The organism is Enterobacter sp. BIDMC 26 (assembly GCF_000534435.1).
GTDB classification, from domain to species: Bacteria; Pseudomonadota; Gammaproteobacteria; order Enterobacterales; family Enterobacteriaceae; genus Enterobacter; species Enterobacter ludwigii.
Genome location: NZ_KI973182.1, coordinates 1,886,740 through 2,117,425 on the forward strand (window position 1 = coordinate 1,886,740; position 230,686 = coordinate 2,117,425).

At 53.9% G+C, this 230,686-nt stretch carries 218 protein-coding genes, 3 tRNA genes, 2 pseudogenes and 1 riboswitch (2 of these 224 running past the window's edge); of the genes and pseudogenes, 72 read left to right on the forward strand and 151 right to left on the reverse strand.

The window, feature by feature from the left end:
* The 38 genes and pseudogenes from L462_RS14410 to L462_RS14240 form a co-directional block, all read right to left on the reverse strand.
* Window positions 1-1,133, reverse strand: the 5' portion of a protein-coding gene (locus tag L462_RS14410; protein WP_032678385.1) for a type VI secretion system Vgr family protein. Its footprint begins 790 nt before the window's first position; only the first 1,133 of its 1,923 coding nucleotides appear in the window; its start codon is at window positions 1,131-1,133; its stop codon lies beyond the left edge, outside the window.
* Window positions 1,134-1,639: 506 nt separating this feature from the next.
* On the reverse strand, window positions 1,640-2,086 hold the full coding sequence (locus tag L462_RS14405; RefSeq protein ID WP_032678386.1) for a hypothetical protein: 447 nt from the start codon (window positions 2,084-2,086) through the stop codon (window positions 1,640-1,642).
* A gap of 231 nt (window positions 2,087-2,317) precedes the next feature.
* Window positions 2,318-2,767, reverse strand: a complete 450-nt coding sequence (locus L462_RS14400) for a hypothetical protein (protein WP_050595745.1) — start codon at window positions 2,765-2,767, stop codon at window positions 2,318-2,320.
* A 120-nt stretch (window positions 2,768-2,887) separates the two neighbouring features.
* On the reverse strand, window positions 2,888-3,991 hold the full coding sequence (tri1, locus tag L462_RS0123530; RefSeq protein ID WP_082209509.1) for an ADP-ribosylarginine hydrolase Tri1: 1,104 nt from the start codon (window positions 3,989-3,991) through the stop codon (window positions 2,888-2,890).
* Between the two features lie 32 nt (window positions 3,992-4,023).
* Window positions 4,024-4,404, reverse strand: a complete 381-nt coding sequence (locus L462_RS0123535) for an immunity protein Tsi6 family protein (RefSeq protein WP_032678387.1) — start codon at window positions 4,402-4,404, stop codon at window positions 4,024-4,026.
* Window positions 4,405-4,704: 300 nt separating this feature from the next.
* A pseudogene (locus L462_RS24895) lies at window positions 4,705-4,890 on the reverse strand (ADP-ribosylglycohydrolase family protein); the annotation flags it as partial.
* Window positions 4,891-4,906: 16 nt separating this feature from the next.
* A complete protein-coding gene (locus L462_RS14395; protein WP_032678388.1) occupies window positions 4,907-5,254 on the reverse strand; it encodes an immunity protein Tsi6 family protein in 348 nt (115 codons plus the stop codon).
* Window positions 5,255-5,511: 257 nt separating this feature from the next.
* Window positions 5,512-6,582, reverse strand: coding sequence for an ADP-ribosylarginine hydrolase Tri1 (tri1, locus tag L462_RS14390; protein ID WP_032678389.1), 1,071 nt, complete (start codon window positions 6,580-6,582; stop codon window positions 5,512-5,514).
* Complete coding sequence (locus tag L462_RS14385) at window positions 6,579-7,913, reverse strand: PAAR domain-containing protein (protein WP_032678390.1); 1,335 nt, start codon at window positions 7,911-7,913, stop codon at window positions 6,579-6,581. The genes tri1 (L462_RS14390) and L462_RS14385 overlap by 4 nt, the downstream gene beginning before the upstream one ends.
* A gap of 2 nt (window positions 7,914-7,915) precedes the next feature.
* On the reverse strand, window positions 7,916-8,710 hold the full coding sequence (locus L462_RS14380; protein ID WP_032678391.1) for a DcrB-related protein: 795 nt from the start codon (window positions 8,708-8,710) through the stop codon (window positions 7,916-7,918).
* Between the two features lie 11 nt (window positions 8,711-8,721).
* A complete protein-coding gene (locus L462_RS14375; protein WP_032678392.1) occupies window positions 8,722-10,650 on the reverse strand; it encodes a type VI secretion system Vgr family protein in 1,929 nt (642 codons plus the stop codon).
* Between the two features lie 82 nt (window positions 10,651-10,732).
* Window positions 10,733-11,218 carry a hypothetical protein gene (locus L462_RS14370; protein WP_224212625.1) on the reverse strand — a complete coding sequence of 162 codons (486 nt, stop codon included), beginning with the start codon at window positions 11,216-11,218 and terminating at the stop codon, window positions 10,733-10,735.
* Window positions 11,194-11,916, reverse strand: coding sequence for an ankyrin repeat domain-containing protein (locus tag L462_RS14365; protein WP_198922454.1), 723 nt, complete (start codon window positions 11,914-11,916; stop codon window positions 11,194-11,196). Before L462_RS14365 ends, L462_RS14370 begins: the two co-directional genes overlap by 25 nt.
* Before the next feature lie 35 nt (window positions 11,917-11,951).
* Window positions 11,952-13,370 (reverse strand): Tle-like phospholipase domain-containing protein, encoded by a 1,419-nt coding sequence (locus L462_RS14360; RefSeq protein ID WP_020883471.1) that lies wholly within the window; start codon window positions 13,368-13,370, stop codon window positions 11,952-11,954.
* Window positions 13,371-13,406: 36 nt separating this feature from the next.
* Complete coding sequence (locus L462_RS14355; protein WP_032678393.1) at window positions 13,407-14,843, reverse strand: serine/threonine protein kinase; 1,437 nt, start codon at window positions 14,841-14,843, stop codon at window positions 13,407-13,409.
* Between the two features lie 24 nt (window positions 14,844-14,867).
* Window positions 14,868-17,483, reverse strand: coding sequence for a type VI secretion system ATPase TssH (gene tssH, locus L462_RS14350; RefSeq protein WP_032678394.1), 2,616 nt, complete (start codon window positions 17,481-17,483; stop codon window positions 14,868-14,870).
* A gap of 34 nt (window positions 17,484-17,517) precedes the next feature.
* On the reverse strand, window positions 17,518-18,561 hold the full coding sequence (gene tssG / locus L462_RS14345; RefSeq protein ID WP_020883468.1) for a type VI secretion system baseplate subunit TssG: 1,044 nt from the start codon (window positions 18,559-18,561) through the stop codon (window positions 17,518-17,520).
* Window positions 18,558-20,429 (reverse strand): type VI secretion system baseplate subunit TssF, encoded by a 1,872-nt coding sequence (gene tssF / locus L462_RS14340; protein ID WP_032678395.1) that lies wholly within the window; start codon window positions 20,427-20,429, stop codon window positions 18,558-18,560. Before tssF ends, tssG begins: the two co-directional genes overlap by 4 nt.
* A gap of 2 nt (window positions 20,430-20,431) precedes the next feature.
* On the reverse strand, window positions 20,432-20,995 hold the full coding sequence (tssE, locus tag L462_RS14335) for a type VI secretion system baseplate subunit TssE (RefSeq protein WP_010432861.1): 564 nt from the start codon (window positions 20,993-20,995) through the stop codon (window positions 20,432-20,434).
* Window positions 20,988-21,800: a type VI secretion system accessory protein TagJ gene (locus L462_RS14330; RefSeq protein WP_032678396.1), complete on the reverse strand. Its 813-nt coding sequence runs from the start codon at window positions 21,798-21,800 to the stop codon at window positions 20,988-20,990. The genes tssE and L462_RS14330 overlap by 8 nt, the downstream gene beginning before the upstream one ends.
* 9 nt (window positions 21,801-21,809) lie before the next feature.
* The gene (locus L462_RS14325) at window positions 21,810-22,796 is read right to left on the reverse strand and encodes a hypothetical protein (protein WP_020883465.1); all 987 of its coding nucleotides are present in this window, start codon (window positions 22,794-22,796) and stop codon (window positions 21,810-21,812) included.
* 16 nt (window positions 22,797-22,812) lie between these two features.
* Window positions 22,813-23,610, reverse strand: a complete 798-nt coding sequence (locus L462_RS14320; RefSeq protein ID WP_014170545.1) for a PP2C family protein-serine/threonine phosphatase — start codon at window positions 23,608-23,610, stop codon at window positions 22,813-22,815.
* Window positions 23,607-25,391, reverse strand: coding sequence for a type VI secretion system-associated FHA domain protein TagH (gene tagH, locus L462_RS14315; protein ID WP_032678397.1), 1,785 nt, complete (start codon window positions 25,389-25,391; stop codon window positions 23,607-23,609). Before tagH ends, L462_RS14320 begins: the two co-directional genes overlap by 4 nt.
* A 133-nt stretch (window positions 25,392-25,524) precedes the next feature.
* Window positions 25,525-25,917, reverse strand: coding sequence for a hypothetical protein (locus L462_RS14310; RefSeq protein WP_032678398.1), 393 nt, complete (start codon window positions 25,915-25,917; stop codon window positions 25,525-25,527).
* Between the two features lie 478 nt (window positions 25,918-26,395).
* Window positions 26,396-26,749, reverse strand: a complete 354-nt coding sequence (locus L462_RS14305) for a T6SS amidase immunity protein Tai4 family protein (RefSeq protein ID WP_032678399.1) — start codon at window positions 26,747-26,749, stop codon at window positions 26,396-26,398.
* Entirely contained in the window at window positions 26,746-27,237 is a 492-nt protein-coding gene (locus L462_RS14300) for a type VI secretion system amidase effector protein Tae4 (protein WP_032678400.1), read from the reverse strand. Before L462_RS14300 ends, L462_RS14305 begins: the two co-directional genes overlap by 4 nt.
* Before the next feature lie 59 nt (window positions 27,238-27,296).
* Window positions 27,297-27,779 carry an Hcp family type VI secretion system effector gene (locus L462_RS14295; protein ID WP_014884229.1) on the reverse strand — a complete coding sequence of 161 codons (483 nt, stop codon included), beginning with the start codon at window positions 27,777-27,779 and terminating at the stop codon, window positions 27,297-27,299.
* Window positions 27,780-27,959: 180 nt separating this feature from the next.
* A complete protein-coding gene (locus L462_RS14290; RefSeq protein WP_032678401.1) occupies window positions 27,960-28,385 on the reverse strand; it encodes a T6SS amidase immunity protein Tai4 family protein in 426 nt (141 codons plus the stop codon).
* Window positions 28,382-28,888 (reverse strand): type VI secretion system amidase effector protein Tae4, encoded by a 507-nt coding sequence (locus L462_RS14285; RefSeq protein WP_020883459.1) that lies wholly within the window; start codon window positions 28,886-28,888, stop codon window positions 28,382-28,384. Before L462_RS14285 ends, L462_RS14290 begins: the two co-directional genes overlap by 4 nt.
* Window positions 28,889-28,953: 65 nt before the next feature.
* Window positions 28,954-30,453 carry a type VI secretion system contractile sheath large subunit gene (gene tssC, locus L462_RS14280; RefSeq protein WP_014170549.1) on the reverse strand — a complete coding sequence of 500 codons (1,500 nt, stop codon included), beginning with the start codon at window positions 30,451-30,453 and terminating at the stop codon, window positions 28,954-28,956.
* A 3-nt stretch (window positions 30,454-30,456) separates the two neighbouring features.
* Window positions 30,457-30,981: a type VI secretion system contractile sheath small subunit gene (gene tssB, locus L462_RS14275; RefSeq protein WP_032678402.1), complete on the reverse strand. Its 525-nt coding sequence runs from the start codon at window positions 30,979-30,981 to the stop codon at window positions 30,457-30,459.
* A gap of 75 nt (window positions 30,982-31,056) precedes the next feature.
* Window positions 31,057-32,073 (reverse strand): type VI secretion system protein TssA, encoded by a 1,017-nt coding sequence (tssA, locus tag L462_RS14270; RefSeq protein WP_032678403.1) that lies wholly within the window; start codon window positions 32,071-32,073, stop codon window positions 31,057-31,059.
* Between the two features lie 11 nt (window positions 32,074-32,084).
* Window positions 32,085-32,801: a type VI secretion system-associated protein TagF gene (gene tagF / locus L462_RS14265; protein WP_020883457.1), complete on the reverse strand. Its 717-nt coding sequence runs from the start codon at window positions 32,799-32,801 to the stop codon at window positions 32,085-32,087.
* A gap of 16 nt (window positions 32,802-32,817) precedes the next feature.
* Window positions 32,818-36,438 (reverse strand): type VI secretion system membrane subunit TssM, encoded by a 3,621-nt coding sequence (tssM, locus tag L462_RS14260; RefSeq protein ID WP_032678404.1) that lies wholly within the window; start codon window positions 36,436-36,438, stop codon window positions 32,818-32,820.
* A 2-nt stretch (window positions 36,439-36,440) separates the two neighbouring features.
* A complete protein-coding gene (locus L462_RS14255) occupies window positions 36,441-37,679 on the reverse strand; it encodes a DotU family type VI secretion system protein (RefSeq protein ID WP_014170554.1) in 1,239 nt (412 codons plus the stop codon).
* 17 nt (window positions 37,680-37,696) lie between these two features.
* Window positions 37,697-39,040, reverse strand: coding sequence for a type VI secretion system baseplate subunit TssK (gene tssK, locus L462_RS14250; RefSeq protein WP_020883454.1), 1,344 nt, complete (start codon window positions 39,038-39,040; stop codon window positions 37,697-37,699).
* Window positions 39,041-39,068: 28 nt separating this feature from the next.
* On the reverse strand, window positions 39,069-39,572 hold the full coding sequence (tssJ, locus tag L462_RS14245; RefSeq protein ID WP_014170556.1) for a type VI secretion system lipoprotein TssJ: 504 nt from the start codon (window positions 39,570-39,572) through the stop codon (window positions 39,069-39,071).
* Window positions 39,573-39,595: 23 nt separating this feature from the next.
* On the reverse strand, window positions 39,596-40,090 hold the full coding sequence (locus L462_RS14240; RefSeq protein WP_014170557.1) for a hypothetical protein: 495 nt from the start codon (window positions 40,088-40,090) through the stop codon (window positions 39,596-39,598).
* A gap of 1,002 nt (window positions 40,091-41,092) precedes the next feature.
* Here L462_RS14240 and L462_RS14235 point away from each other — a divergent pair.
* Together L462_RS14235 and L462_RS14230 are read left to right on the forward strand one after the other, a co-directional pair.
* Window positions 41,093-43,381 (forward strand): FdhF/YdeP family oxidoreductase, encoded by a 2,289-nt coding sequence (locus L462_RS14235; RefSeq protein ID WP_032678405.1) that lies wholly within the window; start codon window positions 41,093-41,095, stop codon window positions 43,379-43,381.
* A gap of 23 nt (window positions 43,382-43,404) precedes the next feature.
* The gene (locus tag L462_RS14230) at window positions 43,405-44,307 is read left to right on the forward strand and encodes a LysR family transcriptional regulator (RefSeq protein ID WP_032678406.1); all 903 of its coding nucleotides are present in this window, start codon (window positions 43,405-43,407) and stop codon (window positions 44,305-44,307) included.
* 17 nt (window positions 44,308-44,324) lie between these two features.
* Here L462_RS14230 and L462_RS14225 read toward each other — a convergent pair whose 3' ends face one another.
* Together L462_RS14225 and L462_RS14220 are read right to left on the reverse strand one after the other, a co-directional pair.
* Window positions 44,325-45,077 carry a phosphate/phosphite/phosphonate ABC transporter substrate-binding protein gene (locus L462_RS14225; RefSeq protein WP_032678407.1) on the reverse strand — a complete coding sequence of 251 codons (753 nt, stop codon included), beginning with the start codon at window positions 45,075-45,077 and terminating at the stop codon, window positions 44,325-44,327.
* Window positions 45,070-46,041, reverse strand: coding sequence for a fatty acid desaturase (locus tag L462_RS14220; protein ID WP_032678408.1), 972 nt, complete (start codon window positions 46,039-46,041; stop codon window positions 45,070-45,072). Before L462_RS14220 ends, L462_RS14225 begins: the two co-directional genes overlap by 8 nt.
* A 165-nt stretch (window positions 46,042-46,206) precedes the next feature.
* Between L462_RS14220 and L462_RS14215 the strand changes: the two genes are divergently transcribed.
* Window positions 46,207-47,187, forward strand: a complete 981-nt coding sequence (locus L462_RS14215) for a GlxA family transcriptional regulator (RefSeq protein ID WP_014170563.1) — start codon at window positions 46,207-46,209, stop codon at window positions 47,185-47,187.
* A gap of 78 nt (window positions 47,188-47,265) precedes the next feature.
* A complete protein-coding gene (gene gap, locus L462_RS14210) occupies window positions 47,266-48,276 on the forward strand; it encodes a type I glyceraldehyde-3-phosphate dehydrogenase (protein ID WP_032678409.1) in 1,011 nt (336 codons plus the stop codon).
* A gap of 70 nt (window positions 48,277-48,346) precedes the next feature.
* On the opposite strand, the gene L462_RS14205 is transcribed toward gap, so the two are convergent.
* Window positions 48,347-49,534 carry an MFS transporter gene (locus tag L462_RS14205; RefSeq protein WP_032678410.1) on the reverse strand — a complete coding sequence of 396 codons (1,188 nt, stop codon included), beginning with the start codon at window positions 49,532-49,534 and terminating at the stop codon, window positions 48,347-48,349.
* 115 nt (window positions 49,535-49,649) lie between these two features.
* On the opposite strand from L462_RS14205, the gene L462_RS14200 reads away from it, so the two are divergent.
* A complete protein-coding gene (locus tag L462_RS14200) occupies window positions 49,650-50,606 on the forward strand; it encodes an AraC family transcriptional regulator (protein WP_032678411.1) in 957 nt (318 codons plus the stop codon).
* A 362-nt stretch (window positions 50,607-50,968) separates the two neighbouring features.
* Window positions 50,969-52,654 (forward strand): alpha,alpha-trehalase, encoded by a 1,686-nt coding sequence (locus L462_RS14195; protein ID WP_032678412.1) that lies wholly within the window; start codon window positions 50,969-50,971, stop codon window positions 52,652-52,654.
* Between the two features lie 72 nt (window positions 52,655-52,726).
* On the opposite strand, the gene L462_RS14190 is transcribed toward L462_RS14195, so the two are convergent.
* Both L462_RS14190 and L462_RS14185 read right to left on the reverse strand, forming a co-directional pair.
* Complete coding sequence (locus L462_RS14190; protein WP_032678413.1) at window positions 52,727-54,829, reverse strand: TonB-dependent siderophore receptor; 2,103 nt, start codon at window positions 54,827-54,829, stop codon at window positions 52,727-52,729.
* A 111-nt stretch (window positions 54,830-54,940) separates the two neighbouring features.
* The gene (locus tag L462_RS14185; protein WP_010432765.1) at window positions 54,941-55,195 is read right to left on the reverse strand and encodes a GlsB/YeaQ/YmgE family stress response membrane protein; all 255 of its coding nucleotides are present in this window, start codon (window positions 55,193-55,195) and stop codon (window positions 54,941-54,943) included.
* A 207-nt stretch (window positions 55,196-55,402) separates the two neighbouring features.
* Here L462_RS14185 and L462_RS14180 point away from each other — a divergent pair, with 207 nt between their 5' ends.
* Window positions 55,403-56,134 carry a flagellar brake protein YcgR gene (locus L462_RS14180; RefSeq protein ID WP_020883443.1) on the forward strand — a complete coding sequence of 244 codons (732 nt, stop codon included), beginning with the start codon at window positions 55,403-55,405 and terminating at the stop codon, window positions 56,132-56,134.
* 37 nt (window positions 56,135-56,171) lie between these two features.
* On the opposite strand, the gene emtA is transcribed toward L462_RS14180, so the two are convergent.
* Window positions 56,172-56,783 carry a membrane-bound lytic murein transglycosylase EmtA gene (gene emtA / locus L462_RS14175; protein WP_014170571.1) on the reverse strand — a complete coding sequence of 204 codons (612 nt, stop codon included), beginning with the start codon at window positions 56,781-56,783 and terminating at the stop codon, window positions 56,172-56,174.
* Between the two features lie 107 nt (window positions 56,784-56,890).
* On the opposite strand from emtA, the gene ldcA reads away from it, so the two are divergent.
* Window positions 56,891-57,805 (forward strand): muramoyltetrapeptide carboxypeptidase, encoded by a 915-nt coding sequence (ldcA, locus tag L462_RS14170; protein WP_014170572.1) that lies wholly within the window; start codon window positions 56,891-56,893, stop codon window positions 57,803-57,805.
* Window positions 57,806-57,901: 96 nt separating this feature from the next.
* Window positions 57,902-59,635: a potassium/proton antiporter gene (locus L462_RS14165; RefSeq protein ID WP_014170573.1), complete on the forward strand. Its 1,734-nt coding sequence runs from the start codon at window positions 57,902-57,904 to the stop codon at window positions 59,633-59,635.
* A gap of 61 nt (window positions 59,636-59,696) precedes the next feature.
* On the opposite strand, the gene dadX is transcribed toward L462_RS14165, so the two are convergent.
* Together dadX and L462_RS14155 are read right to left on the reverse strand one after the other, a co-directional pair.
* The gene (gene dadX / locus L462_RS14160) at window positions 59,697-60,767 is read right to left on the reverse strand and encodes a catabolic alanine racemase DadX (RefSeq protein WP_025203876.1); all 1,071 of its coding nucleotides are present in this window, start codon (window positions 60,765-60,767) and stop codon (window positions 59,697-59,699) included.
* 9 nt (window positions 60,768-60,776) lie between these two features.
* Entirely contained in the window at window positions 60,777-62,075 is a 1,299-nt protein-coding gene (locus tag L462_RS14155; protein WP_020883441.1) for a D-amino acid dehydrogenase, read from the reverse strand.
* 321 nt (window positions 62,076-62,396) lie between these two features.
* Between L462_RS14155 and L462_RS14150 the strand changes: the two genes are divergently transcribed.
* The gene (locus L462_RS14150; RefSeq protein WP_020883440.1) at window positions 62,397-63,929 is read left to right on the forward strand and encodes a SpoVR family protein; all 1,533 of its coding nucleotides are present in this window, start codon (window positions 62,397-62,399) and stop codon (window positions 63,927-63,929) included.
* A gap of 67 nt (window positions 63,930-63,996) precedes the next feature.
* Here the strand turns inward: L462_RS14150 and fadR are convergent, their stop codons facing one another.
* Entirely contained in the window at window positions 63,997-64,716 is a 720-nt protein-coding gene (fadR, locus tag L462_RS14145; RefSeq protein ID WP_020883439.1) for a fatty acid metabolism transcriptional regulator FadR, read from the reverse strand.
* A 201-nt stretch (window positions 64,717-64,917) separates the two neighbouring features.
* Here fadR and nhaB point away from each other — a divergent pair, with 201 nt between their 5' ends.
* Both nhaB and dsbB read left to right on the forward strand, forming a co-directional pair.
* Entirely contained in the window at window positions 64,918-66,456 is a 1,539-nt protein-coding gene (gene nhaB, locus L462_RS14140) for a Na(+)/H(+) antiporter NhaB (RefSeq protein ID WP_025203874.1), read from the forward strand.
* Between the two features lie 143 nt (window positions 66,457-66,599).
* Entirely contained in the window at window positions 66,600-67,130 is a 531-nt protein-coding gene (gene dsbB, locus L462_RS14135; RefSeq protein WP_020883437.1) for a disulfide bond formation protein DsbB, read from the forward strand.
* Window positions 67,131-67,157: 27 nt separating this feature from the next.
* On the opposite strand, the gene L462_RS14130 is transcribed toward dsbB, so the two are convergent.
* From L462_RS14130 to L462_RS14120, 3 genes are all read right to left on the reverse strand, one after another.
* A complete protein-coding gene (locus L462_RS14130) occupies window positions 67,158-67,601 on the reverse strand; it encodes a YcgN family cysteine cluster protein (RefSeq protein WP_020883436.1) in 444 nt (147 codons plus the stop codon).
* Between the two features lie 93 nt (window positions 67,602-67,694).
* Window positions 67,695-68,354 carry a fumarylacetoacetate hydrolase family protein gene (locus L462_RS14125; RefSeq protein ID WP_032678414.1) on the reverse strand — a complete coding sequence of 220 codons (660 nt, stop codon included), beginning with the start codon at window positions 68,352-68,354 and terminating at the stop codon, window positions 67,695-67,697.
* 47 nt (window positions 68,355-68,401) lie between these two features.
* Window positions 68,402-68,677, reverse strand: a complete 276-nt coding sequence (locus tag L462_RS14120) for a YcgL domain-containing protein (RefSeq protein WP_020883434.1) — start codon at window positions 68,675-68,677, stop codon at window positions 68,402-68,404.
* A gap of 124 nt (window positions 68,678-68,801) precedes the next feature.
* Here L462_RS14120 and minC point away from each other — a divergent pair, with 124 nt between their 5' ends.
* Genes minC through minE form a run of 3 tightly spaced genes read left to right on the forward strand, consistent with a single transcriptional unit; the run spans window position 68,802 to window position 70,618 of the window.
* On the forward strand, window positions 68,802-69,509 hold the full coding sequence (minC, locus tag L462_RS14115) for a septum site-determining protein MinC (protein WP_020883433.1): 708 nt from the start codon (window positions 68,802-68,804) through the stop codon (window positions 69,507-69,509).
* Between the two features lie 23 nt (window positions 69,510-69,532).
* A complete protein-coding gene (minD, locus tag L462_RS14110; protein WP_014170584.1) occupies window positions 69,533-70,345 on the forward strand; it encodes a septum site-determining protein MinD in 813 nt (270 codons plus the stop codon).
* A 3-nt stretch (window positions 70,346-70,348) separates the two neighbouring features.
* Window positions 70,349-70,618: a cell division topological specificity factor MinE gene (gene minE / locus L462_RS14105; RefSeq protein ID WP_008500504.1), complete on the forward strand. Its 270-nt coding sequence runs from the start codon at window positions 70,349-70,351 to the stop codon at window positions 70,616-70,618.
* Window positions 70,619-70,696: 78 nt separating this feature from the next.
* Here minE and rnd read toward each other — a convergent pair whose 3' ends face one another.
* The 5 genes from rnd to L462_RS14080 all read right to left on the reverse strand — a co-directional run bounded on the left by rnd (window position 70,697) and on the right by L462_RS14080 (window position 77,075).
* On the reverse strand, window positions 70,697-71,812 hold the full coding sequence (rnd, locus tag L462_RS14100; protein WP_123266851.1) for a ribonuclease D: 1,116 nt from the start codon (window positions 71,810-71,812) through the stop codon (window positions 70,697-70,699).
* An 83-nt stretch (window positions 71,813-71,895) separates the two neighbouring features.
* The gene (gene fadD, locus L462_RS14095) at window positions 71,896-73,581 is read right to left on the reverse strand and encodes a long-chain-fatty-acid--CoA ligase FadD (protein ID WP_032669980.1); all 1,686 of its coding nucleotides are present in this window, start codon (window positions 73,579-73,581) and stop codon (window positions 71,896-71,898) included.
* A 202-nt stretch (window positions 73,582-73,783) separates the two neighbouring features.
* A complete protein-coding gene (locus L462_RS14090) occupies window positions 73,784-74,365 on the reverse strand; it encodes a Slp family lipoprotein (RefSeq protein WP_020883430.1) in 582 nt (193 codons plus the stop codon).
* Window positions 74,366-74,402: 37 nt separating this feature from the next.
* Entirely contained in the window at window positions 74,403-75,098 is a 696-nt protein-coding gene (gene tsaB / locus L462_RS14085; protein WP_032678416.1) for a tRNA (adenosine(37)-N6)-threonylcarbamoyltransferase complex dimerization subunit type 1 TsaB, read from the reverse strand.
* A 66-nt stretch (window positions 75,099-75,164) separates the two neighbouring features.
* The gene (locus L462_RS14080; RefSeq protein ID WP_014170590.1) at window positions 75,165-77,075 is read right to left on the reverse strand and encodes an ATP-dependent DNA helicase; all 1,911 of its coding nucleotides are present in this window, start codon (window positions 77,073-77,075) and stop codon (window positions 75,165-75,167) included.
* A gap of 131 nt (window positions 77,076-77,206) precedes the next feature.
* On the opposite strand from L462_RS14080, the gene L462_RS14075 reads away from it, so the two are divergent.
* On the forward strand, window positions 77,207-77,551 hold the full coding sequence (locus tag L462_RS14075; protein WP_014170591.1) for a RidA family protein: 345 nt from the start codon (window positions 77,207-77,209) through the stop codon (window positions 77,549-77,551).
* 6 nt (window positions 77,552-77,557) lie between these two features.
* On the opposite strand, the gene L462_RS14070 is transcribed toward L462_RS14075, so the two are convergent.
* On the reverse strand, window positions 77,558-77,740 hold the full coding sequence (locus L462_RS14070; RefSeq protein ID WP_020883426.1) for a YoaH family protein: 183 nt from the start codon (window positions 77,738-77,740) through the stop codon (window positions 77,558-77,560).
* A 61-nt stretch (window positions 77,741-77,801) separates the two neighbouring features.
* Here L462_RS14070 and pabB point away from each other — a divergent pair, with 61 nt between their 5' ends.
* From pabB to L462_RS14050, 4 genes are all read left to right on the forward strand, one after another.
* On the forward strand, window positions 77,802-79,148 hold the full coding sequence (pabB, locus tag L462_RS14065; protein ID WP_032678417.1) for an aminodeoxychorismate synthase component 1: 1,347 nt from the start codon (window positions 77,802-77,804) through the stop codon (window positions 79,146-79,148).
* A 6-nt stretch (window positions 79,149-79,154) separates the two neighbouring features.
* Complete coding sequence (locus L462_RS14060) at window positions 79,155-79,733, forward strand: CoA pyrophosphatase (RefSeq protein ID WP_032678418.1); 579 nt, start codon at window positions 79,155-79,157, stop codon at window positions 79,731-79,733.
* 184 nt (window positions 79,734-79,917) lie between these two features.
* A complete protein-coding gene (gene sdaA / locus L462_RS14055) occupies window positions 79,918-81,282 on the forward strand; it encodes an L-serine ammonia-lyase (protein ID WP_020883424.1) in 1,365 nt (454 codons plus the stop codon).
* Between the two features lie 140 nt (window positions 81,283-81,422).
* The gene (locus tag L462_RS14050; RefSeq protein WP_020883423.1) at window positions 81,423-83,021 is read left to right on the forward strand and encodes an EAL domain-containing protein; all 1,599 of its coding nucleotides are present in this window, start codon (window positions 81,423-81,425) and stop codon (window positions 83,019-83,021) included.
* Window positions 83,022-83,027: 6 nt separating this feature from the next.
* On the opposite strand, the gene yoaE is transcribed toward L462_RS14050, so the two are convergent.
* Complete coding sequence (gene yoaE, locus L462_RS14045; RefSeq protein ID WP_014170597.1) at window positions 83,028-84,587, reverse strand: CNNM family cation transport protein YoaE; 1,560 nt, start codon at window positions 84,585-84,587, stop codon at window positions 83,028-83,030.
* A gap of 462 nt (window positions 84,588-85,049) precedes the next feature.
* On the opposite strand from yoaE, the gene manX reads away from it, so the two are divergent.
* The 5 genes from manX (at window position 85,050) to mntP (ending at window position 89,202) form a co-directional block, all read left to right on the forward strand.
* Window positions 85,050-86,012 carry a PTS mannose transporter subunit IIAB gene (gene manX / locus L462_RS14040; protein ID WP_014170598.1) on the forward strand — a complete coding sequence of 321 codons (963 nt, stop codon included), beginning with the start codon at window positions 85,050-85,052 and terminating at the stop codon, window positions 86,010-86,012.
* 47 nt (window positions 86,013-86,059) lie between these two features.
* A complete protein-coding gene (gene manY, locus L462_RS14035) occupies window positions 86,060-86,860 on the forward strand; it encodes a PTS mannose transporter subunit IIC (RefSeq protein WP_014170599.1) in 801 nt (266 codons plus the stop codon).
* Window positions 86,861-86,872: 12 nt separating this feature from the next.
* Window positions 86,873-87,724 (forward strand): PTS mannose transporter subunit IID, encoded by an 852-nt coding sequence (locus tag L462_RS14030; RefSeq protein WP_006810994.1) that lies wholly within the window; start codon window positions 86,873-86,875, stop codon window positions 87,722-87,724.
* Between the two features lie 54 nt (window positions 87,725-87,778).
* Complete coding sequence (locus tag L462_RS14025) at window positions 87,779-88,237, forward strand: DUF986 family protein (RefSeq protein ID WP_014170600.1); 459 nt, start codon at window positions 87,779-87,781, stop codon at window positions 88,235-88,237.
* A 198-nt stretch (window positions 88,238-88,435) separates the two neighbouring features.
* A riboswitch (yybP-ykoY riboswitch) is annotated at window positions 88,436-88,625 on the forward strand.
* 10 nt (window positions 88,626-88,635) lie between these two features.
* Window positions 88,636-89,202, forward strand: coding sequence for a manganese efflux pump MntP (mntP, locus tag L462_RS14020; RefSeq protein WP_014170601.1), 567 nt, complete (start codon window positions 88,636-88,638; stop codon window positions 89,200-89,202).
* On the opposite strand, the gene rlmA is transcribed toward mntP, so the two are convergent.
* The 7 genes from rlmA to mgrB form a co-directional block, all read right to left on the reverse strand.
* Window positions 89,199-90,014: a 23S rRNA (guanine(745)-N(1))-methyltransferase gene (rlmA, locus tag L462_RS14015; protein WP_032678419.1), complete on the reverse strand. Its 816-nt coding sequence runs from the start codon at window positions 90,012-90,014 to the stop codon at window positions 89,199-89,201. The two genes, mntP and rlmA, sit on opposite strands and share 4 nt — an antisense overlap.
* Window positions 90,015-90,081: 67 nt before the next feature.
* On the reverse strand, window positions 90,082-91,788 hold the full coding sequence (ftsI, locus tag L462_RS14010; protein WP_072126430.1) for a peptidoglycan glycosyltransferase FtsI: 1,707 nt from the start codon (window positions 91,786-91,788) through the stop codon (window positions 90,082-90,084).
* Window positions 91,789-92,019: 231 nt separating this feature from the next.
* Window positions 92,020-92,229 carry a transcription antiterminator/RNA stability regulator CspE gene (gene cspE, locus L462_RS14005; RefSeq protein ID WP_001062678.1) on the reverse strand — a complete coding sequence of 70 codons (210 nt, stop codon included), beginning with the start codon at window positions 92,227-92,229 and terminating at the stop codon, window positions 92,020-92,022.
* A gap of 39 nt (window positions 92,230-92,268) precedes the next feature.
* Complete coding sequence (locus L462_RS0123545) at window positions 92,269-92,385, reverse strand: DUF2627 domain-containing protein (protein ID WP_032611517.1); 117 nt, start codon at window positions 92,383-92,385, stop codon at window positions 92,269-92,271.
* Window positions 92,386-92,910: 525 nt separating this feature from the next.
* A complete protein-coding gene (locus L462_RS14000; protein ID WP_032678420.1) occupies window positions 92,911-93,900 on the reverse strand; it encodes an MBL fold metallo-hydrolase in 990 nt (329 codons plus the stop codon).
* Between the two features lie 23 nt (window positions 93,901-93,923).
* Complete coding sequence (locus L462_RS13995) at window positions 93,924-94,214, reverse strand: YebO family protein (RefSeq protein ID WP_020883419.1); 291 nt, start codon at window positions 94,212-94,214, stop codon at window positions 93,924-93,926.
* 74 nt (window positions 94,215-94,288) lie between these two features.
* Window positions 94,289-94,432, reverse strand: coding sequence for a PhoP/PhoQ regulatory lipoprotein MgrB (gene mgrB, locus L462_RS13990; protein WP_014170606.1), 144 nt, complete (start codon window positions 94,430-94,432; stop codon window positions 94,289-94,291).
* Between the two features lie 159 nt (window positions 94,433-94,591).
* Between mgrB and L462_RS13985 the strand changes: the two genes are divergently transcribed.
* Window positions 94,592-94,831: a YobH family protein gene (locus L462_RS13985; protein ID WP_020883418.1), complete on the forward strand. Its 240-nt coding sequence runs from the start codon at window positions 94,592-94,594 to the stop codon at window positions 94,829-94,831.
* 64 nt (window positions 94,832-94,895) lie between these two features.
* Here L462_RS13985 and kdgR read toward each other — a convergent pair whose 3' ends face one another.
* Window positions 94,896-95,687, reverse strand: a complete 792-nt coding sequence (gene kdgR / locus L462_RS13980; protein ID WP_014170608.1) for a DNA-binding transcriptional regulator KdgR — start codon at window positions 95,685-95,687, stop codon at window positions 94,896-94,898.
* A gap of 178 nt (window positions 95,688-95,865) precedes the next feature.
* On the opposite strand from kdgR, the gene L462_RS13975 reads away from it, so the two are divergent.
* Entirely contained in the window at window positions 95,866-97,239 is a 1,374-nt protein-coding gene (locus L462_RS13975) for an MFS transporter (RefSeq protein WP_032678421.1), read from the forward strand.
* 48 nt (window positions 97,240-97,287) lie between these two features.
* On the opposite strand, the gene htpX is transcribed toward L462_RS13975, so the two are convergent.
* The 4 genes from htpX to L462_RS13955 form a co-directional block, all read right to left on the reverse strand.
* A complete protein-coding gene (gene htpX, locus L462_RS13970) occupies window positions 97,288-98,169 on the reverse strand; it encodes a protease HtpX (protein ID WP_014170610.1) in 882 nt (293 codons plus the stop codon).
* 193 nt (window positions 98,170-98,362) lie between these two features.
* The gene (prc, locus tag L462_RS13965) at window positions 98,363-100,411 is read right to left on the reverse strand and encodes a carboxy terminal-processing peptidase (protein WP_020883416.1); all 2,049 of its coding nucleotides are present in this window, start codon (window positions 100,409-100,411) and stop codon (window positions 98,363-98,365) included.
* Window positions 100,412-100,430: 19 nt separating this feature from the next.
* Entirely contained in the window at window positions 100,431-101,117 is a 687-nt protein-coding gene (gene proQ / locus L462_RS13960) for an RNA chaperone ProQ (protein ID WP_014170612.1), read from the reverse strand.
* A gap of 96 nt (window positions 101,118-101,213) precedes the next feature.
* Window positions 101,214-101,711 carry a GAF domain-containing protein gene (locus L462_RS13955; RefSeq protein ID WP_014170613.1) on the reverse strand — a complete coding sequence of 166 codons (498 nt, stop codon included), beginning with the start codon at window positions 101,709-101,711 and terminating at the stop codon, window positions 101,214-101,216.
* A 132-nt stretch (window positions 101,712-101,843) separates the two neighbouring features.
* On the opposite strand from L462_RS13955, the gene yebS reads away from it, so the two are divergent.
* From yebS to L462_RS13935, 4 genes are all read left to right on the forward strand, one after another.
* Complete coding sequence (gene yebS, locus L462_RS13950) at window positions 101,844-103,127, forward strand: membrane integrity lipid transport subunit YebS (RefSeq protein WP_032678422.1); 1,284 nt, start codon at window positions 101,844-101,846, stop codon at window positions 103,125-103,127.
* On the forward strand, window positions 103,096-105,729 hold the full coding sequence (locus L462_RS13945; protein WP_020883414.1) for a PqiB family protein: 2,634 nt from the start codon (window positions 103,096-103,098) through the stop codon (window positions 105,727-105,729). Before yebS ends, L462_RS13945 begins: the two co-directional genes overlap by 32 nt.
* 76 nt (window positions 105,730-105,805) lie before the next feature.
* Window positions 105,806-107,248 (forward strand): 16S rRNA (cytosine(1407)-C(5))-methyltransferase RsmF, encoded by a 1,443-nt coding sequence (gene rsmF / locus L462_RS13940; RefSeq protein ID WP_032678423.1) that lies wholly within the window; start codon window positions 105,806-105,808, stop codon window positions 107,246-107,248.
* 105 nt (window positions 107,249-107,353) lie between these two features.
* Window positions 107,354-107,593, forward strand: coding sequence for a YebV family protein (locus L462_RS13935; protein WP_020883412.1), 240 nt, complete (start codon window positions 107,354-107,356; stop codon window positions 107,591-107,593).
* 34 nt (window positions 107,594-107,627) lie between these two features.
* On the opposite strand, the gene pphA is transcribed toward L462_RS13935, so the two are convergent.
* Window positions 107,628-108,272: a protein-serine/threonine phosphatase gene (gene pphA, locus L462_RS13930; protein ID WP_032678424.1), complete on the reverse strand. Its 645-nt coding sequence runs from the start codon at window positions 108,270-108,272 to the stop codon at window positions 107,628-107,630.
* Window positions 108,273-108,439: 167 nt separating this feature from the next.
* Here pphA and L462_RS13925 point away from each other — a divergent pair, with 167 nt between their 5' ends.
* Complete coding sequence (locus L462_RS13925; RefSeq protein ID WP_014170619.1) at window positions 108,440-109,381, forward strand: VirK/YbjX family protein; 942 nt, start codon at window positions 108,440-108,442, stop codon at window positions 109,379-109,381.
* Between the two features lie 406 nt (window positions 109,382-109,787).
* Here the strand turns inward: L462_RS13925 and L462_RS13920 are convergent, their stop codons facing one another.
* The 3 genes from L462_RS13920 to yobA are packed head-to-tail and all read right to left on the reverse strand — an operon-like array spanning window position 109,788 to window position 111,385.
* Complete coding sequence (locus L462_RS13920; RefSeq protein ID WP_014170622.1) at window positions 109,788-110,126, reverse strand: YebY family protein; 339 nt, start codon at window positions 110,124-110,126, stop codon at window positions 109,788-109,790.
* A 16-nt stretch (window positions 110,127-110,142) separates the two neighbouring features.
* A complete protein-coding gene (gene copD / locus L462_RS13915; RefSeq protein ID WP_032678425.1) occupies window positions 110,143-111,012 on the reverse strand; it encodes a copper homeostasis membrane protein CopD in 870 nt (289 codons plus the stop codon).
* A 1-nt stretch (window position 111,013) separates the two neighbouring features.
* Window positions 111,014-111,385, reverse strand: coding sequence for a CopC domain-containing protein YobA (gene yobA / locus L462_RS13910; protein WP_032678426.1), 372 nt, complete (start codon window positions 111,383-111,385; stop codon window positions 111,014-111,016).
* 137 nt (window positions 111,386-111,522) lie between these two features.
* Between yobA and L462_RS13905 the strand changes: the two genes are divergently transcribed.
* From L462_RS13905 to exoX, 3 genes are all read left to right on the forward strand, one after another.
* Entirely contained in the window at window positions 111,523-111,753 is a 231-nt protein-coding gene (locus tag L462_RS13905) for a DNA polymerase III subunit theta (RefSeq protein ID WP_013096102.1), read from the forward strand.
* 109 nt (window positions 111,754-111,862) lie between these two features.
* Window positions 111,863-112,513, forward strand: coding sequence for a carbon-nitrogen hydrolase family protein (locus L462_RS13900; RefSeq protein WP_020883406.1), 651 nt, complete (start codon window positions 111,863-111,865; stop codon window positions 112,511-112,513).
* A 24-nt stretch (window positions 112,514-112,537) separates the two neighbouring features.
* Window positions 112,538-113,200, forward strand: coding sequence for an exodeoxyribonuclease X (exoX, locus tag L462_RS13895; RefSeq protein ID WP_014170626.1), 663 nt, complete (start codon window positions 112,538-112,540; stop codon window positions 113,198-113,200).
* Here the strand turns inward: exoX and ptrB are convergent.
* The gene (gene ptrB, locus L462_RS13890) at window positions 113,197-115,257 is read right to left on the reverse strand and encodes an oligopeptidase B (RefSeq protein ID WP_032678427.1); all 2,061 of its coding nucleotides are present in this window, start codon (window positions 115,255-115,257) and stop codon (window positions 113,197-113,199) included. The genes exoX and ptrB overlap by 4 nt on opposite strands.
* Window positions 115,258-115,342: 85 nt before the next feature.
* Window positions 115,343-115,993 carry a tellurite resistance TerB family protein gene (locus L462_RS13885; protein ID WP_020883404.1) on the reverse strand — a complete coding sequence of 217 codons (651 nt, stop codon included), beginning with the start codon at window positions 115,991-115,993 and terminating at the stop codon, window positions 115,343-115,345.
* Window positions 115,994-116,163: 170 nt separating this feature from the next.
* Between L462_RS13885 and purT the strand changes: the two genes are divergently transcribed.
* Window positions 116,164-117,342 (forward strand): formate-dependent phosphoribosylglycinamide formyltransferase, encoded by a 1,179-nt coding sequence (purT, locus tag L462_RS13880; RefSeq protein WP_025203852.1) that lies wholly within the window; start codon window positions 116,164-116,166, stop codon window positions 117,340-117,342.
* Window positions 117,343-117,382: 40 nt separating this feature from the next.
* On the opposite strand, the gene kdgA is transcribed toward purT, so the two are convergent.
* The 3 genes from kdgA to zwf all read right to left on the reverse strand — a co-directional run bounded on the left by kdgA (window position 117,383) and on the right by zwf (window position 121,585).
* Complete coding sequence (gene kdgA / locus L462_RS13875; protein WP_020883402.1) at window positions 117,383-118,024, reverse strand: bifunctional 4-hydroxy-2-oxoglutarate aldolase/2-dehydro-3-deoxy-phosphogluconate aldolase; 642 nt, start codon at window positions 118,022-118,024, stop codon at window positions 117,383-117,385.
* A 39-nt stretch (window positions 118,025-118,063) separates the two neighbouring features.
* Window positions 118,064-119,875 carry a phosphogluconate dehydratase gene (gene edd, locus L462_RS13870; RefSeq protein ID WP_032678428.1) on the reverse strand — a complete coding sequence of 604 codons (1,812 nt, stop codon included), beginning with the start codon at window positions 119,873-119,875 and terminating at the stop codon, window positions 118,064-118,066.
* A gap of 234 nt (window positions 119,876-120,109) precedes the next feature.
* Window positions 120,110-121,585: a glucose-6-phosphate dehydrogenase gene (zwf, locus tag L462_RS13865; RefSeq protein WP_020883401.1), complete on the reverse strand. Its 1,476-nt coding sequence runs from the start codon at window positions 121,583-121,585 to the stop codon at window positions 120,110-120,112.
* Window positions 121,586-121,942: 357 nt separating this feature from the next.
* On the opposite strand from zwf, the gene L462_RS13860 reads away from it, so the two are divergent.
* Together L462_RS13860 and pyk are read left to right on the forward strand one after the other, a co-directional pair.
* On the forward strand, window positions 121,943-122,812 hold the full coding sequence (locus L462_RS13860; RefSeq protein WP_025203851.1) for a MurR/RpiR family transcriptional regulator: 870 nt from the start codon (window positions 121,943-121,945) through the stop codon (window positions 122,810-122,812).
* A 124-nt stretch (window positions 122,813-122,936) separates the two neighbouring features.
* A complete protein-coding gene (gene pyk / locus L462_RS13855) occupies window positions 122,937-124,379 on the forward strand; it encodes a pyruvate kinase (RefSeq protein WP_020883399.1) in 1,443 nt (480 codons plus the stop codon).
* Between the two features lie 55 nt (window positions 124,380-124,434).
* Here pyk and lpxM read toward each other — a convergent pair whose 3' ends face one another.
* The 3 genes from lpxM to znuA form a co-directional block, all read right to left on the reverse strand.
* Window positions 124,435-125,406: a lauroyl-Kdo(2)-lipid IV(A) myristoyltransferase gene (lpxM, locus tag L462_RS13850; RefSeq protein WP_032678429.1), complete on the reverse strand. Its 972-nt coding sequence runs from the start codon at window positions 125,404-125,406 to the stop codon at window positions 124,435-124,437.
* A gap of 119 nt (window positions 125,407-125,525) precedes the next feature.
* Window positions 125,526-126,845 carry a murein DD-endopeptidase MepM gene (gene mepM, locus L462_RS13845; protein WP_014170636.1) on the reverse strand — a complete coding sequence of 440 codons (1,320 nt, stop codon included), beginning with the start codon at window positions 126,843-126,845 and terminating at the stop codon, window positions 125,526-125,528.
* 15 nt (window positions 126,846-126,860) lie between these two features.
* Entirely contained in the window at window positions 126,861-127,805 is a 945-nt protein-coding gene (gene znuA, locus L462_RS0123550; RefSeq protein ID WP_032679708.1) for a zinc ABC transporter substrate-binding protein ZnuA, read from the reverse strand.
* A gap of 77 nt (window positions 127,806-127,882) precedes the next feature.
* Between znuA and znuC the strand changes: the two genes are divergently transcribed.
* Window positions 127,883-128,638, forward strand: a complete 756-nt coding sequence (znuC, locus tag L462_RS13840) for a zinc ABC transporter ATP-binding protein ZnuC (protein WP_020883396.1) — start codon at window positions 127,883-127,885, stop codon at window positions 128,636-128,638.
* Window positions 128,635-129,420 carry a zinc ABC transporter permease subunit ZnuB gene (gene znuB, locus L462_RS13835; RefSeq protein ID WP_014170639.1) on the forward strand — a complete coding sequence of 262 codons (786 nt, stop codon included), beginning with the start codon at window positions 128,635-128,637 and terminating at the stop codon, window positions 129,418-129,420. The genes znuC and znuB overlap by 4 nt, the downstream gene beginning before the upstream one ends.
* A 39-nt stretch (window positions 129,421-129,459) precedes the next feature.
* On the opposite strand, the gene ruvB is transcribed toward znuB, so the two are convergent.
* The 6 genes from ruvB to aspS form a co-directional block, all read right to left on the reverse strand.
* Window positions 129,460-130,470, reverse strand: coding sequence for a Holliday junction branch migration DNA helicase RuvB (gene ruvB, locus L462_RS13830; protein WP_014170640.1), 1,011 nt, complete (start codon window positions 130,468-130,470; stop codon window positions 129,460-129,462).
* A gap of 8 nt (window positions 130,471-130,478) precedes the next feature.
* On the reverse strand, window positions 130,479-131,090 hold the full coding sequence (ruvA, locus tag L462_RS13825) for a Holliday junction branch migration protein RuvA (protein ID WP_020883395.1): 612 nt from the start codon (window positions 131,088-131,090) through the stop codon (window positions 130,479-130,481).
* A gap of 80 nt (window positions 131,091-131,170) precedes the next feature.
* Complete coding sequence (gene ruvC / locus L462_RS13820; RefSeq protein WP_025203848.1) at window positions 131,171-131,692, reverse strand: crossover junction endodeoxyribonuclease RuvC; 522 nt, start codon at window positions 131,690-131,692, stop codon at window positions 131,171-131,173.
* Between the two features lie 34 nt (window positions 131,693-131,726).
* Complete coding sequence (locus L462_RS13815) at window positions 131,727-132,467, reverse strand: YebC/PmpR family DNA-binding transcriptional regulator (protein WP_014170643.1); 741 nt, start codon at window positions 132,465-132,467, stop codon at window positions 131,727-131,729.
* A 27-nt stretch (window positions 132,468-132,494) separates the two neighbouring features.
* Entirely contained in the window at window positions 132,495-132,938 is a 444-nt protein-coding gene (gene nudB / locus L462_RS13810; protein ID WP_014170644.1) for a dihydroneopterin triphosphate diphosphatase, read from the reverse strand.
* Between the two features lies 1 nt (window position 132,939).
* The gene (gene aspS / locus L462_RS13805) at window positions 132,940-134,727 is read right to left on the reverse strand and encodes an aspartate--tRNA ligase (protein ID WP_032678430.1); all 1,788 of its coding nucleotides are present in this window, start codon (window positions 134,725-134,727) and stop codon (window positions 132,940-132,942) included.
* Window positions 134,728-134,991: 264 nt separating this feature from the next.
* Between aspS and L462_RS13800 the strand changes: the two genes are divergently transcribed.
* From L462_RS13800 to cmoB, 5 genes are read left to right on the forward strand one after another with little or no spacing between them, the layout of a single operon-like run.
* On the forward strand, window positions 134,992-135,558 hold the full coding sequence (locus L462_RS13800; RefSeq protein ID WP_032678431.1) for a hydrolase: 567 nt from the start codon (window positions 134,992-134,994) through the stop codon (window positions 135,556-135,558).
* Window positions 135,555-136,373 (forward strand): DUF72 domain-containing protein, encoded by an 819-nt coding sequence (locus tag L462_RS13795; RefSeq protein WP_020883392.1) that lies wholly within the window; start codon window positions 135,555-135,557, stop codon window positions 136,371-136,373. Before L462_RS13800 ends, L462_RS13795 begins: the two co-directional genes overlap by 4 nt.
* 51 nt (window positions 136,374-136,424) lie before the next feature.
* Window positions 136,425-136,820, forward strand: coding sequence for an MAPEG family protein (locus L462_RS13790; protein WP_020883391.1), 396 nt, complete (start codon window positions 136,425-136,427; stop codon window positions 136,818-136,820).
* 40 nt (window positions 136,821-136,860) lie between these two features.
* Entirely contained in the window at window positions 136,861-137,604 is a 744-nt protein-coding gene (gene cmoA / locus L462_RS13785; protein WP_032678432.1) for a carboxy-S-adenosyl-L-methionine synthase CmoA, read from the forward strand.
* Window positions 137,601-138,572: a tRNA 5-methoxyuridine(34)/uridine 5-oxyacetic acid(34) synthase CmoB gene (gene cmoB, locus L462_RS13780; RefSeq protein WP_020883389.1), complete on the forward strand. Its 972-nt coding sequence runs from the start codon at window positions 137,601-137,603 to the stop codon at window positions 138,570-138,572. Before cmoA ends, cmoB begins: the two co-directional genes overlap by 4 nt.
* A gap of 184 nt (window positions 138,573-138,756) precedes the next feature.
* Here cmoB and cutC read toward each other — a convergent pair whose 3' ends face one another.
* Together cutC and L462_RS13770 are read right to left on the reverse strand one after the other, a co-directional pair.
* Window positions 138,757-139,500 carry a copper homeostasis protein CutC gene (gene cutC / locus L462_RS13775; protein WP_032678433.1) on the reverse strand — a complete coding sequence of 248 codons (744 nt, stop codon included), beginning with the start codon at window positions 139,498-139,500 and terminating at the stop codon, window positions 138,757-138,759.
* Window positions 139,501-139,576: 76 nt separating this feature from the next.
* A complete protein-coding gene (locus tag L462_RS13770) occupies window positions 139,577-140,137 on the reverse strand; it encodes a VOC family protein (RefSeq protein WP_014170652.1) in 561 nt (186 codons plus the stop codon).
* A 239-nt stretch (window positions 140,138-140,376) separates the two neighbouring features.
* On the opposite strand from L462_RS13770, the gene argS reads away from it, so the two are divergent.
* Entirely contained in the window at window positions 140,377-142,110 is a 1,734-nt protein-coding gene (gene argS / locus L462_RS13765) for an arginine--tRNA ligase (RefSeq protein ID WP_032678434.1), read from the forward strand.
* A gap of 34 nt (window positions 142,111-142,144) precedes the next feature.
* Here argS and L462_RS13760 read toward each other — a convergent pair whose 3' ends face one another.
* The 16 genes and pseudogenes from L462_RS13760 to L462_RS13690 form a co-directional block, all read right to left on the reverse strand.
* On the reverse strand, window positions 142,145-143,284 hold the full coding sequence (locus L462_RS13760; RefSeq protein WP_032678435.1) for a beta-galactosidase BglB: 1,140 nt from the start codon (window positions 143,282-143,284) through the stop codon (window positions 142,145-142,147).
* 4 nt (window positions 143,285-143,288) lie between these two features.
* Window positions 143,289-144,872 carry an MFS transporter gene (locus tag L462_RS13755; protein ID WP_025203842.1) on the reverse strand — a complete coding sequence of 528 codons (1,584 nt, stop codon included), beginning with the start codon at window positions 144,870-144,872 and terminating at the stop codon, window positions 143,289-143,291.
* Between the two features lie 264 nt (window positions 144,873-145,136).
* Complete coding sequence (locus tag L462_RS13750) at window positions 145,137-145,532, reverse strand: flagellar protein FlhE (RefSeq protein ID WP_123266835.1); 396 nt, start codon at window positions 145,530-145,532, stop codon at window positions 145,137-145,139.
* A complete protein-coding gene (flhA, locus tag L462_RS13745; protein WP_014170658.1) occupies window positions 145,529-147,607 on the reverse strand; it encodes a flagellar biosynthesis protein FlhA in 2,079 nt (692 codons plus the stop codon). The genes L462_RS13750 and flhA overlap by 4 nt, the downstream gene beginning before the upstream one ends.
* Entirely contained in the window at window positions 147,600-148,748 is a 1,149-nt protein-coding gene (flhB, locus tag L462_RS13740) for a flagellar biosynthesis protein FlhB (protein WP_014170659.1), read from the reverse strand. The genes flhA and flhB overlap by 8 nt, the downstream gene beginning before the upstream one ends.
* Window positions 148,749-149,022: 274 nt before the next feature.
* A complete protein-coding gene (gene cheZ, locus L462_RS13735; RefSeq protein ID WP_013096065.1) occupies window positions 149,023-149,667 on the reverse strand; it encodes a protein phosphatase CheZ in 645 nt (214 codons plus the stop codon).
* 13 nt (window positions 149,668-149,680) lie between these two features.
* Entirely contained in the window at window positions 149,681-150,070 is a 390-nt protein-coding gene (gene cheY, locus L462_RS13730; RefSeq protein ID WP_000763862.1) for a chemotaxis response regulator CheY, read from the reverse strand.
* A 17-nt stretch (window positions 150,071-150,087) separates the two neighbouring features.
* Entirely contained in the window at window positions 150,088-151,137 is a 1,050-nt protein-coding gene (locus L462_RS13725) for a protein-glutamate methylesterase/protein-glutamine glutaminase (protein ID WP_014170663.1), read from the reverse strand.
* Window positions 151,134-152,000 (reverse strand): protein-glutamate O-methyltransferase CheR, encoded by an 867-nt coding sequence (gene cheR / locus L462_RS13720; RefSeq protein WP_014170664.1) that lies wholly within the window; start codon window positions 151,998-152,000, stop codon window positions 151,134-151,136. Before cheR ends, L462_RS13725 begins: the two co-directional genes overlap by 4 nt.
* 19 nt (window positions 152,001-152,019) lie before the next feature.
* Complete coding sequence (gene tap / locus L462_RS13715; protein WP_032678436.1) at window positions 152,020-153,621, reverse strand: methyl-accepting chemotaxis protein IV; 1,602 nt, start codon at window positions 153,619-153,621, stop codon at window positions 152,020-152,022.
* A 44-nt stretch (window positions 153,622-153,665) separates the two neighbouring features.
* Window positions 153,666-155,330, reverse strand: a complete 1,665-nt coding sequence (gene tar / locus L462_RS13710; RefSeq protein WP_020883382.1) for a methyl-accepting chemotaxis protein II — start codon at window positions 155,328-155,330, stop codon at window positions 153,666-153,668.
* A gap of 84 nt (window positions 155,331-155,414) precedes the next feature.
* The gene (locus L462_RS13705; protein WP_020883381.1) at window positions 155,415-156,377 is read right to left on the reverse strand and encodes a Csu type fimbrial protein; all 963 of its coding nucleotides are present in this window, start codon (window positions 156,375-156,377) and stop codon (window positions 155,415-155,417) included.
* Window positions 156,374-158,757, reverse strand: a pseudogene (locus L462_RS0123555) (fimbria/pilus outer membrane usher protein). The gene L462_RS13705 and the pseudogene L462_RS0123555 overlap by 4 nt, the downstream one beginning before the upstream one ends.
* A complete protein-coding gene (locus L462_RS13700) occupies window positions 158,733-159,494 on the reverse strand; it encodes a fimbrial biogenesis chaperone (protein WP_032678437.1) in 762 nt (253 codons plus the stop codon). The pseudogene L462_RS0123555 and the gene L462_RS13700 overlap by 25 nt, the downstream one beginning before the upstream one ends.
* A 16-nt stretch (window positions 159,495-159,510) precedes the next feature.
* Window positions 159,511-160,059 carry a Csu type fimbrial protein gene (locus tag L462_RS13695; protein ID WP_032678438.1) on the reverse strand — a complete coding sequence of 183 codons (549 nt, stop codon included), beginning with the start codon at window positions 160,057-160,059 and terminating at the stop codon, window positions 159,511-159,513.
* A 12-nt stretch (window positions 160,060-160,071) separates the two neighbouring features.
* The gene (locus L462_RS13690; RefSeq protein ID WP_032678439.1) at window positions 160,072-160,644 is read right to left on the reverse strand and encodes a spore coat protein U domain-containing protein; all 573 of its coding nucleotides are present in this window, start codon (window positions 160,642-160,644) and stop codon (window positions 160,072-160,074) included.
* 430 nt (window positions 160,645-161,074) lie between these two features.
* Here L462_RS13690 and L462_RS13685 point away from each other — a divergent pair, with 430 nt between their 5' ends.
* On the forward strand, window positions 161,075-162,334 hold the full coding sequence (locus tag L462_RS13685) for a dicarboxylate/amino acid:cation symporter (protein WP_025203835.1): 1,260 nt from the start codon (window positions 161,075-161,077) through the stop codon (window positions 162,332-162,334).
* 189 nt (window positions 162,335-162,523) lie between these two features.
* Here the strand turns inward: L462_RS13685 and cheW are convergent, their stop codons facing one another.
* The 6 genes from cheW to flhD all read right to left on the reverse strand — a co-directional run bounded on the left by cheW (window position 162,524) and on the right by flhD (window position 167,953).
* Window positions 162,524-163,027 carry a chemotaxis protein CheW gene (gene cheW / locus L462_RS13680; RefSeq protein WP_014170674.1) on the reverse strand — a complete coding sequence of 168 codons (504 nt, stop codon included), beginning with the start codon at window positions 163,025-163,027 and terminating at the stop codon, window positions 162,524-162,526.
* Between the two features lie 19 nt (window positions 163,028-163,046).
* Complete coding sequence (gene cheA, locus L462_RS13675; protein WP_020883375.1) at window positions 163,047-165,080, reverse strand: chemotaxis protein CheA; 2,034 nt, start codon at window positions 165,078-165,080, stop codon at window positions 163,047-163,049.
* Between the two features lie 4 nt (window positions 165,081-165,084).
* Entirely contained in the window at window positions 165,085-166,014 is a 930-nt protein-coding gene (gene motB / locus L462_RS13670; RefSeq protein ID WP_014170676.1) for a flagellar motor protein MotB, read from the reverse strand.
* Window positions 166,011-166,898, reverse strand: a complete 888-nt coding sequence (motA, locus tag L462_RS13665; protein WP_008500417.1) for a flagellar motor stator protein MotA — start codon at window positions 166,896-166,898, stop codon at window positions 166,011-166,013. The genes motB and motA overlap by 4 nt, the downstream gene beginning before the upstream one ends.
* 123 nt (window positions 166,899-167,021) lie before the next feature.
* Entirely contained in the window at window positions 167,022-167,600 is a 579-nt protein-coding gene (gene flhC / locus L462_RS13660; protein ID WP_014170677.1) for a flagellar transcriptional regulator FlhC, read from the reverse strand.
* A gap of 2 nt (window positions 167,601-167,602) precedes the next feature.
* Window positions 167,603-167,953, reverse strand: a complete 351-nt coding sequence (gene flhD / locus L462_RS13655; protein WP_020883374.1) for a flagellar transcriptional regulator FlhD — start codon at window positions 167,951-167,953, stop codon at window positions 167,603-167,605.
* Between the two features lie 796 nt (window positions 167,954-168,749).
* On the opposite strand from flhD, the gene uspC reads away from it, so the two are divergent.
* Window positions 168,750-169,178, forward strand: a complete 429-nt coding sequence (uspC, locus tag L462_RS13650; protein ID WP_032678440.1) for a universal stress protein UspC — start codon at window positions 168,750-168,752, stop codon at window positions 169,176-169,178.
* Between the two features lie 15 nt (window positions 169,179-169,193).
* Here the strand turns inward: uspC and otsA are convergent, their stop codons facing one another.
* The 6 genes from otsA to L462_RS13620 all read right to left on the reverse strand — a co-directional run bounded on the left by otsA (window position 169,194) and on the right by L462_RS13620 (window position 176,017).
* Window positions 169,194-170,618, reverse strand: a complete 1,425-nt coding sequence (gene otsA, locus L462_RS13645) for an alpha,alpha-trehalose-phosphate synthase (protein ID WP_032678441.1) — start codon at window positions 170,616-170,618, stop codon at window positions 169,194-169,196.
* The gene (gene otsB / locus L462_RS13640; protein ID WP_014170681.1) at window positions 170,593-171,396 is read right to left on the reverse strand and encodes a trehalose-phosphatase; all 804 of its coding nucleotides are present in this window, start codon (window positions 171,394-171,396) and stop codon (window positions 170,593-170,595) included. Before otsB ends, otsA begins: the two co-directional genes overlap by 26 nt.
* A 176-nt stretch (window positions 171,397-171,572) precedes the next feature.
* Complete coding sequence (araH, locus tag L462_RS13635) at window positions 171,573-172,553, reverse strand: arabinose ABC transporter permease AraH (protein WP_014884358.1); 981 nt, start codon at window positions 172,551-172,553, stop codon at window positions 171,573-171,575.
* Window positions 172,554-172,567: 14 nt separating this feature from the next.
* On the reverse strand, window positions 172,568-174,082 hold the full coding sequence (gene araG / locus L462_RS13630; protein WP_032678442.1) for an L-arabinose ABC transporter ATP-binding protein AraG: 1,515 nt from the start codon (window positions 174,080-174,082) through the stop codon (window positions 172,568-172,570).
* A 71-nt stretch (window positions 174,083-174,153) separates the two neighbouring features.
* On the reverse strand, window positions 174,154-175,143 hold the full coding sequence (gene araF, locus L462_RS13625; protein ID WP_020883371.1) for an arabinose ABC transporter substrate-binding protein AraF: 990 nt from the start codon (window positions 175,141-175,143) through the stop codon (window positions 174,154-174,156).
* A gap of 316 nt (window positions 175,144-175,459) precedes the next feature.
* The gene (locus L462_RS13620; RefSeq protein WP_032679709.1) at window positions 175,460-176,017 is read right to left on the reverse strand and encodes a DJ-1 family glyoxalase III; all 558 of its coding nucleotides are present in this window, start codon (window positions 176,015-176,017) and stop codon (window positions 175,460-175,462) included.
* A 506-nt stretch (window positions 176,018-176,523) separates the two neighbouring features.
* On the opposite strand from L462_RS13620, the gene L462_RS13615 reads away from it, so the two are divergent.
* Both L462_RS13615 and L462_RS13610 read left to right on the forward strand, forming a co-directional pair.
* Window positions 176,524-177,027 carry a non-heme ferritin-like protein gene (locus L462_RS13615; protein WP_020883369.1) on the forward strand — a complete coding sequence of 168 codons (504 nt, stop codon included), beginning with the start codon at window positions 176,524-176,526 and terminating at the stop codon, window positions 177,025-177,027.
* 176 nt (window positions 177,028-177,203) lie between these two features.
* Window positions 177,204-178,547, forward strand: coding sequence for an anaerobic C4-dicarboxylate transporter (locus L462_RS13610; protein WP_020883368.1), 1,344 nt, complete (start codon window positions 177,204-177,206; stop codon window positions 178,545-178,547).
* Between the two features lie 49 nt (window positions 178,548-178,596).
* Here the strand turns inward: L462_RS13610 and L462_RS13605 are convergent, their stop codons facing one another.
* The 3 genes from L462_RS13605 to L462_RS13600 all read right to left on the reverse strand — a co-directional run bounded on the left by L462_RS13605 (window position 178,597) and on the right by L462_RS13600 (window position 179,830).
* Window positions 178,597-178,848, reverse strand: coding sequence for a DUF2766 family protein (locus L462_RS13605; protein WP_014170688.1), 252 nt, complete (start codon window positions 178,846-178,848; stop codon window positions 178,597-178,599).
* A gap of 109 nt (window positions 178,849-178,957) precedes the next feature.
* Entirely contained in the window at window positions 178,958-179,041 is an 84-nt protein-coding gene (azuC, locus tag L462_RS25115; RefSeq protein ID WP_014832437.1) for a stress response protein AzuC, read from the reverse strand.
* Window positions 179,042-179,191: 150 nt separating this feature from the next.
* Entirely contained in the window at window positions 179,192-179,830 is a 639-nt protein-coding gene (locus tag L462_RS13600; RefSeq protein ID WP_020883367.1) for an RpiB/LacA/LacB family sugar-phosphate isomerase, read from the reverse strand.
* A gap of 247 nt (window positions 179,831-180,077) precedes the next feature.
* Here L462_RS13600 and L462_RS13595 point away from each other — a divergent pair, with 247 nt between their 5' ends.
* From L462_RS13595 to ftnA, 3 genes are all read left to right on the forward strand, one after another.
* A complete protein-coding gene (locus L462_RS13595; RefSeq protein WP_255358186.1) occupies window positions 180,078-182,231 on the forward strand; it encodes an HD domain-containing phosphohydrolase in 2,154 nt (717 codons plus the stop codon).
* Window positions 182,232-182,334: 103 nt separating this feature from the next.
* Entirely contained in the window at window positions 182,335-182,673 is a 339-nt protein-coding gene (gene yecR / locus L462_RS13590) for a YecR family lipoprotein (protein WP_032678444.1), read from the forward strand.
* Between the two features lie 202 nt (window positions 182,674-182,875).
* Window positions 182,876-183,373, forward strand: a complete 498-nt coding sequence (ftnA, locus tag L462_RS13585; RefSeq protein WP_014170693.1) for a non-heme ferritin — start codon at window positions 182,876-182,878, stop codon at window positions 183,371-183,373.
* A gap of 53 nt (window positions 183,374-183,426) precedes the next feature.
* Here the strand turns inward: ftnA and L462_RS13580 are convergent, their stop codons facing one another.
* Window positions 183,427-183,768: a hypothetical protein gene (locus L462_RS13580; RefSeq protein ID WP_032678445.1), complete on the reverse strand. Its 342-nt coding sequence runs from the start codon at window positions 183,766-183,768 to the stop codon at window positions 183,427-183,429.
* 247 nt (window positions 183,769-184,015) lie between these two features.
* Between L462_RS13580 and tyrP the strand changes: the two genes are divergently transcribed.
* Window positions 184,016-185,227 (forward strand): tyrosine transporter TyrP, encoded by a 1,212-nt coding sequence (gene tyrP / locus L462_RS13575; protein WP_032678446.1) that lies wholly within the window; start codon window positions 184,016-184,018, stop codon window positions 185,225-185,227.
* Window positions 185,228-185,258: 31 nt separating this feature from the next.
* On the opposite strand, the gene L462_RS13570 is transcribed toward tyrP, so the two are convergent.
* Window positions 185,259-185,927 (reverse strand): YecA/YgfB family protein, encoded by a 669-nt coding sequence (locus tag L462_RS13570; protein ID WP_032678447.1) that lies wholly within the window; start codon window positions 185,925-185,927, stop codon window positions 185,259-185,261.
* A 425-nt stretch (window positions 185,928-186,352) separates the two neighbouring features.
* On the opposite strand from L462_RS13570, the gene L462_RS13565 reads away from it, so the two are divergent.
* From L462_RS13565 to L462_RS13545, 5 genes are all read left to right on the forward strand, one after another.
* Window positions 186,353-187,474 carry a branched-chain amino acid ABC transporter substrate-binding protein gene (locus L462_RS13565; protein WP_020883361.1) on the forward strand — a complete coding sequence of 374 codons (1,122 nt, stop codon included), beginning with the start codon at window positions 186,353-186,355 and terminating at the stop codon, window positions 187,472-187,474.
* Window positions 187,475-187,574: 100 nt separating this feature from the next.
* Window positions 187,575-188,489 carry an ABC transporter permease subunit gene (locus L462_RS13560; protein ID WP_025203827.1) on the forward strand — a complete coding sequence of 305 codons (915 nt, stop codon included), beginning with the start codon at window positions 187,575-187,577 and terminating at the stop codon, window positions 188,487-188,489.
* A gap of 11 nt (window positions 188,490-188,500) precedes the next feature.
* Complete coding sequence (livM, locus tag L462_RS13555) at window positions 188,501-189,775, forward strand: high-affinity branched-chain amino acid ABC transporter permease LivM (protein ID WP_032678448.1); 1,275 nt, start codon at window positions 188,501-188,503, stop codon at window positions 189,773-189,775.
* Window positions 189,772-190,647, forward strand: coding sequence for an ABC transporter ATP-binding protein (locus tag L462_RS13550; RefSeq protein WP_014170700.1), 876 nt, complete (start codon window positions 189,772-189,774; stop codon window positions 190,645-190,647). Before livM ends, L462_RS13550 begins: the two co-directional genes overlap by 4 nt.
* The gene (locus L462_RS13545; RefSeq protein ID WP_032678449.1) at window positions 190,644-191,360 is read left to right on the forward strand and encodes an ABC transporter ATP-binding protein; all 717 of its coding nucleotides are present in this window, start codon (window positions 190,644-190,646) and stop codon (window positions 191,358-191,360) included. Before L462_RS13550 ends, L462_RS13545 begins: the two co-directional genes overlap by 4 nt.
* A 103-nt stretch (window positions 191,361-191,463) precedes the next feature.
* Here L462_RS13545 and cspF read toward each other — a convergent pair whose 3' ends face one another.
* On the reverse strand, window positions 191,464-191,676 hold the full coding sequence (gene cspF, locus L462_RS0123560) for a cold shock-like protein CspF (protein ID WP_025203826.1): 213 nt from the start codon (window positions 191,674-191,676) through the stop codon (window positions 191,464-191,466).
* Window positions 191,677-191,961: 285 nt separating this feature from the next.
* Between cspF and L462_RS13540 the strand changes: the two genes are divergently transcribed.
* Window positions 191,962-192,180 (forward strand): cold shock domain-containing protein, encoded by a 219-nt coding sequence (locus L462_RS13540; RefSeq protein WP_014170702.1) that lies wholly within the window; start codon window positions 191,962-191,964, stop codon window positions 192,178-192,180.
* A 297-nt stretch (window positions 192,181-192,477) separates the two neighbouring features.
* Here L462_RS13540 and L462_RS25400 read toward each other — a convergent pair whose 3' ends face one another.
* Entirely contained in the window at window positions 192,478-192,648 is a 171-nt protein-coding gene (locus L462_RS25400) for a YnfU family zinc-binding protein (protein ID WP_305961753.1), read from the reverse strand.
* Window positions 192,649-192,773: 125 nt separating this feature from the next.
* Here L462_RS25400 and L462_RS25550 point away from each other — a divergent pair, with 125 nt between their 5' ends.
* Window positions 192,774-192,968: a cold shock small protein YmcF gene (locus L462_RS25550; protein ID WP_032669962.1), complete on the forward strand. Its 195-nt coding sequence runs from the start codon at window positions 192,774-192,776 to the stop codon at window positions 192,966-192,968.
* A 57-nt stretch (window positions 192,969-193,025) separates the two neighbouring features.
* Window positions 193,026-193,253: a hypothetical protein gene (locus tag L462_RS13535; RefSeq protein ID WP_014170703.1), complete on the forward strand. Its 228-nt coding sequence runs from the start codon at window positions 193,026-193,028 to the stop codon at window positions 193,251-193,253.
* Window positions 193,254-193,445: 192 nt separating this feature from the next.
* Here the strand turns inward: L462_RS13535 and fucR are convergent, their stop codons facing one another.
* From fucR to fucP, 5 genes are all read right to left on the reverse strand, one after another.
* The gene (gene fucR, locus L462_RS13530) at window positions 193,446-194,174 is read right to left on the reverse strand and encodes an L-fucose operon activator (protein ID WP_032678450.1); all 729 of its coding nucleotides are present in this window, start codon (window positions 194,172-194,174) and stop codon (window positions 193,446-193,448) included.
* A 56-nt stretch (window positions 194,175-194,230) separates the two neighbouring features.
* Window positions 194,231-194,653, reverse strand: a complete 423-nt coding sequence (gene fucU, locus L462_RS13525; RefSeq protein WP_032678451.1) for an L-fucose mutarotase — start codon at window positions 194,651-194,653, stop codon at window positions 194,231-194,233.
* 1 nt (window position 194,654) lies between these two features.
* On the reverse strand, window positions 194,655-196,073 hold the full coding sequence (fucK, locus tag L462_RS13520; RefSeq protein WP_032678452.1) for an L-fuculokinase: 1,419 nt from the start codon (window positions 196,071-196,073) through the stop codon (window positions 194,655-194,657).
* Window positions 196,074-196,175: 102 nt separating this feature from the next.
* Complete coding sequence (gene fucI / locus L462_RS13515) at window positions 196,176-197,951, reverse strand: L-fucose isomerase (RefSeq protein WP_032678453.1); 1,776 nt, start codon at window positions 197,949-197,951, stop codon at window positions 196,176-196,178.
* A 30-nt stretch (window positions 197,952-197,981) separates the two neighbouring features.
* Entirely contained in the window at window positions 197,982-199,292 is a 1,311-nt protein-coding gene (gene fucP, locus L462_RS13510) for an L-fucose:H+ symporter permease (RefSeq protein ID WP_032678454.1), read from the reverse strand.
* 543 nt (window positions 199,293-199,835) lie between these two features.
* Here fucP and fucA point away from each other — a divergent pair.
* Both fucA and fucO read left to right on the forward strand, forming a co-directional pair.
* Window positions 199,836-200,483: an L-fuculose-phosphate aldolase gene (gene fucA, locus L462_RS13505; RefSeq protein ID WP_020883353.1), complete on the forward strand. Its 648-nt coding sequence runs from the start codon at window positions 199,836-199,838 to the stop codon at window positions 200,481-200,483.
* Window positions 200,484-200,510: 27 nt separating this feature from the next.
* The gene (gene fucO / locus L462_RS13500) at window positions 200,511-201,659 is read left to right on the forward strand and encodes a lactaldehyde reductase (protein ID WP_032678455.1); all 1,149 of its coding nucleotides are present in this window, start codon (window positions 200,511-200,513) and stop codon (window positions 201,657-201,659) included.
* 269 nt (window positions 201,660-201,928) lie between these two features.
* Here fucO and L462_RS13495 read toward each other — a convergent pair.
* The 6 genes from L462_RS13495 to uvrY all read right to left on the reverse strand — a co-directional run bounded on the left by L462_RS13495 (window position 201,929) and on the right by uvrY (window position 205,465).
* Window positions 201,929-202,015, reverse strand: a tRNA-Leu gene (locus L462_RS13495).
* Window positions 202,016-202,026: 11 nt separating this feature from the next.
* Window positions 202,027-202,100: transfer RNA gene (locus L462_RS13490), tRNA-Cys, on the reverse strand.
* Between the two features lie 46 nt (window positions 202,101-202,146).
* Window positions 202,147-202,222, reverse strand: a tRNA-Gly gene (locus L462_RS13485).
* Between the two features lie 152 nt (window positions 202,223-202,374).
* On the reverse strand, window positions 202,375-202,923 hold the full coding sequence (gene pgsA / locus L462_RS13480; RefSeq protein ID WP_014170706.1) for a CDP-diacylglycerol--glycerol-3-phosphate 3-phosphatidyltransferase: 549 nt from the start codon (window positions 202,921-202,923) through the stop codon (window positions 202,375-202,377).
* Window positions 202,924-202,979: 56 nt separating this feature from the next.
* Window positions 202,980-204,812 (reverse strand): excinuclease ABC subunit UvrC, encoded by a 1,833-nt coding sequence (uvrC, locus tag L462_RS13475; protein WP_014170707.1) that lies wholly within the window; start codon window positions 204,810-204,812, stop codon window positions 202,980-202,982.
* On the reverse strand, window positions 204,809-205,465 hold the full coding sequence (uvrY, locus tag L462_RS13470) for a UvrY/SirA/GacA family response regulator transcription factor (protein WP_013096026.1): 657 nt from the start codon (window positions 205,463-205,465) through the stop codon (window positions 204,809-204,811). The genes uvrC and uvrY overlap by 4 nt, the downstream gene beginning before the upstream one ends.
* Before the next feature lie 466 nt (window positions 205,466-205,931).
* Here uvrY and L462_RS13465 point away from each other — a divergent pair, with 466 nt between their 5' ends.
* Complete coding sequence (locus L462_RS13465) at window positions 205,932-206,156, forward strand: DUF2594 family protein (RefSeq protein ID WP_003859644.1); 225 nt, start codon at window positions 205,932-205,934, stop codon at window positions 206,154-206,156.
* Window positions 206,157-206,222: 66 nt separating this feature from the next.
* On the opposite strand, the gene sdiA is transcribed toward L462_RS13465, so the two are convergent.
* The 14 genes from sdiA to L462_RS13395 all read right to left on the reverse strand — a co-directional run bounded on the left by sdiA (window position 206,223) and on the right by L462_RS13395 (window position 222,502).
* Window positions 206,223-206,945: a transcriptional regulator SdiA gene (sdiA, locus tag L462_RS13460; RefSeq protein WP_014170708.1), complete on the reverse strand. Its 723-nt coding sequence runs from the start codon at window positions 206,943-206,945 to the stop codon at window positions 206,223-206,225.
* A gap of 221 nt (window positions 206,946-207,166) precedes the next feature.
* Complete coding sequence (gene tcyN / locus L462_RS13455; RefSeq protein ID WP_032678456.1) at window positions 207,167-207,919, reverse strand: L-cystine ABC transporter ATP-binding protein TcyN; 753 nt, start codon at window positions 207,917-207,919, stop codon at window positions 207,167-207,169.
* On the reverse strand, window positions 207,916-208,584 hold the full coding sequence (gene tcyL / locus L462_RS13450; protein WP_014170710.1) for a cystine ABC transporter permease: 669 nt from the start codon (window positions 208,582-208,584) through the stop codon (window positions 207,916-207,918). The genes tcyN and tcyL overlap by 4 nt, the downstream gene beginning before the upstream one ends.
* A 20-nt stretch (window positions 208,585-208,604) precedes the next feature.
* Window positions 208,605-209,591, reverse strand: a complete 987-nt coding sequence (gene dcyD, locus L462_RS13445; RefSeq protein WP_032678457.1) for a D-cysteine desulfhydrase — start codon at window positions 209,589-209,591, stop codon at window positions 208,605-208,607.
* 107 nt (window positions 209,592-209,698) lie between these two features.
* Window positions 209,699-210,499, reverse strand: coding sequence for a cystine ABC transporter substrate-binding protein (tcyJ, locus tag L462_RS13440; RefSeq protein WP_020883350.1), 801 nt, complete (start codon window positions 210,497-210,499; stop codon window positions 209,699-209,701).
* A gap of 86 nt (window positions 210,500-210,585) precedes the next feature.
* On the reverse strand, window positions 210,586-211,137 hold the full coding sequence (gene fliZ, locus L462_RS13435) for a flagella biosynthesis regulatory protein FliZ (RefSeq protein WP_014170713.1): 552 nt from the start codon (window positions 211,135-211,137) through the stop codon (window positions 210,586-210,588).
* A 54-nt stretch (window positions 211,138-211,191) separates the two neighbouring features.
* Window positions 211,192-211,911 carry an RNA polymerase sigma factor FliA gene (locus L462_RS13430; RefSeq protein WP_014170714.1) on the reverse strand — a complete coding sequence of 240 codons (720 nt, stop codon included), beginning with the start codon at window positions 211,909-211,911 and terminating at the stop codon, window positions 211,192-211,194.
* Between the two features lie 98 nt (window positions 211,912-212,009).
* On the reverse strand, window positions 212,010-213,137 hold the full coding sequence (locus L462_RS13425; RefSeq protein WP_032678458.1) for an FkbM family methyltransferase: 1,128 nt from the start codon (window positions 213,135-213,137) through the stop codon (window positions 212,010-212,012).
* 22 nt (window positions 213,138-213,159) lie between these two features.
* Complete coding sequence (locus tag L462_RS13420) at window positions 213,160-214,275, reverse strand: Gfo/Idh/MocA family oxidoreductase (RefSeq protein WP_050595746.1); 1,116 nt, start codon at window positions 214,273-214,275, stop codon at window positions 213,160-213,162.
* A 10-nt stretch (window positions 214,276-214,285) separates the two neighbouring features.
* Window positions 214,286-215,452, reverse strand: a complete 1,167-nt coding sequence (locus L462_RS13415) for an ATP-grasp domain-containing protein (protein WP_032678460.1) — start codon at window positions 215,450-215,452, stop codon at window positions 214,286-214,288.
* On the reverse strand, window positions 215,449-216,609 hold the full coding sequence (locus tag L462_RS13410; protein WP_032678461.1) for a DegT/DnrJ/EryC1/StrS family aminotransferase: 1,161 nt from the start codon (window positions 216,607-216,609) through the stop codon (window positions 215,449-215,451). The genes L462_RS13415 and L462_RS13410 overlap by 4 nt, the downstream gene beginning before the upstream one ends.
* Window positions 216,610-216,674: 65 nt before the next feature.
* Window positions 216,675-219,923 carry a bifunctional class I SAM-dependent methyltransferase/glycosyltransferase gene (locus tag L462_RS13405; RefSeq protein ID WP_236900314.1) on the reverse strand — a complete coding sequence of 1,083 codons (3,249 nt, stop codon included), beginning with the start codon at window positions 219,921-219,923 and terminating at the stop codon, window positions 216,675-216,677.
* A gap of 144 nt (window positions 219,924-220,067) precedes the next feature.
* Window positions 220,068-221,462: a hypothetical protein gene (locus tag L462_RS13400; protein WP_014170720.1), complete on the reverse strand. Its 1,395-nt coding sequence runs from the start codon at window positions 221,460-221,462 to the stop codon at window positions 220,068-220,070.
* A 203-nt stretch (window positions 221,463-221,665) separates the two neighbouring features.
* Window positions 221,666-222,502: a flagellin N-terminal helical domain-containing protein gene (locus L462_RS13395; protein WP_020883343.1), complete on the reverse strand. Its 837-nt coding sequence runs from the start codon at window positions 222,500-222,502 to the stop codon at window positions 221,666-221,668.
* Window positions 222,503-222,867: 365 nt separating this feature from the next.
* Between L462_RS13395 and fliD the strand changes: the two genes are divergently transcribed.
* From fliD to amyA, 4 genes are all read left to right on the forward strand, one after another.
* The gene (fliD, locus tag L462_RS13390) at window positions 222,868-224,286 is read left to right on the forward strand and encodes a flagellar filament capping protein FliD (protein ID WP_032678463.1); all 1,419 of its coding nucleotides are present in this window, start codon (window positions 222,868-222,870) and stop codon (window positions 224,284-224,286) included.
* Between the two features lie 13 nt (window positions 224,287-224,299).
* Window positions 224,300-224,704: a flagellar export chaperone FliS gene (gene fliS, locus L462_RS13385; RefSeq protein WP_014170724.1), complete on the forward strand. Its 405-nt coding sequence runs from the start codon at window positions 224,300-224,302 to the stop codon at window positions 224,702-224,704.
* A gap of 5 nt (window positions 224,705-224,709) precedes the next feature.
* Window positions 224,710-225,072, forward strand: a complete 363-nt coding sequence (gene fliT, locus L462_RS13380; RefSeq protein ID WP_014170725.1) for a flagella biosynthesis regulatory protein FliT — start codon at window positions 224,710-224,712, stop codon at window positions 225,070-225,072.
* Between the two features lie 64 nt (window positions 225,073-225,136).
* Window positions 225,137-226,624, forward strand: coding sequence for an alpha-amylase (gene amyA, locus L462_RS13375; RefSeq protein WP_032678464.1), 1,488 nt, complete (start codon window positions 225,137-225,139; stop codon window positions 226,622-226,624).
* Window positions 226,625-226,688: 64 nt separating this feature from the next.
* On the opposite strand, the gene yedD is transcribed toward amyA, so the two are convergent.
* Both yedD and fliE read right to left on the reverse strand, forming a co-directional pair.
* Complete coding sequence (gene yedD, locus L462_RS13370) at window positions 226,689-227,102, reverse strand: lipoprotein YedD (RefSeq protein WP_032678465.1); 414 nt, start codon at window positions 227,100-227,102, stop codon at window positions 226,689-226,691.
* A gap of 74 nt (window positions 227,103-227,176) precedes the next feature.
* A complete protein-coding gene (gene fliE, locus L462_RS13365) occupies window positions 227,177-227,488 on the reverse strand; it encodes a flagellar hook-basal body complex protein FliE (protein ID WP_014170728.1) in 312 nt (103 codons plus the stop codon).
* Window positions 227,489-227,716: 228 nt separating this feature from the next.
* Between fliE and fliF the strand changes: the two genes are divergently transcribed.
* The 3 genes in view from fliF to fliH are tightly spaced (each overlapping or abutting the next) and all read left to right on the forward strand, a layout consistent with a single transcriptional unit that may run on beyond the window.
* Window positions 227,717-229,396: a flagellar basal-body MS-ring/collar protein FliF gene (fliF, locus tag L462_RS13360; protein WP_014170729.1), complete on the forward strand. Its 1,680-nt coding sequence runs from the start codon at window positions 227,717-227,719 to the stop codon at window positions 229,394-229,396.
* A complete protein-coding gene (gene fliG, locus L462_RS13355; RefSeq protein WP_014170730.1) occupies window positions 229,389-230,387 on the forward strand; it encodes a flagellar motor switch protein FliG in 999 nt (332 codons plus the stop codon). The genes fliF and fliG overlap by 8 nt, the downstream gene beginning before the upstream one ends.
* Window positions 230,380-230,686 carry the start of a flagellar assembly protein FliH gene (fliH, locus tag L462_RS13350; RefSeq protein WP_032678466.1) on the forward strand. The gene runs 401 nt beyond the window's last position, so only the first 307 of its 708 coding nucleotides appear in the window; the start codon lies at window positions 230,380-230,382; the stop codon falls past the right edge of the window. The genes fliG and fliH overlap by 8 nt, the downstream gene beginning before the upstream one ends.

Genomic DNA, 230,686 nt, shown 5'->3' on the forward strand with positions numbered 1-230,686 from the left:
ATACTTTCGCCGTTTGGACCCACGACTTTTGCGGTCTGTGGCCCGTAAGTACGCGGCCACGCCGTACTCTGCGCCGGACGGTATGACACCGACGCCGGGATGACGCTGAAATCAGTGCGGTGGATGGTTTCCCCCTCGCCGCTCGCGTAGCGGTTCTCCTCGAAATGGTAACCCGCCGCCGTGACCAGATAGTCACCGTTATCACTGAAGAACGGGGCGCTGGTCAGGGTGAAGGTGTGTCCCGGTGCAATACCCGCGGCCGTGGCCGTCGCCTGAATCTGCTGGTGCTCCACCTGCCAGCGCTCCTGACGGATACGGGCGTAGAACTCCGCATGCCCGGTCTCAACAAACCGTCCCGGCCAGTCGTACACGTCGATACTGCCCGGTTTCGGTGACGCCGGGTTCTGCTGCGCCTGGAACAGCCACGCGTTCGGCTTGCGGAAGTCGTAGTCATCGAGGCTGTAAATCCCCGGGGTGACGCTGTCCTCCAGCGCCCACTGGCTGATACCCTCTTCGTCCGTACTGCCGCCTGACGGCGTCTGGTGGTAAGGAATGACCTCATAGCCACTGAACGGCTGATGCTGCGTCGCGGCGTCGGTGAGCACCAGCGTGTGCTTGTCCGCCTCGTGGCTGAAGTGATACGCAATCCCCTCCAGCTCCATCAGGCGGCTGATAAAGTCCAGGCTTGACTCCTGATACTGCACGCAGTAGTCCCACACCCGGTAGCTCCCGGTGAGCTTAACCTCCACGTTAACCTGATGTTCACCCAGCAGGGTTTTCACAATCTGCGGTACCGTCTGGCCCTGGAAGATACGCAGGTTACGGTCGCGCTTCATCGGCCACAGGTCCGGCTCCACCGTCAGCTGGTACACCGCATAGCGGGTGCCCGTCAGCTCGACGGCACTCACCGCCACGCGGGTGATTTTTCCATTGATATAGCGGGGCGTCAGCAGGCTCTGCGTCGGGATGGTCACCGTGACCGGCTGACCCAGCAGTTTGCTGCGGTCAATGCGCGCATCCGTGCCAAGCAGGGTCAGCGTCAGGGCGAACGACTCGGACATCGCCTCGCGACCCGTCAGTTTCCAGAACAGAAGCCCCTCCACCGGGAGCTGAACGGTAATTCGGTTGAGCATAATCTTTATTCCGTAATGGTTTTATGCTGGAGAAGATAATAAAAAAACGGATAAATGAAAAAAGTCATTTACTATTACATGTAACCAGACAGATGAAAAATCACCTGGGGGAAATCGTCGAGGAACCTATCATTTAATATGGAACACTTAATTAACTAATTAAAAATACATCCTACGCATGGCACCATACTTTCCCCATGCTAAAAACAAAGCATTGGTATAAAGCACACATTTCTTCCGCAGCGATGAAATTTCCCCAGCACGTCCACAGTGTTACTCCGGAGATGGATAACCCCCTCTCATTCGTCAAGCCGACTTCAGTAATGTGTGGTGGAGTCAAACCTGCTGGCTTAACACGCATGGGAAATATCACCTGGTAATGAAGTATTTCCTTGTCAGTTGAGGTGTACAGCCATTTCCAGTCATTCGCCTCAAGGTCTTCGTTACTGGTAGCGGAGGCTATGGGAAACGGATAGTTGTTCTAAGTGTTTATAATGTCTCTTCACTTAGGCCGCGGAGGCTAGCCAGATACCATAGAATATAAGAATGCATCCAAATGATGCCAGGCATTTCGCCAGCAAAAGCAATCCGGGGCTATATCTGTTTGCCAGTGATGACAAAATCGAATAATTTTGCTCCGTGTTATATCGCTGATGAAAACGCATTATAGCTTCAAATATTGTGCAAAGCATAACGACGAAAAACTTAGCCAATAACAGTGTGACAAATGAAGGCGGAATAACGATTAGTACCAACTCACCATCTTCTTTTGTCATCGAGGGGAAAATTTCCCGCAATCCGATCAACACGAAAACCAGAATAAAAGTGCCGACTAATATAAAAGATAATTTTACGAAAAAAACTACCCATTCTTTTTTGTTAAAACTATCTTTGCCATTCCAGATATAGGCAAGAGCGACCAATGAAAAAATAATAAACCCGAGAAACTTCATTGAATCCGCTGCTCCTTATTCGCTCGCCCGACTATGACAGTCACACCCCCAGTATTAACAATTGGCGCATGGCGGGTTGCGTGAGGATGATCACCGCAACCAGTTGACCGAGCTGCCTGCTGCGGTCGATGCACGCATCCGGATCGGGTCAAGGGCATGACGCAAAGCGGAGACGTGGTTGCGATAACAGTAGAAACAACGGTATCCGTTATGCAACCTTAATCATTGTGCTTACTTTAGCCAAAGACCCGAAAACATAAGGACGCTTCCGAGGGAAATTAAGCTTTTAGCAACGATAAGTAAGCCAGGCGCGACGATGCGTGATATAGACGATATTTTTTCATAATTTTCCACATTGTAGCTTTTGTGCCCCCTCAGAATCCCCGAGAAAACAGTACAGAGCAGCACAACTGTGACCTTTAAACCCCATACGCACAGAAAAGACATAGAAAAAATGATCGAATATTGTTTGGCCGTTGCGATGGAAAACAATGACAACGACTGAGAAAGCCATTTAAACGTAAAGCCAATGACAACTGTGGCTACTAATACCAGAACCAACATCATCCCCGCCAGGAGCCACTTTTTCTTGTTAAAAAAATCTTTTCCATTCCAGATAAGCGCTAGTGTCCAAATCATAAAGAAAATAAAGAAAAACCAATGCATTACAATATTTCCCATTTATCCTCTTTAATCTTTTGTCAAAAGGGCAACACACTCAGCAATAACCATTAATCCCGCCATCTGCCTGAGCGGAAATTACGGCCAGCTCAAACCCTCACTATCCAAATATGAAAACAATTACAAGAAAGTATCTTCAGAAGCCCTGTCGAACAGTTCACCTGCCATTCTGGCGATACGTTCGTGTTGTACCAGTTTGTCTTTCCACTCCTGTGGGATACCGGAATAACCATACAGCGCACCCGCGATTTGCCCCGCCGTAGCCGCAACGCTGTCAGCATCATCGGCAAGATTGGCGGCCAACAGAATAGCATCTCTGAAATTATCCGTATTCCATACGGACCACATCGCGGCCTCAAGCGTATCGATGACATAACCACTTGAACGAATCTGATCGCGAGTTTTTTGCTTATATTCACCCGCGTTGATAATCATTACACGTGGCTGAAGCGGCATGACGTGTGGAGCAAAAACAAAATCTTTATTGCTGCCATTAATCATATGTACAAGTAAATAACTTAAATACTGTGTGCTATTTATTGCTTCCGCGGCACCGTGCGTGGCGATGCTCTGTTTTTTAGCCTCATAAAACGCTTTGCTTAATGACTTTCTAAAAAAAATTGAGACAGGCGCTTGTCTGATAATAGAAGCATTACCTGCAGTTTCTGGCGAAGTATTACCGCTCCACCCAGGACCAACAGTTAAATATTGTTCTAAAGCAAAGCGAGTTGTATTACCTATATCAAAATAGATGCCATTTGAACTGTTATAACCATGCTGATACCATTCCAGAAGCTTATTCCTGAAGCATATAGTATCAGCATCACCCTTCTCAAGAAGCGTTTCCGCAAGACATAATGCCATGGATGTGTCATCCGTCCATTCGCCTGCGCGAAGTCGAAATGGCCCACCTCCTGTCATATCTTTGACGTATGCTCTGTCACGCGGTAAAAATTCGAGCGTCGTCCCTACAGCATCTCCAACAGCGAGGCCAATAAGGGCACCAATCGCGCGATCCCTTGATTCCGCTAGTGAGAGACTACACGATGGTGTTAAATACCATTGTTTTTGTGCATCGCAATCAAAAGATGATTCTAATAGTTTATCATTATATTTATACTGCATTTTCTGCTGGACTGAAAGACTACTAACAGGTAAGTACTTACGATATCTATCTACATATTTTAACAATACATTCAAATTAGCATGTAAATTAATCACCATCCACCCATAATAAAATATATTTAACATCAACCTTAAAATTCATCAGGATATTTCATTTTAAGATTTTGTTGTTTTATTCTATAATTGGCATCAACCTCATGCGGGAGCCTAACCTTTAATCCTCGGCGAATTTGATCAACAATAAACCAGGCATCCGACAGCCTTTCAAAAAACAACTCATCCGAATTATCAAACTCCTTCGATGCATACATACCGAACGTCATCTTCCATAATTTCGCCTTATCCTTTTCCTTGCCTTCGATGAGGTCCCGCAGAAATAATAATTGTTGTACTGCAGAGTCGTACATTTGCAAAAGCGGGGATTGGGGATTACTTTTTCTAACTTCAGCATATCTCTTTTGAGATAAACTTAATGCTTTTTCAACATAATCCAAGACTGTTATTTCATTCATTGTATTGAGTTAAATTATTAGAGTGAGAGCGCGCCTATTATTCCCGACCACTTCTGCCTGATAAAATCAGTCACCACATTTTATTAAAGGAAGATAATAAAATTAAGAGGGGAAATTAAAAAATCACTTTCTTTATTAATGAGTGACTATCATCAAATATGGTCCATTTGATATTTCGACATATTTCAACACTGAAAAAGTAAGTTGTTTCGTCTCTCATCCAACTTCGCATCAACACAACATTTTCTATTCAACTTAATGGCACGCTATAATAGCCGCGCCATATGATTTATACAATTACTAGAAATTATCCTCAAGTGCTCTATCGAATAGTTCACCTGCCATTGTGGCGATACGTTCGTGTTGCTCGAGTTTATTTTTCCAATCCTGGGGAATACCGGAATCACCATATAATGCTCCAGCTATTTGCCCCACCGTCGCCGCAACGCTGTCAGCTTCATCGGCAAGGTTGGCGGCCAGCAGAATTCAAAAAAACTGCCTATCACTTACGATATCTTTTTTGTCTTTTCAAATATTCCACATCTTGTTCATGAGGAAGAATGATCTTCAATCCTTTCCCCATCTGCGAAGCTATATAATTAGCATTAGATAAATGCTCAGCAAGTTCGGCATCTGTTGTATCAAATTCTTTAGATGCAAGTACTCCAAGATTCAATGAATGTAATTTACTTTTATCTTTTTCAGCGCCAACCAAAACAGATTTAATATAATCCAACTGGCACTTCACCATAATATACAGTGAAAAATCAGGTTTTGTTTCCAATCGTTTATTGATTATATCAATGGCATCATTGATATAATTCAGCTCGTTATAATTTTCTTTATTCATGAGCACTCTTAGACATATTTTTATCTTAATAAATTCTGTACCCCCTACCTTTTGGCTGGTAGGGATATTTTTAACTAGCCAAATACCAGGCACGGGAAGCAATATTACCGAACTACTCTACTTTTTTTGCATAATTCAGTATATTTTCTATGCTGGCAAAGTGAGTTGTTTTCCTCACATGTAACTTCACATTAACCCAACATTTTCTCTCCAACTGAATGGCACGCTACAATAGCCGTGCCATATGAATTATTCAATTATAAAAAATTATCCTCAGGAGCTCTATCAAACAGTTCACCTGCCATTTTGGCGATACGCTCGTGTTGTACAAGTTTGTTTTTCCACTCCGACGGAATACCAGAATAACCATATAATGCTCCCGCTATTTGTCCTGCCGTCGCCGCAACGCTGTCAGCATCATCGGCAAGATTGGCGGCCAACAGAATAGCATCTCTGAAATTATCCGTATTCCATACGGACCACATCGCGGCCTCAAGCGTATCTATTACATAACCACTTGAACGAATCTGATCGCGAGTTTTTTGCTTATACTCACCCGCATTTATGATCATTACACGCGCGCATAGTGGGAAAACATGAGGGGAAAAAGCTTCTTCTTTTTTATAACCGTTAATTAAATAGTGCAATACCAATCCGAGAAATTGGCATGCATTAATTGACTCTACCGCACCATGAGTTGCGCGACTCTGAGCCTGGGATTCGAAGTAAATCGCGCGCAGCGATTTTCGACGAAAGATAGACACCGGAGCTTGACGAATAACCCCAGCATTACCAGCAGTGTGTTTCTCGGTATTACCATACCAGGAAGGCCCGATACGCAAATACTGTTCAAGCGCAAATCGCGTCGTATTGCCAATATCGAAACACCGACCATTACTGCTATTATCACCGTTAAGATACCATTTAACGAGATATTTTCTAAGTATATCGGTATGCATTCTGTTTTCTGAAAGATAAGTTTCCGCCAGACATAATGCCATGGACGTATCATCCGTCCATTCACCGGGTTTTAAATGAAAAGGTCCGCCACCAATCATATCCGCTACATGTTCACTGTCTCTTTTCTTAAACTCAAGAGTAGTGCCGACTGCGTCCCCAACAGCCAAACCGACCAGCGCCCCAAGTGCTTTATCACGTGAAATATCTTCAGTCGTAATTAAAGGTAATGTTTCATCCCAGGCTTGTGAAGAACTCAAACCATCAATACCGTCATTTTTTATTGCCTTACGGACATTAATTGGCATGTATGTACGATAGCGATCGGCATAATGATTGATTACAGAGTCTTCAGTATGAAGGTCGATCATGGTATTTCCCTTAATTCTATATTTGTTATCCCAAGTTCATCTGACCTGCTGATAACCTCAAACGATGTATTAGGCTTAAATAGCACTTCAGTCTCTGTTGCATTGAATTCTGAAAGGAAGTCAATTTTCCGGCCGGAAAAACCTTCAATACGCATTTGGATAGGACCGCTGAAGCCTTGATTAACATCAGTACTAACAAAGGCTGGATCGATAACTGTTTTGCCCGGAGTATATCCATCCAAGATGTGTGAAGGTAAGCTGTTCATCCCGCGGTATGTCTCTCCACTAAAAGCAGGAAGCTGGTCCAGGCCATCATTTATATGTTGAGTAAATGCTTCCATTTCTTTAGTCATTGGTTTCATACCTCGTAATGCTGGGTTTACCATTTGGTAGCCAGGATCGGTAGTATAACCATACAATGCGCCTACTTGCTCATCACTGAGTAAAGCAGACAAAGCAGGATCACGATTATCTGCCAATTCTCTGCCACGAGTAATCCATTTTTCAGCTCGTTGTTTCCCTACGGCTTCGCTTAAGCTCATCCTCGGCGAAGCTGGGGCTGTAATGGGTTCCGCACTAACGCGCGGCATTGATTTACCAGCTCGCCACGCATCAAACCGCGCCCCGCCTTTCATGCCAGCCCCGCCGCCGATAATCGAGCCGATCAGCATCCCCCATTTCTGACCGTCGCTACCTTCGCCAAACAACATCCCACCTGCGTAGCTACCAACCGTTCCACCACCCATCGCCCCGAGGGTACTCAGAAATGCGATAGCAGGACTGGCGAGCACCGCCATGGCTCCGGCACCAACGGCGAGCATCGTCCAGTTCACCCATTCCGGGATTTCAGGACTTATTTCATCGGTCTGGACCTTGCTTCCGCCGATAATAACATTACGCGCTCCCTGACTAATCTCAGCGCTGCATGTCAATTTATCGCCTGTGCGAGAGGCGGGGAAGTTGTTGATGTAAACTTTTATCGAACCTTCCGCGACCCGTTGCAGGCTGCCGCTGTGCTCATCACACTCTCCGGCTGATAGATGTGCGCGGATCGCCTTTCGGCTGTTGATAAAGACATTGGGTGAACCTTCTTTCAGCGTACCTGTCGTGTGACGCGGTGCCCATGACATACTGCCGAGGAGTTCACCCAACCCACCCGCAGCACATGCCCCAGCCGCAACGGCAGAAACAGCAACCAGCGCGGTCCCTCCGGTGACGACAACGGCAGCAGCGCCCAGAATTGCCCCACCCACCAATCCTGCGATCATCCAGCCTTTTGAGGCTGTATGAGCAATCTCATCATCTACGCGTGCGGCCAGACATTCTGACATAACTATTCGGCTCGCTGTGCCATCAGATACCCACGTATCCGATCGGGTGTATTAAGTTGGTCAGAACCAGAGACCTGGCGGCATACGGAAAGTTGTGAAAGCAAGTGATGTGATTTGTCTGAGGAAGTCGTCCAGAGCGCATAACGAAGGGGTTGGCTGTCCGGAACGGGTGCAATACTGAGTGGTTTACCTTTTTTTTCATAAAGCAAATATTGACCCTCTTTCGCCCGCTGAAGCGAAAGATGTCCATAAAGTTCCTGAATGTTTTCAAAGACACGGAGAACTTTACTCTCACTATCAAGCGCAAAAAAAGGCCCCTGGCTGTCGGCAGCGAGCATTTCTTTGGGATCCGTTTGAGCAGGTTTGTGAAACTTAATACTACGGATAATTTCCTGGTATTGATTATGATAATAATCGCTAAATTCGCCCGGGCATGTGCCGATGTAACACACCATCTTTTGCCCACCAGGATGGTCAGCGAGTAAAATCACCGTCTGCTTCTGAAAAATGACCGAGTTATCATTTTTAAACTGATAAAAAAGCTCTACCGCCGGATGACCATCAACAGAAGTCATCTGAGAGGATTCTAGACGAAAGTCGGGCACTGTAATTTCCAGTTCATGCGCCAGTCGGGTAGCCGCATCATGGACTTTATCTTCGTTTTTTGCCGTCGCACGAGAAACAACAAAAGTAAACTCGCTAGCTCCGTTATCACTCATGGTGAATAAATTCATGGTTCTGTCTTTAAATACATCGGGTAAGGCGAGTGTTGCTTCCTGAAGAATATAATCAGCCATTCGGGTTACTCTTACTTGTTGCCATTAATAACAAAAAAACTATCCACTTCCTGTTGGATTTCACCCTGAAGGGATGCACCAGGCGGATCGATGACATTTCGTCCGTCATCAGGGTTCAAATGCAATTCGCCGGAAAGCGTATTAATTTGTGCGTTCTGTTTTGCAGTAAAGTTAAAGTTATTACCAATGATATGGACGCTACCGTCTTTTGATAGCTCGATGGCGCTTTCACCACATTCCAGTCTCAGCGTATTACCTGCGGAAAGTATAAAATTATTAACGACCTTATCGTTTCGACTGTTCCCCGTCAGGCATACCACATCGCCTTTAATCCCTGATTTCTGGTTTTTCGCTACCCGTAAGGTTTCATCTTCACCAACAAACTGGGTTCGATTTTTTTCAGTAGAATGTGTTTCGTCGTTTTTGACGTTAATATCCAGATTGCGCTCGGCCTGGATCCACACCTGCTCTGCACCCGCCTTGTCCTCAAAGCGCAGGGCATTGGCATTATCCACGGAGCCATCCTTCGTGCGGCTCATAAAACCCATCTGCGTGGCCGCCGCCGGCAGCGCCCACGGCGGCATGCTCGCCTCGTTGTACACGCGACCAGTAATAATCGGACGGTCCGGATCGCCGTTGATAAAGTCCACCACCACCTCATCGCCGACCCGCGGAATTTGCACCCCGCCGTACCCCTGACCCGCCCAGGCGCTCGACACACGCACCCAGCAGGAGCTGGTGTCATCCCCCTTCGCCAGACGGTCCCAGTGGAATTTCACCTTCACGCGGCCATATTTGTCCGTCCAGATACTCTCCCCATTTGGCCCCACAACTTTTGCCGTCTGCGGGCCGTAGGTGCGCGGCCACGCCGTGCTCTGCGCCGGACGGTATGACACCGACGCCGGGATGACCGCGAAATCAGTGCGGTGAAGGGTTTCCCCCTCGCCGCTCGCGTAGCGGTTCTCCTCGAAATGGTAACCCGCCGCCGTGACCAGATAGTCACCGTTATCACTGAAGAACGGGGCGTTAGTCAGGGTGAAGGTGTGTCCCGGTGCAATACCCGCGGCCGTGGCCGTCGCCTGAATCTGCTGGTGCTCCACCTGCCAGCGCTCCTGACGAATACGGGCGTAGAACTCCGCATGCCCGGTCTCAACAAACCGTCCCGGCCAGTCGTACACGTCGATGCTGCCCGGCTTCGGTGACGCCGGGTTCTGCTGGGCCTGGAACAGCCACGCGTTCGGCTTGCGGAAGTCATAATCATCGAGGCTGTAAATCCCCGGCGTCACGCTGTCCTCCAGCGCCCACTGGCTGATGCCTTCTTCATCCGTACTGCCGCCTGACGGCGTCTGGTGGTAAGGAATGACCTCATAGCCGCTGAACGGCTGATGCTGCGTGGCGGCGTCGGTGAGCACCAGCGTGTGCTTGTCCGCCTCGTGGCTGAAGTGATACGCAATCCCCTCCAGCTCCATCAGGCGGCTGATAAAGTCCAGGCTTGACTCCTGATACTGCACGCAGTAGTCCCACACCCGGTAGCTCCCGGTGAGCTTAACCTCCACGTTAACCTGATGTTCACCCAGCAGGGTTTTCACAATCTGCGGTACCGTCTGGCCCTGGAAGATACGCAGGTTACGGTCGCGCTTCATCGGCCACAGGTCCGGCTCCACCGTCAGCTGGTACACCGCATAGCGGGTGCCCGTCAGCTCGACGGCACTCACCGCCACGCGGGTGATTTTTCCATTGATATAGCGGGGCGTCAGCAGGCTCTGCGTCGGGATGGTCACCGTGACCGGCTGACCCAGCAGTTTGCTGCGGTCAATGCGCGCATCCGTGCCAAGCAGGGTCAGCGTCAGGGCGAACGACTCGGACATCGCCTCGCGACCCGTCAGTTTCCAGAACAGAAGCCCCTCCACCGGGAGCTGAACGGTAATTCGGTTGAGCATAACTTTATTCCATATGGCTTATGCGATGCAAAGACTCACGGCACTAAATGTGTCATGGTAATACTATGCAGTGTCAGATTGGTTATTTAGCGCGAACTGTTTTGATTATATATATGAGAGAGCCAATCTTTAATATTTCCGATAATATAAATAAAGCAATATTAATGGAAATAACGCTCAATCCTAAACCAGCGATCGCCATAGGGAAAAGTGTCACTGAGCAACTGAAGATGATAACGCGCAGCACTTCTTGTATAAGAGCAAAACCGACCGCATATCGATGTTTCGTGAAAAAAAACCAGGCAGAAAAAAGCAAGGAAACTGGCATGAGGAGATAAACAAGATAAAAAGCACCTGTCACTATTCCGTTTACGCCACCTGCTATCAGCATAAAGATAATTACACCCGGATTTCCTCCGGTGGAAACCCACCATGACTCAAGTAAATGGTATGGACCAATCGAATAAAACACAATCCCGATGACATCCATAACACCCCAGAAATAGAAAATTTTATTTTTCGCGGTCATGTTCGCCCTAACCTTTACTTGACTGGTGCTGGCGGCCATTTACCACCATGTTGAATAAGCGTCTCTTTGATTTCAGTTAGTTTTTTATATTCTTCACTGCCTTCTTCTGTTCTGTTCAGATAACGTTGAAGTTGATTACCCATCGTCCAGCCATTGATAGTCTTAATTTCAGGGTCAGTACCGCGTTTCAGCAAAAGGAGCACGTGATCGTAAGCGTGGTAATCCAGCGCGGCTACTAACAATGTACTACCCAGTGAGTCGGTAATATTAATATCCGCTCCGCCGTCAAGCATCGCCTTGAGTGTCTCGGTATTTTTCGCTTCGATACTTTCGAATATTATAGGCTCACCAAACGTTTTGTCTTTTGCATCTGGAGATAATCCGCCGTCCAGCATCGCCTTTATCCACACGTCGCTGTCCGCTTTTAATACTAATTCTGCAGGCGAACTTTTTCCCTGCGGCCTCGGCTGCAGCGGATCTGCGCCAGCCTTAATCAGAGTAGTGATAATTTTTAAATGTTCAGGCGTTTTTTTATCGTTAAGTGAATTCATCACCGCCCAAAACAACAGGGTCATGTCCTCTTTACCAGGTTTGTTTAAATCAGTTTTCGAAGCTAACTTTTTCACCTCATCGCCGTCACCATTCTCAATTGCGCGCGCTAATGTGAGCTGGTCACCATTAAAGTAATTATCTGGTTGTAAATCCATATTTTGCTTGCACCCCTGAACCATAAACATTAAACAAAGCGCTACCCAGCCAAAAATTAGTGATTTCACGCGCGGCTCCTGATAATAGAGATATCCTCATCCTTCTGTTGTTCAATACAGTTTATCGCTTGATCTATTCCATGTCGGTCAAATGCACTCCCCATTCCACCAGGAAGGTCGTGAGCTATTCCGGCAGCATTGGGCATAATGGCAGAAATTTCTTCTTTCGCTATAAGTGCTGGCACGTGCCCTTTTACCATTTTAAAATCTTCCCAAACATTTACTTCCTGAGTCCTGGTCAGCAGTTCACCCTCGACGCGGTAAGCCTGAATGTTATCCGTGCTGCCCAATATGCTTCCGCCATATTTCTCGACGGTACCGGAATTTAGGCCAGAAGCATTAAACGTCCATCCCGCCATACCGCTTGCCATAGAGGTGGCTGATGCTAAACCTCCCCCAAGAGAGTGCCCCGCAATGTCTATTTTTTGACCTGATTTGGCGAGCTGCTCGCCCATACTTACGGCTCTTCGGTAATAATCCGACTCCAACCCAAGCCCCTGCGCACCGTTATTTTTCCAGTCAGTCATGTTCTTCATGGGGAAAAACTCTGGTTGCCTCGACCCTCTGAACACCAGCGTAGGGTTCATATCGCCACCAAAAACGTCAGGGTCAGGCTGATAGACGCGTGCCAGAAAATCAGGATCCTCACTCTTGTCATAAAGTGTTTTACTTTTAAGACCTAACTTCTTTAGCACCGATGCATCGTTGCTTATATCCTTCCAGCCCTCTGGCACCCCCGGCGTTGTCTCCAGCGGATTCACTGTCTTATAAACATTCTCAGCAAGCTTCGCTTTCTCCACCGCAATATTATTCGCCGCCAGTCGTTTAGCGGCGATCTGCGCATCCGGGTAAAGGCTGTTACTACCCTTCGCGATCAGATCCTTACGCGCCTGCCAGCGTTCCGCCTTGGTCATCTGCTGTAGCTGCGAAGCATAGGTTTTACCGTCTTTACCCGGCGTGGCCTCATCCGGCACCTGTGCCGCTTTGGATTTCACCACCTGCTTCGGCAGTACCGTCGGCGCAGGACGGGCACCGTAGGTTCGCACCATGGTTTCGTAGCGATCGACGATTGTGCTTACCGGATACCAGCCCAGACCGGTAAGCGAGGCCGCCTGCAGTCGGCCATCGGCATTGATATAAAATATCTCCGTTACCGATGACCAGTTACGGAAACTCTCGTCGATGGCAACGATCCTGCCGATATCGAGATCCTGCACGATCAGCTTACGGGTATCGCGTCCTGACTGATAGGGATTCGCCCCGGTGATGGAATGCAGCAAATCGTAACGCGTAAACAGCGAGCGCAGCGAATTGTCGGGAACTGACATTATCCACTGCCCGGCTACGGACGGGCGGATAATTTTCGCGAAAAGCGCTGGCGAGACATTCTCGCTGAAAAGATAGACAAACTTGAGGTTATACATTCGCTCCGTCCTGTTACCAGTCCCTGCTTACCTTACTTACGGATTCACCAGCCAGGTGCCAGGCTTCGCGATATCCAGCGTCTGGGTACGCGTTTTCCCGTTGCCCTGCAGTTCAATTCTGGCCTCGCCCGCAGGTAGCTTGAGCGATGCATAACCGTTATTCGCCGGACGCAGTGTTTTTGGCTCACTGTTCACTTTCAGGGTCTCACCGTCAAGAATACGGATATAGACCAGTGCCACCGGGCTGGCATCCACCGGCGGGGTGGCCGGTTGCGCTGTCGCAGTCGGTGCAGTCTGTTCACTGGCTTTCGCCGTTTCCGGTTTCACATCCGGCGCGTTCGATGCAGTTTCAACGGTGCGCGTCTCAGCGGGGGCCTGCGCCGCCTGCTCTGGCGCATCATGGTCGCCACCGCTAAACAGCATCGCTCCGGCGACGACGCCAACCAGCACGCCCGCAGCAACCATTGCCGGGATTTTGTACCGGTGCCAGTCCAGTGCAGAAGCCGGTGCCTCTTCCTCTACCGGTACCAGCATCGTGCCCGGTTTTTTCGCGCTCAGTACATCGTCGATACCCGCTACCGGCATCTCAATCAGCGCCGCGAATTCATCGATGGACTGCGGTCGGTCTTCCATGTGCAACGCCAGCGCCCGGTCAATGGCCTGCAACAGCGAGAGGGAATAGCCCTGTGGCTGCAGTTCCACCAGCGGTTTGCAGGTGTCCTGGATTGAGCGCACCACGCTGACCGGCGGCGGTGAGCCGACAATCAGGGTACGCAGCACGGCGCCGAGAGCATAAATATCCGTCCACGGGCCCTGCTCGCTTTCGTTGTCGTCAGTGTACTGCTCGATCGGCGCAAAGCCCGGGCGCAGCATGGTTTCCGTCTCGTCAGAGAGATTACCAATGGTGCGGCGCGCTGAGCCGAAATCGAGCAGAACCGGCAGGCCGTTGTCCTGAATCTGGATGTTATCCAGAGAGATGTCGCGGTGCAAATAGCCTTCGTCATGAATTGTCTTAATGGCACCGAACAGCATGGGCAGCATACGACGGATCCAGGCTTCGTTAATCAGCTCCGGTTTTTGTTCGCGCAGGCGGGAGAGCGTGGTACCGCTATAGAACAGCGTTCCCATATAGGCCGTATCGTTTTGCACCCAGAAACGCAGCACGTGAAGCAGGTTCGGGTGGTTGAAGCGCGCCAGCAGGCGGGCTTCCTGAATGAAGCTGTTCAGACCGGCGGAAAACGCTTTGCCAAAACGTTCGCTGCGCAGTACCAGCGTCATATCGTCGCCGCGCACGGCGAGCGAGGCAGGCATAAATTCTTTGATAGCGATAGTGCGTTCGAGCTGATGATCCCACGCGCGATAGACGATGCCGAACCCGCCGCCGCCGATCACCTCTTTAATTTCAAACTCGTTGAAGCGATACCCGACCGGGAGCGCGTTTGGGACAGTCCGATTGTTATCATTATCCGTCATCTTTTACAGTTCTCTTGATGATTATTACGCGGCAAACTGACAGTGAAACTCGCCCTGCTCACAGGTGACGTGCAGACGTCGGTACTGCTCATCGCTGCGGCTGGCGGTAAGTAATATCTGGCTCATCTGAGGCAGCAAGGTGTTTGTCAGAATAGCGTCCACCATGCGGCCGCCAGACTCCACCTCGGTACAGCGCTGAACAATTTGTTCCACCACGCTGTCATCAAACTCGGAAATAATATTGTGATTCTCTTGCAGACGACGCTGAATGCGTTTGAGCTGCAGGCGGACAATCTGCCCCAGCATCTCGTCGCTCAGTGGATAATACGGCACCACCAGCAGACGGCCCAGCAGCGCCGGCGGGAAGACCTCCAGCAGCGGCTGACGCAACGCGCCGCTTAACGCCTCAGGCTCAGGCATCAGTTCCGGATCGGCACACATGGCGCTGATCAGATCGGTGCCGACGTTGGACGTCAGAATAATGATGGTGTTACGGAAATCAATATGGCGGCCCTCGCCATCTTCCATCCAGCCTTTATCGAAGACCTGGAAGAAGATTTCATGTACATCCGGGTGCGCTTTTTCAATTTCGTCCAGCAAGACCACGCTGTACGGGCGACGGCGAACGGCCTCGGTTAACACCCCGCCTTCACCATAACCCACGTATCCCGGAGGCGCACCTTTTAAGGTGGAAACGGTGTGGGCTTCCTGGAATTCACTCATGTTGATGGTGATAACGTTCTGCTCACCACCATAAAGCGACTCCGCCAGCGCCAGTGCAGTTTCCGTTTTCCCCACGCCGGACGGGCCACAGAGCATAAATACGCCAACAGGTTTGTTCGGATCATCGAGTTTTGCCCGCGAGGTTTTCACGCGACGGGCAATCAGATCCAGGCCGTGACGCTGGCCGATGACGCGCTGGTTGAGGGTATCAGCCAGGTTGAGCACCGCATCAATCTCGTTTTTCACCATCCGGCCCAGCGGGATACCGGTCCAGTCAGAGACCACCGCCGCCACCACGTTTTCATCCACCGCCGCAAACAGCAGCGGCTCGTCGCCCTGTAAAGCGTTGAGCGCCTGCTGCTGCGCGTTAAGCGCGCTGCGCAGTTCGCCGGTCTCGTCATCACCCGCGGCAAAAAGCGCGGCACGCAGGCGGATGATTTCAGTCACAAGAGCACGTTCCTCTTCCCAGCGCTGGGTCAGGGCTTCGCGCTTTGTTTCGTATGTATCGCGCTCGGCGGTCAAGGCTGCGACGCGCTCCGGATCGCCGGCACCCACGCGCGCTTCGCGTCCGGCAATCTCGATCTCCACATCCAGGGCCGCGAGATGGCGCAGGCAATCTTCCAGCTGTGCCGGTGGCGCGCTCTGGCTGACCGCCACGCGGGCACAGGCAGTATCAAGCAGCGCAACGGCTTTATCCGGCAACTGGCGTGCCGGAATATAACGATGTGAAAGCTTGACCGCCGCGCTGACCGCTTCGTCGAGAAGCAGTACCTGGTGATGCGTCTCCAGCGGTGACACCGTGCTGCGCAGCATCAGAATGGCTTTGGCTTCGTCCGGCTCGTGAACCTGTACCGTCTGGAAACGACGGGTCAGCGCCGGGTCTTTCTCGATGTATTTTTTGTATTCCGCCCACGTGGTGGCCCCGATGGTGCGCAGTTGCCCGCGCGCCAGAGCCGGCTTTAACAGGTTAGCGGCATCACCGGTACCCTGCTGGCCGCCTGCGCCAATCAGGGTGTGGATCTCATCGATAAACAGAATGACTGGCGTAGAGCTGGACTGCACTTCATTAATCAGGGCCTGTAGACGCGCTTCGAACTCGCCTTTCATGCCTGCGCCAGCCTGCAGCATGCCGATATCCAGCAGCCAAAGCTGAATATTCTGCAACGGTGCCGGCACGTCGCCTTCGGCGATACGCAGCGCCAGCCCTTCCACCACCGCCGTTTTGCCAACGCCAGCTTCCCCGGTCAGCAGCGGGTTATTCTGGCGACGGCGCATCAGAATATCGACCATCTGGCGGATCTCTTCATCGCGCCCGACAACCGGGTCAATCTTCCCTTCACGGGCGCGCGCAGTCAGGTCCTGACCATACTGGGCTAACGTCCCCTGTGCGGCAGGCACCGTACCGGCTGGCGTATCCGCGGCAGCGGCCGCCTGCTGCGTCTCTTTGCTCTGAGCGCAAATCGCATCAAACTGCTCGATCAGCACGTCGACGTTAAGGCGGGTGAACTGCGCCGAGATGCTTTTCAGCACGTTAGCCAGATTCCAGGTTTTCAGGATGCCAATCAGTAAATGCCCGCCGCGAATACGGCTGACGCCATACTTCAGCGAGCCAAACACCCACGCGCGCTCCACGGCGCTGTCGATATGTTCTGACAGATCGGAAACAGAACTCGCGCCACGTGGCAGCGCATCCAGTGCGGCCACGATATCGCGCGTCAGCTGCTGTTCATCGAGGGCAAAATGACGAATCACCTGTTGCAGATCGCCATCCTGCTGCTGCATCAGTTGATGCAGCCAGTGCACCAGTTCAACATAGGGGTTGCCGCGCAGCTTGCAGAACGCGGTGGCGCTTTCCAGTGAGGTAAATAACAGCGTATCCAGTTTGCCGAAAAGCACGGCACGGCTGATTTCTGACATGTTCGGTTCCGTTGATAACAATGCGTTAGAAAAATTATCGCTCTGCGCGATACACCAGATCGCCACGTGGGACAGGCTGAGGCTGAAGGCCCAGCCAGGTGTTGTAACCTAACCGCCCGGCGCTACCGAGCGAGGCACCCTGCACCGCGTCGGCGCGCAGAATAACCCGAGTTTCCCATTCAAATTCTACCCCTGCGTACTGGCGTACCCAGTCGCGCAGTTCAGTGACCCACGCTTCGCCTGGCAGAAAGCGGTTGTACTCTTCCGCGCTCAGTGGGCCGATTTCGATACGAAACTTGTGCTGCACGTCGCGCACCGCAACGCCGAGAAAAGCGGATTCTCCCATCCGCGGCAGTCGACGCCCTTCACCCAACTGCGCCTGTTCCCGCGGCGAAAGCGGCATCCACTGCGCCACGTTCGTGACCAGTTTTACCGGGGCGTTAAAATAGTTGCGCAGGATCTTCTCCAGCCCTTCCGGATCCCGGGCGTGACGAGTCAGGTGTCCGGCATGAGTAAAACGGGCATGTGCGCTCAGGCTGCCTTTGGTCATCTGCCCCGGCTGGCCCATGCCGATCAAGGATGCCAGGTACCCCTCAAAGCGTTTGTTGTCCGCGCGGTCAAGAGAGACGGCGGGCTGCGCATCAGCCCAGGCGCGGTAAAACAACAGCGTCAGGCGATGATGGAACAGATCGGCAAACGCGCTCAGGCTGGTGTCCTGATGATGATGAATACGCTCGCGGGCGTACTCTGTCATATGGACGGGCAGCGGGCCATTTGGACCAAACAGACCGAAGCTGAGGATAGACACCTCGTGCAGCCCGTTCTCTTCACGCTGGCGCACCTGCGCGAGGGTTGACGGCGCAAAGCTCATCGATGGCTGCTGACCGATACGTAACGGCTCAAATTTCGGCAGCGGCGCGCGCCCCAGCGGATAACGTTCACCGCCCTGGGCATCAATGCGTCTTAATAGCTGGAACAGATCGTAGCGCCACGGCGTCTCACGTACGCCGCGCCAGAAAGCGTCCGGCAACGGCGTCAGGCGATGGACACGCAGCGGCGCGGAGGCGACTTCGCTCATAGTAGTGCCCTTTTCCCCATACGCGGTGCCCAGTAGCCAATCTCACCGCGCTGCTGACTCTTCAGCGTGAATTCAGTAAAGCTGTTGATGGACACCAGGCGGGCAAACAGGCGTTCCAGCACGCTGCCGAAAAGCCAGGGGCTGGCGCCGGAAAACGCACGCTCATCCACCGTCAGAGTAATGCCGATCCCGCGCGCAAAGACCACCGGACCCGGCTCCGGGACGCGACGGTGAACCGGCTCCAGCACGCAGTGGCGAACGCCCTCAACCTGACGCGCAACCGGCGTCTCCGCCAGGTTAGCATACAGCCCTAACAGCTGACGCAGGGCGGCGGCACCCTCTTCGTTTTCGCTGTCCATCAGGCTGAGATAGTTCATCTGCAGTTGGCTGATCAATCGCCAGGTGCTAAACCCTTCGGCCAGAGCCGGACGCGGCGGCGTTGGGCCTTTTCGCAGGGTCAGGGATTTCACCGGCATGGAATCGGCCATGATGAACTGTCCGAGCTCCTGCTGAAGCATCAGCGGCAGGTCGCGGCTGGTGCACAATACTTCCGCGGAGATATAGCGCAGATTTTCCTGCCAGGGTGCATGCTGTTCATCCACCAGCGAAACAAAGACTTCGGAGCCGATATAACCGGTGCGGGTACCGTAGCGCAGGGCATGTTCAGAGAGCACTCGCTGCTCGCGGCGCAGGGAAAAATAGGCGCCGTAGTTGCCCGCATCACCGCTCCAGGTGCTCCAGAAAGGACGGAATGTCTGGTCATCACGCTGGCCGTCGGCACTGCCGAAGATTTTGTTTACCGCATAAATTTCATAATCCAGGGGACGGATGTTATCCACCACCAGATGATATTCATGCTGGCTCTCGCTCAGCTTCTGCCGCGCCGCCACTTTCGGGAAAAGGTTGATCACCGGCGTGCAATGCATCGCCAGATGGCTGGCATCAACCACCCGCTCCAGCTGCTCATCGCTTTTATCCAGCAGGATGAAAATATCGAACGCTTTTTCATTTTCACAGTGCTGGATAAGCTTGCCCAGACCGCTGAGGCTGATAAAGCGGAACCGTGCCGGAAACGCAAAGTATTCCTGCAGCAGACGATAGCCGTCAAAGTTGCGCAGGTCGTCCGGAAGCAGCGCCTGGTCCGGCTCAAACCCTTCCTGTCGCAAGGCATCCGCAGAGAGCAGCTGTCGCTGCGGGAGCTTGCTGACGGTCTGGCAGACAATCCCGGCGTGGTGCTCCATGACCAGCTCAAGCAGCTTGAGCGCCTCAATATCCGGGCCGCTAAGGAAAAACTCCAGACGGTCAAAATCCAGATGCCCAAGATGCTGCGGGCCATCGCAGGCAATACGGATCCGTAACGCGCTGTTGATCCCCCGCTGGCTCAGGCCCAGCTGCGCCAGCGGCAGATCGGCAGGTACACCGCCCAGCTCGACCTTATCGATTTTCAGCGGCAGCAGATTAACTTCATGCGCCGTGGTGTAGCTGCAGGTGACCCCGGTCTTTTTCAGCGCCAGGCTGTCCATCATGGTGCCGCGCGGCACCTTAAAACCGTTGCTCAGATCGCCACGCGTGCTGTCGGGCTGGATTTCAGCAATCGCCATTGAGGGGGTTGGCGCGAGATAGTTTGGCGCAATCATTTCCAGCAAACGCTGGGAGAAGCGCGGGAACTCCGCATCCATTTTCATTTGCACGCGGGAGGTCAGGAACGCGAACCCCTCCATCAGGCGTTCTGTATACGGATCCGCCACTTCGATGCCGTGCATGCCCAGTCGACCCGCGACTTTGGGATAGCGCTCGGCAAATTCAGCGCCCATTTCACGCAGATAGGCCAGTTCACGGTTGTAATATTCGAGCAGTTTACTTTCCATGATCACCCCGCATCTTTCAGTTCAAAATGGCCGTTTTCCAGATCGACATCGGTGCGAAACAGAAACTCCAGCGGGTACGGCACACACCACAGACGCCCTTTTATCTCAATGGACAACACGTTGTGCAGATCCAGTGACGAGGTGTCTGACACACAGCGGACCTGCAGTCCCTGCGGCAAAATGCGCGGTTCGAAGTTAATGATGGCCTCGGTAAGCTTGCGCTGAATGTCGTGCCATTCAATGTCTGACATTCTTTTCCCGGCCAGCGGCGCGACGCCAAAATTAACCACCGAGCGGTTCACATGCGGCAACGCGCTCAGGTCACCAGATGCGTCATGGTTGATGGTGTTAAACAACCACTGCAGATCCCGCAGCACGTTGCGGCGCAGGGCGGCGTGGGTAATCAGATTACTGTTGGCGGACTCGCGTTTTTTTTCCGGATCGTTATCGGTGAGGCGATCCAGCAGCGAGGGCTGCATTTTATCGCGCGCCCCCACCTTCTCCTGCTTGCTGCGGGCTTGCCAGCCGCTGCGCAGCAGATCGCCTTCGCCAGCGGGATTACTCATGGGCTCCATCCGCAGCAAACGTCACCAGGTTCAACGACAGCAACGGGCTTTCGCTTTGCTCGCTAAGCCAGGCTTTCTGCCCCATGCCTTCATACAGCGTGCCGTCATTGTCGAGCGGCAGCCACTCGGTGGTGCGCGCGAGCTTAACCGCGTCAGACGCATCCGCTGCGAAAGGATAGCGCGCCGGGATCTGGCAAACCTGTTCGGTACCGTCCGTCAGGCGCACCAGCGCATGACGCCACACCAGGTCAGTCACGCTGGCATGGGCCTGGAAACGGATCTCGGCGATGGCGTTAAACGGCAGCCAGAAATAACGGCCGTTGACGATGGTTTCACACACGGGCCCCAGACGAGCATCGCCGTCCATCAGCCATGCGAATGCCTGCGTCTCGTCATTCTCAAGCGTGATTTGACCCGCCGTTGCCTGCGCCTGCTCAAGGGCTTCCAGACGCAGCGCCTGAGCACGCTCTCCCGCGTCATTAAGCGCGGCGGCAAGCGTGGTAAGCCACGGCCACTGCGTTTCAGGCATGGCAGGACGAGCCTGCCCCGCCATCACCTGCGCGCGCTGCAGCTCCCCCTGGATGGACTGCTCCAGCAGGGTAACGGTTGGTTTAGCCTGGGGCTTAAGTGCCAGCCAGCTTTTCAGCTGAGTCAGGGCACGCGTCCAGTTACCACTGAGGGTCAAAAACTGCACAAACGCGGCGCGGAGATCGGCATCGGCCGGACGGACTTTGATCTCAGCTTCAAGACGCACCAGCGCGTCACTCAGCGATTCACCCGCCAGGTGTTGATAGAGCGTATTCATAGCCATTCCTTAGTTTGCCGCGCGCCAGGCGCCGACTGCCGGATCGCGCAGCTGAGGGCGCAGGGTGTCAATCAGAACGATATTGAGCGTTGTGCCAGGGGTAACCCAGGCGCCCCAGATTTTTTTCACCGCGGCGATACGCGCCTGCAGTTTTGCATCGTCGCTGGCGGTCTCACGTGAAATCTCCACGGCCACCGTGCCGTTGCTTTTCCAGCCGTTGAGGCTGCTGTCGTAAGGCAGGATCATCCAGCTCTGGTCGCTGTTGGAGGTGCTGAAAACCATGCGCTCTTTGTTGACGGAGGTGATCAGCGCGTTTTCCGGGTCGGCACTTTGATTCAGTCCCATGACCGGGAAGCCGTGAATGTAGGTCACCGGTATCTCTTTTTGTCCACCATTACGGGACTGTGAGATAACCGTGTGACCACTCAGCCAGCTCCCGTTTCCGCAGCGGGTGGTGTCTGAATCCGGAATAAAGAGCGCCGGAGCAGACGAGCCCCCTTCCCAGAAGGTACGTAGATGGCAGCCGTCCTGAAGGGTAAATTCCTGCCACGGCGTGCGATCGGCAGCAACCGTGTGGGTTTCCGCGTTCTGGTCCGGCGGCAGCAACGCACCGCTGGCCGGAGTACTCACTGGCGCAGTCTGCTGCTGTTTTACCACCAGCGCCCAGTCCTGCGCTTTGCCTGCTGTCCCCTGCGCCAGCGTCGTCCCGGACGGATCGTTCAGCGTCCAGCTCAGTTTACTGACTTTGCTGCACTGGTGTTCCAGCAGCGAGCCCAGACGCGGGACAAAGTTCTCCAGAACCGAGACGTCTTTGTTGCCGTTCGCCACGATACGCAGCGCAATCTCTGACTTACACCAGCTCTGTGGGGTGTTGTCTTTGATGTTATCAATCCAGATATCCAGCTTCTGCGCAGGAGACTGCACGATGCGGAAATTCTCAGCCTGCGCGGTGGACGCCACCGCCAGAAGTGCTAAACCCGATAGCCAAAGTTTCATATCGTTCCTTGTGTGTCTAATCAGTTCCGCAGGGAAGAAATTGTGCTGCGTCAGAAAGCGTATGCAGCAAAGTGGTGTCCTGAGGGTTACCCATCCATACCGCCAGGGCGGTATAGTTATCCTGAGCATTCCCCTCCTGTTCGCCATTCTTTTGGATGATTTGGTTCATTAAGGTCAGCCACTCTTGCGGCGTGTTAACCATGTGCAGCGACTGTTTCATCTGTTCTTCGCTGACGCCGTGCCAGAATCCGTCCGTACAGAGTAGAAATGCATCACCATCTTCGACCTGCACCACATCGCTGTAGCTCGCTTCTGGCCCACCGTTTTCAATACCCAGCGCCAGATAGAGCAGATTGCTGTTGAGGTTATCGGTGTCGTGCCCTGCATCTTTCATCTGCTGAACCAGGCTGTGATCGGTGGTGACATGCCACAGCCATCCCCGGCGAAACAGATACAGGCGACTGTCCCCGGCATGTGCCCAGTAGGCCAGCCGGTAATCTCTGTCGATAAACAGACTGACCAGCGTGGTGCCCATCCGACGATAATCCTGAACCGCCTGCTGTTCGCTGAGAATGGTGCGATTCGCCGTTTGCACATAGTCGCGAATATGCTGCGCGTTCAGGTGCTTGTCGCCATCAAAACGGGAGATAATACTGTTGCGGGCCAGTTCAGCGGCCACCTCACCGCCCGGCAGACCAGCGATACCATCACAGACGACAAAACAGGCTGAACGTTCCCCTATGGTTTCTCCCGTCTGATCCTGGTTGCTGGCGCGCGTCCCCTGGCGGGAGAGAGAAGCCGTTGCGATATTCATTTTTCTTCCGATCCGCTCTGTGAGTCTTTGTACTGATTTACCTCCATGTCATAGGCATGGAGGAAGGCTTCGCCAAACAGGGTGTGGAAGTCATCCTCAATCTCGCCTGCCGTTTCACCGTAGCTGCGGACAAAGTAGTCCCACAACGCGGCTTTGCGGCTGCCCGGCAGCGCCAGCCGGGAGGTCATCCCGTTCTGCTTCGCCTGCTCTTCCAGCTGTTCCGGGTTGAAGGATTGCAGCATGGCGGCAATGATGGCGCGGATACCGGAGATCATACCCAACTGATGCGCCTGCAGATCGATCAGCGCGTCACGCACGGATTTTGTCGGCGGCATAAAGCCCGGCATTGGCGTACCGAACATCTGGATCAGAACGGTTTTCCCGGTCGGCAACAGTTTGAACGGGTTGTTGGCATCATCAAGTACCATGGTCATATCGGCTTTTACGCCGCGCTTGAGAATGGAGCGCGAAGAAAGCAGCGCCACGGTGCCCTGAGAGAACATGCCCAGAATTTGCCCCAGCTGACGCATATTTTCGCGGTCAAACTGCGGGACGGGCTGCATTTCGCTGAGCCCCATCCCTTCCAGCAGCGCCTCAAGTAATTCGCCCTGCAGTACTTCACCCTTTTCGCCATTATGGGCTGCTGGCGACGCCGCGTTTTTGACCGGGTCAATACGCAAACGCCCTTTAGGTGCCTGGGCATTACTGCGCGCCACGGCCTGCGGGGTTGGCATGGTGAAGCCGGCATAATCCGGTCGCGCCGGCTCTTCTTCTTCAACGCGCGGCGGCACCTGCGGCTCAGGAGCAAACAGCGGAGAAGCGGCAAGGACGTCCTCTTCCTGTTCTGCTTGCGGCTCTGGCGTCAGTTCTGGCTCAACGACGGTCTCTGGCTTATCGCCGACAATCTCATCCGGATGGGTTAACGGTGCCCCGCCCATCAACCCGAGGGGGTCATCATTTCGTGCGGCAGGTGCGCTGGCACTACCGCCAAACAGTGCCAGCGGATCGAGTTCATCCGTCTGCTCTTCTTGAGGCTGCGCAGGTTTAGCTTCATTGGGCGGCACCAGCGTAGACGGGGTGACGTCGTCAAAAATGCTCTCTTTTTTGAACAATGCTTCGTCACTGAACAGCGTATCCGGATCCACGTTCTTACGCTCAAGCTTCGGATCGCTGTCATTGAACATCGCCAGCGGATCTTCAGCGTTACGCTCAGGTGCGACAGGCTGGGAGAAGGGATCGTGCGACGCTGCCGGCTGCGGCTTCGCCCGAGAACTGGAAATGCTGTCGGAGATAGAGAACTCCTGCATCAGGCTATCCCAGATTTCCGACGGCACAGCAGTCGGTTCCGCCTTCCCGCGCGGGGCGGCGCTCGCAGGCTTTGGCTGCGGGGCTGCCGCAGGGGCCGCGGCTGGACGCGCCTGCTGCTGCATGGTCGCCGCCATGCGGCTGACTGGCTGCGTATCATGAATCAGTTCGGTCACTTCGATGCGGTAATCATCAATACCGAGAATGTCCCCATCCTGCAGCTCTACCTGGCGCCCGCGCTCAAGCGGAATGTCATTCAATACCACGCGGGTGACGCTGCCACGGTTAGTGACGCGGCATTCGCCCTGGGCGTCAACGTGAACAATGGCCTGCAAACGCGAGATGGTGCGGTCATTGTCCGGCAATACCAGATTGTTATCCGTACCGCGCCCAATGGTGCCGCCCGGGGCATAAAAATCACAGCTGCTCTGCGGCGGCTGATGACCGGGTTTTGTAGAAATAATCGTGAATCGCATGGCGTATTCCTGCTGGTATGATTAGCGCTCAAACGCTGCCGCTCTCGGGGCGAGAACGGCGGCGTTTGGGGGTTAAGGCAAAGAACATTTTAAGTAATTTATAAAAAAGTAAACATCCTTTGGAATGGCATGACTATTGCCCAGTAGCAACCAGCACAAATAACAATAACATTAAAATCGCCACAAAAATCGTTAATTTGTAAAAGATTTCAATCCAGGAGAATCGATATATTGATAATATACATCTTCCGGCTTCTGGGGTGATTTGCTTTTTATCATCTGGCTTAATCGGCTTGCACGCAATTATTCTTCTCATTAAAAAAACACGATGAGCAAAGCCAGGCAAACCAAGCTGGTTATAAAAAAGATAATCATTTATATCTAAGTACTGTTTACTACTTAGAAGGTGAAATGCTTTTGTAAGTTCTTGCGAGTACTTTCGATAAAAATAAATATACAACACCAAAGAAATAAACAACCCTAAAAATACTGATGAGAGCAAGATTAAGCGCATTAATTCAGACATTTACTTACCTCCCGAATAAGTCAATTTGCTAATCCCTTTGGCAAATCTAGCTACTCATTTTGAAGCTTTTATCCGTGCCGCGCCCAATGGAGCATAAAATCACAACCGCCCAGCAGCGACGTTTGGGTGTAAAGTTAATTAACACTCAGAATCAATTAATACCTTTCAAAATTAAAACATTAAAAAAGCCACCGTGAAAATAATCTTTTCGTTATGTGAAGAGAGCCAGACTATTTCAGAACCAGACGGAGTGCCATTATACTTATGGGAATCTTCTTTTCGTAGCAACCCAGTTTGCGTTAATGGCTGATAGACTCACGGAGTCTCACTTGAATGGTTTAGACAATCAATATATAAAAACTCATCACCAGAACAAAAAAATTATAACGTTGAGAACATATTCGAACTCACGTCATTCTTCACGTAATATTAAAATTATTCATTTGCCTGCAAGCTTCTACATGACCACCAAATGACTCTATTTTTGGGTGTTTAGCTTTCGAATTGCGTCGCTGTTGGTGATTAAGCTGCACTTCAACACCTGATAATGGCCCGGTTCGCTACCGCCTACCTTCTCTTTAAGTAAGGAAACAATAATGTTGTCCGCTTTTTCAAAATTCTCTGCAGGTAAATTGCTTGCTTCGAGCCATGCGGCAGCGCTGGCCTCTGCATCATCTTTTAAACTCTTACTGTCCGCAATCTTACTGATACAACGATTTTGCACCCAGTTTTCAAAAATTTGTTGTTGAGTAAAAGCACTGACATCAGGCAATGTTTGGGCATAAACAACGGTGGCATTTAATGCTAATGCGAGCAGTAATAAACGTTTCATTTCAGGCTCCAGAATGTTGCATTCGTAGGAATAAACGAACCATTGCCGGGTGATCCAAGGAAATGGCAATCATCAGAGCAAATATTTCCATTCCAGAGTGTTACATGTCCGGTTGCATCACTCCACCCATGGCCGGTAAAGATAATAATGCCTTGCTTGCCTGAAAATTGTGCTGGTGTAGGAGAGGCGACTGACATATCTGCATGACCCAGAACAGTAGGAAGAAATGCAATCATATCTTTAACGCGGAACATATAGCGTTTTTTGTCATTTCCGGTCACTGTCGCGTATTTGCTATTAGACGGAATAGGTATACCACAATAATTCAAAACATAGCTCATACGAATGGGACAGGCATTTTTAAAAATACCAGCATCGATATTATGCTGAACTTTTCCACCCAATAATTTGCCAACCTGTTCCACATTAACGTTAACTTCTCTGAATCTGTTCCAGGCAGCACCAAAAGCAGGACGCATAGCAGACATTCTTCTTTCTCCATCCTAAGAAGGTCACGTAAAAGTGAGCCCTTTCGGGCCCACTATCATTACGCTTCTTTGTTTTCTTTGATGTTCCAGCCAGCGCTGCTTTCAGCACCTTTACCACCAGCAGTGGTCTGCTCCCAATACTGCTGTTTCACTTTCGCAGCCTGGAATGCATAGGTCACACCAACGGTGTCGCCGTTGTCTGCACCGGTGTACTGAACAGAAGTTACCAGCACATCTTCGAGCGTGATGCGGGTATATTCAACTTGCTGACCACCCGCTTTGCACACGGACAGTTCAACTTTAGTCAGGTGCTTACCGCTTGCGCAGTGTTTGAGAATTGCTGTAGTGGATTTATCGATCAGAGCGTTAACGTGCAGATCGTTAAAGTTAACTTTACCGGCGCCGCCGCCGCCACCAACACTCATATTACCTGGCTGGGAAGCGCCCCAGGAGAAGGAGGTAATATCAGTCCAGCCGGTGTGGTTAGAATCTTTAGATTCGCCCGTAACACCCTCGACCTTCAGAAACATATCAATAGCCATAATATCTACTCTTCGTGGATGAACAATATTGCTTTCGAAAAAGCACTTATATGGCAAACAGGAAAGCATGGGGCTGAATAAAACCGTCCATATTTTACCTCTGCCTCATATCAAATGACCCGTGTCATTTGACAGTCTTGACATTCCCCCTGAATGAAAGGAAAGAATGTGAAGTCTTTACTACTGCGGATTATCCTGAAGCCAGGTGCGGTCAGGATTGCCTATAATTAATTGAGGTACAAGTTTATTAAGTTCGTCACTATGATAAAGACGTAGACAGTTTAACGTTACGCCTTTGACATCGGGTTTTATCTCAGAATGAAAGGCATTGGTTGCGCCTTTATATTTATCAATAAGGGCATTAATTTTGTCATTGCCATTTTCAATATCGAAAGGCACCCATTCCAGTAATGCACTACTGCTACGGGCTGCATCCAGAGAAAACTGGCTTTTATCATCTGAAACTTGTGCCAGACAGCGAGAAAAAACAACGTCTTTAACAACTTGCTTATAAGGCATTTTTTTGACAAACAACACCGGATCGTCAGTTGCATAAACAGAGGCGGAACTGGTAAGCAACAGTAGACTGGCAATTATTTTTTTCATGGCAACTCCCAAAAATTGGCTTTGGTCGTCGTGTAATTCGTCTCCGGTGCATTGAAATAACAATGATCCGAACAGGTTAAACCATTCCAGAATGTGGCATGACCTGCGGCGTCACTCCAGCCCTGTACCTCAAACAGAATTACGCCCTTTTTGTTGGCTAATTGTTGAACGGGTAAGGAAGGATAACTCACGACCATGTCAGGTTTACCCCACTGACGCGTCAACCAGGCAATAACATCCTTTACCCGATAGAAATACCATTTATTATCAGCACCGGATACCGTGAGATTTGCAATACGCGGGACGGGATGCCCGGTATAGTTCAGAACATAACTCATGCGTACGGCACAACTATTTGACCACCCACCCTGATCTTGCGGTATTTCGAAGTTGTGCTTAACCTTGCCGCCGATAATTTGCTTAACTTTGCCGATAGAATCATTTGCATCGTAAATACGTGTTGCCGCCGCCCAGGCAGCAACAAACGAAGGTCTCGCGGTCATATTTCCTCTCACATTTCCATGCTATAAAGCAGGCGCCGGGTAAGGCCTCCCGGCGGCAATCATCATCACGCGTCTTTCGTCTTCAGTGACGGCAGTTTAGAAACCAGACGCAGAGAAACGGTCAGACCTTCCAGCTGGTAGTGTGGACGCAGGAAGAATTTCGCGGCGTAATAGCCCGGGTTATCTTCAATTTCCTGCACCTGCACTTCGGCAGCTGCCAGCGGTTTACGGGACTTGGTCTCCTGTGAGGAGTTAGCCGGGTCACCGTCCACATAGTTCATCACCCAGTCGTTCAGCCAGCGTTCCATCTCTTCACGTTCACGGAAGGAGCCAATTTTGTCGCGCACGATGCACTTCAGGTAGTGGGCAAAGCGGCAGCAGGCGAACAGGTACGGCAGACGGGATGCCAGACGCGCGTTAGCGGTCGCATCCGGGTCGTGGTACTCAGCCGGTTTCTGCAGAGACTGCGCGCCGATGAAGGCGGCAAAGTCAGAGTTTTTGCGGTGAACCAGCGGCATAAAGCCGTTCTTCGCCAGCTCGGCTTCACGACGATCGCTGATGGCGATCTCGGTCGGGCATTTCATGTCCACGCCGCCGTCGTCGCTCGGGAAGGTGTGACATGGCAGATTTTCAACCGCCCCGCCAGACTCCACGCCGCGGATTGAGGTACACCAGCCGTACTCTTTAAAGGAGCGGTTGATGTTGGCAGCCATGGCATACGCGGCGTTCGCCCAGGAGTAGCTGTTGTGGTTCGCGCCATCGGTCTGCTCTTCGAAATCGAAGCTGTCGACCGGGTTAGTGCGAATACCGTACGGCAGGCGCGACAGGAAGCGCGGCATCACCAGGCCAAGGTAGCGTGCATCTTCGGATTCACGCAGTGAACGCCACGCGGCATACTCGGTGTTCTGGAAGATTTTGGTCAGGTCGCGCGGGTTCGCGAGTTCCTGCCAGGACTCCATCTGCATCACGCCCGGTGCGGTACCGGTGATAAACGGACAGTGGGCCGCCGAGCCGATACGCGCCATCTCGCCCAGCAGTTCAACGTCCTGCGGACTGTGGTCGAAGTAGTAGTCGCCGACGATGCAGCCAAACGGCTCGCCACCAAACTGACCATACTCCTGCTCGTAGATTTTCTTGAAGATTGGGCTCTGGTCCCAGCCCACGCCCTTAAAGCGTTTCAGGGTACGACCCAGCTCCTGCTTGGAGATGCTCATAAAGCGGATCTTCAGCATCTCGTCGGTTTCAGTGTTGTTCACCAGGTAGCTCAAACCGCGCCAGGCGCTCTCCAGCTTCTGGAACTCTTCATGGTGAATAATCTGGTTCACCTGCTGAGACAGCTGCTCGTCGATACCGGCAATCAGGTTCTGAATGGTGCGGTAGGTGTCACTGGAGAAGGTAACGGTATTTTCCAGCGCCTGCTGCGCCAGCGTTTTTACCGCACTTTCCACCGCGGAGCGCGCCTGATCGGTTTTCGGACGGAACTCTTTGTTCAGCAGCGCGCTGAATTCATCCTGGCTGAACGCCTGACCACTCTGCTGCTCGTGTTGTTGAGTCTGGTTGCTCATCGATTATTCCTCGCTACCTTTCGCGCTTTCGTCATTTTTCGGCGACTGGCTCAGAGATTTGAGCAGCGTCGGATCCTGCAGAATTTTAGCGATCAGCTCTTCCGCGCCGTTTTTGCCATCCATATAGGTCAGCAGGTTGGAAAGTTGAGTACGTGCTTCCAGCAGCTTGTTCAACGGCTCAACCTTGCGGGCTACCGCGTCCGGCAGGAAATCGTCCATGCTGTCGAAGGTCAGATCAACGTTGAGCTTACCTTCGCCGGTCAGCGTGTTATCCACCTGGAACGCCACGCGAGGTTTCAGCGCTTTCATGCGCTCGTCAAAGTTATCAATGTCGATTTCGAGGAATTTACGCTCGTCGACTGCCGGCAGGTTTTCCACCGGTTTGCCGACCAGATCGGCCATGACGCCCATCACAAACGGCAGCTGAATTTTACGTTCTGCACCGTAGATCTCTACGTCGTACTCGATCTGCACGCGGGGGGCACGGTTACGTGCGATGAATTTCTGCCCACTGTTACTCATTGCCATGATGTTCTCCATCAAAGATGCGCGGTGAAGGTGAAACGGCAGGCTCCATGCCTGTCGTCATAATGCCAGGACGCGTTATTCGCGGCGTCCAAAGATGTTTTCCAGTTGGTTAACGCCGTCTGGCGCCAGGTCGCGAATAATGTCCATAAAGTTAAGTTCTGACAGCCGCTGCACCCGTTCAATCATCAACGGTGCGGGGTGGCTCGGTTCGTACTGCGCAAAATACTGTTTGGCTTTCTCCAGCATCAGCTGTGCATCGGCGCGGCTGGTGACCTGCACGCTGCGCCAGTCTGTAACCTGCTGAACGGGTTGTGCGACCGCCGGTTGAGGTTCAGCGCTGAGCTCAGCCTGTGCCTCCCGGTTGGGTAGCAGCTTGCTGATGTCGGTCACCTGACAGGCGCTGGCGACCAGCCCGACGGTTTTCAGCAGCTGTTCCATCTCCGGAACGCCGCTTTCACCAAGATGGCCAGTGAGCAACTCGCGAATGGCCAGCAGCCGTTCGTTAATCACTATCACCGCCGACGTGCCCGGCTGATCGCCGCGGGCCAGCTCGTCAATCAGTCTTGGACGGCCACCGGGGTAATCCGGACATTCGGTTTTACTGCCATCCAGCAGTGCCTGAGCGTCGCGAAGTGAAATTTCATCGCCATTTGATCGCAGCAGCGAGGCGTTACGCACGGCGACGGTCAGTTCAGACTTATCACTCAGCCCGGCCAGGGCGTTAATGCGGTAAAACGGGTCGGTTTCGCCATACTCTTCCAGCAGCGGATAGAGCGGCTCCCAATAACGCGTGATCGCCTCCTGCACCAGTAACAGCCCGTTGGCGTAGCCCGCAAGGCCGCGGCGACGTGTCCATGCATGCGTTAACGCCAGCATGACGCGCAGATCTTTGGTGCGGCTCAGCAGGCTGGTGGCGAATTTTTCCACCGTATTCCAGTCAGCAGGTTCTGCCGGAATGATGGTGTCGCCAAACTGCTGCTCTGCTTTGCCCTGGCTGGCCTGATTCATGAGCTGGAAATCAGCGTCATACTCCAGGTTTTCGCCACAGGGCTTGTCGGGGCTTATTGGCGCGAGAAATTCTTCGATATTCATAAGATCCCTGCTTATTCAAACATGGGCGGATAGAGACCGTGACGGCCCGGGCGGGCGCCACCTGCCGGGTCAAACAGCAGCGTAAAGAGCTGCCCGGTGAAGTTGCCGCTGTGAACATGGGTGTAGAGCGGGTAGCCGTCGCAGCGGTTGGTCCACCAGTAGCTGGTCTGGCGAAGCGGGTCAAAGCACTCTGCTGCCTGAGGCCAGCCCAGCGTGCTCTGGCCGTCTTCGTCATAACCAATCACATCGAGAATATCTGAGCGCTTTTGCGGCTCGACGGGCTGCGGTGCCGGAATGGACATCAGCATGTCATCGAGCTGTGAGGCAGAAAAACTGTTACGTACCGCATGCAGGCCCAGACGGCCAATCTGCTGATACCAGCTTTCAGCCTGACTGAGCAGGCGTGATGACCAGTCCGCGGGGGCAAAGCTGAGCTGAATGCAGACCGGATATTGTCGACCAACGCTGTCACGTCCCGGCAGCAGGCAGCCCATCTGAATCATCTGGCTGCCCAGCATCGGCGGTACGACAAAATTCCAGACCGGCGCTTTGTTAAACGGGCGCTCACCGCTGCGCTGCTCTTCCTGCTGCCAGGCCAGCAGGCCGACCTGGAACCAGTGTGACCACTGGCGTTGCAGGGTGTCAGGAAAGCGACGCTGCAAAAAATCTCCGGCGCTGGGCAGTTTGCCATACCAGCTGTAGCGGTTCATCGCAGGGGTATTCGTCATACGGCTGTCCTTGCGGTTATGGGCAAGAGAAACGGGGAAGCTGGAACGGGTTACGAATACTGTTTGGCGCAAATTCCAGCGTAACCTGATGTCCGTCTACGTTGAAGGTCGCCTGGCGACTCAGACTTCCCGCCCCCGGGCTGGTACGCGCTTTATCGAAAAAGCGGTTCAGCGCCCAGGAACCGTTCGTCACCAGCGTAGCCGTGCTGCCATTAGCCAGACCCAGCTGCATACGCACCTGGTTGGTCCCGCCCGGCCCCGGCCAGTTCATGATCTGCACAGCCTGTGGACCGTGGCTGTAGCGCAGCAGTTGACCGTCAACATCCAGCGTCAGGTTAAGGATCGTGTTATCCATTCTGACGGTGCGCACCGTCACTTTGTAAGATGGCGTGGTGGCACCGTTAGCAAAGAAAGCATCGCGAATGGACTGGGCCTGCTGGAACGGTCTCAGGAGCCCTTCACTTCCCGGCAGCGTTTTTCCATCAATGCCCGGCATAAAGCGCCAGTTCGCCTGCGTGGTATCAACTTTATTGGTCAGGTTGTCACGAAAGAAGGTGTCCATCAGCCCGGTGCCTGGCGCAAACATGCGCGCGAGATCGTCCGGCGTGACCTCCGTACTGGCGCTGCGCACCAGCGGGTAACGGCCAGCGATTGCCTGACGGCAGAAACCGCCGACTTCGACGTTAATACGCTTACGCACGTTTTCGAGGTCGCGACGCTGGGTATCACTGCTGGCCCCCACCGCCATATTGCTGAACATGGTTTGCAGACCGCCCGGCAGACGACCGGCACTGGCCTGCAGACGACTAATCGCCTCGCCTCCCGGAGCAGGCATGCCGCTGTTGGCCGCGTCCTGAACGGCAGTCAGGTAGCGGTAAAGTTCATCGACCTGCTTGAGAAAATCATCAAAGACGATGGTCTTCCCGCCCTTCTCCAGCGGCTGCGCCAGCTCAATCATTGGAGCATAGTGATCGGTTACCAGCTGTTCAGGTGCCTGAGTGACCACCGCGGCCTGCGTCGGGGCATTGTCATTATTACTGAATAACGCTTCGAGCGTGCGGGTGGCACGGTTGCTTTGCGCTTGCGCTTTACCGGCATCATCCGGGGCTGGCGCATTACGTGAAAGCGTCAGGACCTGTCTCAGGTTCAGCACCAGACGGCGCAGCGGCGAGTTTGCCCCGGAGAGCAGACGCGCGGTATTGATGCGCTGGGAGAGATCGGCGCTGTTATTAAGCTGAATGTCGGCGAGGAAGCGATCCCAGTTGGCGATAAAGTCGCGCATGTAGAGCTGACGCACGGCGTTATCGATCTGCTGTTTATCTTCCTGGGCTGAGGTCGCCCCCAGCACCCACGCATCGTCTTCATGCAGGGCAGTGGTGACGCTGTCAATCTGGCCGTTGAAGCTTTTCCAGTAACCGTCCGGGGTATAAAGACCCGGTACGCCTTCACTCACCGGCTTGCCGCTTTTGCGTGAAAACACCAGCTCGCTCTGCGGACCGCCCAGGTCGGAGAGCGACACCGGTTTCAGCTTTTCATCATGCTCCAGAAGACGCTTCAGACGACCATACACCCGGGTGGAAAGCGGCTGCTGGTTGATTAGCGCCCTTTCACGCGCGACCAGGGATTCATCCTGCGCGTACGGCGAGGCCTGAATTTTCGGCTCAAGCAGCTGTGTCAGGTGCCATTCAAGCTGCTGAAGCTGCGCCTGAGTCACGTTCTGCGGCAGGTTGCGCTGCAGATTGAGCATTACCCAGGAGTGCAGGAATTTGCCGTCATAGTGCTTCGGCTGATAGAGCATCTGGTAGGCCTTCAGCGCTTCATAGCTGTATTCCACATCGCTGCCGTTATCGTTGCGCAGCCAGGTGGTGATGTGCATCGCCACGGCAGGGAGCAGCATCTGGTCCAGCGCTTTCTGGTACAGAGACTGCGATGCATCGCTGACGTCATCCCCACGATAAAGCCCCATACGGCGTGAGACAGGCGGATCGTTAACATCAAACGCGTCACTTTTCGGCAGATCGACCAGGCCATTCAGCAAGGGCAGAAGGTCAAACAGATCGCGCTGAGGCTGATTCTGCAGCGCCTTGCTCTGCTGATCCAGCAGCGGCACCTTTGCGTCCACCTCTTCCAGATAAGCCTTGTTCCTGGCATAGCTGGTCAGCCACAGTCCACCGAGGATCACCAGCAGGGCCAGCAGCGCCGCATAGCCGGACCAAATGACGGCGCGGTTACGCAGTTCCCACCAGCGGTTTTCCCCGGCGATGCCAGCTTCCTGGAAAATAACGTTTTGCAGCAGGTTCTTGATGAAGAAGCTCTGCCCTTTCGCCCCCGGGATCGGAGCCTCTTTGCTGACGGAGTCCCAGCGATTTCCCTCTTCACCTTCCGGCAAGGAGAGCGCACGGTTAAGTTCGCCCATCACCCGGTCAAACGGCATGCCTTCCTGGGTACCACTGGCGAAATAGATCCCGCGCGGGGAGAATTCGGTTTCAAAGTTAGAGCGGGCAAAGACCGTGCTCAGGTAGTCAGCCAGCAGCGGACGCAGTGCGGCAAACTCCTGCGGGAAGAGATACGCTTCCGCGCGCGCTTTTGCATCATGCTCCTGCAGCAGGGTTTCCGGCAGTCCGGCATCCAGGCGCTGCTGTAAGAGGGAAAATTCCTGCTGGAAGTTACCCATCAGGTCGTAATCAGCGTGTTTGGTTTGCTCCCACGGCAGCGTGAAGCCCCAGATCTGGTCGCGCTGCGCTTTGTCGTAATCGGCAAACCAGGCACGGAAGCCTTTAAGCAGGTCAGCTTTGGTCACCATGACATACACCGGGAAGCGAATACCCAGCTGCTCATGCAGCTCAGAGAGACGCTGGCGCAGGTTGACCGCCTGCTGGCGTGACGCTTCAGGCGAGAGCGTCAGCAGGTCAGAAATGCTGATGGTAATAATCACACCGTTGATCGGCTGGCGACGGCGATACTTACGCAGTAACCCCATAAACTCAAGCCATTCACCGGCGTCCTGAACCTGTTCGCTCTCCTGGGTGGTATAGCGACCCGCGGTGTCCAGCAGTACGGCCTCGTTGGTGAACCACCAGTCGCAGTTACGCGTGCCGCCGATCCCGCGCAGCGCGGTCTTACCGAAGCGGTCGGCCAGCGGGAATTGCAGCCCGGAGTTGACCAGCGCCGTGGTTTTACCGCTGCCCGGCGCGCCGATGATGACGTACCACGGCAGTTGATACAGATATTGCGTGCTAAAGCGCTGCGTCCACTGGGCACCCTGTCCCGCTTTGCTGAAGTGCGCTTTTTTCAGCATCTGTGCGGCTTCGTCAAAACGGCTGGCGAGGATCTGCTCCTCGCTGTTCAGTCGCTTCTGCGGATCCGCTGCTTCCGGGCTGGTGGTGTTCTCATTGAGTTTGTCCATCAGCTTGCGGTTCAGCCAGGCATTGTACAGCCGCGGCAGAATGTGGCCCTGCGCCCAGAGCAGATAAACCACCGCAATACTGATGATGCGGTTCTGTTCAGATTCGAGCGGTCGGGTGTCCACGATGGACAACAATGGGCCAATCATCCAGATAACCGCCGCAAGCGCAGTGACGCCCAGGAAGCTCCACAGAATGCGATTGGTCAAAATGGAAAGAAGAGTAGTCAGCATCCTTAGTTTCCTTGCGGCAATCCGTTCAGCTCAGCCTGGGTATTTTCAGGCGACACCAGCAGAGTAATTTCCACCCGGCGGTTACGGGCACGGTTTTCCGGCGTATTGTTGGGTGCCACTGGATTAATCTCGCCGCGGCCTTCCGCTTTCACACGTTCAGGTTGAGAGAGGCTTCCCTGCAGCATTTTCTGAACTGACCGGGCACGTTCCAGCGACAGTTCATAGTTAGAGGCAAAGCGCGCGCTGCGAATTGGCACGTTGTCGCTGTAGCCCACCACCAGAATTTTACCGCTGACGTTATTCATGGCCTGTGCAATACGGTTTATCACCGGCTCATAACGGTCACGTACCACGGTTGAGGCGGAAGCAAACAGGCCGTCCCCTTTCAGGATCACCACGCTACGGTCCGCTTCATCTTTTACCGCAACCAGACCGGCTTCAATTTCCGGCTTCAGGAAACCACGCAGGTTCAGCACAGCAGGCAGCTGGCGGGCAGGTTGCTGGATAGTCGTTTCGGGAAGCTGTGACTGATAAATTTTTGCTAATACCGGGTTGGTGCTATCGCCAAGCCGCCAGTTAAGCACGATATAGAACAGGCAGGCGATAAACCCGGCCAGCGCCACACAGGCCCACAGCGGTACCATAGGTCGCCATAGCTTGCGCAGTACCGGACGATCTTCCGGATGCGGAGAGAGCTGTGGCGGGTAACTGCCACGCACGCCGCGAATCATCTGCCACAGCCGTTGCTTGATGGTTTCAAGCTGGGTACGGCCATTATCCAGCACCCGATAGCGCCCCTCGAAGCCGAGCAGCAGGCAGTAGTTGATCATCTCCAGCAGCAGAATATGTTCGCGCGGGTTTTGCGACAGACGCGCCAGCAGCTGGAAGAACTTTTCGCCGCCCCAGGTTTCGTTATGAAACGTCACCAGCAGACCATTGCTGGACCAGACGCCGCTGCTGCCCCAGGGGGTGAGCGCGGCGGCCTCATCAAGTGCCGTACACAGGCAGTAACGTGCCCCGACGATCACCTCATAGGCCAGACCGGCCTGCTGACAGCGCACTTCGAACCGGCGGATCTCATCGATCAGGCGCTGGCGCAACGCCACCTGATCGTCATGTGATACCGAATGACGGATTTGCGGAATCGCATTGAGCAGCGGATTGGCGGCCGCCACCAGCTGATTGTTGCTACTAGCTCCGGTAAACGCGGCATCACTGCCGGTATCCTGTCGTTCCTGCATATTAAGCGCTCGCTTTATTATTCAGTCGGGCTACGGATGGCCCAAAACTCCATATCAAGTCCCGGGAACTCGCCTGCGAGATGCAGGGCGAAAGCGCCGGACTTATCCATCTCGTGCCACAGCTCGCTCCCCTTCTCCAGCTCGAAGTAGCTGTAGCCTGCATGCCAGGGGATCTGCGGCGGTGCGACCGGCATGGCGCGCAGCATAATGCCAGGCAGTTGCAGCTGAACCAGATCGCGAATTTTCGAGACCGGCGCCACTTTCATCTGGGCAGGGAAATGGGTTTGCAGGTGTTCGCCCGGCACGTTGGCTTTGACCGCCAGCACGAAACCGAACTCACGCACCATGCTGGTTTCCGGCACGGTCGCGATGTTCAGACCGTGGGAACGCTCGTTAAGCGGCAGCTGAATGGCATGGTCTTCCATCACCAGAGACAGCCCCTGACGCAGCAGCATCATCAGTTTGCTGAAGCAACCCGCGAGGTCGTCGTGATCGTAAATCGGCAGCACGCTTTCAGCGGTACGCTGAGACGCCCAGGTAGCGAGCTCGGTCGCAAACGGCAGCCAGCTGCGCCAGAGTGTTTCCGGATGCAGCAGCGGAAGCGTTTTTAAATGTGAAACCTCGCCCAGATGGCGGTTCACCAGTGAGAGCAGCGTGAATTCAATCAGTTCCGAGGTATTAAAGCGGCCAGGCTGGCGCAGACGACCGCCAATTTGCTGGCTGCGCTGCACCAGTAAGCCGTGCAGATCGTTAATCATGCTGTAGATCTGCGGGCTGTTATTGGCGTTCAGCATCGGCGGAATGTAGCTGCTATCGAGACGCACGTGGTTATCGTTGCGTTTCTCGGTCACAAACGCCACACCGATAGCGGTCCACTCTGCCGTTACATCTTTTTCCAGCATCAGGGTCAGACGCAGGCGGCCAAACTGCACGGTGGCATCGCCTACCGACATGGCGTTGTCGTCTTCCACCTCTTGCTCAAAGGCGATGAAGCGCGCCAGCGAGGCCGGCTCTTCACTGAAGATCACCTCTTCTCTCTCTCCACGGCGAACCGGCAGTGCGAGCACCACCTTTTCATTGGTGAGATTGTCAGGGATTTTCAGCGGCACCGGACCATTGCGGCCGTTGCGCACCTGGAAAAAGGTTCCGTCAGGCAGCAGTCCGCTGCAGTAGCTCAGGGCAATGCATCCCTGGCGCAGCATCGCTTCGTCCAGCTCAACGTCGAGAAAGCCCCAAAGGTATGAACGCTGCAGCGCACCCCATTCACGAACGTGGTTGAGCAGATAGCTTTCAGTCCGCTGAAAATGGTGTGGGCGCAGGAACATGCCTTCGGTCCAGACGACCTTTTCTGCTTTCGTCATGATGATGTAATTCCTGTTATGAAGCGCGTTACTGGCTGATGACCCGGATGCCATTCACGTCGAGAAAAACGTTGGCCTGGAGTTCATCCGCTGACCATTTCCAGAACTGGTAGATATGGTTTTCGCCTGGCACAGGCAGAGGGAGTGAAACGCGCCATTTTTTGCCATCCAGCATCTGATATTCCGCCATCACACCAATGTAGCGGGCGTCGGGAGAGCTCTGTCCACTCAGGGTTTTCGAGAGCTGACCCGGCATCAGGAAGAAAACATCGCTGTTCAGCAGATTCGCGCCAAGCGTGGCTGACGCGTTGTTCTGCAGGGAATAGAAGTCGCTGGACATGAAATCCGCATCGGATTTCAGCAACAGCACTCTGACTTTTAGCGGCGCAGATTCATTGATTTGTGGATGAGCCTGAAACTGCAGATTGTAGCGGGAAGGGTCGCTGTGTGAAGACGACGTACAACCACTGACAAGGGCGAAAATCGCCGCGTAAAAGACGGACCACAACCAATGAAAATTTTTATTATTCATAAAAATACGCTCAGGGACGCGGTTTAGTTCAGGATCCAGGTACCGTTAGCGCTGTCTTTGCAGGCTTTGCTGTTACCGTCCACATCAACACAGGTTGCCTTCTTACGCACTTTCGCACGCTGGGCCTGCTTACGGACGGTCGCTTCGTACTGATCGGCTTTGATCACTGCGCGCATCGGGACGTAGCCAATCAGCTGATCATTTCCCTCATCGGCAAGCGCCATCCAGTAGTGCTCAACCTGACCCAGGACCACATACGTTTTACCGGTTTCCAGGGTACGGATAACCTTTCCGCCGAAGTCAGGACGGCTCATCAGCGAGGCCGGATACATGGCACGATACGGCTCATTGAGCTGAGTAAACTCTGCTGGAGGTAAAACAGCGTGACGGTGGGTTAACGTGACGCCATTGACCTGGCTGGTCACGATCGTGTCGTCGTTGATCACAGGTTTCTGCGGCGCTTTACAGCCCGCCACCGCCATTACAAACAGAAGTGAAAACAGTACGCGCATTTTCATATGCTTTTCCGTAGCGATATTTCGATGATGGAGATAAAGGGGATGAAGTTTGACTTAGGTGCTATTGTTAAAATAGTCAGTATATTTTCGGGGCGTTACTATTTAAGGGCATAGCTACCGCACGAGCCCTTCAGAATAAGGCCCAGCGTCTTCCTGACATATTTTGACAAACGGTAAGCAAGTTTACATGAGCTTGCCACCAATTCAATATTTACCGCTTAATAACTGATGGTTAATGAAGCACTCGAGACATTATAGGATTAATCTGAGAAAAAAATACGATTTAGCTAAAATCGTCTATTCCCCTCAAGCCAAAATCACATATCCATCTGATTTAAAATGAAATTCCACAAAAGAGAATCACTTTCATTAACGCAATAACCCTATTACTGCTACTACCATAATTAGTAGAATCTGGCTTTATGCGGGGCGAAGAAAATATATCCAATATGAATTATTTGTTGCATTATCGAGATAACTTTCAATTTCAGCCAGACCTGTCTCAATATATGAAATTGTTTCAGGGAAACTGAGAAAAGTTAATTTTACACCTCAAAATAAGTTTGTCTTTTAATCTCCCTTTCGGATTTAATCTGGTAATTTTCCGCTATTAACAATTAAGCACAGCTACATATTCCTGGTTAAAGCGACGATTAATTTGCACCGATTCCTCCTGCCTGCAGGGGTCTTCGTCGCCCTGCCCTTCAGCCACCTTCATCTGAAATTTAACGCTGACTTCATCATCGCTTCGCTTTCGCCATAGCGCAGAGTGAACAAGTGATAGATAAGATTTATTATAAAAATGATAAAATTTCGTTATAATTTCTTTAAAACTTTACACCGATTAGCATGTAAGCCACTGTAAAATATCGCCATTAAATTCAATGCATTTAACTTTGCTCTGGCCTCTGGTAACAGACGCCATCATTGTTTTCGCTTATTGGCAAACCCGGTGGTTTATAGGCGCAGGTGATGTCATGACCGCACAAGTCAGGAGTTGGTATGAATAAGAAAAGACGCTCAGTTCCCGGTATCAGGCACTATGACGGCCCAGCCGGTGGCTGGGGGGCGTTAAAGGCGACGGCCATTGCGGTACGTACCCAAATGGATACGCTGGATGCCCCCGCAACCCTACTGCGCACAAACCAGCCTGACGGTTTTGACTGCCCTGGCTGTGCGTGGCCCGATAAAGAACACAAATCCACGTTCCAGTTCTGTGAGAACGGGGCGAAAGCCGTCACCTGGGAAGCCACCAATAAACGCGTCACCACGGATTTTCTCGCCAAAAACAGCGTGTCCTCGCTGCTGGCTAAATCTGATTTTGAGCTGGAAGGTTACGGTCGTCTCACCCATCCCCTGCGCTATGACCGGGCAAGTGATACCTTCCAGCCAGTGGAATGGGACGACGCTTTCCAGCGTATCGGTGAGGTGCTGCGCGGTCTTGAGCCTGACCAGGTCGAATTTTATACCTCCGGCAGAGCCTCGAACGAAGCAGCGTATCTGTTCCAGCTGTTCGCCCGCGAGTACGGTACCAATAACTTCCCCGACTGCTCGAATATGTGCCATGAAGCCACCAGCGTCGGTTTACCCCGTTCCATTGGTATCGGGAAAGGGACCGTCTCACTTGATGACTTCGATAAAACGGAGCTGGTTATCGCCATTGGTCATAACCCTGGGACCAACCATCCGCGGATGATGGGCACGCTGCATGAGCTGGCTCGCCGCAACGTACCGATTATCGTTTTTAATCCCCTGCGCGAGCGCGCGCTGGAACGTTTCGCGGATCCGCAAAGCGTTATTGAGATGGCAACCTACAGCTCTACCGATATCGCCTCCACCTATTTCCAGGTGAAAGCCGGGGGCGATGCCGCTGCGTTAAAAGGGATCGCAAAACACCTGCTGGAGATGGAGAACGAACGCGGAAACGTGCTCGATCGCGCCTTTATTGCTGAACACACCCAGGGCATTGAGGCGTTTGCTGCGGACATTGCGCAAACCGACTGGGAGGCCATTGAGCGTGAGTCCGGGTTGAGCCGGGCAGCGCTCAAATCCGTGGCCGAGGCCTACGCAAAATCGAATGCCACCATCATCACCTACGGGATGGGCATCACCCAGCATAATAAAGGCACCGCGAATGTCCGCCTGATCGCTGATCTGTTGCTGCTGCGCGGTAACATTGGCAAACCCGGCGCGGGGATATGCCCACTGCGCGGCCACTCGAACGTTCAGGGTAACCGCACCGTGGGTATAAGCGAGAAACCGACACCGGCATTTCTCAACCGCCTGAAGGAGGTATTCGGTTTTGAGCCTCCTGCCCACCACGGCCATGATGCGGTGCAGGCAACGCAGGCCATGATCGACGGACGTGCAAAAGCGCTGATCTGTCTGGGGGGAAATTTTGCGGTGGCGATGCCCGATCACGAGAACGGTTTTCCGGCAATGAATACGCTGGATTTGAGCGTGCACATCGGTACCAAGCTCAACCGCACCCATTTGCTGGTGGGGAAAGAGACCTTTATTTTGCCGTGCCTCGGTCGTACCGAGCTGGATGTCCAGGCCACCGGACGCCAGTCCATTACCGTGGAGGACTCTATGTCGATGGTGCATGCCTCTTCCGGTAAGCTGAAACCCGCCTCTCCGCGCCTGCGGGCTGAGCCGGCCATTGTCGCCGGAATGGCGCAAGCCACCCTGCGGGAGACCCGCGTGGACTGGATGACGCTGGTTGAGGATTATGACCGTATCCGCAACCTGATTGAGCAGACCATTCCGGGCTTCGAGAATTACAATGAACGGATCCGCATTCCTGGTGGTTTTCGCATGCCGCTGCCGCCCACAGAACGTATCTGGCCAACGGCGACGGGCAAAGCGATGTTTTCGGTTTTCGACGGCGTCAATGAGAACGCCAGTGGTGAAGGCGATAATGTGCTGCGCCTGATCACGCTGCGCAGCCACGACCAGTACAACACCACCATTTACGCCCTTAATGACCGCTACCGCGGCGTCTTTGGCCGTCGCGATGTGCTGTTTATGAATGAAGATGATATGGCGCAGTCAGGCCTGGAGCATGGCGATCGCGTGGATATCGAAACCGCCCTGCCGGGGAGCGTTCAGCGTCTGGAAGACATTACCGTTGTGGCCTACAGCATTGCGCCGGGTTCCGTCGGAGCCTACTACCCGGAGGCCAACGTACTGGTTCCGCTTGATTATCTGGATAAGGACAGCGGTACGCCGTCTTATAAATCGGTTCCGGTCCGCCTCATCCTGCGTTCGAAAGAGATCCGCATGCTGTAAGGCTTTCAACGCAGAGAAATACGATGGATATAAAACAGCTAAAGTACTTAATCGCACTCGATCAGACCCGGCATTTTGGTAAAGCAGCCTCGCAGTGCAACATCACCCAGCCGACCCTCTCCATGCGTATTCGCAGCCTGGAAGAGGAGCTGGGGCTGGTGCTGATTACTCGCGGGCAACGTTTTGAAGGCTTTACGCCCGAAGGCGAACGCATTCGGGCATGGGCGCGCGCGGTGCTGGCCGCTCACGACGGCCTGCAGGCCGAAGCCTCGCTGTGCAAAGGGCAAGTGGTGGGTGAATTGCGTCTGGGAATGGTGCCGCTGGCCAGCGTGGATCCGATGATCTTTATCCGCCAGCTGACGCAAAAATACCCGGAGCTGACCTACAGCCTCTACTCAATGTCCTCGCAACAAATTGCCGACGGCGTCAGCCGGAATCAGCTTGAACTGGGGATTTGCTACCTGAACAGTATCGACACCCGTCCGTTTGACATTATCCAGCTGCCAAAAACCGAAATGGGATTGCTGCACGATATCCGCCACTTCCAGCTGGATCAGGAGACGCTGACCTGGCAGGAACTGATGGCATTTCCGCTGGGGTTTCTGACCAAGGGGATGCATTATCGCGAGCATATGGAGGTGAGCTTTAAATCTGCCGGCATTAATCCCGAGTCTGTCTTTGAAAGCGATTCCACATTCCAGATCATTCAGGCGGTACAAAGCGGCGTGTGCTGTGCCGTGATGCCGCTGAACAACGGGCTGGAGAACCTGAACAGCCACTTCCGGATAACCCCCATAACCGACTCGAACATCGAAGCCCCTATCGGCCTGATCATGCGTCGACAGGCCCCCGTCTCCTCACTGGCACTGCGCTGTTTCACCGACGCGCAGGCGCTTTATCTTGCGGAGAACAACGGCATTGAGTGAGGTCATGTGATAACGCGTCAGTCGAGCAACACCGAATAAGACTGACGCGTCACCACACTGAACCCGCCGATCAGCACCGCCTTGCAAACGTCCCGGTATTGCGGGGCAGTCACCAGCGTATTCAGCGCATCACGGAGAGCGTTAAGCGTTTCAGGGGATGTGTTGTGCGCGGTAATCAGCGGTAACCCGGGTGTCAGGGGAGTACTGTCGATCGCCGCCAGCCCGTCGAGCAACGCCGGTTCATGACGCTGCAATAGCGCGTACGTCACGCAGTCGATAGCGGCGATATCGCCCTTACCCTCTTTTAGATCAATCAGCGACTGGCGATGGCTGCCGCTAAAGGTCGTCCGGGAAAAATAATGGCCATCGGGTGCAAGTGGCGCCACTTTTTTTCGCAGGGCGTGATAACCTGACTGCGAATCCGCAGAATTGCATACCGCCCATCGGCCGCGAAAATCAGCCAGTGTCCGGGAGCGCTTCTGGGCGCGCGTCACCAGAAGGCTACGGTAATAAAACGCTTCGCAGCCTGGCGCCTGATAGTGAAAACAGCCCACGACCTGTACGTCCGGCAATTGCGTCATCAGCGGGTAGCCGCAGGTCTGGCTGAGGACAAGCCCGGGCTGCTGCCAGTGGGCCAGCAGAGAATCATCGGGTACGCCTTCGCTCACCGGCACGCCGCGTTCGGCAAGCAGGTGCTGTACCGCTCGCCAGAGGGCATCGGTGTCGGTGCGATTGATGGCATACATCGGAAACGCCAGCGGGTTACTCATGACTTCCCTCGTGTTGACGCCCTGGGTGAGCGGTGACGTTGACCGCCCGCCTCCAGAACTGTCGCATCCATTCACTATAACCCCTGACCAGAAAACCATGGTTACGCTTCTGGTACGCCGCCCGGTTTTGCAGATAGACGCTTTTTAGCCCATACCACGGAACACCCGGTAAATCGTGATGGACTGAATGGTAGTTAAGATTTAAAAACAGCACCCGCCAGAACAGCCCTGCTTCGTTGATGACAGAACGCGCCAGCGGATTATCCGCCGCGCGATGTTCATAAAAGGAGCGCACTTTAGTCAGCGCCAGCGCCGGATAACTTACCGCCAGCACAAACCAGACGGGCGAGAAACCGTTGTGCATCATCCAGGCAAACAGCGCTGCCAGCAGCGACGCGTGGACGAGCCACATTGCCATTGCGCGCAGGTGAAGATGGCGAAACGCCGTCACGGCGCTGGCCAGCGTCTGCAGGATATCCAGCAGCGGTGCCAGCAACAGCCGGCCGCAGAAGGTATTTCGTGCATGGATCACGCGCTTGTGCCAGGGCGAAAAGCGTGCCCAGCTCTCCTCGGTAAAATAGTACGACTCCGGGTCATCCACCGGGATCGTCAGGCTATCGTGGCGATGATGGGCAAGATGAGAGTCCCGGTACAGACCATACGGATACCACACCGCCAGCGGAAGCGTGCCAAACAGCGCGTTAAGCCAGGCAAAGCGCGTGGGATGGCCGTGGATCAGTTCATGCTGGAGTGACATATACCAGGTGGTAAATCCGATGAGCAGCAGCGTAGCGGGCAGCAATCCCAGCGTTTTCCAGTACGCCAGCGTGGCAAACCAGCCACTGTAAAGGGTGATGATGACGATCCACGTGGGCAGTTCGCTTCGCCACAAAAACCCCGAGGCGAGGTGGTGAATTTGATCGCGTTGTTGCGGATGTAAATAGAGGGAGCTTCGTTTACCCATGCCTTCAGACGCCGTTTCGCCAGAGAGAATGCCCTGACGATCGGGGAAAACGCCTGAAATAACAAAGAACTTATATCGCTTTGCTTTGCCAGAAACGCGGGCAGCGCGAGATCTCCCTCTCGTTCGCAACTTGACTTATTTTGCAATAAAGGTACTTTTCAGGACATGAAGAAGATCCTGATTATCGTCCCTGACGGCGGCATGCTGTTTGAAGCCGCCGGTATCGCAGACATTCTGATGCAGGCGAACCGGCTGCATCCGGAAGGCCTAGCCCATCCCTGTTACCGCATAATCATCGCCACCACCCAGCCTCACCAGGTGATCCACGGCCAGTCCGGCCTGAATCTGCTGGCGGATTATCGCCTGCCGGAGCTGGATCCGCGTGAACCGCTTGATACGATTATTATCACCGGACGCGGAATGAACGAGCAGGAGAGCACGGCGGTGGTGGACTGGCTGCACCTGGCTGCGCCACACGCGCGGCGGATAGCCTCCATTTGCGGCGGCGCGATGCTGCTGGCCCAGACCGGCCTGCTTGATGGACGCCGGGCGACCACCCACTGGCGGCTGCTGGAGACCCTGCAAACCCAGTACCCGGCCATCCATGTGGAAGGTGGCCCGCTGTATATTCAGGACGGTCCCATCTGGACCTCCGGTGGGGTTAGCTCCGGGTTTGATTTGACCCTGGCGCTGGTGGAAGACGATTACGGTTTTACCCTCGCTCGCGAGGTGGCGCAGGATATGGTGATGTATCTGCGCCGCCCCGGCGGGCAGCTCCAGTTCAGTCGCTATAATCTTCAGCAGCCCGGCACATCCGGCCCGATAAGCGACCTGCAAACCTGGATCCTGGAGAACCTGACCGCTGACCTGTGCGTGGAAAATCTGGCGCAAAAAGCGGCGATGAGCCCGCGCAATTTCACCCGCGTGTTCACCCGTGAAACAGGCGCCTCTCCGGCGCGTTATGTCACCGAAGCACGCCTTGCCGCCGCCCGGCAACTGCTTGAACAGACCAGCGACCCTCTCGAACGCATTGCTGAGCAGAGCGGGTTTGGCAGCAGCATCAATTTGCGTCGCGTCTTTGAGAAACAACTCCACCTCACGCCTGGCGAGTATCGTCAGCGCTTCCACTGTCGCAAAATGGCATAATGTGATCCTTTTTTGTCGTTTACGCCATCCGGCCTGACGCCTACAGTGACTCCAGACAACAGAGATAAGGAGTGCACTATGGTTAAGGTCGGCATTAACGGTTTCGGTCGTATCGGACGTAATTTCCTGCGCGCGGCGCTGGGTAACCCGGATGTGCAGATTGTGGCAATTAACGATCTGACGGACAGCAAAACCCTCGCCCATCTGCTCAAACATGATTCCCTTCTCGGCACGCTGCCGGCTCCCGTTGAAGCCGCAGACGGTGCGCTGCAGGTCGATGGCCAGCGGATCGTCGTCTTTAGCGAACGCGATCCGGCGAATATCGTGTGGCGTGACGCCGGCGTTGACGTGGTTATTGAAGCCACTGGCTTCTTTACGGAGCGGGAAAAAGCAGCCGTGCATATCACGCACGGTGGGGCTAAGCGCGTCATCATCTCCGCCCCCGGCAAAAACGATGACCTGACGGTGGTCATGGGCGTCAACCATGAACAGTACGATCCGGCTCAGCATTACGTAGTGAGTAACGGCAGTTGTACGACCAATGGTCTGGCCCCCGCCGCTCAGGTTTTGCATCAGCAGTTCGGGATTGAGCATGGCCTGATGAACACCACGCACGCTTATACCAACAGTCAGGCACTGCACGATCAGCCAGAGAAGGATCTGCGCGGTGCACGTGCGGCAGCGCTGTCGATTGTGCCTTACTCCAGCGGTGCGGCGAAAGCGCTGGGGAAAGTGATCCCCTCACTTGACGGTAAACTGACCGGGTATTCCCTGCGCGTGCCGGTTCCGGTGGTGTCGATTGTGGATTTGACGGTAACCCTGAGCCGTGACGTTACCGCCGAGGAGGTGAATGACGCCTTCCGGAAAGCCGCTGCCAGTGGCCCCCTGAAAGGCATTCTGGGTTACAGCGATGAACCGCTGGTTTCCAGTGATTATCAGGGCGACCCGCGCTCGTCAATTATCGACGGGCTCTCCACCCTCGTGATTGGCGGCAAAATGGTGAAGATCCTGGCGTGGTATGACAACGAATGGGGATTCTCAAACCGTCTGGTGGATCTGGCGGTGCTGATGGATAAGAAAGGGTTGTAACCTTCCCCCCGTTCCCACTCTGAGTGGGTATCGCTGCCCGGTAGCCTTTCGCTGACCGGGCACGCGTTCGTCACTCTGCTTTGACTTTCACGCCCATAAACACAATTACCATGGCTGTCACCAGCAGGAAACCGCTGCCCGCGAAGACGCCGCTGGCACCGTTGAGGTCGAATACAGCACCACCCACTGCCGCACCGGCGCTTATCGCCAGCTGGATAGAGGCCACCAGCAAACCACCCGCACTTTCGGCTTCATCCGGCACGGTGGTGGCAAGCCACGTTGACCAGCCCACCGGTACCAGACCAAACGCAAAGCCCCACAGCGCGACCAGTAACCCGTCCAGCATCGCCAGATGACCAAACGCCACCATGGTGAGAGCAAGCACGCCCATCGCGAACGGTACCAGTGCCAGCGTCAGGCGCAGGTTACGCGCCAGCAGATGCCCGGCGACGGAGGTGCCGATGAAGTTGGCAATCCCAAAGCCCAGCAGGATCAGCGAGATGCTCTCCACGCTCGCCTGCCCCACCGTTTCAAGGAACGGACGCAGGTAGGTAAAGAAGGCAAAGTGGCCGCTGAAGATAAGAATGGTCGCCAGCATGCCGCCAATCATCCCCGGACGACGCAGCACGCGGAACAGCGTACTCAGGCTACCGCTGCTTTCCGGCTTCATGGACGGCAGTACCCAGAGCTGCCACAGCAGCGCCAGCATGCTCGGCAGAATGCAGAGAATAAAGACGTTACGCCAGCCAATCAGGCTACCCAGATAGCTTCCCAGCGGCGCCGCCACCACCGTCGCAATCGAGACGCTGGAGAAGATCACCGCCAGCGCTTTCGGCACTTTATCGGCAGGCACCAGGCGCATCGCCGTGGCGGTCGACATCGCCCAGAATCCCCCGATCGCCACACCCAACAACAGCCGGCCCATCAGCAGGACGTGCAGCGTGGGCGCAAAAGCCACCAGCAGGCTGGAGATGATCTGCAGCACCGAGAAGAACATCAATACCCAGCGACGGTCGATATTTTTGGTGGCCGGCGTGATGAGCAACCCGGTGACCAGCGCCACCAACGCCGTGGCCGTCACCGCTTGTCCGGCCATCCCCTCGGACACCCCCAGGCTCGCGGCCATCGGCGTCAGCAAACTGGCGGGCAGGAATTCTGCTGTGATCAGGCCGAATACGCCAAGCCCCAGTGAGTAGACGGCTCGCCAGGCGGGTTTTGCAGGCGTGACCGCCTCTCTCGCCACGACACATGAATTCATCTGTTGTTCTCCCGTTATAAAAATGTGACAACTGTCGCAAAAGCATAGTGGGTTCACCCTGGACGATCTATGACATATAATCTCCACTTATTGATTATTCGTCCGGAGTTGCGACATGACCGCTCAGTCACCCGATTTGATCAGCGAACTTTTGCGCGGCATGCGCCTGTCGGGCGTGAAATACCGTCGGATTGAGGCCAGCGCGCCGTTTGGCGTGGCGTTTCACCAGGCGCCCGGCAAAGCCCAGTTCCATTTTGTCAGCCACGGTAGCGCCCTGTTGCGTATGGAGAGTGGTGCCACCTTCACGCTGAATGGCGGCGACGCCCTTTTTATCCCGAACGGCAACGCCCATGCCCTGCTCTCTGACGAGCACGCCAGCATTACCCCGGTCAGTGCATTCCCCAGCGAGCCTATCTGCGGTTCGGTCTGCGCGATCACCTGTGAGCCGTGTCAGGAAAGCGAGAACACCATCATCTTCAGTGGATGCATGGATTTTGAACTGGGCGGGATGCAGCCGCTGATCAAGGCGATGCCGGAAGTGATGATGGTGAGCCGGCTGATGTCCACATGGCCGGAAATTCATCCGCTGCTGGCAGCGATGGAGCGGGAATCAATGACCCGCCAGGCCGGATTCGCCGGGATCCTCGCGCGACTTGCCGACGTGGTGGCCGCGTTGATCGTGCGTGGCTGGGTTGAAGGAGGCTGCGGCAAAGCTACCGGCTGGGTGCAGGTATTGCGCGACCCGCGTTTGAGCCGGGCCATTTACGCCATGCATCAGCAGCCAGGCCTGAACTGGAGCGTGGCGGATCTGGCGAAAGAAGCGGGCACTTCCCGCTCCGTGTTTGCTGAACGTTTTCTGGCGGCCACGGGAACCACACCGGCAAAATATCTCAGCGAACTGAGGATGCGGCTGGCCATTCAGTACATCCGCCACGAAAATCAGCCCATTGAAACCGTCGCGTTGCGTCTGGGGTACGGTTCACTGGCCGCGTTCAGTCGGGCATTTAAGCGCATTATTGGGCATGCACCGGGCACATTGCGCGAGACCAGCCAGACCCCGGAAGAGGTCTGAGCCAGGCGTTAGCGATACGTATTTTTTGCCAGTCGCCTCTCGCGATTTAATTATGGGGCGTGCTAAGGGAGCACCTTGCGCTATTACGGAATAAAAGAGCATTCCGCGCATATTATTATCGCGCCATGATTTGCGCCCGTTGATTAAATTAAAAGCAATATAATTATTTATCATAAAAAAGAATTATCTTTCATCAAGATAGCAAATTCTCCCAATCCCTTCCGGCGCATAACCAGACGGTAAATTGTCTGGTTATGCGCAAAATGGGATATTCGACACGCGAAGCGGCCAATATTCGTCTAAGGTTTTCAGGTGATTGATAACAGCGGCAACGCTGCTCAGCGAATACAGGAGATGAACCGATGATAAGACCTCGTACACTACGCCCTGCTCTTTTGCACCTGGCTTTGGGCGGCGCGTTACTCGGTGTGACAACATGGGGTTATGCGGAAGAACAACTCACCACCCAGACAAGCTCCCCCGATATTTTACTTGGTCCTCTCTTTAATGATGTGCAAAGTGCCAAACTGTTTCCCGATCAAAAGACCTTTGCTGACGCCGTGCCGAAAAGCGATCCGCTGATGATTCTGGCGGATTATCGGATGCAGCGCACTCAGTCTGGCTTCGATCTGAAGCACTTTGTGGAAATGAACTTTACGCTGCCAGCGGAGGGTGAAAAATACGTCCCGCCTGCCGGGCAAACTTTACGTGCACACATTGATGACCTCTGGCCCGTACTGACCCGCACCACCGATAAAGCGAGTAATAAGTGGGATTCCCTTCTGCCGCTGCCTAAACCCTATGTCGTGCCTGGTGGACGTTTTCGCGAGGTCTACTACTGGGACAGTTATTTCACCATGTTAGGGCTGGCTGAGAGTGGCCACTGGGACAAAATCAGCGATATGGTGGACAACTTCGCTTACGAGCTGGACAGCTGGGGACATATCCCGAACGGCAACCGTAGCTACTACCTGAGCCGCTCCCAGCCTCCGTTCTTCGCGCTGATGGTCGAGTTGCTGGCGACCCATGACAGCGATGCGCTGAAGAAATACCGTCCGCAAATGGAGAAAGAGTACGCCTACTGGATGGAGGGGGCCGACACGCTGCAGGCCGGACAAGCCAACAAACGTGTAGTGAAGCTGGACGATGGCTCAGTACTCAACCGCTACTGGGATGACCGCGATACGCCGCGTCCTGAATCCTGGCTCGATGATATGACCACCGCTAAAAGCAATCCTAACCGACCGGCCACGGAGATCTACCGCGATTTACGCTCAGCGGCCGCCTCGGGGTGGGACTTTAGCTCCCGCTGGATGGACGATCCGCAAAAACTGGGCACGATCCGCACCACCAGCATTGTGCCTGTCGATCTTAACGCCCTGATGTTTAAGATGGAAAAATTGCTGGCCAGGGCAAGCCAGGAATCCGGCGATACCTCCGCTGCCAGCAAGTATGACGCGCTGGCGACCGCGCGTCAGAAAGCGATCGAGAGCCATCTGTGGAATGATAAAGAGGGCTGGTACGCGGATTACGATCTTAAGAGTAAAAAGGTACGTAATCAGCTTACGGCAGCCGCACTTTATCCGCTCTATGTGAAGGCGGCTTCGCAGGATCGCGCTGATAAGGTCGCTGCAGCGGCATCGTCACGCCTGCTCAAACCGGGTGGCATTTCCACCACCACCATCAACAGCGGCCAGCAGTGGGATGCACCTAACGGCTGGGCACCGCTGCAATGGGTGGCGACAGAGGGGTTGCAGAATTACGGGCAGGATAAGGTGGCAATGGATGTGACCTGGCGCTTCCTGAAAAATGTTCAGCATACCTATGACCGCGAACAGAAGCTGGTAGAGAAGTATGACGTTTCGAGTACCGGTACAGGGGGCGGTGGCGGTGAATATCCGCTGCAGGATGGCTTCGGCTGGAGCAACGGCGTGACGCTGAAAATGCTGGATCTGGTCTGTCCGAAAGAGAAACCGTGCGACAGCGTGCCGGAGAATCAGCCGGCGGCAAACGATGCTGTCGCACCGGCGAAAAGTACGGCGCAATAAAGCGGCCTCATTCCCTCACCCTCTCCCGCCAGGAGAGGGTGAATGGGCCGTCTTACGGGGTTTAACAGGGCATCAGAAGCTGTAGCTCGCGCCTAACTGATAGGTTCGGTCACGTCCAATCCAGCAGTTGGTCGCATCGTAACAGGTCAACGTCTCTTTATTGGTGATGTTCTGCGCGCTCGCTTTCAGGGTCAGCCCTTCAAGCGAAGGCAGAATTTCGCCCATCCGATAGGATGCCGCCAGATCGTACTGCGTGGTGCCACCGAGTTTACCCGCGTCGTTCGCCGGTGAAATCTCCATCGGCCCGGTGTAGCGCGCCCCGGCCCCCAGCATCAATCCTTTCAGTGGCGTATTCTCAAAGGTGTAATCCCCCCACAGGTTGAATGCATTTTCCGGCACCTGCGTAGGGCGTTTGCCCTGATACTTATCGTCCTGCGTATTGATGGCGTGAGTGTATGCGTAGTTGGCAATCAGGTTCAGATTGTCTGTCGGACGGCCAATCACAGACAACTCCGCCCCTTTAGACTCCACTTCGCCGGTCTGACGATAGTTCAGGAAGCCGGGATCGGAGGTGACGACATTCTTCTGGCGAATAGTAAACACTGAGGCGGTAAAGGTGGTGGCGTACTCTGCCAGCAGATATTTCACCCCGCCCTCCACCTGCTTGCTGGTGGTCGGCTTGACTTCTTTCGCCGTCAGGGTTCCCTGCGGCGAGACCGGGGCAAACCCTTCTGAATAGCTGATAAACGGAGAGAGACCGTTGTCGAAGGCGTAGAGCGCGCCCAGTCGTTTGGTAACGCGATCCTGCGATACCCACGCCTTGTCGCCGTTATGCAGATAATCGGTGGTGACGGAGCGATAATCATCATAGCGCAGGCTGCCCAACAGATTTAAGCCGCCAAACTCCACCTGATCCTGCAGGTAATACCCATTCTGCTGATAGCTCAGACGGTTTTTCTGCGCGGTATACAGCCCCAGCGCATCCTCATGGACCTGTGAATAGTCCGGATTGCGCATATCAATCCCCGGTGTTGTCGAGGCATAGCGGTAGTGGAAGTGGGAATTCAACTTCTGGTAGTCAAACCCGGCCAGCAGATGGTGTTTCCACTCACCCAGCGCAACGGTTTTGGTCACCTGATTATCAATGTTGAAGCTCCGGAGATCTTCATCCGTGGTGTAGGCAAAGCGGTTAAGCTGATTGACTTCACTGCCCGGCCCGGTTGCATAAATACTGCGCTGGTGGGTATCGATGTCAAAATAGCGTGCCTTCTGGTTAAAGCCCCAGCCGCTGTCAAATTCATGTTCAAAGCTGTAACCCAGCATCCACTGGCGCTGTTTAAACCCGCTCCATTCGTCGCCGGCATAATCCCGCTTGCCCGCATATTTCGAACGCAGCCAGGCGAGCGGCAGCGGATTAGACGGCGTCAGGCTTGGGGAGTTTTGCGCCAGCGCATCAAGGGTGAGGCGCGTTTTGTTGTCCGGTTGCCAGGTGACAGACGGCGCAACCAGGTAGTTTTCATACCGGGAGGTGTGCGGCTGATCGTCACTCTCCGTCGCTTTCCCCAGCAGACGGTAGTTCCAGTCGCTATCGGCAATTTGCCCGGTCGAATCCAGATACCCCTCTTTCAGGTTGCGGTTGCCGGTGTTAAAACCCAGTTCGGTCCGTGCGGCTTGTTGCGGTTTTTTACTCTGAATATTCACCAGCCCACCCGGCGAGGCACCGCCGTACAGTACCGATGAAGGACCTTTGAGAATATCAACGCTTTCAACCAACAGCGGATCGATGCGGGCTTTGGTATTGCCGGTGACGTTATAGGGTAACTGCAGCCCGTTGTAGAACTCCTGATCGACGGTAAATCCGCGAATTTTATATTCACTCATGTAGGAGGTGTTTCCGCGCACCTCGGTCGACACACCCGGTGCATAGCGCAGGATCTCATTCACGGAGTTCGCGTGACGTTTATCGATTTCCTGTGCCGACAGGGTATTGATCACCTGCGGGGTTTTACTCTCGGCAACGGCTGATTTGGTTGCGCTGTTCGTCCAGCCGGGCAGCATGCTGCCCTGCTCTGAGCCCGTGACTACGATGGTTGATTCTTCGGCAAACGCCTGTACCTGCAATGCCAGCGTCACGGCTCCTGCCAACGCGCATAACGTGAAACGAGAGGGGTTCATAAAGTCGTCTTGTGATTAAATGTAATCAGGAACGACAATTATTATCATTTCGATTAGCAAATCAATATGCACGTAAAAAAACGGCCCTCCTTGAGAGCCGTTTTAGTGAAGTTATGCCCGTCGCAGTAACCTGAAAATGCCCAGCACCACAATGGCACCCACGACAGCCACCAGGAAACTGTGCAGGTCAAAACCGCTGATGCTGCCACCAAAGCCAAACATCGTCGCCAGCCAGCCGCCTACAACCGCCCCCACGACACCGAGCACACACGTCAGTATGAAGCCGCCGCCATCATTTCCCGGCATGATAAGTTTAGCGATAGCGCCAGCAATTAGACCAAAGATAATCCAGGCGATAATACCCATAGCGATGCCCTCTTGCAGGTTTAATGCATGCGCAGAAAACCTTCTGCGCAGGTAACTTAAGTATAGGTCATCCCTGGAAAACTAATTTCATCTCACCGACTTATCTTCTCTGCAATCTGAAAAAAAACTCATCGGTTTGTATTAAGTTTCATTGTGCAGTGCCGATAACGCAAAGACAGTCTGTCATCTATCAAGGAGCCATCCGGCGTGAGTAATTACAGTGAGCAGTTCCTCAAGCAAAATCCGCTGGCTGTATTAGGGGTATTGCGTGACCTGCAAAAAGGTGAAGTGCCGCTGCGCATCAGCTGGTCAAACAATCAGTTCATCAGCAAGATCCTCGACGTCTCGCAGGAGCGACTGGTTATCGATCTGGGCAGTCAGGAGTATGAAAACCGCGCCGCACTGAAAGCAGAGAAACTCGCGGTGATGGCAGAGACCCACGGTGCAAAAGTGGAATTTGTGCTCCCGCGCCTTGAGATGAGCGAATACCAGGGTCTTCCCGCGTTTGTCACACCGCTGCCTGCCAACCTGTGGTTTGTGCAGCGCCGGGAATATTTCCGCATCAGCGCCCCCCTTCACCCTGCCTATTTTTGTAAGGCTAAAATGCCGGACAAAAAAGAGCTCCGCTTCCGCCTCTTCGACCTGTCGCTGGGCGGTATGGGCGCGCTGATGGATACGCCGAAACCTGACGGACTGGTCGAAGGCATGCGATTCTCGCAAATTGAACTGGATATGGCCGGCTGGGGACGGTTTTATTTTGATGCCCAGTTGATTGCCATCAGCGAGCGGAAGGTGGTGGACAGCAAAAACGAAACGATTACCACGCCACGTTTGAGTTTCCGCTTCCTGAACGTTGGACCCGGTTCAGAGCGCGAACTGCAGCGCATTATCTTTGCACTGGAGCGCGAAGCACGGGAACGTGCGAATAAAGTTCTGTGAGGAAAACGGGCAGCGTGACCGCCGCCCGCCTGCGGCATTACATGGCATCCATCGCTTTCTGTACTTTCCAGATGTAACGCGGAGCCTGTGGTGCCGGATGATTTTTCGCCACATGTTCAACGAATTCATCTTTGTCCATGCCGTTAATCTCTTCTATCGCCTCTTTACGGTCAGAGGAGAAGGTTCGCAACAGCGCCCCGGCGCCGTTGACGTAAGAGACCACCAGCGCGTATTGCATCACTTCCGGGTCGTCGATGCCCTTCAGTACGCCATGCTCCAGAATGCTGAGATAGGCTGTCCCCATGGAGATATTACGCTCCGGGTTCTTCAGCTCGCTGGTCGACGGCTGACCGCTCCAGCCCATGTAGCGGTAGACCTCTTTACCTGCGGTAGACGCTTTAAGCTGCATCAGCCCCACTGCGTTTGATTTGCTGACAAGCGTGGGATTACCGCCGGATTCAACGGCAATGATTGCGGTGATAAGACGCGGACTGACGCCCCATGCCTTCCCGGCTTGCTCGCTGATCGGCATCCACTGCATGGCCCGTTTCACCGGCACTTCCGGGTTCCAGGGCGGATTTTGATAGTCATGTCTGGAACTACAGCCCGCAAGCAACACAATCAAAAAAGCAAACCATCTCAATTTCACGTCATCTATCCTTATAGCCGGTCATCGCAGTGCGCCGCCCCTTGAAGCGGGCAGCGTATAAGCGGCATGATATAGACAATTAGTTTCTCATTCAGCAAGGAATTGCCATGTCTCAGTTTCATCTTATCGCACCGTCGGGCTACTGCATCAATCAGGACGCGGCACAACGGGGCGTTCAGCGCTTACTGGGCTTCGGCCACCAGGTAGAAAATCAGACGATTATCCCTCGCCGCCAGCAGCGTTTTGCCGGAACCGAGGCCCAGAGACTGAATGATATCAACAGCCTGGTGAACCTGAAGGGTGAGGATCGGATCGTGCTTGCGGTGCGGGGGGGCTATGGCGCGAGCCGGTTACTGGAGAGCATTGACTGGCAAGGTCTGGCACAGCGTCAACAGCAGGACCCGCTGCTGATATGCGGCCACAGCGACTTCACGGTCATCCAGCTTGGGCTGCTGGCGCTGCATAACGTCATTACCTTCAGCGGCCCGATGCTGGCCGGAAATTTTGGTGCGCCGGCGCTCGATGCATTTACCCTTGAGCATTTCTGGCGCGCCCTGCGAAACCCAACCTACAGCATAACGTGGCAAGGCCAGGGGCCGCACTGGGCCTGTGAAGGCCAACTCTGGGGCGGTAACCTGGCAATGCTGGTCTCGCTCATCGGTACGCCGTGGCTGCCGGACATCGAAGACGGCATTCTGGTGCTGGAAGATATTAACGAACATCCGTTCCGCGTCGAGCGCATGTTATTGCAGCTTTATCATGCCGGGATCCTTGAACGTCAGTCAGCAATCGTGCTGGGCAGTTTTAGCGGTGCGGCACCCAATGATTACGACGCCGGTTACTCCCTTGAAACGATGGTTGATTTCATCCGTTCCCGTCTCGATATCCCGGTTATCACCGGTCTGGATTTTGGCCATGAGCAACAAACCGTAACCCTTGCGCTGGGGGCACATGCGTCCCTGATACATGATGATTCAGGCAGTCGGTTAACAATAAGCGGTCATCCGGTCATAAAGGCATAAAAAAGCCGTTAAACCCCTTAATAAAACGCTGTTGCCGTGGTTAATATGTTAGGGTTTTAGTAACAGCGTTAACATTGAGGTGGGAGTAAGACAACATTGGATGCCGCAGCGATAATCAGCCTTTTCATTCTGGGTTCTGTGCTTGTAACCTGTAGTATATTATTAAGTTCATTTTCATCGCGTCTCGGCATACCTATTCTCGTTATTTTCCTTGCTATCGGCATGCTGGCTGGCATCGATGGCATCGGCGGTATTCCTTTCGATAACTACCCTTTCGCCTACATGGTGAGTAACCTCGCGCTGGCAGTGATCCTGCTGGACGGCGGGATGCGCACTCAGGCGAGCTCGTTCCGCGTCGCCTTAGGGCCGGCGCTGTCGCTCGCGACCGTAGGCGTATTAATCACATCAGGCCTGACCGGGATGATGGCCGCCTGGCTGTTCCATCTCAATATCATGGAAGGCTTGCTGATTGGCGCTATTGTCGGTTCAACCGATGCGGCGGCGGTCTTTTCCCTGCTTGGCGGTAAAGGGCTTAACGAACGTGTTGGCTCCACGCTTGAGATTGAATCCGGCAGTAACGATCCCATGGCGGTGTTTCTCACCATCACGCTGATTGAGATGATCCAGCAGCACGAAAGCGGGCTGAGCTGGATGTTTGCCTGGCATATCCTGCAGCAGTTTGGTCTGGGGATTATTCTTGGCCTCGGCGGCGGCTATCTGCTGCAGCAGATGATCAACCGGATTTCACTTCCCGCCGGGCTTTACCCTCTGCTGGCGCTGAGCGGGGGCATTCTGATTTTTGCCGTCACCACCGCGCTGGATGGCAGCGGCATTCTTGCCGTCTACCTCTGCGGCTTCCTGATGGGTAACCGCCCTATTCGCAACCGTCACGCCATTTTGCAGAACTTCGACGGACTGGCCTGGCTGGCGCAGATTGGCATGTTCCTGGTGCTTGGCCTGCTGGTTACCCCTTCAGACCTGCTGCCTATCGCCGTACCGGCGCTGATGCTGTCGGCGTGGATGATCTTCTTCGCCCGTCCACTGTCGGTGTTTGCAGGCCTGCTGCCGTTTCGCGGCTTTAACCTGCGCGAGCGTATCTTTATCAGTTGGGTGGGTCTGCGCGGCGCGGTGCCGATTATCCTTGCCGTGTTCCCGATGATGGCGGGTCTCGATAACGCCCGACTGTTCTTCAACGTCGCATTCTTCGTTGTTTTGATTTCACTCCTGTTCCAGGGCACGTCACTCGGCTGGGCGGCGAAAAAGGCAAAAGTGGTGATCCCCCCCGTTGGCTGGCCCGTCTCCCGCGTCGGGTTGGATATTCATCCGGAAAATCCGTGGGAACAGTTTGTGTACCAGCTTAGCGAAGACAAATGGTGCGTGGGCGCGTCGCTGCGCGATCTGCATATGCCCGCCGAAACGCGGATTGCCGCGTTGTTCCGCGACAATGTTCTGCTTCACCCTACCGGCAGCACCCGTCTGCGTGAAGGGGATATTTTGTGCGTGATTGGCCGCGAGCGCGACCTGCCCGCGCTGGGTAAATTGTTCAGCCAGTCGCCACCGGTGGCGCTGGATCAGCGTTTCTTCGGCGATTTTATTCTGGAAGCGAGCGCCAAATTTGCAGATGTTGCCTTGATTTACGGTCTGGATGAAGGGCTGGAGTATCGCGATAAGCAGCAAACGCTGGGGGAAATTATCCAGCAACTGCTTGGCGCAGCACCCGTTGTTGGTGACCAGGTCGAGTTTGCCGGGATGATCTGGACGGTGGCCGAGAAAGAAGATAACGCGGTACGCAAAGTCGGCGTAAGGCCGATGGAAGAAGAGTCAGAGTAGTTTAGGTAACATGTCTTACTGGCCGGGGAAGGCGTTATCGCCCCCCCGGCACATCGCATAGTTACACCGTCACAACCGGTACGCGCGGCGCCAGAGCGCACATCAGCTCATAGCCAACGGTCCCTGCAGCAGCGGCCACATCGTCAATTTTAATTTCATTTCCCCACAGCTCAACCGGTGAACCAATCCCCGCCTGCGGGCACGGCGTGAGGTCTACCGCCAGCATATCCATTGAGACCGTCCCCACGGTACCCGTGCGAACGCCATCCACCCACACTGGCGTGCCGGTCGGAGCGATACGCGGGTAGCCGTCGGCATAGCCTCCCGCCACAATGCCAATTCGCTGTTCGCCTGTCGCCCGGTAACGGCTGCCGTAGCCCACCGTGGAACCGGCCTTCAGCGTTTGTACGCCGATGATTTCGCTGCGCAGGGTCATCACCGGTTTCAGGCCGCTGTTAGCAATATCCTGCCACTGCCCTGACGGTGACGCGCCGTACAGAATGATCCCCGGGCGTACCCAGCTGTAGTGCGCCTCCGGGTGCCACAGCGTGGCCGCCGAGTTAGAGAGCGAGCGCGAACACGCCAGACCTTCAGCCGCCTGCTCAATCCGCACCATCGCCTCGGCGATGCCATCGGGTTTTTCCGCGTCGGCAAAGTGCGCCATCAGCGTCATTTCGCCCACATTCTTGATGCCGCGCAGCTGTTGCCATACCGTATGTACCCGCTCGGGCTGGAAGCCCAGGCGGTTCATGCCGCTGTTCACCTTGAGATAAATGTCGAGCGGAGCATGCAGTCTGGCGTCCTGCAGGGCTTTAACCTGCCAGTTGCTGTGAATACTGGTGGTCAGCCGGTACTTATCCAGCAACGGCAGATCGTCGGCATGGAAGAACCCTTCCAGCAATAAGATAGGGCCTTTCCAGCCACGCTCGCGCAGCAGAATGGCCTCTTCCAGATTCAGTAACGCAAAACCGTCGGTCGCGCTGAGCGCGCTCCAGATGCGGTCAATACCGTGGCCGTAGGCGTTCGCTTTCACCACCGACCAGACGCGTGAACCTGGCGCAGCACGGCGAACAATCTGCAGGTTATCCTTCAGGGCCTGCAAGTCCAGCTGAGCCAGAACAGGACGGGACATGACAACTCCTTAGTTATGCGCGCCGTGCAGGTGCTGTGGACGCGAGGGGGTGAACCCAGATTGATAGCGCGCGGCACTTAAATCGTCAAACGGAATTGCCGGGGTGCGCCCGGAAATCAAGTCGCTCAACAGCTGACCTGAGCCACAGGCCATTGTCCAGCCGAGGGTGCCGTGTCCGGTATTCGTCCACAGGTTTTTGAACGGAGTGCGGCCCACAATCGGCGTGCCGTCTGGCGTCATTGGACGCAGACCGGTCCAGAACGTGGCCTGCTCGACAAAACCGCCGCGCGGGAAGAGATCGCCCACGACCATCTCCAGCGTTTCACGACGCGGCTGCAGCAGCTCGGTGTTGAAGCCGACAATCTCCGCCATGCCGCCTACGCGGATACGGTTGTCGAAACGGGTAATGGCGATTTTATAGGTTTCATCCAGAATGGTGGAGACGGGTGCACCGCTGTCCTCTTTCACCGGGATGGTCAGGGAGTACCCCTTCAGCGGATAGACCGGAATGTCCAGAATGCCCTTCAGCATGGCGGTAGAGTAAGAGCCAAAGGCCATGACGTAGGCATCCGCTTTGATCACCTCTTCGCCGCACTTCACGCCGTAAATATTACCGCCTTCCGACAGCAATTTATCGACGGGCGTGTTAAAGCGGAATGTTACCCCTGCCTGCTCGCACATCTGCGCCAGACGCTGGGTAAAGAGCTGACAGTCGCCGGTTTCATCGTTGGGTAAACGCAGGCCGCCCGTCAGTTTGTGGGACACCTCCGCCAGCGCCGGCTCAACCTGTCCCAGCTGGCTGGCCTCGAGGAGTTGATACGGAACACCGGCATCTTCCAGCACGGCGATATCGCGGGTGGCGTTTTCGTACTGTTGCGCCGTGCGGAACAGCTGCAGCGTACCGCCCTGACGGCCTTCGTACTCAATGCCGGTGGTGGCGCGCAAGGTTTTCAGGCAGTCACGGCTGTATTCCGCCAGACGCACCATACGCCCTTTGTTTTCCATGTAATGGCGGGTGTCGCAGTTGCGCAGCATCTGCCACATCCACTTAAGCTGGAACTGCGTGCCGTCGAGGCTAATGGCCAGCGGCGCATGGCGCTGGAACATCCATTTAATCGCCTTCAGTGGCACGCCGGGAGCCGCCCACGGTGCCGCATAGCCCGGAGAGATTTGCCCGGCATTCGCCGCGCTGGTTTCCAGCGCAGGGCCTGGCTCACGATCGATAACGGTTACGTCATGCCCCGCCTGACTTAAATACCAGGCGCTGGTTACGCCAACCACACCACTTCCCAGTATGACAACACGCATAGCCACTCCATAATGTGCAAAAGAACAATCTTCTAATTACAGATTGATAACCTAGTTGAAAATATTATTCAACATACGACTTTTTTATGGTGACTTATCTCACATCTTCCCCTACTGGCGGGGAAAGGACTTATTTGGGATCTCCTGCTGCGCGTTATTTTTAACCAGCATAAAACTCTGCATGAACCGCTTTTTTTACCGTATTGAAAACGGGAAATCGTAAAGAAAAAATTTCTGCTCCAGCACGCTTTTTAACACGTTGATCTATGCTTGAAAGGAGGCTCTCCAGACAGAGAGAGCACCCACAACGAGGGCGCGCTAATGGCTACTATTGATTCCCTGAACAAGGACAACACACGTCTCAGCGATGGACCCGACTGGACCTTTGAGTTGCTGGATGTCTACCTCGCTGAAATCGACCGGGTAGCAAAACTCTATCGCCTGGATACCTATCCTCACCAGATTGAAGTCATAACCTCCGAACAGATGATGGATGCCTATTCCAGCGTCGGGATGCCGATCAATTATCCGCACTGGTCGTTTGGTAAAAAATTTATTGAAACGGAACGGCTGTATAAACACGGCCAGCAGGGGCTGGCGTATGAAATCGTCATCAACTCCAACCCGTGTATCGCTTACCTGATGGAAGAGAACACCATTACCATGCAGGCGCTGGTGATGGCGCATGCCTGCTACGGGCACAACTCTTTCTTCAAGAATAACTATCTTTTCCGCAGCTGGACGGACGCCAGTTCGATCGTCGATTACCTGATCTTCGCCCGTAAATACATTACCGACTGCGAAGAGCGCTACGGCGTCGATGAAGTGGAGAAACTGCTCGACTCCTGCCATGCGCTGATGAACTACGGCGTAGACCGCTACAAACGGCCGCAGAAAATTTCCCTGCAGGAGGAGAAAGCCCGGCAGAAAAGCCGCGAGGAGTATCTGCAAAGCCAGGTGAATATGCTGTGGCGCACCCTGCCTAAGCGTGAAGAAGAGAAAGCTGTCGCTGAGGCGCGCCGCTACCCGTCTGAGCCACAGGAAAACCTGCTCTACTTTATGGAGAAGAACGCGCCGCTGCTGGAGTCATGGCAGCGTGAGATCCTGCGCATTGTGCGTAAGGTCAGCCAGTACTTCTATCCGCAAAAACAGACGCAGGTGATGAACGAAGGCTGGGCGACATTCTGGCATTACACCATCCTCAACCATCTGTATGACGAGGGGAAAGTCACCGAGCGGTTTATGATGGAATTCCTCCACAGCCATACCAACGTGGTGTTCCAGCCGCCTTACAACAGCCCGTGGTACAGCGGCATTAACCCGTATGCCCTCGGCTTTGCGATGTTCCAGGACATCAAACGTATCTGCCAGTCGCCAACGGAAGAGGACAAATACTGGTTCCCGGATATTGCCGGTTCGGACTGGCTGGAAACGCTGCATTTTGCGATGCGCGATTTCAAGGATGAGAGCTTTATTAGCCAGTTTATGTCGCCGAAGATCATGCGCGATTTCCGCTTCTTCACCGTGCTGGATGATGACCGTAACAACTTCCTGGAAATTTCAGCGATTCATAACGAAGAGGGATACCGGGAGATCCGCTCTCGCCTCTCTTCCCAGTACAACCTGAGCAATCTTGAACCCAATATTCAGGTATGGAACGTGGATCTCCGCGGTGACCGCTCTCTGACGCTGCGCTACATCCCGCACAACCGTGCCCCGCTGGATAAAGGGCGCAAAGAGGTGCTGAAGCATGTGCATCGCCTGTGGGGCTTTGACGTGTTGCTGGAGCAGCAGAATGAAGACGGTAGCGTGGAGCTGCTGGAGCGCTGCCCGACGCGGATGAATACGCTGTAGTGCCTGCCTGAACCGAAACGCCCGCGTCAGGGCGAAAAAAAACCTCTCAGCTGAGAGGTTTTTTCTTTTAGCGGGTCTGGATGGCCAGGTCACCCGGCAACGTTTTTTGCATCCGGTGCCAGATTTCACCGGAGTCGCGACCGTAGCGGCGCACGGTTTCATACACCTGATCGTGCTGACCGGTGGAACAGAGCTCGCTCAGCTTGTGGTAAAAGCCCAGCGCCAGACTGCGGGCTTCCGGATTGGCAAAGTAGTGACGACCGATACGGGTATAGAGCCCTTTCATGCCGTTAAGGATGAGGCCGTAAATCGGGTTACCGGAGGCAAACGCCAGGCCGCGGAAGATGTTGTAATCAAGGGTGGCAAACGCATCCGCATGATCTTCCACCTGGTTGGCACTGGCCAGAACCTGGAGCGCATCTTCCGGGTGCTGACGGAAAGACGTACGAATAAAGATGGTGGCGATATTGGTACGCACGGAGAGCAGATTATCAATCAGCTGCGGCACGCTTTCATGATCGAGGCGCGCCAGCGTTTCAAGAATATTCAGCCCGGAGGTTTCCCAGAAATTGTTTACTTTTGTTGGCTTGCCATGCTGAATCGTCAACCACCCATCACGCGCCAGTCGCTGGAGCACTTCCCGAAGCGTGGTGCGAGTGACGCCAATCAGTTCAGAGAGTTCGCGTTCAGCCGGAAGAATGGACCCTGCAGGGAAACGATTATTCCAGATGCTTTCAATGATGTACTCTTCCGCGAAACCCGCCGGGCTCTGCGCCTTAATGACCATAGTGAGATTTCCATTACACAGCTTTAGCAAATTGCACTCATCATACCAGAGGCTCGCAGAGGCAGATAGCGCAGCAGTGAGAGAAAAGAGGGATCGCCGTTTCATTTTTATGAAATTTACATTGCAGCCGAATCCCCCTCCAGGCCGTGATTTTTGCGTATACTGATGTTTTGTTTTACTTCACGGGGAAGAACGTCTGTCGTGGAAATTTCTTTTGGGCGCGCGTTGTGGCGCAATTTTTTAGGCCAGTCTCCCGACTGGTACAAGCTGATACTTCTGGTGTTCCTGGTTGTTAATCCTCTCATCTTTATTGTGCACCCGTTTATTGCCGGGTGGCTGCTGGTCGCGGAGTTTATCTTCACCCTGGCCATGGCGCTGAAGTGCTATCCCCTGCTGCCTGGCGGTTTGCTGGCCATTGAAGCGGTTGTCATTGGGATGACCAGCGCCGAGCATGTAAAAGCAGAACTGGCCTCAAACCTTGAAGTGCTTCTGCTGCTGATGTTTATGGTGGCCGGCATCTACTTTATGAAACAGCTGCTGCTGTTTATTTTTACCCGCCTGCTGCTGAGCATTCCTTCAAAAACGCTTTTGTCGCTGGCTTTCTGCGTGGCTGCGGCATTTCTTTCAGCCTTCCTGGATGCGCTGACGGTGGTCGCCGTGGTGATAAGCGTCGCGGTCGGGTTTTATGGTATTTATCACCGGGTGGCCTCTTCACGTCCCGGCGATGACCTGCTTGATGACAGCCAGGTGGATAATGACCACCGCGAGGTACTGGAACAGTTCCGCGCCTTCCTGCGCAGCCTGATGATGCATGCCGGCGTCGGGACCGCCCTGGGCGGCGTGATGACGATGGTGGGTGAACCGCAAAACCTGATCATTGCTAAAGCTGCGGGCTGGCATTTCGGTGATTTCTTCCTGCGAATGGCACCGGTGAGCATACCGGTTCTGGTGTGCGGTCTGGCGACCTGTGTAGTCGTGGAGAAATTCAGCCTCTTTGGCTATGGTGCGCATATTCCGGCGCCCGTGCGTCAGGAGCTGCAGAAATTCGACCAGCAAAGCCGTAGCCAGCGGACACGGCAGGAGACGCTACGTCTTATTGCACAGGGCGTCATTGGCGTCTGGCTTATCGCCGCGCTGGCGTTTCATCTTGCCGAAGTCGGTTTAATTGGCCTGTCGGTGATTATTCTCGCCACCAGTTTTACCGGCGTGACGGATGAGCATGCGATCGGCAAAGCCTTTACGGAAGCCCTGCCCTTTACCGCCCTGCTGGCCGTCTTTTTTGCGATCGTCGCGGTGATCATCGACCAGAAGCTTTTCGCGCCGATCATTACCTTTGTCTTGCAGGCGGCACCGGATGCTCAGCTTTCGCTGTTTTATCTGTTTAACGGGCTGCTGTCGTCTATCTCGGATAACGTGTTTGTTGGCACGGTCTACATCAACGAGGCCAAAACGGCCATGGAGCAAGGCGTCATCAGCGCCGGACAGTTCGAACTGCTGGCGGTGGCAATTAACACCGGGACCAACCTGCCGTCGGTGGCGACGCCCAACGGTCAGGCGGCGTTCCTGTTCCTGCTGACCTCTGCGCTGGCTCCACTCATACGTCTTTCTTATGGGCGAATGGTCTGGATGGCGCTTCCCTATACGCTGGTGCTCACGCTTGTAGGATTGCTTTGCGTCAAAATTACCCTTATTCCCTGTACGCAATGGTTGATACAAGCGGGTATACTTGCCGCGCAGTAAACCTGATATATCGGGCAGCTTGCTGCCCGTTTACCTTTTCGCACGATAAACATCCAATTACGTTTTATTTCGTCAGGTACAGGTGGCGCGAAAAACGAATTCGTTTACACTGCGCTTTCTAAGCATGTTCCAGGGAAATGATTATGTTGAGATTTTTAAACCAGTGCTCTCGCGGTCGCGGAGCGTGGTTGTTAATGGCCCTGACCGCCTTTGCGCTGGAAATGGTCGCGCTGTGGTTCCAGCATGTGATGGGACTTCAGCCTTGCGTACTCTGTATTTACGAACGCTGTGCATTGTTCGGCATTATGGGTGCGGGTCTGGTGGGTGCGATTGCCCCTAAATCGCCGTTACGCTATGCCGCAATTGCCATCTGGCTGTACAGCGCCTGGAAAGGTATTGAGCTCTCCTGGCAGCACACCATGATGCAACTGCATCCGTCACCTTTTATGACCTGTGATTTCGCCGCCCGCTTCCCGAGCTGGCTGCCGCTTGATAAATGGCTGCCGCAGGTGTTTGTTGCTTCCGGTGACTGCTCTGTGCGCCAGTGGGAATTCCTGAGCCTTGAGATGCCGCAGTGGCTGGTGGGGATTTTTGTGGCCTACTTCATTGTGGCGCTGCTGGTGCTCATCGCACAACCGTTCAAACCCAAGAAACGCGACCTGTTTGGCAGGTAAAAAAAAACCGCCTCGGCGGGTTTTTTCTTATCCACGGTTGGGATGATTCATGATGTGATCTTCCCAGTCCTGCACCTCTGACTCTTTCACCGCAATATGACGCACAGAGATGCGTTCACCGTGCATCGCCGCTTTGGAGCCCGTCAGCAGCGGGTGCCATTTTGGCAGGTCTTTGCCTTCCGCCAGCAGACGATAGGCGCAGGTATGCGGCAGCCATTCGAAGGTGGGCAGGTTCTCACGGGTTAGCTTGATGCAATCCGGCTCGTACTCGAAGCGACGCTCATAGTTGCGACACTGGCAGGTTTTGATGTTCAGCTGCTTGCAGGCAACGTTGGTGAAATAGATTTCGTCCGAATCTTCATCCATCAGTTTATGCAGGCAGCACTGCCCGCAACCGTCACACAACGATTCCCACTCCACGTCTGTCATTTGGTCGAGAGTTTTGCTTTGCCAGAAAGGAATGTTGTTCATCAGGATGTCCACACGTCAAAAGAGAGCGCACCTTATAACGAGTCTGGCACGTTGTTGCAAGTTTTGCCGCCCTCTTCAGGCGGCAAGATGCTTTTACAGCACGCGAGTTTTCAGTGACAGGCCGTTAAAACTGACGTCCAGTTCGTCACCGGCCTGCAGCGGGCCGACACCATCTGGCGTACCGGTAAGGATCACATCGCCCGGTTTCAGGGTAAAGAAGCGGCTCATGTAGGCAATCAGCGGCACAATTTTATGGATCATATCTGCCGTGGTGCCCTGCTGGCGGATCTCGCCGTTAACCTTCAGGCTAAGCGCGGTGTTCTGCGGATCGTCGGTAAATTCACTTACCGGAATAAAACCGGAGATCGGGCAAGCGTTATCAAACCCTTTGGCCTTTTCCCACGGCTGCCCCGCTTTCTTCATTTTGCCCTGAACATCACGCAGGGTCAGGTCGAGCGCGACACCGTATCCGGCAATCGCCTTTTGCACATGCTCTTCGGAGGCCTGACGCAGCGTCGCGCCAATCAGCACGGCCAGCTCCACTTCATGATGCACCGACCCCAACCCCTGCGGCAGCGCCAGCGGCTGGCGAATGTCGCACAGCGCGGTTTCTGGCTTGATGAACAGGACCGGCTCGTCTGGCGTCGCGCTGCCCATCTCCTGAATATGTTTGGCATAGTTACTGCCTACGCAGACCACTTTGCTGACGGGATAATCCAGTAATGCACCTTGCCAGTTATGATGTTGATACATGTACGACCCCTAAACGGTTGATGTGTTAACCCCGAAAACAGCCGGGACTATTTTTTCCCGTTCACCTCAAGATGCTGTTTTAATAAATTCTCGGGTGGTGGCGGGAGCTGTAAATAATAGCCTTGCTCCGCTAATGCGGTTTTCACTTTTTCCAGATCGGCGTTGACCAGTTTCTTACGGCCATCCAGCGGCAGCAGCATCGCCAGCTGAGGTCGGCCAAAGTTCTTCATTAATTCTTCAGGTACGCGCGAAAAATCGTCTTTCTTTTCGACATAAAGATAGGTCTGGTCACGACTTGTACTTCTGTAGATCACACAAAACATGTTTTTACTCTGAATTAATGGGTGGTTGCTTGCCTCAATATACTCCTGACTATAACATGCCTGATACTCTTCGGAATATCGCAACGGCGGTGTTGCGGTTAATAGCAAATTGAGTAAGGCCAGGATGTCAAACACGCCAATCGAGCTTAAAGGCAGTAGCTTCACCTTATCAGTGGTACATTTGCATGATGCAAAACCCGAGGTTATTCGTCAGGCGTTAGAAGACAAAATTGCGCAGGCTCCCGCTTTTCTGAAACATGCCCCCGTCGTCGTGAATGTCAGTGGTCTGGATGCACCGGTTAACTGGAAACTTCTCCAGCAAGCCGTGGCCGCGACCGGGCTGCGTATCGTCGGTATCAGCGGCTGCAAAGATGCTGAGCTAAAAGCAGAAATTGACCGGGCGGGTCTGCCCATTCTGACCGAAGGCAAAGAAAAAGCCGCGCGTCCTGCCCCAGCGGCAGTCCAAACGCCCCCTCCTCCGGTGCAAAACGTTACACCTGTCACAAAAACGCGATTGATTGATGTGCCGGTTCGTTCCGGTCAGCGCATTTATGCACCAAACTGTGATCTGATTGTTACAAGCCACGTCAGCGCTGGCGCAGAGCTGATTGCAGATGGCAATATTCACGTATACGGTATGATGCGTGGGCGTGCGCTCGCGGGTGCAAGTGGTGACAGGGATGCGCAAATATTTTGTACTCATCTGACGGCGGAACTGGTGTCCATCGCAGGTGAATATTGGCTGAGCGACAAGATCCCAGCCGAATTTTATGGCAAAGCGGCTCGTCTGCGACTGGCAGACGACGCGTTGACCGTTCAACCGTTGAATTGATCCCTTTTTAACAAGGAATTTCTATGGCACGCATTATTGTTGTTACTTCGGGTAAAGGAGGCGTTGGCAAGACCACCTCCAGCGCGGCCATCGCTACTGGTTTGGCCCAGAAGGGAAAGAAAACCGTCGTTATCGATTTCGATATCGGTCTGCGTAACCTCGACCTGATCATGGGATGTGAACGTCGCGTGGTCTATGACTTCGTGAACGTCATTCAGGGCGACGCCACACTGAACCAGGCGCTGATTAAAGACAAGCGCACCGAAAACCTCTACATCCTTCCGGCTTCTCAGACGCGTGATAAAGACGCCCTGACTCGTGAAGGCGTGGAAAAGGTGCTCGACGAGCTGAAAAAAATGGAGTTCGACTTCGTTGTCTGTGACTCCCCTGCCGGCATCGAAACGGGCGCCCTGATGGCACTCTACTTCGCTGATGAAGCCATCATCACCACCAACCCTGAAGTCTCATCCGTGCGTGACTCGGACCGTATTCTGGGGATCCTCGCCTCCAAATCGCGTCGTGCGGAAAATGGCGAAGAACCCATTAAAGAGCACCTGCTGCTGACCCGCTATAACCCGGGTCGCGTGAACAAAGGTGACATGCTTAGCATGGAAGACGTGCTGGAGATCCTGCGCATTAAACTGGTCGGCGTGATCCCGGAAGATCAATCCGTATTGCGCGCCTCTAACCAGGGCGAGCCAGTGATCCTGGATACAATGGCAGATGCAGGTAAAGCGTACGCGGATACCGTTGACCGTCTGCTGGGAGAAGAACGTCCTTTCCGCTTCATTGAAGAAGAGAAGAAAGGTTTCCTCAAACGCCTGTTCGGAGGATAAGTTATGGCATTACTGGACTTTTTTCTCTCGCGGAAAAAGAACACCGCCAACATCGCAAAAGAACGACTGCAAATCATCGTTGCGGAGCGTCGTCGTAGTGACGCCGAGCCACACTACCTGCCGCAGCTGCGTAAGGACATCCTGGAAGTGATCTGTAAGTATGTGCAGATTGACCCGGAGATGGTCACGGTGCAGCTGGAGCAAAAAGACGGGGATATTTCGATTCTGGAGCTGAACGTTACGCTCCCGGAAGCCGAAGAGTCACGTCCGTAGTTCGGGATTGTGTATCCCCGGTAAGCGTATGCCGCCGGGGAAATGTGCCGGGCATGTCAGCATGACCCGGCATTTTCATTATCGCGGATAACCTTCCAGCACAGTATTCAGGCGATCGGCCATCAATTCCCCGCGCCAGCCCGCCATCATTTCCGGCAAACCATTCTGAGGTTTCAGCTTCCAGTGCCAGTTCAGCAGCTGGTTAATCTGACGGCGTGACGCCAGCAGTTCCGCGCCCAGTTTGCTTTGCGTCGCGACGTCCTGCACCAGCGCTTTGATATCCTTGAACGCCTTGCGATAGCCCGGCATATCCATCAGATTCAGCAGTGGCTCCGGCAGTGCTTCGTCCGGCATTTCCTGCGCTTTTGCCACCAGCGCAAGCAGGGTTTTACCGTGGAAACGGATCTCGCTGCCGGAAAGCCCGATGCTGTCCAGTTCGCCCATGCTGCCCGGCATATACCGCGCGACCGCCCAGAGGTGTTCTTCGCGTACCACAAAGTTAACGGCCAGATCGCGCTCGCGTGCTTTACGCAAACGCCAGTCCGCTAACAGCTGCAGACACGCCAGCTGACGCGTACGCAGCTGCCAGGCGTTACTGATATCGCGCCAGGCCTCTTTCGGATCAACCACTTCCTGACGACGCTGCTGCGTCATTCGGCACTCATCCAGCGCGGCGGGCAACCAACCTGACGCTTCCGCCTCTTTCATCAGCTGGCCGGCAATCGGCAGGAGGTAAAACACGTCTGCCGCCGCGTATTCCAGTTGACGCTCGGTTAATGGGCGTGCCAGCCAGTCGGTGCGGGATTCGCTTTTATCCAGCGTCAGGCCCGTATACTCCTCAACCATGGCGGCAAAGCCCCATGAGAGCGGTCGATTACTGAAGGCCGCGAGGATCTGTGTATCAATCAACGGTTGTGGCATGACGCCAAAAGTATTCAAAAAGACTTCCAGATCTTCACTGCCTGCGTGCAGGTATTTCGTTACCGCAGTATCGAGCAGCAGGTCACGCATCGGCGTCCAGTCGGTAATGCCGAGCGGGTCGATCAGCGACACGTGTTTACCGTCGTACATCTGAATCAACCCCAGCTGCGGATAGTAGGTCCGGGTGCGGACAAACTCGGTATCCAGGGCAATGGCAGGAAAGTCGCGCGTCACTTCGCACAGCGAAGCCAGCTCGTCGTTGGTCGTGATCATCTGGTAATTCAAAACGGATTCTCTTTTGTTTGCGCCCATAAAAAACGCCGGCTTAACCGGCGTCTGGGCGATTAGCGTGAAGCTCAGGCCTTATTGTCTACTTTGCCACGGGCTTCGTCACGTAATTCTCGTCGTAATATCTTTCCGACATTCGATTTCGGCAGTTCCTCGCGAAACTCAACCAGCTTCGGCACCTTGTAGCCGGTCAGCTGACGACGACAGAAGGTGATCAGCGCCTCCTCCGTAAGAGAAGGATCTTTTTTGACCACAAAAATCTTCACCGCCTCGCCGCTGCTCCCGGAAGGGACGCCTACGGCAGCCACTTCGAGCACGCCGCTGTGCTGCATCACCACATCTTCGATTTCATTCGGGTAGACGTTGAAACCGGAAACCAGGATCATGTCTTTCTTACGATCGACAATACGCAGGAAGCCTTCTTCATCCATCACGGCAATATCACCGGTGTGCAGCCAGCCGTCTTTGATAATTTCATCGGTCGCATCGGGACGTTGCCAGTAGCCCAGCATCACCTGCGGCCCTTTGACACAGAGTTCGCCCGGTTCACCTGGCGCCACTTCGTTATCGTCATCATCAACCAGTTTGGCTTCGGTCGACGGAACCGGCAGGCCAATGCTTCCGCTGTGATAGTCGATATCGTGCGGGTTCACACTGACCAGCGGGGCGCACTCCGTCAGGCCATAGCCTTCCAGTAAATACTGACCCGTCAGTTTCATCCAGCGTTCGGCAACGGCCTGTTGAACCGGCATACCGCCACCCGCAGAGAGGTGCAGCGTGGAGAAATCGAGCTTCTGGAACTCTTTGTTGTTGAGCAGCGCGTTAAACAACGTATTCACCCCGGTCATGGCGGTGAACGGATATTTCGCCAGCTCTTTCACCAGCCCCGGAATATCGCGCGGGTTCGTGATCAATACGTTTTGACCGCCCAGCTCAATAAACAGCAGACAGTTCATGGTCAGCGCGAAGATGTGATAAAGCGGAAGCGCGGTGATCACCAGCTCTTTTCCGTGATGCAGCAACGGTCCGTAGGTGGCATTCACCTGCTCAAGGTTTGCCAGCATGTTACGGTGGGTCAGCATGGCGCCTTTAGCCACACCCGTTGTGCCGCCGGTGTACTGCAGAAACGCGAGGTCTTCTGATACCACTTCCGGTTTAACGTATTGCATGCGGTAGCCCGCCTGCAGCGCACTGCGGAAGGAGATCGCGTCCGGCAGGTGGTATTTCGGCACCAGACGTTTGATGTATTTGACGACAAAGTTAACCAGTGTCCCTTTGGCGGTTGAGAGTTGATCCCCCATACGCGTCAGGATGACGTGTTTGACCTGGGTTTTGTCGACCACTTTTTCCAGCGTGTGGGCAAAGTTAGAGACAATCACAATGGCGGCGGCACCGCTGTCGTTGAGCTGATGCTCCAGCTCCCGCGGCGTATACAGCGGGTTAACGTTGACAACAATCATCCCGGCACGCAGGACACCGAACAGCGCCACCGGGTATTGCAGCAGGTTCGGCATCATCAGCGCGACACGGTCCCCTTTTTGCAGCCCCAGCCCTTCCTGCAGATAGGCGGCGAACGCCCGACTACGCTCCTCAAGTTTACGGAACGTCATGACCTCGCCCATATTCACAAAAGCAGGCTGGTCTGCGTAACGCCTCACCGAGTGTTCAAACAATTCAACCAGGGATTGATAACGGTCAGGATTGATCTCGGCAGGAACATCTGCGGGATAACGGTTAAGCCAAACCTTCTTCAATGCATCACCTCTGAAATGAGTGTTCGTCGTCATCACAACCCCGATAATAAACAGTTTGTTAACATTATATTAACTCAGCGTACCAGTTTATTAATTGTTCAGATTTAAGGTTGCGAAGCGCGTCACTCTTTTTTTTCGTTTTATTCGTAAAAAACAGAGACAGCGGCTGAGCCGCTGTCTCTTTTCTAACAATTACAGGGAGTTACTCAGTAACGATTGTCTGAACCTGTGCAGGCCCCGGGTTATACCAGCCCCAGCCCGGGTAGCCATACCGATAAGGATGTGGCCCCCACATCCACGGATCCATCGGCTGAGGTGGCATGATGACCTGCTGCGTCAGCCGCCAGCGCTTATACCCGTTAACCTGCATGGTCATAAATTTATACGGCGTGTTGCCGACTTTGCCCTCTACCGAACCGGTAATCGGGCCGACGACGGTGACCAGCTGTCCGCGAAAATCGACCGGGTCGAGAAAACCGCCAACGTCGGCATAAATACGCCCGCGGGAAGGTTCGCCAAGGATGGGCCGCGCACCGCTATCCAGCGGAACGGTGGCAATCTCCAGACGGGTTTTCCCCTGCTGGTTTTGCACCTCGATAACCTTGCCGCCAAAGCGCGCTTCCTGGCCGACGTAAAGCTCAGGCGCATTCATCACGCGAACCAGATCCTGCTGTGGCGTGGGGCTGCTGCCCTTAATCGCATCAGGAACGGAAACGCATCCGCTCAGTGCTATGGCCACTGCGCCTGCCATAAAAAGGCGTACAACTTTAGTCTGAACCGCCATGATGCGACTCCTTTTTCTCAGTTCCTGTTACTGAGATTCATTCCCGGCCTGGAAGTTTCTTCCACGCGACGGTGTTTCGCAAATAAACCGGCTCCGCATGTTCAACGGCCACGGTTTTGCCCGCCTCAAGCAGTTGACAGGCGATGGGAAGCATATCCTCTGCGGCGGGCAGAAGCATGTTGCCGTCTGTCAGCGTGATCCCGGTGCCGTTAGCCATCTCTGGCCATGCCGGCCAGCCGGTGCCTACTGTCGCCCACTCGCCGGACAGCTGTTTCAGCCGCTCGGTCACCGCTTCCGGCTTGAGGACTGCCTCGGTCTCTTCACCGTGCCAGATGCCGTTTTCATCGCGGGTGTATTCTGCCCAGTAAACTTCTCCCATTCGGGCGTCAATGGCCGCCAGAACGCGCGTTGCCCCGGTCATACGCCATGCGCCCTGCGCCATGGTTGCCAGCGTGGAAACACCGATCATCGGCAGTTCTGCGCCCAGCGCCAGCCCCTGCGCAATGCCAATTCCAATGCGTACGCCCGTAAAGCTGCCGGGGCCACGGCCAAAGGCCAGTGCGTCGAGGTTGGTTAAGGTGGTGTTGCCCCGGGTTAAAATCTCTTTAACCAGAGGCAGAATGCGTTGGGTGTGTTCTCGTGGGCACTCTTCGAAATGAGCAGAGATAGCACCGTCGTTCAACAGAGCCACAGAACAGGCCTCTGTCGCGGTATCAATAGCCAGAATTCGCATCAGTCGTCGCGCTCTCGCAATGGTCAGTCACAAAATGGCGCGCATCTTAGCATACTCACGGGCAAATTACTCCGCCGTTGGGTTTGCCAGGAAGCGAACCGCGCGTTTAATGTCCCGCGTGCGCGGCGCGGGCGGCAAGCTGGCAAGGAAGGTCGCACCGTAAGGGCGCATCACCAGCCGGTTATCGCATATGACCAGCACGCCGCGGTCGTCTGTGTCGCGAATCAGGCGCCCTACCCCTTGTTTAAGGGTGATCACCGCGTCCGGTAGCTGGACCTCATCAAAAGGATCGCCGCCGCGCAAACGGCAGTCTTCCATACGTGCCTTCAGCAGCGGATCGTCCGGTGAGGTAAACGGCAGTTTATCGATGATCACCAGCGACAGGGTATCTCCCCGCACGTCCACCCCTTCCCAGAAGCTGCTGGTGGCTACCAGCAGGGCGTTACCGGCACTGACAAACTGCTGTAACAGTTGCCCTTTGCTGGTCTCGCCCTGAAGCAGAACCGGCAAAGTCATGGTGGCGCGGAACTGCTCCGCCAGATCGCGCATCATCGCGTGGGAGGTGCAGAGCATAAAACAGCGGCCGTTGTTGGCCTCGATCATCGGCCTGAGCATTGCCGCCAGCAGGCGCGCCGCGCCGGGCTGGTTAGGCAGAGGCAGATTACGCGGAACGCAGAGCAAGGCCTGTTTTTCATAATCAAACGGGCTGGGCAGCAGCAGCGACTCCGCCTCTTCAATCCCCAGACGCCCGGTAAAGTGGTGTAGATCGTCATTCACCGAAAGGGTTGCCGACGTGAAGATCCAGCTTCCCGGTTTTTGCGCCATCACCTCTTTGAATTTATCCGCTACCGTCAGCGGCGTCAGGGCCAGCGTGAAATGGCGGGAGGTGCATTCATACCAGTAGCTGAACCCCGGCTGGTTTATCTCTTTCAGCCGTTTGAGGCGTGCCCGATAGAGCGTGGCGCGCTCGAAGGCGGCATCCAGCAGTGCGGAACGGCCGAGCGATAGTTTCGCGACGTCGTAACAAAGCTCAAGGGCATCATCGAGCAGCAACAGCGCGCGCTGGATATTTTTGTCTGCCAGCAGCTCACGCAGATTACCGCGATAGCCCGGCTCACCCAGTTGCAGGCGAAAATCCTGCGCACTTTGCGCCAGGCGGTCAGCACACTTCTGCAGCTGTTGGGTATCTTTTAACTCGGTGCGGTAGGCAATGGTGAAATCTTTCGCTAAGTCCTGCAGCTGGCGGCTGGAGAGCGACTGGCCAAAATACTGGCTGGCGATGTCAGGAAGCTGGTGGGCTTCATCGAAGATCATCACGTCCGCTTCCGGGATCAGTTCGCCAAAGCCGCTATCTTTAACCACCATATCGGCAAGGAAGAGATGGTGGTTTACCACCACGACATCCGCGTCCATGGCGGTTTTACGCGCTTTCACCACAAAACAATCTTTATACAGCGGGCAGTCGCTCCCCAGGCAGTTGTCGTTGGTACTGGTGACCAGCGGCCAGGCGGGAGAGTCTTCCGGCACGCTCGCGCAGGTGCTGATATCCCCCTCCTCCGTCTGATTGGCCCAGGCGCGAAGAATAATGACATCGCTGAGCGTCTGCACCGGCAGATCACCGCCCGCCAGCGCCTGCTGCTCAAGCCGTTCAAGGCAGAGGTAGTTGGAGCGGCCTTTCAGCAACGCCAGGCGGCCTTTATACTTCAGGGCGTTGGCGACCGTGGGCAGATCGCGGCTGTAAAGCTGGTCCTGCAGCGCTTTAGACCCGGTGGAGATGATCACTTTCTTTTTAGCCCGCAGCGCTGGCGCCAGGTAGGCATAGGTTTTGCCCGTGCCGGTACCGGCTTCCACCACCAGCGGCTGCGCGGTGTCGATTGCGCGGGCCACGGCATGCGCCATCTGCCGCTGGGGTTCACGCGGTTTAAAACCGGGAATCGCCTGTGCTAACTGACCTTCTGGGGAAAAATCGTCTGCCACGTTGCTCTCTCACTGTATTTTTGCACAGGGATTATGTCAGCCCATCCTCTCCAGTGCCACCCCAAATAGTGACGAGGGGAACACAATATGGCAGTCTTGCCGACTGACATGAAAATAACGAGGAAACGTTTATGACAATTGTGCGCATTGATGCCGAAGCACGCTGGTCTGATGTGGTCATCCATAACCAGACGCTCTACTACACCGGTGTACCGGAAAATCTCGACGCAGATGCCTTCGAACAGACGGCGAATACGCTGGCGCAGATTGACGCCGTGCTGGAAAAGCAAGGCAGCGACAAATCACGCATTCTGGATGCGACCATTTTTCTTGCCAGTAAAGACGATTTTGCGGCGATGAATAAAGCCTGGGATGCCTGGGTTGTGGCGGGACATGCGCCCGTACGGTGTACCGTACAGGCGACGCTGATGAAGCCGGAATACAAAGTCGAAATTAAGATTATCGCGGCGGTTTAAGCCGGATTACTCCTCTTCATCATCCTCAAAACGCGCCACGATCCGCTCGCCGGTGTGGGTGGCGCGAAGTTCATTAGCAACTTGCGTGATCGCCTGTCCGCTGCTCATCCCCTGGGACATCAGTTCCTGAATACGCTCAACCGCTTTCTGCTGCTGGTCATGGCTCAGAGAAGGTAAACCTGCAAACATTGTCAACTCCTGCTAAATTATCCGCGCTAATTATTTCACGCTGCCCGGTAGTATGCCACACATGAACCCGTTACCCCCTACAGTCATTTCATTACCCTGGCGTTCAGACGCCGCGGAATTCTGGTTTGCCCGCCTCAGCCATCTTCCTTTTGCGATGTTGCTGCACTCCGGATATGCGGATCATCCCTACAGCCGCTTTGATATTCTGGTTGCCGACCCTCTGCAGACCCTAATTACACAAGGGAATGTGACTACGACGGGCGAAACGCAGTCAACGGACGATCCGCTGTCATTACTTCAGCAGGCGCTGGACGCGCTGGGCTTAACCGTTCCGCAAAATCCCGACCTTCCCTTCCAGGGAGGTGCGCTGGGCTTGTTCGGCTATGATTTAGGTCGCCGCTTCGAAACCTTGCCGGAGACTGCGCAGGACGACATTCCGCTGCCGGATATGGCGGTGGGGCTTTACGACTGGGCAATAATCGTCGATCACCACAAGCAGGCGGTCTCTCTGCTCAGCCATCAGGATGTGTCCGCCCGGCTTGCCTGGCTTGAGGCACAGGTCCCCGTCGCAACAGCGGATTTCCACCTGACCTCTGCGTGGCGCGCCAACATGACCGCGCAGGAGTACGCCGCGAAGTTTGAGCGGGTTCAGGGCTATCTGCAGAGCGGTGATTGCTATCAGGTCAACCTTGCTCAGCGTTTTCAGGCAACCTGTGAAGGCGATGAGTGGCAGGCATTTACCCGCCTCAACGCCAGTAACCGGGCACCGTTCAGTGCATTTCTGCGCCTGGAACAGGGCGCTATCCTGAGCCTCTCGCCCGAGCGTTTTATTCATCTTGCCGATGGTACTATTCAGACGCGACCGATTAAAGGCACGCTTCCCCGCCTGGCCGATCCTGTTGCCGACCGCCAGCAGGCGGAAAAACTGGCGGCCTCGTTAAAAGATCGCGCTGAAAACCTGATGATTGTCGACCTCATGCGTAACGACATTGGCCGGGTCGCTGTACCGGGAAGCGTGCGTGTCCCTGAACTGTTTGTCGTCGAGCCGTTCCCCGCGGTGCATCACCTGGTCAGCACCATTACCGCGCAACTGCCCGCCTCGCGCACGGCCTGCGATCTGCTTCGCGCCGCGTTCCCGGGAGGCTCGATAACCGGCGCGCCTAAAGTGCGGGCAATGCAAATAATCGATGAGCTGGAACCGCATCGTCGAAACGCCTGGTGCGGCAGCATTGGCTATATCAGTCTCTGCGGTACGCTGGATACCAGCATCACCATTCGAACGCTGACCGCCTGTAAGGGGAATCTGTACTGTTCCGCAGGGGGCGGAATTGTGGCTGATAGCCAGGTCGATGCGGAATATCAGGAAACCTTTGATAAAGTTAACCGTATTCTGAAACAACTGGAGTAATGACGGGTGGAAAAAGAGAACCTGACGCTGGATGATTTTCTGTCGCGCTTTCAGCTTTTGCGGCCCAACATGAGCCGCGAAGCCCTGAATCAACGTCAGGCAGCGGTGTTGATCCCGGTGGTCCGTCGTGAGCAGCCGGGTCTGCTGCTCACCCAGCGTTCGCCACATTTACGTAAGCACGCCGGTCAGGTCGCCTTTCCGGGTGGTGCCGTGGACAGTTCTGACGCCTCGCTGATTGCCGCCGCGCTGCGTGAAGCCCAGGAAGAGGTCGCCATTCCGCCTGAGGCGGTTGAGATCATCGGCGTGCTGCCGCCGGTCGACAGCGTGACCGGTTTTCAGGTCACACCGGTGGTCGGCATTATCCCGCCCGATCTGCAATATCACGCCAGCGTCGATGAAGTGTCTGCGGTGTTTGAGATGCCGCTGGAAGAGGCCCTTCGGCTCGGGCGTTATCATCCGCTGGATATCCAGCGTCGGGGTCATGCGCACCGGGTGTGGTTGTCCTGGTATCAGCATTATTTTGTCTGGGGCATGACGGCGGGCATCATTCGTGAACTGGCGCTGCAAATCGGCCTGAAGCCTTGACTATACTTTACATTCCACCCTCTTCTGCAAGGTTTGCGATCGGCGTCGCGCTATTAGCAAAACCATCGTTAACCATTAGTTTAATTCATGTGAATAGTTAAGCCGAGGTCGGTCTTCCCTCTTACACTATGCGCAGTTATAACATCGTTACTGGAACCCCGGTAACCCTGTCAGGAGTGTGAAAGTGATTAGTATATTCGACATGTTCAAAGTGGGAATTGGCCCTTCGTCTTCCCATACTGTTGGCCCGATGAAGGCCGGTAAACAGTTCGTCGATGATCTGGTCGAAAAAGGATTACTGGAAAGCGTTACCCGTGTCGCCGTGGATGTTTACGGCTCATTGTCATTAACGGGTAAAGGCCACCACACCGATATCGCCATTATTATGGGTCTGGCGGGCAATATGCCGGATACCGTAGATATTGATGCCATTCCGGCATTTATCCGCGACGTGGAAACGCGCGGCCGCCTGCTGTTGGCAAACGGTCAGCATGAAGTGGATTTCCCGCATGATGACGGCATGCGTTTTCGTAGCGATAACCTCTCCCTGCATGAAAACGGTATGCAGATCCACGCCTTTAACGGCGACAAAGTGATCTACAGCAAAACCTATTACTCCATTGGCGGTGGTTTTATCGTTGATGAGGAACACTTCGGCAAAGATACAACGGGTGATGTGAACGTACCTTACCCGTTCAAGTCCGCCAAAGAGATGCTGGACTACTGCCATGAAACCGGTCTGTCACTTTCCGGCATGGTGATGCAGAACGAACTGGCGCTGCACAGCAAAAAAGAGATTGAAGACTATTTTGCGAACGTGTGGCAAACCATGCAGGCCTGTATCGATCGCGGCATGAACACCGAAGGCGTATTGCCTGGGCCACTGCGCGTTCCGCGTCGCGCCTCTGCGCTGCGCCGTATGCTGGTCACCACAGACAAATTCTCTAACGACCCGATGAACGTGGTCGACTGGGTGAACATGTTTGCGCTGGCGGTGAACGAAGAAAACGCCGCAGGTGGCCGGGTGGTGACTGCACCAACGAACGGCGCGTGCGGTATCGTTCCGGCGGTACTGGCCTACTACGATCACTTTATTGAACCCGTAACGCCTGATATCTACATTCGCTACTTCCTGGCAGCAGGGGCGATTGGTGCGCTGTACAAGATGAATGCGTCTATCTCTGGCGCTGAAGTGGGCTGTCAGGGTGAAGTGGGCGTGGCCTGTTCTATGGCCGCGGCCGGTCTTGCAGAACTGCTGGGCGCCAGCCCGGAGCAGGTCTGTGTGGCGGCTGAAATCGGTATGGAACATAACCTCGGTCTCACCTGTGATCCGGTTGCGGGTCAGGTGCAGGTACCGTGCATTGAACGTAACGCTATCGCGTCGGTAAAAGCGATCAACGCCACGCGTATGGCCATGCGCCGTACCAGCGAGCCACGCGTTTCGCTGGACAAGGTTATCGAGACCATGTACGAAACCGGTAAAGACATGAACGCCAAATATCGTGAGACCTCCCGCGGCGGTCTGGCGATAAAGGTGCAGTGCGACTAACCGTTTCGCCTCAACGCCTCTCTCGCCCATCTTCCACGATGGGCGAATTTTTATCCCTTTCTCGTCGACTTAATATTTCCCCACTACACTTGCTGTGTTGCCTCGGCTTTTGGTGCTGAAGGCGTATTGGGCGGCCTCCCATGCAAACAGCACAGAGGATCATAAAAAAGTATCGCCGAAAACGCGTCATCGTCTGCGTGATGGTTGCGCTTCTTACGCTCATCATTACGCTGGGTATACGCTTTATTTCACAGCGTAACGTAAATCAGCAAAACACCCTGAACTTTGCGGCGCACTCCGTCAACGTGCTGGATAACGTCTTATTGCCGCTGGAAAAAGGGCGCAACCCGCTGCTGGCACTGGTCGGAGCGCCCTGCTCTCAGGCGCATTTAGTGTTACGAAAACAGGCGGCCTCACTGCAAACGGTGCGCTCAATTGCACTGGTCAAAGACGGTATCCTTTACTGTTCAAGTATTTTCGGCAATCGCGACGTCCCGTTGCGAGAGATTCAGCCTGCCCTGCCCTCCGCCGAAACAAAACTGGTGCTCTCCACCGACAAATCCTTGCTCAAGGGAAGCCCGATCCTGATCCAGTGGTATCCGGTTTCTGATAGCGGAGAAGATGGTGTGATGCAGATTGTGAATATCGATCTCATCACTCGCCTGATGCTGGAGCCACAGCGCCCGCTTATCACCGATGTGGCCCTGACCGTAGGGGATAAATACCTGCGCTACGGTGAAAATGTCTCCGACTCGCTGACAATAAACGATGATGAGAGGGTTCTGCGCCAGCAATCCAGCCATTTCCCGTTCACCATTACCGTCAGTGGCCCGGGAGCCAGCGAGCTGGCGTTGATATATTTGCCCTCTCAGCTGCCGCTGGCGCTGATGCTCAGTCTCCTGATGGGTTACGTCGCCTGGCTTGCGACCGCGAACCGCATGAGTTTTACCTGGGAAATTAACCTTGGCCTGGCCGCGCGTGAATTCGAGCTGTTTTGCCAGCCGCTGCTGAATGCCCGCACGCAGAAATGCGTGGGGGTGGAGATCCTGCTGCGCTGGAACAACCCCCGTCAGGGATGGATCTCCCCGGACGTTTTTATTCCGCTCGCCGAAGAGCACAACCTGATTATCCCCCTCACACGTTACGTCATTAACGAGACGGTGAGTCAGATTGGCTATTTTCCGGCAACGCCCGGCTTCCACATTGGCATCAACGCCGCCGCCAGCCATTTCCGGCATGGAACGCTCATTCAGGACCTGAACCGCTACTGGTTCAGTGCGCATCCCACCCAACAGCTAATTGTGGAGCTGACGGAGCGTGACGCGCTGCAGGACGTGGATTATCGCATTGTAAGAGAGTTACACCGTCAGGGCGTGAAGCTGGCCATTGATGATTTTGGCACCGGCAATAGCTCTCTCTCGTGGCTGGAAAAGCTGCATCCGGACGTGCTGAAAATTGATAAGTCCTTTACCAGCGCTATCGGCACTGATGCCGTGAACTCCACGGTGACGGACATCATCATTGCGCTCGGACAACGGCTTAGCATTGAGCTGGTGGCTGAAGGGGTAGAAACGCCCGAGCAGGCGCGGTATTTGCGTCATCACGGGGTAGAGGTACTGCAGGGATTTTTGTTTGCGCAGCCTATGCCGCTGAGGGAATTTCCGCAATGGCTGGCGGAGAGTTCGTCTCCGCCAGCACCGCGTAACGGGCATATCGTTCCGCTGATGCCGTTACGCTAGGCTCAGTTACTCTTCTTCGTCGTGGGCCGACTGCTCTTTAACAATGCGCACCATATCGACGCGATAGTCATTCGCTTCGATTATCGTGATCTGCAGCGGAGGCAGTTCGATGATATCGCCGGTTCGCGGAATTTGTCCGTTGACGGCAATAACCAGCCCAGCCACGGTCGCAATGTCCTCTTCATCGTTGATGATGTTTTCCAGACCCAGCGTGTGCTGTAGCGCGTGCAGATCGGTGGTGCCTTTCACCAGCCAGCCGTCACCGTCGGAGACAATTTCCGGGGTTTCATCCGCATCCGGGAATTCACCGGCAATGGCTTCAAGTACGTCGAGCGGCGTCACCAGACCCTGCACCACACCAAATTCATTGGTGACGATAACAAAGCTACCGCGTGCGCGGCGCAGGACGCCAAGCAGGTTGATAGGATCCAGCGTTTCCGGCACCACAATCGCCGGTGATGCGGCGGCGACGGCTTCGACGTTAATCCCCTCTTCCAGCGCCACCAGCATCTCTTTCGCACGCACCACGCCGATGATCTCGTCCAGTTCACCCCGGCATACCGGGAACAGGCTATGCGGTGAAGAGAGCAACTGCTGGCGAATCTCATCAACGCTCAGGCGGGAATCGACCCAGCTGATTTCACCGCGCGGGGTCATGATGCCGCGCAGCGAGCGGGAGGCCAGGGAGAGCACGCCGTTAATCATATAGCGCTCTTCTTCCACAAATGCCCCTTCCGGGACGGGAACCGGGTTACGGCTTTCATTGTCATTCTGCACGTTGACCTGACGGCGACCGCCCATCAGACGCAGAATCGCATCAGCCGTACGCGCACGCAGCGGCTGGGTAGACTGCTGCTTGATAAAGTTATGTCGTGCAATCTGGTTAAACAGCTCGATGAGGATCGAGAAGCCAATGGCTGCGTACAGGTAGCCTTTTGGTATATGGAAGCCAAAACCTTCCGCCACCAGGCTCAGACCAATCATCAGCAGGAAGCTAAGGCAGAGCACCACGACCGTCGGATGCTGATTCACAAAGCGCGTCAGTGGCTTAGACGCCAGCAGCATCACCGCCATCGCGATAACCACCGCAGCCATCATCACCGGGAGGTGGTTCACCATGCCGACAGCCGTGATCACCGCATCCAGCGAGAAGACCGCATCAAGCACCACGATCTGCAGTACCACGACCCAAAAGCTGGCATAGCCTTTACCGTGTCCATCATCGTGCTGGCGATTTTCCAGCCGCTCGTGAAGCTCTGTCGTCGCTTTGAAAAGCAGGAATATCCCCCCGAGCAGCATGATCAAATCACGGCCGGAGAAGGTGAAATCCATGACAGAAAAAAGCGGCTTCGTCAGCGTAACCATCCACGAGATCACGGACAGCAGTGCCAGACGCATGACCAGTGCCAGAGAGAGGCCGATCAGACGCGCTTTATCACGTTGTTTTGGCGGCAGTTTGTCCGCAAGGATGGCAATAAACACCAGGTTATCAATGCCGAGAACAATCTCAAGCACGACCAGCGTGAGCAATCCCACCCAGATTGACGGGTCCATTAAGAATTCCATGAAACGCTCCTGCTAACGGAATGACCAAACGGTGCCCCACTCAACGTGGGCAAAACAGAGGCAGACAGAGTCGATACGTGGCGAGGATCGCCGGTGAAACAGGCGCGGAATGGCCTGGAGGATGACTGACGTCGGTGACGGTCCATATAGTGGGCTGTAGCCCTATACTCCTGAACAATTAAACGGAGGCTAAACATATCAGAGACAATGCGTTTTTAGCAAAGATTTACGTTCCTTTGCAAAGATCTGTAACACAGCTGCTTTACCTTACAGATAATTCTGTAACCCATAGCTAAATTACGGATCTTCATCACATAAATTATTTTTTCACTATCTAAAATAATTCGCGGAAGTCTTAGTTTTTTAACTCTAACCCTTTTCTGAATCGATTCGGTTGGCCAGATACGATTCACAGTGCGACTGCCTGGCAGGCGTATTAATGATAATAAAAGGAGGTAGCAAGTGACCATTGCTATTGTCATAGGCACACATGGTTGGGCTGCAGAGCAGTTACTCAAAACAGCAGAGATGCTGTTGGGTGAGCAGGAAAACGTCGGCTGGATCGATTTCGTTCCCGGTGAAAACGCTGAAACGCTGATTGAGAAGTACACTGCTCAACTGCAGAAACTGGATACCAGCAAAGGCGTGCTGTTTCTCGTTGATACATGGGGAGGCAGTCCGTTCAATGCTGCCAGCCGCATTGTCGTCGATAAAGAGCATTATGAAGTTGTCGCCGGGGTGAATATCCCCATGTTGGTGGAAACCTTCATGGCACGCGACGACAATCCGAGTTTTGATGAACTGGTCGCTCTGGCAGTTGAAACCGGTCGCGAAGGCGTGAAAGCGCTGAAAGCACAACCGGTTGAGAAGCCTGCTCCAGTGGCCGCGGCGCCGAAAGCCGCAGCCCCGGCGAAGCCCATGGGCCCGAATGATTACATGGTGATCGGCCTTGCCCGTATCGATGACCGTTTAATCCACGGCCAGGTGGCAACGCGCTGGACCAAAGAGACCAACGTTCGACGCATTATTGTCGTCAGCGATGAAGTTGCTGCTGATACCGTACGTAAAACCCTTCTGACACAGGTTGCTCCTCCTGGCGTTACCGCGCACGTGGTGGATGTCGCCAAAATGATCCGCGTTTATAACAACCCGAAATATGCGGGTGAGCGCGTGATGCTGCTGTTCACAAACCCGACAGACGTTGAACGCCTGGTTGAAGGCGGCGTGAAAATTACCTCCGTAAACATTGGTGGTATGGCATTCCGTCAGGGCAAAACGCAGGTCAACAACGCCATTTCAGTCGATGCGAAAGATATCGAGGCATTCAACAAGCTGAATGCACGCGGTATCGAACTGGAAGCCCGTAAGGTTTCCACGGATCAGAAACTGAAAATGATGGATCTGATCGGTAAAGTTGGGAAATAAGCCCGCGCCGGTTTTTCACATAAAGCTTATGTAATAGGAGAAGTACAATGGAGATTACCACTCTTCAGATTGTGCTGGTGTTCATCGTCGCGTGTATTGCGGGTATGGAATCCGTACTTGATGAATTTCAGTTCCACCGCCCTCTGGTGGCCTGTACGTTGATTGGTGCCGTTCTGGGTGATATGAAAACCGGGATCATCATCGGTGGTACCCTGGAAATGATCGCCCTGGGCTGGATGAACATCGGTGCGGCAGTTGCGCCTGATGCCGCGCTGGCGTCCATCATTTCTACGGTTCTGGTTATTGCCGGTCACCAGAGTATCGGTGCAGGTATTGCCCTGGCCATCCCGCTGGCAGCAGCAGGTCAGGTACTGACCATCATCGTGCGTACTATCACCGTGGCTTTCCAGCACGCGGCGGATAAGGCGGCCGAAAATGGCAACCTGACGGCGCTCTCCTGGATCCACGTCTCGTCCCTGTTCCTGCAGGCGATGCGTATCGCGATCCCGGCCGTTATCGTTGCGATCTCCGTCGGTACCAGCGAGGTACAGAGCATGCTGAACGCCATTCCAGAAGTGGTCACCGGCGGTCTGAACATCGCAGGCGGTATGATTGTGGTGGTTGGTTATGCGATGGTTATCAATATGATGCGCGCAGGCTACCTGATGCCGTTCTTCTACCTCGGCTTCGTTACTGCTGCGTTCACCAACTTCAACCTGGTTGCGCTGGGTGTGATTGGTGCAGTGATGGCGATTCTCTACATCCAGCTCAGCCCGAAATATAACCGCGTTGCGGGTGCCCCAGCGCAGGCTGCTGGTAATAACGATCTCGATAACGAACTGGACTAGCAGGTGAGCGAAATGGTTGATATGACAAAAACTACCACCGAGAAAAAACTCACTCCGGGTGATATTCGTGGCGTGTTCATCCGTTCTAACCTGTTTCAGGGTTCATGGAACTTCGAACGTATGCAGGCGCTGGGCTTCTGTTTCTCCATGGTACCGGCTATCAAACGCCTGTATCCGGAAAACAACGAAGCGCGCCGTCAGGCGATTAAGCGTCACCTGGAATTCTTTAACACCCATCCTTATGTGGCGGCTCCGGTTCTGGGCGTGACGTTGGCGATGGAAGAGCAGCGTGCAAACGGCGCAGAGATTGACGATGGTGCCATCAACGGTATCAAAGTCGGTCTGATGGGTCCGCTGGCAGGCGTCGGTGACCCGATCTTCTGGGGTACCGTGCGTCCGGTCTTCGCGGCGCTGGGTGCCGGTATCGCCATGAGCGGAAGCCTGCTTGGGCCACTGCTGTTCTTCATCCTGTTCAATGCGGTACGTCTGCTGACCCGTTACTACGGTGTGGCTTACGGTTACCGTAAAGGGGTGGACATCGTTAAGGATATGGGCGGCGGCTTCCTGCAGAAATTGACTGAGGGGGCGTCAATCCTCGGCCTGTTTGTCATGGGGGCACTGGTTAACAAGTGGACGCACGTGAACATCCCGCTGGTGGTGTCCACCATCACCGGTCAAGATGGTCAGACCCGTGTTACCACCGTGCAGACGATTCTGGACCAGCTGATGCCGGGTCTGGTACCGCTCCTGCTGACCTTCGCCTGTATGTGGCTGCTGCGTAAGAAAGTTAACCCGCTGTGGATCATTGTTGGCTTCTTCGTCATCGGTATCGCGGGCTACGCTGTCGGTCTGCTGGGCCTGTAAGACATCACGTAATACGCCGGGGGCTTGCCCCCGGTTTTTTTATCTGGAGGATGAATGACTGTCACGGACATCGTACTGGTTTTGTTTATTGTGGCCCTTCTGGCATATGCGATCTATGACGAGTTCATCATGCCCCGCCGCCACGGCGAAACGCTGCTCTCCCTGCCCCTTCTGCGACGCGGCCGCGTGGATGCGTTTATCTTCGCCGGTCTCATCGTCATTCTTATATACAACAACGTGACCGGTCATGGTGCAATATTAACCACATGGTTATTATGTGCGCTGGCATTAATGGCGATTTATCTGTTCTGGATCCGTGTTCCGAAAATCATTTTTAAAAGCCGCGGGTTTTTCTTCGCCAATGTATGGATAGAATATAACCGTATTAAAGAGATGAATTTATCGGAAGACGGTGTACTGGTGATGCAATTAGAGCAACGCCGGCTGCTTATTCGGGTCAAGAATATTGACGACCTGGAAAGAATATACAAACTTATGCTTAAAACTCAGTAAGTTAACCACATAGCTTTGGCTATATTCTGCGTTTATTTTGCGCACCTGATATAGCCAAAGCTATATTCCATTCTGTCATTTCTCTTATATTTATTAACGTTATTTTCACGTATAAATCTTAATGAAAATCGTTATCAACACCTTGACGAAATAATACCGTTTCATTGTTGTTTTATATTCTCAAAATATGTTAAGGTTGCGCCCGTCGTTGGGGAGTAGCTGATTTCCTGTTCGCAGGAAATGTACGTGTCAACATACTCGTTGAAAAACGTGGCACGTACGGACCGTTTGCCGCACAGATTTGTGCAAGGCGGTCAGGCGAGACCATAGATACATCAACTGCTGTTTACTGGGGGCAGTGATGTGTCATATGGATATCTCCCGGTCTGGACGCTTTAATGAATATCTCCGCAACCCTTCTTCTTGCTTTCGGTATGTCCATGGACGCTTTTGCCGCTTCCATCGGTAAAGGTGCCTCGCTGCACAAACCCAAATTCTCTGAAGCGCTACGCACAGGCCTTATCTTTGGTGCTATCGAAACGCTGACACCGCTCATCGGCTGGGGTCTTGGTATGCTGGCAAGCCAGTTCATACTGGAGTGGAACCACTGGATCGCTTTCGTGCTGCTCGTATTTCTGGGGGGGCGAATGGTGATTGAAGGTTTTCGTGGCAATGGCGATGAGGAAGACGAGCCGCAGCACCGCCACGGTTTCTGGCTGCTGGTGACCACTGCCATCGCCACCAGTCTCGACGCCATGGCCGTCGGTGTGGGCCTGGCATTCCTGCAGGTCAATATTATTGCGACCGCGCTGGCCATTGGTTGTGCCACGCTGATTATGTCGACGCTGGGAATGATGGTTGGCCGGTTTATTGGCCCCCTGCTGGGCAAACGCGCCGAGATCCTGGGCGGTATCGTGCTGATTGGCATTGGTGCCCAGATCCTCTGGGCACACTTCGCCGGTTAATCTTCGCGCTGCCAGCAGTGGATACTGAAATCCGTCTGGCAGCGAAACGTTGTTTGCTCCGCTAAGGTTTCCCACACGTCCGGTTTCGCCCGCCATGCAAATGGCGTCATCTGCAACAACGCTACAGCTTCGTCCCCTGCCAGGTTCATCTCGTAGGCCAGCGTCTGCTCCTGCTTCAGCGTAAAGCCCGCCAGTTGCTCAGAATGTGGCGCATGCAGCCGAACCTCATCATAGATAAGCCCTTTAAGCTCCATCAGATGTCGGGGACCTGGCGTGACGGTAATGACCCATCCGCCCGGTTTGATAACGCGTGCCAGCTCCTGCGCCTTACAGGGCGCATAGATGCGGATAACCGCATCCATGCTGGCATCGTCAAACGGCAGTCGGTGGCTCGATGCCACGCAGAACGTCACGCCGGAGTAGCGTTTTGCCGCCGCGCGGATAGCCACTTTGGAAACATCCAGACCAAATGTCTGCGCGCCCTTCTCTTGTGCAACCTCAGCAAACCGCGCGGTGTAATACCCTTCCCCGCAGCCAATATCCAGCACGCCTGCTGCACTGTCAGTCAGATTATCTTCCAGCAATTGCGCGACGGCCTCTCTGAGTGGCTGATAGTGCCCGGCGTCGAGAAATGCCCGGCGTGCCTGCATCATCTCAGCACTGTCACCCGGATCGCGCGAGCGCTTATGCTGCACTGGCAGAAGATTCACGTAGCCTTCTTTTGCCATATCAAACTGATGTCCCTGCGGACAGGCATAACTTTTTTCTGATCGCGTCAGACGCGCGTGGCAAAGGGGACAACTGAAGGACATGGCAGCTCCGGGGCGTAAATCAAAGGGCGAAGTGTACCGCTATTCGCCCCGGTATAAAACGCCTGGGTTAACGCATGACGATAAGGTGCGAGGAATCAGGCGCCAGACCATCGGGTTTGACGTTCTCAAGACGCAATACGTTACCCATAATCTCGCTGAATACCGGTGCGGAGACGGCGCCGCCATAGTACGCCCCGTTTTGAGGATCGTTAATCACGACCACCAGCGCAAAACGCGGATCGCTGGCAGGCGCGACGCCCGCGGTATAGGCAACGTATTTATCGACATATTTGCCGCTATCATCGATTTTCTTCGCCGTACCGGTTTTCACCGCCACACGGTAATCACGCACCGCAGCCTTAACGCCGCCCCCGCCCGGCAGCGCAACGCTCTCCATCATATGCTCGACCTGATGAGCAATCTCTTCCGGCATGACTCTGTGCCCGATAACGGGTGGATCGATACGGGTAATTGAGAGGGGCCGTTCCAGCCCGAAGCCGCCGATGGTGGCATAGACGTGCGCCAGCTGGAGGGGGGTGACCATCAGACCATAGCCAAAGGCGAAGGTCGCTCTGTCGAGCTGGCTCCAGTATTTACGCTGGGGTAACAGACCGGCGCTCTCGCCGGTTAAGCCAAGCCCGGTGTTTGTACCAAAACCAAAGTTCCGGTAGGTATCAATCAGGTGCTGAACAGGCATCGCCAGCGAGAGGCGAGATACGCCGGTGTCGCTCGATTTTTGCAGGATCCCGGTCATCGAGAGTTCAGGGTAGTAACCCACATCCCGAATGCGGTGCCCGTCAAGCATATACGGATGGGTGTCAATGACGCTGTCAGGCTGCACCAGCCCCTGTTGCAATGCCGTCATCAGCACAAGCGGCTTCACGGTTGAACCTGGCTCGAACGTATCGCTGATGGCACGGTTACGAAAATCGTCTATTGTCGCGCCCTGGCGGTTATTGGGGTTGAAATCCGGATAGCTCGCCATCGCGAGGATTTCACCGGTGGGGATATTAATGAGCACTGATGCCCCCGACTCCGCCTTGTTCCAGGCCACTGCGTTATCTAGCGCATCTTCGGTGATGGTTTGCAGGCGCTCATCAATACTGAGCTGAATATTGTGCGCAGGCACCGGCGCGACTTCCGTCAGATTCTCCACCACGCGACCGTAACGGTCTTCTCTGACCTGGCGGACGCCCGGCTTGCCTGTTAGCTGGGTGTTGAAACTTTTCTCCACCCCCTCAATACCCTGACCGTCAATATTGGTGAAACCAATCAGGTTTGCCGCCACATGCCCGGCAGGATAAAAACGGCGTGATTCATCGCGTAAATTGATACCCGGCAAATTCAGCTTATCGATCCATTTTGCCTGAGCAGGATCCACCTGCCGGGCAAGGTAGATGAACCTCCCCTGTGGATTCGCGTTTATCCGTGATGACAGGGTGTTCAGGGAGAGATGTAACGCATTCGCCAGCGCCTGCCAGCGATCGTCAAAGCCCACGCCCCCTTTTGCCAGCACCGTTTTTGGGTCGGCCCACACGGCCCTGACCGGGACACTGACCGCCAGCGGCCGGCCCTCACGATCCATGATCATTCCGCGGGGAGCATCAATCGGCAGTTCGCGTAGCGATCGCATATCCTCCTGCTTGACCAGGTTGTCAGGTTTAATAATTTGCAGCCAGGCAACGCGGCCCAGCAAAAACGCCAGACTGCAAAAAATGGCTAAACAGAGCAGCGCAAAACGCGCCGGCGTGAAATTGCCGGCGGTCGTTATCATTTTCTTCTTCACCTGAACCCCAGGACTGTTAAACAACGCCCTGATTTAACGGGAAAAGACGGCCAGAGGGAGGGAAAACAGTGCTACTAACCTCGTAGCTTTGCAACAAGTTACTAACAAGAGCGGGGATGGTAATATTTTGAAAGATAAGGCACATAAAAAAGCCCCGCTATATGCGAGGCTTTATGTCTGAGAGTGAAGTACTACGTGCTTCAGTCAGCAGTGGTTCGATCAGATAGCAGTTACGTTAACTGCAGCTGGGCCTTTCTGGCCGTCCTGAATTTCGAACTCAACGTTCTGGCCTTCAGCCAGAGTTTTGAAGCCGTTACCCTGGATTGCAGAGAAGTGTACGAACACGTCTTTGCTGCCGTCAGCAGGAGTAATGAAACCAAAACCTTTAGACTCGTTGAACCACTTAACTTGACCTTTAATCTTTGCCATTTGCAAAATTCCTTAGAGTGTTTTCTTAGCCCGCAGGCATTACTGAGATAAAACTGAGACATTACTGCATGAGGCACTAATATAAGGTTCGGCAGAGAAGCGGTATTCAACGACAACGTGTTTACTCAGGACTTCTTTACTGAAAATGCCACACATAAACAGAACTGTACCTCGTTTGACCCAAAACGTGTTATCACACACTATGTTTAATATGGCAAGCCATTTTTAAACATGTCTCGATCCGCCGCACAAATTCGAACTGTGCCGGTATGCTTTTGCACAATTATGCGCATGACAAATGGACAGCCCTGCTCACTTACACAGACTCGCCGTTGCTTTCACAACCGCTGTTATCTAAGACTTTTTTAACATAGCTCAATCATTCCAGTGCGTCCAGCAACCCGCTAAGAAAAACCCCTACATTGATTGAGTTAGAACAATTTGTGAAAACTTATGCTTAAATCATTGTAACGCCCCTGTATTGTTACAGTGGAAATACAATGTTAATCCTTCACGCTAAACTGTATTAAAAAGCACCAGCTAATAAAGAATGTTATGCACCAAAATAATGAAATTTTTATGACTCTGCATCAAAACAAGGCAAGCAAAACGTTTCGATAAAAATAAAACATTCTTTAGACCTTAGACATACAGAATATATGCAACAATCCAGCGCTTCGTTTATAAGGATAAATATTCACCAATTTTCAGTATCCTGAAGGAATTATTAACCGGTGCTAAATTATCGAGGACTGCAGTTAACTCTCGCACGGGGTCATCAAGCGATTCATCAGCCAGTTCAAACACGCCCCAGTGAATGGGAAACGCCAGTGGGCATCCCAACTGTTGCCACAACGCAACAGCAGATTGCGGATCCATATGATGTACGGCCATGAACCACCGTGGTGCATAAGCGCCAACGGGCAACGCCGCGGCGTCAATTTTACCCAGCCTTTCCGGTATTCGCAGCAGTTCAGGTGAATAGCCCGTGTCGCCGCTAAACCAGAAACGATGATGCCGCCCTTCAAACACCCAGCCACACCACAGGGAGCGATTGCGGTTCCAGAGCGTGCGCATACTCCAGTGCTGCGCCGGTACGGCGGACAGCGTTATCCCCTGCCAGGTGAAACTCTGCCACCAGTCGAGCTCAACAATGCGTCTTGCCCCCCGGCGGCGACACCAGTCTGCCAGACCTAAGGGAACAAACAGAGTGACGTCGGGAAAGCGTTTAAGGATCCGGCGAATGGTCGCGTCATCCAGATGATCGTAATGATTATGGGAGATAACCACTGCATCGAGCTGCTGGAGCTGTTCGACAGACAGAGCGGGAGGCGTTTTACGTTGTGGTCCGAGGAAAGGTAAGGGAGAGGCGCGGCGAGAAAAAACGGGGTCGGTCAGCAGGGTGTTGCCATCAATGTGCAACAACAGGCTTGCGTGTCCGAGCCACCATACCCCATTTTCCTGCGGCTGCTTAAGCGTTGCCGGCTGCCACCACTGGCGGATAAAGTCCTCATATCCGTTTGCCGGGGGGCGGGGTAAGCCAGCTTCTTTGCGCGCTTTTCGCCAGCGATCAACGTCACCGGGCTGATGCCCGACGGAGTCAGTATTACGAAAACCGTTCGGTGTGTGATGTTTCAGGGAGGGGTCATACCAGGGATTTTTCCAGACCACAGCCACCTCCCGGATAAGACAAATTAACGCTCAGCCACCAGGCGGATAAAGTCATCCTGCTCAGTGTTGTCTTCAGCAACCGCGTCTTTCGCCGACGCTTTCTCTTCTGGTTCGTTAGCCTCACACAGACGACGTAACAGCGCGTTCTGACGTTTTTGTTGGTCAAGCAGCGCTTCCAGCAGTTCGATCTGCTCGTTTGTACGGGAACTGGCACGGTTTACGAAAAACCAAATGACAAGCCCCACCAGCAGAACAACCAACGAGATCATCAGGGATGCCATATTTAGCAGCCCTGAATTCAGTAACTCACCCATTTCACCACCTCAATAAAAACGTCTATCTTACCACTGGTGCGAAGGAAGGAAATCACCTTGAGAAAAAATGCGTGTTACCACGGAATAAACTTATTGATTGCGCAAACGCCGCTAAAAAACTGTACATCCTGATCGCACATCACATTGATAGTCTGCGTCCACAACACCACACAGGCTACCAGCACAATAATCAGAATCACCCAGCGTATTTTTTTCACTCCACACTCCGTCTAAAGGCCCGATATAACCAGGTTATCACGGCTATCTTAAACAAGGACTAACTGTACCGCCATCTGGTCGTTTTCAGAATCATGCACTTGTTTCATAGAGTAAACCGTTTAGGCTTACTGCATGACAACAAAGATAAAGAGGCAATGATGCATTTAATCATTCGTACAATTATTGCACTGGCCGTAGTATGGGTTGGCCTTCTGTTAACCGGCTATGGCGTGCTTGTGGGAAGCACCGAAAACGCCGCTGGATTAGGTATTCAATGCAAATACATGACCGCGCAGGGCATGAGCACGGCACAATATATTCATTCAGACAGCGGGATCATTGGTTTAACCAACTGCCCGGTTCTGCGTAAAACATCCGTCGTCATTGATAACGGCTAATCACCCCGATTGATACTGATAAAAAACGCCGCACTGTGTGCGGCGTTTTTTGTGCCTGTAAGGATCAGAACGGGTAGTCGTTATAGCCCATTTGTTCAGAAATCTTGCGTGCGGCTGTATGGAGAATCGCCACATACTCATGCAGACGTTCTTCAGAAAAGCGCAGGGTCGGGAAAGAGATACTCAGCCCGGCAATGACAACGCCAAAGCGGTCAAATACCGGCACACCGATACAGCGCAACCCTTCTTCCTGCTCTTCGTTATCTTCGCCATACCCCTGCTCACGTACTTTATCGAGCACGGCCAATAACTCGTCAGTGCTGGTAATAGTGCGTTCAGTGCTGCGCTTATATTCCACGCCTTCGAGGATCTGCTTCACTTCTTCGCGATCGCGCCACGCCAGCAGCACTTTGCCAATCGCGGTACTGTAAAGCGGATTACGACGACCGATGCGTGAATACATGCGCAGGTTGTACATGGAGTCGATTTTATGGATGTAGACAATGCTGTCTTCATCCAGTGCCCCCAGGTGGATAGTCTCTTTGGTCAGGCGAGAGATCTCACGCATCTGGATATCTGCGCTGCGGATCAAATCCACGTTTTGCAGCGCACGGGCCCCGAGCTCGAACAGTTTCAGCGTCAGAGAATACTTTTCAGACTCGCCTTCCTGTGCGACGTAACCCAGTGACTTCATGGTTTGCAAAAAGCGATAAACGGTGCTTTTCGACATCATCACACGCTGCGACAACTCTGTAATACCAATTTCACGCTCTTCTCCGAGCGCCTGTAAGATGCCAAACACCTTCAGCACGGAAGAAACAGAATCTGGCTGTTTATCCAAATCTGCAATTGCCATTTACCACCTCATAGAGAGTGTTTTATAAAAATCAGAACCGGTTTTTATTATAAATTCCCCTCATGTTACCTGCAATCGATCCTCGTTTACTTCGTTACAAATCTGCGACATAAAACTGAAATAACGATGCTAAAATAGTTACCCTGAGAATAATTTCACACTGAGCTTTTCATCCCTAATGGAAAAAAACCTGTCCGATGGCCTGCCTTTGCCTCAGCGGTATGGCGCTATCGCCACGATTGTTATCGGTATTTCAATGGCCGTCCTTGACGGTGCAATCGCTAACGTTGCCCTGCCAACCATTGCCAGCGACCTGCATGCCTCCCCTGCCAGTTCTATATGGATAGTCAATGCCTACCAGATAGCGATCGTGGTTTCACTGCTCTCGTTCTCTTTCCTGGGCGATATGTTCGGTTACCGACGGGTGTATCAATGCGGCCTGCTGGTATTCACCTTTACTTCACTTTTCTGTGCCCTTTCTGATTCGCTGCATACTCTGACGTTTGCGCGCATAGCGCAGGGTTTTGGGGGGGCGGCACTGATGAGCGTCAACACAGCGTTGATCCGCTTAATCTATCCGCAGCGTCATCTGGGACGCGGTATGGGGATAAACTCGTTTATTGTCGCCGTCTCGTCTGCGGCCGGGCCAACCCTTGCGGCGGCCATACTCTCTGTCGCGTCCTGGCAATGGTTATTCGCCATTAACGTACCGCTGGGTATTGTGGCCCTCTTCTTTGCTCTGCGCTATCTTCCCGCGAACGGTCCCAAAAGCACGATGCCACGCTTTGACCTTATCAGCGCAGTGATGAATGCCCTGACCTTTGGCCTGCTGATTACTGCCCTGAGCGGCTTTGCACAAGGTCAGTCCCTTATACTTACCGCCGCGGAGCTCATTGCGCTGCTGGTGATTGGCTTCTTCTTTGTACGCCGCCAGCTCGCGCTCCCTGTCCCTTTATTGCCTGTCGACCTGCTGCGTATTCCTCTTTTTTCTCTCTCGATTTGTACTTCTGTTTGCTCATTCTGCGCTCAGATGCTGGCCCTGGTCTCTCTGCCCTTCTTCCTGCAAAGTGTGGTGGGACGTACTGAAGTCGAGACCGGACTGCTGTTAACGCCGTGGCCACTGGCGACGATGGTAATGGCGCCGCTGGCAGGGTATTTGATTGAGCGCGTCCACGCCGGATTGCTTGGCGCGCTGGGGCTTGCCGTCATGGCCACGGGGCTGTTCGCACTCGCACTACTCCCCTCATCACCCACCGATCTGGATATCATCTGGCGCATGATCCTGTGCGGTGCAGGGTTCGGTCTGTTCCAGTCGCCTAACAACCACACCATCATCACCTCAGCGCCGCGCCATCGCAGCGGTGGTGCCAGCGGTATGTTGGGCACCGCACGTCTGCTGGGACAAAGCACCGGCGCGGCCCTGGTCGCGCTGATGTTTAATCTTGCCGGGCAAAATGGCAACCACGTTGCACTTTTCACCGCAGGCGCCCTTGCCACCCTCGCCGCCATCATCAGCGGGCTGCGCATTACCCAGCCCAGAGTACAGGCATAAAAAAAGCCGGGCGGATATCTCCAGCCCGGCTCATTGCTCTTCTTAGCGTTACTTCAGGTATTCACCACTGCGCAGCGCTTCAATACGTTTATCCAGCGGCGGGTGACTCATAAACAGCTCGCTCAGCGATTTTGATTTACCGTTAATGCAGAATGCCATAATGCTGGTCGCTTCCTGCGGTTCATAGCTGGTTTTCAGACGCTGCAGCGCGGCAATCATCTTCTCACGGCCAACCAGTTTCGCCGAGCCGGCATCCGCATGGAACTCACGGTGACGGGAGAACCACATGGTGATGATGCTGGCCAGAATACCGAATACCAGCTCCAGTACCGTCGCAACCGCGAAGTAGATCAGCGGGTTGCCGTTGCTCTCTTCCCCTTCATCGCGGTTCCCGCCCATAAAGCCTGCCGCGATCTGCGCCAGAATACGGGAGATGAAGATAACAAAGGTGTTCACTACGCCCTGGATCAGGGTCATGGTGACCATGTCGCCGTTCGCGATATGGCTGATTTCGTGAGCGATAACCGCTTCGGCTTCGTCACGGCTCATGTTCTGCAACAACCCGGTGCTGACGGCAACCAGAGACGCATCACGGCGGGCACCTGTGGCAAAGGCGTTAATATCTGGCGCGTGGTAAATGGCCACCTGCGGCATGGCGATACCCGCCTGCTGCGATTGCTGAGCCACAGTATTCATCAGCCACTGTTCCATATCGTTACGCGGTTGCTCAATGACTTCACCACCTACCGATTTCAGTGCCATCCATTTCGACATCAGAAGTGAAACGAATGAGCCACCAAAACCAAACAGCAGCGCCATAATCAACAGACCCTGAACGCTGCTCGACTGAATTCCTGTCAGGCTTAGCACGAGCCCGAAAACCACCATCACCGCAAGGTTGGTGAGCAGGAAGAGCGCGATTCGCATCATAATTTTCTTTTAACCTCAGTTTAACAAAGCGCACTATGCGATTACCCACATCGTATGGGTATTACGGCTATTTTCAAGCATCCATCGGGCGTAAGTCACCAGAAAGACACAACTTTACACAATTGGAAATTTGCCTGACGGGAGAATGCGGAACAAAAAGAAACAGGCACAATTTCTTGTGCCTGTTGGGGGATTATTTTGCCGGTGCGGGTTGCACGGCGGGCTTCGCCTTTTCCTGATTCGCCAGGTCAAGAGCGATATGCACCGTCTCGTCGAGGTAAGGATCCGGCTCCTGGTAATCTTTTGGCAGATCGTCCAGTTTCTTAAGCAGAGGCTTACCTTCACGCTTGAAGCGATCGTTGATACGCGCCAGACGCGTTGCATCATCTTCGTTGTTCTCTTTCTCACGCTGAGCGTAGTTGAGAGAAACAATATTCCGCTTATCTTTCAGGGCATTGAAACGAGCAATGTCCTTCATGATGTACTGGAATTCCGGATCTTTGGCGATGCGATCGTTGTGCGCTTTCAGCAGTTCAGGACCAAACTGCGTCATATCACCCGCTTTCACGTAGGTCGCGGCGTTAATGCTATCCCACGGCAATGCGTTATCTTCAAACTTCTCGCCGGTTTCAGTCTCTTCCGTGCCTGTCGGCATCATGATATCCGGCGTCACGCCTTTACGCTGCGTACTGCCACCGTTCACACGATAGAATTTCTGAATGGTGTACTGAACCGAACCCAGTGCAGGCCATTCCGGACGCAGCATCTGATCGTAGATACGATTCAGAGAACGATACTGCTGTACGGTACCTTTACCAAATGTCGGCTCACCGACAATCAGCGCACGGCCATAGTCCTGCATAGCGGCGGCAAAGATTTCAGACGCGGAAGCACTGAAGCGATCGACCAAGACCACCAGCGGGCCTTTGTAGTAGACCACACCATCATTGTCGGCATCTTCACGTACTTTACCGTTGTTATCGCGCACCTGAACCACCGGACCAGACGGGATAAACAGCCCGGACAGTGAAACCGCTTCGGTCAGCGCCCCACCACCGTTGCTGCGCAAGTCGATGATGACGCTGCTCACGTTCTGCTTTTCAAGCTTCTGCAGCTGGACTTTTACATCATCAGTCAGCCCGACGTAGAAGCCCGGGATATCCAGAACACCCACCTTCTCTTTACCCACGGTCTTCACCGACATTTTCACCGCGCGGTCTTCCAGGCGGATACGCTCACGCGTCAGGGTAACGATACGGGTTTTGGTGCCTTTACCGGCTGGCAGAATTTCAAGGCGAACTTTGCTGCCTTTCGGACCTTTGATCAGCGCAACCACATCATCCAGACGCCAGCCGATCACATCGACCATGTTCTGTCCGGTTTGACCCACACCAACAATGCGATCGCCTACGCTTATCGCTTTGCTTTTCGACGCCGGGCCACCGGCGACCATTGAGTTGATCACGGTGTAATCATCGTCCATCTGCAGCACCGCACCGATACCTTCCAGAGACAGGCTCATTTCGGTATTAAACTGTTCGGTATTGCGAGGCGAGAGATAATTGGTATGCGGATCGATTTCGTGAGCGAAAGCGGTCATCGCCAGTGAGAAAACATCTTCACTATTGGTCTGAGCCAGACGACGAATAGCGAATTTGTAACGACGCGTCAGCGTGTCACGGATCTCTTTTTCATCTTTGCCGGTCAGCTTAAGGCTCAGCTCGTCGTATTTTACTTTTCCATCCCACAGCGCATTCAGCTCGGCTTCGTCTTTCGGCCAGGGCGCTTTGCTGCGGTCCAGATTAAAGGTGTCGTTGCCGGTGAAGTCCATCGGACGTTCCAGCACTTTCAGCGCATACTGATAGCGTTCAAAGCGGCGCTTTTGCGACAGGTTATAGAGATCGTAGAACAGATCCAGCTTGCCTGAACGCAACTCGTCACCCACCCCGGATTTACGCTTAGCGAACTGCTCGACATCGCTGGCGAGCAATACGTTATGGCTGTAATCCAGCAAGTTCAGATAGCGGTCAAAGATTTTGGCCGAAAAGGCCTGATCGAGATCGAACTGACGATAGTGCGAACGGGTGAAGCGTGAGGTCACACGCTCGCTCACCGTCGCGTGCTGCGTCTCTTCCTTGAGGACCGGAATTTGATCAACACGCGTGATATCGTCCACTGCGAAAGCATGGCCTGTTATAGCAAACAGGCCCGCCAACGCGGTGAGCTTAAAAAAAGTGTTCATGCCAGGCTTGGCCTCCGTTTCAGAACAACAAGTGTTCTGCGCGTACAATCATTGACATACCAGAAGTCAGCTGTACACGAACGCCATCTTTGGTGATTTCCAGTACGGTGGCGTCCATTGCGTTGTTACCCGCTTTCACCTTCAGTGCCTGACCCACGCTCAGGGCGTTAATGTCAGAAACCGGCGTATGGCGCGGCTCTTCACGAGGGGCGCGCGGGGCTTTAGCTGCTGGTTTGTCAGCACGCGGTTTGCGATCGTTATTATCGTTACGACGCGGCGCTGGGCGTGGTTTACGCTCACGACGAGGCGCTTCTTCCTGGCCGTTTGCCGCTGCGGCTTCGCGTTTTTTCGCTTGCTGTTCTGCACGTTGTGCCTGAACGCGTGCTTTGGCTTCTTCCAGCTGTTTACGTGCGTGCTCAACGTGCTGCTCGTCCAGCTCACCACAAGGGTTGCCGTCAAGATCAACACGCGTCGCGCCCGCTTTGATACCGTACAGGTAACGCCAGCTCGAAGTATAAAGACGTAAGGCGGAACGAAGCTGAGTTTTGCTGAGGTTCATTTCCCCCTCAACGCGTGCCACCAGATCCTGAAAAATACCGACTTTCAGGGGACGAGCTTCACCTTCAGCACTGAAGCACTGTGGGAAACGCTCGGCCAGAAATGCGATAACTTCTTTACTGCTATTCAACTTAGGTTGATTTTCCATGAAATTTCCTGATTACAACGGACGTTGCCAACAAGCGCAGGCATGAACAGGCGTCATTATAATGACGCTATCAGTAAATGCTACGTTATCCGTTGATTATCCTGCTACGCTCGCAAAGAATTTTTGATAATCGGTTGCGGCGAGAACGTTTTCTAGGTTCGCCACCAGCTCGCGCAGCCCTTGTTCGTCCTCGGTTGTGAAGCGACTGAAGACCGTGCTGTCGATATCCAGAACGCCAATAATCTGATTTTTTACCACCAGAGGCAGAACGATTTCAGAATTACTGGCTGCGTCACAGGCAATGTGTCCGTCAAACGCATGGACGTCTTCGACGCGCTGTACCTGATTAGTCGCGACCGCTGTACCACAAACGCCACGTCCTACGGGAATACGCACGCAGGCAATTTTCCCCTGGAACGGGCCAAGCACCAGCGTTTCACCTTCCAGAAGGTAAAAGCCGGCCCAGTTAACGTCTGATAGCCGTTCAAACAGCAATGCGCTAGTATTTGCCAGAGTGGCTAAGAAGCTGGTCTCACCCGCCATCAATGCCTTAAAATCGCGGTTAAGATCCGCGTAGAATTCTGTTTTGTTCATTATTCAATCACTTAGTTGTCTTACAAAATTACCGCATAGCCTATTAAAATAAGCATTAAATGCGCTCATGCTCAAGATGAATCCGTTCATGAGTTAATATAACGTTCAACAATACTTATTTGTGCGCAGCTGATGGCCTTAAAAACAACCAAAATTACGCCGACAAAAAAGATAACTGTCCATACGGTAAGCGAAGCTTTGCCTCGTGCACATTATCAGCGTTGCCCGCAGTGCGATACGCTTTTTATGTTGCCGAAGATGAAATCGCATGAAAGTGCTTTTTGCCCCCGCTGCGACGCTAAAATTCGCGACGGACGCGACTGGTCGCTGACCCGTCTCGCCGCGATGGCCATCACCATGCTGCTTCTTATGCCGTTTGCCTGGGGCGAACCGCTGCTGAAGCTGTACCTGCTTGGTGTGCGTATTGATGCCAACGTACTGCAGGGGATCTGGCAGATGACGCGCCAGGGCGACCCGCTCACTGCCGCCATGGTGCTTTTCTGTACGGTCGGCGCGCCGCTGGTGCTGGTCGCCGCCATTGCCTATCTTTGGTTGGGTAACATTCTGGGGATGAATCTCCGCCCCGTGTTGCTGATGCTGGACAAACTGAAAGAGTGGGTCATGCTGGATATCTACCTGGTGGGCGTCGGCGTGGCGTCCATAAAAGTCCAGGACTATGCATTCTTGCAGCCCGGAGTCGGACTCTTTGCATTTATTTGTCTGGTCTTGCTCAGCATCCTCACACTCATTCATCTGAACGTCGAACAGCTCTGGGAGCGCTTTTACCCTCAGCGCCCGGCCACGCGACCGGATGAAAGTCTCCGGGTCTGTCTGGGGTGTCACTATACTGGCTTGCCCGACCCACGTGGCCGTTGCCCGCGGTGTCATATTCCCCTGAGACTGCGGCGCAACAACAGCCTGCAAAAATGCTGGGCCGCGCTGATTGCCTCGCTGGTCTTTTTGATCCCGGCCAATATGCTGCCGATTTCCATCATTTACGTGAATGGTGGGCGCCAGGAGGATACCATCCTCTCCGGGATCATCTCCCTCGCCCACAGCAACGTGGGGGTGGCGGCAATTGTGTTTATCGCCAGTATTCTGGTGCCGTTTACCAAAGTGGTGGTGATGTTTACCCTGCTCCTGAGTATTCACTTCAAATGTGAGCAAGGTTTACGTACCCGAATTCTGCTTTTGCGATTCGTCACCTGGATTGGCCGCTGGTCGATGTTGGATCTGTTCGTGATTTCGTTGATGATGTCGCTGATCAATCGCGACCAGTTATTGGCTTTTACAATGGGACCCGCAGCTTTTTATTTCGGCTCCGCGGTGATATTGACTATTCTTGCTGTGGAATGGCTGGATAGCCGCTTACTTTGGGATGCACATGAGTCAGGAAACGCCCGCTTCGCCGACTGAAGCGAGAATTAAAACAAAACGCCGCATTTCTCCATTCTGGTTGCTGCCTGTCATCGCCCTGATGATTGCAGGCTGGCTTATCTGGACGAGCTATGAAGATCGCGGAAGCACCATCACCATTGACTTCCAGTCTGCCGACGGCATTGTGGCCGGGCGAACCCCTGTCCGCTTCCAGGGGGTTGAGGTGGGTACCGTTCAGGACATCAGCCTTGGAAAAGGGCTGAATAAAATTCAGGTCCGCGCCAGCATTAAGTCCGATATGCAGGATGCGCTGCGCAGCGAAACGCAGTTCTGGCTGGTAACGCCTAAGGCCTCTCTGGCGGGTGTTTCAGGGCTGGATGCACTGGTTGGCGGTAACTACATCGGCATGATGCCGGGTAAAGGTGAACCGCAGGATCACTTTGTTGCGCTGGATACCCAACCAAAATACCGACTGAATAACGGCGATCTGATGATCCATCTGCAGGCACCGGATTTGGGTTCCCTCAACAGTGGCTCACTGGTTTATTACCGTAAAATTCCGGTAGGTCGCGTTTATGATTACGCCATCAACCCGAATAAACAGGGCGTGACGATTGATGTGTTAATCGATCGCCGCTTCACTAACCTGGTGAAAAAAGGCAGCCGTTTCTGGAACGTCTCCGGCGTGGATGCCGATCTCAGCCTGAGCGGTGCCAAAGTGAAGCTCGAGAGCCTGGCCGCACTGGTCAACGGTGCCGTTGCCTTCGACTCTCCGGAAAACTCCAGCCCGGCCACGGCAGATGATACCTTCGGATTGTATGCTGACCTGGCGCACAGCCAGCGCGGCGTGATCGTCAAACTCGCCCTGCCCGATGCTAAAGGGCTGAAAGCGGGTTCCACACCGCTTATGTATCAGGGATTGCAGGTTGGGCAGCTCACCAAAATGACGCTCAATCCAGGCGGTTCCGTGACCGGTGAGATGACCGTCGACCCGAGCGTGGTTGATCTCCTGCGTGAAAAAACGCGTATCGAGATGCGCAGCCCAAAACTGTCTCTGAACGATACCAGCCTGAGCAATCTTCTGACCGGCAATACGTTTGAACTGATCCCCGGTGAAGGTCAACCCAGCAACAGTTTCGTTGTTGCGCCAGCAGATAAAGCGCTGCTGCAAAAACCGGGCGTCGTAACGGTGAAACTGACCGCGCCTGAAAGTTACGGTATCGAAGCCGGCCAGCCTCTGATTCTGCATGGCGTCCAGGTGGGCCAGGTGCTGGAGCGTACGCTCTCTGAAAACGGCGTGAGCTTCTCGGTGGCTATCGATCCGCAATACAGCGACCTTGTCCATGGCGACAGTAAATTTGTGGTGAACAGCCGCGTCGACGTGAAGGTTGGCCTCGACGGCGTTGAGTTCCTCGGTGCCAGCGCCAGCGAATGGGTTAACGGCGGGATCCGCATTTTACCGGGCAATAAAGGCCCGGTGCGCGACAGTTATCCGCTGTATGCCAACCTGGACAAAGCGATTGAAAACAGCATGAGCGATCTCCCAACCACGACACTGACGCTAAGCGCCGAGACGCTTCCTGATGTCCAGGCTGGCTCCGTCGTGCTGTACCGTAAGTTTGAGGTCGGGGAAGTGATTGCCGTACGCCCTCATGCGGACGCGTTTGATATCGAACTGCATATCAAACCGGAGTATCGCAAGTTGCTGACCCCGAATAGCGTGTTCTGGGCCGAAGGTGGTGCGAAAGTGCAGCTTAACGGTAACGGGCTGACCGTGCAGGCCTCCCCGCTTTCACGTGCGCTGCGCGGAGCGATCAGCTTCGATAACCTCAGCGGTGCGGGTGCAAACCTGCGTAAAGGCGATAAGCGTATTCTCTTCCCGTCTGAAACCGCTGCCCGTGCCGTTGGCGGACAGATTACCCTGCATGCTTTTGATGCAGGGAAGCTGGCGGAAGGGATGCCTATCCGTTATCTGGGTATTGATATCGGGCAGATCCAGAAGCTGACGCTTATCACCGCGCGTAACGAGGTGCAGGCCACCGCCGTGCTCTACCCGGAATATGTTCAAACCTTCGCCCGCTCAGGCTCCCGCTTCTCGGTGGTGACGCCACAGATTTCGGCCGCTGGCGTTGAGCACCTCGACACCATCCTGCAGCCTTATATCAACGTCGAACCCGGTAAAGGGAATGCTCGCCGTGACTTTGAACTGCAGGAAGCCACGATCACTGACTCTCGCTATCTGGATGGCCTGAGCATTGTGGTGGAAGTGCCGGAAGCAGGCTCGCTGAACATCGGCACACCGGTGCTGTTCCGCGGGATTGAGGTGGGCACAGTGACGGGCCTGACGCTCGGTACGCTCTCTGACCGCGTGATGGTGGCATTACGCATCAGCGATCGTTACCAGCACCTTGTGCGTAATAACTCGGTGTTCTGGCTGGCCTCCGGCTATTCACTGGACTTCGGTCTGACGGGCGGGGTGGTTAAAACCGGCACCTTCAACCAGTTCATTCGTGGCGGTATTGCTTTCGCTACACCACCGGGGACGCCGCTGGCGCCGAAAGCGCAACCGGGCAAACACTTCCTGCTGCTCGAAAGCGAGCCGAAAGAGTGGCGTGAATGGGGCACTGCCCTGCCGCGTTAATCTCAGGGCTCCGGTGTCAACGCACCGGAGCCTTTATGTTACACTGCGCCCCTGAACTTTTCCCTGTGGTGTGCACGTGGCTCAAAACTCCGTATTTCTTCCTGAACAATTCCTGGCGCAGATGCGCGAGGCGCTTCCTTCTCACCTCTCGTTAGACGATTTTATCGCCGCCTGTCAGCGGCCGTTGCGCCGGAGTATCCGTGTCAACACGCTGAAAATAAGCGTCGCCGATTTTCTGACGCTGGTCTCGCCGTATAACTGGCAACTGACGCCAGTACCGTGGTGTGCAGAGGGTTTTTGGATTGAACGGGATGACGAAGCGTCGTTGCCATTGGGCAGTACCGCAGAACATCTGAGTGGTCTGTTTTATATCCAGGAAGCCAGCTCGATGCTGCCGGTTGCCGCCCTGTTTGCGGATGATAATGCGCCAGAACGCGTCATGGATGTCGCTGCCGCGCCGGGCTCCAAAACCACGCAGATTGCCGCCAGGATGGGGAATCGCGGGGCCATTCTCGCCAACGAGTTTTCAGCCAGTCGCGTTAAAGTTCTGCACGCTAACATCAGCCGCTGCGGGATCCATAACGTTGCCCTGACGCACTTCGATGGCCGCGTATTTGGCGCAGCCCTGCCAGAAGCGTTTGATGCCATCCTGCTGGACGCGCCCTGCTCCGGCGAAGGGGTGGTGCGTAAAGATCCTGATGCGTTAAAAAACTGGTCTGTGGAGAGTAACCTTGAGATTGCCGCCACCCAGCGCGAACTGATCGTCAGCGCCTTCCATGCCCTGCGTCCCGGTGGCACATTGGTTTATTCGACCTGCACCTTAAACCGTGACGAGAACGAGGACGTCTGTCTGTGGCTCAAGGCGCAATACCCTGATGCCGTCGAGTTCCTGCCGTTAAACGGCTTGTTCGCTTCAGCCAATGAAGCCGTCACGCCTGAAGGATTTCTGCACGTTTTCCCCCAGATTTATGACTGCGAAGGTTTTTTTGTCGCACGGTTGCGTAAAACGCAGACGGTTGAGCCACTGCCAGCCCCGACGTTTAAGGTCGGCAATTTCCCCTTCGCCCCCATGAAAAGGCGTGAGGCGGAGCAAGTCACTACCGCCGCCGCTAAGGTCGGGCTGGCCTGGGATGACACATGCCATCTTTGGATTCGCGATAAAGAGATTTGGCTTTTCCCGGCAAATATTGAGCCGCTTATCGGCAAGGTACGTTTTTCCCGCATCGGGCTCCGCCTGGCGGAAGTGCACAATAAAGGCTATCGCTGGCAGCATGAGGCTGTTATCGCCCTCGCCGGCAGCGAGAATACGTTCGCCCTGACGCACCAGGAAGCCGAAGAGTGGTACCGGGGCCGTGATGTATATCCGGACAACACGCCATCGCATGATGAAGTGGTAGTGACCTATCAGGGTTATCCGTTAGGGCTGGCGAAAAAGGTAGGCTCGCGACTGAAAAACAGCTATCCGCGAGAGCTGGTTCGTGATGGGCGATTGTTTACCGGTAACGATCGCACCGGCTGAAAAAAACGCATTTTTTTACTGGCGATTTTGCTCTCCTTGTCTACGATCAAAAATGGATGCCCATACTGGTCATACCAGATTTTGATAACACACCCGGAGAGCAATATGACGAAAACCAGCGTGCGTATTGGCGCTTTCGAAATCGACGACGCAGAATTGCGCGGCGAAGCACAGGGCGAACGAACGTTAAGTATTCCCTGCAAATCCGACCCGGATTTGTGCATGCAACTGGATGCCTGGGATGCCGATACCAGCGTACCGGCAATACTTGATGGCGAACACTCAGTCCTTTACCGTGAGCATTACGATAGTCAATCCGATGCCTGGGTCATGCGTCTTGCCTGACCTAAAGAGAACCCGCCCGAAGGCGGGTTATTTATTACTGAAGTTGCGCCAGCGTAAAGTAACCATCGAAAACGGCGCCGGTATCAATATAGTGCAGGTTATTAAAATCATACCGCCGGTCAAGTGGCGTATGTCCGAACCAGAAATGGTCCGCACCGCCGATCCCCTGCCCTTTCCCGACCATAAACCCCATCAACCGGTCGCGATCCCATAGTACGTGCTGGGCGCTTACGGGTTTTTGCCAGCGGTATTCCGCAGCGGGATAGTCAGCGTGAGCAATCACATTCACACCGTTTGCACAGGTTATCTCGATAATGTGCGGCAGTTCCCGACACGCATTAAGTAACGTCAGCGCCTGCTGCTGCTGTGTGTGCTCAAGGCGGGTAAACCAAATTCCGCCATTCATTGTCCAGAGTGCGAAATCATTATTATCAAGGCTGTCGATAGCCATTTGTTCATGGTTGCCCCGTACTGCACGAAACCATTTTTCATTCATGAGCTGTAAACATTTAATACTGTCAGGGCCACGGTCAATTACATCCCCTACGGAAATAAGCAAATCCTCATAAGGATTAAAATGCCGGCGTTTCAGTTCATCCATGAGCCACTGATAACAACCATGTATGTCGCTGACAACCCAGACGTGCCGCCACTTCCCACCATCGATTCGCTGATACATAAAACCTCCTTGCTTAAGTATAGACGCAGCAGAAATTGCAGCTGACACGCGCAGCATTCACAAAGCCAAACGAACGGTAAACCAAATGGAAATAAAGATCCGCGCGCTATTAATCCCTTTTTGCTGACTCTTTAGAATAAGGCATGAATTAAACGAGAGGTCTTAACGTGTCTAATATGCACCTGCACAACGATGTGTTCTATCCGCATCGCACAAATATCATTTCCGAGCTGGTGAAAGGAAAACGCGTTCCGGGTCCAATCTGGCAGAAGCGCGAGTATCGTCTGAAGTTCCTGCTTCGCTCGCTCCTGTTCTGGTCTTCCACCCATCGCGTGCTGGAAACGCTCTCAGGACGTGATGATTTTGACCGTCTGCTGGCCTCTCAAATTACCTTACCGAGTAAAACCCATCGGCAGTATCTGATGCGTGGCCTGACGGCCGGCGATCGGGCTGACGCTATCATCAGCCATTATCACTGGGTCGATAGCCTGAAAAATATCACCCTCGCCAACGCGCTGACCAGCCCGCAAGAGCAGACCATAGTGCAATTTCAGGCAAAAAACGACGCGACGTATACCGTGAGTGCCTCTTCTGCCGGCAAAGCCGAGCGGGAAGGTGAAAGCACGCTGTGGCTGCGCGACAGCGAGAATACCGTGCTCGCAAGCCTGACGTTTAGCGTCGCACGCAGCAACGGGCAGCGAGTGCTGGTGATTGGTGGGCTTCAGGGGCCACGTCGCAACGTCTCGCATGACGCCATTAAACTGGCGACCCGCGCCTGCCATGGCCTGTTTCCAAAACGCGTGCTGATGGAAGTGGTTTTCCAGCTGGCCGCACATTCATCCGTCCGGGCGATTTTTGCTGTCGGTGATGAGGGACACGTTTTCCGCGCACTGCGTTACCGCCTGAGCAAAGGCCGTCATTTCCATGCCAGCTATGACGAATTCTGGGCGAGTCTGGACGGTAAGAAAATCTCCCCCTTCTGCTGGCAACTGCCGTTACAGATGGAGCGTAAATCCCTGGAAGATATCGCCAGTAAAAAACGGGCGGAATATCGCCGTCGCTTTGAACTGCTTGACTGCATTGAGGCTGAGGTGAAATCACGCTTTTAAGTGCGCTGAGAGCTTTCTTCAACTCTGCATAAAAATTTAACAAAACCGGCAAAAAGGGCTGGACTTACGCCTGCCGTTTTGTGATATGGTTGAAGACGGATCACTGAACGTGTCCCTTCTGAGAGAGCCGGTGAAAGGAATAAATCGTTTGCTTTCAATCAGATAAAAAGAGACCGAATACGATTCCTGTATTCGGTCCAGGGAAATGGCTCTTGGGAGAGAGCCGTGCGCTAAAAGTTGGCATTAATGCAGGCTAAGTCGCCTTGCCTTTTAAGAATAGATGACGACGCCAGGTTTTCCAGTCCTCAGTTAAAGCGGCCGGAAAAAAAGCGTATGAGCATCATTAAAAGTGAAAAACCGCAGTGCTTTCGCAAGCATCTGCGGTTTTTTATTGGAAACCCGAAGATTAACAAAGCGTGTCTGCACGCTCGATAAACGGTGCCAGGCTCATCTTCTGCCCTGGATGCGCGGGATCATCAATCTGAATAACGCTGATTGGCTGTCCACTGCTTTTGCCGCTGGCGACCTGCTGCTCTGCGACATCATTTAAAGGGTATTGCACCAGCGTGCTTGGGTTAATCGCATACAAGGCGTGCCCCGGACGGCAGGTCAGCATCACCTCTTCACGATTAAACGCCCATTTGTCCTTACCCACTTCAAAACGGCTGACGGTAATGACCTGTGGTGCGGCCAGGGCACTCCCCGTGCAGGCCAGCAAGATGAGAGAAAGTAGTGTCTTTTTCATAGGATAGTTAACCTTGTCAGAAGGGTTCCCAGGTCGCGAACAGACTGACTGTAGCCAGCACCAGCGCACCCAGCACCACTTCTGCTTGTGTCATTCTGATAAATATTTGTTGTTCTCGCCCGCTTTGCGCACGAAACCGTGGCACCAGAAAATACCGATTTGCCAGCGCAATTACCACCATCAAAGCCACCAGCGCACATTTGAACAACAAAAATTGCACGTAACGGGCCTGCCAGGGAATATCGATACCCAGAATAAACAGCGCATTGAAAACGCCGGTAAGCACCACGCCTGCTACGGCGTAATGCCCCACGCGTGAGAAGCGCATCATGGTGTAGATTGCGGCAGGCTGCCACTGCCCTTTCGCCAGACGCATGCAAAACAGCAGCGGCAGTAATCCGCCAAGCCAGGTTGCGGCACATAACACATGAAGAGCGTGATTAAGACGCTGCAATGCGCCCACCGCGCCTTCGTTCATTGTCGCATGCCCTACTCCCGCCAGCAGGACGAACTGTCCCATGGCGAGCAGTAACAGCCGTGAGCCTTTATGCGGAGCCAGCCATGCTGTACCGGCAGTAAGGGCCGCGAGAATAATTTGCCACAGCCAGACGCTTCCAAACTGCGTGCCCAGCACGCTACGCCAGATGTCGGGGTTGACGACATCGCCCCAGCCATTCCCCATTAACCCGCCCTGAAGCGTAAACATCAGGAGCGCTGTCACCAGGCTGATTAACGCCGCCATTCTCTGCTGCGACTGAAAACGCCGGGACATGAGCCGTTGCAGAGAGGAAGGAGCAAACCAGACGCTATACAGCGCATTGCCAAAAATAAGCATTAACGCGCCGAAATGGAGAAAGCGCAGCCCTACGTAGCACATCGCCAGCATGCTATTTCACGCTAAAGTGATAACTGCCTTTTGTCTTGTGGCCGTCTACCGACACCACATGCCAGTCAACCTGGTAGGTTCCGGGCTTCAACTCGCGATCCAGCGGCACATTCAGCTGCGTCTTGTCTTTCTCGTCGCGTTTAACGGCACCGGTGCTGATGGTCTGCTTTTGTGCATCCGTCACCACCACACCGCTAAAACCGGGCTCAATACCTTCTGAAAACGTCAGCCTCAGCGTGCGCGGTGCCGTCACGAGGCTATCTGCTGCCGGAGTCTGTTGTTTAAGGTGAGCGTGCGCCAGCACGGAGGGTGACATCACGCAAGAGGCCAGAAAGACCAGTGCGCCTGCCGCGCGGGAAGAGGATAAACCCATCGCAATCATTCCTTTTTGTTATGCCTGTATGGCAAAGAATAACTCTGTATAATAAGCGAGTCGAGGATCATCCCACCTCTGCTTGTCATCGTCGAGCAATCGCGGTAACGTTGCCGCCGTCTAAAAAGGAGAAGGTAATGAAGATCAATCTGGCCGCCCTTCCTCAGGACGAGATGGATAAAGTGAATGTCGATCTCGCTGCCGCTGGCGTCGCATTTAAAGAGCGTTACAACATGCCCATCGTGGCTGAAGTGGTTGAACGTGAGCAACCTGCTCATCTGCGCGACTGGTTTCGCGAACGCTTAATTGCGCATCGTCTCGCCTCAGTTAACCTTTCTCGTTTACCGTACGAACCTAAAGTTAAATAAGCTTAACGAGTCGTTACACTTCCTTACGCGGAATATGGCAGGATAAGAAAACCCTGATTAAATTAGGTGTATTCTTAAATCACTGCGACTCTGTGTAAAGGAAGTCACGATGTCACAATGGAATATTGCTGCGGCCCAGTATGCCGGGCTGCACCACAGTGTAGATGAACATGTCGCGCACCATCTCCGTTTCATTGCCGAAGCGGCACGACAGCAGTGCGATTTGCTGGTATTCCCGGAGCTCTCATTAACTGGCCCAGGGACAACGACGCTCCCCGCCCCTCCCGATGATAAACAGCTGGCCCCGTTGCTAAACGCCGCAAAATTATACCGGATTACTATTATTGCCGGGCTTCCGCTCGACGTGAATGGCCATCGCCAGAAAGGCCTTGCCCTGTTTACCCCCTCTCGCCATAGCATCCTGCGCTACCCTCAGGGTCGCGGTGCAAGCCTGATCCCAGGAGATAAACAGCTGACGATCATCGATGCACATGCTGATTCGCCAAATCTCGACCCACAGGCGACGCTGTTTACCAGCTGCCAGTCAGTGGGAGATAGCCGCTGGCGGCAATCCATCAGTACCCTGCAGCGATTCGCACACAAATATGCCATTGCGGTGTTAATGGCGAACGCGCGCGGCGGCAGCGCGTTATGGGATGAAAAAGGTCAGCTGATCGTCCGCGCGGACAAAGGTGAACTGCTATTGACCGGATCTCTTGGCAGACAGGGTTGGCAAGGCGATATCATTCCTTTAGGCTAGGCGTTTTAGGCTCAGGAGAGTTCAATGCTGCGCGTCATCGATACCGAAACCTGCGATCTTCAGGGCGGAATAGTGGAAGTGGCTTCTGTCGACGTGATTGATGGAAAAATAGTCAACCCAATGAGCCATCTGGTACGTCCCGATCGCCCGATCAGCCCGCAGGCAATGGCTATTCATCGCATTACAGAATCGATGGTGGCGGACAAACCGTGGATAGAAGAGGTGATACCCCACTATTACGGTAGCCCGTGGTACGTCGCGCACAACGCCAGTTTTGACCGCCGGGTGCTCCCCGACATGCCCGGAGAATGGATTTGCACGATGAAACTGGCGCGTCGTCTCTGGCCCGGGATTAAGTACAGCAATATGGCGTTGTACAAATCCCGTAAGCTGAGCGTCAGAACGCCGGAGGGTCTGCACCATCACCGCGCCCTGTATGACTGCTACATCACCGCCGCGTTACTCATTGATATTATGAATAACTCCGGCTGGACCCCTGATGATATGGCGACCATTACCGGGCGTCCGGCATTGCTGACTACCTTCACCTTTGGCAAATACCGCGGTCGGGCGGTTTCCGATATTGCGGATAAAGATCCGGGCTATCTGCGCTGGCTCTATAACAACCTCGATAAGATGAGCCCGGAACTGCGTTTAACGCTTAAGCACTATCTTGGCGAAGCTTAACGCTCCGCACGGCCTGGCAGCGTCTCCTGCGCCAGGCCAATCAAAAACGCATACTCCAGTGCCACGCCTTCGTAAGATTTAAATCGTCCCGATTTCCCGCCGTGACCGGAGTCCATATCCGTGCACAGCAGCAGCAGGTTGTCGTCGGTTTTCAGTTCCCGCAGTTTCGCCACCCATTTTGCAGGCTCCCAGTATTGCACCTGTGAATCGTGCAATCCGGTGGTCACCAGCATGTGCGGATACGCTTTCGCTTCTACATTGTCGTACGGGCTGTACTCTTTCATGTAGCGATAGTAGATCTCATCCTGCGGGTTGCCCCACTCTTCAAACTCTCCGGTCGTCAGCGGGATGGATTCATCCAGCATGGTCGTTACCACATCGACAAACGGCACCTGCGCAATAATCCCTTTAAAGCGTTCGGGACGCTGATTGATGACGGCCCCCATCAATAATCCTCCCGCGCTGCCGCCCATACCAAAGCAAAGCCCAGGATCGCCATAGCCCTGCTCAATCAACGCATCGCAGACGTCGAGATAATCATTGAAGGTATTTTTCTTTTTCAGGAATTTCCCGTCTTCATACCAGTGCTGACCCAGCTCCCCGCCGCCGCGAACATGCGCAATGGCGAACACAAAACCGCGATCCAGCAGACTTAACCGGCTGCTGCTGAAATCAGCGTCCATGCTTGAGCCGTAGGAGCCGTAGCCGTAAACCAGAATCGGATTCTTACCTTTCTGGAAATGCGCCCGATGATAAACAAGCGAGACCGGCACCTCGACGCCATCGCGGGCGGTAACCCACAGGTGTTCGCTTCGGTAGTTGTCGGAATCAAACCCTTTCACTTCGGACTGTTTAAGCACCTGACGTTGCCCGGTGTCCATATCCAGCTCAAAGAGCGTATCGGGCGTGGTCATAGACGAGTAGCCGTAGCGCAGACGCGACGATTCCGGCTCAGGATTAAACCCTATCCACGTGACATAGGCCGGGTCGTCAAACGCAATCCCGATCACTTCCCGCGTTTTGCGGTTAATTTGCCGCAGGCTGGTCAGCCCCCGCTGGCGCTCCTCAACCACCAGCCAGTCGGTGAACAGCGTAAACCCTTCGAGCATCACCTGCTCCCGGGCGGGGATTAACACTTCCCACTTGCGTTCATCGCGTACTTTGGTTTTGTAGAGGCCAAAGTTTTTACCCTCCCGATTAGAGCGCAGGTAAAAGCTGTGCTGGAAGTGATCGAGGCTGTATTCATGATCTTTACGTCGCGGCAGGAAGCACAGCGGCTGCGCATCAGGTAGCTCGGCGTCCAGAAGCAGAACTTCAGAGGTTGTGGCGCTGGCCAGGAAGATAATCACATAGTGGCGAGACGAGGTTTTGTGCAGGCTGACATAAAACGTTTCGTCTTTCTCTTCGTAAACCAGTTCGTCGTCAGCAGAATCCGTCCCAACGGTATGGCGCCACACCTGGTAAGGCAGCAACGTGGAGGCATGCTTTTTGACGTAGTAGACCGTTTCGGAATCATTCGCCCAGACAAAGTCCGGCGAAACGTTATCCAGCATTTCCGGATACCAGTTACCGGTTTCCAGGTTGCGAAAACGCAAACCGTACTGACGACGGGAGAGGTAATCCTCCGCCAGCGCCATAATGGTGTTATCGGGGGAGATGGACATGCCGCCGAGGGTATAAAACTCGCTGTGGGCGGCGCGCTGGTTGGCATCCAGCAGGATGTCCCACTCATCCCATTCGGCGCATAACACCGACTGTCGCTGGTAGATAGGGTACTCGTTGCCAGGTTCGTAGATATGACGATATCGATAGCCATTTTTGGTCCAGGGCGCGGAAATATCGCGCTGGGGGATACGCTGCACCATTTCATTTAACAGCTGGTCCTGCAACGCCTGCTGGCTGGACATGACCTTGCGGCCATAGTCGTTTTCCTCGTGCAGGTAGTCGAGCACTTCTGGCCGGGAACGGGAGTCGTCCCGCAGCCAGTAATAGTTATCTATACGCGTATCGCCATGCGTGGTGATCGCATAAGGAGTACGTCGGGCTTTCGGTGGCATGTCATCATTCTTTTGAGTTTTACACCCTATAAGGTTGGCAAAACCCACGCATGATGCAAGCGAAACATGGCTGCGACGGTGGCAGTTAGCCCTGTAACGCCCGTTTTTGCTCCTGAATATCCTTCTCGATCCCGTCCCGGACATCTTGTGGGATCTTCAGGGCATCACCCAGCGCATTGAGATAGCTGCGCTCCATAAAGTGATCGATATCGATGGCGGCACAGCTCAGAAAATAGAGCTCAAGCGCCTCTTCCTCATTTTTCACGCTTTGCGCCAGACGCTGCGGTTCGAGTGGCTGTTCGATGGCCTGCGCCACCAGCGCTCTGCCCCTTTCTTCGACACCGGCCTCACGCAGTTGCTGCTCAATCGCCGATCGTTCCTGGTCATCAATGTGCCCGTCGCTTTTCGCCGCGAACACCAGCGCCAGGATGAGCCGTTCGGTACGCAGATCCAGCGGCGAGGTCTGCTCACCAAAGTGGGGTTCGTCGCTGTGCGCGGTCCGCACTCTGTCCTTGTATTTGTTCCACAGTACGGTACCCGCAATAGCGCCGCCGCCCGCCAGCAGCGCGCCGGTACCATACTTTGCCAGTAACTTACGCGAGGATTTATTGGCAACCAGCAGTCCAGCCAGCCCGCCAAGCGCCCCCGGCACCAGGAGTTTGCTCAGCCCCTGCTCGCCGGATGACGACGTTTTCTGTCCCAACATGGATTGCAATTGATTTAGCCAGCCTGACATGGTTTCCCTCACTTAACGGTGAATATGTCTCCCAGCGTAAGCGAGCAGGCGTCAGGAAATGTCTGCCACGGCTAAAGAAGCGCAAATTTCTTGACCGCTCTCGGGCCCTGAACAAGACAGACGCAAACGTTTACGTTTATAATGCGCGCAACTTTTTCAGGGGGATTGTTATGACTCGTTTAGGAACCGCGCTGCGACCTGCGGCGACGCGTGTGATGCTGTTAGGATCGGGCGAACTGGGTAAAGAGGTCGCCATTGAGTGCCAGCGTTTGGGCGTGGAAGTCATTGCAGTGGATCGTTACGCTGACGCACCTGCCATGCATGTCGCCCACCGTTCTTATGTGATCAATATGCTGGATGGCGATGCCCTGCGTACGCTCATTACGCAGGAGAAACCGGATTTCGTGGTACCCGAAATTGAAGCCATTGCTACCGATACGCTGATCGCCCTTGAGCAGGAAGGCCAGCGCGTGGTGCCCTGCGCAAAAGCAGCCAAACTCACCATGAACCGCGAAGGCATTCGTCGTCTGGCGGCTGAAGAGCTGGCCTTACCTACCTCAGGCTACCGTTTTGCCGGCGATAAAGCCGCTTTCTTGCAGGCTGTCGACGAAATTGGCTACCCGTGCATCATTAAGCCCGTCATGAGTTCCTCCGGTAAAGGACAGAGCTTTATCCGCGACAGCAGCACTCTGGATAAAGCGTGGGAGTATGCCCAGCAGGGAGGACGTGCCGGTGCCGGTCGCGTGATTATCGAAAGCGTCGTAAAGTTTGATTTCGAAATCACGCTGCTGACGGTCAGCGCCGTTGATGGCGTCCATTTCTGCGATCCGATTGGCCACCGCCAGGAAGATGGCGACTATCGTGAATCCTGGCAGCCGCAGCAGATGAGCGACCTGGCGCTGGCACGTGCGCAGGAAATTGCCCGTAAAGTGGTGCTGGCGCTGGGGGGTTACGGATTGTTTGGCGTGGAGCTGTTTGTCTGCGGCGATGAGGTAATTTTCAGTGAAGTCTCCCCTCGCCCGCACGATACCGGGATGGTCACGCTGATTTCGCAGGACCTTTCTGAATTCGCCCTGCATGTGCGCGCCTTCCTCGGCCTGCCCGTTGGCGGCATTCGTCAGTACGGCCCGGCGGCTTCGGCGGTGATCCTGCCGCAATTAACCAGCCAGAACGTCACCTTTGATAACGTCGAAGGGGCTATGGGTGCAGGCTTGCAGGTTCGTCTGTTCGGGAAACCGGAGATTGACGGCACGCGCCGCCTTGGCGTGGCGCTAGCGACCGGTGAAAACGTGGATGAGGCTGTGGCAAGAGCCAAAACAGCCGCCGCGAACGTGAAGGTTGCAGGATAAAAAAACGGGCCAGCAGGCCCGTTTTTCATACTGTCTTCGCTTACTGCTTCGCGCCTTCAACCGCTTCGCGAGCCAGTTTAGTGATGCGATCCCAGTCGCCTGCTTCCAGCGCATCCGCAGGAACCAGCCATGAGCCGCCGATGCACAGGACACTTTTCAGCGCCAGGTAGTCACGGTAGTTTGCCGGAGAGATACCGCCCGTCGGGCAGAAGCGAACCTGAGAGAATGGACCCGCAATAGCCTGCAGCGCTTTGGTGCCGCCGTTAGCTTCAGCCGGGAAGAATTTGAACTCTTTCAGGCCGTAATCCATACCCATCATCAGTTCAGATACGGTGCTGATACCCGGGATCAGAGGGATCGTGCCTTCGGTTGCAGCTTTCAGCAGCGGCTCGGTCAGGCCAGGGCTGATAGCGAACTGCGCGCCCGCTTCGGTCACGTCAGCCAGCTGCTGTGCGTTCAGTACGGTACCCGCACCGATGATCGCGTCCGGCACTTCTTTGGCGATAGCGCGAATAGCGTCCATCGCGCAGGCGGTACGCAGGGTCACTTCCAGAACACGAACACCACCCGCGACCAGGGCTTTCGCCATCGGGACAGCATGTTCCAGCTTATTCACCACGATTACCGGCACGACAGGGCCAGTGGTCAGGATTGCTTCTGCACTTGTTTTCCAGTTTTTCATCAGAGTTTTCTCTCGCCAGATCGATAAAATCAAGTCGTCTTAAAACGTAATACAGGTTGCGCCCTGCTCCGCACCGGAGAGTTTCTCACGCAGCGCGCCAAACATTTCGCGTCCGGTTCCCACGCGCGATGCGCTCAGGTCAGGAATATGTGGCTTACGTGCCGCCAGTTCAGCGTCATCCACCAGCAGGGTTAACTCACCTGTCTGACCGTTAACGCGGATCATGTCTCCATCACGAACTTTCGCCAGCAAACCGCCGTCGTAAGCTTCCGGGGTCACGTGGATGGCAGAAGGCACTTTACCTGATGCGCCAGAGAGGCGTCCATCGGTCACTAACGCAATTTTGAAACGGCGGTCCAATAATACACCAAGTGGCGGCATAAGTTTATGTAATTCTGGCATCCCGTTCGCTTTTGGCCCCTGATGGCGCACCACAACGACGCAATCTTTGTCGAGCAGACCGGCATCAAACGCAGGCAAAACGTCATGCTGGCTTTCAAACACCACGGCCGGCGCTTCGATAATCTGGTTCTCTTCCGGTACGGCGGAGGTTTTCATCACCGCACGCCCCAGGTTACCGCTGAGCACTTTGGTGCCGCCGTGACGAGAGAACGGTTGTTCAAAGGTGGCGATAACCTGTGCGTCAAGCGAGGCGGTGGCGCCTTCACGCCAGTCAAGCTCACCGTTATTGAGCCACGGCTCATGGGTATAACGCTGCAGACCAAAGCCCGCCACGGTGTTCACATCTTCATGCAGCAGACCGCCTTTCAGCAGCTCGCGCATCAGCACCGGCACGCCACCGGCAGCCTGGAAGTGGTTGATGTCAGCCGGGCCGTTCGGGTACAGGCGCGCCATCAGTGGCACCACAGACGAGATATCCGAGAAATCATCCCAGTTAATCAGGATGCCCGCCGCGCGCGCCATCGCCACCAGATGCATGGTGTGGTTGGTTGAGCCGCCGGTTGCCAGCAGCGCAACGATACCGTTGACGATCACTTTCTCGTCGACCATTTTACCCAGCGGCATCCACGCGTTGCCGTTACCGGTCAGACGCGTTACCTGGCGGGCAGCTGCTTCAGTCAGGGCCTTACGCAGTGGCGCATCCGGCTGAATGAAAGAGGACCCAGGAAGCTGCATCCCCATAAATTCCACCACCATCTGGTTGGTGTTGGCCGTACCGTAGAAAGTACAGGTGCCCGGCGCATGGTAGGAGGCGGCTTCCGCTTCCAGCAGTGCCTGACGGTCTGCTTTACCTTCCGCATACAGCTGACGGATACGCACTTTTTCTTTGTTTGGCAGACCGCTTGCCATCGGACCTGATGGCACGAAGATCGCAGGCAGATGACCAAACGACAGCGCTGCCATGGCCAGCCCCGGGACGATTTTATCGCACACGCCGAGGTACAGCGCGCCATCAAACATATTGTGAGACAGGCCCACTGCGGCCGACATCGCAATCACTTCGCGGCTCAGCAGAGAGAGCTCCATCCCATCCTGACCCTGCGTCACGCCATCGCACATGGCCGGCACGCCGCCCGCGACCTGGCCTACCGCATTGATGCTGTGCAGCGCTTTACGGATGATCTCCGGATACACTTCGTACGGCTGATGCGCAGAAAGCATGTCGTTGTAGGAGGTAATGATGGCGATATTGTTACGCAGCATGCTTTTCAGCGAGGCTTTATCGTCGGGCTGGCAGGCGGCGAAACCGTGCGCCAGGTTACCGCAGGCGAGTTGTGAGCGATGAACGGTATTACTTTTAGCCTGTTCAATCCGGGCGAGGTAGGCAGAACGGGTCTCTTTCGAGCGCTCAATAATGCGTTGTGTTACGCGTAACAATGTCGGATTCATAAAAGCTCCTCTAATTTATCTGTCCGGGCTCGGGAGTTTACAAAGTCGCTGGCGATTATTAACAACGCTGAAACGCTTGCTGTCCGGAGCTCAGGGGCAAAATCACTTCCGGCAGTGTAATAAAAAAAGCTCCGCGGGTGAATCCACGCGGAGCTTAAAAGTTTATAAATTGTGCCACGAGCTGTGTTAGATCATGTTACCGGTAAAATAACACCTAAGAGGCAGCTGATTATTTTACTCAAACTCATTCCAGGAGCGGCCATCACGGGTGATCATCGCGACGGACGCGACAGGCCCCCAGGTGCCCGCCTGATACGGTTTCGGCGCATCCTGATCCGCAGCCCAGGCTTCGGTGATGGAGTCGACCCATTTCCACGCCTCTTCCACTTCATCGCGACGCACGAACAGCGCCTGGATACCGCGCATGGTTTCCAGCAGCAGACGCTCGTAAGCATCGGCAAGGTGCGTCTGATTGAACGTTTCGGAGTAGCTCAGGTCCAGCTTGGTGGTCTGCAGGTTATGTTTGTGATCCAGGCCCGGCACTTTGTTCAGGATCTGGATGTCCACCCCTTCGTCTGGCTGCAGACGAATGGTCAGTTTGTTCTGCGGCAGCTCTTGCCAGGACTCTTTGAACAGGTTGAGTTCAGGGTTTTTGAAGTAAACGACAACTTCAGAGCATTTGGTCGGCAGACGTTTACCGGTACGCAGGTAGAACGGAACACCCGCCCAGCGCCAGTCATCGATATCCACGCGGATCGCCACAAACGTCTCGGTATTGCTCGCCTTGTTGGCACCCTCTTCTTCCAGGTAGCCCGGCACTTTTTTACCCTGAGCAAACCCTGCGGTGTACTGACCGCGTACCGTTTTCTCACGCACGTTTGAGCGATCGATGCGACGCAGCGACTTCAGCACTTTCACTTTAGCATCACGGATGCTGTCCGCCGTCAGGTCAGACGGTGGAGACATGGCAATCATGCAAAGGATTTGCAGCAGGTGGTTCTGGATCATGTCGCGCATCTGACCGGCCTGGTCAAAGTAACCCCAGCGGCCTTCAATCCCCACCTCTTCGGCCACGGTAATTTCCACATGGTCGATGGTACGGTTGTCCCAGTTATTCACAAACAGGGAGTTGGCAAAACGCAGCGCCAGCAGGTTCAGTACCGTCTCTTTACCAAGATAGTGGTCGATACGGTAGACCTGGCACTCTTCGAAGTACTCGCCGACCTGGTCGTTAATTTCGCGGGAGGTTGAAAGAGAGGTCCCCAGCGGTTTCTCCATCACCACGCGTGCCGGTTTAGCGTTCAGCTTCGCTTCGCCCAGGCCTTTGCAGATTGCACCGAAAGTGCTTGGCGGCATGGCGAAGTAGTTAATGGTGACACGGTTTTTCTGATCCAGCATCGCGCCTAAACGGTTAAACGCGCTGACGTCGTTCACGTCCAGGTTACAGAAATCAAGACGTCCGCTCAGGGTATCCCACAAACTTTCATCAATCTTTTCCTTCATGAAAGTTTCGAGCGCCTCGCGTACGACCTTGGTATAAGCTTCCTTGTCCCAGTCGGCGCGCCCAACGCCCAGGATACGCGTATCCGGATGAATTTGGCCCGCTTTCTCCAGTTGATACAGGGAAGGCAGCAATTTCCGGCGTGCAAGATCGCCTTTCGCGCCGAAAATGACCAGGTCACATGCCTGGGCTGTTTGCGTTACCGCCATGTCATTCTCCTCAGTTGGATCACCTGGTACTTCTGCCAGGTATCGTTGTAATTTTATTACGTTGCACTGTACTGCTTTTACGTCATTCCCGAAACCATTAGCACTTAACCTCGCGTGCGATACCGCGATTTTTTCGCCGTCAGACGCGTGTGGTGGCGGAATCACGCAAAAAGCGTTGATTCTTTGAACTACAGGGTCATAACAAAACCCGACACCGATCAAGTAATGAAAAAAAACAACAACATTATCTTGTCGACTGTTACCCTTTATGGAAGCCACAGGGGTAATATCGGCTAAATCGAATCATGATTTCATGTATTAATGAAATCGTTTCCACCCATGAGCGCCCTGTTAACAATGAACATGCTGGAAAAAATCCAGTTCCAACTGGAACACCTTAGCAAATCCGAGCGAAAAGTGGCCGAAGTCATTCTTGCTGCTCCTGCTCAGGCGATTCATTCAAGCATCGCCGCTCTGGCGCAGGAGGCAGGCGTCAGCGAACCGACGGTTAACCGCTTCTGCCGTAGCCTTGAAACGCGCGGCTTTCCTGATTTTAAACTGCATCTTGCACAAAGTCTGGCAAACGGCACGCCTTATGTTAATCGCAATGTGGATGAAGACGACAGTGTTGATGCCTATACGGCAAAAATATTTGAGTCGGCCATGGCTACGCTGGACCACGTTCGCCAGTCCCTGGATATGAATTCCGTGAACCGCGCGGTGGATTTACTGACCCAGGCCAAGCGCATTGCGTTCTTTGGCCTCGGCTCGTCGGCGGCCGTGGCGCATGACGCCATGAATAAATTCTTCCGCTTTAACGTCCCGGTCATTTATTCCGATGACATTGTCCTGCAACGCATGAGCTGTATGAATTGCAGTGAAGATGATGTCGTGGTACTCATTTCGCACACCGGGCGCACCAAAAGCCAGGTGGAGCTGGCGCAACTGGCGCGTGAAAACGATGCCATGGTTATTGCCCTCACGACGGCGGGCACGCCGCTGGCAAGAGAAGCAACGCTCGCCATCACCCTTGACGTCCCGGAAGACACCGACATGTATATGCCGATGGTCTCCCGTCTGGCGCAGCTCACGGTGATTGACGTGCTGGCAACCGGTTTCACCCTGCGTCGTGGCGCAAAATTCAGAGATAACTTGAAGCGTGTCAAGGAAGCGCTTAAGGAATCGCGTTTTGATAAAGAATTGCTTATGAAAAGCGATGTTCCCTAAATAGTTTAATAACTACGATGTAACGATTTACGGCATTCGGTCCTCTCTCTGTTGCCTTGCAGCAGATGAAGGCCGATTTAATGTTCACGCAACACCAAAGTTGTTTCAGTCAACGGAGTATCACATGTCCAGAAGGCTTCGCAGAACCAAGATCGTAACCACCTTAGGCCCGGCCACTGACCGCGATAACAATCTCGAGAAAATTATCGCCGCGGGTGCCAACGTGGTGCGTATGAACTTCTCTCACGGTACGCCAGAAGACCATAAATTACGTGCCGACAAAGTGCGTGAAATTGCGGCCAAACTTGGCCGTCATGTTGCTATTCTCGGGGACCTGCAGGGTCCAAAAATTCGTGTTTCAACCTTCAAAGAAGGTAAAGTCTTCCTCAATATCGGCGATAAATTCCTGCTCGATGCCAACCTGGGTAAAGGCGAAGGCGATAAAGAAAAAGTTGGGATCGACTATAAAGGTCTGCCGGCTGACGTTGTGCCTGGCGATATTCTGCTGCTCGACGACGGTCGCGTTCAGCTGAAAGTGCTGGAAGTTCAGGGGATGAAGGTATTCACCGAAGTCACCGTCGGCGGCCCGCTCTCAAACAACAAAGGCATTAACAAACTTGGCGGTGGCCTCTCAGCCGAAGCGCTGACCGATAAAGACAAAGCGGATATCGTGACCGCTGCGCTGATTGGCGTTGACTATCTGGCCGTCTCCTTCCCGCGCTGTGGCGAAGACCTGAACTACGCGCGCCGTCTGGCACGTGATGCGGGCTGTGATGCCAAAATCGTTGCTAAAGTGGAACGTGCGGAAGCCGTTTGCGATCAGGACGCGATGGATGACGTGATTCTGGCGTCTGACGTGGTGATGGTTGCCCGTGGCGATCTGGGCGTGGAAATTGGCGACCCTGAGCTGGTGGGGATCCAGAAAGCACTGATCCGCCGTGCACGTCAGCTTAACCGCGCCGTGATCACCGCAACCCAGATGATGGAATCCATGATCACCAACCCAATGCCGACCCGTGCAGAGGTGATGGACGTGGCTAACGCCGTGCTGGACGGTACCGATGCCGTAATGCTTTCTGCAGAAACCGCAGCCGGCCAGTACCCTGCTGAAACCGTAGCCGCGATGGCACGCGTTTGCCTGGGTGCTGAAAAGATCCCAAGCATCAACGTCTCTAAACACCGTCTGGACGTGCAGTTCGACAACGTGGAAGAAGCGATTGCGATGTCTGCCATGTACGCCGCTAACCACCTGAAAGGCGTAACGGCGATTATCACCATGACTGAATCTGGCCGTACCGCGCTGATGACCTCCCGTATCAGCTCCGGTCTGCCCATCTTCGCCATGTCTCGCCACGAGCGTACGCTGAACCTGACGGCGCTGTATCGCGGTGTCACGCCGGTGCACTTCGACAGCACCAACGACGGTGTCGCGGCTGCCCACGACGCCGTGAACCTGCTGCGCGACAAAGGCTATCTGGTCTCCGGTGATATCGTGATTGTGACTCAGGGTGACGTGATGAGCACCATCGGCTCGACCAATACCACTCGCGTATTGACCGTCGAGTAAGCACGCCCCTGTTAAAAAGCCCGCTCTTTTCGGAGCGGGCTTTTTTTATTTCTGCTTATTTCTTCGGGAAAAGCTCTTTGCGTTTGTACGGCTCTGTTTCACCGGGCTTACGCGTTTTGAGCAACTTCAGTATCCACGTGTATTGCTCAGCATGCGGTCCCACCAGAATCTCGACCTCTTCGTTCATTCGGCGTGCAATGGTGTGATCGTCCGCCGTCAGTAAATCATCCATCGGTGGACGCACTTCAATGCTCAGGCGATGGGTTTTCCCGTCGTATACCGGAAACAGCGGAATGACGCGCGCACGGCAGACTTTCATCAGACGGCCAATCGCCGGCAACGTGGCTTTATACGTCGCGAAAAAATCCACAAATTCACTGTGCTCGGGGCCGTGGTCCTGATCCGGCAGATAGTAACCCCAGTAGCCCTGACGCACCGACTGTATAAACGGTTTGATGCCATCATTACGCGCATGCAGACGGCCACCAAAACGGCGACGCACGGTGTTCCAGACGTAATCAAAGATCTTATTGCCCTGGTTATGGAACATTGCCGCCATTTTCTGCCCCTGTGATGCCATCAGCATCGCAGGAATATCCACACCCCAGCCGTGAGGAACGAGGAAGATCACCTTCTCGTTGTTGCGGCGCATCTCTTCGATGATTTCCAGCCCTTTCCAGTCAACTCGCGTCTGAACTTTCTCCGGCCCTTTGAGCGCCAGTTCGGCCATCATCGCCATGGCCTGCGGCGCGGTCGTGTACATGTCGTCAATCAGCGCTTCACGCTCAGCGTCACTCTTCTCCGGGAAACAGTACAGGAGGTTAATCTGCGCACGGCGACGGGCACTTTTACCAAACCGGCCCGCCAGGCGGCCTATTTTTCCCAGTACCGGATCGCGAACTGAGGCAGGTAACATCGCAATCCCCGCAAATGCGTAAACGCCAAGCCAGGCACTCCAGTTGCGCGGGTGGCGAAAAGATTTTTCAAACTCAGGAATGTACTCAATATTGTTTTTTTGGGTTTCCATGCTGGTTCCAGGGTCTGGTGACGCAAAATTTCATTCAGATAGTGTAGCGAGGCAGCCGCTCGCGCACAAAACAAAAAGCCGGCACATACTGAGGCCGGCTTTTTCACAAAACAGAGGGCTTAATCAAAGCGCAGCTGCGGAATCACCTCTTTCACCTGCGCCAGGTAATCGGAACGATCTTTACCTGTCAGGCCTTCGGTACGCGGCAGTTTCGCCGTAAGCGGGTTCACTGCCTGTTGGTTAATCCATACCTCATAGTGCAAATGCGGCCCGGTAGAGCGCCCGGTATTCCCGGAGAGCGCGATACGGTCGCCACGTTTCACTTTCTGTCCCGGCTTAACCAGTAGCTTACGCAGGTGCATATAGCGGGTGGTGTAGGTACGACCATGACGCACCGCGACATAATACCCGGCTGCACCGCTACGTTTTGCAATCACCACTTCGCCATCACCCACAGCCAGCACAGGTGTCCCCTGCGGCATGGCAAAGTCAACGCCACGGTGCGGCGCAACACGCCCGGTGACCGGGTTAAGACGGCGCGGGTTAAAGTTGGATGAAACACGGAATTGTTTAGCCGTCGGGAAGCGCAGGAAGCCCTTCGCAAGCCCGGTACCGCTGCGGTCGTAGAACTTACCGTCTTCAGCACGAATGGCGTAGTAATCTTTGCCATCAGAGCGCAGACGCACGCCCACCAGTTGGCTCTGCTCACGCTTGCCGTCAAGCATTTCACGGGACATGAGAACGGAGAATTCATCGCCTTTCTTCAGTTTGCGGAAGTCCATTTGCCACTGCATGGCTTTAATTACCGAGCTGATTTCGGCGCTGGTCAGCCCCGCATCGCGCGCGCTGGAGACGAAGCTTGCGCCTACGGTCCCTTTCATCACGCTGTTCACCCAGTCGCCTTTCTGCATTTCACTGGTCATTTTGAAACCGTTTGCAGTGCGATCGTAGGTGCGGGTTTCGCGACGGGACATCTCCCAGGTCAGGCGTTGCAGATCGCCATCAGCGGTTAACGTCCAGGAGAGCTGTTGACCAATTTTCAGGTTACGAAGATCTTTATCAGCCGCAGCCAGCTGGCTGATGTTTCCCATGTCGATACCGTACTGGTTCAGAACGCTGCTTAACGTATCACCCGTCGAAACGACATATTCGTGGATCCCCGCTTCATTCTCGGTTTTATCGTCCAGCTCATCCTGCGGGATGGCTTCATCTTCCTGAGCCGCCTGGTCGATAGGTTCACTGGCCTCAGGGAGGAGAGAGCGGATCTCGCTCTTCTCAAGCTCGATGGTTTTGATGATTGGGGCAGAACTCGGATGGTAAACATAGGGCCGCCAGACGGCGACCGCTAACGTGAGAACTGTAAGAGACCCCAGCATAACGCGATGGGGTCGAGGCAGATTGTTAAATGCCAGGGCGACAGAGCGGGCTATCTGTTGCACGTATTCACTTCCTCGTTAATCTCCTTTCAGGCAGCTCGCATACTGGTTCGCCAGTTGGCTGAGAAACTGCGAATAGCTCGCTTTGCTCAACTGGATATTCGTTCCTAGCGGGTCAAGGGTTCCCATGCGCACGGATGTTCCCCTGGCCACGGCTTCTACGACCACTGGCCTGAACTGTGGCTCAGCAAAAACGCATGTCGCTTTCTGCTCAACCAACTGTGTTCTGATTTCATGTAAACGCTGCGCACCAGGTTGAATTTCAGGGTTGACGGTAAAGTGCCCCAGCGGGGTCAGGCCGTAGTGTTTCTCGTAATAGCCATAGGCGTCATGAAAAACGAAATACCCTTTTCCTTTCAACGGTGCGAGCTCATTACCCACCTGCTTATCGGTTGCGGCTAATTGTGCCTCAAAATCCTTCAGGTTGGCGTCTAGTTTGGCTCGACTTTGCGGCATAAGTTCCACTAATTTGTCATGGATTGCAACCGCCGAAAGCCGCGCTATCTCTGGGGATAGCCAAAGGTGCATGTTGTACTCGCCATGATGGTGATCCCCATCACCTTTTTCGCCATCGGCGTGTCCGGCATCATGTTCATCACCGTCGTCGTCAGCCCCTTTCATGAGCAACGGTTTCACGCCCGGGAGTTCGGCAATGGCGACCTGTTTTTCGCCCGGTACCTGTTTTGCCGACTTCTGCATAAACGCTTCCATCTCTGGACCAATCCATAGAACTAAGTCCGCGTTTTGTAAGCGTTTTACATCAGATGGACGCAGGGAATAATCATGCTCGGAAGCCCCATCAGGGAGCAGAACCTGGGTGTCAGTGACCCCATCTGCAATCGCGGAAGCAATGAAACCGAGCGGTTTAAGCGAAGCGACAACAGCAGCGTTAACATCTTGTGCTGTTGAACCCCAAAGGGCAGCGGATAATGCTGCGAAAAGAAGCGTATTTTTATGTAACATAATGCGACTAATCATCGTAATGAATGCGTGGGATGTGATATTATAACATTCGTTGACTTCTGCAAGCTTAAATTGACATGACAACTTTGGTTTCTCTCGACAATATTTCGGTCTCATTTGGCCAACGCCGCGTCCTCTCTGACGTGTCGCTGGATCTGAAACCCGGCAAAATTCTGACGCTGCTCGGCCCCAATGGCGCAGGGAAATCCACCCTGGTGCGCGTGGTGCTGGGTCTGGTAACACCTGACGAAGGGATTATCCGCCGTGAGGAAAAATTACGCATCGGCTATGTACCGCAAAAACTCCACCTCGACGCCACGCTGCCGCTGACGGTTAGCCGCTTCCTGCGTCTGCGCCCCGGGACTCATAAAGCCGATATTCTTCCGGCGCTGAAACGCGTGCAGGCAGGCCATCTGATTGATGCCCCGCTGCAGAAACTGTCCGGGGGTGAAACCCAGCGCGTATTGCTTGCCCGCGCCCTGTTGAGCAGCCCACAGCTTCTGGTGCTGGATGAGCCGACGCAGGGTGTGGACGTCAATGGTCAGGTCGCACTTTACGATTTAATCGACCAGCTACGCCGCGAACTCAACTGTGCGGTGCTGATGGTTTCCCACGATCTCCATCTGGTGATGGCCAAGACCGACGAAGTGCTGTGCCTTAACCATCACATCTGCTGTTCCGGCACGCCGGAAGTGGTGTCAATGCACCCTGAATTCATCTCCATGTTCGGCCCTCGCGGCGCTGAGCAACTGGGAATTTATCGCCATCATCACAATCACCGCCATGATTTACAGGGACGAATTGTCCTGCGTCGGGGAAATGGACACTCATGATTGAACTGTTACTGCCCGGCTGGCTGGCCGGGATTATGCTTGCCTGCGCCGCGGGCCCGCTGGGCTCGTTTGTGGTGTGGCGCAGAATGTCCTATTTTGGCGATACGCTGGCACACGCGTCTCTGCTGGGCGTTGCCTTTGGCCTGTTACTGGACGTGAATCCCTTCTACGCGGTGATTGTGGTTACGCTGCTGCTGGCCGCAGGGCTGGTATGGCTGGAAAAGCGCCCTCACCTCGCCATCGATACGCTGCTTGGTATTATGGCCCACAGCGCCCTGTCGCTGGGTCTGGTGGTCGTGAGCCTGATGTCGAACATTCGTGTTGATCTGATGGCCTACCTGTTCGGTGACCTGCTGGCCGTGACGCCTGAAGATCTGATCTCCATCGCCGCTGGTGTGGTGGTCGTGCTGGGTATTCTGCTCTGGCAGTGGCGTAATTTGCTGGCGATGACCGTCAGCCCGGATCTGGCGTTTGTCGACGGCGTGAAGCTGCAGCGCGTGAAGCTGTTGCTGATGCTGGTGACGGCGTTAACGATTGGTGTGGCGATGAAATTCGTCGGCGCGCTGATCATCACTTCCCTGCTGATTATCCCCGCGGCCACTGCGCGTCGTTTTGCCCGTACGCCGGAGCAAATGGCCGGTGTCGCGGTTATCATCGGGATGATTGCGGTAACGGGAGGGTTAACCTTCTCTGCGTTCTACGATACCCCTGCCGGCCCGTCTGTGGTGCTGTGTGCGGCGCTGCTGTTTATCTTCAGTATGATGAAGAAGCCTGCAAGCTGATCGCCTCTCCCCTCTCCCACCCGGGAGAGGGGACCTCTGCTACGGCATCGCTGGCGGGGTAATACCAAAATGGTTCCACGCCCGCACCGTTGCCATACGACCGCGCGGGGTACGTTGCAAGAAACCCTGCTGGATCAGATACGGCTCAAGCACATCTTCAATTGTCTCGCGCTCTTCACCAATCGCTGCCGCCAGGTTATCCAGTCCGACCGGACCGCCAAAGAACTTATCCAGTACCGCCAGCAACAGCTTACGGTCCATGTAGTCAAAGCCTTCGGCATCCACATTCAGCATATCCAGCGCCTGCGCTGCAATCTCAGCCGAGATCGTGCCATCGTGCTTTACTTCGGAAAAGTCACGTACGCGACGCAACAGGCGGTTCGCAATACGCGGCGTCCCCCGGGAGCGCTTCGCTACCTCAAACGCCCCTTCCTCGCTCATCTCCAGCCCCATATAGCGGGCACTGCGGCCAACGATATGCTGAAGATCCGCAACCTGATAGAACTCCAGACGCTGAACGATACCAAAACGATCGCGAAGCGGAGAGGTCAATGACCCGGCGCGCGTCGTCGCGCCAATCAGGGTAAACGGAGGCAGATCGATTTTGATGGAACGTGCTGCCGGACCTTCACCGATCATGATGTCCAGCTGGTAATCTTCCATCGCCGGATAGAGCACCTCTTCCACAACCGGCGACAGACGGTGGATCTCATCGATAAACAGCACGTCATGCGGTTCAAGGTTGGTCAACATTGCCGCCAGATCGCCCGCTTTTTCCAGCACCGGGCCAGAAGTTGTGCGCAGGTTAACGCCCATTTCATTGGCGACAATGTTCGCCAGCGTGGTTTTCCCCAGACCGGGAGGGCCAAAAATCAGCAGGTGATCGAGTGCATCGCCGCGCAGTTTTGCCGCCTGAATGAAGATCTCCATCTGAGAACGAACCTGCGGCTGGCCAATATACTCATCAAGCAGTTTCGGGCGGATGGCGCGATCCACCACGTCTTCTGCCTGAAGGGTGCCTGCCGATACCAGGCGATCTGCTTCAATCATCCTTTACCTCACAATGCCGCGCGTAGCGCTTCACGAATCAGGGTTTCACTGCTGGCATCCGGTTTGGCAATTTTGCTCACCATCCGGCTGGCCTCCTGAGGTTTATATCCCAGCGCCACCAGCGCAGCAACCGCTTCCTGTTCAGCATCGTCAGAGGCTTGCGCGCCCGGCGAGGTAAGCACCAGATCAGCGGCTGGCGTAAACAGATCGCCATGCAGACCTTTAAAGCGGTCTTTCATCTCGACAATCAAACGCTCCGCGGTTTTCTTGCCGATACCCGGGAGTTTAATCAGCGCAGCAGGATCTTCGCGTTCAACGGCATTGACGAACTGTGGAGCGGACATGCCGGACAAAATAGCCAGCGCCAGCTTCGGCCCGACGCCGTTGGTTTTGATCAGCTCGCGAAACAGCATCCGTTCCTGTTTGTTATTGAAGCCATACAGCAACTGGGCATCTTCACGCACCACAAACTGGGTAAAGACAATCGCCTCTTTGCCCGCGTCCGGCAACTCATAGAAGCAGGTCATCGGCATATGGACTTCATAGCCCACGCCACCGACTTCCAGCAGCACTAACGGGGGTTGTTTTTCAATGATGATGCCTCTGAGTCTGCCTATCACGTGACGCTCCTGCGTTCTGGAAGAAATTAACTGCCGACATAATAAAAAAAGGCTGGATAAACATCCAGCCTGATTTGTCATTATCGTAACCTGCCTCGCGCCAGATTAAGCCGCGATTCGCTCATCTGAACCGCGTTCTGGCTTATATGACAGTGGGTAATGGCTATCGCCAGCGCATCGGCGGCGTCTGCCTGCGGGTTCGCGGGAAGCTTCAGGAGCGTGCGCACCATATGCTGCACCTGACTTTTCTCCGCGCTACCAATCCCCACGACGGTCTGTTTGACCTGTCTGGCTGCGTATTCGAACACCGGAAGATCCTGATTCACTGCCGCAACAATGGCGACGCCCCGTGCCTGACCCAGTTTTAACGCTGAATCAGCGTTTTTCGCCATAAAGACCTGCTCGATGGCAAAAAAGTCGGGCTGAAACTGGGTGATGATCTCCGACACGCCAGCATAGATTAGCTTCAGGCGCGACGGCAGATCGTCCACTTTGGTCCGAATACAGCCGCTGCCAAGGTAGGTTAACTGGCGCCCTACCTGCCGGATGACGCCATAACCGGTGACGCGCGAGCCGGGGTCAATCCCGAGGATAATAGACATCACGCGTCTCCCGTAAACGGTTTATACGCTCTCATCAGAGAGTCGCTGCAACCTCATCAGAGATTTCACCGTTATGATACACTTCCTGCACGTCGTCGCAGTCTTCGAGCATGTCGATCAGACGCAGCAGTTTAGGTGCCGTTTCCGCATCCATGTCCGCTTTGGTTGACGGGATCATGGAGACTTCAGCATTGTCTGCTTTCAGACCCGCCGCTTCCAGCGCGTCACGTACCGCGCCCATCTCTTCCCACGCGGTGTAGACGTCGATTGCGCCATCATCATAGGTCACAACGTCTTCTGCACCGGCTTCCAGCGCCGCTTCCATGATTACATCTTCGTCGCCTTTCTCGAAGGAGATGACGCCTTTTTTGCTGAACAGATAGGCCACGGAGCCGTCAGTGCCCAGGTTACCACCGCATTTGCTGAAGGCATGACGCACTTCCGCTACGGTACGGTTACGGTTGTCGGACAGACATTCAACCATCACCGCCGTACCGCCAGGACCGTAACCTTCATAAATGATGGTTTCCATGTTCGCGTCTTCATCACCGCCTACGCCACGTGCGATAGCACGGTTCAGGGTGTCACGCGTCATGTTGTTGGACAGGGCTTTATCCACTGCCGCGCGCAGACGCGGGTTAGACGCCGCATCGCCGCCGCCCAGACGTGCCGCTGTAACCAGCTCACGAATAATTTTGGTGAAGATCTTACCGCGCTTGGCATCCTGTGCCGCTTTGCGGTGTTTGGTGTTGGCCCACTTACTATGACCTGCCATAAAAATTTCCTCAAAGAGCGCGCCTTTTCAGGCTACGTTAATTACAAATTCTTCAATCGCCTGCCGGTTGCTCCACGATTTGGTCAGTGCAGCGGCATCCGCCGCATCCACCCAGCGGTAGGTCAGGTGTTCGGTAAACACGATCTCCCGTTCATGGGGGAGCGCGAGACAGAACCACGATTCCGTATTGCGCTCAATACCCGGCGCATAGCGATGACGTAAATGGCTAAAAATTTCAAACTCCACCGTGCGCTGACAGTCCTTCAGGGTCAGTTGCTCGCAAGCAACGTCAATGGTGACCTCTTCCTTTACTTCGCGCGCGGCGGCCTGCGACGCGGTCTCCCCCTCTTCCAGGCTGCCGGTAACCGACTGCCAGAAATCAGGGTCATCGCGCCGCTGCAACATCAGCACCCGTTTCGTATCTTCTGCATAAATGACAACCAGAACCGAAACGGGACGCTTATACTGCATATTATTCGTTCTCCGAAATCTCTTTTGAAGCTTTCGGAAGCACCTGAATGCCCAACTCAGCCAGCGCGGCCGGGTTGGCAAAGCTTGGGGCTTCCGTCATCAGACAGGCCGCAGCCGTGGTTTTCGGGAAGGCGATAACATCACGAATGTTGTCGGTGCCGGTCAGCAGCATGGTCAAACGGTCAAGACCGAATGCCAGACCCGCGTGTGGCGGCGTACCGTATTTCAGGGCGTCCAACAGGAAGCCGAATTTCTCGCGCTGTTCGTGCTCGTTGATTCCCAGAATACCAAACACGGTTTGCTGCATTTCGCCGCTGTGAATACGCACGGAACCGCCACCCACTTCGTAGCCGTTGATAACCATGTCATACGCGTTTGCTACCGCATCTTCCGGTGCCGCTTTAAGCTCTGCCGCCGTCATGTCTTTTGGCGAGGTGAACGGGTGGTGCATTGCGGTCAGGCCGCCTTCACCGTCGTCTTCGAACATTGGGAAGTCGATTACCCACAGCGGAGCCCATTTGCTCTCGTCCGTCAGGCTCAGGTCTTTACCCAGCTTCAGGCGCAGCGCGCCCATTGCGTCAGCAACGATTTTCTTGTTGTCTGCGCCAAAGAAGATCATGTCGCCATCCTGTGCGCCGGTGCGCTCGAGGATCGCTTCCACGATTTCCGCGTTCAGGAATTTCGCCACCGGGCTGGTAATGCCTTCCAGACCTTTCGCACGTTCGGTCACTTTAATATAGGCCAGACCTTTCGCGCCGTAGATCTTGATGAAGTTGCCGTAATCGTCAATCTGCTTACGGCTCAGCGCCGCACCGCCCGGTACACGCAGGGCAGCCACGCGACCTTTTGGATCGTTAGCCGGGCCGGCAAATACCGCGAACTCAACGGATTTCACCAGGTCTGCAACGTCCACCAGCTCCATCGGGTTACGCAGGTCTGGTTTGTCAGAGCCGTAGCGACGTTCAGCTTCAGCGAAGGTCATGATGGGGAAATCACCCAGTTCCACGCCTTTCACGTCATTCCACAGACTGCGCACCAGGGCTTCCATCACTTCACGCACCTGCTCGGCCGTCATGAAGGAGGTTTCCACATCGATCTGGGTAAATTCTGGCTGACGGTCAGCACGCAGGTCTTCGTCGCGGAAGCATTTTACAATCTGATAGTAGCGATCGAAGCCGGACATCATCAGCAGCTGTTTGAACAGCTGAGGAGACTGTGGCAGCGCGTAGAATTTGCCTTTGTGTACACGGGATGGAACCAGGTAATCGCGCGCGCCTTCCGGCGTGGCTTTGGTCAGCATCGGGGTTTCGATGTCGAGGAAACCGTGGTCATCCATAAAGCGACGCACCAGGCTGGTGATTTTCGCACGGGTTTTCAGGCGCTGAGCCATTTCCGGACGACGCAGGTCCAGATAGCGGTATTTCAAACGCGCTTCTTCAGTGTTGACGTGGTTGGAGTCCAGCGGCAGCGCTTCAGCACGGTTGATGATAACCAGATCCGACGCCAGCACTTCAATTGCGCCGGTCGCCATGTCTGCGTTAACGTTTTTCTCGTCACGCGCACGTACGGTGCCGGTGACCTGAATGCAGAACTCATTACGCAGCTCAGAAGCCAGCTTCAACGCATCTGCGCGATCTGGGTCGAAGAACACCTGAACGATACCTTCGCGGTCGCGCATATCGATGAAGATAAGGCTCCCAAGATCACGACGACGATTGACCCAACCACACAGGGTTACCTGCTGTCCAACGTGGGACTGACGCAACTGCCCGCAATATTCTGTACGCATGAGATATCCCTTAATTAGCCGCAGGCTAAATGTCGCCTGGAATGCAGGCTACTATGTCGCAGCTTTCTGTATGTCACAACTGGATGAAAAAAGGCGGCTATTATACTGGAAATTCCGCCAGACGATAAGAGCGAACCACGGCCAGACGGTCGTTTGCTGCGCGCTTATTGCGTATTCTCACAAAAATTAACAAAATTATCCGACCGATAACAGGTCATTACGTCGTAAGGTGTAGCGGAAGCGACTCATTTCACTGGAGTTACCATGTTAACACTTAATGCCCGCAAAACCGCGCTTGTGGTGATTGATTTACAGGAAGGGATCCTGCCGTTTGCCGGAGGCCCGCACAGCGCCGAAGATGTTGTCAGCCGCGCCGCGCGTCTGGCAGAAAAATGCCGTGCCAGCGGTGCCCCTGTGATCATGGTGCGCGTTGGCTGGTCAGCGGATTTCGCTGAGGCCTTAAAACAGCCTGTCGATGCTCAGGTTGCAGCACATTCACTACCTGAAAACTGGTGGACCTATCCGGTTTCGCTCGGCAAACGGGACAGCGATATCGAAGTGACCAAACGCCAGTGGGGCGCATTCTACGGCACCGATCTTGAGCTGCAGCTGCGTCGGCGCGGTATCGACACCCTGATTCTCTGTGGGATCTCCACCAACATTGGCGTGGAATCCACCGCCCGAAACGCCTGGGAACTAGGCTTTAACCTGGTGATTGCTGAAGATGCATGCAGCGCAGCGTCTGCGGAGCAGCACCAGGGCAGTATGACCCACATCTTCCCGCGCATTGGCCGCGTGCGTAGCACGGACGACATTATAAGCGCCCTATGATCTACCTTGGCCTGCCCCAGTGGTCGCACCCGAAATGGGTGCGCCTGGGTATTACCAGCCTTGAAGAATATGCCCGTCATTTCAACTGCGTCGAGGGCAATACCACCCTCTACGCGCTACCCAGAGCAGAGATTGTTGAGCGCTGGCGCGACCAGACGACCGATGATTTCCGCTTCTGCTTCAAGTTTCCGGCGACGATCTCCCACACCGCTGCGCTGCGAAACTGCGGTGATTTGACCGACGAGTTCTTTGGCCGGATGTCGCCGCTGGCGAACCGCATCGGTCAGTACTGGTTGCAACTTCCGGCCACCTTTAGCCCACGTGACCTGCCTGCGCTATGGCAGTTCCTTGATACCCTGCCCAAGGACTTTACCTACGGCGTTGAGGTGAGACATGCGGCGTTTTTTGCCAAGGGAGAGGCTGAAACGGCGCTTAACCGTGGCTTACATGCGCGCGGGGTGAACCGGGTGATTCTCGACAGCCGTCCCGTGCACAGCGCCATCCCGCATAACGAGGCCATCATTGATGCCCAGCGTAAAAAGCCCAGAGTGCCTGTTCACGCCGTGGTCACCGCGCAAAACCCGATGGTCAGGTTTATCGGCAGCGATAATATGCAGCAAAACCAGGAGATGTTCGCCGTCTGGCTGCAAAAATTAGCAAAATGGGAGCAAACCACCACGCCGTATCTCTTTCTCCATACGCCGGATATCGCTCACGCCCCCGAACTGGTCGATGTTCTCTGGCAGGCCTTGCAGGCTGCGGTTCCGTCTGTAGGCAGCGCCCCTTCTATCCCACAACAATCTTCTCTTTTCTGATATCAGCCCCTATCATAGGAAGGTGCCATCTGCCAAAAACAGGGAGTTAGTATGGTCAGCGCGCTGTATGCGGTGTTAGGTGCATTACTGCTGATTAAGTTTTCATTTGATGTTGTGCGCCTGCGAATGCAGTACCGTGTTTCTTACGGTGACGGTGGTTTTTCTGAGTTACAAAGCGCTATCCGCATTCACGGTAACGCGGTTGAGTACATCCCCGTTGCGTTAATTTTGCTGCTGTTTATGGAAATGAACGGCGCGGAAACCTGGATGGTGCACGTCTGCGGCCTGCTTCTGATTGCCGGCCGGTTAATGCATTATTACGGCTTTCACCACCGCTTGTTCCGCTGGCGTCGTTCCGGCATGAGCGCGACCTGGTGTTCGCTTTTGCTGATGGTGCTGGCTAACCTTTGGTATATGCCGTGGGAGTTGGTTTTCTCCTTCCATTAGCGCACAATACGCCACTTTATTTTTCCCGGATTTTTACGTTATGTCAGATCGCGACACGCTTTTTTCCGCGCCTATCGCCAGCCTGGGCGACTGGACCTTCGATGAACGGGTAGCCGAAGTCTTCCCGGATATGATCCAGCGCTCTGTTCCCGGTTATTCTAATATCATCTCTATGATCGGCATGCTGGCTGAGCGTTTCGTTCAACCCGGCACGCAGGTATATGATCTGGGCTGCTCGCTCGGCGCGGCAACGCTGTCTGTTCGTCGTAACGTTCACCATGAAGGCTGCAAAATCATTGCCGTCGATAACTCCCCGGCCATGGTGGAACGCTGCCGTCGCCACATCGACGCGTATAAAGCCCCGACGCCAGTCGAGGTTGTGGAAGGTGATATCCGTGATATCGACATCAATAACGCGTCGCTGGTAGTTCTGAATTTTACTCTGCAGTTCCTGGTGCCTGAAGACCGTCAGCTGTTGCTGGACAAAATTTATAAAGGCCTGAAACCCGGTGGCACGCTGGTGCTGTCCGAGAAATTCAGCTTTGAAGATGCCGAAGTGGGTGAGCTGCTGTTCAATATGCACCACGACTTCAAACGGGCCAACGGCTATAGCGAACTGGAAATTAGCCAGAAACGTAGCATGCTCGAAAACGTGATGCTGACGGACTCCGTCGAAACCCATAAAGCACGCCTGCGTCAGGCAGGCTTCGAGCACAGCGAACTGTGGTTCCAGTGCTTCAACTTCGGCTCGCTGGTGGCGCTGAAAGGTGGGGACATCGCATGATCGAGTTCAGTAATTTCTATCAGCTGATTGCCAAAAACCACCTCTCCCACTGGCTGGAGACACTGCCTGCACAAATTGCTGCCTGGCAGCGGGATCAGCAGCATGGTCTGTTAAAGCAGTGGTCCAACGCGGTGGAGTTTCTGCCGGAACTGACCCCGCACCGTCTGGATCTGCTCCACAGCGTTACCGCGCAAAGCGAAACGCCGCTTCCGCCCGGGCAGATAAACCGCATTGAAACGCTGATGCGTAACCTGATGCCGTGGCGCAAAGGTCCGTTCTCACTCTACGGCGTTAACATTAATACTGAATGGCGTTCTGACTGGAAATGGGATCGCGTGCTGCCTCACCTTTCCGACCTGACCGGGCGAACCATTCTGGATGTTGGCTGCGGCAGCGGTTACCACATGTGGCGCATGATTGGCGCAGGGGCGCATCTGGCGGTGGGGATTGACCCTATGCAGCTGTTCCTGTGCCAGTTTGAAGCGGTGCGTAAATTGCTGGGTAACGACCAGCGCGCGCACCTGCTGCCGTTGGGTATTGAGCAGCTCCCTGCCCTGAAGGCGTTTGACACCGTGTTTTCGATGGGTGTCCTGTACCACCGCCGCTCCCCACTCGAACATCTGTGGCAGCTGAAAGATCAGCTGGTCAGCGGCGGCGAGCTGGTGCTGGAAACGCTGGTGGTAGAGGGTGATGAGAATACCGTTCTGGTGCCGGGCGATCGCTATGCGCAGATGCGGAACGTTTACTTTATCCCTTCCGCGCCGGCGCTGAAAAACTGGCTGGAGAAGTGCGGTTTTGTGGATGTCCGTATTGCCGATGTTTGCGTAACGTCAACTGAAGAACAGCGTCGCACCGACTGGATGATCACCGAATCGCTGGCGGAATTCCTCGATCCGGCAGACCACAGCAAGACTGTCGAAGGGTATCCTGCGCCAATGCGCGCGGTGTTGATCGCGACGAAACCGTAGATTCCCCCGGTCCTATTCCCAAAGGGCGAGGGAGAAAAGACCGCACCGTACTGTCCCCTCTCCTCTTTGGGGAGAGGGTTAGGGTGAGGGGGCATAAAAAAAGGCCCCTGTTGAAATTGCAGGGGCCTGGTACAAGCAAGCATCATATTGGGCGACATGATGCGCGGTAAAAATCGGTACGTTGCTACACGTGATGACGTTCAATCATCGATTTCATTACCGCAACCGACGCTCCCTCTACACCGTAGCGTGAGTACTCATCCGCTTCAGCATCCGTCGACATTGACAACCCTGTGTTGCGATAACGCATGGGCGATGGCATCCATTTGCCCGCAGAGCTGTGAAGCTCCTCTACCCCGGCGTTTAAAAACAGTTCCATATTGCTGGCACGCACTCCCGCACCCGCCATTATTATTGGAACACCGGAATGTGCTTTTAGTTCCGTAATTAATTGCAGTCCTTTTTCAGCAGAGGACTGCTGACCCGATGTCAGGACCCGCGCCACGCCAAGTTCAGCAAGAATATCAAAGGATTGCAGAGGATCTTTACACATATCAAACGCGCGATGAAAAGTGACCGCCATCCCTTTTGCCGCGTTCATGGCCTGACGCATGCGCGGCAGATCGACATTGCCGTCTTCATCAAGCAACCCAATAACCAGGCCGGGGAATCCCAGATCGCCAACGAGAGTGATATCTTCAAGCATGGCACTGAACTCGCCCGGCGTGTAACAGAAATCGCCGCCGCGAGGACGAATAATCGGGTGTACCGGAAGGGTGACAGCCTGACGGGCAGACTTCAGCATCCCGTATGAAGGCGTTAATCCACCCTCTTTGGGTGCGGCGCACAGTTCAATGCGGTCTGCCCCGTGCTGTTGCGCGGTGACGGCACACTCCACGCTGTAACAACAAATCTCCAGCAGCGCCATAACATCCTCCTTAATATCCACTTAACGCACCATCATGACACGCAGGCTACGCCCGGTCTCAGCGTACGGTCACATCTTATGCTTCGCTGGCAACAATCTGTTCAATCGTCCAGGGATGGAACTTCACGGTAACCTGTCCGTCAGTGACGGCCAGAGTAGGATTAGGCAGACGCTCACGTTCGCCTTTCGGGGAACTTGTTTTCACAAAAATGCCAGGCTTGCTCAGGCCCTCGTCAGACAACAGCGCCAGTGCACGAGCATTCAGCGTTTCGGGCTCACCCGGCAGGACAATTTCGATATGCTCCCAGCCTTCATGCGGATAGCGTTTCTCACCCGGCCAGGGCAATTCAACCACACTGAACTGCCAGTGAGCCACGCACACCGGTTCATGCAGTTTGAACAGGCAGATGGGGCGACCGTTGATGATGTTCTCTGAGAGTAACTCGCCACACTGTTCAAACCCGCGACGCCAGCGCTCGGCGGTTGCGTTCTGATGGCAGCGCAAGGAGATGTGATCGGCCTCAAGCGGCGCAATATCCAGACCAAGGCGGGTGGCAAGTTCTGTGAACGCCTGGGTGAAGCGCGGTAAATCTGCGGAAATATCATGCAGTTCGTCAATGGAGTGCCAGTTCGCCATACGTCAGTCTCTTATCGTGTCGCAAAGCCGCTAATTTACTCTGTTGCCCTCTTTCGACCAACCTCTGAATAGCGGTTTTTACGACTGCATGTTTATGCATGCTTTCTTAGCCTGGATTCTGAGCAATCTTCGGCCCCCGCAATGCTGACGCCAGAAGGCATTTGCAGTATACTCCCGCCCTAAATTCTTTAACTGGCGCGGGCGGTTATTTGCCCGCATCAAAAATGTAAGGTATCCAGGTGAATATTCAGGCTCTTCTCTCCGAAAAAGTCAGTCAGGCACTGATTGCCGCAGGTGCGCCTGCGGATTGCGAACCGCAGGTTCGTCAGTCAGCAAAAGTACAGTTTGGCGACTATCAGGCTAATGGCGTGATGGCAGTGGCTAAAAAACTGGGTATGCCGCCGCGACAACTCGCTGAGCAGGTGCTGACTCATCTGGATCTCACCGGTATTGCCAGCAAAACTGAAATCGCCGGCCCTGGATTTATCAACATCTTCCTTGAGCCTGCATTCCTGGCACGCCACGTTGACGCGGCGCTGAAATCTGACCGTCTGGGTGTCTCCCAGCCAGAAGCGCAGACCGTGGTGATTGACTACTCAGCGCCAAACGTGGCGAAAGAGATGCACGTCGGGCACCTGCGTTCCACCATTATCGGTGACGCGGCCGTGCGTACCCTGGAATTCCTCGGTCACAAAGTGATCCGCGCGAACCACGTGGGCGACTGGGGTACCCAGTTCGGGATGCTGATTGCTTACCTGGAAAAACAGCAGCAGGAAAATGCGGGTGAGATGGCCCTGGCAGACCTGGAAGGGTTCTACCGCGAAGCTAAAAAACACTACGACGAAGACGACGCTTTTGCCGAGCGCGCGCGCAGTTACGTGGTAAAACTGCAGGGCGGCGACCCGTACTTCCTCGAGATGTGGCGCAAACTGGTTGACATCACCATGTCCCAGAACCAGCTCACCTATAACCGTCTGAACGTCACCCTGACCCGTGACGATGTGATGGGTGAAAGCCTCTATAACCCGATGCTGCCTGGCATTGTGGCTGACCTGAAGGCCAAAAACCTGGCGGTTGAGAGCGAAGGCGCTACGGTCGTGTTCCTTGATGAGTATAAAAACAAGGAAGGTGAACCGATGGGCGTGATCATCCAGAAAAAGGATGGCGGCTATCTCTACACCACCACCGATATCGCCTGTGCGAAATACCGTTACGAAACGCTGCATGCGGATCGCGTGCTGTACTACATCGACTCCCGTCAGCACCAGCACCTGATGCAGGCGTGGACTATCGTGCGCAAAGCAGGCTACGTGCCGGATTCCGTGCCGCTTGAACACCATATGTTCGGCATGATGCTGGGTAAAGACGGTAAGCCGTTCAAAACCCGTGCGGGCGGTACCGTGAAGCTGTCCGACCTGCTGGACGAAGCGCTGGAACGCGCCCGCCGTCTGGTGGCCGAGAAGAATCCGGATATGCCTGCCGATGAGCTGGAAAAACTCGCCAACGCCGTGGGTATCGGTGCAGTGAAGTACGCGGATCTCTCCAAGAACCGTACCACCGACTATATCTTCGACTGGGATAACATGCTGGCCTTTGAAGGTAATACTGCGCCGTATATGCAGTATGCCTACACCCGCGTGCTCTCCGTGTTCCGTAAAGCCAATATCGATGAAAGCGCGCTGGCCAATGCTGAGGTGATCATTTCCGAAGATCGCGAAGCCCAGCTGGCGGCACGTCTGCTGCAGTTTGAAGAGACGCTGGCCGTTGTCGCACGTGACGGTACCCCGCACGTGATGTGCTCTTACCTGTACGATCTGGCGGGTCTGTTCTCCGGTTTCTACGAACACTGCCCTATCCTGTCTGCGGAAAGCGAAGCGGTCCGCAACAGCCGCCTGAAGCTGGCTCAGCTGACGGCGAAGACCCTGAAGCTGGGTCTGGATACCCTGGGTATCGAAACCGTAGAGCGCATGTAATAAACAAACCCGGCCATCGCCGGGTTTTTTATGTTCAAAAATATTTGCGCAGGTATTCCGTTAAACACAGGATTGCCATGGCCTGTCCATAGGGCATCGACGTGAGTGGGATCTGGCGATAGAACGCCAGATCGCTGCCCATCCCCGTACCGAACGACGTCTGCAGTAACTCCCCTTCCGGCGAGATATTTTCCACAATGCCGCGAATCGCTTTCTCCGCCACCGCAGCATATTCCGCGCCGACATAGCGTTTACGCACCGCTTTCAGAATACCGTAGGCAAAGCCTGCCGTGGCTGACGCCTCAAGGTAGGAATGCGGATCGTCGAGCAGCGTATGCCACAGGCCGCTATCGTCCTGACATTTGGCGAGGGCCGCAATCTGCGCGTTCAGCACCTGCACAAGGTAGCGACGAACGGCGTTATGTTCAGGCAAATCCACCAGTTCAAGGAAATCCGGGATCACGATGGTCAGCCAGCTGTTGCCTCGTGCCCAGCGTGCCTTCGCAAAGTTATGGTGGCCTTCGTAATTCCAGCCGTGGAACCACAGGCCGGTTTCGCGATCCATCAGGTTTTGCACGTGCAGCAGAAACTGATACACCGCCTCTTCAACGTACTCCGGTTTATTAAGGAGTTTGCCGATTTTCGCCAGCGGCAGAACCGTCATCATCAGCGTGTCATCCCACATCTGCTGAGAATTCTCTTCCGCCAGGGTGATGTGCTGCATGCCGCCATGGTCGGTGCGCGGCATCTCATTCATGGCCCACTCCGCCCAACTTTCCAGCCACGGCAGCCAGGCCGGGTTTCTGGTCTCTTCGTAACGATAAGCCAGCGTCAGGAACGGTGACATGGTATTCACGTTTTTGGTGGTCGCCCCTTCCCTGAAACGATCGGCAAACCAGCGGTCAATGATGTCACGCATCGCTTCGTCGCCCGTCTGGCAGTAATACTGCCAGATACCGTATAACCCCACGCCGTGGGTCCACTCCCAGCCTGCCCATCCTTTGGTGTCAATGACCCGCCCGTCGTCCAGGCGCAGTAAAAACTCACCTGTTGTATCGTGGATATTAACGAGGTTATGCGTCACCTTTTCAATCAGCGATTTCAGCTCGTCCCGGGCGATGAAATGCGCAGGCTGACGCAGGAGTGGACTGTGTTTGACCGGCCAAACTTTCATTATCTTAACCTCTGTTGTATGTCGAATTCAGTACCGCGCGCCCCTTCAGCGAAGGTGCCGCAGGCTTATTACGATTCAGATAACCGATGTTGTTATTGCCCCACAGCGACGCATAAGGCATACCGGCCAGCATCTCCACGGTGGCGCGGGCTTCTGGTGTCGCACTCTCAGGAATGGCGCGGCCAGACGCGCGCATTTTGGCGGTCTCTTCACGCAACGTGGTGTGGGTGTGCAAATTGAGTTTGAATCGCAGCGAGACCAGGAAGCCGCAGAACAGCACCAGAAGCGTTCCCACGCTCAGGATCAGCAGAATGGTGTGGCTCACTTCCGCGGGCTGGGTCTTCTGTCCGCTGACAAAGCCGGACATCTGCATCACAATACCCACCAGCATTACCGCCCCTGCCTGCGAGGCTTTACGGGTCAGCGTCATGATGCCGGCGAAAATCCCTTCGCGGCGCTGGCCGGTGATCACTTCATCGACATCAGCAATGTAGGTGTAGGTATTCCACGGTACATAGTTGATCCCACCGCGTCCCAGACCGGCAACTGCAGAGACCAGCAATAACAGAGAGTAGATATCACTCAGGCCCGCGTAATACAGCACGGCGTAGGAAAGCGATGCCAGGCCAAACAGCACCACGACCATCCGATAGGACGGCGCGGGTCCGAAACGAATGCACAGCGGGATCATGGCGATAACCGCAATAAACTGGAAGATGGCCATCGTGCCCAGCAGGCTGGAGGCCATGGATGCTTCCTGCATCAGCACGAAAACCACGTAGTAGGTAAACACGGCATTAAAGACGTCCTGGGCGATATACCCGCCAAGGTACATCCCCAGATGCTGACGAAAAATTCTCACGCGCAGCGTAGAGCTCAACTCCACAAACAGGCGGTTGAGGCTCTGCCCGAGCGACAGTTTCTTCTTCTCCTCTTCGGCACGCAGGGCGGCTTCGCTCCACTCTTCTCGCGGTCGCTCCCAGGTGAAGAACCAGACGAGCATCAGCATCAGCGCGCACAGCACGGAGAAGACCAGGCTTGCATAGAAAAAGGAGACCGCGTTGTCTTTGCCGAAATGCGTGAGCAGGATCCCCGGCAGGAATGAAGCCAGGATGGCAGACATTTGCGCCATCGAGATACGGGCACCTGAGAAGCGGGTTTTCTGTTTAAAGTCATCGGTCATTTCCGGCACCAGCGTTTCGTACGGCACCAGAATCATGGTGTAGACGATATCGAACACCAGATAGGTCAGCAGGTAATACCAGAAACTCATCTCCCCCACCCACATCAGGGAGTAGCTGAATACGCACGGGATCCCCAGCAGAATAAAGAACTTACGCCGACCGAAGCGCTTGCCGAGCCAGGTCGTGCCAAAGTTATCGGTCAAAAAGCCCATCAAAGGGCTGACGACGGCATCCAGTACCCTTGCGGCAGCAAAGATGAAGGTTGCTTCAATCGGGGAGAGTCCACAGAACGTTGTATAAAAATACAAAAGCCAGGCCGCCGTCAGGGCGGTGGTTCCCGCCCCGAGGAAATCGCCTGACCCGTAAGCAAGATAATTTGCGAGTCCAATTTTTCGTGTTTTCATTGCCGTCAACCCTACTCAGTTTTGGGAGACTCCCTGTAAGCAAAATCTGATCCGGGAGTTATTACACGGCTACAGTAAGAGTATCGACCTGGTGATACCTTTCTGTTTTTGCCATCACCGGCAAGCGGCTGGCAAAAATGCAAAGAGTGTCGTTACGCGTGTCACTGATTTATAAAACAGCGTTTCTTTTACATCAAAAGAGGAGGTCATTTTTTGCGAGCCAGCCATCAGAAATGGCTGATGGCGGGCGCAGAAGGCGGGGTATTAGCGGTAGTTGACGATGACGGAATTACGCTGAACTTTCAGCGCAGGGATCAGGCGTCCGCCGCCCGGCACTTCCCAGATAAAGCGCAAAGGTTCGACAGCAGGCACGCCGTTGAAGGCCTGAGTGGTGCCATTCTCTCCGTCAATTTCCGTACAGCGTGTCTGGGAGCACAGCCGTACCCGAAGCCCGGCAGGCGTTGGGCCAATAAGCGTGTAGTTCCAGACCACCAGGGTCATCAGACCGGACACCGGCTCAGTCGGTGATAGTGGTCGCGAAGACATGGCGACACCGCGATTGCTGAGGGTCACGCCAATACTGCTGGCCTGCCAGGTCCCTTCCCCGGCGGCCTGGGCCACCAGCGGAAAAAGTAAAATCCATAACCACTTACGCATTATTTTCCTCCTATCGTCGCCGTCATACGGATATGACGGTTATCCGACAACTCCATATTCGACAGCACGACCAGCTGGTTCAGGCTACGGCGCAGGAAGCGCGACAGCAGCGGACGCAGCGCATGGTTCACCAGCAGAACCGGTGGCGCACCCAGCATCTCCTGACGCGCCAGCGCCTCTTGTGTTTGCTCCAGCAGACGGTCGGCCAGGCCAGGTTCCAGCCCTCCACCGCCCTGCAGAGCCTGCAGCAGCAGACGTTCAAGCGGCGTATCGAGGCCGATAACCTGCACTTCCCCGGTGCCCGGGAACCACTGCTGCGTGATCGCCCGCCCCAGTGCCACGCGCACCACCGCCGTCAGTTCGTGCGGATCGCTTTGCAACGGTGCATGCTCGGCGAGGGTTTCCAGAATGGTACGCATATCGCGGATCGGCACTTTTTCCTCGAGCAGGTTTTGCAGCACCTTGTGCAGCGTGGTCAGCGTCACGACGCCTGGCACGAGATCTTCCGTCAGCTTCGGCATCTCCTGCGTGACACGGTCGAGCAGTTGCTGGGCTTCCTGACGACCAAACAGCTCTGCCGAGAATTGTCCAATCAGATGGTTCAGGTGGGTCGCCACCACGGTACTCGCCTCCACCACGGTGTAGCCCTGAATTTGCGCCTGCTCTTTCAGCGCGCTCTCAATCCAGATGGCAGCCAGGCCAAAGGCCGGGTCGATGGTTTGCTCGCCTGGCAGCGTACCCGCCGCGGTGCCCGGGTTAATGGCCAGCCAGCGGCCTGGATAAGCATCACCGCTGCCAATCTCTACGCCTTTCATCAGAATTCGATAGCGCGCAGGCGGCAGATCCATATTGTCGCGGATGTGAACCACCGGCGGCAGGAAGCCCATGTCCTGGGCGAATTTTTTACGGATGCTGCGGATTCGGCCCAGCAGTTCGCCATCCTGCTGGAAATCGACCATCGGGATGAGGCGATACCCCACTTCCATTCCCAGCGAATCTTCCAGTTGAACGTCGTTCCAGGTCGCTTCCACGGCCTGCGTGTTCTCCGGCATTTTTACCGGAGCAGGTTCCGCTGCCGGGGTCATCTCACGGCCACGCATCCACCAGGCAAGGCCCAGCAATGCCGCAGTGAACAGCAGGAACACCAGGTTTGGCATTCCCGGCACCAGACCGAGCAGGCCCAGCACCGCGGCGGCCAGCAGCATCACGCGCGGGTTGCTGAAGAGCTGCCCGACCATCTGCTCGCCAACATCCTGATCGGTACTGACGCGGGTCACGATAACCCCCGCCGCCGTTGAGATGACCAGTGCCGGGATCTGCGCCACCAGACCGTCACCAATGGTCAGCAGCGTATAGCTTTCCGCCGCGTGGCCCATGTCCATGCCGTGCTGCAGCACGCCCACCAGCAGGCCGCCGACCACGTTAATCACCATGATCAGGATGCCCGCAATGGCATCACCGCGAACAAACTTACTCGCACCGTCCATTGAGCCGTAGAAGTCAGCTTCCTGCGTCACTTCCGAGCGGCGCTTTTTGGCTTCATCTTCGGCAATAAGCCCGGCGTTCAGATCCGCGTCGATGGCCATCTGCTTGCCCGGCATCCCGTCAAGCACAAAACGCGCGCCCACTTCCGCGATACGTCCGGCACCTTTGGTGATAACCATAAAGTTAATGATGACAAGAATGACGAACACCACGATACCGATGGCAAAGTTACCGCCGACGAGGAAGTGGCCGAATGCCTCAACCACTTTACCCGCCGCAGCAGCACCGGTATGACCTTCCATCAGAATGATACGGGTTGACGCGACGTTCAGCGCCAGCCTTAACAAGGTGGTAAACAGCAGAATGGTCGGGAATGCGGCGAACTCAAGGGTGCGCTGGGTGAACATCGCCACCAGCAAAACCATAATGGACAACGCAATGTTGAATGTGAAAAGCAGGTCGAGGATGAACGCCGGAAGCGGCAACACCATCATCGACAGAATTAGCAGGATGAGAATCGGTCCGGCAAGGATCTGCCATTGCGTCGATTTCAGGTTGCCGGGCAGGCGCAACATTGCCACCAGATTAGCCATCAGTGTCCTTCTCGTTCATAAAATCCAGCGCGTCAGGCACCGGAAGGTTCTCAGGTTTCACAGGCCGTTGACCGCCAGCCAGACGCCAGCGTTTCAACTGCCATACCCAGGCCAGCACTTCCGCCACCGCGGCGTAGAGTTGTCCTGGGATCTGTTGTCCAATTTCCGCATGGCGATACAGCGCGCGCGCCAGCGGAGGCGCTTCGAGTATGGGCACCCGGTTTTCGGTACCAATTTCACGAATACGCAGGGCGATGAGCCCCGCCCCTTTCGCCACCACTTTCGGCGCGCTCATTTTGTTTTCGTCGTACTGCAGCGCAACGGAATAGTGTGTCGGGTTAGTCACAATGACGTCGGCTTTTGGCACATCTTCCATCATCCGTCGACGGGCGGCAGCACGTTGCATCTGGCGGATACGCCCTTTCACGTGCGGGTCACCTTCCATCTGCTTATATTCATCCCGAATATCCTGACGAGACATGCGCAGTTTCTTGAAGTGGCTGTAAAGCTGGAAGATAACGTCAAAACCCACCATGGGAATAATGCTGAGCACCACCAGCAGGGCACAGAGCCCGGCCAGGTTCAGCGCATTGCTCATCGCGGTTAACGGCGATTCACTGATGAGGCGCATCATTTCCGGCCAGTGGTGCCAGAGAAAAAAACCGCCGGTACTGCCCATCAGGACCGATTTCAGAATCGCTTTAAGCAACTCCGCACCGGTTTGCGCCGAGAACATTTTCGCAATCCCCGGCAGCGGGTTCAGTTTCGAAAACTTGGGTTGCAGCGATTTCCCGCTAAACACCAGACCGCCCAGCATTACGGGCGAGACCAGCGCCACCAGCACGACGCCGGTAATCAGGGGCAACAGCGCAAGCATGGCATCTTTAACGAGCAGGATTATCTGGCTGAGGATCAGGTTAGGGTCGTTGACCATACTGTGGTCAAAACGTAGGCCAGCCGAGAGCATTCCCGCCAGTTTGCGGGCGAGCGCCTCCCCACCCCACCAGATAATGCACACGCCTACGATGAGGATCAGCAGGGATGTCAGTTCTCGGGATCGGGGGACCTGCCCTTCCTCACGCGCTTTTTCTAGTCGGTGGGGTGTGGGGGCTTCCGTTTTGTCGTCGTTCTCTTCTGCCACAGTGCCTGCTCGCAGCCCATTTAGTCACGGGTATCATGCCAGCCTGACCTTTCATCAATGGGTTGAAAAAACCCAATAACCGGGTTCTTTTAGCCAGTTCAGCGTCGGAGCAATCGGGTGATGAGTAAAAAACGGCAAAAAAATTTGAGATAGCGTTTGGCAACACTGTCAGCAAGCAGGGCGTGAGCAAGGGCCAGCCACCCCAGCGTTATGCACTCAAAATTAAGCGGCATACCCTCAGGTTGCGCGTGCAACCTGAGGGTCATCACCTCAATCAGAAACCAAGGCTGTCCAGCAGGTCGTCTACCTGATCCTGGCTTGCCACAACGCCCGCTTTGGTGGCGTCGAGCTGTGGACCGTTGAGCAGGCTTTCGTTCTCGCGTTTTGGACGAGCGGCCGGTTCCGGAATGTTCTCCAGCAGCACCATCAGCAGCTGACGTTCAATTTCCTGAATCACATCCATCATGCGCTTGATAACCTGGCCCGTGAGGTCCTGGAAATCCTGCGCCATCATGATGTCCAGCAGCTGCGCGTTGGTAAAGCTGGTGTGGCCCGGCACATCGCCCAGGAACTGACGGGTATCCGTGACCAGCTCGCGGGCATCCGCCAGCTCGATTGGATTCTCAAACCACTCATCCCAGCGTTTGGTCAGCGCTTTCGCGCCTTTCTCCATCGCATCCTGATGCGGTTGTGACGCTTCAACGCTGTTCAGCGCACGTTCAGCCGCCTGAGCGGTCATCTGCACAACGTAGTCCAGACGATCGCGGGCATCCGGAATGGCTTCCGCCGCTTCAGCAATTGCCTGGTCCAGCCCCAGTTCACGCAGGCTGTCACGCAGCATGCGTGTCAGGCTGCCGATGCGGGCAATGATATCGCTGGGCGAGTGTTCTTCAACGGGTTTCATAGCAGGTTGCATCATCATAACCAACACCTCACATGCCGAGTTTCTCGAAGATCTTACCGAGCTTCTCTTCCAGGGTGGCCGCAGTGAACGGCTTCACGACATAGCCACTAGCGCCCGCCTGTGCTGCGGCAATAATGTTCTCTTTTTTCGCTTCTGCGGTCACCATCAAAACCGGCAATGACGCCATTCCCGCGTCCGCACGGATGGTTTTCAGCAGTTCCAGACCGTCCATGTTTGGCATGTTCCAGTCGGAGATAACAAAACCAAACCCGCCCGCCTGCAGTTTGTTCAGCGCATCAACGCCGTCTTCTGCTTCTTCAACGTTGTTGAAGCCCAGCTCTTTCAGCAGGTTGCGTACGATACGACGCATGGTGGAAAAGTCATCCACAACCAAAAACTTAAGCTCTTTATCCGCCATAAAATAATACTCCTGAGTCAAATACGTATTGCCTGTCCGGCACTGATTTTCGCCAGCATCTGCTGGCTTACCTGGCTAAGATCGACCACTTCGCTCACGCCACCCATATTGATGGCCTCGCGCGGCATGCCGAACACCACACAACTTGCTTCATTCTGCGCAATCGTCCAGGCGCCAGCCTGGTGCATTGCAAGCATTCCGGCGGCACCGTCGTTACCCATCCCCGTCAGGATCACCCCAACGGCGTTGCGCCCCGCATGTTTCGCCACCGAATGAAACAGCACATCCACCGACGGACGGTGCCGGTTTACCGGCGGCCCGTCATGAATTTTGATTTGATAGTTAGCGCCACTGCGCGCCAGCTCCATATGCTTGTCACCCGGTGCGATATACGCATGGCCGGGGAGTACGCGCTCACCGTCTTCCGCCTCTTTCACGCTGATCTGACACAGCTTGTTCAGACGCTCGGCGAACGAGCGGGTAAAGCCTGGCGGCATATGCTGCGTGATCAGAATACCCGGACTTGAAAGCGGCAATGGCTGGAGTACATGACGAATTGCCTCTGTTCCCCCGGTTGACGCCCCAATCACCAGCAGTTTTTCCGAACTGAGTAAAGGACCGGCCTTCAGCGTTACCGGTGCATCCATCGGTTTGTGCGCGGCAAGCTTCGCACGTGACGCGGTGCGGATCTTCTCGGCGATCATTTCGCTGTACGCCAGCATCCCTTCACGAATGCCAAGCTGAGGTTTGGTGACAAAATCCACCGCCCCTAACTCCAGCGCACGCAGGGTAATTTCAGATCCTTTTCCGGTCAGGGATGAGACCATCACCACTGGCATGGGCCGCAGGCGCATCAATTTTTCCAGGAAATCAATGCCATCCATGCGCGGCATTTCGACATCCAGCGTTAACACGTCGGGGTTATATTTTTTAATTAAATCCCGCGCTACCAGCGGATCAGGCGCTGTCGCCACCATCTCCATATCGCTGTGGCTATTGATAATTTCAGTCATGATCTGGCGCATCAGCGCAGAATCGTCGACAGACAACACCCTGATTTTACTCATGCTTTTTCCTTACTCAGCGCATATACCGTTTGCCCACGCAGGCTAAACTCACGCACGAGGTTGCTGAAGTTTTCCGAGTGCCCGGCAAACAGTAAACCGTCAGGCTTGAGCAACGGAACAAACCGACGCAGAATGTCCTGTTGCGTCGTTTTATCAAAATAGATCATGACGTTACGGCAAAAAATAGCGTCGAATGGCCCCGGCACGTTGTACTGCTTATCCAGCAGGTTAACGGGCGCGAATTCGACACAGTTCGCCAGCTCCTGGCGCACGCGCACCAGGCCTTCATGCGGGCCGGTTCCGCGCATGAAGTAACGCTGCAACTGCTGAGGTGACAGCGTTTTCAGTTCATCCTGGCGATACACGCCGTTGCGTGCCTTCTCCAGCACTTCGGTATCAATATCACTGGCGTAGACTTTCCAGCGTCCAGGCGCCATGCCCAGCGTGTCGGCAAGGGTGATCGCCAGCGAGTACGGCTCTTCCCCGGTTGAGGCGGCCGCACTCCAGACGCGATACTCCCCGCTGCGGCGACGCGCGTGCTCCGCCAGGACCGGGAAGTGGTGAGCTTCACGGAAAAATGCGGTCAGGTTGGTGGTTAACGAGTTAATAAAAGCCTGCCACTCTGCGCTGTTCTGGTTCGCTTCGAGCATGCTCAGATAGCGACCAAAATCGTCCAGCCCAAGCGTACGCAAGCGCCGCACCAGACGGTTGTAGACCATGTCTCGCTTATGATCGGCAAGCACAATCCCCGCACGCTGGTAGATTAACTGACATATCCGACGAAAATGCGCGTCGGACAGCGCGAGGCGCTGTGTCATCTGCAACAGTAATGACGTTTGCCCTGGGGGCATTGGTGATGTCATAGCGCCTTCTTAATTACATTCAGGATACAACTGGCACGGCCTGCGACCGCCCGACTTCTGTTACTGCTTCAACGTGCTCTTTCACATTAAATACCGCGACCAGCCCGGTCAGATGATCCGCCTGGCTGGCCAGCTGATCGGTTGCCGCTGCCGCTTCCTCAACTAACGAGGCGTTTTGTTGCGTGACCTGATCCATCTGGCTTACCGCCTGGGCCACCTGCTCAATTCCGCGACGCTGTTCATCGGACGCAGAAGCAATCTCGCCCATGATGTCGTTAACCCGCGTAACGGAGGTGACGATTTCGTGCATGGTTTTCGCCGCCGTGTCCACCAGGGCAGAACCTTGCTGGACGCGCGAGACGGACTCTTCAATCAGCCCTTTAATTTCTTTCGCGGCGTTGGCGCTGCGGCTCGCCAGATTACGGACTTCACCGGCCACAACCGCAAAACCACGCCCCTGTTCACCGGCTCGTGCCGCTTCAACGGCCGCGTTCAGCGCCAGAATGTTGGTCTGGAACGCAATACCGTCAATCACGCTGATGATGTCGCCAATTTTCTGTGAACTGGCGGCAATGTCCTGCATGGTACTGGCCACGTGAGAGGCCTGATCGCCCCCCTTCTTCGCCGTCATCGCCGCCTGTCTGGACAGGTCAGACGCCTGACGCGCGTTATCCGCGTTCTGGCTTACCGTCGCGGTGAGCTGCTCCATGCTGGCAGCCGTTTGCGCCAGCGAAGCTGCCTGCTGCTCGGTGCGCGATGAGAGATCGTTATTGCCTGCCGCAATCTCCGAGATCCCGGTGTGCATGGCATAACTGCCCTGTCGCACATCGGAGACCGTTTCCCGCAGGGCGCCCTGCATCGCCTTCAGGCTGGCAAAAATCGCCGAAATTTCGTTCTTGCCGTACACCGCCACCGGACGCGCCAGGTTACCCTTCGCAATACTGTCGAAGTGGCTGCTGACGATCGCCAGCGGTTGCACAATCATTCTGCGCGACCAGTACAGGGCACCGCCGGTCAGCAGCACCGCCAGAATCACCACCACGGCAAAAATCACGCCTGACATATGGTAGTTTTTACGGCTGTCATTCCCGGCGCGTTGGACAAACTGGTTAATGTTCTGCTGCCAGGCATTAAAGCTCGCGTCAAACGCCACCTGGGACACCTGGACTGGCGCGGTCATAAAGTCCGAGAGCTGGTTGTTCTCAAGCCAGGTCGCCTGGTGATCCAGGTCGCTGTGCCACTGATCAAAACGCTTCTTCATCGCGACTTTCAGCGCCTTCACTTCCGCGCTGCCGGCGTCCTGTGCCGCGAAGGCGTTAAACTGCGCGTCAGCCTGCTTCAGGCTGACGCGCGCGGTCACCATCAATGCCTTGATGTCATCCGGCGGATAACTCAGGGCGGTTAAGGTTCCCGCTTTGTTCAGCGCCGTGCTTGCCTGCAACAGTACGGCGCGCGTCTGTGCCACGGCGGCGCGCTGCTGGTTACTCGCCTCAACTTCCTGCAAATTCTGATAGCCATCGCGAAACGCCCAAAAAGACAACCCGTTACTGCCAACCTGCAACACACCGCAAAGGATCAGAATCAAAAACAGTGTGGTCGAGATACGAATACGATTTAACATCCACGCTCCCATCATGCGGCAAGCAGCCGCGGTTTAAATGTCAGTCAAAATGTTTCCCAGTTTTCATGTCCGGTCGTCGCTGCAGGTTTACGGGTCGCTGCCGCTGCTGCGGCAGGCGCGAGATACGTTGCTTGCGGGGTGACCGTGTTTCCAGCGAGTGAAGCGAGACGAAACGCCGAGACGGCCATCTTCAGACGGCTTGCCTGGTCTTCCAGCGCAGCGGCCGCCGCAGCGGACTCCTGCACCAGCGCGGCGTTTTGTTGTGTCACGCGATCCATTTCCGATACCGCCAGAGCAACCTGGTCGATACCACGACTCTGCTCATCCGACGCAGAGGCGATTTCACCCATGATGTCCGTTACGCGGGTAACGGCATTCACGATGTCATTCATGGTTTCCCCTGCGCTTTCTACCAGCACGGAGCCGGTATCGACGCGGGAAACGGAGTCTTCAATCAGGGCCTTGATCTCTTTCGCCGCGTTGGCACTGCGGCTGGCAAGGTTGCGCACTTCCCCGGCCACCACGGCAAACCCGCGCCCCTGCTCGCCCGCACGTGCGGCTTCAACGGCGGCGTTGAGGGCGAGGATATTGGTCTGGAAAGCGATGCCGTCGATAACGCTAATGATGTCGGCGATTTTCTTCGAACTGTCGGCGATTTCGTGCATGGTTTTCACCACGCCGTCCACCACGCGACCGCCTCGCTGCGCCGTTTCGGACGCGCTTTCCGCCAGCTGTGAGGCCTGACGGGCGTTGTCCGCGTTCTGCTTCACGGTCGCGGTAAGCTGCTCCATGCTGGCGGCGGTCTCTTCGAGCGCCGACGCCTGCTGTTCGGTGCGCGACGACAGATCGTTGTTGCCCATCGCAATTTCGCTGGTACCGGTATAAATGGCTTCCGATCCGTTACGCACGTTGGCGACGGTCTCAATTAGCGAGCGCTGCATATGATCAACGCTGTTTGCCAGCTCGGTAATTTCATTGCGCCCGGAGACGGTCAGCGTTTTGGTCAGGTCACCACCGGCAATCTCGCGAATGTGGGCAATGACGCGACCGAGAGGATTAAGCAGGATGTGGCGAATGCCGTACCACACGCCCACCAGCACGATGACCAGCGCCAGCGCCATGACGGCCATCTGCCATTTGGCAAAGCGGTAATCATTCTGGCTTTGCGTAAAGGCCGAGTGATACAGGTCGCCACTGGCTTTGGCGTATTCCCCGAGTGCCGCACCAAGGGCGTTTTGCATCCCCTGGGTAGGTTGCGCGAAATACGCGTCCATGTTGCCGCTTTCCAGGAACTGAATAAGCTCCGTCAGACCGGCATAGTAGGCGTTGTACTTTTCATCGATATTCTGGCTCACCTGCGCCATGGCAGGCTGTGGCGTGATTTTCTTAAAGGCGTCGTAGTGTTTCGCTGCGTCAGCAAGGGTCGCCCGCGCATTTTTCAGCAGTTCCGTTTTCGCACTGCTCTGCTGATTATTTGGATCCATCATCATGCGGGCGGAAGAGCGGCTCAGGTTGATACGCGTTTGCAGCATCAGATCCCACGTCGACGTCAGTTCACTCTGCTGTACGCGGAGATCGTTCGAGGCGGCGAAACTGTCCTGGTTTTGTTTAAGTGACGAGAAAAAAAGCCCGCCGGAGGTAAGCTGAAGAAGTGCGAAAATGACCAGCACCATCATAAGCATTGTGACAACGCGGATACGGTTCAACATACAACACCTTCTCATAGATTTATTAACGGTGTTATCGGCACTGACTACAGGAACTTTACATTTGAGAAAGGGAAAAGCGCGGGGTTAAAACGCAACGTCAACGATCAGCGTGTCGGTGTAGGTGCCGGCAGGCGGCGTAGACTGGCTGGTAAGGACTTTGGCAGTGTAGTTGTAGGTTCGCAATAAACCGTCGGTACTGACCTGCGATGAGGTTGCGCTGGTCCAGCGCTCGGTACCGCTGCCACCCCAGCGGTTGGTCGTGGCTTCTTTATAAATGTCGTAACTCATGTAGTTACTGCCGCTCACCATGCGGCGAACATTATTCAGCGCGTTGGCACCATTATTAATTCCGATAGTGTAAGTGCTTCCTTTGGTACAGGTGACGGCAATCGCCTGCGAGACAGTGGGGAAACTTTGCACCAGCGGCGCACTGTTGAAGTTGACGTCAGGCGTGGTCATGGCGCTGCAGTCGTTGGTAACGGTCATGTTGAGAAGAATACTGGTGGTCGCCGTGCCTGTCTGGGGAACGGTGCAAAGGCCCAGCACGCCCACGGAACAGACGCTGTAGTTGATGCTGAAGGTGAGCAGCACCTGATAGGGCCCGGCTGTGACGTTTTGTCCGGCAACGGTGCGGAAATAAAGCGGAATGCTGTACTGTTTTGACCCCAGTAATCCCAGCAGGGTGTTGCCGCTCCAGGTATAAGCTTTGCTGATTTGCACTTCGCTGTTGCTCGAACACCCCGTTAACCCGCACAACCGGGTGGGGATCACATCCGTGATGGCCGCATTATCGGTGCGTTTCATGGTGGCACGGCTGTTGCCTGAAACCGACGCGGCGGTGTAGTTCAGCGTCACCGAGTCGTTGGTCAGAAGATTGAGCACAGCGTCGCATGCCACGATCAGCCTGCCGGTGGTTTCGACCTCCCCGGTTCCGCTGAGCGCGAACGAGGTGACGCTACCAAATGACGCATTTACCGTACTGACGGTACACGCCGCCCAGCCGCCGCCAGAAAACAGCAGCAGCATCAATAGCAGTAAGCGCTTCACCGTTCCTCCCGGCAAATCAGCGGTCCGTATGTCTGCAGCTTATGTTCCGGGTTGGCCCCCACGGTCAGCGTGGCCGAGCAGTGTTTTCCGTCTGGCGTAATCACCTCAAGCGGGTTCACATCGCTGAGATTTTCCAGCCAGGCGATGCCGTCATACCCCACCACCGCATTGTTGCGCGAGGCACGTCGAACCTGGCTTCCCACCGGAATAGCCTGCCCCTGCTTGTCATGCAGAATGACGCTTGCCACCCGCTCCTGCTCCATCGGGAAATCGACCAGATAACCGCTGTGGCGGCGAATAGCGATCCGCCGCTCTGTCTCTTTCAGCCGGGTATCCGCGGGCAGATTAAGGGTATCAATGCGATAACTGGCCGGGTAATAAGCCGATACACCGCTGACCAGCAGGTAGCCGTTATTGTTCGTTTTGCCGACCGGCTGGTTTTCATAACTGACGGGAACGTCCGGGTGACCGTCGGTGCTGATCACCACAAACGCATCGTTGATTTTGTTTGCCGCAAATAGCTCGCCGTCCATCAGCACAATCGCGCCCATCGCCTCTCCCCACCAGGTCATCATGTCCCTTTCGCCATAACCACCGCCCTGAAGTTCGATGTTGTTATTGCGCCAGCCCAGCGTTCCCTGCTGATAATCATTGGCTTTCGACTGGTTGGCCCATGCCATGTTCCAGCTAAAGCCACCGTCGGAAGGCAGGAGTGGTTGTAGTTGATACGCTGCGTGCTGCCGGCATCTGGCGTGTTTTCATAGGTTACGGCGGCACTGTCACGCTCTCCCAGCGGCACCTGAAGCGACATGGCCACCGTCCAGTCTCCCCGCTGCTGATCGCGGCTTGCGGCCAGATAAATACTGCTCGCCCCCCACAGATTGCGGCTCCAGGAGAGATTCAGCAGTTCGGTTTTTTGGTTGTCAAAGCTCTCCACGCCGATCCACGCAGCACCGAGACTGCCATACTCGCCCAGGTTAAAGGTGAGAGAGTACTGGTCGGTGTTGCGACTAAAACTGGCGATGGGCCGGTCATTTTCGTCATAGACCGTAGGTTGGTCATAGAGGGCGAGGTTGCCAAAGTCGCGATCGCGCCGCGTATGCTGTGTCGCTACACTAAATTCACTGGTACTGTACTGATAGCCCCAGTTGATTTGCCCGCCATTATCTCCGCGCATACGGCTTTGAGAATACGCGGTATTCACGACGCCAAACCGACCCAATTTAACCACCGTCCCCATCCCGCCCAGCGCCAGTGCTTCTGCCCCTTCGGCATGGCCCTCCAGCGTCAACCAGTCCGTAACGCCATAGCGATACGACCCACTACCCGCCGCCGGGCCGTAGTCAAAATTCTTGATGCCGTAATTACGCCGCAGGCTGCCGAGCGTCACCGCCCCGTCGCTCAGGCCCTGTTTCAGCAATTCGCTGGTGACGTAAAACGGCAGCGTGGTACTCACCTGGCGCCCCAGCGCATCGGTGGTGACCAGTACCGCGTCCCCTGCTCCGTTGATATAGGGCAGATTGGTCAGGGTGAACGGTCCCGGCTGAAGCTGGGTCGAGCCGGAACGATAGCCATTGATAAAGAGATCCACCGAGGTGGGAACCGCCGCTTCGCCCGAGAACTCTGGCAGTGGCCAGGTCACGAGGTCAGGACGCAGGGAGAAATCCCGCCCGTAGCTGATCCCGCCCATGCGCACGCTGGTGCTCCAGCTCAGGGCATCGCTGATCACATCCCCGGCGGTCCAGGTCGTTGCCTCGTCCTCGTTCGTCATCAGAAGCGTCGTGTCATAGCGCACATACCCTTCCTGCTGACCGTCGTTTCCGGTGAAATTTTCCCGGGCATAGCCGGTTGAAGAAAAGGAGCCGTTCTCATTGAAGTAGCGGAATTCATGCCAGAGCGAGGCCTGTCCGCCGACATGTTCCGTATGGTTGGTGTAGAGATCGTAATTGAGCAGTGCTCCACGCCCGAAGTGTGGTTTGCTTTGTGACATTTGTCCGCTGAAAGGGGTCACGCGTGAGGCGACCCAGTCGGCCGGAACGCCCAGCAGCAGACGCTGCGCCGCGCTGTCGTACTCTACGCGCACCTGCGGCAGGGTAGAAAGGTTCACGTCTCCGGCAGGCACATGCTCCGGCGGAAGCCCTGCCCGCAGCAGGTCGGCGCTGGAAATAAAGAATGCCCCCTCGCGCTGCGTCACGGGCACCACCATACCGGTGTCGTAGTGATTCAACACAATCGAGAGCTGAAAGACCGCTTCGCCGTTCAACGCCTGAGCCTGCGGCGGCGGCGGTAAACTGTCATCGCCGGGCTCAGCCCAGGTGCTGGTACTGACGCAGAGCAGGATCATCATCGCCGGTTTCAGTTGACGGGCGTCGACTGCCATTGCGTATCCCTGGCATTAATCTGCGCGCTCAGCCGGTCTGGCTGACCTATTCGGGCCGGGATTGACCAGGTGCGGGTGCTGCCCGCAAGCACATACCCGAGTAATCCGTCTGCAACCGTCCGCTTCTGCCCGCCCTGCTCCAGCGCCACCTGGCTGAGTTTGACGTGCACATCCCCCTGATTACGGACCTCCAGGGCAGGATGTCCCTTCTCCTGCGTCACCCGCCAGCTCAGATTTTTGGTCTCCACCAGCGCATGATGCGCCCCCTCTTTTAGGGTCGGGATCCCCTGTCCATAAACGAACAAAGGAATGGAGTAGCGCATTTGCAATTTCAGGCCAATGGCCGGCTCGGCTTTGGCATCCGGCTGGGGGATTTCATCCACAATAATGCGGTAGGCCTGTTCGACGCCGAGCGGCACCGTACCCTGCTTAATCAAACGAATAAGCTGCTTACTGCCTTTGCCAATGGTGACGATGGGCGGGCTGGCCACCACGTCCTGCTGTGCGGAGTAGCGTTCATAACCGCCCTCCTGCTTCCAGCGCACAATGCGGACCTGCATTGTCGTTGCGCTGTTCCCCTGATTCTGGATCCATAATTCAGTGGCTTTGGCATCCGCTGACAACCACGGATCGATGGGCCACAACAGAATGGTTGCCGCCGCCTGCGCCTGGCCTGTCGCCGCAGCCATTCCCCCCAACAAACTCACCAGACAAAGGTGTCTGAAAAATGGCTTCATCGACTGTCTCCCTTTATCACCATGACAAGGTCACGGTGAGCTGATCAGAATACGTTCCTGCCGGGCTAAACCCGGTCAGCAGCGCCACGCCAAAAAGCGGCAGCGCAATGTTATTACTGTTGGTATAGGTCACCGGTATTGCCTGATTGACGCCAATTTCGCTGTTCGCCGCCAGCGAACTGCTGCTGTAAAGGCGATATCCCACCACTTCCGTTCCCCCTGAGCGCTTCATACGCCGAACGGAGGAGTAATTCTGTCCGCCGTTAATGCTCATACTCAGCGCCACGCCGGGCGTGCAGGCGATGGACAAGGCCCCGTTAGGCACAAAACTGGTGCTCACCGGGGCACTCTCCACCCCGTTGTGGGTACCGAAATCGAGCGTACCGAAAAGTCCTCCGCTGCCCGTGGATACCGCGCACCCGGGCACAATGGTCGCGCTGACCTTAAATGACTGTGACGTCACAGCACCCGCCGCAGGCACCAGCATCAGGCAGACGATCAGCGCGTACAAAGGGTGCACGATCCCCTCCGCGCTGTTGCGCAGACGCAAAATGGATGCCTTCATGGCTGCGTGAAACTAGTAGGTGACGCTGACGTTAATCGTGTCGGTGTAGGTACCCGGAACGACCGTAACGCTGTTACCGCCCCCGGTAATGCGCCCGAAAAGTGTGTAACTGTCGATGCCCCCGGCGGTTGACGCTATTGGTAGTGCCGCGTTGTTGGCAACGACGTTGTTAAATCCGCTGTCGCTATACAGGCTGTAAGCCACACCCTGTGCAGCATTGGTGGTGTTGACCAGATAGCGCGCAGGCGTGCCTGGCGTCCCCACGACGGTACCCGGCGCGGTGGAGTTGGTATTCCCGGTGATCGCCACCGTATAGCTGGCGGTCGTACATTGAATGGTGAACGTGTTACCGCCGCTGGCACCGGTCAACTGCGTCGTCAGGGTGGAAAACGTTGCGGGATGGGTGCCGAAATCCAGGGTCCCGAAGTTAATGCCATTTTGCGTGGGCGAGCCGTTTATCAGACAACCGTTCGTCAGGGTTAACGTCGCGCCAATAGTACCGCTGCTGGTCACCGCCAGCGCCTGTTGGGCTGTTGTCGCCGTCAGCAACGTGCCTGCACAGATCAAAAGGAGTTTTCTTTTCATTTACCACCCTCCAGAAGACATTTCCGTTCGCTTGCCACATTTTATTTTTGCTGTTCAAGATGTTAGCCCCACTTAACGTTCCTCTTCCGGGGGTTATTGAGAATTTAGTTTATGGATACCGCTTCGACCACCCGCGCCGCGGAGGGCAAGACTGATGGCTTATTGACTGAATATTTATTTATAAAACAGGATGTTAATACTTTGTGAATGCCTTATTTCTCGTATACGCAGAGGATATATCCATCGAAATGTGATCTGCATCACAATATATCGTCGAGGCGTTAACAACAAAATTAATAAAAATTAAAAACTAGTTGTATCTCCCTCCGCTTTACTTCAATTTATGTGCCGAATAATTTCCTGCGTCGTAATAAAAAATCTATATACATCGGCGCAGACGGCAACCAAAGCGCATAGAGGGTCTTTTTTCGTGGCAAGTGCAAACAAACTCACACTCTTCATCGTGATATTCATGCTGGCGGGTATTCTTTCAGGGGCGGCGATTCATGAGTATGCCTCTGCGGATGCCATCAAAGCATGGTCGGATAACATCACGCTGCTGACCGATATTTTCCTGCGTCTGATTAAAATGGTTATTGCGCCACTGGTCTTCAGCACGCTGACCGTGGGCATTATGAAACTGGGTGAAACCTCCACCATTGGTCGCGTGGGCGGCAAAGCGATGGTGTGGTTTATTAGCTCATCCGTGCTTTCCATTCTGGTGGGACTGTTTATCGTCACGCTGGAACGTCCGGGCAGCGGCCTGAACCTGGCTATCCCGAAAGAGGCGGTAGACACCGGCCTTGCGGTGGGGGGGATGACGCTGAAAGCGTTCTTGTCCCATACCATTCCGACCAGTATCGCCGGTGCGATGGCGAACAATGAAATCCTGCAGATTGTGGTCTTCTCTATGTTCTTCGGCATTGCCGGCGCGTCGCTGGGGCAAAAATTCAATGCCCCGCTGGTGGCCGCGCTGGATGTGGTCTCCCATATCATGCTGAAGGTGACGGGTTACGTGATGTACGTCGCCCCGCTGGCCATTTTCGCTGCTATCTCATCTGTGATTGCCACTCAGGGTCTGGGCATTCTGCTGAACTACGCCTCCTTTATTGGCGGCTACTACGTGGCAATCCTTCTCACCTGCATGGTGCTGCTGGCCGTCGGTTATATGGTGCTGAAGAAAGAGGTGTTCCGCCTGGTCAGCATGCTGAAGGACCCGGTGCTGGTGGCGTTTACCACCAGCAGCTCAGAAGCGGCGTATCCAAAAACGCTGGAGCAGCTTGAGCGTTTTGGTTGCTCGCGCAATATCGCCTCTTTCGTTCTGCCGATCGGTTACTCCTTTAACCTGGTGGGCTCTATGGTGTATTGCTCTTTCGCCTCGATGTTTATCGCCCAGGCGTACAATATTCACCTGAGCTTCACCGAAGTGACCGTGCTGATGCTGACGCTGATGCTGGCTTCAAAAGGGATTGCGGGGGTGCCTCGTTCGTCGCTGGTGGTCCTGGCGGCAACCATCCCGAGTTTCAATATTCCGGTAGCGGGTATTTTGCTGCTGATGGGGATCGATCATTTCCTGGATATGGGACGTTCAGCGATTAACGTGCTGGGTAACGGTATTGCGACTGCGATGCTGTCGCAAAATGAAGGGGCGCGCGAAGCGGAGACTGAGCTGGTAGAGCAGGAAGCGTAACGGGTTGGCGGAATGGTTTCGTTCACCTTAAGACCAGCAGAAAATACTACGTCTGCAGTAAGTGAATAAGATAAGGGGGCTGCAATAGCCCCCTTAATATGTTCACCGCAGCGGGCGAATCAGATAACCGAAATGCCCGACTGAACGAAACGGTTCCACGAAAGCCTCACAGAACCGTTTAGAGAAACATTACGCCACGTGATTCGCCGCGATATCCAGCAGCGCCATCTCATCACTGTTCAGCAGCTTCTCAATATTCACCAGAATCAGCATACGCTCACCCAGCGCTCCCAGCCCCGTCAGATACTCGGTAGACAGCGTGACCGCAAACTCCGGCGCCGGACGGATTTGATCGGACGTCAGGGACAGCACATCAGATACGCCATCCACCACGATCCCAACCACGCGCTGCCCCAGATTCAGGACAATCACCACGGTGTTTTCGTTATAATCCACGTCGCCCTGGCTGAACTTCACGCGCAGGTCAACGATAGGCACAATCACGCCGCGCAGGTTGGTGACACCTTTAATAAAGGCAGGCGTGTTCGCGATTCGGGTAACCTGGTCGTAACCACGAATTTCCTGCACTTTCAGGATATCGATGCCGTACTCCTCATCGCCTAAAGTGAATACCAGGAATTCCTGCCCTGATGGCTCGCCCGCCAGTTTCGTTACATTACTCATACCGGTCATGTTATTACCTTCTACTTAATCAGGCGGCTGTGTACGCCACACGTTGTTCACGATTTAATCCCTGAAGCGCCGACACATCAACGATCAGCGCCACGCTACCGTCACCCAGAATAGTGGCGGCAGAAATACCTGGCACTTTGCGGTAGTTGCTTTCGAGGTTCTTCACGACCACCTGGTGCTGGCCAATCAGCTGATCAACCAGCAGCGCGTAGCGGCGACCCGCACTTTGCAGGATCACCACGATCCCCTGCGTGGCCTCGGTTTTCGCGCCATCCACTTCGAACACTTTCCACAATTCGACCAGCGGCAGGTACTCACCGCGCACTTCAAGAACGCGCTCGCCACCCGCCAGCGGATGCAGATCTTCTTCACGCGGCTGCAGCGATTCCATCACCGCGTTCAGCGGCAGAATAAAGACTTCGTCCGCCACTTTCACCGACATGCCGTCGAGGATTGCCAGCGTCAGCGGCAGCAGGATACGAATGGTGGTGCCGGAACCTTGCTTAGACTTGATCTCAACGTGGCCGCCCATCTCCTGAATGTTACGCTTCACCACGTCCATTCCCACGCCGCGGCCGGAAACGTCCGTCACCTGCTCTGCGGTCGAGAAGCCTGGCGCGAAGATCAGCATGCCCACTTCTTCGTCAGTCATGTTTTCGTTGACCGCCATTCCCTGCGAAATGGCTTTCGCCAGAATGCGCTCACGGTTCAGGCCCGCACCGTCATCGGTCACTTCGATGCAGATGTTCCCGCCCTGGTGTTCGGCGGAGAGGATCAGATTCCCGACCGGGGATTTTCCGGCGGCAATGCGGTTTTCCGGCAGTTCGATACCGTGGTCGAGGCTGTTACGCACCAGGTGCGTTAACGGGTCGATAATGCGTTCGATCAGGCTTTTATCCAGCTCAGTGGAGCTGCCCATCAGCGTCAGTTCAATCTGTTTATTCAGTTTACTGGCCAGGTCACGCACCAGACGCGGGAAGCGGCTGAAGACATATTCCATCGGCATCATACGGATGGACATCACCGATTCCTGCAGGTCGCGGGCATTACGTTGTAACTGCCCCATGCTGGTAATCAGATCGCCGTGGGTCACCGGGTCCAGTTCGTTAGACCGCTGTGCCAGCATCGACTGGGTAATCACCAGTTCACCCACCAAGTTAATCAGCTGGTCAACTTTCTCGACGGCGACGCGGATGCTGGTGGATTCACTGGAGCGCGCGGCCGGTTTTTCACCACGGCCTGGCGCGGCGGCATCTTTTGGCACCGCTTTCAATACCGGCGCCGCAGGCGCAACGGCAGGCGCGGCCGCCTGAGGAACAACCGCCACCTCTTCCACTGCCGCTGGCACGTCAACCGCCGCCGTTTCAGTTTCAAACGCGATCTGGTCGGCTTCGATAACAAAGCACAGGACCGCCACGATATCGTCCTGGCTGATCCCCTCTTCCAGCGTCGCACTCAGGCTGTCTTTGCCTTTCACCACGTTGCTTAATTTCGCCAGGTTACTCAGCTCTTCTTCAAGCAGGTCAACTTCGTTCTCTTTGAGGCGTGACAGCACCACGCGCACTTTACTCGCAGCGGCGGCCGGGGCCGCCTCTTGTGCGGTAACGGCATCGACAACGCTCAGTTTGGCTGCCGGAACAACGGCTGCGGCTGCGTCACCTTTGGCTTCCAGCGCGAGCTGGCGCAGCGCATTGCAGATGTATTCAAAGCTGGCGGCATCAGGCTCTGCCGAGCTTTTATAGGCGTCGAGCTGTTCCTGCATAATATCTTTGGTTTCCAAAAACAGGTTGATAATGTCGGTATTGAGCTGCATCTCACCGCGTCGTGCTTCATCCAGCAGGTTTTCCATTAAATGGGTCGTTTCCTGCAGGATGGTAAATCCAAACGTTCCGGCTCCGCCTTTAATCGAGTGCGCCGCACGGAAGATGGCATTGAGCTGCTCGGAGTCCGGTGCTTCAGGCACCAAATCCAGCAAGTGTTGCTCCATATCGGCCAACAATTCGTCGGCTTCATCAAAGAATGTCTGGTAAAAATCGCTAATATCCATGCTCACGCTATCACCTCGGATTGGCTGGTGGCGATGTTGGAACGGCAGCCGAAGGAACGGCCCCAGGCTGTTTTAAATCGTCCAGTGACTCATTCTGACTTTCGGCGTTTTCGTGCAGGATGGCCTGCTCCGCCTGCTGGTTCAGCACTAAAAGACTGATACGACGGTTGATGGCGTCATCCGGCCCGCGGTCAGTGACACGCATGGTTGATGCCATGCCGACCACGCGCAGTACCTTGCCATCATCAAGCCCACCTGCCACCAGCTCGCGACGCGAGGCGTTGGCACGATCGGCAGAAAGCTCCCAGTTGCTGTATCCCTTCTCACCCGTGGCGTACGGGAAGTCATCCGTGTGTCCAGACAGGCTGATACGGTTAGGAATACCGTTCAGCACTGGCGCAATGCCGCGCAAAATGTCGCGCATGTATGGCTCAACTTCCGCGCTGCCCGTTTTGAACATCGGGCGGTTCTGGCTATCAATAATCTGTATACGTAAACCTTCCTGCACCAGATCGATCTTCAGGTGTGGTCGCAGGGCACGCAGTTTAGGATCCGCCTCAATCAGCTGATCGAGATCGCCGCGCAGTTTCTTCAGGCGCGCTTGCTCCATACGTTTTTTCAGCTCGTCGATGTTCGGCTCTTTCTTCACCTCACCCTTCTGCTGGGTGTAATCATCGCCGCCGCCAGGGATCGGGCTGTCGCTGTTAGAGATTCGCTGCCCACCGGTCACGGCGGTAGCCAGCGGCGTTCGGAAATACTCGGCAATCTGGATCAACTCTTTCGGGCTGGAGATGGAGATGAGCCACATCACCAGAAAGAATGCCATCATTGCGGTCATAAAATCGGCGTACGCTATTTTCCAGGAGCCATGCGCGCCGTGCCCATGCCCCTTGTGCTTGCGTTTTTTTACGATGACGATCGGATGGGACTGATTTTTCATGCGTCCTCAGTTGTCGTCTGTTGGTTTGGGTTTTTCACCGCACGCACGTGTTCTTCAAGCTCGATAAACGACGGGCGCTCGCTGGAATAAAGCGTTTTACGGCCGAATTCAACTGCGATAGGTGGCGCATAACCGTTGAGGTTAGAGAGCAGCGTGATCTTCACGCACTGCATCATTTTGGTCGTTTCCGCGCTCTTCTGACGCAGAACGCTGGCCAGCGGAGAGATAAAACCATACGCCAGCAAAATACCGAGGAAAGTGCCCACCATCGCATGCGCAATCAGCGCGCCCAGCTCTGCCGCAGGACGATCCGCCGAGGCCAGCGCGTGTACCACGCCCATCACCGCCGCGACGATACCGAACGCAGGGAGGGAATCGCCCACCAGCGCCAGGCTGTTTGCCGGCACTTCGGATTCGCTTTCGTGCGTTTCAATCTCTTCGTCCATCAGCGCTTCGATTTCGAAGGTGTTCATGTTGCCGCTGATGATCAGTCGCAGGTAATCGACGATGAAATCCAGCATCATTGCGTCAGCGAGAATGCGCGGGTAGCTGGCAAAAATTTCGCTCTCTTTCGGGTTTTCAATATCCCGCTCAAGCGAGAACATGCCCTGCTGACGCGACTTCGCCATCAGACGATAGAGCAGCGCAAGCAGATCCATATACATGCTTTTGGTGTATTTAGAGCGACGGAACAGCAGTGGAATAGCTTTCAGCGTGCCCTTGATCGATTTACCGTTATTACCAACGATAAAAGCCCCTACCCCTGCGCCGCCGATGATAATAAGTTCAGCCGGTTGATAGAGTGCTCCAAGGTGCCCGCCGGTCATCATGTAACCGCCGAAAACTGTACCGAGAACTACCAGGTAACCTAATAAGATAAGCACGACATCATCCTTCCGCTAGTGACTATGGCAAGGATGTTCAGCTCGCAGCGTTTACCGTTTGCGGGGTAAAAAAAAGCAGCGGTAATTGCTTACCGCTGCTGGAATCTTGCCCACACGTTCGGGTTAAACAGCTTGTTCGATCTGTTCATCCAGCAGTTGTGGAATAATATCGGCAGCTTCCCGGGAAAGTTTACGTCTTTTTACTGCTCGGGATGGAGGCTGGCATAAACTACAGGCGAAGCTGCCTGCAGGCTGATGCGCATGGGTAATAAAATTGCCATCGCAGCAGTTACAGCGCGACAGCTCAAGCATTCCGCTTTCAACAAAACGCACCAGCGTCCATGCGCGGGTGAGCGCCAGCAAAGGACCCTCGTCCTGCTGCGGGCATTGTTCAAGGTAAAGTTTATACGCTTTGATCACGGCATCAACGCCGCTACACAAACCGGTTTTGAGAAGATACTGCCAGGCATTACAGAACATGGAGGCATGAATGTTCTGTTCCCAGGTCATAAACCAGTCCGTTGAAAACGGCAGCATTCCTTTCGGCGGGGGACTACCACGTAACTCTTTATACAATTTGATGAGGCGACCACGACTCAGCTGAGTCTCGCTTTCCAGCATTTGTAAACGAGCACCGAGCGTAATCAGCTCCATTGCTAACTGTATGTCACGCGCTTCCTGAACAATGCTTTTCTCGCTCATTGCTAGGCCCTTTTCTTACGGGCTGCGTCATCAGGCTGGCTGATTTCGGTAAGCAAGCGAGTGGAAAGAAGAATACCGGTATGGATCTGTTGAAGATCGTCAACACGGGAATCCTGCGTCAGACGCGTGATAGTCTGAGGATTGTCAAAACGGAACTGGCAAACCAGTTGGTTTGTTTCCGCCAGTTTAACCATTTGAGGAAGGGTTAACCCACCCAGCATGGTTGCCATTTCTTCATTAATACCCAGACGAAACATCGCGGACGCCTTGTCCTGACTAATCAAACGCTGCGCGAGCAGTAAATACGACAAATTGATGTCATAGATATGTTTTAGCAACTCGGATGTATGCATTGTTCCCATCCCGAATAACCAACTATTATTTTTATGCGGAAAGACCGCACCCCGTGATGTCGCCGGGAAATCACCCGGTATAAAAAAGAAAAGGCTAAATGCATAGTCGAATTTAGGTTTGTATTCATTGAAACGCGCAACAGCTGAAACGCGGTTACGTCTCTTACACGTTTTATCATTTCTTACAAATAACTAAGATTTTTCCTAATTCGACGCAAACTCTACTCGTCAGTTTTGACACATACAATGCAGCCACCCCCAAATTTAAAAAAAATGTGATCTACGTCACACAATTTAAGTGAATATCTCCCATAAATCCATCAGTATGACTTGTAAATTGGTTGTTTTTTGAACGATCGACACTGTTTTCTATTCTTTATGGGCGAATACTCATGCAGGAGTATGAGCAGAAGTGGCATGACATGTGCTGTTCGAAACGTGTCAGCGACCGGATGCGCGTCACAGCAAATCCATCTTAAGGTCACATTTTCATTATCTATAAAAAACATGTAGTTATGCAAAACGCCTATAACAATTGTTTCACATGGTAATCATTAGAAATGTGTTTATAACGCGTTAAAACGATTTAACTCAGGAAACGTAAAAAAGTGTGATTCAGGTTAAGTTGTTAATTTTTTTCATTTAGGCACGTTTTCCCGTTATTCTTCTTATAAGAATAATTAATGAATAATTATGATTAGCTTCACACTTATGTCGTATTCACCTCTTGCAGATCCGGTGAAATCGCGGTAATGGTGACTAAGACGCTGTCTTTCAGACACCTAAGGAGTGCGTTATGAGTTACTCCCATCTTCTTGTTTCTGTTGCGGTTTCGCCCGAAAGCCATGAACTCATCGCCCGGGCGGTTTCCATTGCCAGACCGCATAATGCCCGTATCAGCCTGATCACCCTCGCGGCCGAGCCTGAGATGTATAATCAACTGGCTGCCCCCATGCTGGAAGATATTCGTGAGGTATTACAGGAAGAAACGCAGCAATTTATGCGCGAGCTGGTAGAAAAGGCGCAATATCCTATATATGACACCATTATTGCGACAGGGGAGCTTAATGCGCATATTCTCAGCATGTGCAGTAAGCAGAATATTGATTTAGTAATATGCGGGAATCATAACCACAGCTTTTTTTCTCGCGCAGCCTGTGCGGCGAAATCGATTGTGGCGTCAAGCCAGGTTGATGTGTTGTTAGTGCCTCTTGGGGGTCGTTAAACCCCCAGAGGAAAATCAGGCGAGTTTAGGGAATGTCGCGATCTTTTTTTGCAAATGGCCTTCATTACTCTGCGGCGCAATATCACGAAGATCGCGAATAAAACGCGCCTGCCAGTGGTTAATATCATTCTTACGGATCGTTTCCATCATCTCGGCATGGCGGGAAATACGCTCCGTTAGCGGCATCGTCAGCGCACGGTTGAGGGCATTCGCCACGTCGTCACGATCGTAAGGGTTGACGATAAGCGCAGACGTCAATTCATTGGCGACCCCGGCAAACTGGGAAAGCACCAGCACACCCGGATCGGCGGGGTCCTGAGCTGCGACGTACTCTTTCGCGACCAGGTTCATCCCGTCCCGCAATGGAGTAACCAGCCCGACATCCGCATAGCGGAACACTTTCATCAGGATCTTACGGTCAAAGTGTTGATTCAGATAAAAGAGCGGCGTCCAGCCCAACTGACCGTAGCGGCCATTAATGCGCCCTGCTTCCGTCTCCAGCTGGTGACGAATATCCTGATAAGCCTGCACTTCACCGCGCGAGGTGGGCGCTATCTGCGTATAGCGGATTTTACCGTGATGCTGCGGGTACTTCTCCAGCAACGTTTCATACGCCAGGAAACGTTCTGGCAGCCCTTTGGAATAATCAAGACGTTCCACCGAGAAGATATTCTTCACGTGCTTGAGTTCATTCTTAAGCTGCGCCAGTTTGGGCGGCAGCGGACCGGAAGCCTGCTCGGCAATCTCTTCAGGTTCAATACCGATGGGATACACTTCAGTGTGGAATGTCTTGCCCCAGGCCGTATGGGTTTTACCCCCTTTGGTCACCACTCGCGTTTTGCCGGACACAGAATCAAGGAACGCAAGTCGGTCATTCTCGGTCTGGAAGCCCAGCAGATCGTAGTCACACAGCGCATCCAGCAACTCTTCATGCGGCGGCAGCGCGGTAAAGATTTCCGGCGTCGGGAACGGAATATGCAGGAAAAAGCCAATCCGGTTATTCACTCCCCTTTTACGCAACTCTCTGGCGAAGGGCAGCAGGTGATAATCGTGGATCCATAAAATATCGTCTTCCTCGATTAAAGGCAGCAGTTTATCCGCCAGCAGCGAATTCACCCGCGTGTAGCCTTCAAAGGACTCGCGCTGGAATTTAACCAGATCCAGACGATAGTGAAACGCTGGCCACAGCACAGCATTGGAGAACTGCGAGTAATACTCGTCATAATCTTTTTCGTTTAACGCAAACGACGCCCACGTAATATTTCCGCGCGTCACTTTCTTGAGCGGTTTCTGTTCTTCACTGATTTCACCATTCCAGCCAAACCACAGCCCACCGGCGGCTTTTAAGGCACCTAATACCCCAACCGCCAGGCCACCTGCACTGGATTTTTTATCATCAGGCGGTGCAATTCGGTTAGAGACGACGACTAAGCGACCCATAATGGTTTCCCCCTTTGTTTTGCGCTATTTGTTGTTGTTGCTGGTTAGCGATGTCAGATATCCACTGCCAGACGCTGGCGACATCCGCCAGACGCCATTCGGCGACAGTCTCACCAGGCCCGACCTTGATGGCGATCCCTCCGGCCTGATTCACCACACGAAACCCTGCCTCATCGGTCAGGTCATCCCCAATAAAAACGGGCGTCCTGCCGTTAAAAGGCGGTGTCGCCATAAACGCAGCAATCGCCGCGCCTTTATTGATCCCTTTAGGTTTAAGCTCCACCACACATTTACCCGGCTGCAGCGCCAGCTCCGGATGTGCATTTGCTATAGCGGTCGCAAGCGCAAGCACAGCCGCTTCATGCTGCGGCGCCTGGCGATAATGCAGGGCAAAGGCCATCCCTTTGGCTTCAAGCTCCGTACCGGGCAGTTCTGCCAGCGCAGACGAGAGTTGAACCTGTAGCGCCTGGATTAATGCGTCGGGGAGTGAAACGATATGCGTTTGATCATGGATGTCGCGGCGCTCCGCTCCGTGTACACCGGCCAGCGGAAAGCGATAAGGCCTGGCAAGCTGGTCCAGTTCGGCCATCGAGCGCCCTGATATCAATGCCACTGCTCCCTCAGTCATCTGCGAGAGCTGATGCAACTTCTGAAGAACCGTGGCGGGGATCGCCACCAGGTCAGGATGCGGCTTTATCTCGGCGAGCGTACCGTCGAGATCAAAAAAGAAAGCATAGTGTCCGGGCAGTACAGGCGGTGCAGTTAACAAGTCAGCCACCCTATTCCTCCTTACGGTTTACGAGAGGTAAACGCCTTTACCTCTTTCATAGCCATGTAAGTATAGACAGTGTGACGTCGCTCGCCATTTGACAACCGCCCCGCCAGCAAAACTGGCGAGGCGGTTCGGGGGTCAGCTAAGGTTATTAGTTGAGCAATATAAAGATAGGAAAAACCTCAGACGGTACGCTTCGCTTTTTGCTTGTAACGGTCGAATATCACCGCTGCCAGCAGGATCAGCCCACGAACGACGTACTGAGAGAATGGCGAAATATTGAGCAGGTTCATGGCGTTCTCTACCGTCCCCAGGATCAGGATACCGGCCACCACATATGAGATTTTTCCGATGCCGCCTTTCAGGGAAACGCCCCCCAAAACACAGGCTGAAATGACGATCAGCTCATAACCGATAGAGGTCATTGGCTGGCCACTGGTCATTCGCGACGCCAGAATAATCCCTGCGGCTGCAGAGACCAACCCGGAGAGAACAAAGATAATAATCTTGGTACGCACCACCGGCACACCGGCCAGACGTGCGGCTTCTTCATTGCCCCCGATAGCCAGGGTATTACGGCCAAACGTGGTCCGGTTGAGCAGGAACCCGAACAGGATAAGACAGGCCACGGTCAGCCAGATTGGCGCTGGCAGCCCCAGCCAGTTAGCGTAACCGAGGGTAAAGAAGCGCTCGTCTTCAATCCCCACCGCTTTACCGTCAGAGATGATATAGGCAAGACCTCGCACAATTTGCATGGTCGCAAGCGTTGTGATCAGGGCGTTAATCTTCAGGCGAGCAATGACAAAGCCGTTCACCAGCCCGCTGAGCACGCCCAGTAACAGACCCGCCAGCACGCCAATCCACAGGCTCTCCGTCATGTTGATTACCACAGCCGTGGTAACGCCGGCACAGGCAATAACCGAGGCCACCGACAGGTCAAAATCGCCCGAGGCCAGACAGAACAGCATACCGCAGGCCACCATGCCGGACATGGAAATGGCCAGCCCCAGCCCTTTCATATTAATAAAGGTAGCAAAATTAGGAACGAAGATCGCACAGGCGACAAACAGGGCGGCAAAGACTACCAGCATGCCGTACTGATCCCAGATTCGGCCAAAACTGAACGCCGACTTTGGCGCTCCGGATGTAGTAACAGAGGACATCATTAACTCCTTACTCAGGCGACAGCCTGGCTGACTTTAGGCATGGCGAGATTCAACGCCTGTTGTTCATTCGCCTGTTCATGAAGCAATTCACCGGCAATTTCACCTTCACGCATGACGACAATGCGATCGGCGACGCCAAGCACTTCAGGCAGATCGCTGGAGGCGAAGAGCACCGCCACGCCGCGTTTTGCCAGTTCATAGATCACGTTATAAATCTCGTGTTTTGCCCCCACATCGATACCGCGCGTCGGTTCGTCCAGTAAAATGACCTTCATATCCTCCGACAGCCAGCGGCCCAGAATGGCCTTCTGCTGGTTGCCCCCGGAAAGATTCATGATCAGCTGTTCCGGTCCCGGCGTTTTGATATTGAGTGAACGAATGTGGTGATCGGCATTGCTCGATTCCCAGCTATCGTTGATCAGGCATCCTGCGCGGATAAATTTGCGACGGGCGGAGATATTGATGTTGTCACGCACCGAATGCACCGGAATAATCCCCTCCGCTTTGCGATCTTCCGGGCAGAGCATCATGCCTGCCTTAATCGCGTGGGCGGGCTTCTGAATATCCACCGGTGCGCCGTCAATAGACACCACGCCCTCGGTAATGCGCGTGCCGCCGAACAACCCTTTCATTAATTCGCTACGCCCTGCGCCCACCAGGCCGAACAGCCCGACGATTTCACCGCTGCGTACCGATAACGAAACCGGCATGCGTACTCCCGGCGCTTTTACATTATCCAGTCGCAGGCGTTCAGGGCCGTACTCACGCGGTTTCCAGTGGTAAATGTCCCCCAGATCGCGTCCGACCATCGCCTGGACAAGCTGGTCATGGTTCACCTGCGCCATGTCGCTAAAGGTGCGCACATAGCGGCCATCTTTAAACACGGTGATGGCGTCGCTCAGGGCAAATATCTCTTCCATACGGTGCGAAACATACAAAATCGTGCGGCCTTCCTGGCGCAACTCCCGGATCACGCGGAACAGGTTTTCGATTTCACGTGCGGAAAGCGAACTGGTGGGTTCATCAAAGGCAATAATTCTGGCGTTACGCGCCAGAGCCTTGGCAATTTCAACCATCTGCCATTGGCCGATGGAGAGGTATTTCAGCGGCGTCTGAGGATCGACGTCCAGCCCAAGATGTTTAAGCTGCAGCCCTGCTTCATAATTAAGTAGCGAACGATTAACCACGCCGCTTTTGTGCGGGAGCTGTCCTAAATAGATATTCTCGGCCACGGTCATCTCTGGGATCAGGTGCAGTTCCTGATAGATAATGGCCACCCCGGCATTAAGCGCCGCCGTGGTATCAGCAAAAGCCACCTCTTCGCCACGAATGGCCAGTGTGCCGGTCGTAGGGGAATAGTTGCCGCTGAGGATTTTCAACAGCGTGGATTTTCCCGCGCCGTTTTCACCCATCAGGGCATGAACCTGGCCGGCATAGCAGTCGAAACTGATATCGGTCAGCGCGTTAACACCGGGGAACGTTTTCCCGATGCCGCGAAATGAGAGATACGGATCAGACTGTCGCATAACGTCTCCGTGATTCCTGTAGTGTGTACGTCTGGCCCCTCATGGTGAATGAGGGGCGCAATCACAGCGTATTACTTACCGCCCAGTCCTTTTTTCGCCAGTTCCTCTTTGAAGTTGTCGCGGGTAATCAGCACCACGTCGGTCACTTCAGTAAATTTCGGCGGTTCAGCCCCTTTGGTCACCCAGTTGTAGAGCATTTCACTGGATTTGTAGCCGTGTACGTCCGGGCTTGGCAGCAGAGAGCCATAGAAGCCGGTCGCCTGCGCTTTGGACAGTTCGCTGACGGCGTCAACGCCGTTGATGCCGATACCGATAACATCCGGAGCTTTGAAGCCCTGACCTTCTGTCGCACGCACGCCACCCAGCACGGTGTTGTCGTTCATACCGACCACCAGCCAGTGTTTAACTTCCGGGTGTTGAACCAGCATTGAGTTCGCGGCGTCGAACGCGCCGGGGATATCGTTGGATTTGGTAGGAACTTTATAGATCTGTTTTTCCGGGAAGCCGGCGGCTTTCAGAGCGTCCATGGAACCGGTAGTACGACGACGTGCAGTATCCAGCTCATCAGCCGTGATGGCCATGACGCCCGTCTCTTTTACATCCCAGCCGCGCTTTTGCATCTCTTTATAGAGTTCCTGACCCTGGCGCTCACCAATTTTGGTCGCGGCCATCATTACCAGCGGCACGGTGTCCATTGGCTTGCCTTTGGCATTGACGAACTGATCGTCAACGGCAATAACCTTCATGTCGTAACCGCGCGCTTTAGCCGCAATTGCCGACCCCAGTTTTGGATCGGGTGTACAGATAACGAAACCTTTCGCACCGCTGGCCGCCAGGCTGTCGATGGCGTTCAGGGTTTTTTCACCGTCAGGCACGGCGATTTTAATGACGTCAAAACCTAAATCTTTTCCGGCTTTATCGGCGAATTTCCACTCAGTCTGGAACCACGGCTCTTCTGGCTGTTTTACCAAAAAACCGAGTTTTAAATTCTCTGCGATAGCGGATTGTGACATAACAGCAGCCAGACCAACGGCCGCCAGCGCTTTAGTAAATTTGTGCATGGTAAACTCCAGCTTTAGCATTCTTTTCTGTAGGGAATATTTGCGTGCTTCTTATTTAATCGGACTTAAAACAAGGCATTAGCGCTTACCTCGTCATAAGCGTTATTGCTGGTGATAGTTTTAGCGGGAAATTAATCATCCATAAGAGAGCGCCATCACACCGCAGAATTACAGTAATTGCGTACATAAATTCAGCGGAAAATGACATAAAAATGGCAGGAATTGTCGGACAAATGAAACGGGGTTAAGCAGAATTATCCATAAGATCAGCTAAGAAGTCCCTGAGCGCCGGACGCTCTAGCATCCGGCGGGAAATTTACCAGGCGTAATAGATGTGGTCAGCGTGATCGCGAACGGGCGTTTCGTCACCCAACAGTCGAGCAGCAAGGGCCAGCGCAAAGTCAAAAGCATGACCAAGACCTTTGCCACTGAGCAGGTTTTTATCCTGGACGACCGGTGCATCCACATATTCACCGTCTTTTACCGTCTCCCATAAATCCCCGGAGCAGACGTAGCGACGCCCCCGAAGCAGCCCATTTCCCCCCAGCACGCGCGCCGCTGCTGAACAAATAGGGCAAATCAGCTTTCCGCGCGCGTCATGTGCAGAAATAAAACGGATAACCTGCGGATCCGCGGCCAGATTTGCGCTGCCCTGGGGTCCCCCGGGTAGAACAATCGCATCGTAAAGCGAATCGCTGCGTTCTGATAAGGTGCTGTCTGCCACCATGGGAATGTTATGGTAACTGACCACTGCACGCGACTGCGCGCAGGCCAGAGTTTCCACGTCGATGTTCAGCCGGCGCAAAATATCAATGGTGATAATCGCCTCTGCTTCCTCAAAACCGGGTGCCAACAGCACCGCAACCTTTGCCATCATAAACCTCAATGATTGAAACAAGATAAAACAGTGTTTCATTTTTACATAATCATTAAGAACAATCTTGCACGGCGATCACACACTCATCTTTTAGCGATAAATTGATTTAGCGCAATTTTATTCCTCAAAATATATCCTGATTGATTGATCTGTTTTTCACATCGTCACAGAAGATTCTGTTGCCTTAATATTTTCACTCTTGAAAAAACGAGACAAACAATACACAAACACATAAAAATCAATTAGTTATCAATATGTTAATTTATATCCACCTGTTTTCATTTCTGTACTATATTAAATTTTGTAATGTATGGTAAACACAGCCTAATTAAGAGTTTTCTTAGACAGAATACAAGGGTATGCTTATTTATATCGAACACAGGAAGTGAATATTCGATCGACTTTTGTCGCCGCAGAAATGCCATTTCTGCATTCCATTATATGTGCCTGCCGGGTCAGGTTAGCCGCGGACATCACGTCCCACAGTCAATAAGGATATGAGTATGACTACCCAAACGATGATGCAAAAACTCAATGCCCAGTTGAACCTCGAGTTCTATGCCTCGAATCTGCACCTGCATATCAGCTCGTGGTGTTCCGAAAACAGTCTCAATGGCTCCGCCACTTTTTTTCGCAGCCAGGCGCAAAGCAACGTCACCCATATGATGCGTGTTTTTAACTTCATGAAAGCCGCAGGGGCGAACCCAACCGTAAAAGCGCTTGATACGATCGACGATAACTACTCTTCTCTGGAAGAATTGTTTGAGAAAACACTGGAACAGTACGAACAGCGTTGCAGCACGCTTAACAAGCTGGCCGATGAAGCCAGAGCACAACACGACACCAAAACCCTTAAATTCTTACGCGATATGGATAAAGCGCAACAGCAGGACGGCATGCTGCTTAAAACGCTGGCGGACGAAATCCATAACGCGCAGCAGGCGGGTTTATGTCCGGAACAAACCGACCGTCATCTGCTTGACCTTGTGACGGTACAGCACCACTGATCATTTTTCCTGCTCCCTGCGAGGCGCGCTTTTCGGCCCACCGGGAGCAGGTTCCCCTTCTCGTCGCCAACCTTCTGCTTTTGCTCAGATTTAACAAATCAGATCTCGCTCTCAATGATTAACCACACAACATGTAATGATTTATTTAATTACATTATCATTGACGAGGGAGCATCATGATCACCATTGAGTTTATTGTCATCCTCCTCTGCCTGCTGACAGGTACGCGTTTCGGCGGCATGGGGCTTGGGTTGATAAGCGGTATTGGCCTTTTTATTTTATGTTTTGTCTTTGGTCTGCAACCCGGCAAACCGCCGGTTGACGTGATGCTGACCATTCTCGCCGTCATTGGATGTGCCGCAACGCTTCAGACCGCAGGCGGCCTGAACGTCATGATGCAATTTGCTGAGCGCCTGCTGCGCAAACATCCTCAACACATCACGCTTCTCGCCCCTTTTACCACCTGGATGCTGACCTTTCTCTGCGGGACCGGACACGTGGTGTACACCATGTTTCCCATCATTGCGGATATCGCCCTGAAAAAAGGGATCCGCCCGGAACGCCCAATGGCCGTGGCATCAGTGGCATCGCAGATGGCAATTACGGCCTCGCCGGTCTCCGTGGCCGTTGTGTCACTGGTCTCCATTCTGGGCGCGCAGCATGGGCTCGGCCACGCGTGGGGAATACTGGAAATTCTCGCCGTCTCGGTTCCTGCCTCACTGTTCGGTGTGGCGATTGCTGCGCTGTGGAGTTTGCGTCGCGGGAAAGCGCTAGCGGACGATAAGGAGTTTCAGGAAAAGCTCAAAGATCCGAAGCAGCGTGAATTCATCTACGGCGGGACGGAAACGTTAATGAATCAACGTTTTCCAAAGCAGGCCTACTGGTCCACGTGGATTTTCTTCGCTGGCATTGCCGTGGTTGTCCTGCTGGGGGCATTCCCCGACCTGCGCCCTGCATTTGAGATAAAAGGAAAAATGACGGCGCTGTCGATGAACCTTGTCATCCAGATGATGATGTTAATTGCCGGCGCCGTAATGCTGATGGCCTGCAAGGTCAATGCGTCTGCCATTTCTAACGGCGCGGTGTTTAAGGCAGGTATGGTCGCGATCTTCTCGGTGTTCGGGGTGGCGTGGATGAGCGATACCTTTTTCCAGGCGCATCTTGATGAGTTAAAGCTGGCGCTGGAAGGCGTGGTGAAAAGCCATCCGTGGACCTACGCGATTGTGCTGTTCCTGGTATCAAAGCTGGTGAACAGCCAGGCGGCAGCCCTGACGGCCGTTGCGCCTATGGGGCTGATGCTGGGAATCGACCCGAAAATGCTGATCGCCTTTTTCCCGGCCTCTTACGGCTATTTTGTCCTGCCGACCTACCCAAGCGATTTAGCCTGCATCGGCTTTGACCGTTCGGGCACAACCCGCATCGGCAAATTTATCATTAACCACAGCTTTATTCTGCCGGGATTAATTGGCGTTAGCTGCGCGTGTGCGGCGAGCTATCTGCTGGTACAGACGTTCTTTTAAGGTGAGCGAAGGGCGACAAACGGTCGCCCTTTTTAGCGTCAGGCGGGCTTTAGTGAGACTCGCCCTGCGGCGTGAATCGCAGTTCAATCAGCGCGATGGCTTTCTGAATAGCGCGAAGCGTGACCGGGTCAGCCGCTGCTGGATGGCTGTTGAAATCGATATTTTTCAGCTGCGTGGACATCTTCTCGCGTACTTCAACCGGCGCAATAACGTCCAGGACATCAAGGATTTGTTTGATAACTAACTGGCAGGCGACAACGTCAGACACCAGCTCCTGATCGGCGCTCAGGTTTTGTGACATGGGGCTTTCTCCTTATTTAAAGGCCGCCATAGTAACAAAACGCAGGCCCATTCATCTCCCTCTCGTCGCTTACGGGCACAAAAAAACCCGCCGAAGCAGGTTTTTTTCATCAGAACATTGCGCCCGGTGGCACGTCTTTGAAAGTGTTGCAGTAGTTAGCCCACATGCTTTTCAGGATTTTGCGAAGTTTCATCAGGTAGCTCCATTAACTTGTTATACAACTTTATCGTCAATGTGCTTATAATATGACCATCGTCACAAAAATCAATATTTTTGTGACGCGCGTCACAATTTTATGCTTCCTGCCAAACCTGAAAAGTGGGGCTCACGGCACCTGAAAGCGTCAGCCTACGATACCGCGAACAAAAGCTTCGATCTCTTTGTCCTGGCAATTCTCAAAGAAGCACTGCTGGAAACGCTGACCCGAAACGGCCGTCTTCACCAGCTCGGGATCGATTGCGCGCAGCGTATCCAGATAGTTTTCTTTCACGACCGCCGCTTTAACCTGGTTCAGAATACCAGCGTTACGCACCTGCGGCTCCTTGCGCTCGGGCGGATAACCTTCACCGTTTCGACCAGTGAACGCTTTTTCAAAGATAAACCGAACGTTCAGTTCAGCCCCCCAACCGAAGCCTTTGGCAAACGGCAGGGAGAGCGCGTTACCGTTGTTGATCTGAGCAAACAGGAACGCATCCGCAGGATCAATGCAATAGCCGCAGATAACACCCGGGTGGATGTTCAGCGACATCAATGCTCCCTGCCCCGTACCGCAGCCGGTCACAACAAAATCAACGGCTTTCGCATTCAGTAAAATGCTCGCCATAATCCCCAGATGGATATAGGTCAGGTGATGGTCATTCTCGTCGCTCATGCCCACGTTATAAACCGGGAACCCTTTTTCATCGGCTACCGTTTTCAACTCTTTCAGTATCACTGGGTTTTTCGCGGCCTGGCTGTTTTCCATCATCAGTGCAATTTTCATTTCATCTCTCCTGAATGCGTGGCGGGAGATCCCGCTATGGATACCTTTACCTGTTCACCCTACTATCAAACAAACAACCTTTCAAATTAAATGAAAGGTTGTTTTAAAAAACAAAGACGGGTTCACAATTTAGCGAGAATGAGACCGTACGCCAAACGTGCATTAAAAAATTAAAGCAAACCTGTTGCCGCTTCAGCCCGTTAGCTAGACTGCAAAAGTACACGCTAAAACCGTATGGGGTTGACCTGTGAATCAGCGCTGCCGGATGCTTCGCTTCCTCTTTCTACTCGCGTTGACGGGTCTGTTGCTTGCGTGCCCCCCTGCCCGGGCAGAAGAGCCTGTACCGGTCTGGATCTTTGATGCTAACAACTTCGAATTCTGGCGCACACCGCAAGGAGAGTGGCAGGGTTTTTATCCTGAACTGATTAAGGCCATCAATAAACAGGCGGGTACGCAGCTGCAGCTGCGGCCGCTCTCCGGAGCCGATATTAGCCAGCGTTTTGCACAAAATGAGTATGGCGTGTATGCCGGGGTATTGCGCACGGAGAAGCGAGCCAGAACCAAAATTCTCTCAGCACGTTTGTTTGATAACGACGTGGTGGCCGCCAGCCCAACGATGACGGTGACAACTGCCGAACAGCTCAGCCATGCCCGGGTGCTGTTCCGTAAAGACGACGCGACGCTCGACAGCGTGCAACAACGTTATCCCGACCTTAAATTTCGTTCTCTGCGTCTCGTCGCCACCAGCGACGAGGCTTTTCGCTTACTGAGCGACAACCAGGCTGATTTCTATATTAATGACGCTCCGGAGATGGAGAATACCCAGCGCTATTATCTGGTCTCCCGGCCCTTTCCTGAGCTACGCATTCCTGTCGTCCTCGCCTTCAGCCCTGACCTGCTTCCCCTGCGGGATAAAATCAATGCGCTGATTGGCACCTGGTATCGCAACGGCGAAATCAACACGATGCTGGAGGAGAGCAAGCGCAATTACCTGCTAAGCCGTATCACCCTGTCAGAGGAGGAGCGAACCTGGATCGCGCATAACCGCCTGCAGATCAACCTGCCCAAAAACGAGAATTTTGCCCCGCTTATCTGGCGGGACAGCAAGGGCTACCACGGCACAGCCATTGATATGATTAACGACATGCGCGATTTACTGGGCATGAAGGTTGAGGTCAATTTTATCGATCACTATTCGAGTCTTCCGCGACAGCAGTGGGCGGTTCGATTGATTGATATCGTTGATCGAAGCGACAGTGCGCATGCACAGGGTCGTATCGGCCCCGACATCGCCTGGCACAACGCCTATTACAATCGCAGCAGTCAGCCCTTCTTGTGGAACGAAGAGAGTATTCGCAGCCAGCGCGTCGGCGTACTCGACGGTTCGTTTGCCGCAGCCTATTTACGCCAGCGTTTTGGCAGCGATGTGATCATCGTGACCCGGCCAACCATTGACGGTCTTATCGACGCGATTGAGAACGATGAGATTGACTATATTCTGGGCGACCTCAGTTCGCTGGAGTCCACGCTTCGTGGCAACGAGCTGTTTCGCGGGGTGCTGAAAGTCGCGGGGGTCACCCGCTCTGAATTTATTATTGGCCCGTGGGTGGATCCGCAGCATCCGCTCTTTCATCTGCTGACTCAGGTTCATCGCCTGTCAGAATACCGCACGCAAATAGAACGTCAGGATGAGCAGAGTTACTTACCCGATTTTTCTAAAAACACGCTTAAGATTATCAGCGTGATTTTGCTGATCGTGGCCCTGTTCAGCATCGGTATGCTGATCATGATGCGTCGCCATTTACGCCAGAACCGGATGGTTAACCGCAATATGGTGCAGGCGCTGGAGAAGGTAAACCGCGCGCACGATGACGAGACCGGCAGCCATATTCAGCGCGTCGCCCGATATTGCGGCTTGATGGCGCGTGAGCTTGGGCTTTCGCGCAAAATGACCCGTGAGATAGAACATTTTGCCTCTCTTCACGATGTCGGAAAAATTGCCGTGCCGGAGCGTATTCTGCGTAAGCAAGGCCCACTGACCCAGGACGAGTTTGCCGAGATGAAACTTCATACCGTGAAAGGGTGGCGGATTATTCAGGGCTTAGAGCTGGGTGCAGTTGCGGAGAATATTATCCATTTCCATCATGAAAAATGGGATGGCAGCGGATATCCGCAGGGGCTGCGGGGAGAACAGATCCCGCTGGAAGCCCGCATTCTGGCGCTGGCCGATGTGTATGATGCCCTGAGGCAAAAGCGGGTCTATAAGCCGGGATTCACTCACGAGCAAGCCTGCAAAATCATTCTGGAGGGTGACGGCCGCCATTTTGACCCGCAGCTTATTGCGCTGTTTCGCCTGCATCATCTTAAGTTTAAAACCATTTTTGACAGCCTGGCCGACTAAACGGCCCGTCGCAAAGAGAAAGCGCAGATTGCCCGGCTATTCCTCGCATTGCGACTCACATCTGCAGGTACGATAACGTATTTCCACTCACTCAGAGCGAACCATGAAAAGAGTCTTCGTCGCCGGTACGATCCTGCTGCTGGCGGGCTGTAACATTAATCGCCAGGCTGAGGTCAGCACCCTGGACGCGCCAAACGGCATCGTCCGCCTCGACTACGGGCAAGCAATGCTGCAAAACGCCTATTCCGATGAGTATGTTAATAACGGCACCGCAGCCAAAGCGTGTCAGAGCATGGGGTATGCCACCGCCTCTGCCTATGGCCAGCCCATTAAAACCTGCACCCTGACCAGCGGCTCTCTGTGTCTCAATGAGAGCGTGACGATCCAGTATAAATGCTTGGGCTTTGCCGTAAACCCTAAAGCAAATAACCCATGGTATTAATCTGTGCTGCCAGTATTGACTGGCAGTGTATTTCATTACGAACAAAAACAATTCTCATTAATAAAATATAAAATCGGCAATGCGTTTTATTCCCATTCGTATTTTAAATAAAGAAATAATTATTTTACGTTTTGCAAATAATTAAATAACAAATTATAGTGTCGCTCATTGTGAATCAGAATTAATAACCCGGAGCGTCACCATGCTGAAAACTGAAATGATCGACAAGCTCAATGCGCAAATGAACCTTGAGCTTTTTTCATCCCTTCTCTACCAGCAGATGAGCGCCTGGTGCAGCTATCACAGTTTTGAAGGCGCTGCCGCCTTCCTGCGCCGCCACGCGCAGGAAGAGATGACCCACATGCAGCGTCTGTTTGATTATCTGACTGACACGGGCAGCCTGCCGCGCATCGATAACGTTGCGTCCCCGTTTGCCGAGTATAATTCGCTTGATGAGCTCTTCCGTGCGACCTATGAGCACGAGCAGCTGATTACGCAAAAAATTAACGAACTGGTTCATGCGGCAATGATCGGCCAGGATTATCCGACCTTTAATTTCCTGCAGTGGTACGTGGCAGAGCAACACGAAGAAGAGAAACTGTTTAAATCCGTGCTGGATAAATTGTCTCTGGTGGGGAAAACAGGCGAAGGTCTTTACTTTATCGATAAAGAACTTTCTACCCTCGATACACAGAAATAATATTGCTGCGGTGCTGTTTTCAGCGCCGCACTTTTTATTCTCCGCGCACAGATTTACATACACCCCGCACAGCTTGTACACCGCCAGTCCTGCGCATTGACCGCCTGGTAAAAATACCGGTAGTTAGCCGTCTCCAGCGGAATACCGGCGTCAAAAAAAACATCTGTCAGCCAGTCTACGTTTTCGATGATCCACTCATCTTCTTTTAGCCCCTGCGCAAAGGTGTCGTCCTCAGGATCGATGATCGAATAAATGGCCCAGGTGCCCATATCCTTTTCACGACGCGATTCAGGAAGCTGCAGGGCCTGGTTCTGCCAGCTGATTATCCAGTGACCATGGCACAGTAAATTACCGCCCCGGCTCCACGCCGCGGTAAAGGGATTATTTCCCGCCATCTGCCCTCACTTTATTTGAAAACTTATAGTTATTGTTTAAATTACGCCTGATTTTTCGGCAAAAATAGTGCCCTTACGAAGTAGGTAACCCCTCCCAAAGGGGCAGGTCCGGGTAAATTACTTAAAGTCGAAAAATATCGTAAATAATTCATTACACCCACTGTAACGGTCATTTGACGAAGCGGGGCTTTTCCCTTACTCTGCGCCGCAGAATTTGTCGCGATTACGAATCGTTGTAGAGGAATGCGTGAAAAACAGAACCCTGGGAAGTATTTTTATCGTCGCCGGAACGACGATTGGCGCAGGAATGCTGGCGATGCCTCTGGCTGCCGCAGGCGTTGGATTTGGAATGACACTGCTGCTCCTTGGCACACTCTGGGCGTTGATGTGCTACACCGCCCTGCTGTTGCTTGAGGTTTATCAGCATGTGCCCGCGGATACCGGCCTGGGTTCTCTTGCGGCACGCTACCTGGGACGCTATGGCCAGTGGATAACCGGCTTTAGCATGATGTTCCTGATGTACGCCCTGACCGCGGCCTATATCAGCGGCGCCGGTGAGTTAATCGCCTCCAGCGTTAACGACTGGTTCGACGCTGATATCACGCCTTCAACGGGCGTTATCTTCTTTGCGCTTATTGGCGGGGGGGTGGTCTGTGTGGGGACTTCGCTGGTCGATCTGTTTAACCGTTTTCTGTTCAGCGCCAAAATACTGTTCCTGATTGTGATGCTGGTTCTGCTGGCACCGCATGTTCACAAGGTTAATCTGCTGACGCTGCCGCTGGAAAAAGGGCTGGCGCTGTCCGCGATCCCGGTTATTTTCACCTCGTTTGGCTTCCACGGTAGCGTGCCCAGCATCGTGAGCTATATGAACGGCGATATCCGCAAGCTACGCCGCGTCTTTATGGTGGGGAGCGCCATCCCGCTGATTGCCTATATTTTCTGGCAACTGGTGACGCTGGGGAGCATTGACGCGTCGACCTTTACCGGGCTGATGGCGGAACACGCTGGCCTGAACGGCTTTCTGCTGGCACTGCGCGAGGTAGTCACCTCCCCGCACGTTGAGCTGGCGGTCCATCTGTTTGCCGACCTGGCGCTGGCCACCTCATTTCTGGGCGTGGCGCTCGGCCTGTTTGATTACCTGGCCGATCTGTTCCAGCGTCGTAATACTGCCGCAGGACGCTTACAGACAGGGGCAGTCACCTTCCTGCCTCCTCTCGCGTTCGCGCTGTTTTACCCGCGTGGGTTCGTGATGGCGCTGGGGTATGCAGGTGTGGCGTTATCCGTGCTGGCCCTGCTGCTCCCTTCCCTGCTGGCCTGGAAGAGCCGCCAGCAGCATCCTCAGCAAGGGTACCGCGTAATGGGCGGCAAACCGCTGCTGTGCATGGTGTTTGCCTGCGGAGTGATGATTATTCTGGTGCAGTGCTTGATAGCCGCAGGGATGCTACCGGAAGTGGGTTAACAAAAAAGGGGCTGAAATCAGCCCCTTTTTATTAGTGCAAACAGCAGCTCTTAAACTTCTTCCCGCTGCCGCACGGACACGGATCGTTACGCCCGACCTTTGTGCCGTTAACAATCGGTTTTTTTGCTTCCGGCTGCTGTGGGTTGTCCACCCAGTAATTGTACAAACGCAGAGCCGCAGGCTGAATGCTCTCAATGCTGGCTTTATATTCGTCTTCGCTCAGCTCATCCAGCTTCTCGCTGTTCTCGTCTGTACCGTGCAGCGCAATCGCATCAAGATCGGCCTTCAGTGCTTCCGGTAAGGTTGACCAGTCCGTCAGCGCCACACCGCGCATATAGCCATAACACCACTCTTCAACAACGGTATAGCTCTCGCCGTCGACATCGTTGTAACCAAACATCGGCTCAAACTGATCCGGATACTCGCTCAGGCGCTCAGCAATGTCGTTCATATGCTTAAAGCAGAGATCGATAAAACGGTGCATTTCACGATCGTTTTTCCAGCGCGGAATGTATTTCTCGCCACCCCACACGGCCACCAGCCAGGTATCTGGCTCAACGACAACAGGGCCGGAAAGGACTGCGGTAAGCATGCCGTCCAGTTCGGACACGTCAATCACGGACGCATCGTCATGACCGTAAGACATTAATGTCTCTTCAAGCCACGCCATTTCGCTTTCATTCAATGGGCCTTCAGTCATCGCTGACACTCCTGATAAAAAAGGAAAAGATCCTGACACATATCTCACGGCTTTCCTATCTGAAGTTTAGGTCTTTATTGCTGCAAAAACGTGCAAATCGTGACCATTGCACAACTTATGGGCTTTGTTGTTAACGATATGTGATCTCCGCCGTAATTTCATCGCGTCCCACAAGGTGCCATATCACCGCACTCTATACTCAAACATGTCACAACCCGCTCAATGGGTTAACCATTCTGGCAACGATTTTGCTTAATGTTCTTCGCGCGAACCTGCGCAGGGAAACCTCGCCGTATTACGCAGGCGTTGTCTGGATCTTGTTCGTTTAGTGCATTTTGTTCTTGCTCGTGTTTTTGGATTGGCTGCGCCGTCGGCGTCCGGGTTTACGCCGTGGTGCAAAAACCTCTTTGCTAAGGAACATAATAATGTCGCTGAAATTTATCAGAACTCCCCTTTCTCTCGTGCTGGCCGGTTGTCTGGTGACGGCATTTTCTGCGCATGCAGATATTGTCATTGGTGTGGCCGGGCCGTTTACCGGCCCAAACGCCACCTATGGCGATCAGTACTGGCACGGTGCAACGCAGGCCGCTGAAGACATTAACGCCGCAGGCGGCATTAACGGCGAGAAGATTAAGCTGGTTCAGGGGGATGATGCCTGCGAGCCGAAACAAGCCGTGGCCGTCGCCAACCGCCTGGTCGACCAGGATAAAGTCAACGCGGTGGTCGGCCATTTCTGCTCCTCTTCCACAATGCCCGCCTCCGAGGTGTACAGCGACGCGGGGATCCTTGCCATTACCCCCGGCTCGACCAACCCGCTCATTACCGAACGAGGCATGACCGATATGTTCCGCATGTGTGGTCGCGATGACCAGCAGGGCCAGGTCGCCAGCGATTTCATTATCGATAAGCTGAAAGCCAAACGTGTGGTCATCATCCATGACAAAGACACCTACGGTCAGGGGCTGGCAGACGCCACCAAAGCTGCGCTGGCGAAGCGCGGGGTTCAGGATGTGATGTATGAGGGCTTATCCCGTGGTGAGAAAGACTTTAACGCGCTGGTGACAAAAATCGGCGCGCAAAAGCCGGATGTGGTGTTCTTCGGCGGTTGTCACCCTGAAGCCGGCCCGCTGGTTCGCCAGATGCGAGAACAGGGCGTGCAGGCGAAATTCTTCTCCGGCGACTGTATCGTCAACGAAGAGATGGTGACCGCGGCGGGTGGGCCACAATATACCAAGGGGATTTATATGACCTTTGGTAAAGACCCGCGTCTGATCCCGGATGGGAAAGCGGTCATTGAGAAATTCCGCGCCGGAAAATTCGAGCCTGAAGGTTATACCCTCTACTCTTATGCCTCCGTTCAGGCCATTGCCGCGGCCTTCAAGGCCACGGGCGGTAAAGACTCGGCCAAAGCCAGCGAATGGCTGAAAGCCAATGCCGTCGACACGGTTATGGGCAAAAAAGCCTGGGACAGCAAAGGCGATCTGAAAGTGTCTGACTACGTGGTGTATCAGTGGGACGATAACGGAAAATATAAGGAAGTTCAGTAACGGGACGGAGTCACGCTCAACGCCGGCAGGTTCGCCTGTCGGCGCGTAATAAACATCAGGCTGCGCGTGCCGCGCAGCTTAAAATAACGAGCGCGCTATGATGAGTACATTCTTCCTGCAACAGTTAATAAATGGCTTAACGCTGGGCTCCGTGTATGGATTAATCGCCATCGGCTACACCATGGTGTATGGCATCATTGGTATGATTAATTTCGCCCACGGCGAAGTGTATATGATCTCCGCCTACCTCTGCGCCATTGGCCTGGCGCTGCTCTCCTTCTTCGGCCTGCAGTCGTTCCCGTTGCTTATCCTCGGTACGCTGATCTTCACGATTGTGGTGACCGGTGTTTACGGCTGGACTATCGAGCGCATTGCCTATAAGCCGCTACGTAACTCTACCCGTCTGGCACCGCTTATCTCCGCCATCGGGATGTCTCTGATTTTGCAAAACTACGCGCAGCTGAGCCAGGGGCCGCGTCAGCAAGGGGTGCCCACGATGCTGGATGGCGTACTTCGCCTGCATATTGGTGAGGGATTCGTTCAGATAACCTACACCAAAGTGTTTATTCTGGTTGCCTCGTTCGCCGGCATGCTGTTGCTGACATGGATAATCAACAATACCCGGCTTGGGCGGATGTGCCGTGCGGTGCAGCAGGACCGCAAAATGGCCTCCATTCTGGGCATTAACACCGACAGAATCATTTCGCTGGTCTTTGTGATTGGCGCGGCGATGGCCGGTCTGGCGGGTGTGCTCATCACCATGAATTACGGCACCTTCGATTTCTACGTCGGATTTGTCATTGGCATCAAGGCGTTTACCGCAGCGGTGCTCGGCGGGATTGGCTCCCTGCCCGGTGCGATGCTCGGCGGGTTGATTCTGGGCGTCGCCGAGGCGCAATTTTCCGGCATGGTGAACTCAGATTATAAAGATGTGTTCTCGTTTGGCTTGCTGGTCTTGATCCTGATTTTTCGTCCTCAGGGTCTGCTTGGCCGCCCGATTGTCGCCAAAGTGTGAAGGAGAATACGATGACCTCTCACGGCTTTTCGCTTAAGCGCTGCATTCTGGACGCCATTTTTTCCGGGCTGATTGCGTTAATAATTTTTGGCCCGATTGCCGGCGTGGTGCTGGACGGATACAGCTTTAATTTCGCCGGACAGCGGCTCGCATGGATAGTCGGCATCGTGATGCTGGGCCGTTTTCTACTGAGCGCTTTTTTAGGCACCGCTCCGGGTGCACGTTTCCAGGCACGTTTTGAAGCCGACAGCGCGGGGGTTTATGTCCGGCCGCCGGAATACAAAAGCCGCATGCGCTGGATAATCCCGCTGATTATCGCCCTTGCGATCTGCTTTCCCTTTGTTGCCACCAAGTACGTGCTCACCGTCGCCATTCTTGGGCTTATCTACGTGCTTCTCGGTCTCGGGCTGAATATTGTGGTCGGTCTGGCCGGGCTTCTGGATCTCGGTTATGTCGCTTTTTATGCCATCGGCGCTTACGGGCTGGCGCTGGGGTATCAGTATCTGGGATTAGGATTCTGGAGCATGCTGCCGCTGGCGGCAATTATGGCTGCCACGGCCGGCGCCCTGCTCGGCTTTCCGGTGCTGCGCATGCACGGTGATTACCTGGCGATCGTCACGCTTGGCTTTGGGGAGATTATTCGCCTGATCCTCAACAACTGGCTGACCTTCACCGGTGGCCCGAACGGCGTTTCTGCCCCGCCTCCCACCTTTTTCGGACTGGAGTTTGGCCGCCGTGCCAAAGAAGGAGGCGTGCCCTTTCACGAATTTTTCCATCTGACCTACAACCCGAACATGAAGTTTATCTTTATCTACACGGTGCTGTTCCTGGTGGTGATGCTGGTGCTGTATATCAAGCATCGTCTGACGCGGATGCCGATTGGTCGGGCATGGGAAGCCCTGCGGGAAGATGAAATCGCCTGTCGCTCAATGGGATTAAATCATGTGCTGGTCAAGCTCTCGGCCTTTACGCTGGGTGCGTCGACTGCCGGCATCGCCGGGGTGTTTTTTGCCACTTATCAGGGCTTTGTCAACCCGACATCGTTTACCTTTTTTGAATCGGCGCTGATCCTGGCGATTGTGGTGCTCGGCGGTATGGGCTCAACGCTTGGCGTGGTGCTGGCGGCGTTTGTGCTCACGGTGACGCCGGAGCTGCTGCGCAGTTTTGCCGAGTACCGGGTTTTGCTGTTTGGCATGCTGATGGTGGTGATGATGATCTGGCGTCCACGCGGGTTGATCCGCATTAACCGCAGCGGGTTTGCCGTGCGTAAGGGCGTAGCGCCATGAACGGAACGATATTAAGCGTTGAACATCTGATGATGCATTTCGGCGGGATCAAGGCGTTAAACGACGTCAACCTGGACGTGCAGCGCGGTTCAATTACTGCGCTTATTGGCCCAAACGGCGCGGGAAAAACCACCGTCTTCAACTGCCTGACCGGTTTCTATAAGGCTTCCGGCGGCAATATTTTCTTCAATACGCGCAATAAGACGACCAACGTCATTCAGATCCTCGGGCAAAAATTCCAGCCAGGAGACTGGATCCACCCTGCGCAGTTTGGGCAACGCCTGTTCTACAAAATGTTCGGCGGCACTCACCTGGTGAACCGCGCCGGACTTGCGCGCACCTTTCAAAATATTCGTCTTTTTCGCGAGATGTCGGTCGTGGAAAACCTGCTCGTGGCCCAGCACATGCGCGTCAATCGCAACCTGCTGGCTGGCGTATTCAATACGCCAGCGTACCGACGGGCGGAAAACGACGCGCTGGACAGGGCCTTTTACTGGCTGGAGGTGGTCGATCTTGTGGAGTGCGCCAACCGCCTGGCGGGCGAGATGTCGTACGGCCAACAGCGGCGTCTGGAGATCGCGCGGGCCATGTGCACCGGCCCGGAAATGATCTGTCTGGATGAACCCGCCGCCGGGCTGAACCCGGTAGAGACACATAAGCTGAGTAACATTATTCGTTTTCTGCGCGACAACCACGGCATAACGGTATTACTGATTGAGCACGACATGGGGATGGTGATGGAAATATCGGACGACATTATTGTGCTCGACCATGGCGATGTGATTGCCCGGGGGAAACCTGAGCAGATCCAGCATGACGAAAAGGTGATTGCCGCCTATCTGGGCACCGATGAAAGCGAGGTCACCCTATGAATGAGCCGCTGCTGGCATTTCGCGAGGTGGATGTGTTCTATGGCGTGATTCAGGCGCTGAAGCAGGTATCCCTCGAAGTGCATAAAGGGGAAACGGTGGCGCTTATCGGCGCGAATGGCGCGGGTAAATCGACATTGCTGATGTCTATTTTTGGCCAGCCGCGTATTCGTAACGGGCAGATCCTGTTTTGCGGCGAAGACATCAGCCATAAATCTACCCACTATGTGGCCTCCGGCGGCATAGCGCAGGCACCCGAGGGGCGGCGTATTTTTCCGGATATGACGGTTGAAGAGAACCTGCTGATGGGGACCATTCCTGTCGGCAATCAATTTGCCGCCGACGATATGCAGAGCATGTTTGAGTTGTTCCCGCGCCTCAAAGAACGCCGTAAACAGCGAGCCATGACCATGTCCGGCGGAGAACAGCAAATGCTTGCCATCGCCCGCGCGCTAATGAGCCGCCCTAAACTGCTACTGCTGGATGAACCCAGCCTGGGTCTGGCGCCTATAGTGGTTAAGCAGATCTTCCAGACGCTGCGCGAGCTGGCTCGCAACGGCATGACCATTTTTCTGGTAGAGCAAAATGCGCATCATGCTCTGAAGCTTTCTGACCGTGGCTACGTCATGGTCAACGGGCAAATTCGCCTCAGCGGCAGCGGCAAGGAATTGCTGGGAAACCAGGAGGTAAGAAAAGCCTATTTAGGCGGAGTATAATTCATACGCGAGTCATACTCATGTCGCGCATAACTGTAAATATATGTCAGGCGATGCGACGCGGTTGATTCAATATACCGCTTTTAACATCTTCGCTGATAATTTATGAAAGATAGACATTTGCGGCCATCGGTCCGCTGAGTCCGTTGATACGACAGAACTCAACGCGGATCCCGGGAAGGAGCGTTTCTTTTTCGTTGTTATTAAAGGCTGAAATGTGGAGAAAAACGTCCTTTCGACCATCTGAAGGGATGATTAGGCCTTTGCCACTGTGCATATCAAAACTTTTGACAATTCCTGTCATTTTACGAGACAAATAAGATCCTCTTAGAAAACATGCATTAACTATACACACTAATTAATTTTAAGCTAATGCAGCGTGACACTTTTTATGTGAGCCTTCCGGAAGGCTAAAATAAAAATTGCTAATTCTCCCTCCTCATGCATTAATGAAGTCGTTGGTTTAATCCACACACGAGCGTAAAAAATTTTACCCGGCAGTCCTCATAACCAGGCGCTATCGCTGATATCCCCTCCTTTTGAGTCCATACGTTTAATATTATACGTTTCTTAGCATTTCAAATACTCACAAGGAGTCTGCATGTCTTCAAGAATTATAGGTTTGGTTAAGTGGTTTAACGAAGATAAAGGTTTCGGTTTTATCTCTCCTGTCGATGGTAGCAAAGATGTGTTTGTGCACTTTTCTGCTCTGCAGGGCGATGATTTTAAAACTCTCTTTGAAGGCCAGAAAGTCGAATTTGCTATCCAGAGTGGCGAAAAAGGCCCTGCTGCTGCAAGCGTAATACTTTGCGATAGATAAAGTTATCACGGACCCGCGATCACGATGATGGATTTTTCCTGAGTAGACGGGTCCTGGATTAGAAGGCTTTTTCTGAGCAACAGGTCAGCATATTTTTCTCGTAGAAAGAGTGTGCTGACCGATGTGATGAAGTGCAGGTCTGCTGCACGAAGAGTCTTAAAGCAGAAGCGAGCTGCTTGTAAAATATCAAAGTGCGTAAGAGGTCAGGCAACCTCCAAAAGCATCACTTCTTCAATGTTGCTTTGCCAAATGAGATCGTCTGTAAAGACGCAAATTCATCATCTGGCAAATGCATTTTTAGAATTTTTGAGCGGTTTTGAAAAGAGTGCTGCAGTGTGGGCAGACAAGTTGAGCCCCTTTTTGTACACGGCTGAAACTATGCTCAGAGTCTTTTGAACAGTTTGGACATGGACATTTTACTAAGTAATTGCGACGGAATTGTGTATTTTTACGTCCTGACATAGGCATCTCCTGATTTAAACGACTGTCACCATACACGTTCACGAAGATGATTGCTTGCTTTTATTTCCGAATGATTGCAAAAACCAAAGAAAGTACAAACGCAACGTTTTTTCGAAAATTAAATACCGCTAATGTTAAAAAAGGTAAATGATATCAACTTAAATATTCACTTCAGATGCCCATGTTGTCATGGCTCCCAATACAGAACGTCGATTTTTGATGTGTCTGAAAAAAATCCGTATGGCGCTAAATGCATTTTCTGCAAATCGACGATGACATTCGCAGACAGACCTGACAGCCAGACAAAAATTTTCGCGCCGTCCTGATTCCCCTCGCCTTCACAGAGAAGGTGCTTAAGCAGATAACGACCAACAAGGTGAGATATGAAGAAAGTCATCGTCTTTTTCAATGGTAAACCGAGCAATGTTGTCACCGTGCTTAAGGGTATTACATCCATACGGCAGGAATATCCGAATGGTGAAGCGATAAACCTGCAGATAATGTCCGCAGGTTTTCCTTCTCTGACCGGCGATCATGAAGTGGTTTATGTGGCGTCGGACAGGGAGCTGACTTCTCAGGAAATTCTGGATGCGGCTAAGAAATATTTATAATTATTCTGAATGTATGGCTGTTCTTGTAGATGCCCTTATTTAAGGGTAATCCACTTCTTATTTTTGCTGCTAACATCTTTTGTTTACCCTCCCCCGCGTTAAAAACCTTATACGGAATGAATAATACGTTAACGCTATCGCGAACAAACACATCCCTAATAGACTTAATTGCGTCATAATGTGTCAGGTGGCTTATTGTCTCAGCCCTGATTCATTCAGTTGTGTGTCAGACACAATATGCGTTACCTCATCCAGGTGCCCAATTCTGGCCTCCCCTGAACGATTAAACTTACTCTTATCTATCAACAATAAAGACTGAGAAGCGCGCTTGAGTAGCAGCGATTTGAAGCCAGCGTTGACCCTGTTGGAATCCCACAACCCTCCATGACTGTCTATCCCTTCGCATGAGAAGATAAACAGGTCGATGTCCAGCAGTTTGAGTTGTGAAATCAACGAGGGGTTAACGTAGCAGCCATACTTACGCTCAAGTTTACCGCCGGAGCTAATAAGTTGAATCTGTTCACGTTTGCCCAGTTCCAGGCAGATGGGGTGACTGTTAGTAAAGACCTGAATATCGATGTCAGGCAGTTGACGCGCTAGATACCAGCAGGTTGAGCTGGCATCCAGAGCAATGACCATCCCGGCTTCAATCCACTCCAGCGCTTCTCTGGCGATATCCGCTTTATGCGTGAAGTGGCTCTTAAGGCGAATATGAAAAGGATCGCCGCTGTCTTGGTTTTCCCGGTGAATATATTTCGCCCGACCGTGGTTGCGCAGCACTTTTCCCTGCGCCTGCAGTTCGCTGAGATCGCGGCGAATGGTCTCTTTACTGACGTTAAGCTGGGTGGATAAAACGTCCGTCGTCAGACTATGATGCTGAATCAACAGGTCGATTATCGTTTGCTGACGTGCCTCTTTCATTTTTTCTCACCCATCATTCGATACACGCCCGCGCTGGCGGGCGCACCGGCATGAGATTACGGCGTTACCCCCTTTTTTAAAAGAATATTCCCGTATTTAGCACACTCCCCTGTGACAACGATCGCAAAGGATTTTTTGGCACGTGCGTAAAACGCATAGCGGTCAATGCGGGTAATTGCCGGACAGGGTGCCTGACGTGAAAGCGCATCGCGATAGCGAGCCTCAACACGGGGATCGAGGGAGTCACCCTCAACTGCAGCCATCATCACCAGTGGCGGCGCGTAGCTGTCGAGCTCAAACAGCGGGATAATCGCATGCAGCAATTCGCTGACCTTTAGCCCATCGGCACGTATAACCTGCGGTCCCATAGTGTGGGCGGGGAAATGGGCATCAGAAAAAATAATCTCATCGCCGTGGCCCATTTCGGCCAGGACTTTCAGTAGTTCAGGTGATATTAACGGTGAAATCGTTTTTAACATCTCAAACTCCCTCGATCGGTGCAGATTCGGTTTCCGGAAAGAAGTAGCGGTACTGATAATGCATCTGCGCTCTGGCGTGTTCCGGGCTCGTAAATTCTCCGACCCCGTACCAGCCAAACAGGGCTGCCCCCGCGACAGTGGTTTCTGCACCATCAAGTACCTTGATGGGGATGCCGAGCATATTGGCTTTGATCTGGTTCCACAGCATGTTACGGCTGCCACCGCCGACCAGCAGCAGTTCAGTCGCGTTGAAGTGACCAATCTTTTCCAGCGTGCGCAGATTCTGCGCCAGCTGCCCGGTGAGGCCCTCCAGCGCAGCGCGATAAAAATGACCGCGTGTGGTGTTGAGTGTGACGCCCTCCCAGCCCGCATGCTGACAGCCGAGGAGATCACAGTGCATTTTCACCCCTTCGGACCCCATGGGTATGCGGCGGGCTGTCTCAATCAGCGTTTGCCAGGGCGTCTCTTCGGTCCAAAGCAGTTTACGTACCCATTCAAGTACGCCCGATGCCAGCCACTGCATGCCAGGGTTATACAGCCCTGGCTGGCTGTCCAGTTCGCAGGTAGAACCGACGTAGCGACTGAGCAGCGGCGTGTTGACCTGCGCACTGCGCACCATCAGGATCTCCCATGTTCCCGAGGTGAGGACGGGTTCATCCGCCGCGGCACCTGCACCAAACAGCGCAAACTGGGTATCGTGTCCGGCGGAAATCACCGGGATACCGGCGGGTAGGTCAAGCCATTGGGCAGCATCAGACTGTAATTTACCGACGAGCTCACCGGCTTCCACCAGACGTGGGAAGAGCTGACGCGGCAAACCCGCCGCCTGCAAAATTTCATGGCTGAAATCGCGCTGTTGAATATCCAGCATCTGGCTGGTCCCTGCCATAGTAACGTCGGTGGTGAATTCGCCGGTCAGACGGTGGTTAATCAGCGACGAGATAAACAGCCAGGCGTGTGCCTGTTCCAACAGCTGCGGGTGATTTTCTTTTAGCCACACCAGCTTATACAGCGTATTGAAGCCAAATGCCCCCACGCCGGAAATGTCCTGAAGCCGCTGAGGTGACAGCAAGCGGTCAATATTTTTCATCACTTCGGTGGTGCGTGGGCATTTCCAGCTGATGATTGGGTAGAGCAGCCTGCCGTGCTCATCGACCAGCGCGCCATCAACGCCGAAGGTGGTCACCGTGACGCCGCGAACGCGACAGTTTGCCAGACTCGTCTTCAGCGAGCGGCAACAGTCCGCGAAGCGTTGCATAATGGCCTCGAGAGACCACTGGTGCCAGGCGCTATTTTCTATGGCGATGTCGCTGGCATTTGCCGTAGCGGCACGGGCGATAATTTTGCCCTGCCGGTCAACGGCAATGGCCCGGATATTGGTCGCTCCGCAGTCGAGAACCAGAATAACCTCTTGTTTCATAGCAACTCCTGAAACGTCGGCGGCTAACGTGTCGCTTATCCGGCCTGTAATTCGGTGTTTTACAGGCCCGGTAAACATACGCTACCGGGCAAAGACGTTTACTCAACGTTTGTACAGCGGGCCATAGTTTTGACAGGCGCGGTAATCCTGGCCTTCGCTATCCATGCCGTGCGCAGCCCAGGCGGAAGGACGATAGACCTTCGACTCTTCCACGTTATGCATGCAGACCGGAATTCGCAGCATTGATGCCAGGGTGATGAAATCAGCGCCGACGTGGCCGATGGTCAGCACGCCATGGTTTGCCCCCCAGTTCGCCATCACGGAATAAACGTCGGTAAAGGGACCTTTACCCGTCAGACGTGGTGCAAACCAGGTGGTCGGCCAGGTTGAGTTGGTACGGGCGTCAAGCTGATCGTGCATCTCTTTCGGCAGTTCCACGCTCCAGCCTTCTGCAATCTGCAGAACCGGGCCAAGACCTTTGATGATATTCACGCGGGTCATGGTGAACGGCACGCCACCTTCGGTCAGGAAGCGAGAAGAGAAACCGCCGCCGCGGAAATATTCATGTATCGCCGGACACCATTCGGTGGCCGCCAGGCAGGCATCAACCTCCTGCTGGCTAATGTCCCAGAATGGCTTCATCGTTGGATTGCCATCGCTGCCGCGCTGTTTGCATGAGCCATCGAGAGCCGCAGAGCCGGAGTTGATCAGGTGGATAATACCCTTCTCAGCCAGACCGCTGAGCGGTTGACCGGTCACGCGCGCTACCGCTTCTGGAGACCAGTAGGTGCGCACGTCGGCGAACACCTGTGCTGTGCCGGTCAACTGATGGCCCATTAGCATCGCCACGCCGTTGAGGCTGTCATTTTCGGTCGCGACGACAAAGGGTTCACGCACGCCATTCCAGTCAAAGGAACTGTTAAGCAACGCTTCGGCGGTATCGCCGTTCGGGTATTGATCGGTCCAGTGACGCTGGCCCTGGAAGCCTGCCGCAATGGCGTTGTAGCCCAGCGATTCTTCCACCCGCCCTTTTTCCGCCAGTGCTGGGTTGCCCTGCATCATGTCGCGGATACACATCGCCATCAGCAGGCTCTCTTTCAGCACCTCGCGGTTCTGCGCTTCGTTACGCTTATACTGCTGCGCGTTCTGGTCTTCGCCGTAGCGGAAGTTTTTGTCCGCCCAGGCCAGCGCCATTTCCAGTTCGGTTTCATCGAAGATTTTCTGATCAATGCGGCGGCGCAGTTCAGTCATATCAACTGCCTGTACCTTCATCCCCAGCCAGGATTCGAAGAAGTTAGGGTCGACGATGGAACCGGCAATCCCCATCGACACACCCCCAATGGAGAGATAGCTTTTCCCTTTCATACTGGCGACGGCTAAACCGGCACGCGCAAAGCGCAGCAGTTTTTCCTCAACATCTTCGGGAATCGAGGTGTCGTCGGCGTCCTGGACATCATGACCATAAATAGAGAATGCCGGAATCCCTTTCTGGCTGTGTGCAGCCAGCGCGGCGGCCAGATAAACGGCACCCGGACGTTCAGTCCCGTTAAAACCCCAGATGGCTTTCGGACGCATGGGGTCCATATCGATCGTTTCGCTCCCGTAGCACCAGCACGGCGTCACGGTGATGGTCACGCCGACGTTCTGGCTGCTGAATTTTTCTTCACAGGCGGCAGATTCGGCCATCCCCGCAATGCAACCGTCAGCAATGACGCATTCAATTTGCTCGCCGTTGGGGTGACGAAGCTTTTCAGTGAGCAGCGCGGCGGTGGCGTTGGCCATATTCAGGGTTTGCTCCTCCAGAGACTCACGAACCCCCATACGACGACCATCAATCACCGGACGGATACCTATTTTCGGTAAGCTGATTTTTTTCATGACAGATCCCTCACGTTTTCGGATACAGGTTTAATTCGTTGCCGCTTGCGAACGGAAACGGGCAAAGATGAAGATGACGGCAAAACACACTGCCGGAACCAGTTCTGCTGTTGGGATATTGCCTGCAGCATCGCTGACAAAGCCCATGACCGGCGTCACAATCCCGCCGCCGATAATGGTCATGACGATGAATGACGAGCCGTATTTGGTGTCCTGACCCAGGTTCTTAATCCCGAGGGAGAAAATGGTTGGGTACTGAATAGACATAAATGCACTGCACAGCGTTAGCGCCAGTAGACCGAAATGGCCGCCGAATACGGCGGAGACCAGGCATAGCACCATGGCAAGCAGGGCATAAGCGGCCAGTACTTTATGCGGTGCGAAGCGGCTGATTAGCCATGTACCGGTAAAACGACCGATGAAGAAGCACACCATGGTGCCGGTCAGGTAGTTGGCGGCGAAACCTGGCGTCATACCGGGGATCTCTTCAATAGCGTACCGGATCAGATAACTCCAGCAGGCAGTTTGCGCGCCGACATAGCAGAATTGCGCCAGCACCGCCCAGCGCCAGTGGCGAATCCGGACCAGACGGGAAAGAGAGGCAGAAAATGTGCTTTGTGTGCCGTCGCCGTGATTATCGCTCTGAAGGACCGGAAATTTGGTCAACATAATCAGCAGGGCGACCAACAATACAATTGCCACGATAATCATATAAGGCGTTTGTACGGATAACACCAGGCTATGCTTATAAATGCTTAGCTGTTCTGGCGTCATTTTATCGAGTACCGACTGAGAGTGATGCGGCACGTTAGACAAAATTAGGCTTTGTCCAAACACAACGGCAATAATAGCGCCAAAAGAATTAAAAGTTTGCGCCAGATTAAGACGGAAATGACCACCACTCTCTGGCCCCAGCACTGTCACAAAGGGGTTAGCAGCAGTTTCAAGGCAACCTAACCCCGCCGCTATAATAAAAAGACCGACAAGAAACAATGTATAATTCATTAACTCAGCCGCAGGCCAGAATAATGCAGCACCAATGGCATATAAAAACAACCCGGTAATAATACCTGCCTTATAGCTGAGTTTTTTCATCAGTATTCCGGCAGGAACTGGAATGACAAAGTAGCCGAAATAGAACGCAGATTGTATCAGGCCAGCCTGGAAGTTTGTCAGGGTAAAGGCTTGCTGAAACTGGGGGAGTAAAATGTCATTCAGGTTATTAGCGACTGCCCAAAGAAAAAACAGTGAACAGAGTAACGCGAAAGGAATAATGTAACGCTGGGCTTGCCCGGCATTGACCGCACGAAAACTCTGCGTTGGTATTGTTGTATTTCCCATAACACCCTCATTAGTCAGAAGCGTCAGAATGTGACTTTCCTTTCTTGCCAGACGGTAAAAATAAAAAGGTGCTTTACTCTTACTGGCGCGAATCTGGCGATCGGAATGATCTCGTGAATGCATTTTCATGTAAAAAAGGGGGGCGAATATGATGACAATCACATTTAACGGCAACGCGATATCTTTATGTGACCGTTATCACTTTAAATTTAATAAAAACACCCCTCGCCGGGGAAAATAAACATGAAAAACCACAACCCCAGTGACCGATTTAATGCATTACTCCGGAAACGGGCATTTTCACGGTAAAAATCATCAAAACGACTGTTTGAATAAAAATCTTCTGAATCGGTCACTTTTACCGAAATGAATTAATCGAATAAGGATCAATTCCCGACTATTAATTGACGGCGATCACAAAGTGAAACCACCGTAATTCTTTTAGCGTTATTCCCTATAAAGATGGTGCGCAAATATACGGTTAATTCATCAGGACAACAGGCTTGTTCTGCTGGTGCTTTAGATCATCAAGAGAGGTAACAAATGGAACGAAATAGACTGGCGCGGCAGATTATTGATACCTGCCTGGAAATGACCCGCCTGGGGCTAAATCAGGGCACGGCTGGCAACGTCAGCGTGCGCTATCAGGACGGGATATTGATAACGCCAACGGGTATCCCCTATGAAAAACTGACGGAGTCACACATCGTTTATATTGATGCCGACGGTCAGCATGAACAGGGCAAACTGCCTTCGAGCGAGTGGCGTTTCCATATGGCCGCCTACCAGACGCGTCCGGATGCGCAGGCGGTGGTGCATAACCATGCGGTGCACTGTACCGCCGTGTCTATTCTTAACCGCCCTATCCCGGCCATTCATTACATGATTGCCGCCGCAGGCGGTAATTCCATACCCTGCGCGCCATATGCCACATTTGGGACACGCGAACTGTCCGACTATGTCGCCTTTGCCCTCAGGAACCGCAAAGCAACCCTGTTACAGCACCACGGCTTAATTGCCTGTGAAGCAAATCTGGAAAAAGCCCTGTGGCTGGCGCATGAAGTTGAAGTACTGGCACAACTGTACCTTTGCACGCTGGCAATAACGGATCCGGTCCCGGTACTGGATGACGATGCTATCGCCATTGTGCTGGAAAAATTCAAAACCTACGGACTGCGCATTGAAGAATGACATCGCATAGCAAACAGGAGAAATGCCATGGCGAAAAGAATGATTTTGAACGAAACGGCCTGGTTTGGCCGGGGCGCGACAGGGATGCTTTGCGATGAGGTAAAGCGTCGCGGCTATCAAAAAGCGCTGATTGTCACCGACAGGACGCTGATACAGTGTGGCGTGGTGGCGAAGGTCACGGATAAGCTGGACGAAGCGGGGTTGGCCTGGGAAATATACTTCGGCGTGCTTCCTAACCCGACAATCGGAATAGTACAGGAAGGGCTGGGTGTTTTTCAGAACAGCGGCGCAGATTACCTTATCGCTATCGGGGGCGGCTCGCCTCAGGATACCTGTAAGGCAATCGGTATTATCAGCAATAACCCGGCGTTTAAGGATGTTCGTAGCCTTGAAGGCCTGTCCCCAACCCGTAACCCCAGCGTACCCGTTCTGGCCATTCCCACTACAGCCGGAACAGCGGCTGAAGTGACCATTAACTACGTGATCACTGATGAAGAGAAGCGGCGTAAATTTGTTTGCGTCGATCCGCATGACATTCCGCAGGTCGCTTTTATCGATGCAGATATGATGGACGGTATGCCACCAGTGCTGAAAGCAGCAACCGGCGTTGATGCGCTGACCCATGCGATTGAAGGGTATATTACCCGGGGCGCATGGGCCTTGACCGATGCGCTACACATCAAGGCAATAGAGATTATTGCCGGCGCGCTGCGCGATTCAGTCAAGGGCGATCGAGATGCCGTCGAGGCGATGGCGCTGGGCCAGTATGTTGCCGGCATGGGCTTTTCCAACGTTGGCCTGGGGCTGGTTCACGGTATGGCGCACCCGCTGGGTGCTTTTTATGATACACCGCACGGCGTGGCGAATGCCATTTTGCTGCCTCATATCATGCGTTACAACGCTGACTTTACCGGCGATAAATTCCGCGACATTGCACGGGCGATGGGCGTGAAGGTTGAAGGGCTGAGCCTTGTGGACGCGCGCAATGCTGCCGTGGATGCCGTCTTCAGGCTTAATCACGATGTGGGCATCCCGCTCCATCTGCGTGAGGCTGGAGTACAAACAGAAGATATCCCGATGCTGGCCCAGGCGGCATATGATGATGTCTGTACTGCCGGCAACCCACGGGAAGCGAGCCTGGCAGATATTAGCGAGCTGTACCATACCGCCTGGTAGTGCGACTGCGTTACCCGGTTTAGAGGACCCTTCTGGGCCGGGTGACGCAGAGAGACAGTGCCATCAGTATTTAAGACCGTGATTTCGCAGCTGACGGCCGACGCCGACAGACCCTATCGGTAATGGCCATTGTTGGGCATGATTGCCCTCTTATTGTGGCGAAGTTGAAAGGCGAAACTAGGGTATACGGCGAAAAACAGGCACAAAAAAACCACCTTTCGGTGGTTTCACGACACTGCTTATTGCTTTGATTATTCTGCTTTTTCCCATGGTAGCCGGAGTGGGACTTGAACCCACACAGCGCGAACGCCGAGGGATTTTAAATCCCTTGTGTCTACCGATTCCACCATCCGGCCAGGGAATAAAGTGGAGGCGCGTTCCGGAGTCGAACCGGACTAGACGGATTTGCAATCCGCTACATAACCGCTTTGCTAACGCGCCGTAAAACTTTTTTACGCGACACCCGCTATTGCGCATGTCTTTAATCTGGAGCGGGAAACGAGACTCGAACTCGCGACCCCGACCTTGGCAAGGTCGTGCTCTACCAACTGAGCTATTCCCGCATGTCATCAAGTTAACTTCTAACCACTTGATTTCATTATCGTCCGGCTAGCTGTGCCGCCGTTCGATGCGTTGCATTCTACTGATATGACGGTATGAGTCAACGTTATTTTTTGCATCCCCGGATCGTTTGCTGAAAATTACGTCGAAACGATCACTGATCAAGCAAATCGCCGCGGGCAGCGTTTAAATATTGCAGCATAGACCACAGCGTCAGTACCGCAGCAACCCACAGCAGCCCAATCCCAGCCCACTCAACCCAGGCGTTTGGACGCCAGAGCATCCAGACCAGCGAGGCCATCTGCGCGGTGGTTTTCACTTTACCAATCCACGACACCGCGACGCTGCTGCGCTTACCCAGCTCCGCCATCCACTCACGCAGCGCAGAGATGATGATCTCACGACCAATCATGGTTGCTGCAGGCAGCGTTACCCACCACGTGTGGTAGTGCTCAGCCACCAGCACCATCGCGATAGCGACCATGACCTTATCGGCGACCGGGTCGAGGAAGGCACCGAAGCGGGTGCTTTGGTTCCAGCGGCGTGCCAGATAACCGTCAAACCAGTCCGTAACCGCAGCCACCAGGAAAATCAGTGCACAGGCAAAAGGGGCCCAGACGACTGGCAGGTAAAACGCCAGTACAAAGAACGGGATAAGCACAACGCGAAAAAGAGTGAGCAACGTAGGGATATTAAATTGCATAATGACGGTAACTGTTTGTTGTCAGTAAAATTTAGCTCTATGTTGCTACAGAGCCCTCAATGTTTCAACGAGTAGTAGATCTTTTCTGCCAGCGCTTGCGAAATACCCGGCACTTTTGCAATTTCCTCCATGCTGGCATTGAGTAATCCTTGCAATCCGCCCATATATTTAAGCAACATCTGTCTGCGTTTTGGCCCGACGCCTTCGATGGTCTCAAGCGTACTGGTGTTTTTTACCTTCGCCCGTTTTTTCCGGTGCCCGCTGATGGCGTGATCGTGTGACTCATCGCGGATATGCTGGATAACATGCAGTGCCGGAGAATCCGGCGGCAGGCTGAAGCCCTCCCCTTCCGGCTCAAAGAAGAGCGTCTCCAGACCGGCTTTACGATCGGCCCCTTTTGCCACACCCAGCAGCAACGGATGGTTTTTATCCCAGCTCACATCAAGTGAGTCAAAGACCGCTTTCGCCTGCCCGAGCTGCCCTTTCCCGCCGTCAATCAGTATCACATCCGGGATTTTGCTCTCTTCGATGGCTTTACCGTAGCGACGGCGCAGCACCTGGTTCATGGCGGCATAGTCATCGCCCGGCGTGATCCCGGTGATGTTATAGCGACGATATTCCGCGCGCAGCGGGCCGTTAGCATCAAACACCACGCAGGAGGCCACGGTCTGCTCGCCCATCGTGTGGCTGATGTCGAAACACTCCATCCGTTTAACCTCCGGCAGCTTCAGGAGCGTAGCCAGTGCCGTTAAACGCTGGTGGACCGTCGATTGCTGGGACAGTTTTGTAGTAAGCGCCGTCGCCGCATTGGTCCGGGCAAGCTTCAGGTAACGCGCGCGGTCACCGCGCGGTTTGGTCTGCACGTTAACCCGACGACCAGCCAGTTCTGACAGCGAATCCGCCAAAAGCGTTTTATCGTCGAGATTGAAATCAAGCAGGATCTCCGATGGCAGCGTGCGCATCTGACTCCCCTGCAGATAGAACTGGCCGACGAAGGTTTCAACCACCTCACCCAGCTCCGTCCCCCCCGGCACTTTCGGGAAATAGCTGCGGCTCCCGAGCACTTTACCCTGACGAATAAACAGCACATGCACGCAGGCCATGCCGGCGTCAAAGGCAACGCCGATCACGTCGAGATCGTCACCGGTGTTCGAGACAAACTGTTTCTCAGTGACTCTGCGCACCGCCTGGATTTGGTCGCGGATCCGCGCGGCCTCTTCGAACTCCAGCGCTGCACTGGCTTTCTCCATCCGGGCGATCAGCTGCGTTAATACCTGATCGTCTTTCCCGGCTAAAAACAGGCGCACATACTCGACCTGCTGCGCATACTCGTCTTCACTCACCAGCCCGGCAACGCATGGCCCCAGACAGCGGCCAATCTGGTACTGCAGACACGGGCGCGAGCGATTGCGATAGACACTGTTTTCACACTGGCGAACAGGGAAGATTTTTTGCAGCAGCGCCAGCGTCTCACGTACGGCATAGCCGTTGGGAAACGGGCCGAAATATTCACCCTTGGCATGTTTTGCACCGCGGTGCATAGCAAGCCGGGGGTGCGTATCGCCACTCAGGAAGATGAACGGATAGGATTTATCATCGCGTAACAGCACGTTGTAGCGCGGCTGATAGAGCTTAATATAGTTATGCTCAAGCAGCAGCGCCTCCGTCTCGGTATGCGTGACGGTAACATCAATATTCTGTATGAGTGCGACCAGTGCTTCGGTCTTGCGGGAGGCAAGGTTACTGCGAAAATAGCTGGAGAGGCGCTTTTTGAGATCTTTCGCTTTCCCCACGTAGATAACCGTACCGCCAGCGTCATACATACGATAAACGCCAGGCTGGCTGGTTACGGTTTTCAGAAATGCTTTTGAATCGAACACATCACTCACTGACTTAACAACGTCTCCGCATTACATAAACCATGCCGGATGGCCAGATGAGTCAGTTCAACATCACCATGAATGTTCAGTTTGCTGAACATGCGATAACGATAGCTGTTCACCGTTTTCGGGCTAAGATTCAGCTGTTCCGAGATCTCATTTACCTTCTGACCTTTGGTGATCATCAGCATAATCTGCAATTCACGCTCGGACAAACTGGCAAACGGCGATTCCGTTTTCTCGGGTTCGATCTGACTCAGGGCCATCTGCTGAGCAATGTCGGAAGCAATGTAACGCTGTCCGGCAAACACGGAACGGATAGCATTGACAACTTCCTGGGGCGCGGCACCTTTACTCAGGTAACCGGCAGCGCCCGCCTGCATCACTTTCGCGGGCAGCGGGTTTTCAGTATGCACGGTCAGCATGATGACTTTTGTATCAACAAAGGTACGCGCGATTTTGCGGGTTGCTTCAAGACCACCGATACCGGGCATGTTCATATCCATCAACACCACATCGGCCGAATTAGTGCGGCACCATTTTACGGCATCTTCGCCGCAACAAGCCTCACCAGCAACTTTAATACCTTTTATATCTTCAAGAATGCGTCGTATCCCTGCGCGCACCAGTTCGTGGTCATCAACAAGAAGGACGTTGATCAAAGGAAATGTCTCCAGAATAGGGATAACGCTACTGAGTGATAATTTGGTTTATATTAACGGTTTTCCTCACAAGATTAAAACGTTAAAAAATCGGCTATTCGATTTCGCTCTCGTTTTTGGAAATTAGGCTGTACAGAACGTGGAAAGAGAGCCCGCGCCACCAGGGCTTGTGCAGCTTTTTTTAAGCATCTGTATTCAAAAAGTTACAAAAAACCTGTCGCCTGAGTCCGTAAAAAAACAGTTCTTAAATTTTTGTAACAATAATTAACGGCAAGCGAACCGGGTATAAACAATTCGTCGCTATTAACGCCGCACAGTTTAGCGGCACGCGTTGTTTACGCAAATAAACATCCAGTGTAAAAGTACGAAAAACAACCGCTGCATTTTTTGCTGCGCCTTGTGGTATACTCCGCCGCCTTGACTTTCATCGTCGCGCACGAGCGCCGTTTTATAATGAGGAAAATAAATGAGCACACCTGAATTTGCCACTGCGGAGAATAACCAGGAACTGGCACAGGAAGTAAACTGCCTGAAATCGCTGCTAACGCTGATGCTACAGGCGATGGGCCAGGCTGACGCCGGTCGTGTGATCATTAAAATGGAAAAACAAATCGCGCAGATGGAAGACCAGGCTGAATCCGCGGTATTTGCCAACACCGTTAAGCAAATTAAACAAGCCTACCGCCAGTAATAAAAAACGGCTGGATGCGGTGCATTCAGCCGTTGCCTCGTCTGACACGCAGAACGTACTCTCTACTCAAATAAGCCCGGTCGCCGCCGCGTAACACGCGATCTGCGTCTTGTTAGGCGCATTGAATTTCTTCTGCATATTCTTCTGATGAAAGTTAACCGTATTCTCTGAGATGGAGAGAATGATCGCAATTTCCGCCGAGGTCTTCCCTTCCGCGGTCCATTTAAGAATTTCCCGTTCACGTTTGCTGAATTTCATCTCAGGCGGCATCACCATCTCATCTTCAAATCGAATCAACGATGTTAAGGCCACTTGCACCAGCAGTTGTAACCGCAGCTCTATTTCCTCGTGGTCTAACGGGCTCTCCAGCATGCTAGTACGAGAAACCGACAGAAAACCGAGAGCATGATTCGGCAGCATCAGACACTGCGTTATTCCTGTACGTAAGCCGTGCTCCCGTGCGCTATGCCATAATTCCTCAGCATCCGCGAATAATTCGTCAGTCCAGGGCAAATGCCCCTGGATGAAATTCTCCGGTTTTAACACCGGGTCAATGGCGAAATAATTCTTCGACTGATATTGCGCCTGCCACTGTGGCGGATAAGTGGTATGCACAGAAATCTTAGGCCGCGTAAAAGGCACGGGATGGCGTACGCAGAGTGCGTAATAATCGAATTCTAGCGCCTGAGTTTGTCGCTGAAGTTCCTGATATACCTCGTCGGCACAGGTCAATTTCTGAAACCGGAGGGAGCATTCCCGTCGCCAGGTGAAAAAGTCTGAATCCTTCATACTTACTAAATGAAGCCTCTGAAATGATATTCATTATTATGGTGAATATAACCTAACACATAAAACTTATTTCTAACTACAAAATATCGGCAACAGCACAATTAACTTTACGTTTGATAAGGTTTATTGGGCCTGAGCGGAATAAAAAAACACGGTGTCGTGCGCAGGGGGAGAATAATTTGCCCCAGATGAATTTTCTGGAGCAAATTAGTGCAAAAATTCTACTGCATAAGGAATTTTTCAAGGAACTGACGGGTTCGCGGCTGCTGTGGGTTGGCAAATAAGTGTTTTGCCGGCCCCTGCTCCACGATCCTTCCCTGATCCATGAAAATGGCGCGGTCCGCCACGTCACGAGCGAAGCTCATCTCGTGGGTAACGATAACCATTGTGCGTTTCTCCTGTGCCAGCTGGCGTATGGTGTTCAGCACCTCGCCCACCAGCTCAGGGTCGAGCGCAGAGGTCGGTTCATCAAAGAGGATCACATCCGGGCGCATCGCCAGCGCGCGGGCAATCGCCACACGCTGCTGCTGACCACCTGACAGGCGGCGCGGGTAGCTGGTTTCTTTACCGGCCAGCCCGACTTTTGCGAGCAACTCGCGCGCGCGAACCGTCGCGTCCTCTTTGGCTTCCCCTTTTACAATGACCGGGCCTTCAATGATGTTCTCCAGCACCGTCCGGTGTGGGAAGAGATTGAAGTTCTGGAAAACAAAGCCCACATGCTGGCGCAACTGGCGAATCAGACCTTTTTGCTGGCTGATGGATTTGCCGGTATCAATCGTAATATTCCCCACCCGAATCGTGCCTTCTTCAGGCTGTTCAAGCAGGTTGATGCTGCGCAGCAGCGTTGTTTTCCCGGAACCACTCGGGCCGATAATAGCGACCACTTCGCCCTGCTCAACCTCCAGATCAATCCCGTGGAGCACCGTTTGACCGTGGAATTTTTTCACCAGGTTTTTAAGGTCGATAGCACTCATTTTGGATCACGCTCCTGGCGGTTAAGCTGGTTTTCGAAATAGTTTTGCAAGGCGGATAACACCGTCGCCATTACCCAGTAAATCAGCGAGGCCGCCAGATACATGGTGAACACTTCCAGGGTGCGCGAGGTAATAAGCTGCGCCTGACGGAACAGTTCCGGTACCTGAATGGTGGCCGCCAGCGACGTGTCTTTCACCAGGCTGATAAAGCTGTTGCTGAGCGGCGGAAGCGCCACACGCGCCGCCTGAGGCAGAATGGCTCTGCGCAGCGTTTGCCAGGGCGTCATACCGATACTGGCCGCCGCTTCCCACTGCCCTTTATCAATGGACGAGATTGCCGCACGCAGCGTTTCAGAGGTGTATGCCGCCGTATTGAGCGACAAACCAATCATCGCCGCGGGGATCGGATCCAGCTCAATACCAAACTGCGGTAAACCGTAGTAGATCATAAAGAGCTGCGCGATAAGCGGCGTGCCGCGAAACACAGAGATATAAAAACGCGCCACCCAGCGTACTGGTAAGACGGGTGACATACGCATTAAGGCCAGCACAAACCCGAGTACCAGACCGAAGAACATCCCGCCAATACTGAGCTGTAACGTAAATACCGCACCTTTAAGCAGGTACGGCAGGGAATCAATAACCAGTTGAATACTTTCTTGCATTATTATTTTTCGACCTGATTTTAGACATGAGGATGGTAGGCAAACAGCGCAGGTGCCCCGCCGGTGTGAACAAACAAAATCGGCCCTTCATCCTTAAAGCGCTTCTGTTCAATGCCATCGATAAGACCGGCCATCGCTTTGCCCGTATACACGGGATCAAGCAGTATACCCTCGAGGCGCGCCAGCAATTTCACCGCGTCCATCCCCTCTTCATTAGGCGTGCCGTAGCCTGGTGCAAAATAGTCGTCCCAGAGCTGGATATCAGCCGTTGCCTTCAACGCCAGTTGCTCTGCCACCGCCTGCTGTAAGGTGACCACTTTCGGCTTCTGGTCCGCGACGCTACGCGATACCGTCACGCCAATAAGCTCGACATCGGGTAATAATTGCTCCAGACCTACCGCCAGCCCTGCGTGGGTACCTGCACTGCCGGAAGCAACAACGACAGAAGAGAGGCTGACCGCTCCCTCGCATTGCTGGGCAATCTCCAGCGCACTTTCCACATACCCCAGCGCGCCCAGCGCATTCGAGCCGCCGACAGGAATAACGTAGGGACGAAAACCCTGCGCTTCCAGACGCGTCGCCAGTTCATCAAGTTGTGCGGTCGGGTCGGTTAATGCCTCGACCATTTCGACTTGTACGTTAAACAGATCCAGCAGCAGACGGTTGCCGTTAGTCAGATAGTTTTCTGCGTGCGTTCCAATTGGGTTTTCCAGCAATGCCACACAGTGGAGACCCAGCTTTGCGGCCACCGCGGCGGTCTGGCGGACATGGTTAGACTGAATGGCACCTGCGGTAATGAGCGTATCCGCGTCTTCACGCAGGGCGTCAGCGGCCAGAAACTCCAGCTTACGCAGCTTATTGCCCCCCATCGCCATCGGCGTAACGTCATCGCGCTTAATAAAAATATCGCGTCCTAAATAGTCAGAAAATCGCGGCAGATACTCCAGCGGAGTCGGCGCGCCGATAAACTCCAGGCGGGGAAAGCGCGTTAAATTCTGTAGTGACATGGGTTCTCCGGTAACACTGACTCAATGTGATATTTTTCATTATGCACGCAGACGCGTAAGAAATAAAAAAGGCGCTTTTAAAAGCGCCTTTTTTTAACGTCAAAGACTTATTTCGTGACGTCTGCCCCGAACCACTTCTCTGAAAGGGCTTTCAGGCTGCCGTCTTTTTGCATGTCAGCAATCGCGGAGTCAATCGCTTTTACCAGGTCGTCGTTGCCTTTACGAACGGCTACACCGGATTCCTGACGAGAGAACGCATCACCGGCTACCGCCAGGGTATTGTTGGTTTTCTTCACCAGATCCAGCGCGGCCAGACGGTCAACCAGAATCGCATCAATACGACCTACGCGGAGATCCTGGTATTTTGTCGGGTCATCATCGTAAGTGCGGATATCCACACCCTGAACGTTCTGGCGCAGCCACTCTTCATAGTTGGTCCCCAGACCGACACCGACTTTTTTGCCTTTCAGGTCAGCGGCCGTTTTGATGGTGCCTTCGTTACCTTTCTTCACCAGCGCCTGGATACCGGACACGGTGTACGGCGTGGAGAAGTCATACTTCTTCTTACGCTCGTCAGAAATGGTCACCTGGTTAATCACCACATCAATACGTTTGGAATCCAGCGATGCCAGCATACCGTCCCATTTGGTCGGTTTGATGGAGGCTTTCACGCCAAGGTGTTTCGCCAGTTCCTGTGCAAATTCCACTTCAAAACCGGTGAGTTTACCGTCATCGCCCTGGAAGCTGAATGGAGGATAGGTTCCTTCCAGCCCGACCAGCAGCGTACCGCGCTCTTTCACTTTATTCAGCAGATTTTCTGCGGCGAACGTTTTCACGCTCATACCCGCGACCAGCGCGACTGCCATTACACCCATCAGCGCCTGACGACCCAGAAGTGCTAATTTCATAAATACCCCGATATAGTGGAATTTTTGAGTAGTGTAGAGAAATCACCTGCAAGGTCAAAGGCGACTGCGCTACATCTTATTCTTTTTTAATATATATCAGAAGTTGTTCCAGCGTGGGCTTTCTGCTTTATGACACCCGGCATTTGTACCTTATATTGTGCATACTTGCGCAGCGCAATGCGGTAGTTGTTGGTGCTGGTCGCAGGCAGCCACGGCTCAAGATTCTCATCCAGATAGCCGGTCTTCAACAGATCGCGGGAGATGTTGTTCACGGTGAGATGTTGTCCGAGACGGCGCAGGCGGACGACATATTCGCGTACGGTTCCGTGGCTCATCTCCGTTTGTTCAAACAGGAATTGTTTGAAGCCGATAATGTCGAAGAAGTCGCTTTGCTCTTTGCAGTGGAGATCACCGCAGAAACGGCAAAGCGCCACCCACTCTTTTTGTTCTTCGAGCCATGCTGCTTCATCCATCAACGTGTCGAGGCGTGAAATCGCGATCTTATTAACGATTTCGCCTCGACGAACCAGCGTGATACGATCGAGTAACTTGTTACAGTGGGCGCAATGCGTCTGGCTGTGTTTAAAGTCTTTCAGGTAGCGGCTTAAAGGCCGTCTTTTAGATTGCTGCACCGTCATGATAACTCCTGGTTGTCAATACGTTGTGCGGCATTTTTCAGGTGAATCAATCACCTATAACTTACCCAGCTTTGTGCGTAAACGTTTAATGGCCTGGCTGTGCAACTGGCTCACCCGAGACTCCCCCACTTCCAGAACAGCGCCAATCTCTTTGAGATTAAGCTCTTCCTGATAATAGAGGGTCAACACCAGCTGTTCGCGCTCAGGTAAAGCCTCAATCGCTTCCATTACGCGCTGGCGTAAATTACCTTCCATTAAATGGTGTAACGGGTTTTCTTGCTGATGCTCATCCGTCACCAGCTCGATGCTATCGCCATGCTCTTCTCGCCACTCGTCATAAGAGAAGAGTTGGCTATTATTGGTATCGAGCAACATCTGACGATACTCTTCAACAGCAATGCCAAGACGTTCCGCCACTTCTGTTTCCGTAGCGTTACGTCCCAGTTCCTGTTCCAGCTGCCCCATCGCATGCGCCACTTCGCGCGCGTTGCGGCGAACACTGCGCGGCACCCAGTCGCGGCTGCGCAGCTCATCCAGCATCGCACCACGAATACGCTGAACTGCGTAAGTCGTAAATGCCGTTCCTTGCAGAGCGTCGTATCGGTCAACTGCATTCAATAACCCGATACCGCCCGCCTGTAGCAGATCGTCAAGTTCCACGCTCGCCGGCAAACGCACCTGGAGGCGCAATGCTTCGTGACGCACCAGTGGGACATAACGCTGCCACAGCGAGTGTTTATCCATTACACCTTCAGCGGTATAGAGTGAATTCACGATAAACAGCCCTGCGTTAGTTGAGTTATCGGCATGATTATCCGATTCTGCAGGGCGTTCAATTGGATGAATAGTGGGTAAAATGGGGGGTTATTTGCCTATTTCTTTATATACCGTGACTTAGGCACAGCATATAAAACCAGTTCGAAGGCCAGTTCAGGGTGATGTCCGCGCAGATAAAACACATAATCAGCACTGAGAGAGGCAATATATTGAGGAATTGTCAGGAGATCTTCCGGCTTATGGTAAAGACTTATTGCCAGTAAAGGTTTCCAGTCCTGAATCGTGCTTGCAGCGCCCTGCAAGGCTTTTAGTTCAGCGCCTTCGACATCCATTTTTATAAAGGTGGCTTTGCGCCCCTGCAGGATATTATCAATGCTATCCAGTTCAATGGTCACCGTGTTCGTGCTTTGTTCCATCAGGCGTGAAGAGAGTGCATTTCCCGACTGAAAAGAGAGAACGGTGTTTTCATCCCATACGCCCTTTTGCACTGGCTGACAAAATGGCCACTGGCGCGTATTTTCACAAAGTTGAGCATAATTACTGGCATCAGGCTCAAAGCCGATAACGCTTTCTGGCTGCGCGACCTGCTGACGGGCCACTTCTTGCATAAACGCCCCAATGCTATCGCCATTGTAGGCCCCGCAATCAATAAACACTTCGTTATCCTGCAGGCGGACAATATCTGACGGGAAATAATGTACCGGTTCGTATACCGCCTGGTAATAGCCACGGGTAGCAGTTAAACGCTGTTTAAGAAATGCGACCAGCGTTTCCCGCGAACGATCGTCTTCCAGGCTCGCGTACAGATGTTCAAGAAGGTCCTTATGTTCATCACAAAATGACGGGGTATACCAGAGAGTTGTGCTGACGCCGATAAAAGCAGGATCAAATACAAGCACATTGGCGCCCCCCTGCCGAAGTTCTGCCTGCATCGCGTCACTAACATACTGCAACGCCACGATACAGTTGAATTCACCGGGTTGTTCAAGGAGATCTTCGATTGCCACAACCGGGAGACCGTGGAAGCTCATCCCTTCTGTAATATATTTTCTGTTAAGTGCGACTTTATGGAGCGGCATGTTTTCCCGGAACATAAATTCTGCCGTCATCTGCCCCAGACAGCCTGCCCCATAAAGCACAATCGGGAGCCCATTGGCTTGCATTGAGTTGATGCTCTCAAAAAAGGCGTTATCGTAACCCTGTAACTGTTCCAGTAATGTCATATAGTCCTCAGCACAACCGTTATTAACGTAATAATTCGACTTTGGCAGACGTCAGTGCGCTCTGCTGCGCTTTTTCGAGAAATTCCAGCCCACGGACGGCCGTATCGCAACTGAGGCTGTATCCCGTAGGTTCACCACGTAAACTGGCGGCAATATCGGCGTAATAGTTTGCAAATGCCTCAATGAATCCGGCAGGGTGCCCTGCTTTGAAGCGGCAATAGCGGGGCTGGTTGGCCACCGTATTGTCTCCGGCTGTTCGGTCGATCAAGCGAATATTCCCATGTACATCAGCAAGATGGAGATACTCAGGCTCCATTTGCAACCATTCTGCGCTGCCTTCAGAACCATAAATTCGTATCCGCAAACCATTTCGGTAACCCAGCGCCGCTTTGCCGTACCAGTAATTACACACCATATCGTCGTCGTAACGGGAAACCAGATTCACCGTATCGACAACATTCGGGACGCGCGCAAACGTGCTGTTAATCGCATAGACATCCTCGGCACGTTTATCCGTCAGAAACTCCACCAGTTGATGCACATGGACCCCAAGGTCGAGGGAAACGGTCGGGATGTCACCATCAACGCGACGCCATTCCTGAGGCTGAGCCACACTGCCATCTTCCCGGCTGCGAATAAATCCTTCCTGAGGCATTTCCACCATGACATGCTGAATGCTCCCCAGTTCACCGCGACGTAACCGTTCACGCAATTCGCGTACCATCGGATAGCCGGTATAGTTATAGGTGACGTAGAGTTGTCCATTGATGTCTGCCACGCGCTGGGCGATATCGCGCGCATCCGTCACACTGGCGACCATGGCTTTTTCACTGATAACCGGAAGACCGTATTCAAGACAGGCCAGAATAATTTCACGATGGGCCGGGGTCGGCGTCAGGATGACAACGGCATCCATTTGTGCGTGCTGCTCTTCCAGCAGGGTCGCCGCATTCGTATAAATGGCTTCATCCTTTAGTCCCCATGCCAGCCCCGTCTGTTTGCTAAGCGTTTTATCGCGGCTAAAACATCCCGTCACCAACTCGAAATGGCCGTCCATTTGACTGGCAATTTTGTGCGTCAGACCAATTGCTGAATTGATCCCTCCGCCAATAAACCCAAGAGATAGAGGCCTGTTCATAGTCCGGTCCTTACAAAGAAGAAAAAGAAAAATAGTTTTTAAGCTGAGGCGTGTGGCTTGCCATGGCGTCAAGATCGGTAAACTCAGCAAAAATTAACCCTGCCCGATCCCCTGGCGCAGGGCCGATTTCATCGCCGGGTTGTTTAAGCGGTATCGCCTGAAGGATGTTGGCTGGCAGAGGCGCACAGTTAAACCCGAAGAAAAGGCTTCGATGAGTTGAAGAGACCGTATGACGGGCAATATTGCGCCGACGTGCGGGACGCCGGTGCGCCAGGTGACTTGTCTGTCCGATGAAAGGCGCAACAAATTCACGGCAATAATCGACGCCCGTGGAAAGCTCAATCAATTTCGAATAGAGATCGCCCGGACAGCGGCGTGTCACTTCAATCAGCCAAAATTGCCGTTCGTCAGCAATAAGTTGAGTATGTAAGAGTCCATCGACAAGGCCTAAGTCGCTGACAATGGCCTGCATACATTCACTGATTTGATCACGCATCGACTCGGTCAGATTGACACTCAGACAGCTGCTGTTCACTTGCCACGGATAGACTGTGCAATATTCATCGACAAAAAATTCGCAAGTGATTTCCCCCCCACGAATAAACGCCGAGTGACTATACAGCGCCCCCTGGCAGAACGTTTCAATGACACAATGTCCGCCCGCTGACGCAGCACGCGCGACGTTGACCGCCTCATCAAGCTCATCTGGCTGATGAATCAATGAGATCCCTTTTCCACTGTATGCGTCGACAGGTTTTACCAGTAGCGGGAAAGGCATCGTACGCGCCTCCTGCACGTTACTGGCAGCTTTTGGAATAGGATATCCCTTCTCGCTGGCCCATTTCCTGAAGCGGTCCTTGAGGAAAAGGAGATCGCTTACCTCGGGAGAGTCATAGCCGGGAAGGCCCAGCGCCTGCGCCACGCGGCAGCCAGAAAGATAAGAAACATCCGTCACACCAGGCGACAGCGCCGTGATTTTTTCCTGGCGGGCAATGGCCAGTACCGCCTCGCTGTCAGCGTAATTTTGCGCCCAGGTCGCATCGGCATATTTCATCCCTGCATCCTGGGCTTTACCGCTACAGGCAAGCGTTCGAAACCCTGCGGCTTTTATGGCCTGCTGTAATGGCAACGAGGCAAACCCTGCATCAAGGATCATCGCTGTAGGCATCATGCTCATACCGCAATCTCCGTGACTGGCGTCGGTTCGTTACCCTGCGCCTGTCCTACCAGGGAAGCACGCTTCAGAGCATTCACGACCCGATCCTGTTCTTCCAGCGTCATTCCTGGATAAATCGGCAAGCACAGCACCTTTCCGGCGATATCATTCGCAACGGGCAGATGTTCTTCCGCCGAAGTAGGGAAACCTCTGTACATGGCAAATGAACTAATGAGCGGGTAGAAATAGCGACGCGTCAGAATGGCATCCGCTTTAAATAACTCATATACCCCATCACGACTCATCCCGAAATGCGGTTCGATGAGCACCGGGAAATAGGCGTGGTTCCAGCTCACATCGTCGGGTACGTCGACAAACGTTAATCCTTCCAGCCCGTCTAACATTTCACAGTAGCGTTGATAAATCGCCTTTCTTTCGTCCAGTGCTTTATCAATATGTTTAAGCTGCAGAAGACCGAATGCAGCTTCCACCTCATTCATTTTGGCGTTAATGCCAGGAGCCACGATGCGGGTTTCACCAGCAAAGCCAAAATTCTTAAGGTAATCGATGCGCTGTTTGGTTTTGAGATCGTGACTTATAATGGCCCCGCCCTCAAAGGTGTTAAAGACTTTGGTGGCATGGAAGCTGAGTACGGATAAATCACCGTGATTTAAAATGCTTATATCGTTTTTGCGGACATTAAATGCATGTGCTGCGTCATAAATAACCCGCAAACCGTACACATCTGCAATTTTCTGAATTTTATCGATGTCACAGGGAATCCCATAACAATGAACAGGCAAAATTGCGGTGGTGTTAGGCGTAATTAATTCTTCAATGCGATCCGGATTAATATTATAGGTTTGGGGATCGATATCAGCGAAGACCGGCGTTAATCCGTTCCACAATAAGCTATGCGAGGTCGCAACAAAGGAATACGGCGTGGTGATCACCTCGCCAGTCAGGCGCAACGCCTGAAATGCCGTCAGCAGCGCCAGCGTTCCGTTTGCAAAAAGCGAAAGGTGCTTTACACCCAGATATTCCGCCAGAGCCTGTTCCAGCTGCTGATGAAATGGTCCGCCGTTTGTCAGAGTTTTATTTTGCCAGATTTGCTCCAGATAAGGGATAAACTCTTCCAGAGGGGGCAAGAATGGACTGGTTACGTAAATTTTACTCATATCCTACCTCGGTAATGATACCGTTAAATTTTGCCCACATGGCCGGCTTAGTTAACCCTTGCGAGTCAGGAATGCTGTTCAGTGATGAGAAACGCATGCGGCTCTTCTCCCCGACAATAAATTCCCCACGCTTCACGCAGCGCCCGTTCAAAGTTTTCTGCAATATTAAAATCTGGCACGTGGTCTACGGGGATCCTGTCTCGCATCCCCAGTCGGATTTCAGCAAGTTCTGGAATACGTTGCCCCCAGGCGATTGCTCTGGAAATATAATCTTCCTCATCAATCGCAATAAACTGCTCCAGTCTATAAGAACGCATAATATCGACGCCCTGCTGACATGGTATGGTCGGGCCATTCATGGTGATTGTCGGGACGCCCATCCAGGCGCCATGATGCGTCGTCGTTCCACCGCTATAAGGGAATGCATCAAGTAAAATATCAATCTCATGGTGCATCGTGAGGTACTCATCCATTTCCACGAGTCCCCGGAAGAGCAATCTGTCGCGAGAAATTCCGCGCTGTTGCAGGCGTTTTGTCATGGCCGAAATCATTTCGGCATCAGTCATGTTACCGATTAACAGCCTGGCTTCAGGGTAACCCGTCAAAATAGATGCCCATGCATTCAGCACCTGATCGTTAATTTTTTTAGAGCGGTTAAAACTGGCAAAGGTAATATAACCGTTACGCAGCGCAGGTAATGGATTGATGTCCGGACTGAGAGGATGAGGTTCGAAACTCTTGCGTGTCGCAACGAACATCGCGTTTTCCACCAGCTGTTTTTCAAGCTCCTGAGACTGCGCCAGGCTCGCCGAAAGAAGTATATAGTCCATCTCTTTCAGACCCGTCGTGCCCGGATAACCTATCCATGTGATCTGAATCGGAGCCGGACGCAACGCGAAAACAGGCAATCGGTTGTAGGCTGTATGACCCGATAAATCGAACAGAATATCAATCCCGTCTTCAGCTATCAGTTTCGCCAGTTCAATATCGCTGATAGCATCAACCTGACGCCATAGCGTTGCGCTCTGGCGAAGGTGACAATACGTGTCATCTTCTTCAAGGAACAGGGTGCTATAGGCCACCAAATCATACTGTTCACGATTGATGGCATCCCAATAAGGCAGAAGAAAATTCGCCACCGGATGCTTACGCAAATCGCCTGAAACAAAGCCAAGTCGAAGCTTACGCTGAGGTTCTCTGGAATTATTGAGAACCAGTTTTACCCCGCTCTCTGTTGCCCAGGTTGCTGCGCGGCGGCCGTATTCAAGGTGCTTTTCCAGCAACGTCTCGGCCGTTACGCTAGCGTCGTGGCTCATTACAAACAGTAAGTTACTGAAGTAGCCGAAATTATAATTGCTAAGCTCTACGGCCTTTTCCATAAAATAGCGCGCTTCTGCCATTTTATGGTTGTCACTCAATACAATCCCAGTGAGCCCAAGTGAACTGGGCCCCGGGTGCTGGAAGCGCATAATCTCCCTGCAGCATTTTTCCGCTAATGCCATATCGCCATAGGCATGATGCAGCGATGCCAGACTTAGCCAGTAATCAATATTTTTATTATTCAGACGAAGCAAGGTGCGGACAATTTGCCGTGAACCGTAGAATTCACGCTTGCGCTGCAACACCGTGGCAAGATCATAATAGATATCAAGGCTCGAGAAATAATAGCCCATCAGTTTACAAAGCGACGCCAGCGCGTCATCCCAGGCGGAAGTCAGCACGCATGTTTTTGAATAGCAGCGAAGGACGTGAATATTGTCTGGATTTTTTTCCATTAAATCACGAGCATACTCGCGGGCTTCTTTAGAACGGCCTTTTTGGATAAGGCTGTTTGCGCGCTCGTAGATAGCGTCCACGTCCGGGTCGGCTAATACGGGTTCGGCATTGCTCTTGATAAGCATTCCGCCCTGCTGTTGATCGACACTAAGCAACAACAACAGAGAAAGTTGCGATTTCAGTACGTCGAGCATGCCTGCACGCAGAAAACACTGCAGTTGCTTTTTCCAGGCCTCAGGCGAGCCGGTTAGCAACCCTTTAATTTTCAATGAAGAGTAGAGTTCCCAGTTCGTCTGCCCGGCATGCCCCATTTCGAAGCGCAAATAATTCCACTCAGCAGGTGTCAATGAAACCCACTCTCCCCACAGGTTCATGATGCTTACATCGTTCGCAGGACACGCTGGTGGTAGCAACCCTACCGGTGCCAGTTCATCATTTTGCGCAGCGTTGTATGCCCCGGGGGTGGCACTCCAGAAAAATCCGTCAGCACAGGTCATAAACAGCGTTTTTAATGCTTCCCACACCGTCTCCTGATAATCCTCATGCGTTTCAGGAGCCCGGCAATTGAGCACAAGCTGTTCGAAACTTAAGGACATAGGCCAGGCATTGCCCAACAACTCCATGATCCTGATAATAATGGCATTGTCGGTACGCATGATCCGTCCATTATTATTTCTGAACACGCGGGGCGCTTTTGCAGAATCCAGTTCGATCGGCATAAAGCTTCCGGCCCAGTGCAGGTTTCTCAGGAGGTTCAGATCCGGGTGAACCGGCGGCGAGAGGCGATTTAGGTGGCACAGCAAGGAAAAGCGTTCTTCGCGTTGAACGGCGTAATCAAGATATTGCTGCGACAAGGTTCTGCTTGCCCCGTCGCTGACGGCACCCAGTAACTGTTCGATTCTCGGACTATAGAAGCTTCCCAGTTCCGACTGTGGCAGCAAATCGCCCAGGAACTGCAGACCGGCGAGTTCAGCCTGCGCGTTAAAATCCCCGAGGGTGCATGCCCCGTCACTCGGGCTTAAATAGGCCAGAATTAGCGCGTTATCATCCATTTCTTCAGCGAGAAGGACTTCATTTTTCAGCGAACCCTCTTCCAGCGTGAGCAACATAAAGCTCAGCATGGCGCGGGCTGATGCCAGCAGGTCGCTGCCCTCTTCTGCGCGATCAAGATGGAACCGTAACGCTTCACCCAACGTTATGCGCGCTATGCTGCCAGGCAGTACTGACCACTTAATGGCGATAACGCCGTTGGCAGATAAATGCGCCTGGCACCATGTCAGCAACGCTTCCCGTTCGCTTTTTCCAAGAAAAGCAAAGGTCTGATGAATAATGATGTAATCTAACTCACCCGGATCCGCGGCGAGCAAATCCCCTAATCCTGCAGCAAACAGTTCAACGTTATGACATCCCAGTTCGGCAGCAAACTTCTGCCCCTTCACGATCGCCTCTTCGTCAATATCGATACCCAGAGCGATACTCTCAGGATGCGCCCAGGCGTGCATAATCAGACGCGTTGCTGAACCACAGCCAATCTCCATGACACGGGCAAACGCTGGCAGTGGCGTGGTCAGATGATTAAGCACCGCAGTGGCATGAATGGTCTCGGGGCTGACCCGATAATAGGGGTACTGTGTCGTCACGTTTTTTCCAGATTCTGTTCTTACGGTCACAGGGCAAATGCTTCAGCGTTGATACGTGCGAATAAGCGACGATTTATATTCCTGGTATGGGCCTGCTGTGTTCCTTGCAACCCAACAGAACGCCTCCTCACCCGACTGGCTATCGAGTATTCCGCTACGCTCGGCACGCGCGATCGCCAGACGGTCTTCTGGCGAGAGCGTGTCCAGACAGGAAAAGAGTGCGACTTGCTCCAGACCAGGCGCATGATTGCCGCTGGCGAGGTTGGTATGGATGAACGGCACAACGCGGTCGAAATATCGTTGCGCTACGCCGCCGGGTTTTGCGTAAATAAAACCGGCAAAAACCTCTTCCCAGAAAGGTGAGGATTCGGTTTGCAGGAGCAACAGCGCCGTTTCTGGCTCACACCACGGCTTACGCACCAGCACATTAGGGTTAATGGCAATAATGGGAGTGTTAAACGCCTGCAGTGCGTGGTGCAGGAAAACGATGCGACGTGCAGCACGGACTACCGACATGTCCTCATTACGGGTTATTTGCTCATGGCTTGCAGAGAGGTTGAGCTCAGGTAGCTGTTCGCGAAGGGTCATCAGGCTATGTTTAACATCATCATTGCCGTTAATTAGATGCACGTGCACATCAAGGACGTCGCGATTGGTCTCATAGAGTGAATAGAGCATCGGCACAGCGTGCTCGAAATAATCCTCGCTGTCGCACGTGACTAGCACCGTTGTTTTGGCAGCTGTGCTTTTTGCGATCCAGTAATCGTAGGATTGATTTTCCACCGCATGCTCGCTCACATGAAGCGATCGAAAATCGATGTACGAATCGGGTATGCCCCCCAGCCTGTAGATGCCGCAGGTAATCATCAACAGGGCCATAGGATCTTCGCCGATTAATGCAGCGTCTGCCGTCAGAGCCTGGATAACAACCATCGCCTGGTTGAAATCATTTTCCATTAAACAGATCAACAGCAGGATTTTCAGCACAGGTGCCGAATTGCTGACCAGCGAAAGGTTGTTGTTAATTAAAAATAACGCTGAGCTGATTTCATTGACGCGGAACAGAAGCTGAATGGCGGCGACAAGATAGTGAATGTTGTCATCGGCTTTTAACGCCGACACAATATATTCTGTCAGTTGGGTACTCATCTCGGCAGAAAGAGTCTGTTTTTCGCCAATGACGGACTCATCCAGTGCGGTGTTTGCCAGCACGATGGCACATAGCATGTCTTTTAAAGCCGTATCCTTTTCAGCATCCAGTCCCGTTTCGGCCACACGAATCATGGGTTCGAGCGCAGTGAAATTAGTGCTTTTAAAACTGAAAATTTCGGCCGTGATGTTGGCGGGCATAACATCTGCTTCTGGCAGATCAATGAATCGGGTAAACACATTCCGATAAAACTGACGCATAGCCCGGCTACGTGCGAATTCACTCATCTTATAACTCTTCGGTAAACTGTCGTCAGACGACCGGAAAAGGAGATTTTAGGCAGAGTAACACTGTGTTTCGGGGGGTGATGGCGGGAAAACGCTGCTAAATGCAGCCTTATTTTACAGATTACGATCCGGTGATTTTACGGAAAAATAGTGAAAAAAAAGGCTGCTGTTTCCAGCAACCTTTTTTAAAGATATTGCGTCTATTAACGCAGCAGGGACAGCATCGCCTGTGGAACCTGGTTTGCCTGAGACAGCACGGAAGTACCAGCCTGCTGCAGGATCTGCGCGCGGGACATGTTAGATACTTCAGTTGCGTAGTCAGCATCCTGGATACGAGACTGAGCAGCAGACAGGTTAGTGATAGAGTTGTTCAGGTTGTTAATGGTAGATTCGAAACGGTTCTGAATCGCACCCATGTTAGAACGAGCGGTATCAATTTTAGAGATAGCGTTGTCAGCTGCAGTGATGAAAGCTTTAGCAGTGCTGTTATCGGTGATAGTACCGGTCAGGCCAGTGTCGAGGCTGGTAGCTTTAGCATCAATCAGTGCGCCAGTGGTGATAGCGATGCTATCAGTTGCACCAGTACCTGCGCCAACCTGGATGTTCAGAGAAGCAGTCTGGCTACCGTCCAGCAGTTTTTTGCCGTTGAAGTTAGCAGCGCCAGCGATACGGTCGATTTCACCCAGACGCTGAGTAATTTCAGTGCTGATTGAGGTGTAGTCAGTGGTACCGTTAGTATCGTTCGCAGCCTGAACAGCCAGCTCACGGATACGCTGTAAGTTGGAGTTGATCTCGTTCAGGTTACCTTCAGCGGTCTGAACCAGAGAGATACCGTCGTTGGCGTTACGAGCAGCCTGAGTCATCCCTTTAATCTGAGAGTTCATACGGTTTGCAATCGCCTGACCCGCAGCATCATCTTTAGAGCTGTTGATACGCAGACCAGAAGACAGACGCTCAATAGCGGTGCCCAGAGAAGACTGAGATTTGTTCAGGTTGTTCTGAGTGGTCAGGGACAACAGGTTAGTATTGATAACTGACATAATTTTAATTCCTTCAAAAATGGTTTCTAGGGTCGGTGCCTAACACTCACGGCGTCTCTCACCGTCAACAAGGTTATCGACGCTCGAACAGCAGACTTTAGAAAATATCGAAGAAAATATTTAATTATTTGTTTTATAAAGATTTATTTTACACCAAAGCGGCTACAGAGTGCATGATGAATAAAAGATTAACGCAAAAAATCACCGTCTTATTCTCTTCGGTATATTTCTTCGTCATGCACCCTGTTGATTTAAAACGCGTCATTTAGGTCGCTTATTCAGCGATATATTTTTTAAGCTTGCCGTAAACTTTTCGTCGAACGGGCCGATAAACGACTGAAACATCCATTAAGAAGGAACACTACATGGCGACTATCAGTAATCTCGGGGTGGGCATGCCCGGCCTGTCAGATCTGTACGATAAGCTGCAGGCAGCAGAAGAAACAAAATTGACGGCTATTGCCAAGCAAAAAACCACCTACGACGCGCAGATTACCGGTTACGGCAAATTACAAAGCGCCCTGACGAATCTGCAAACCGCAGCTGCTAAGCTCGCAAAAACAGATACGTGGAACTCAACCTCCATTAGCAGCACCAATACTGCATTTTCGGCTATCAGTACCTCCGGCGCTAACGTTGGTGATGTGACAGTCAACGTCAGCAAGATTGCTAAAGGCCAGGTGCTGACGACCACGCCAGGCACTATCGACAGCAATACTAAGCAGTTAGGTGGCACCACGGGCACCAACAGCCGAACCATTACCATTACCCAGGCAGGCGCTGACAGTAAACCACTGACGGTAACCCTGGCCGATGGCGATACCTCCCTGAACGGGATCGCTAAAGCCATTAATGCTGCCAACGGCGGTGTCTCGGCAAGTGTGGTGAAAGCGGATGATGGCGACTATCGTCTGATGCTGACCTCCAAAACCACCGGTACCGATTCTGATATGACGGTAACAGTGACCGGCGACGATACGCTGAAAGGCATCATTGGCAGTGGCGCACTTACCGAACAGGTAAAATCACAAAATGCCGTCGTTAACGTCAACGGTATCCAGATTGTCCGCCAGACCAACACCATCACTGACGCCATTCCAGGGGTAACATTAACCCTGAAAGCGCAGAGCACGGCCGATGAAACCCTGACCGTAACCCGCTCTACAGACGATAACAAAAAAGCCATTACAGAATGGGTAACTGCCTATAACTCTCTGCAGTCCACCATTGCCTCATTGACGAAATATGAGCCACCTGCGGTGGGTGCAACCGCCCAGTCTTCGAATAACGGCGTACTGATGGGTGACAGTACTATCCGCGGAGTACAATCCGATCTGCGTGCTTTATTGACCAATGTGCAGAGCGGTTCCTATGCCATTATGGCCCAACTTGGCATCACACAGGACCCGGTCAAAGGCGCGGACGGCGCGGTTGGCAACCTGAAAATTGATGATAAGAAATTAACCAAGATCCTCACGGATGACCCGGCTGGCGCTCAGGCCTATTTTGTCGGGGATGGTAAAACCACCGGTTTCGCCACCCAGATGAACAATACGCTGACTGACATGCTGAGCACCTCTGTAGGTAAAGAAGGCGTCATTCAGAATGCGAAGGACGGTATTAACGCCACGCTCAAATCCATCGGTAAACGTTATGACGCGATGGAGTTGACGATTGAAGCCACGATGGCGCGCTATAAAAAGCAATTTAACGATTTAGATAAGCTGGTCACTAAATTCAATGGTACGGCCACTTATTTGACCCAACAGTTCAGCAGTAAGTAAGAAAGGAAACGATATGTATAGCAAATCTGGTGTACAAGCCTATCAGCAGGTAGGTCTTGAATCTGCTGTCTTGAGTGCCAGCCCGCACCAGTTGGTTGTCATGTTGTTCGACGGTATCCATAGCGCGCTTATCCGGGCGCGCCTTTTCCTTGAGCAGGGGGACATCCCGGCAAAAGGAGAGGCCCTGTCTAAGGCCATTAATATTATCGAAAATGGCCTTAAGGCTGGGTTAAATATGGATGTGGGAGGAGAACTCCCCCGCAACCTTTCTGCGCTTTACGACTATATGGTACGCCGTTTGTTACATGCCAATCTGCGCAATGACATCGAAGCTATTACCGAAGTCGAGGCTCTGCTGCTCAATATTTCCGACGCCTGGAAGCAAATCGGCCCGGGTTATACTCCCAAGCAGGATTAACTTTAATGAACGACTCCAGCTTATCCCTTAAAAAGTGGCATGCTCTTTATGCGCTTAGCAATACAATGCTGAGCCTTGCTCAATCCGGGAAATGGGATGAGCTCATCGAACAGGAGGTTGCATACGTTTCGCTGGTTGAAGAGATCAGCACGACTCCTTTTCCACCCGACAGCAAACACATCCAGGATCAGGCGATGGTGATACTGAATCAGGTGCTGCAGAATGAACTCCTCCTCAAGGATTTGTTGCAGGAAAGAATGAGTGAGTTGAGCGGTCTTATTGCCCAAACCAACAAGCAAAAAAACGTTAACGTTACCTACGGGAAGTTGTCAGGCAACATATTATTTCCCGGAGAGATGAATCATTAATTCACATTAGCGATTCTTGATCCATACTCCAGAAGTCTGCCAAACGGCTTCTGGAGCACGGACGATGAAAAACCCCACCCTGTTACAATGTTTTCACTGGTATTACCCTGCGGGCGGTGAATTGTGGCGAGAGGTCACGGCGTTAGCCCCCAATCTTAACGAAATCGGCATCAATATGATCTGGTTGCCGCCAGCCTGTAAAGGCGCATCCGGCGGGTACTCGGTCGGATACGACACTTACGATCTCTTCGACCTCGGTGAGTTTGACCAGAAAGGCAGCGTCGCCACCAAGTACGGTGACAAAGCTCAGCTGCTGGAGGCTATCGACGCACTCAAAAGTAATGAGATCGCCGTCCTTCTTGACGTGGTGGTTAACCACAAAATGGGCGCAGACGAGAAAGAACCCGTCCGCGTTCAGCGCGTCAACGAACAGGATCGCACGCAGATCGACGATGAGATCATTGAGTGTGAAGCCTGGACACGCTACACCTTCCCTGCCCGTGCCGGGCAATATTCGCAGTTTATCTGGGATTACAAATGCTTCAGCGGCGTCGACCATATTGAAAACCCCGATGAAGACGGCATTTTTAAAATCGTCAACGACTACACCGGTGAAGGCTGGAACGACCAGGTTGATGATGAGATGGGTAATTTTGATTATCTGATGGGCGAAAACATTGATTTTCGCAACCATGCTGTCACTGAGGAGATCAAATACTGGGCCCGCTGGGTCATGGAACAAACTGGCTGTGACGGTTTTCGTCTGGACGCCGTCAAACACATTCCCGCCTGGTTTTATAAGGAGTGGATTGAGCACGTTCAGGAAGTTGCAACGCAACCGTTGTTTATCGTGGCGGAATACTGGTCCCACGAAGTGGATAAACTGCAGGCCTATATTGACCAGGTCGATGGAAAGACGATGCTGTTCGATGCCCCCCTGCAGATGAAATTCCACGAAGCATCGCGCAAGGGTCGGGAATACGACATGAGCCAAATCTTTACCGGCACCCTGGTCGAAGCCGATCCGTTCCATGCGGTAACTCTGGTTGCCAACCATGATACTCAGCCTTTGCAGGCGCTGGAAGCGCCGGTTGAAGCGTGGTTTAAACCGCTGGCCTATGCCCTGATCCTGCTGCGTGAAAACGGAGTGCCCAGCGTCTTTTATCCGGATTTATTCGGTGCCAGCTATGACGATACGGGCGGTGACGGCGAAACCTACCATATTGATATGCCGGTCATCGAGCAGCTTCACGAGCTGATCCTCGCCCGCCAGCGTTTTGCCCACGGCGTGCAGACGCTGTTCTTCGATCACCCAAACTGTATCGCCTTCAGCCGCAGCGGCACCGAAGACGATCCTGGCTGTGTGGTGGTGATGTCGAATGGCGATGACGGCGAGAAAGTGATTTGTCTGGGTGAAAACTACGGCAACAAAACGTGGCGTGATTTTCTCGGCAATCGCGAAGAAACGGTCACTACCGCAGCGGATGGCGAAGGTACCTTTACCTGCAAAGGTGGAAGCGTCAGTGTGTGGGTGATTGAGGATGCGTTGTAGTTGTAAAAGCATCTGACGTGAATTGAATGCCGGGTCAGGCGAAGCTGCCACCCGGCAACATGCACTACGGAAGTTTACTCTCAAGCGGATTTTTGCTCAGATAATCTGCGCACTCTACCGTCGGGCGATCGACCTTCTGTAGCTCCATACTATCATACTCAAGAACAGAACCATCGCGCTCCAGCGGATAAATATCCAGCTTGCGGGTGACGTTATAATAACTGTCTGAACGCAGCATGATTTTACCCGGTACAGCGATCACGCGCTGCCACTGACGGCAGTCCAGCGTATCGCCCTCCTCCGTCACCACCAGCGTGGCAATCGCCTCTGGGCTCACCATTTTGCTCTGCGGCCCTTTTGACTGCCAGTACCCTGCCAGATGCGCCGGGACGGGGTGTTTGATCACTTCCTGATAGTTATCCACCTGAACGCACCCGGTCAGTGCCAGCAGCGCGCCAGCAATTGCTATTTTTTTCATCATCTTTCCTGCATTCGAAGAAAAAAATATTGTGGCATTAAAGCGCTTGGGCTGCCAGCGAAGATCGACGGGGCTTAAACTTGCATCCCCATCACTTCCTGATAAGCAGACACAAGCTTATTACGCACCTGAATCCCCATCTGCAGGGAAACCGAGGCTTTTTGCAAATCGGTCATCACATCATTCAGTGCCACGCCCGGCTCGCCGAGGGTGAACTTCTCCGCCTGTGTACGTGCGGCGGTCTGGGTATCGCTGATACGGTCAAGCGCGGCGTGCAGTTGTCCTGCAAAACTGATGCTCGGTTGTTCTGCCACATTCTGATTACGGGCCGTCATCGCCGTTGCCTGCAACTGACTGATCACCCCTTCAATACCCTGTATAGCCATGACTCTCCCCTGAATGGTTTTTTACGGGGTCAAGACTAACAGCTTGTCAATAAGATAATGGCGGTAAATAGCGTGAAAAAACCAGGTTATTTGACGCATAGAAAATCCTGAATCATCAAATAATGGCAGGGCCATCAATATGGAACTTTTGTCGTGTTTGCCGACCCGGGAGTCAGTTTTGTTTCTCTACACGAATAACGTAAACCACCAGGATTTAAGAGGTGCGCAATGAGTGCAACAGCATCGACAGCGCCACAAAATAAATCACTCGAGTGGATGAACCGCCTTCGCGCGAATCCTAAAATCCCGTTGATCGTGGCAGGCGCTGCCGCAATTGCGATCCTTGTAGCGATGGTCTTGTGGGCGAAAAGCCCTGATTACCGCACGCTTTACAGTAACCTTTCCGATCAGGATGGCGGTGCCATCGTCACCCAGCTTACCCAGATGAACATCCCTTATCGCTTTGCGGATAACGGCGGTGCGCTGGAGGTACCGGCTGATAAGGTGCACGAACTTCGTCTGCGCCTGGCGCAACAGGGACTGCCAAAGGGCGGTGCGGTAGGTTTTGAACTGCTGGATCAGGAAAAATTCGGTATCAGTCAGTTCAGCGAGCAGGTGAACTACCAGCGTGCGCTGGAAGGTGAGCTGGCCCGTACGATTGAAACATTGGGTCCGGTGAAGAGTGCCCGTGTGCACCTGGCCATGCCTAAACCCTCCCTGTTTGTCCGCGAGCAGAAATCCCCGTCGGCCTCCGTCACCGTTAACCTCCAGCCTGGCCGTGCAATGGATGAAGGACAAATCAGCGCGGTGACCCATCTGGTCTCCAGCGCCGTTGCCGGTCTCCCGCCGGGTAACGTGACGCTGGTTGATCAAAGTGGTCATCTGCTGACCCAGTCCAATACCGCAGGCCGCGATCTGAATGACGCGCAGCTGAAATATGCCGCGGATGTGGAAGGTCGCGTGCAGCGTCGCATCGAAGCCATCCTTGGCCCGGTCGTCGGTAACAGCAACGTGCATGCGCAGGTTACCGCGCAGATTGACTTCTCTAATAAAGAACAGACCGAAGAGCAATACAGCCCGAATGGCAACCCGGCTCAGGCGGTAATGCGCTCTCGTCAGGTCAATGAAAACGAACAGGTTGGCGGCGCTTACCCAGGCGGTGTGCCGGGTGCACTGTCTAACCAGCCAGCACCGGCTAACGCGGCACCAATCTCAACGCCACCGGCTAATCAGCAGAACGGTCAGCAAACGAATCAGCAGACCACATCAACAGCCAGCACCGCCGGTCCGCGTACCAGCAGTCGTAACGAAACCACCAACTACGAAGTGGACCGTACCATCCGCCACACCAAACTGAACGTGGGCGATGTACAGCGTCTGTCGGTTGCGGTGGTGGTGAACTACAAAACGCTGGCGGATGGCAAGCCGTTGCCGTTGACCGCCGAGCAGATGAAACAGATTGAAGACCTGACCCGTGAAGCGATGGGTTACTCCGAGAAGCGCGGCGACACGCTCAACGTGGTGAACTCACCGTTCAACTCGGTTGAAGAGTCAGGTGGCGAACTGCCGTTCTGGCAACAGCAGGCGTTTATCGATCAGCTGCTGTCCGCAGGTCGCTGGCTGCTGGTTCTGATTGTCGCGTGGCTGCTGTGGCGTAAGGGCATTCGTCCTCAGCTCCAGCGTCGTGCTGAAGCTGAAAAAGCGGCGCGCGAACAGGTCAGTACCCGTCAGGAAGTGGAAGATGCGGTTGAAGTTCGTCTCAGCAAAGACGAACAGATGCAGCAACGCCGTGCTAACCAGCGTATGGGCGCCGAGGTCATGAGCCAGCGCATTCGCGAAATGTCAGATAACGATCCGCGCGTCGTGGCGCTGGTCATCCGCCAGTGGATGGGTAACGAACATGAGTAACACGCTTTCAGGCACCGATAAAAGCGTCATCCTGCTGATGACCATTGGCGAAGACCGTGCGGCCGAGGTGTTCAAACACCTCTCCCAGCGCGAAGTACAGATTCTCAGTGCGGCAATGGCAAACGTACGCCAGATCTCTAACAAACAGCTGACGGAAGTGCTGTCTGAATTTGAGCAGGAAGCCGAACAGTTTGCCGCGCTCAACGTCAACGCCAACGACTATCTGCGCTCCGTGCTGGTCAAGGCGCTGGGCGAAGAGCGTGCTGCCAGCCTGCTGGAAGACATTCTGGAAACGCGCGATACCGCCAGCGGTATCGAGACGCTCAACTTTATGGAGCCGCAGAGTGCCGCCGACCTTATCCGCGACGAGCACCCGCAGATTATCGCCACCATTCTTGTCCACCTGAAACGTGGCCAGGCGGCCGATATTCTGGCGTTGTTCGAAGAGCGCCTGCGTCACGATGTGATGCTGCGTATCGCGACCTTCGGTGGTGTCCAGCCAGCCGCGCTGGCGGAGCTGACCGAAGTGCTGAACAACCTGCTCGATGGCCAGAACCTCAAGCGCAGCAAAATGGGCGGCGTGAGAACGGCGGCAGAGATCATCAACCTGATGAAAACGCAGCAGGAAGAAGCGGTCATTACCGCCGTTCGCGAATTCGACGGCGAGCTGGCACAGAAAATTATCGACGAGATGTTCCTGTTCGAAAACCTGGTCGAAGTGGACGATCGCAGCATCCAGCGCCTGCTCCAGGAAGTGGACTCCGAGTCGCTGCTTATCGCCCTCAAAGGTGCCGAGCAGCCGCTGCGCGAGAAGTTCCTGCGCAACATGTCTCAGCGTGCGGCAGATATCCTGCGCGACGACCTTGCCAACCGTGGCCCGGTCCGTCTGTCTCAGGTGGAAAACGAACAGAAAGCCATCCTGCTTATCGTTCGTCGTCTGGCGGAAACCGGCGAGATGGTGATTGGCAGCGGAGACGACACCTATGTCTAATGAACTGCCGTGGAAGCGCTGGACGCCCGACGATCTGGCGCCTCCCCTGTCAGAGTTCACACCCGCCGTGCTGTCGCCCGAAGAGGGCGACCCGGATGTCGAGCAGCCTGAGCTGAGCGAAGAAGAGCAGCGCGCGCAGATGCTGGCCCAGCTGCAGATGCAGGCCCATGAGCAGGGCTACACGGCTGGCCTGAACGAAGGACGCCAGAAAGGCCACGATCAGGGGTATCAGGAAGGTCTGGCCAAAGGGTTAGAACACGGCATTGAACAGGCGCGCCAGCAACAGGCTCCGCTTCACG

Excerpts from the sequence above, each read along its gene's own strand:
- tssB (WP_032678402.1), bottom strand. The coding sequence starts at position 30,981 with ATGGCAATGAGTAACAGTGGGCAGAAATTCATCGCACGTAACCGTGCC.
- pgsA (WP_014170706.1), bottom strand. The coding sequence starts at position 202,923 with ATGCAATTTAATATCCCTACGTTGCTCACTCTTTTTCGCGTTGTGCTT.
- zwf (WP_020883401.1), bottom strand. The coding sequence starts at position 121,585 with ATGGCGGTAACGCAAACAGCCCAGGCATGTGACCTGGTCATTTTCGGC.
- minE (WP_008500504.1), top strand. The coding sequence starts at position 70,349 with ATGGCATTACTGGACTTTTTTCTCTCGCGGAAAAAGAACACCGCCAAC.
- cspE (WP_001062678.1), bottom strand. The coding sequence starts at position 92,229 with ATGGCAAAGATTAAAGGTCAAGTTAAGTGGTTCAACGAGTCTAAAGGT.
- yebS (WP_032678422.1), top strand. The coding sequence starts at position 101,844 with ATGGCCTTAAAAACAACCAAAATTACGCCGACAAAAAAGATAACTGTC.
- L462_RS13550 (WP_014170700.1), top strand. The coding sequence starts at position 189,772 with ATGAACGGAACGATATTAAGCGTTGAACATCTGATGATGCATTTCGGC.
- tcyN (WP_032678456.1), bottom strand. The coding sequence starts at position 207,919 with ATGAGTGCTATCGACCTTAAAAACCTGGTGAAAAAATTCCACGGTCAA.
- L462_RS14235 (WP_032678405.1), top strand. The coding sequence starts at position 41,093 with ATGAATAAGAAAAGACGCTCAGTTCCCGGTATCAGGCACTATGACGGC.
- L462_RS13945 (WP_020883414.1), top strand. The coding sequence starts at position 103,096 with ATGAGTCAGGAAACGCCCGCTTCGCCGACTGAAGCGAGAATTAAAACA.
- L462_RS14195 (WP_032678412.1), top strand. The coding sequence starts at position 50,969 with ATGATAAGACCTCGTACACTACGCCCTGCTCTTTTGCACCTGGCTTTG.
- tssM (WP_032678404.1), bottom strand. The coding sequence starts at position 36,438 with ATGCTGACTACTCTTCTTTCCATTTTGACCAATCGCATTCTGTGGAGC.
- purT (WP_025203852.1), top strand. The coding sequence starts at position 116,164 with ATGACTCGTTTAGGAACCGCGCTGCGACCTGCGGCGACGCGTGTGATG.
- L462_RS13565 (WP_020883361.1), top strand. The coding sequence starts at position 186,353 with ATGTCGCTGAAATTTATCAGAACTCCCCTTTCTCTCGTGCTGGCCGGT.
- dsbB (WP_020883437.1), top strand. The coding sequence starts at position 66,600 with ATGTTGAGATTTTTAAACCAGTGCTCTCGCGGTCGCGGAGCGTGGTTG.
- L462_RS14240 (WP_014170557.1), bottom strand. The coding sequence starts at position 40,090 with ATGAAAATGCGCGTACTGTTTTCACTTCTGTTTGTAATGGCGGTGGCG.
- ruvC (WP_025203848.1), bottom strand. The coding sequence starts at position 131,692 with ATGTCTATTATCCTCGGGATTGACCCCGGCTCGCGCGTCACCGGTTAT.
- copD (WP_032678425.1), bottom strand. The coding sequence starts at position 111,012 with ATGCTGGCGATGTGCTACGTAGGGCTGCGCTTTCTCCATTTCGGCGCG.
- fucO (WP_032678455.1), top strand. The coding sequence starts at position 200,511 with ATGGCGAAAAGAATGATTTTGAACGAAACGGCCTGGTTTGGCCGGGGC.
- L462_RS13725 (WP_014170663.1), bottom strand. The coding sequence starts at position 151,137 with ATGAGTAAAATCAGGGTGTTGTCTGTCGACGATTCTGCGCTGATGCGC.
- pyk (WP_020883399.1), top strand. The coding sequence starts at position 122,937 with ATGTCCAGAAGGCTTCGCAGAACCAAGATCGTAACCACCTTAGGCCCG.
- L462_RS13700 (WP_032678437.1), bottom strand. The coding sequence starts at position 159,494 with ATGAAGCCATTTTTCAGACACCTTTGTCTGGTGAGTTTGTTGGGGGGA.
- fliG (WP_014170730.1), top strand. The coding sequence starts at position 229,389 with ATGAGTAACACGCTTTCAGGCACCGATAAAAGCGTCATCCTGCTGATG.
- L462_RS14380 (WP_032678391.1), bottom strand. The coding sequence starts at position 8,710 with ATGGCTGATTATATTCTTCAGGAAGCAACACTCGCCTTACCCGATGTA.
- L462_RS25400 (WP_305961753.1), bottom strand. The coding sequence starts at position 192,648 with ATGCCTATGTCAGGACGTAAAAATACACAATTCCGTCGCAATTACTTA.
- ldcA (WP_014170572.1), top strand. The coding sequence starts at position 56,891 with ATGTCTCAGTTTCATCTTATCGCACCGTCGGGCTACTGCATCAATCAG.
- L462_RS14220 (WP_032678408.1), bottom strand. The coding sequence starts at position 46,041 with ATGGGTAAACGAAGCTCCCTCTATTTACATCCGCAACAACGCGATCAA.
- L462_RS13605 (WP_014170688.1), bottom strand. The coding sequence starts at position 178,848 with ATGTCACAAAACCTGAGCGCCGATCAGGAGCTGGTGTCTGACGTTGTC.
- L462_RS13985 (WP_020883418.1), top strand. The coding sequence starts at position 94,592 with ATGCATTTAATCATTCGTACAATTATTGCACTGGCCGTAGTATGGGTT.
- tssA (WP_032678403.1), bottom strand. The coding sequence starts at position 32,073 with ATGAATATCGAAGAATTTCTCGCGCCAATAAGCCCCGACAAGCCCTGT.
- L462_RS13570 (WP_032678447.1), bottom strand. The coding sequence starts at position 185,927 with ATGACTGAAGGCCCATTGAATGAAAGCGAAATGGCGTGGCTTGAAGAG.
- fucP (WP_032678454.1), bottom strand. The coding sequence starts at position 199,292 with ATGGGAAATACAACAATACCAACGCAGAGTTTTCGTGCGGTCAATGCC.
- kdgA (WP_020883402.1), bottom strand. The coding sequence starts at position 118,024 with ATGAAAAACTGGAAAACAAGTGCAGAAGCAATCCTGACCACTGGCCCT.
- minD (WP_014170584.1), top strand. The coding sequence starts at position 69,533 with ATGGCACGCATTATTGTTGTTACTTCGGGTAAAGGAGGCGTTGGCAAG.
- L462_RS14360 (WP_020883471.1), bottom strand. The coding sequence starts at position 13,370 with ATGTATAACCTCAAGTTTGTCTATCTTTTCAGCGAGAATGTCTCGCCA.
- mntP (WP_014170601.1), top strand. The coding sequence starts at position 88,636 with ATGAATATCTCCGCAACCCTTCTTCTTGCTTTCGGTATGTCCATGGAC.
- tssE (WP_010432861.1), bottom strand. The coding sequence starts at position 20,995 with ATGAGTAATCCCGCTGGCGAAGGCGATCTGCTGCGCAGCGGCTGGCAA.
- L462_RS13410 (WP_032678461.1), bottom strand. The coding sequence starts at position 216,609 with ATGAGTAAAATTTACGTAACCAGTCCATTCTTGCCCCCTCTGGAAGAG.
- L462_RS14405 (WP_032678386.1), bottom strand. The coding sequence starts at position 2,086 with ATGAAGTTTCTCGGGTTTATTATTTTTTCATTGGTCGCTCTTGCCTAT.
- L462_RS13610 (WP_020883368.1), top strand. The coding sequence starts at position 177,204 with ATGATCACCATTGAGTTTATTGTCATCCTCCTCTGCCTGCTGACAGGT.
- fliZ (WP_014170713.1), bottom strand. The coding sequence starts at position 211,137 with ATGACGGTGCAGCAATCTAAAAGACGGCCTTTAAGCCGCTACCTGAAA.
- cheW (WP_014170674.1), bottom strand. The coding sequence starts at position 163,027 with ATGACCGGTATGAGTAATGTAACGAAACTGGCGGGCGAGCCATCAGGG.
- L462_RS13465 (WP_003859644.1), top strand. The coding sequence starts at position 205,932 with ATGAGCACACCTGAATTTGCCACTGCGGAGAATAACCAGGAACTGGCA.
- L462_RS14305 (WP_032678399.1), bottom strand. The coding sequence starts at position 26,749 with ATGAAACGTTTATTACTGCTCGCATTAGCATTAAATGCCACCGTTGTT.
- L462_RS13620 (WP_032679709.1), bottom strand. The coding sequence starts at position 176,017 with ATGGCAAAGGTTGCGGTGCTGTTGGCACCCGGTTTTGAGGAAGCAGAG.
- rnd (WP_123266851.1), bottom strand. The coding sequence starts at position 71,812 with ATGATCACGACCAACGACGAGCTGGCTTCGCTGTGCGAAGTGACGCGC.
- L462_RS25550 (WP_032669962.1), top strand. The coding sequence starts at position 192,774 with ATGTTAAAAAAGGTAAATGATATCAACTTAAATATTCACTTCAGATGC.
- L462_RS14215 (WP_014170563.1), top strand. The coding sequence starts at position 46,207 with ATGAAGAAGATCCTGATTATCGTCCCTGACGGCGGCATGCTGTTTGAA.
- cmoB (WP_020883389.1), top strand. The coding sequence starts at position 137,601 with ATGATCGAGTTCAGTAATTTCTATCAGCTGATTGCCAAAAACCACCTC.
- L462_RS13860 (WP_025203851.1), top strand. The coding sequence starts at position 121,943 with ATGAACATGCTGGAAAAAATCCAGTTCCAACTGGAACACCTTAGCAAA.
- tri1 (WP_032678389.1), bottom strand. The coding sequence starts at position 6,582 with ATGATCGACCTTCATACTGAAGACTCTGTAATCAATCATTATGCCGAT.
- L462_RS13770 (WP_014170652.1), bottom strand. The coding sequence starts at position 140,137 with ATGGCGAACTGGCACTCCATTGACGAACTGCATGATATTTCCGCAGAT.
- dadX (WP_025203876.1), bottom strand. The coding sequence starts at position 60,767 with ATGTCCCGTCCTGTTCTGGCTCAGCTGGACTTGCAGGCCCTGAAGGAT.
- prc (WP_020883416.1), bottom strand. The coding sequence starts at position 100,411 with ATGAACACTTTTTTTAAGCTCACCGCGTTGGCGGGCCTGTTTGCTATA.
- L462_RS14290 (WP_032678401.1), bottom strand. The coding sequence starts at position 28,385 with ATGAAAAAAATAATTGCCAGTCTACTGTTGCTTACCAGTTCCGCCTCT.
- L462_RS14225 (WP_032678407.1), bottom strand. The coding sequence starts at position 45,077 with ATGAGTAACCCGCTGGCGTTTCCGATGTATGCCATCAATCGCACCGAC.
- htpX (WP_014170610.1), bottom strand. The coding sequence starts at position 98,169 with ATGATGCGAATCGCGCTCTTCCTGCTCACCAACCTTGCGGTGATGGTG.
- ptrB (WP_032678427.1), bottom strand. The coding sequence starts at position 115,257 with ATGCCACCGAAAGCCCGACGTACTCCTTATGCGATCACCACGCATGGC.
- fucR (WP_032678450.1), bottom strand. The coding sequence starts at position 194,174 with ATGAAAGAGGCACGTCAGCAAACGATAATCGACCTGTTGATTCAGCAT.
- L462_RS14190 (WP_032678413.1), bottom strand. The coding sequence starts at position 54,829 with ATGAACCCCTCTCGTTTCACGTTATGCGCGTTGGCAGGAGCCGTGACG.
- fadR (WP_020883439.1), bottom strand. The coding sequence starts at position 64,716 with ATGGTCATTAAGGCGCAGAGCCCGGCGGGTTTCGCGGAAGAGTACATC.
- yobA (WP_032678426.1), bottom strand. The coding sequence starts at position 111,385 with ATGGGTTTATCCTCTTCCCGCGCGGCAGGCGCACTGGTCTTTCTGGCC.
- L462_RS14365 (WP_198922454.1), bottom strand. The coding sequence starts at position 11,916 with ATGTTTATGGTTCAGGGGTGCAAGCAAAATATGGATTTACAACCAGAT.
- L462_RS13400 (WP_014170720.1), bottom strand. The coding sequence starts at position 221,462 with ATGAGTGAATTCGCACGTAGCCGGGCTATGCGTCAGTTTTATCGGAAT.
- L462_RS13420 (WP_050595746.1), bottom strand. The coding sequence starts at position 214,275 with ATGAACAGGCCTCTATCTCTTGGGTTTATTGGCGGAGGGATCAATTCA.
- L462_RS14395 (WP_032678388.1), bottom strand. The coding sequence starts at position 5,254 with ATGAATAAAGAAAATTATAACGAGCTGAATTATATCAATGATGCCATT.
- cheZ (WP_013096065.1), bottom strand. The coding sequence starts at position 149,667 with ATGATGCAACCTGCTATGAAACCCGTTGAAGAACACTCGCCCAGCGAT.
- tar (WP_020883382.1), bottom strand. The coding sequence starts at position 155,330 with ATGTTGAACCGTATCCGCGTTGTCACAATGCTTATGATGGTGCTGGTC.
- L462_RS13935 (WP_020883412.1), top strand. The coding sequence starts at position 107,354 with ATGACGAAAACCAGCGTGCGTATTGGCGCTTTCGAAATCGACGACGCA.
- L462_RS13815 (WP_014170643.1), bottom strand. The coding sequence starts at position 132,467 with ATGGCAGGTCATAGTAAGTGGGCCAACACCAAACACCGCAAAGCGGCA.
- L462_RS14230 (WP_032678406.1), top strand. The coding sequence starts at position 43,405 with ATGGATATAAAACAGCTAAAGTACTTAATCGCACTCGATCAGACCCGG.
- L462_RS13545 (WP_032678449.1), top strand. The coding sequence starts at position 190,644 with ATGAATGAGCCGCTGCTGGCATTTCGCGAGGTGGATGTGTTCTATGGC.
- cmoA (WP_032678432.1), top strand. The coding sequence starts at position 136,861 with ATGTCAGATCGCGACACGCTTTTTTCCGCGCCTATCGCCAGCCTGGGC.
- L462_RS14370 (WP_224212625.1), bottom strand. The coding sequence starts at position 11,218 with ATGGCCGCCAGCACCAGTCAAGTAAAGGTTAGGGCGAACATGACCGCG.
- azuC (WP_014832437.1), bottom strand. The coding sequence starts at position 179,041 with ATGAAACTTCGCAAAATCCTGAAAAGCATGTGGGCTAACTACTGCAAC.
- L462_RS0123535 (WP_032678387.1), bottom strand. The coding sequence starts at position 4,404 with ATGAATGAAATAACAGTCTTGGATTATGTTGAAAAAGCATTAAGTTTA.
- livM (WP_032678448.1), top strand. The coding sequence starts at position 188,501 with ATGACCTCTCACGGCTTTTCGCTTAAGCGCTGCATTCTGGACGCCATT.
- exoX (WP_014170626.1), top strand. The coding sequence starts at position 112,538 with ATGCTGCGCGTCATCGATACCGAAACCTGCGATCTTCAGGGCGGAATA.
- tagH (WP_032678397.1), bottom strand. The coding sequence starts at position 25,391 with ATGCGATTCACGATTATTTCTACAAAACCCGGTCATCAGCCGCCGCAG.
- L462_RS14155 (WP_020883441.1), bottom strand. The coding sequence starts at position 62,075 with ATGCGTGTTGTCATACTGGGAAGTGGTGTGGTTGGCGTAACCAGCGCC.
- kdgR (WP_014170608.1), bottom strand. The coding sequence starts at position 95,687 with ATGGCAATTGCAGATTTGGATAAACAGCCAGATTCTGTTTCTTCCGTG.
- tcyJ (WP_020883350.1), bottom strand. The coding sequence starts at position 210,499 with ATGAAATTAGCACTTCTGGGTCGTCAGGCGCTGATGGGTGTAATGGCA.
- L462_RS14325 (WP_020883465.1), bottom strand. The coding sequence starts at position 22,796 with ATGAAACTTTGGCTATCGGGTTTAGCACTTCTGGCGGTGGCGTCCACC.
- araH (WP_014884358.1), bottom strand. The coding sequence starts at position 172,553 with ATGTCCTCTGTTACTACATCCGGAGCGCCAAAGTCGGCGTTCAGTTTT.
- uspC (WP_032678440.1), top strand. The coding sequence starts at position 168,750 with ATGAGTTACTCCCATCTTCTTGTTTCTGTTGCGGTTTCGCCCGAAAGC.
- minC (WP_020883433.1), top strand. The coding sequence starts at position 68,802 with ATGTCAAACACGCCAATCGAGCTTAAAGGCAGTAGCTTCACCTTATCA.
- L462_RS14050 (WP_020883423.1), top strand. The coding sequence starts at position 81,423 with ATGCAAACAGCACAGAGGATCATAAAAAAGTATCGCCGAAAACGCGTC.
- yecR (WP_032678444.1), top strand. The coding sequence starts at position 182,335 with ATGAAAAGAGTCTTCGTCGCCGGTACGATCCTGCTGCTGGCGGGCTGT.
- L462_RS13885 (WP_020883404.1), bottom strand. The coding sequence starts at position 115,993 with ATGTCAGGCTGGCTAAATCAATTGCAATCCATGTTGGGACAGAAAACG.
- fliE (WP_014170728.1), bottom strand. The coding sequence starts at position 227,488 with ATGGCTATACAGGGTATTGAAGGGGTGATCAGTCAGTTGCAGGCAACG.
- L462_RS13580 (WP_032678445.1), bottom strand. The coding sequence starts at position 183,768 with ATGGCGGGAAATAATCCCTTTACCGCGGCGTGGAGCCGGGGCGGTAAT.
- L462_RS13955 (WP_014170613.1), bottom strand. The coding sequence starts at position 101,711 with ATGAACAAAACAGAATTCTACGCGGATCTTAACCGCGATTTTAAGGCA.
- L462_RS13695 (WP_032678438.1), bottom strand. The coding sequence starts at position 160,059 with ATGAAGGCATCCATTTTGCGTCTGCGCAACAGCGCGGAGGGGATCGTG.
- L462_RS14120 (WP_020883434.1), bottom strand. The coding sequence starts at position 68,677 with ATGTTTTGTGTGATCTACAGAAGTACAAGTCGTGACCAGACCTATCTT.
- L462_RS13790 (WP_020883391.1), top strand. The coding sequence starts at position 136,425 with ATGGTCAGCGCGCTGTATGCGGTGTTAGGTGCATTACTGCTGATTAAG.
- tri1 (WP_082209509.1), bottom strand. The coding sequence starts at position 3,991 with ATGGTGATTAATTTACATGCTAATTTGAATGTATTGTTAAAATATGTA.
- sdiA (WP_014170708.1), bottom strand. The coding sequence starts at position 206,945 with ATGAAGGATTCAGACTTTTTCACCTGGCGACGGGAATGCTCCCTCCGG.
- tssK (WP_020883454.1), bottom strand. The coding sequence starts at position 39,040 with ATGACGAAAGCAGAAAAGGTCGTCTGGACCGAAGGCATGTTCCTGCGC.
- L462_RS13405 (WP_236900314.1), bottom strand. The coding sequence starts at position 219,923 with ATGGAGATTGGCTGTGGTTCAGCAACGCGTCTGATTATGCACGCCTGG.
- aspS (WP_032678430.1), bottom strand. The coding sequence starts at position 134,727 with ATGCGTACAGAATATTGCGGGCAGTTGCGTCAGTCCCACGTTGGACAG.
- L462_RS14295 (WP_014884229.1), bottom strand. The coding sequence starts at position 27,779 with ATGGCTATTGATATGTTTCTGAAGGTCGAGGGTGTTACGGGCGAATCT.
- fucU (WP_032678451.1), bottom strand. The coding sequence starts at position 194,653 with ATGTTAAAAACGATTTCACCGTTAATATCACCTGAACTACTGAAAGTC.
- L462_RS14075 (WP_014170591.1), top strand. The coding sequence starts at position 77,207 with ATGACAATTGTGCGCATTGATGCCGAAGCACGCTGGTCTGATGTGGTC.
- proQ (WP_014170612.1), bottom strand. The coding sequence starts at position 101,117 with ATGGAAAATCAACCTAAGTTGAATAGCAGTAAAGAAGTTATCGCATTT.
- L462_RS13975 (WP_032678421.1), top strand. The coding sequence starts at position 95,866 with ATGGAAAAAAACCTGTCCGATGGCCTGCCTTTGCCTCAGCGGTATGGC.
- L462_RS13920 (WP_014170622.1), bottom strand. The coding sequence starts at position 110,126 with ATGAAAAAGACACTACTTTCTCTCATCTTGCTGGCCTGCACGGGGAGT.
- L462_RS0123545 (WP_032611517.1), bottom strand. The coding sequence starts at position 92,385 with ATGTGTGGCATTTTCAGTAAAGAAGTCCTGAGTAAACACGTTGTCGTT.
- L462_RS13795 (WP_020883392.1), top strand. The coding sequence starts at position 135,555 with ATGATCTACCTTGGCCTGCCCCAGTGGTCGCACCCGAAATGGGTGCGC.
- pphA (WP_032678424.1), bottom strand. The coding sequence starts at position 108,272 with ATGTATCAGCGAATCGATGGTGGGAAGTGGCGGCACGTCTGGGTTGTC.
- fliS (WP_014170724.1), top strand. The coding sequence starts at position 224,300 with ATGTATAGCAAATCTGGTGTACAAGCCTATCAGCAGGTAGGTCTTGAA.
- L462_RS13900 (WP_020883406.1), top strand. The coding sequence starts at position 111,863 with ATGTCACAATGGAATATTGCTGCGGCCCAGTATGCCGGGCTGCACCAC.
- ftsI (WP_072126430.1), bottom strand. The coding sequence starts at position 91,788 with ATGATAACGACCGCCGGCAATTTCACGCCGGCGCGTTTTGCGCTGCTC.
- L462_RS13755 (WP_025203842.1), bottom strand. The coding sequence starts at position 144,872 with ATGAAAACACGAAAAATTGGACTCGCAAATTATCTTGCTTACGGGTCA.
- L462_RS14310 (WP_032678398.1), bottom strand. The coding sequence starts at position 25,917 with ATGTCTGAATTAATGCGCTTAATCTTGCTCTCATCAGTATTTTTAGGG.
- cutC (WP_032678433.1), bottom strand. The coding sequence starts at position 139,500 with ATGGCGCTGCTGGAGATTTGTTGTTACAGCGTGGAGTGTGCCGTCACC.
- fucI (WP_032678453.1), bottom strand. The coding sequence starts at position 197,951 with ATGAAAAAAATCAGCTTACCGAAAATAGGTATCCGTCCGGTGATTGAT.
- L462_RS14030 (WP_006810994.1), top strand. The coding sequence starts at position 86,873 with ATGGTTGATATGACAAAAACTACCACCGAGAAAAAACTCACTCCGGGT.
- tap (WP_032678436.1), bottom strand. The coding sequence starts at position 153,621 with ATGTTAAATCGTATTCGTATCTCGACCACACTGTTTTTGATTCTGATC.
- L462_RS14300 (WP_032678400.1), bottom strand. The coding sequence starts at position 27,237 with ATGTCTGCTATGCGTCCTGCTTTTGGTGCTGCCTGGAACAGATTCAGA.
- araG (WP_032678442.1), bottom strand. The coding sequence starts at position 174,082 with ATGCGACAGTCTGATCCGTATCTCTCATTTCGCGGCATCGGGAAAACG.
- L462_RS13995 (WP_020883419.1), bottom strand. The coding sequence starts at position 94,214 with ATGGGTGAGTTACTGAATTCAGGGCTGCTAAATATGGCATCCCTGATG.
- L462_RS14385 (WP_032678390.1), bottom strand. The coding sequence starts at position 7,913 with ATGTCAGAATGTCTGGCCGCACGCGTAGATGATGAGATTGCTCATACA.
- L462_RS13535 (WP_014170703.1), top strand. The coding sequence starts at position 193,026 with ATGAAGAAAGTCATCGTCTTTTTCAATGGTAAACCGAGCAATGTTGTC.
- gap (WP_032678409.1), top strand. The coding sequence starts at position 47,266 with ATGGTTAAGGTCGGCATTAACGGTTTCGGTCGTATCGGACGTAATTTC.
- tssJ (WP_014170556.1), bottom strand. The coding sequence starts at position 39,572 with ATGAATAATAAAAATTTTCATTGGTTGTGGTCCGTCTTTTACGCGGCG.
- L462_RS13415 (WP_032678460.1), bottom strand. The coding sequence starts at position 215,452 with ATGAGCATGATGCCTACAGCGATGATCCTTGATGCAGGGTTTGCCTCG.
- nudB (WP_014170644.1), bottom strand. The coding sequence starts at position 132,938 with ATGCAGTATAAGCGTCCCGTTTCGGTTCTGGTTGTCATTTATGCAGAA.
- flhD (WP_020883374.1), bottom strand. The coding sequence starts at position 167,953 with ATGCATACATCCGAGTTGCTAAAACATATCTATGACATCAATTTGTCG.
- L462_RS13760 (WP_032678435.1), bottom strand. The coding sequence starts at position 143,284 with ATGAAAGTTTGGCCGGTCAAACACAGTCCACTCCTGCGTCAGCCTGCG.
- tssH (WP_032678394.1), bottom strand. The coding sequence starts at position 17,483 with ATGTCAGAAATCAGCCGTGCCGTGCTTTTCGGCAAACTGGATACGCTG.
- ruvB (WP_014170640.1), bottom strand. The coding sequence starts at position 130,470 with ATGATTGAAGCAGATCGCCTGGTATCGGCAGGCACCCTTCAGGCAGAA.
- znuC (WP_020883396.1), top strand. The coding sequence starts at position 127,883 with ATGACAACTTTGGTTTCTCTCGACAATATTTCGGTCTCATTTGGCCAA.
- L462_RS13800 (WP_032678431.1), top strand. The coding sequence starts at position 134,992 with ATGTTAACACTTAATGCCCGCAAAACCGCGCTTGTGGTGATTGATTTA.
- L462_RS13905 (WP_013096102.1), top strand. The coding sequence starts at position 111,523 with ATGAAGATCAATCTGGCCGCCCTTCCTCAGGACGAGATGGATAAAGTG.
- fliT (WP_014170725.1), top strand. The coding sequence starts at position 224,710 with ATGAACGACTCCAGCTTATCCCTTAAAAAGTGGCATGCTCTTTATGCG.
- L462_RS14320 (WP_014170545.1), bottom strand. The coding sequence starts at position 23,610 with ATGAATATCGCAACGGCTTCTCTCTCCCGCCAGGGGACGCGCGCCAGC.
- L462_RS14330 (WP_032678396.1), bottom strand. The coding sequence starts at position 21,800 with ATGAATACGCTCTATCAACACCTGGCGGGTGAATCGCTGAGTGACGCG.
- rlmA (WP_032678419.1), bottom strand. The coding sequence starts at position 90,014 with ATGTCCTTCAGTTGTCCCCTTTGCCACGCGCGTCTGACGCGATCAGAA.
- L462_RS14400 (WP_050595745.1), bottom strand. The coding sequence starts at position 2,767 with ATGGGAAATATTGTAATGCATTGGTTTTTCTTTATTTTCTTTATGATT.
- L462_RS13615 (WP_020883369.1), top strand. The coding sequence starts at position 176,524 with ATGACTACCCAAACGATGATGCAAAAACTCAATGCCCAGTTGAACCTC.
- L462_RS13690 (WP_032678439.1), bottom strand. The coding sequence starts at position 160,644 with ATGAAAAGAAAACTCCTTTTGATCTGTGCAGGCACGTTGCTGACGGCG.
- L462_RS14255 (WP_014170554.1), bottom strand. The coding sequence starts at position 37,679 with ATGCAGGAACGACAGGATACCGGCAGTGATGCCGCGTTTACCGGAGCT.
- L462_RS14070 (WP_020883426.1), bottom strand. The coding sequence starts at position 77,740 with ATGTTTGCAGGTTTACCTTCTCTGAGCCATGACCAGCAGCAGAAAGCG.
- flhA (WP_014170658.1), bottom strand. The coding sequence starts at position 147,607 with ATGGCTAATCTGGTGGCAATGTTGCGCCTGCCCGGCAACCTGAAATCG.
- tssC (WP_014170549.1), bottom strand. The coding sequence starts at position 30,453 with ATGAGCAACCAGACTCAACAACACGAGCAGCAGAGTGGTCAGGCGTTC.
- L462_RS13395 (WP_020883343.1), bottom strand. The coding sequence starts at position 222,502 with ATGTCAGTTATCAATACTAACCTGTTGTCCCTGACCACTCAGAACAAC.
- L462_RS14375 (WP_032678392.1), bottom strand. The coding sequence starts at position 10,650 with ATGCTCAACCGAATTACCGTTCAGCTCCCGGTGGAGGGGCTTCTGTTC.
- tssF (WP_032678395.1), bottom strand. The coding sequence starts at position 20,429 with ATGGAAAGTAAACTGCTCGAATATTACAACCGTGAACTGGCCTATCTG.
- L462_RS14200 (WP_032678411.1), top strand. The coding sequence starts at position 49,650 with ATGACCGCTCAGTCACCCGATTTGATCAGCGAACTTTTGCGCGGCATG.
- L462_RS14130 (WP_020883436.1), bottom strand. The coding sequence starts at position 67,601 with ATGAACAACATTCCTTTCTGGCAAAGCAAAACTCTCGACCAAATGACA.
- amyA (WP_032678464.1), top strand. The coding sequence starts at position 225,137 with ATGAAAAACCCCACCCTGTTACAATGTTTTCACTGGTATTACCCTGCG.
- fliF (WP_014170729.1), top strand. The coding sequence starts at position 227,717 with ATGAGTGCAACAGCATCGACAGCGCCACAAAATAAATCACTCGAGTGG.
- fucA (WP_020883353.1), top strand. The coding sequence starts at position 199,836 with ATGGAACGAAATAGACTGGCGCGGCAGATTATTGATACCTGCCTGGAA.
- znuB (WP_014170639.1), top strand. The coding sequence starts at position 128,635 with ATGATTGAACTGTTACTGCCCGGCTGGCTGGCCGGGATTATGCTTGCC.
- L462_RS13600 (WP_020883367.1), bottom strand. The coding sequence starts at position 179,830 with ATGAAAATTGCACTGATGATGGAAAACAGCCAGGCCGCGAAAAACCCA.
- dcyD (WP_032678457.1), bottom strand. The coding sequence starts at position 209,591 with ATGTCACTACAGAATTTAACGCGCTTTCCCCGCCTGGAGTTTATCGGC.
- L462_RS14150 (WP_020883440.1), top strand. The coding sequence starts at position 62,397 with ATGGCTACTATTGATTCCCTGAACAAGGACAACACACGTCTCAGCGAT.
- L462_RS13560 (WP_025203827.1), top strand. The coding sequence starts at position 187,575 with ATGAGTACATTCTTCCTGCAACAGTTAATAAATGGCTTAACGCTGGGC.
- lpxM (WP_032678429.1), bottom strand. The coding sequence starts at position 125,406 with ATGGAAACCCAAAAAAACAATATTGAGTACATTCCTGAGTTTGAAAAA.
- L462_RS13540 (WP_014170702.1), top strand. The coding sequence starts at position 191,962 with ATGTCTTCAAGAATTATAGGTTTGGTTAAGTGGTTTAACGAAGATAAA.
- L462_RS14185 (WP_010432765.1), bottom strand. The coding sequence starts at position 55,195 with ATGGGTATTATCGCCTGGATTATCTTTGGTCTAATTGCTGGCGCTATC.
- edd (WP_032678428.1), bottom strand. The coding sequence starts at position 119,875 with ATGAATCCGACATTGTTACGCGTAACACAACGCATTATTGAGCGCTCG.
- otsA (WP_032678441.1), bottom strand. The coding sequence starts at position 170,618 with ATGGGTCGCTTAGTCGTCGTCTCTAACCGAATTGCACCGCCTGATGAT.
- pabB (WP_032678417.1), top strand. The coding sequence starts at position 77,802 with ATGAACCCGTTACCCCCTACAGTCATTTCATTACCCTGGCGTTCAGAC.
- fucK (WP_032678452.1), bottom strand. The coding sequence starts at position 196,073 with ATGAAACAAGAGGTTATTCTGGTTCTCGACTGCGGAGCGACCAATATC.
- L462_RS13425 (WP_032678458.1), bottom strand. The coding sequence starts at position 213,137 with ATGACATTACTGGAACAGTTACAGGGTTACGATAACGCCTTTTTTGAG.
- cheR (WP_014170664.1), bottom strand. The coding sequence starts at position 152,000 with ATGACATCACCAATGCCCCCAGGGCAAACGTCATTACTGTTGCAGATG.
- cheY (WP_000763862.1), bottom strand. The coding sequence starts at position 150,070 with ATGGCGGATAAAGAGCTTAAGTTTTTGGTTGTGGATGACTTTTCCACC.
- L462_RS14355 (WP_032678393.1), bottom strand. The coding sequence starts at position 14,843 with ATGACGGATAATGATAACAATCGGACTGTCCCAAACGCGCTCCCGGTC.
- araF (WP_020883371.1), bottom strand. The coding sequence starts at position 175,143 with ATGCACAAATTTACTAAAGCGCTGGCGGCCGTTGGTCTGGCTGCTGTT.
- L462_RS14205 (WP_032678410.1), bottom strand. The coding sequence starts at position 49,534 with ATGAATTCATGTGTCGTGGCGAGAGAGGCGGTCACGCCTGCAAAACCC.
- L462_RS14285 (WP_020883459.1), bottom strand. The coding sequence starts at position 28,888 with ATGACCGCGAGACCTTCGTTTGTTGCTGCCTGGGCGGCGGCAACACGT.
- motB (WP_014170676.1), bottom strand. The coding sequence starts at position 166,014 with ATGAAAAATCAGTCCCATCCGATCGTCATCGTAAAAAAACGCAAGCAC.
- fliD (WP_032678463.1), top strand. The coding sequence starts at position 222,868 with ATGGCGACTATCAGTAATCTCGGGGTGGGCATGCCCGGCCTGTCAGAT.
- yedD (WP_032678465.1), bottom strand. The coding sequence starts at position 227,102 with ATGAAAAAAATAGCAATTGCTGGCGCGCTGCTGGCACTGACCGGGTGC.
- tcyL (WP_014170710.1), bottom strand. The coding sequence starts at position 208,584 with ATGCAAGAAAGTATTCAACTGGTTATTGATTCCCTGCCGTACCTGCTT.
- flhC (WP_014170677.1), bottom strand. The coding sequence starts at position 167,600 with ATGAGCGAGAAAAGCATTGTTCAGGAAGCGCGTGACATACAGTTAGCA.
- tsaB (WP_032678416.1), bottom strand. The coding sequence starts at position 75,098 with ATGCGAATTCTGGCTATTGATACCGCGACAGAGGCCTGTTCTGTGGCT.
- L462_RS14125 (WP_032678414.1), bottom strand. The coding sequence starts at position 68,354 with ATGTATCAACATCATAACTGGCAAGGTGCATTACTGGATTATCCCGTC.
- tssG (WP_020883468.1), bottom strand. The coding sequence starts at position 18,561 with ATGAGCGAAGTCGCCTCCGCGCCGCTGCGTGTCCATCGCCTGACGCCG.
- L462_RS14090 (WP_020883430.1), bottom strand. The coding sequence starts at position 74,365 with ATGGCGGTTCAGACTAAAGTTGTACGCCTTTTTATGGCAGGCGCAGTG.
- ftnA (WP_014170693.1), top strand. The coding sequence starts at position 182,876 with ATGCTGAAAACTGAAATGATCGACAAGCTCAATGCGCAAATGAACCTT.
- L462_RS14025 (WP_014170600.1), top strand. The coding sequence starts at position 87,779 with ATGACTGTCACGGACATCGTACTGGTTTTGTTTATTGTGGCCCTTCTG.
- tagF (WP_020883457.1), bottom strand. The coding sequence starts at position 32,801 with ATGACGAATACCCCTGCGATGAACCGCTACAGCTGGTATGGCAAACTG.
- yoaE (WP_014170597.1), bottom strand. The coding sequence starts at position 84,587 with ATGGAATTCTTAATGGACCCGTCAATCTGGGTGGGATTGCTCACGCTG.
- znuA (WP_032679708.1), bottom strand. The coding sequence starts at position 127,805 with ATGTTACATAAAAATACGCTTCTTTTCGCAGCATTATCCGCTGCCCTT.
- manY (WP_014170599.1), top strand. The coding sequence starts at position 86,060 with ATGGAGATTACCACTCTTCAGATTGTGCTGGTGTTCATCGTCGCGTGT.